General features: G+C 62.0%; 210 protein-coding genes and 2 pseudogenes (1 of these 212 running past the window's edge). 102 read left to right on the top strand and 110 right to left on the bottom strand.

Translation table 11 applies throughout. The annotated features are described in order from the left end of the window. The 10 genes from PQR54_RS30955 to PQR54_RS30910 form a co-directional block, all read left to right on the top strand. Positions 1 to 1,044, top strand: the 3' portion of a protein-coding gene (locus PQR54_RS30955; protein ID WP_408252431.1) for an MFS transporter. The gene continues 315 nt to the left of window position 1, outside the view; the window shows 1,044 of its 1,359 coding nt (coding positions 316-1,359); its start codon lies beyond the left edge, outside the window; its stop codon occupies positions 1,042 to 1,044. A gap of 45 nt (positions 1,045 to 1,089) precedes the next feature. Further along, the gene (locus PQR54_RS30950; RefSeq protein ID WP_408252430.1) at positions 1,090 to 2,307 is read left to right on the top strand and encodes an acyl-CoA dehydrogenase family protein; all 1,218 of its coding nucleotides are present in this window, start codon (positions 1,090 to 1,092) and stop codon (positions 2,305 to 2,307) included. A gap of 23 nt (positions 2,308 to 2,330) precedes the next feature. Continuing rightward, positions 2,331 to 2,885 (top strand): 4-hydroxyphenylacetate 3-monooxygenase, reductase component, encoded by a 555-nt coding sequence (gene hpaC, locus PQR54_RS30945; protein ID WP_408252429.1) that lies wholly within the window; start codon positions 2,331 to 2,333, stop codon positions 2,883 to 2,885. Positions 2,886 to 2,887: 2 nt separating this feature from the next. Continuing rightward, positions 2,888 to 3,577 carry an EthD family reductase gene (locus PQR54_RS30940; protein WP_408252427.1) on the top strand — a complete coding sequence of 230 codons (690 nt, stop codon included), beginning with the start codon at positions 2,888 to 2,890 and terminating at the stop codon, positions 3,575 to 3,577. A gap of 29 nt (positions 3,578 to 3,606) precedes the next feature. Further along, positions 3,607 to 4,557 (top strand): LysR family transcriptional regulator, encoded by a 951-nt coding sequence (locus PQR54_RS30935; RefSeq protein ID WP_408252425.1) that lies wholly within the window; start codon positions 3,607 to 3,609, stop codon positions 4,555 to 4,557. Continuing rightward, positions 4,554 to 5,453 (top strand): LysR family transcriptional regulator, encoded by a 900-nt coding sequence (locus tag PQR54_RS30930; RefSeq protein ID WP_408252423.1) that lies wholly within the window; start codon positions 4,554 to 4,556, stop codon positions 5,451 to 5,453. The genes PQR54_RS30935 and PQR54_RS30930 overlap by 4 nt, the downstream gene beginning before the upstream one ends. Before the next feature lie 125 nt (positions 5,454 to 5,578). Continuing rightward, positions 5,579 to 6,901, top strand: coding sequence for an MFS transporter (locus PQR54_RS30925; RefSeq protein ID WP_408252421.1), 1,323 nt, complete (start codon positions 5,579 to 5,581; stop codon positions 6,899 to 6,901). A 99-nt stretch (positions 6,902 to 7,000) separates the two neighbouring features. Beyond that, complete coding sequence (locus PQR54_RS30920) at positions 7,001 to 8,047, top strand: amidohydrolase family protein (protein ID WP_408252419.1); 1,047 nt, start codon at positions 7,001 to 7,003, stop codon at positions 8,045 to 8,047. Beyond that, positions 8,044 to 8,712: an RraA family protein gene (locus tag PQR54_RS30915; protein WP_408252417.1), complete on the top strand. Its 669-nt coding sequence runs from the start codon at positions 8,044 to 8,046 to the stop codon at positions 8,710 to 8,712. Before PQR54_RS30920 ends, PQR54_RS30915 begins: the two co-directional genes overlap by 4 nt. 11 nt (positions 8,713 to 8,723) lie before the next feature. Then, entirely contained in the window at positions 8,724 to 9,122 is a 399-nt protein-coding gene (locus PQR54_RS30910) for a hypothetical protein (protein ID WP_408252415.1), read from the top strand. Between the two features lie 25 nt (positions 9,123 to 9,147). On the opposite strand, the gene PQR54_RS30905 is transcribed toward PQR54_RS30910, so the two are convergent. Together PQR54_RS30905 and PQR54_RS30900 are read right to left on the bottom strand one after the other, a co-directional pair. Then, positions 9,148 to 10,002 (bottom strand): AraC family transcriptional regulator, encoded by an 855-nt coding sequence (locus PQR54_RS30905; RefSeq protein ID WP_408252413.1) that lies wholly within the window; start codon positions 10,000 to 10,002, stop codon positions 9,148 to 9,150. An 18-nt stretch (positions 10,003 to 10,020) separates the two neighbouring features. After that, complete coding sequence (locus PQR54_RS30900; protein WP_408252411.1) at positions 10,021 to 10,734, bottom strand: alanyl-tRNA editing protein; 714 nt, start codon at positions 10,732 to 10,734, stop codon at positions 10,021 to 10,023. Positions 10,735 to 10,954: 220 nt separating this feature from the next. Here PQR54_RS30900 and PQR54_RS30895 point away from each other — a divergent pair, with 220 nt between their 5' ends. Next, entirely contained in the window at positions 10,955 to 11,875 is a 921-nt protein-coding gene (locus PQR54_RS30895; protein WP_408252409.1) for a LysR family transcriptional regulator, read from the top strand. 10 nt (positions 11,876 to 11,885) lie between these two features. On the opposite strand, the gene PQR54_RS30890 is transcribed toward PQR54_RS30895, so the two are convergent. The 11 genes from PQR54_RS30890 to PQR54_RS30840 all read right to left on the bottom strand — a co-directional run bounded on the left by PQR54_RS30890 (position 11,886) and on the right by PQR54_RS30840 (position 26,379). Beyond that, on the bottom strand, positions 11,886 to 14,918 hold the full coding sequence (locus PQR54_RS30890; protein WP_408252407.1) for an ATP-binding protein: 3,033 nt from the start codon (positions 14,916 to 14,918) through the stop codon (positions 11,886 to 11,888). Between the two features lie 181 nt (positions 14,919 to 15,099). Next, the gene (locus PQR54_RS30885; RefSeq protein WP_408252405.1) at positions 15,100 to 15,615 is read right to left on the bottom strand and encodes a DUF3331 domain-containing protein; all 516 of its coding nucleotides are present in this window, start codon (positions 15,613 to 15,615) and stop codon (positions 15,100 to 15,102) included. Positions 15,616 to 15,663: 48 nt separating this feature from the next. Next, the gene (locus PQR54_RS30880; RefSeq protein ID WP_408252404.1) at positions 15,664 to 16,653 is read right to left on the bottom strand and encodes an MBL fold metallo-hydrolase; all 990 of its coding nucleotides are present in this window, start codon (positions 16,651 to 16,653) and stop codon (positions 15,664 to 15,666) included. A 77-nt stretch (positions 16,654 to 16,730) separates the two neighbouring features. Continuing rightward, positions 16,731 to 18,461, bottom strand: a complete 1,731-nt coding sequence (locus PQR54_RS30875) for an FAD-dependent oxidoreductase (RefSeq protein ID WP_408252402.1) — start codon at positions 18,459 to 18,461, stop codon at positions 16,731 to 16,733. A gap of 53 nt (positions 18,462 to 18,514) precedes the next feature. Then, entirely contained in the window at positions 18,515 to 20,047 is a 1,533-nt protein-coding gene (locus PQR54_RS30870) for an alginate export family protein (RefSeq protein ID WP_408252400.1), read from the bottom strand. Further along, positions 20,037 to 20,987, bottom strand: coding sequence for a VOC family protein (locus tag PQR54_RS30865; protein WP_408252398.1), 951 nt, complete (start codon positions 20,985 to 20,987; stop codon positions 20,037 to 20,039). Before PQR54_RS30865 ends, PQR54_RS30870 begins: the two co-directional genes overlap by 11 nt. Before the next feature lie 48 nt (positions 20,988 to 21,035). Continuing rightward, positions 21,036 to 21,287: a DUF1427 family protein gene (locus PQR54_RS30860; protein WP_408252396.1), complete on the bottom strand. Its 252-nt coding sequence runs from the start codon at positions 21,285 to 21,287 to the stop codon at positions 21,036 to 21,038. 41 nt (positions 21,288 to 21,328) lie between these two features. Then, complete coding sequence (locus PQR54_RS30855; protein WP_408252394.1) at positions 21,329 to 21,970, bottom strand: HD domain-containing protein; 642 nt, start codon at positions 21,968 to 21,970, stop codon at positions 21,329 to 21,331. Between the two features lie 141 nt (positions 21,971 to 22,111). Further along, complete coding sequence (locus PQR54_RS30850) at positions 22,112 to 23,581, bottom strand: mechanosensitive ion channel domain-containing protein (RefSeq protein ID WP_408252392.1); 1,470 nt, start codon at positions 23,579 to 23,581, stop codon at positions 22,112 to 22,114. Positions 23,582 to 23,620: 39 nt separating this feature from the next. Then, the gene (locus PQR54_RS30845) at positions 23,621 to 25,489 is read right to left on the bottom strand and encodes an amidohydrolase (RefSeq protein WP_408252390.1); all 1,869 of its coding nucleotides are present in this window, start codon (positions 25,487 to 25,489) and stop codon (positions 23,621 to 23,623) included. A gap of 254 nt (positions 25,490 to 25,743) precedes the next feature. Next, positions 25,744 to 26,379, bottom strand: a complete 636-nt coding sequence (locus PQR54_RS30840; RefSeq protein ID WP_106286221.1) for a hydrolase — start codon at positions 26,377 to 26,379, stop codon at positions 25,744 to 25,746. 553 nt (positions 26,380 to 26,932) lie between these two features. Between PQR54_RS30840 and PQR54_RS30835 the strand changes: the two genes are divergently transcribed. The 3 genes from PQR54_RS30835 (at position 26,933) to PQR54_RS30825 (ending at position 32,372) form a co-directional block, all read left to right on the top strand. Then, the gene (locus PQR54_RS30835; protein WP_408252500.1) at positions 26,933 to 27,754 is read left to right on the top strand and encodes an alpha/beta fold hydrolase; all 822 of its coding nucleotides are present in this window, start codon (positions 26,933 to 26,935) and stop codon (positions 27,752 to 27,754) included. Between the two features lie 483 nt (positions 27,755 to 28,237). Next, positions 28,238 to 29,155: a helix-turn-helix transcriptional regulator gene (locus PQR54_RS30830; protein WP_408252388.1), complete on the top strand. Its 918-nt coding sequence runs from the start codon at positions 28,238 to 28,240 to the stop codon at positions 29,153 to 29,155. A gap of 280 nt (positions 29,156 to 29,435) precedes the next feature. Continuing rightward, positions 29,436 to 32,372 carry an ATP-binding protein gene (locus tag PQR54_RS30825; RefSeq protein ID WP_408252386.1) on the top strand — a complete coding sequence of 979 codons (2,937 nt, stop codon included), beginning with the start codon at positions 29,436 to 29,438 and terminating at the stop codon, positions 32,370 to 32,372. A gap of 98 nt (positions 32,373 to 32,470) precedes the next feature. Here PQR54_RS30825 and gcvA read toward each other — a convergent pair whose 3' ends face one another. Further along, complete coding sequence (gene gcvA / locus PQR54_RS30820) at positions 32,471 to 33,361, bottom strand: transcriptional regulator GcvA (protein ID WP_408252384.1); 891 nt, start codon at positions 33,359 to 33,361, stop codon at positions 32,471 to 32,473. 131 nt (positions 33,362 to 33,492) lie between these two features. Here gcvA and PQR54_RS30815 point away from each other — a divergent pair, with 131 nt between their 5' ends. The 7 genes from PQR54_RS30815 (at position 33,493) to PQR54_RS30785 (ending at position 42,449) form a co-directional block, all read left to right on the top strand. Further along, positions 33,493 to 34,338: a transketolase gene (locus tag PQR54_RS30815; protein ID WP_408252382.1), complete on the top strand. Its 846-nt coding sequence runs from the start codon at positions 33,493 to 33,495 to the stop codon at positions 34,336 to 34,338. Further along, positions 34,335 to 35,333, top strand: coding sequence for a transketolase family protein (locus tag PQR54_RS30810; RefSeq protein WP_408252380.1), 999 nt, complete (start codon positions 34,335 to 34,337; stop codon positions 35,331 to 35,333). The genes PQR54_RS30815 and PQR54_RS30810 overlap by 4 nt, the downstream gene beginning before the upstream one ends. Positions 35,334 to 35,421: 88 nt before the next feature. Next, positions 35,422 to 36,186, top strand: coding sequence for an SDR family NAD(P)-dependent oxidoreductase (locus PQR54_RS30805; protein WP_408252378.1), 765 nt, complete (start codon positions 35,422 to 35,424; stop codon positions 36,184 to 36,186). A gap of 172 nt (positions 36,187 to 36,358) precedes the next feature. Beyond that, a complete protein-coding gene (locus PQR54_RS30800; RefSeq protein ID WP_408252377.1) occupies positions 36,359 to 37,402 on the top strand; it encodes a TRAP transporter substrate-binding protein in 1,044 nt (347 codons plus the stop codon). A 4-nt stretch (positions 37,403 to 37,406) separates the two neighbouring features. Further along, positions 37,407 to 39,266 carry a TRAP transporter large permease gene (locus PQR54_RS30795; protein WP_408252375.1) on the top strand — a complete coding sequence of 620 codons (1,860 nt, stop codon included), beginning with the start codon at positions 37,407 to 37,409 and terminating at the stop codon, positions 39,264 to 39,266. Positions 39,267 to 39,416: 150 nt separating this feature from the next. Next, positions 39,417 to 41,465 carry a transketolase gene (gene tkt, locus PQR54_RS30790; protein ID WP_408252373.1) on the top strand — a complete coding sequence of 683 codons (2,049 nt, stop codon included), beginning with the start codon at positions 39,417 to 39,419 and terminating at the stop codon, positions 41,463 to 41,465. An 18-nt stretch (positions 41,466 to 41,483) separates the two neighbouring features. Then, positions 41,484 to 42,449 (top strand): D-2-hydroxyacid dehydrogenase, encoded by a 966-nt coding sequence (locus PQR54_RS30785; protein WP_408252371.1) that lies wholly within the window; start codon positions 41,484 to 41,486, stop codon positions 42,447 to 42,449. A gap of 58 nt (positions 42,450 to 42,507) precedes the next feature. On the opposite strand, the gene PQR54_RS30780 is transcribed toward PQR54_RS30785, so the two are convergent. Then, complete coding sequence (locus tag PQR54_RS30780; protein WP_408252498.1) at positions 42,508 to 43,284, bottom strand: SDR family NAD(P)-dependent oxidoreductase; 777 nt, start codon at positions 43,282 to 43,284, stop codon at positions 42,508 to 42,510. A 197-nt stretch (positions 43,285 to 43,481) separates the two neighbouring features. Between PQR54_RS30780 and PQR54_RS30775 the strand changes: the two genes are divergently transcribed. Further along, positions 43,482 to 44,069 carry a TetR/AcrR family transcriptional regulator gene (locus tag PQR54_RS30775; RefSeq protein WP_408252369.1) on the top strand — a complete coding sequence of 196 codons (588 nt, stop codon included), beginning with the start codon at positions 43,482 to 43,484 and terminating at the stop codon, positions 44,067 to 44,069. Positions 44,070 to 44,154: 85 nt separating this feature from the next. Here PQR54_RS30775 and PQR54_RS30770 read toward each other — a convergent pair whose 3' ends face one another. Then, positions 44,155 to 45,639: an esterase-like activity of phytase family protein gene (locus tag PQR54_RS30770; protein WP_408252367.1), complete on the bottom strand. Its 1,485-nt coding sequence runs from the start codon at positions 45,637 to 45,639 to the stop codon at positions 44,155 to 44,157. 244 nt (positions 45,640 to 45,883) lie between these two features. Continuing rightward, positions 45,884 to 46,855 carry a LysR substrate-binding domain-containing protein gene (locus tag PQR54_RS30765; RefSeq protein ID WP_408252365.1) on the bottom strand — a complete coding sequence of 324 codons (972 nt, stop codon included), beginning with the start codon at positions 46,853 to 46,855 and terminating at the stop codon, positions 45,884 to 45,886. 101 nt (positions 46,856 to 46,956) lie between these two features. Here PQR54_RS30765 and PQR54_RS30760 point away from each other — a divergent pair, with 101 nt between their 5' ends. From PQR54_RS30760 to PQR54_RS30735, 6 genes are all read left to right on the top strand, one after another. Continuing rightward, positions 46,957 to 48,036: an ABC transporter ATP-binding protein gene (locus PQR54_RS30760; protein WP_408252363.1), complete on the top strand. Its 1,080-nt coding sequence runs from the start codon at positions 46,957 to 46,959 to the stop codon at positions 48,034 to 48,036. Positions 48,037 to 48,101: 65 nt separating this feature from the next. Then, positions 48,102 to 48,815: an HAD-IA family hydrolase gene (locus PQR54_RS30755; protein ID WP_121309928.1), complete on the top strand. Its 714-nt coding sequence runs from the start codon at positions 48,102 to 48,104 to the stop codon at positions 48,813 to 48,815. 8 nt (positions 48,816 to 48,823) lie between these two features. Then, a complete protein-coding gene (locus tag PQR54_RS30750; RefSeq protein WP_408252361.1) occupies positions 48,824 to 50,161 on the top strand; it encodes an NAD(P)/FAD-dependent oxidoreductase in 1,338 nt (445 codons plus the stop codon). Then, on the top strand, positions 50,158 to 51,066 hold the full coding sequence (locus PQR54_RS30745) for an ABC transporter permease (RefSeq protein WP_408252359.1): 909 nt from the start codon (positions 50,158 to 50,160) through the stop codon (positions 51,064 to 51,066). The genes PQR54_RS30750 and PQR54_RS30745 overlap by 4 nt, the downstream gene beginning before the upstream one ends. After that, positions 51,063 to 51,857 (top strand): ABC transporter permease, encoded by a 795-nt coding sequence (locus tag PQR54_RS30740; protein WP_408252357.1) that lies wholly within the window; start codon positions 51,063 to 51,065, stop codon positions 51,855 to 51,857. Before PQR54_RS30745 ends, PQR54_RS30740 begins: the two co-directional genes overlap by 4 nt. A gap of 25 nt (positions 51,858 to 51,882) precedes the next feature. Beyond that, a complete protein-coding gene (locus PQR54_RS30735) occupies positions 51,883 to 53,310 on the top strand; it encodes an aldehyde dehydrogenase family protein (RefSeq protein WP_408252355.1) in 1,428 nt (475 codons plus the stop codon). 100 nt (positions 53,311 to 53,410) lie between these two features. Here PQR54_RS30735 and PQR54_RS30730 read toward each other — a convergent pair whose 3' ends face one another. The 3 genes from PQR54_RS30730 to PQR54_RS30720 all read right to left on the bottom strand — a co-directional run bounded on the left by PQR54_RS30730 (position 53,411) and on the right by PQR54_RS30720 (position 57,487). Beyond that, entirely contained in the window at positions 53,411 to 55,090 is a 1,680-nt protein-coding gene (locus PQR54_RS30730; protein WP_408252353.1) for a GMC family oxidoreductase, read from the bottom strand. Between the two features lie 120 nt (positions 55,091 to 55,210). After that, positions 55,211 to 56,257 (bottom strand): ABC transporter substrate-binding protein, encoded by a 1,047-nt coding sequence (locus PQR54_RS30725; protein ID WP_408252496.1) that lies wholly within the window; start codon positions 56,255 to 56,257, stop codon positions 55,211 to 55,213. 234 nt (positions 56,258 to 56,491) lie between these two features. After that, entirely contained in the window at positions 56,492 to 57,487 is a 996-nt protein-coding gene (locus PQR54_RS30720; RefSeq protein WP_408252351.1) for an ABC transporter substrate-binding protein, read from the bottom strand. A 279-nt stretch (positions 57,488 to 57,766) separates the two neighbouring features. Here PQR54_RS30720 and PQR54_RS30715 point away from each other — a divergent pair, with 279 nt between their 5' ends. The 6 genes from PQR54_RS30715 to PQR54_RS30690 all read left to right on the top strand — a co-directional run bounded on the left by PQR54_RS30715 (position 57,767) and on the right by PQR54_RS30690 (position 61,962). Continuing rightward, positions 57,767 to 58,771: an aliphatic sulfonate ABC transporter substrate-binding protein gene (locus tag PQR54_RS30715; protein WP_408252349.1), complete on the top strand. Its 1,005-nt coding sequence runs from the start codon at positions 57,767 to 57,769 to the stop codon at positions 58,769 to 58,771. A 152-nt stretch (positions 58,772 to 58,923) separates the two neighbouring features. After that, entirely contained in the window at positions 58,924 to 59,547 is a 624-nt protein-coding gene (locus PQR54_RS30710; protein ID WP_408252347.1) for a hypothetical protein, read from the top strand. Between the two features lie 245 nt (positions 59,548 to 59,792). Then, a complete protein-coding gene (locus tag PQR54_RS30705; protein WP_408252345.1) occupies positions 59,793 to 60,161 on the top strand; it encodes an NHL repeat-containing protein in 369 nt (122 codons plus the stop codon). A gap of 423 nt (positions 60,162 to 60,584) precedes the next feature. Continuing rightward, positions 60,585 to 60,875: a hypothetical protein gene (locus PQR54_RS30700; protein ID WP_408252343.1), complete on the top strand. Its 291-nt coding sequence runs from the start codon at positions 60,585 to 60,587 to the stop codon at positions 60,873 to 60,875. Between the two features lie 53 nt (positions 60,876 to 60,928). Continuing rightward, on the top strand, positions 60,929 to 61,072 hold the full coding sequence (locus PQR54_RS30695; RefSeq protein WP_408252341.1) for a hypothetical protein: 144 nt from the start codon (positions 60,929 to 60,931) through the stop codon (positions 61,070 to 61,072). Positions 61,073 to 61,278: 206 nt separating this feature from the next. After that, a complete protein-coding gene (locus PQR54_RS30690) occupies positions 61,279 to 61,962 on the top strand; it encodes a glutathione S-transferase family protein (protein ID WP_408252340.1) in 684 nt (227 codons plus the stop codon). 86 nt (positions 61,963 to 62,048) lie between these two features. Here the strand turns inward: PQR54_RS30690 and norR are convergent, their stop codons facing one another. Then, positions 62,049 to 63,644, bottom strand: coding sequence for a nitric oxide reductase transcriptional regulator NorR (gene norR, locus PQR54_RS30685; RefSeq protein WP_408252338.1), 1,596 nt, complete (start codon positions 63,642 to 63,644; stop codon positions 62,049 to 62,051). A gap of 112 nt (positions 63,645 to 63,756) precedes the next feature. Between norR and hmpA the strand changes: the two genes are divergently transcribed. Then, positions 63,757 to 64,938 carry an NO-inducible flavohemoprotein gene (gene hmpA, locus PQR54_RS30680; protein ID WP_408252336.1) on the top strand — a complete coding sequence of 394 codons (1,182 nt, stop codon included), beginning with the start codon at positions 63,757 to 63,759 and terminating at the stop codon, positions 64,936 to 64,938. A 79-nt stretch (positions 64,939 to 65,017) separates the two neighbouring features. On the opposite strand, the gene PQR54_RS30675 is transcribed toward hmpA, so the two are convergent. The 4 genes from PQR54_RS30675 to PQR54_RS30660 form a co-directional block, all read right to left on the bottom strand. Continuing rightward, complete coding sequence (locus PQR54_RS30675) at positions 65,018 to 65,305, bottom strand: hypothetical protein (protein WP_408252334.1); 288 nt, start codon at positions 65,303 to 65,305, stop codon at positions 65,018 to 65,020. A gap of 487 nt (positions 65,306 to 65,792) precedes the next feature. Then, positions 65,793 to 66,413: a phasin family protein gene (locus PQR54_RS30670; RefSeq protein WP_408252332.1), complete on the bottom strand. Its 621-nt coding sequence runs from the start codon at positions 66,411 to 66,413 to the stop codon at positions 65,793 to 65,795. A 359-nt stretch (positions 66,414 to 66,772) separates the two neighbouring features. Further along, entirely contained in the window at positions 66,773 to 67,297 is a 525-nt protein-coding gene (locus PQR54_RS30665; RefSeq protein WP_408252330.1) for a cupin domain-containing protein, read from the bottom strand. Next, a complete protein-coding gene (locus PQR54_RS30660; protein ID WP_408252328.1) occupies positions 67,294 to 68,031 on the bottom strand; it encodes an NAD-dependent epimerase/dehydratase family protein in 738 nt (245 codons plus the stop codon). The genes PQR54_RS30665 and PQR54_RS30660 overlap by 4 nt, the downstream gene beginning before the upstream one ends. Before the next feature lie 113 nt (positions 68,032 to 68,144). Here PQR54_RS30660 and pdxR point away from each other — a divergent pair, with 113 nt between their 5' ends. Further along, positions 68,145 to 69,680: a MocR-like pyridoxine biosynthesis transcription factor PdxR gene (gene pdxR, locus PQR54_RS30655; RefSeq protein ID WP_408252326.1), complete on the top strand. Its 1,536-nt coding sequence runs from the start codon at positions 68,145 to 68,147 to the stop codon at positions 69,678 to 69,680. Positions 69,681 to 69,748: 68 nt separating this feature from the next. Further along, the gene (locus PQR54_RS30650) at positions 69,749 to 70,219 is read left to right on the top strand and encodes a low affinity iron permease family protein (RefSeq protein WP_408252324.1); all 471 of its coding nucleotides are present in this window, start codon (positions 69,749 to 69,751) and stop codon (positions 70,217 to 70,219) included. Between the two features lie 213 nt (positions 70,220 to 70,432). On the opposite strand, the gene PQR54_RS30645 is transcribed toward PQR54_RS30650, so the two are convergent. Next, positions 70,433 to 71,950, bottom strand: coding sequence for a M81 family metallopeptidase (locus tag PQR54_RS30645; RefSeq protein ID WP_408252322.1), 1,518 nt, complete (start codon positions 71,948 to 71,950; stop codon positions 70,433 to 70,435). 105 nt (positions 71,951 to 72,055) lie between these two features. Next, positions 72,056 to 73,345 (bottom strand): MFS transporter, encoded by a 1,290-nt coding sequence (locus PQR54_RS30640; protein WP_408252320.1) that lies wholly within the window; start codon positions 73,343 to 73,345, stop codon positions 72,056 to 72,058. A 141-nt stretch (positions 73,346 to 73,486) separates the two neighbouring features. On the opposite strand from PQR54_RS30640, the gene PQR54_RS30635 reads away from it, so the two are divergent. Then, a complete protein-coding gene (locus tag PQR54_RS30635) occupies positions 73,487 to 74,449 on the top strand; it encodes a LysR family transcriptional regulator (RefSeq protein ID WP_408252318.1) in 963 nt (320 codons plus the stop codon). Between the two features lie 164 nt (positions 74,450 to 74,613). Here PQR54_RS30635 and PQR54_RS30630 read toward each other — a convergent pair whose 3' ends face one another. From PQR54_RS30630 to PQR54_RS30620, 3 genes are all read right to left on the bottom strand, one after another. Then, positions 74,614 to 75,645: an alpha/beta hydrolase gene (locus tag PQR54_RS30630; protein ID WP_408252316.1), complete on the bottom strand. Its 1,032-nt coding sequence runs from the start codon at positions 75,643 to 75,645 to the stop codon at positions 74,614 to 74,616. Between the two features lie 126 nt (positions 75,646 to 75,771). Further along, positions 75,772 to 76,086, bottom strand: a complete 315-nt coding sequence (locus tag PQR54_RS30625) for a DUF4148 domain-containing protein (RefSeq protein ID WP_408252314.1) — start codon at positions 76,084 to 76,086, stop codon at positions 75,772 to 75,774. Between the two features lie 199 nt (positions 76,087 to 76,285). Further along, positions 76,286 to 77,089: a helix-turn-helix transcriptional regulator gene (locus PQR54_RS30620; RefSeq protein WP_408252312.1), complete on the bottom strand. Its 804-nt coding sequence runs from the start codon at positions 77,087 to 77,089 to the stop codon at positions 76,286 to 76,288. 155 nt (positions 77,090 to 77,244) lie between these two features. Between PQR54_RS30620 and PQR54_RS30615 the strand changes: the two genes are divergently transcribed. Genes PQR54_RS30615 through PQR54_RS30605 form a run of 3 tightly spaced genes read left to right on the top strand, consistent with a single transcriptional unit; the run spans position 77,245 to position 80,280 of the window. Further along, the gene (locus PQR54_RS30615) at positions 77,245 to 78,372 is read left to right on the top strand and encodes a DmpA family aminopeptidase (RefSeq protein ID WP_408252310.1); all 1,128 of its coding nucleotides are present in this window, start codon (positions 77,245 to 77,247) and stop codon (positions 78,370 to 78,372) included. Positions 78,373 to 78,417: 45 nt separating this feature from the next. After that, a complete protein-coding gene (locus PQR54_RS30610) occupies positions 78,418 to 79,527 on the top strand; it encodes a polyamine ABC transporter substrate-binding protein (protein ID WP_408252308.1) in 1,110 nt (369 codons plus the stop codon). A 6-nt stretch (positions 79,528 to 79,533) separates the two neighbouring features. After that, entirely contained in the window at positions 79,534 to 80,280 is a 747-nt protein-coding gene (locus tag PQR54_RS30605; RefSeq protein ID WP_408252306.1) for a hypothetical protein, read from the top strand. A gap of 65 nt (positions 80,281 to 80,345) precedes the next feature. Here the strand turns inward: PQR54_RS30605 and PQR54_RS30600 are convergent, their stop codons facing one another. The 3 genes from PQR54_RS30600 to PQR54_RS30590 all read right to left on the bottom strand — a co-directional run bounded on the left by PQR54_RS30600 (position 80,346) and on the right by PQR54_RS30590 (position 83,746). Next, a complete protein-coding gene (locus PQR54_RS30600; protein WP_408252304.1) occupies positions 80,346 to 81,815 on the bottom strand; it encodes an MEDS domain-containing protein in 1,470 nt (489 codons plus the stop codon). Positions 81,816 to 82,127: 312 nt separating this feature from the next. Then, a complete protein-coding gene (locus PQR54_RS30595; RefSeq protein ID WP_408252302.1) occupies positions 82,128 to 82,988 on the bottom strand; it encodes a class I SAM-dependent methyltransferase in 861 nt (286 codons plus the stop codon). 293 nt (positions 82,989 to 83,281) lie between these two features. Continuing rightward, positions 83,282 to 83,746 carry an ester cyclase gene (locus PQR54_RS30590; RefSeq protein WP_408252300.1) on the bottom strand — a complete coding sequence of 155 codons (465 nt, stop codon included), beginning with the start codon at positions 83,744 to 83,746 and terminating at the stop codon, positions 83,282 to 83,284. A 383-nt stretch (positions 83,747 to 84,129) separates the two neighbouring features. Between PQR54_RS30590 and PQR54_RS30585 the strand changes: the two genes are divergently transcribed. Both PQR54_RS30585 and PQR54_RS30580 read left to right on the top strand, forming a co-directional pair. Then, positions 84,130 to 85,185 (top strand): Dyp-type peroxidase, encoded by a 1,056-nt coding sequence (locus tag PQR54_RS30585; RefSeq protein ID WP_408252494.1) that lies wholly within the window; start codon positions 84,130 to 84,132, stop codon positions 85,183 to 85,185. Beyond that, positions 85,178 to 85,981: a family 1 encapsulin nanocompartment shell protein gene (locus tag PQR54_RS30580; RefSeq protein ID WP_408252298.1), complete on the top strand. Its 804-nt coding sequence runs from the start codon at positions 85,178 to 85,180 to the stop codon at positions 85,979 to 85,981. Before PQR54_RS30585 ends, PQR54_RS30580 begins: the two co-directional genes overlap by 8 nt. 62 nt (positions 85,982 to 86,043) lie before the next feature. On the opposite strand, the gene cydB is transcribed toward PQR54_RS30580, so the two are convergent. The 6 genes from cydB to PQR54_RS30550 form a co-directional block, all read right to left on the bottom strand. Continuing rightward, complete coding sequence (cydB, locus tag PQR54_RS30575) at positions 86,044 to 87,051, bottom strand: cytochrome d ubiquinol oxidase subunit II (RefSeq protein ID WP_408252296.1); 1,008 nt, start codon at positions 87,049 to 87,051, stop codon at positions 86,044 to 86,046. A gap of 4 nt (positions 87,052 to 87,055) precedes the next feature. Continuing rightward, positions 87,056 to 88,444 (bottom strand): cytochrome ubiquinol oxidase subunit I, encoded by a 1,389-nt coding sequence (locus PQR54_RS30570; protein ID WP_408252294.1) that lies wholly within the window; start codon positions 88,442 to 88,444, stop codon positions 87,056 to 87,058. Positions 88,445 to 88,657: 213 nt separating this feature from the next. Then, a complete protein-coding gene (locus PQR54_RS30565; protein ID WP_408252292.1) occupies positions 88,658 to 91,438 on the bottom strand; it encodes an ATP-dependent Clp protease ATP-binding subunit in 2,781 nt (926 codons plus the stop codon). Positions 91,439 to 91,829: 391 nt separating this feature from the next. Further along, positions 91,830 to 92,210, bottom strand: a complete 381-nt coding sequence (locus tag PQR54_RS30560; RefSeq protein ID WP_408252290.1) for a TraR/DksA family transcriptional regulator — start codon at positions 92,208 to 92,210, stop codon at positions 91,830 to 91,832. Positions 92,211 to 92,258: 48 nt separating this feature from the next. Beyond that, positions 92,259 to 92,456, bottom strand: coding sequence for a hypothetical protein (locus PQR54_RS30555; protein WP_408208681.1), 198 nt, complete (start codon positions 92,454 to 92,456; stop codon positions 92,259 to 92,261). A 91-nt stretch (positions 92,457 to 92,547) separates the two neighbouring features. Then, a complete protein-coding gene (locus PQR54_RS30550) occupies positions 92,548 to 92,796 on the bottom strand; it encodes a hypothetical protein (protein ID WP_408252288.1) in 249 nt (82 codons plus the stop codon). Between the two features lie 248 nt (positions 92,797 to 93,044). On the opposite strand from PQR54_RS30550, the gene PQR54_RS30545 reads away from it, so the two are divergent. Beyond that, on the top strand, positions 93,045 to 93,362 hold the full coding sequence (locus tag PQR54_RS30545; protein WP_408252286.1) for a DUF6566 family protein: 318 nt from the start codon (positions 93,045 to 93,047) through the stop codon (positions 93,360 to 93,362). 82 nt (positions 93,363 to 93,444) lie between these two features. Here PQR54_RS30545 and PQR54_RS30540 read toward each other — a convergent pair whose 3' ends face one another. Further along, entirely contained in the window at positions 93,445 to 93,741 is a 297-nt protein-coding gene (locus PQR54_RS30540; RefSeq protein WP_408252284.1) for a host attachment protein, read from the bottom strand. 421 nt (positions 93,742 to 94,162) lie between these two features. On the opposite strand from PQR54_RS30540, the gene PQR54_RS30535 reads away from it, so the two are divergent. Further along, positions 94,163 to 95,389 (top strand): MFS transporter, encoded by a 1,227-nt coding sequence (locus PQR54_RS30535; protein ID WP_408252282.1) that lies wholly within the window; start codon positions 94,163 to 94,165, stop codon positions 95,387 to 95,389. A 34-nt stretch (positions 95,390 to 95,423) separates the two neighbouring features. On the opposite strand, the gene PQR54_RS30530 is transcribed toward PQR54_RS30535, so the two are convergent. Continuing rightward, positions 95,424 to 95,783 carry a cupin domain-containing protein gene (locus PQR54_RS30530; RefSeq protein WP_408252280.1) on the bottom strand — a complete coding sequence of 120 codons (360 nt, stop codon included), beginning with the start codon at positions 95,781 to 95,783 and terminating at the stop codon, positions 95,424 to 95,426. A 293-nt stretch (positions 95,784 to 96,076) separates the two neighbouring features. Here PQR54_RS30530 and PQR54_RS30525 point away from each other — a divergent pair, with 293 nt between their 5' ends. Beyond that, complete coding sequence (locus PQR54_RS30525) at positions 96,077 to 96,949, top strand: LysR family transcriptional regulator (RefSeq protein ID WP_408252278.1); 873 nt, start codon at positions 96,077 to 96,079, stop codon at positions 96,947 to 96,949. A 52-nt stretch (positions 96,950 to 97,001) separates the two neighbouring features. On the opposite strand, the gene PQR54_RS30520 is transcribed toward PQR54_RS30525, so the two are convergent. Then, positions 97,002 to 97,988 carry a zinc-dependent alcohol dehydrogenase family protein gene (locus PQR54_RS30520; RefSeq protein WP_408252276.1) on the bottom strand — a complete coding sequence of 329 codons (987 nt, stop codon included), beginning with the start codon at positions 97,986 to 97,988 and terminating at the stop codon, positions 97,002 to 97,004. Between the two features lie 290 nt (positions 97,989 to 98,278). On the opposite strand from PQR54_RS30520, the gene PQR54_RS30515 reads away from it, so the two are divergent. Both PQR54_RS30515 and PQR54_RS30510 read left to right on the top strand, forming a co-directional pair. Continuing rightward, positions 98,279 to 99,829 (top strand): acetolactate synthase large subunit, encoded by a 1,551-nt coding sequence (locus PQR54_RS30515; RefSeq protein ID WP_408252274.1) that lies wholly within the window; start codon positions 98,279 to 98,281, stop codon positions 99,827 to 99,829. A 204-nt stretch (positions 99,830 to 100,033) separates the two neighbouring features. Continuing rightward, entirely contained in the window at positions 100,034 to 100,381 is a 348-nt protein-coding gene (locus PQR54_RS30510; RefSeq protein WP_408252272.1) for a DUF4148 domain-containing protein, read from the top strand. 149 nt (positions 100,382 to 100,530) lie between these two features. On the opposite strand, the gene PQR54_RS30505 is transcribed toward PQR54_RS30510, so the two are convergent. Further along, a complete protein-coding gene (locus tag PQR54_RS30505) occupies positions 100,531 to 101,223 on the bottom strand; it encodes a GntR family transcriptional regulator (RefSeq protein ID WP_012428039.1) in 693 nt (230 codons plus the stop codon). 273 nt (positions 101,224 to 101,496) lie between these two features. Between PQR54_RS30505 and PQR54_RS30500 the strand changes: the two genes are divergently transcribed. The 7 genes from PQR54_RS30500 to PQR54_RS30470 all read left to right on the top strand — a co-directional run bounded on the left by PQR54_RS30500 (position 101,497) and on the right by PQR54_RS30470 (position 109,643). Continuing rightward, entirely contained in the window at positions 101,497 to 102,912 is a 1,416-nt protein-coding gene (locus tag PQR54_RS30500) for an MFS transporter (RefSeq protein ID WP_408252270.1), read from the top strand. Beyond that, the gene (locus tag PQR54_RS30495; RefSeq protein ID WP_408252268.1) at positions 102,909 to 104,264 is read left to right on the top strand and encodes an MmgE/PrpD family protein; all 1,356 of its coding nucleotides are present in this window, start codon (positions 102,909 to 102,911) and stop codon (positions 104,262 to 104,264) included. The genes PQR54_RS30500 and PQR54_RS30495 overlap by 4 nt, the downstream gene beginning before the upstream one ends. Continuing rightward, positions 104,257 to 104,994, top strand: a complete 738-nt coding sequence (locus tag PQR54_RS30490) for an MmgE/PrpD family protein (protein WP_408252266.1) — start codon at positions 104,257 to 104,259, stop codon at positions 104,992 to 104,994. Before PQR54_RS30495 ends, PQR54_RS30490 begins: the two co-directional genes overlap by 8 nt. Before the next feature lie 100 nt (positions 104,995 to 105,094). Beyond that, entirely contained in the window at positions 105,095 to 105,640 is a 546-nt protein-coding gene (locus PQR54_RS30485) for a GlcG/HbpS family heme-binding protein (RefSeq protein WP_408252264.1), read from the top strand. A gap of 46 nt (positions 105,641 to 105,686) precedes the next feature. Continuing rightward, positions 105,687 to 106,442 carry a gluconate 2-dehydrogenase subunit 3 family protein gene (locus PQR54_RS30480; RefSeq protein WP_408252262.1) on the top strand — a complete coding sequence of 252 codons (756 nt, stop codon included), beginning with the start codon at positions 105,687 to 105,689 and terminating at the stop codon, positions 106,440 to 106,442. Positions 106,443 to 106,502: 60 nt separating this feature from the next. Beyond that, positions 106,503 to 108,287 carry a GMC family oxidoreductase gene (locus PQR54_RS30475; RefSeq protein WP_408252260.1) on the top strand — a complete coding sequence of 595 codons (1,785 nt, stop codon included), beginning with the start codon at positions 106,503 to 106,505 and terminating at the stop codon, positions 108,285 to 108,287. Between the two features lie 9 nt (positions 108,288 to 108,296). Continuing rightward, the gene (locus tag PQR54_RS30470; protein ID WP_408252258.1) at positions 108,297 to 109,643 is read left to right on the top strand and encodes a c-type cytochrome; all 1,347 of its coding nucleotides are present in this window, start codon (positions 108,297 to 108,299) and stop codon (positions 109,641 to 109,643) included. Between the two features lie 112 nt (positions 109,644 to 109,755). Here the strand turns inward: PQR54_RS30470 and PQR54_RS30465 are convergent, their stop codons facing one another. The 5 genes from PQR54_RS30465 to PQR54_RS30445 all read right to left on the bottom strand — a co-directional run bounded on the left by PQR54_RS30465 (position 109,756) and on the right by PQR54_RS30445 (position 116,075). Continuing rightward, complete coding sequence (locus PQR54_RS30465; protein ID WP_408252256.1) at positions 109,756 to 110,925, bottom strand: porin; 1,170 nt, start codon at positions 110,923 to 110,925, stop codon at positions 109,756 to 109,758. A 180-nt stretch (positions 110,926 to 111,105) separates the two neighbouring features. Beyond that, the gene (locus PQR54_RS30460; protein WP_408252254.1) at positions 111,106 to 111,858 is read right to left on the bottom strand and encodes an SDR family NAD(P)-dependent oxidoreductase; all 753 of its coding nucleotides are present in this window, start codon (positions 111,856 to 111,858) and stop codon (positions 111,106 to 111,108) included. Further along, complete coding sequence (locus tag PQR54_RS30455) at positions 111,855 to 113,156, bottom strand: MFS transporter (RefSeq protein ID WP_408252252.1); 1,302 nt, start codon at positions 113,154 to 113,156, stop codon at positions 111,855 to 111,857. The genes PQR54_RS30460 and PQR54_RS30455 overlap by 4 nt, the downstream gene beginning before the upstream one ends. A 130-nt stretch (positions 113,157 to 113,286) precedes the next feature. Continuing rightward, positions 113,287 to 114,570, bottom strand: a complete 1,284-nt coding sequence (locus tag PQR54_RS30450) for an MFS transporter (RefSeq protein ID WP_408252250.1) — start codon at positions 114,568 to 114,570, stop codon at positions 113,287 to 113,289. Between the two features lie 137 nt (positions 114,571 to 114,707). Further along, positions 114,708 to 116,075, bottom strand: a complete 1,368-nt coding sequence (locus PQR54_RS30445) for an MmgE/PrpD family protein (RefSeq protein ID WP_408252248.1) — start codon at positions 116,073 to 116,075, stop codon at positions 114,708 to 114,710. Positions 116,076 to 116,268: 193 nt separating this feature from the next. Here PQR54_RS30445 and PQR54_RS30440 point away from each other — a divergent pair, with 193 nt between their 5' ends. Next, entirely contained in the window at positions 116,269 to 117,015 is a 747-nt protein-coding gene (locus PQR54_RS30440) for an FCD domain-containing protein (RefSeq protein ID WP_408252246.1), read from the top strand. An 82-nt stretch (positions 117,016 to 117,097) separates the two neighbouring features. Next, positions 117,098 to 118,483 (top strand): MmgE/PrpD family protein, encoded by a 1,386-nt coding sequence (locus PQR54_RS30435; protein ID WP_408252244.1) that lies wholly within the window; start codon positions 117,098 to 117,100, stop codon positions 118,481 to 118,483. Between the two features lie 137 nt (positions 118,484 to 118,620). Here PQR54_RS30435 and PQR54_RS30430 read toward each other — a convergent pair whose 3' ends face one another. Beyond that, complete coding sequence (locus PQR54_RS30430) at positions 118,621 to 119,361, bottom strand: GntR family transcriptional regulator (protein WP_408252242.1); 741 nt, start codon at positions 119,359 to 119,361, stop codon at positions 118,621 to 118,623. 336 nt (positions 119,362 to 119,697) lie between these two features. On the opposite strand from PQR54_RS30430, the gene PQR54_RS30425 reads away from it, so the two are divergent. After that, a complete protein-coding gene (locus PQR54_RS30425; protein ID WP_134463011.1) occupies positions 119,698 to 120,129 on the top strand; it encodes a VOC family protein in 432 nt (143 codons plus the stop codon). Positions 120,130 to 120,274: 145 nt separating this feature from the next. Continuing rightward, complete coding sequence (locus PQR54_RS30420; RefSeq protein WP_408252240.1) at positions 120,275 to 121,588, top strand: MFS transporter; 1,314 nt, start codon at positions 120,275 to 120,277, stop codon at positions 121,586 to 121,588. 82 nt (positions 121,589 to 121,670) lie between these two features. On the opposite strand, the gene PQR54_RS30415 is transcribed toward PQR54_RS30420, so the two are convergent. The 4 genes from PQR54_RS30415 to PQR54_RS30400 all read right to left on the bottom strand — a co-directional run bounded on the left by PQR54_RS30415 (position 121,671) and on the right by PQR54_RS30400 (position 124,489). Further along, positions 121,671 to 122,015: a DUF190 domain-containing protein gene (locus tag PQR54_RS30415; RefSeq protein WP_408252238.1), complete on the bottom strand. Its 345-nt coding sequence runs from the start codon at positions 122,013 to 122,015 to the stop codon at positions 121,671 to 121,673. A 155-nt stretch (positions 122,016 to 122,170) separates the two neighbouring features. Beyond that, a complete protein-coding gene (locus PQR54_RS30410; protein WP_408252237.1) occupies positions 122,171 to 123,385 on the bottom strand; it encodes a mechanosensitive ion channel family protein in 1,215 nt (404 codons plus the stop codon). A gap of 65 nt (positions 123,386 to 123,450) precedes the next feature. After that, the gene (locus PQR54_RS30405; RefSeq protein ID WP_408252235.1) at positions 123,451 to 123,939 is read right to left on the bottom strand and encodes an SRPBCC family protein; all 489 of its coding nucleotides are present in this window, start codon (positions 123,937 to 123,939) and stop codon (positions 123,451 to 123,453) included. A 76-nt stretch (positions 123,940 to 124,015) separates the two neighbouring features. Beyond that, on the bottom strand, positions 124,016 to 124,489 hold the full coding sequence (locus PQR54_RS30400; protein ID WP_408252233.1) for a VOC family protein: 474 nt from the start codon (positions 124,487 to 124,489) through the stop codon (positions 124,016 to 124,018). Positions 124,490 to 124,773: 284 nt separating this feature from the next. Between PQR54_RS30400 and PQR54_RS30395 the strand changes: the two genes are divergently transcribed. Further along, complete coding sequence (locus PQR54_RS30395; RefSeq protein WP_408252231.1) at positions 124,774 to 125,205, top strand: MarR family winged helix-turn-helix transcriptional regulator; 432 nt, start codon at positions 124,774 to 124,776, stop codon at positions 125,203 to 125,205. A gap of 65 nt (positions 125,206 to 125,270) precedes the next feature. On the opposite strand, the gene PQR54_RS30390 is transcribed toward PQR54_RS30395, so the two are convergent. Beyond that, positions 125,271 to 126,044 (bottom strand): enoyl-CoA hydratase, encoded by a 774-nt coding sequence (locus PQR54_RS30390; protein WP_408252229.1) that lies wholly within the window; start codon positions 126,042 to 126,044, stop codon positions 125,271 to 125,273. Positions 126,045 to 126,502: 458 nt separating this feature from the next. On the opposite strand from PQR54_RS30390, the gene PQR54_RS30385 reads away from it, so the two are divergent. From PQR54_RS30385 to PQR54_RS30375, 3 genes are read left to right on the top strand one after another with little or no spacing between them, the layout of a single operon-like run. Then, positions 126,503 to 127,591, top strand: coding sequence for a sugar ABC transporter substrate-binding protein (locus PQR54_RS30385; RefSeq protein WP_408252227.1), 1,089 nt, complete (start codon positions 126,503 to 126,505; stop codon positions 127,589 to 127,591). Then, positions 127,588 to 128,589 carry an ABC transporter permease gene (locus tag PQR54_RS30380; RefSeq protein ID WP_408252225.1) on the top strand — a complete coding sequence of 334 codons (1,002 nt, stop codon included), beginning with the start codon at positions 127,588 to 127,590 and terminating at the stop codon, positions 128,587 to 128,589. The genes PQR54_RS30385 and PQR54_RS30380 overlap by 4 nt, the downstream gene beginning before the upstream one ends. After that, entirely contained in the window at positions 128,589 to 129,359 is a 771-nt protein-coding gene (locus PQR54_RS30375) for an ATP-binding cassette domain-containing protein (protein WP_408252223.1), read from the top strand. The genes PQR54_RS30380 and PQR54_RS30375 overlap by 1 nt, the downstream gene beginning before the upstream one ends. Positions 129,360 to 129,399: 40 nt before the next feature. Here PQR54_RS30375 and PQR54_RS30370 read toward each other — a convergent pair whose 3' ends face one another. Genes PQR54_RS30370 through PQR54_RS30355 form a run of 4 tightly spaced genes read right to left on the bottom strand, consistent with a single transcriptional unit; the run spans position 129,400 to position 133,190 of the window. Continuing rightward, positions 129,400 to 130,254, bottom strand: a complete 855-nt coding sequence (locus PQR54_RS30370) for an amidohydrolase family protein (RefSeq protein WP_408252221.1) — start codon at positions 130,252 to 130,254, stop codon at positions 129,400 to 129,402. Then, positions 130,251 to 131,102: a sugar phosphate isomerase/epimerase family protein gene (locus PQR54_RS30365; protein WP_408252220.1), complete on the bottom strand. Its 852-nt coding sequence runs from the start codon at positions 131,100 to 131,102 to the stop codon at positions 130,251 to 130,253. Before PQR54_RS30365 ends, PQR54_RS30370 begins: the two co-directional genes overlap by 4 nt. Continuing rightward, positions 131,099 to 131,839: an SDR family NAD(P)-dependent oxidoreductase gene (locus tag PQR54_RS30360; RefSeq protein ID WP_408252218.1), complete on the bottom strand. Its 741-nt coding sequence runs from the start codon at positions 131,837 to 131,839 to the stop codon at positions 131,099 to 131,101. The genes PQR54_RS30365 and PQR54_RS30360 overlap by 4 nt, the downstream gene beginning before the upstream one ends. A gap of 7 nt (positions 131,840 to 131,846) precedes the next feature. Continuing rightward, positions 131,847 to 133,190 (bottom strand): MFS transporter, encoded by a 1,344-nt coding sequence (locus tag PQR54_RS30355; RefSeq protein WP_408252216.1) that lies wholly within the window; start codon positions 133,188 to 133,190, stop codon positions 131,847 to 131,849. A gap of 232 nt (positions 133,191 to 133,422) precedes the next feature. Between PQR54_RS30355 and PQR54_RS30350 the strand changes: the two genes are divergently transcribed. Beyond that, a complete protein-coding gene (locus tag PQR54_RS30350; RefSeq protein WP_408252214.1) occupies positions 133,423 to 134,337 on the top strand; it encodes a LysR family transcriptional regulator in 915 nt (304 codons plus the stop codon). On the opposite strand, the gene PQR54_RS30345 is transcribed toward PQR54_RS30350, so the two are convergent. Both PQR54_RS30345 and PQR54_RS30340 read right to left on the bottom strand, forming a co-directional pair. After that, on the bottom strand, positions 134,334 to 134,870 hold the full coding sequence (locus PQR54_RS30345) for a chromate transporter (protein ID WP_408252212.1): 537 nt from the start codon (positions 134,868 to 134,870) through the stop codon (positions 134,334 to 134,336). The genes PQR54_RS30350 and PQR54_RS30345 overlap by 4 nt on opposite strands. Before the next feature lie 34 nt (positions 134,871 to 134,904). Further along, positions 134,905 to 135,474 (bottom strand): chromate transporter, encoded by a 570-nt coding sequence (locus PQR54_RS30340; protein ID WP_408252210.1) that lies wholly within the window; start codon positions 135,472 to 135,474, stop codon positions 134,905 to 134,907. Positions 135,475 to 135,836: 362 nt separating this feature from the next. Between PQR54_RS30340 and PQR54_RS30335 the strand changes: the two genes are divergently transcribed. The 4 genes and pseudogenes from PQR54_RS30335 to PQR54_RS30320 all read left to right on the top strand — a co-directional run bounded on the left by PQR54_RS30335 (position 135,837) and on the right by PQR54_RS30320 (position 138,837). Further along, a complete protein-coding gene (locus PQR54_RS30335; protein WP_408252208.1) occupies positions 135,837 to 137,471 on the top strand; it encodes a D-alanyl-D-alanine carboxypeptidase/D-alanyl-D-alanine-endopeptidase in 1,635 nt (544 codons plus the stop codon). A gap of 156 nt (positions 137,472 to 137,627) precedes the next feature. Next, the gene (locus PQR54_RS30330; protein ID WP_408252206.1) at positions 137,628 to 137,936 is read left to right on the top strand and encodes a hypothetical protein; all 309 of its coding nucleotides are present in this window, start codon (positions 137,628 to 137,630) and stop codon (positions 137,934 to 137,936) included. A gap of 28 nt (positions 137,937 to 137,964) precedes the next feature. Beyond that, a pseudogene (locus PQR54_RS38950) lies at positions 137,965 to 138,231 on the top strand (transposase); the annotation flags it as partial. 423 nt (positions 138,232 to 138,654) lie between these two features. Beyond that, the gene (locus PQR54_RS30320; protein ID WP_408252202.1) at positions 138,655 to 138,837 is read left to right on the top strand and encodes a DUF6566 family protein; all 183 of its coding nucleotides are present in this window, start codon (positions 138,655 to 138,657) and stop codon (positions 138,835 to 138,837) included. Positions 138,838 to 138,871: 34 nt separating this feature from the next. On the opposite strand, the gene PQR54_RS30315 is transcribed toward PQR54_RS30320, so the two are convergent. From PQR54_RS30315 to PQR54_RS30295, 5 genes are all read right to left on the bottom strand, one after another. Continuing rightward, positions 138,872 to 139,081, bottom strand: coding sequence for a hypothetical protein (locus PQR54_RS30315; RefSeq protein ID WP_012428068.1), 210 nt, complete (start codon positions 139,079 to 139,081; stop codon positions 138,872 to 138,874). Positions 139,082 to 139,489: 408 nt separating this feature from the next. After that, the gene (locus PQR54_RS30310) at positions 139,490 to 140,122 is read right to left on the bottom strand and encodes a response regulator (RefSeq protein ID WP_408252200.1); all 633 of its coding nucleotides are present in this window, start codon (positions 140,120 to 140,122) and stop codon (positions 139,490 to 139,492) included. Beyond that, entirely contained in the window at positions 140,100 to 141,749 is a 1,650-nt protein-coding gene (locus tag PQR54_RS30305) for a response regulator (RefSeq protein WP_408252198.1), read from the bottom strand. The genes PQR54_RS30310 and PQR54_RS30305 overlap by 23 nt, the downstream gene beginning before the upstream one ends. Beyond that, a complete protein-coding gene (locus PQR54_RS30300; RefSeq protein ID WP_408252196.1) occupies positions 141,746 to 143,911 on the bottom strand; it encodes an ATP-binding protein in 2,166 nt (721 codons plus the stop codon). The genes PQR54_RS30305 and PQR54_RS30300 overlap by 4 nt, the downstream gene beginning before the upstream one ends. A gap of 114 nt (positions 143,912 to 144,025) precedes the next feature. Then, the gene (locus tag PQR54_RS30295; RefSeq protein WP_408252194.1) at positions 144,026 to 144,367 is read right to left on the bottom strand and encodes a hypothetical protein; all 342 of its coding nucleotides are present in this window, start codon (positions 144,365 to 144,367) and stop codon (positions 144,026 to 144,028) included. Positions 144,368 to 144,727: 360 nt separating this feature from the next. Between PQR54_RS30295 and PQR54_RS30290 the strand changes: the two genes are divergently transcribed. Then, positions 144,728 to 145,609: a transporter substrate-binding domain-containing protein gene (locus tag PQR54_RS30290; RefSeq protein ID WP_408252193.1), complete on the top strand. Its 882-nt coding sequence runs from the start codon at positions 144,728 to 144,730 to the stop codon at positions 145,607 to 145,609. A 197-nt stretch (positions 145,610 to 145,806) separates the two neighbouring features. Further along, positions 145,807 to 146,304, top strand: a complete 498-nt coding sequence (locus PQR54_RS30285) for a hypothetical protein (RefSeq protein ID WP_408252191.1) — start codon at positions 145,807 to 145,809, stop codon at positions 146,302 to 146,304. A 23-nt stretch (positions 146,305 to 146,327) separates the two neighbouring features. On the opposite strand, the gene PQR54_RS30280 is transcribed toward PQR54_RS30285, so the two are convergent. Next, on the bottom strand, positions 146,328 to 148,496 hold the full coding sequence (locus tag PQR54_RS30280; protein WP_408252189.1) for a sensor histidine kinase: 2,169 nt from the start codon (positions 148,494 to 148,496) through the stop codon (positions 146,328 to 146,330). A 608-nt stretch (positions 148,497 to 149,104) separates the two neighbouring features. Here PQR54_RS30280 and PQR54_RS30275 point away from each other — a divergent pair. From PQR54_RS30275 to PQR54_RS30265, 3 genes are all read left to right on the top strand, one after another. Beyond that, the gene (locus PQR54_RS30275; RefSeq protein ID WP_408252187.1) at positions 149,105 to 150,424 is read left to right on the top strand and encodes an MFS transporter; all 1,320 of its coding nucleotides are present in this window, start codon (positions 149,105 to 149,107) and stop codon (positions 150,422 to 150,424) included. Positions 150,425 to 150,471: 47 nt separating this feature from the next. Next, positions 150,472 to 151,440, top strand: coding sequence for a dihydrodipicolinate synthase family protein (locus PQR54_RS30270; RefSeq protein WP_408252185.1), 969 nt, complete (start codon positions 150,472 to 150,474; stop codon positions 151,438 to 151,440). Positions 151,441 to 151,573: 133 nt separating this feature from the next. Further along, a complete protein-coding gene (locus PQR54_RS30265; RefSeq protein WP_408252183.1) occupies positions 151,574 to 152,650 on the top strand; it encodes a LacI family DNA-binding transcriptional regulator in 1,077 nt (358 codons plus the stop codon). A gap of 28 nt (positions 152,651 to 152,678) precedes the next feature. Here the strand turns inward: PQR54_RS30265 and PQR54_RS30260 are convergent, their stop codons facing one another. From PQR54_RS30260 to nac, 15 genes are all read right to left on the bottom strand, one after another. Further along, complete coding sequence (locus PQR54_RS30260) at positions 152,679 to 153,434, bottom strand: glucose 1-dehydrogenase (protein WP_408252492.1); 756 nt, start codon at positions 153,432 to 153,434, stop codon at positions 152,679 to 152,681. Positions 153,435 to 153,453: 19 nt separating this feature from the next. After that, complete coding sequence (locus PQR54_RS30255) at positions 153,454 to 153,993, bottom strand: gluconokinase (RefSeq protein WP_408252181.1); 540 nt, start codon at positions 153,991 to 153,993, stop codon at positions 153,454 to 153,456. A gap of 112 nt (positions 153,994 to 154,105) precedes the next feature. Then, on the bottom strand, positions 154,106 to 154,954 hold the full coding sequence (locus tag PQR54_RS30250) for a transporter substrate-binding domain-containing protein (RefSeq protein WP_408252179.1): 849 nt from the start codon (positions 154,952 to 154,954) through the stop codon (positions 154,106 to 154,108). An 85-nt stretch (positions 154,955 to 155,039) separates the two neighbouring features. Further along, on the bottom strand, positions 155,040 to 155,768 hold the full coding sequence (locus PQR54_RS30245) for an amino acid ABC transporter ATP-binding protein (RefSeq protein WP_408252177.1): 729 nt from the start codon (positions 155,766 to 155,768) through the stop codon (positions 155,040 to 155,042). Between the two features lie 27 nt (positions 155,769 to 155,795). Further along, complete coding sequence (locus PQR54_RS30240; RefSeq protein WP_085230658.1) at positions 155,796 to 156,545, bottom strand: amino acid ABC transporter permease; 750 nt, start codon at positions 156,543 to 156,545, stop codon at positions 155,796 to 155,798. Position 156,546: 1 nt separating this feature from the next. Then, positions 156,547 to 157,248 (bottom strand): amino acid ABC transporter permease, encoded by a 702-nt coding sequence (locus PQR54_RS30235; protein WP_408252174.1) that lies wholly within the window; start codon positions 157,246 to 157,248, stop codon positions 156,547 to 156,549. A gap of 341 nt (positions 157,249 to 157,589) precedes the next feature. Next, positions 157,590 to 158,600, bottom strand: coding sequence for a 2-hydroxyacid dehydrogenase (locus PQR54_RS30230; protein WP_408252172.1), 1,011 nt, complete (start codon positions 158,598 to 158,600; stop codon positions 157,590 to 157,592). 243 nt (positions 158,601 to 158,843) lie between these two features. Next, complete coding sequence (locus PQR54_RS30225; RefSeq protein WP_085230656.1) at positions 158,844 to 159,602, bottom strand: SDR family oxidoreductase; 759 nt, start codon at positions 159,600 to 159,602, stop codon at positions 158,844 to 158,846. A gap of 171 nt (positions 159,603 to 159,773) precedes the next feature. After that, positions 159,774 to 160,541, bottom strand: coding sequence for a LamB/YcsF family protein (locus PQR54_RS30220; protein WP_408252170.1), 768 nt, complete (start codon positions 160,539 to 160,541; stop codon positions 159,774 to 159,776). Positions 160,542 to 160,567: 26 nt separating this feature from the next. Then, complete coding sequence (locus PQR54_RS30215) at positions 160,568 to 161,038, bottom strand: acetyl-CoA carboxylase biotin carboxyl carrier protein (protein WP_408252168.1); 471 nt, start codon at positions 161,036 to 161,038, stop codon at positions 160,568 to 160,570. Positions 161,039 to 161,041: 3 nt separating this feature from the next. Further along, complete coding sequence (locus PQR54_RS30210; protein ID WP_408252166.1) at positions 161,042 to 162,049, bottom strand: 5-oxoprolinase subunit C family protein; 1,008 nt, start codon at positions 162,047 to 162,049, stop codon at positions 161,042 to 161,044. Further along, entirely contained in the window at positions 162,046 to 162,717 is a 672-nt protein-coding gene (gene pxpB / locus PQR54_RS30205; protein ID WP_392395741.1) for a 5-oxoprolinase subunit PxpB, read from the bottom strand. The genes PQR54_RS30210 and pxpB overlap by 4 nt, the downstream gene beginning before the upstream one ends. An 83-nt stretch (positions 162,718 to 162,800) precedes the next feature. Continuing rightward, positions 162,801 to 164,153, bottom strand: coding sequence for an acetyl-CoA carboxylase biotin carboxylase subunit (accC, locus tag PQR54_RS30200; protein WP_408252164.1), 1,353 nt, complete (start codon positions 164,151 to 164,153; stop codon positions 162,801 to 162,803). 6 nt (positions 164,154 to 164,159) lie between these two features. Beyond that, a complete protein-coding gene (gene accB, locus PQR54_RS30195; protein WP_408252163.1) occupies positions 164,160 to 164,678 on the bottom strand; it encodes an acetyl-CoA carboxylase biotin carboxyl carrier protein in 519 nt (172 codons plus the stop codon). 127 nt (positions 164,679 to 164,805) lie between these two features. Then, positions 164,806 to 165,750: a nitrogen assimilation transcriptional regulator NAC gene (nac, locus tag PQR54_RS30190; RefSeq protein ID WP_408252161.1), complete on the bottom strand. Its 945-nt coding sequence runs from the start codon at positions 165,748 to 165,750 to the stop codon at positions 164,806 to 164,808. A gap of 274 nt (positions 165,751 to 166,024) precedes the next feature. Here nac and PQR54_RS30185 point away from each other — a divergent pair, with 274 nt between their 5' ends. The 6 genes from PQR54_RS30185 (at position 166,025) to PQR54_RS30160 (ending at position 172,705) form a co-directional block, all read left to right on the top strand. Continuing rightward, positions 166,025 to 167,233 carry an aspartate transaminase gene (locus PQR54_RS30185; RefSeq protein ID WP_408252159.1) on the top strand — a complete coding sequence of 403 codons (1,209 nt, stop codon included), beginning with the start codon at positions 166,025 to 166,027 and terminating at the stop codon, positions 167,231 to 167,233. A 121-nt stretch (positions 167,234 to 167,354) separates the two neighbouring features. Beyond that, entirely contained in the window at positions 167,355 to 168,464 is a 1,110-nt protein-coding gene (locus PQR54_RS30180; protein ID WP_408347095.1) for a porin, read from the top strand. A 172-nt stretch (positions 168,465 to 168,636) separates the two neighbouring features. Continuing rightward, positions 168,637 to 169,779: a Re/Si-specific NAD(P)(+) transhydrogenase subunit alpha gene (locus tag PQR54_RS30175; protein WP_408252157.1), complete on the top strand. Its 1,143-nt coding sequence runs from the start codon at positions 168,637 to 168,639 to the stop codon at positions 169,777 to 169,779. Between the two features lie 10 nt (positions 169,780 to 169,789). After that, complete coding sequence (locus PQR54_RS30170) at positions 169,790 to 170,122, top strand: NAD(P) transhydrogenase subunit alpha part 2 (RefSeq protein WP_085230646.1); 333 nt, start codon at positions 169,790 to 169,792, stop codon at positions 170,120 to 170,122. Then, positions 170,119 to 171,558, top strand: a complete 1,440-nt coding sequence (locus tag PQR54_RS30165) for an NAD(P)(+) transhydrogenase (Re/Si-specific) subunit beta (RefSeq protein WP_408252154.1) — start codon at positions 170,119 to 170,121, stop codon at positions 171,556 to 171,558. Before PQR54_RS30170 ends, PQR54_RS30165 begins: the two co-directional genes overlap by 4 nt. Before the next feature lie 112 nt (positions 171,559 to 171,670). Next, positions 171,671 to 172,705, top strand: coding sequence for an L-idonate 5-dehydrogenase (locus tag PQR54_RS30160; RefSeq protein WP_408252153.1), 1,035 nt, complete (start codon positions 171,671 to 171,673; stop codon positions 172,703 to 172,705). A 116-nt stretch (positions 172,706 to 172,821) separates the two neighbouring features. Here the strand turns inward: PQR54_RS30160 and PQR54_RS30155 are convergent, their stop codons facing one another. From PQR54_RS30155 to PQR54_RS30145, 3 genes are all read right to left on the bottom strand, one after another. Then, positions 172,822 to 173,490, bottom strand: a complete 669-nt coding sequence (locus PQR54_RS30155) for an RraA family protein (protein ID WP_408252151.1) — start codon at positions 173,488 to 173,490, stop codon at positions 172,822 to 172,824. A 158-nt stretch (positions 173,491 to 173,648) separates the two neighbouring features. Beyond that, positions 173,649 to 176,225 (bottom strand): ATP-binding response regulator, encoded by a 2,577-nt coding sequence (locus tag PQR54_RS30150; RefSeq protein WP_408252149.1) that lies wholly within the window; start codon positions 176,223 to 176,225, stop codon positions 173,649 to 173,651. A gap of 28 nt (positions 176,226 to 176,253) precedes the next feature. Further along, entirely contained in the window at positions 176,254 to 177,291 is a 1,038-nt protein-coding gene (locus PQR54_RS30145; RefSeq protein ID WP_408252147.1) for a 3-oxoacyl-[acyl-carrier-protein] synthase III C-terminal domain-containing protein, read from the bottom strand. A gap of 593 nt (positions 177,292 to 177,884) precedes the next feature. Between PQR54_RS30145 and PQR54_RS30140 the strand changes: the two genes are divergently transcribed. After that, entirely contained in the window at positions 177,885 to 178,082 is a 198-nt protein-coding gene (locus PQR54_RS30140; protein ID WP_408252145.1) for a hypothetical protein, read from the top strand. A gap of 104 nt (positions 178,083 to 178,186) precedes the next feature. Here PQR54_RS30140 and PQR54_RS30135 read toward each other — a convergent pair whose 3' ends face one another. Continuing rightward, entirely contained in the window at positions 178,187 to 178,372 is a 186-nt protein-coding gene (locus tag PQR54_RS30135; RefSeq protein WP_012428083.1) for a hypothetical protein, read from the bottom strand. A 708-nt stretch (positions 178,373 to 179,080) separates the two neighbouring features. Between PQR54_RS30135 and PQR54_RS30130 the strand changes: the two genes are divergently transcribed. Then, positions 179,081 to 180,151: a GlxA family transcriptional regulator gene (locus PQR54_RS30130; protein ID WP_408252142.1), complete on the top strand. Its 1,071-nt coding sequence runs from the start codon at positions 179,081 to 179,083 to the stop codon at positions 180,149 to 180,151. Between the two features lie 975 nt (positions 180,152 to 181,126). After that, complete coding sequence (locus PQR54_RS30125) at positions 181,127 to 182,122, top strand: GlxA family transcriptional regulator (protein ID WP_408252140.1); 996 nt, start codon at positions 181,127 to 181,129, stop codon at positions 182,120 to 182,122. 57 nt (positions 182,123 to 182,179) lie between these two features. Here the strand turns inward: PQR54_RS30125 and rfbD are convergent, their stop codons facing one another. The 13 genes from rfbD to PQR54_RS30060 all read right to left on the bottom strand — a co-directional run bounded on the left by rfbD (position 182,180) and on the right by PQR54_RS30060 (position 194,451). Next, positions 182,180 to 183,082, bottom strand: a complete 903-nt coding sequence (gene rfbD / locus PQR54_RS30120; protein WP_408252139.1) for a dTDP-4-dehydrorhamnose reductase — start codon at positions 183,080 to 183,082, stop codon at positions 182,180 to 182,182. After that, positions 183,082 to 183,630, bottom strand: a complete 549-nt coding sequence (gene rfbC, locus PQR54_RS30115) for a dTDP-4-dehydrorhamnose 3,5-epimerase (RefSeq protein WP_408252137.1) — start codon at positions 183,628 to 183,630, stop codon at positions 183,082 to 183,084. Before rfbC ends, rfbD begins: the two co-directional genes overlap by 1 nt. Continuing rightward, positions 183,627 to 184,514, bottom strand: coding sequence for a glucose-1-phosphate thymidylyltransferase RfbA (gene rfbA / locus PQR54_RS30110; RefSeq protein WP_408252135.1), 888 nt, complete (start codon positions 184,512 to 184,514; stop codon positions 183,627 to 183,629). The genes rfbC and rfbA overlap by 4 nt, the downstream gene beginning before the upstream one ends. Positions 184,515 to 184,517: 3 nt before the next feature. Next, entirely contained in the window at positions 184,518 to 185,579 is a 1,062-nt protein-coding gene (gene rfbB / locus PQR54_RS30105) for a dTDP-glucose 4,6-dehydratase (protein WP_408252134.1), read from the bottom strand. Between the two features lie 120 nt (positions 185,580 to 185,699). Further along, positions 185,700 to 186,701, bottom strand: coding sequence for a helix-turn-helix domain-containing protein (locus PQR54_RS30100; RefSeq protein WP_408252132.1), 1,002 nt, complete (start codon positions 186,699 to 186,701; stop codon positions 185,700 to 185,702). A gap of 220 nt (positions 186,702 to 186,921) precedes the next feature. Further along, positions 186,922 to 187,857 (bottom strand): KpsF/GutQ family sugar-phosphate isomerase, encoded by a 936-nt coding sequence (locus tag PQR54_RS30095; RefSeq protein WP_408252130.1) that lies wholly within the window; start codon positions 187,855 to 187,857, stop codon positions 186,922 to 186,924. Next, positions 187,854 to 188,645 carry a 3-deoxy-manno-octulosonate cytidylyltransferase gene (kdsB, locus tag PQR54_RS30090; protein ID WP_408252128.1) on the bottom strand — a complete coding sequence of 264 codons (792 nt, stop codon included), beginning with the start codon at positions 188,643 to 188,645 and terminating at the stop codon, positions 187,854 to 187,856. Before kdsB ends, PQR54_RS30095 begins: the two co-directional genes overlap by 4 nt. Further along, complete coding sequence (locus PQR54_RS30085) at positions 188,629 to 189,183, bottom strand: KdsC family phosphatase (RefSeq protein ID WP_408252126.1); 555 nt, start codon at positions 189,181 to 189,183, stop codon at positions 188,629 to 188,631. Before PQR54_RS30085 ends, kdsB begins: the two co-directional genes overlap by 17 nt. Beyond that, a complete protein-coding gene (gene kdsA, locus PQR54_RS30080) occupies positions 189,180 to 190,040 on the bottom strand; it encodes a 3-deoxy-8-phosphooctulonate synthase (protein ID WP_408252124.1) in 861 nt (286 codons plus the stop codon). The genes PQR54_RS30085 and kdsA overlap by 4 nt, the downstream gene beginning before the upstream one ends. Positions 190,041 to 190,154: 114 nt before the next feature. After that, complete coding sequence (locus PQR54_RS30075; RefSeq protein WP_408252122.1) at positions 190,155 to 192,395, bottom strand: polysaccharide biosynthesis tyrosine autokinase; 2,241 nt, start codon at positions 192,393 to 192,395, stop codon at positions 190,155 to 190,157. Positions 192,396 to 192,438: 43 nt separating this feature from the next. Next, positions 192,439 to 192,876: a low molecular weight protein-tyrosine-phosphatase gene (locus PQR54_RS30070; protein ID WP_408252120.1), complete on the bottom strand. Its 438-nt coding sequence runs from the start codon at positions 192,874 to 192,876 to the stop codon at positions 192,439 to 192,441. A gap of 2 nt (positions 192,877 to 192,878) precedes the next feature. Continuing rightward, positions 192,879 to 194,036, bottom strand: a complete 1,158-nt coding sequence (locus tag PQR54_RS30065; protein ID WP_408252118.1) for a polysaccharide biosynthesis/export family protein — start codon at positions 194,034 to 194,036, stop codon at positions 192,879 to 192,881. Between the two features lie 103 nt (positions 194,037 to 194,139). After that, the gene (locus PQR54_RS30060) at positions 194,140 to 194,451 is read right to left on the bottom strand and encodes a hypothetical protein (RefSeq protein ID WP_408252116.1); all 312 of its coding nucleotides are present in this window, start codon (positions 194,449 to 194,451) and stop codon (positions 194,140 to 194,142) included. A gap of 134 nt (positions 194,452 to 194,585) precedes the next feature. On the opposite strand from PQR54_RS30060, the gene PQR54_RS30055 reads away from it, so the two are divergent. The 10 genes from PQR54_RS30055 (at position 194,586) to PQR54_RS30010 (ending at position 206,715) form a co-directional block, all read left to right on the top strand. Continuing rightward, on the top strand, positions 194,586 to 195,938 hold the full coding sequence (locus PQR54_RS30055) for an undecaprenyl-phosphate glucose phosphotransferase (protein ID WP_408252488.1): 1,353 nt from the start codon (positions 194,586 to 194,588) through the stop codon (positions 195,936 to 195,938). Positions 195,939 to 196,074: 136 nt separating this feature from the next. Continuing rightward, positions 196,075 to 197,214: an NAD-dependent epimerase/dehydratase family protein gene (locus PQR54_RS30050; protein ID WP_408252114.1), complete on the top strand. Its 1,140-nt coding sequence runs from the start codon at positions 196,075 to 196,077 to the stop codon at positions 197,212 to 197,214. Positions 197,215 to 197,244: 30 nt separating this feature from the next. Beyond that, positions 197,245 to 198,111 (top strand): glycosyltransferase family 2 protein, encoded by an 867-nt coding sequence (locus PQR54_RS30045; protein WP_408252112.1) that lies wholly within the window; start codon positions 197,245 to 197,247, stop codon positions 198,109 to 198,111. Between the two features lie 47 nt (positions 198,112 to 198,158). After that, positions 198,159 to 199,439, top strand: a complete 1,281-nt coding sequence (locus PQR54_RS30040) for a capsular polysaccharide export protein, LipB/KpsS family (RefSeq protein ID WP_408252110.1) — start codon at positions 198,159 to 198,161, stop codon at positions 199,437 to 199,439. After that, positions 199,426 to 200,811, top strand: coding sequence for a lipopolysaccharide biosynthesis protein (locus PQR54_RS30035; protein ID WP_408252108.1), 1,386 nt, complete (start codon positions 199,426 to 199,428; stop codon positions 200,809 to 200,811). Before PQR54_RS30040 ends, PQR54_RS30035 begins: the two co-directional genes overlap by 14 nt. A 4-nt stretch (positions 200,812 to 200,815) precedes the next feature. Next, positions 200,816 to 201,457 carry an acyltransferase gene (locus tag PQR54_RS30030; protein ID WP_408252106.1) on the top strand — a complete coding sequence of 214 codons (642 nt, stop codon included), beginning with the start codon at positions 200,816 to 200,818 and terminating at the stop codon, positions 201,455 to 201,457. Next, positions 201,450 to 202,631, top strand: coding sequence for a hypothetical protein (locus PQR54_RS30025; protein ID WP_408252104.1), 1,182 nt, complete (start codon positions 201,450 to 201,452; stop codon positions 202,629 to 202,631). Before PQR54_RS30030 ends, PQR54_RS30025 begins: the two co-directional genes overlap by 8 nt. A 149-nt stretch (positions 202,632 to 202,780) precedes the next feature. Next, a complete protein-coding gene (locus tag PQR54_RS30020; RefSeq protein ID WP_408252102.1) occupies positions 202,781 to 204,214 on the top strand; it encodes a mannose-1-phosphate guanylyltransferase/mannose-6-phosphate isomerase in 1,434 nt (477 codons plus the stop codon). 188 nt (positions 204,215 to 204,402) lie between these two features. Continuing rightward, on the top strand, positions 204,403 to 205,182 hold the full coding sequence (locus PQR54_RS30015; RefSeq protein WP_408252100.1) for a WecB/TagA/CpsF family glycosyltransferase: 780 nt from the start codon (positions 204,403 to 204,405) through the stop codon (positions 205,180 to 205,182). Between the two features lie 21 nt (positions 205,183 to 205,203). Continuing rightward, positions 205,204 to 206,715 (top strand): glycosyl hydrolase family 28-related protein, encoded by a 1,512-nt coding sequence (locus PQR54_RS30010; protein WP_408252098.1) that lies wholly within the window; start codon positions 205,204 to 205,206, stop codon positions 206,713 to 206,715. A 100-nt stretch (positions 206,716 to 206,815) separates the two neighbouring features. On the opposite strand, the gene PQR54_RS30005 is transcribed toward PQR54_RS30010, so the two are convergent. Then, on the bottom strand, positions 206,816 to 207,001 hold the full coding sequence (locus PQR54_RS30005; protein ID WP_408252096.1) for a hypothetical protein: 186 nt from the start codon (positions 206,999 to 207,001) through the stop codon (positions 206,816 to 206,818). A gap of 89 nt (positions 207,002 to 207,090) precedes the next feature. Next, positions 207,091 to 207,435: a hypothetical protein gene (locus PQR54_RS30000; RefSeq protein WP_408252094.1), complete on the bottom strand. Its 345-nt coding sequence runs from the start codon at positions 207,433 to 207,435 to the stop codon at positions 207,091 to 207,093. 102 nt (positions 207,436 to 207,537) lie between these two features. Between PQR54_RS30000 and PQR54_RS29995 the strand changes: the two genes are divergently transcribed. The 3 genes from PQR54_RS29995 to PQR54_RS29985 all read left to right on the top strand — a co-directional run bounded on the left by PQR54_RS29995 (position 207,538) and on the right by PQR54_RS29985 (position 210,438). Then, positions 207,538 to 208,533, top strand: coding sequence for a helix-turn-helix domain-containing protein (locus PQR54_RS29995; RefSeq protein WP_408252092.1), 996 nt, complete (start codon positions 207,538 to 207,540; stop codon positions 208,531 to 208,533). A 431-nt stretch (positions 208,534 to 208,964) separates the two neighbouring features. Then, complete coding sequence (galU, locus tag PQR54_RS29990; protein ID WP_408252090.1) at positions 208,965 to 209,846, top strand: UTP--glucose-1-phosphate uridylyltransferase GalU; 882 nt, start codon at positions 208,965 to 208,967, stop codon at positions 209,844 to 209,846. 283 nt (positions 209,847 to 210,129) lie between these two features. Beyond that, positions 210,130 to 210,438, top strand: a complete 309-nt coding sequence (locus tag PQR54_RS29985) for a hypothetical protein (protein ID WP_408252088.1) — start codon at positions 210,130 to 210,132, stop codon at positions 210,436 to 210,438. Positions 210,439 to 210,579: 141 nt separating this feature from the next. Here the strand turns inward: PQR54_RS29985 and PQR54_RS29980 are convergent, their stop codons facing one another. After that, positions 210,580 to 213,324 (bottom strand): MGH1-like glycoside hydrolase domain-containing protein, encoded by a 2,745-nt coding sequence (locus PQR54_RS29980; protein WP_408252086.1) that lies wholly within the window; start codon positions 213,322 to 213,324, stop codon positions 210,580 to 210,582. Between the two features lie 229 nt (positions 213,325 to 213,553). Here PQR54_RS29980 and PQR54_RS29975 point away from each other — a divergent pair, with 229 nt between their 5' ends. Both PQR54_RS29975 and PQR54_RS29970 read left to right on the top strand, forming a co-directional pair. Further along, positions 213,554 to 214,501, top strand: coding sequence for a pseudouridine-5'-phosphate glycosidase (locus PQR54_RS29975; protein WP_408252084.1), 948 nt, complete (start codon positions 213,554 to 213,556; stop codon positions 214,499 to 214,501). A gap of 177 nt (positions 214,502 to 214,678) precedes the next feature. Continuing rightward, complete coding sequence (locus PQR54_RS29970) at positions 214,679 to 215,128, top strand: YjjA family protein (RefSeq protein WP_408252082.1); 450 nt, start codon at positions 214,679 to 214,681, stop codon at positions 215,126 to 215,128. A 102-nt stretch (positions 215,129 to 215,230) separates the two neighbouring features. Here PQR54_RS29970 and PQR54_RS29965 read toward each other — a convergent pair whose 3' ends face one another. Then, positions 215,231 to 215,434, bottom strand: a complete 204-nt coding sequence (locus PQR54_RS29965; RefSeq protein WP_012428116.1) for a hypothetical protein — start codon at positions 215,432 to 215,434, stop codon at positions 215,231 to 215,233. A gap of 337 nt (positions 215,435 to 215,771) precedes the next feature. Then, a complete protein-coding gene (locus PQR54_RS29960) occupies positions 215,772 to 216,356 on the bottom strand; it encodes a DUF308 domain-containing protein (protein WP_408252080.1) in 585 nt (194 codons plus the stop codon). Between the two features lie 307 nt (positions 216,357 to 216,663). Here PQR54_RS29960 and PQR54_RS29955 point away from each other — a divergent pair, with 307 nt between their 5' ends. Beyond that, positions 216,664 to 217,305 (top strand): glutathione S-transferase family protein, encoded by a 642-nt coding sequence (locus PQR54_RS29955; RefSeq protein WP_408252078.1) that lies wholly within the window; start codon positions 216,664 to 216,666, stop codon positions 217,303 to 217,305. A 104-nt stretch (positions 217,306 to 217,409) separates the two neighbouring features. Here PQR54_RS29955 and PQR54_RS29950 read toward each other — a convergent pair whose 3' ends face one another. The 4 genes from PQR54_RS29950 to yghU all read right to left on the bottom strand — a co-directional run bounded on the left by PQR54_RS29950 (position 217,410) and on the right by yghU (position 224,735). Then, complete coding sequence (locus PQR54_RS29950; RefSeq protein WP_408252077.1) at positions 217,410 to 218,882, bottom strand: efflux transporter outer membrane subunit; 1,473 nt, start codon at positions 218,880 to 218,882, stop codon at positions 217,410 to 217,412. After that, entirely contained in the window at positions 218,875 to 220,077 is a 1,203-nt protein-coding gene (locus PQR54_RS29945) for an efflux RND transporter periplasmic adaptor subunit (RefSeq protein WP_408252076.1), read from the bottom strand. Before PQR54_RS29945 ends, PQR54_RS29950 begins: the two co-directional genes overlap by 8 nt. After that, positions 220,067 to 223,258 carry an efflux RND transporter permease subunit gene (locus PQR54_RS29940; protein WP_408252075.1) on the bottom strand — a complete coding sequence of 1,064 codons (3,192 nt, stop codon included), beginning with the start codon at positions 223,256 to 223,258 and terminating at the stop codon, positions 220,067 to 220,069. Before PQR54_RS29940 ends, PQR54_RS29945 begins: the two co-directional genes overlap by 11 nt. 601 nt (positions 223,259 to 223,859) lie before the next feature. After that, positions 223,860 to 224,735, bottom strand: coding sequence for a glutathione-dependent disulfide-bond oxidoreductase (gene yghU / locus PQR54_RS29935; RefSeq protein ID WP_408252073.1), 876 nt, complete (start codon positions 224,733 to 224,735; stop codon positions 223,860 to 223,862). A 119-nt stretch (positions 224,736 to 224,854) separates the two neighbouring features. On the opposite strand from yghU, the pseudogene PQR54_RS29930 reads away from it, so the two are divergent. Next, positions 224,855 to 225,040 (top strand): annotated as a pseudogene (locus PQR54_RS29930) (LysR family transcriptional regulator); the annotation flags it as partial. Positions 225,041 to 225,116: 76 nt separating this feature from the next. On the opposite strand, the gene PQR54_RS29925 reads toward PQR54_RS29930, so the two are convergent. Further along, positions 225,117 to 225,254, bottom strand: a complete 138-nt coding sequence (locus PQR54_RS29925) for a hypothetical protein (protein ID WP_408252071.1) — start codon at positions 225,252 to 225,254, stop codon at positions 225,117 to 225,119. A gap of 80 nt (positions 225,255 to 225,334) precedes the next feature. Further along, a complete protein-coding gene (locus PQR54_RS29920) occupies positions 225,335 to 225,751 on the bottom strand; it encodes a MarR family winged helix-turn-helix transcriptional regulator (protein WP_408252069.1) in 417 nt (138 codons plus the stop codon). A 160-nt stretch (positions 225,752 to 225,911) separates the two neighbouring features. Between PQR54_RS29920 and PQR54_RS29915 the strand changes: the two genes are divergently transcribed. Together PQR54_RS29915 and PQR54_RS29910 are read left to right on the top strand one after the other, a co-directional pair. Beyond that, complete coding sequence (locus PQR54_RS29915) at positions 225,912 to 226,826, top strand: LysR substrate-binding domain-containing protein (RefSeq protein ID WP_408252067.1); 915 nt, start codon at positions 225,912 to 225,914, stop codon at positions 226,824 to 226,826. Then, the gene (locus PQR54_RS29910; RefSeq protein WP_408252065.1) at positions 226,823 to 228,358 is read left to right on the top strand and encodes an FAD-dependent monooxygenase; all 1,536 of its coding nucleotides are present in this window, start codon (positions 226,823 to 226,825) and stop codon (positions 228,356 to 228,358) included. The genes PQR54_RS29915 and PQR54_RS29910 overlap by 4 nt, the downstream gene beginning before the upstream one ends. Here PQR54_RS29910 and PQR54_RS29905 read toward each other — a convergent pair. Beyond that, positions 228,355 to 229,317, bottom strand: coding sequence for a GlxA family transcriptional regulator (locus PQR54_RS29905; RefSeq protein WP_408252063.1), 963 nt, complete (start codon positions 229,315 to 229,317; stop codon positions 228,355 to 228,357). The two genes, PQR54_RS29910 and PQR54_RS29905, sit on opposite strands and share 4 nt — an antisense overlap. A gap of 148 nt (positions 229,318 to 229,465) precedes the next feature. Between PQR54_RS29905 and PQR54_RS29900 the strand changes: the two genes are divergently transcribed. Continuing rightward, on the top strand, positions 229,466 to 230,093 hold a 628-nt coding region (locus PQR54_RS29900; RefSeq protein ID WP_408252061.1), incomplete at its 3' end, for a GNAT family N-acetyltransferase.

Here is a 230,093-nt window from a genome sequence, read left to right as displayed (position 1 = left end):
ATGGGTACGGCGACTGTCTGCATGGGTCTGCTGCCGACCTATCAGCAAGTCGGCCTCGCGGCGCCCGTCATGCTCGTGCTATTGCGCATTCTGCAGGGCCTCGCCGCCGGCGGCGAATGGAGCGGCAGCATCCTGCTGATTCACGAAAGCGCGCCCGCCTCCCGGCGCGGTGGGCTCGCGGCCTGGAGTCCGTGCGGCGCGGCGTTCGGCTTCGTGCTGTCCACCGCCGCGTTTCTGCTCGTGCAAACGCTCACGCCCGCCGACTTCCACAGCTGGGGCTGGCGCGTGCCGTTTCTCTGCAGCGCCGTACTGGTCGCGCTCGGTCTGTGGATGCGCCGCTCCGTCGACGAAAGCGCGGAGTTCGCCGCCGTCAAGGCGACTCACCGCGACGCCCGCATGCCGGTCATCGAAGTGCTGCGCCAATGTCCGCGTCAAGTGCTGACCGTGTTCGGCCTGCGTTTCGGTGAAGGCGCGGCGTCATACATCTTCTTCGCGTTCTCGATTGCGTACGGCCAGTTCATCGGCCTCAAATCAAGCTGGGTGCTCGGCGGCCTGACCGTGTCGATGCTGCTGATGATTCCCGTGTCCCTATTGATGGGCCGCCTCACGGATCGTGTCGGCCGCAAGCCGGTTTATCTCGCCGGCGCCGTGGCGATGGTGTTGGTCGCTTACCCGTATTTCACGTTGCTCGGCTCCGGCGTGCTGTGGAAAGTGATCACGGCGCTCGTACTCGCCAACAGCATCACGCTCGGCATTCTGGAAGGCGCGCAGCCCGCTTTCATCAGCGAACTGCTGCCCGTTCATCTGCGCTTCTCGGGGCTCGGCATTGGCCGCGAGATTTCGTCGGTACTCGGCGGCGGACTCTCGCCGATGGTGGCGACCGCGCTGCTCGCGCATTACCGCAGCGCCGCGCCGGTAGCGATTTATCTCGTCGTGCTCGGCTTGATCACGGTGCTCGCCACCTGCCTCGCACCGGAGACCTTTCCGAAGGCGCTACGGCTTCAGGCGAAAGCCAAAGAGCACGCCGAGCACGAAAGCGTCTAAGCCCGCTTCTTGCGCACCCATTCACATTCTTTCGAAGCCGTCATCATGCAAAGCCTTCAGATGAGCACTCTTTCGACTTACGCCTACGAACCGCGCGCGATCAATCACGCGGATCCGTATCCCGACTACGGCGGCCCGCTCACACTCGACGCGCTGATCGGCGAGATCGAGCGCCGCCGCGACGAGTTCGATCAACTCTCGCATGTGCCGCGCGACATGGTCGCGAAGATGAAGCGCGCCGGCATTTTTCGGGCGAGTACACCGCAGCGCTTTGGCGGCGACGCGCTGCCGCCGGCGCAATTCCTGCGGATGCTCGAACGCATCGCGATCGCCGACGGCTCCGCCGCGTGGGTCGCCGCGTTCGGCTCGGCGAATACCTACCTCGCCGCTTTGCCGATTGAAACGCAGCAGCAGATTTATGCCACCGGCCCGGACCAGGTTTTCTCCGGCGGCCTCTATCCGCTGCAACCCGCGACGAAGGCGCCGGGCGGCTTCGTGGTCAGCGGGCAGTGGCGCTTTGCGAGCGGCTGCAAGGGCGCGGACTGGATCGGCGTCGGCATCGGCGGCACGCCCGCCAATTCCGGCGACGCCAGCGCGGGCAAGCCGTTCACCGCCGTGTTTCCCGCGCATGAAGTCGAGATCGTCGAGAACTGGAACGTGGTCGGCATGCAGGGAACGGGCAGCCACGATTTGCGGCTGCACGAGAAATTCGTCGATGCGCAATGGACCTTCGTGCGCGGCGGAGCGGCGCTGATCGACGAGCCGCTCTACCGCTACCCGGCCGTCGCCTATCAGGCGCAGGTGCACGCCGCCGTCAACATCGGCCTCGCGCGCGCGGCGCTCGATCTATTGACGGATATGTCCGGCTCGACCAAAACCACCACCGGCGCGCCGCGCCTCGCCGATCGCGGTTATTACCGTTCGGGCCTTGCAAAGGCGGAAGCCAACTGGCGCAGCGCACGCGCGTTCTTCTACGAATCCGCCGAGGCCGCGTGGCAAACGCTTATCGGCGGCGATCCCGTCTCGCAGGAACAGGCCAATCTGCTGCGCCTCAGCGCGACGCACGCCGCGCAGATCGGCGCGGAAGTGGTGATGCAGGCTTATCAGATGGCGGGCATCGCCGCGATCTATCGCGAGAACCGCTTGCAGCGTCTCGTGCGCGATTCGATCGTGGTGACACAGCATGCGTTTCTCGGCGAAGGCACGTATGACGCGTCCGGCGCGCTATTCGCCGGCGTGCCGCCGGTCACGCCTTTTCCGTAACGCGGCGCGCCCTGCCTCATGCCATGCAAAAGGAAAAGATCGTGACGATCGAAGACACCAGAAAGCGTTTCCGCGATGCGATGGCGTGCCTGCCGGCCGCTGTCAACATCATCACCACGGATGGACCCGGCGGCCGCTGCGGCATCACCGCGAGCGCGGTGTGCTCGGTGACGGACGCACCGCCGACCATGCTCGTCTGTATCAATCAGGCCAGCTACGTGCATGACGTTCTGCATCGCAACCGCAGCGTGTGCATCAACGTGCTTGCCGCCGAGTGCCAGGAAGTGGCGCGTGACTTCGCCGGCATGACAGCGTGCCCGATGGACGAACGCTTCGCACGCCACGCGTGGACTGGCGGCGCGTTGTCCGCGCCGGTGCTCACGGATGCGATTGCCAGTCTCGAAGGCGAGATCGTCGACATCAAGACGGTCGGCTCTCACTCGGTCATGTTCGCGCAGATTCGCCACATCGCGTTGCGCTCGGATGGCGACGGGCTCATCTATTTCGGCCGCCAGTTTCATCGGCTGACACGGCCGCAAGCGGCGCCGCCGTTGGTCGCCGCGCAGGGCGCGAGGTGAGCGTGGAAGTCTGCTTCTTTCTCGTTGGCCACGGTACGCCTGCACGCGAACCGCTGTTCCAACCAACACCGCGAGACGTAGAGGGATTACGCCGTTTAGTAATCCACGTGCCGGCGGATTCGAACGACTGCGATCCTCTATCGAAGACCGACAATTCCGCGCGACCGCGCTGCGTGCTCCAATGGTATTTCGACGACCTCGAACTACTTGAACAGGCGCTGCAACCGAAGGGCGCGATACACGACGTCGCAAATGAATCTTCGAGCATGGGTCTCTCTTTCACGCAGCAAGCCATGGCGGTCAGACGATTCGCCACTCCGAATCCAGGCGACCTCGGCACTCACACCGAACGCTGCACCTACCTCGTCAGCTACGAAGGCGAAGCGCAGGACCTCAACGCGTGGCTCTCGCATTACCTTGCGCATCATCCACCGCTGATGACGCAATTGCCCGGCATTCGCGAGCTCGAAATCTACACGCGGCTCGATTACCGCTCGGGTCTCGACATCGGGCGCGCCACGGCCATGCAACGCAACAAAGTGGTCTTCGACGATTCCGCTTCGCTAGCGGCCGCACTGGCGTCGCCGATACGCGCGAGCATGAAGCAGGACTTCAACACCTTTCCACCCTACAGCGGCGCGACGCTGCATTTCCCTATGCGTAGCATTTACGGTAATCTGAAACCCAAATAAATGTCCGCCCTCGCCGCGATCCGAACGTCATGACCAAGTCGCACCCCGGCATTACGGATTTGAACCTGCTGCGCGTGTTCCTGACCATCTCCGATCTGCGCAGCCTGACCGCCGCGGGGGAGCGCCTCGGACTCACGCAACCGGCGGTCAGCCACGCCTTGCGCCGGCTGCGCGTCCTGTTCGACGACCCGCTGTTCGTTCGCACGCCCACCGGCATGGTGCCGACGGACGCCGCATTGCGCCTGCACGCGCCGCTGACTCAAGCGTTCGGCATCATCAACGACGCGGTCCAGCAAATCGCCAAGTTCGATCCCGCCACGGCGCAGCGCGTGTTTCGCGTGTCCATGTCGGATATGTCGGAGTTCTATTTCCTGCCGCCGCTTCTTTCGATGCTCGACCGCAACGCGCGCGGCATTCGCCTGGAGATCGCGAATGTCTCTGTCGATTCGGTGAGTTCGGCTATGCGCAGCGGCAAGATCGATCTGGCGCTCGGCTATGTGCCCGGTCTCGATCCGGGGTGTGTGAGCAGAACGCTGTTCGTCGACGAACATGTTTGCGTGGTGCGGGCCGGTCACCCGCTGCGCAAACAGAAACCGACCAAGGAGGATCTCGCGAGCCTGCGCTACGTGTATGCCAGCACCAACGCGACCGGCCACCGGATGGTCGAACAGTGGCTCGAAGAGTTGAATCTGCGCCGGGATATCGTGCTGCGCCTGCCGCATTTCGTGGTGGCGCCGGAGATCGTTCAGCATACCGACCTCGCCGTGATTTTTCCGCGGAGTATCGCGCAGCGCTTCAATCGCAACAAAGCCTTTCGTATTCTGCCCTTGCCATTCGCGTTGCCGCCCATCGAGATCCAGGTCCACTCGCATTCGCAATTTTCGGCGGATCCGGGCATCGCGTGGTTGCTCGATGAGATTTACGGCATGTTCCATCAACCGCCGGATAGCGGTAAGACGCGAGCGGGAAAACCGCTATGAACATCAGAGCCCTGCAATGCTTCGTGATTCTCGCGGAGGAACTCAATTTCAGCCGCGCCGCCGAGCGCCTGCATATCGCGCAGCCCGCGCTGAGCCAGCAGATCCGCTCACTCGAAGAACGGCTCGGCACGCAACTGGTCGATCGCGCACGACGTCCGTTGAGTCTCACCGAAGCGGGTCATTATCTGTGCAACGAGGCGCGTCAGATACTCGGCTCGCTGGAACAGGTGACGCTCGTCGCGCAGGAAATCGGCGTGGGCCGGCGCGGCTGGCTGAGTGTGGGCTTCACCCGTTCGTCGATGTACAGCGTCTTGCCGCCCGCGCTCAAGGCGTTTCACCAGGCGTATCCGCAAGTCGAACTCAAACTCTTCGAGATGCTCACCGAAGAACAGACCGATGCGCTGCGCGACATGCGCATTCACATCGGCATCGGCCGGCAGCCGCTGACGGTTGAGGGCTGCACCTCGTATACGCTGCTGCGCGAGCGCGTCGTGGCGGCGCTCGAGCCCAGCCATCCGCTTGCCGCGCAAAAGAAGGTGAGCATCGCCGATCTCGCCGACACGCCGTTGATTCTGTACCCCAAGCATCAGAATGCGCAGTTCAAGCGCTCGGTGCAATCGCTCTATCGCGACGCGGGCATCACTCCGCTCGTCGCGCACGAGGCTTATGAAATCCAGACCGCGATTGCCCTGGTTGCGGCTGGTCTCGGCGTGACGTTCATTGGCGAATCGGTGGCGCGGCACGCACGCACCGATGTGGTTTACCGTCACCTTACGGGACCGGGTTCGTCATACCGCTCCACGCTTGCCGCCACCTTCCGCACCGACGACGCTTCGCCTCACCTGCGGGCGTTTCTGGCTTGCCTTCCCGCGCCGCTGAAGGACAGTGCACTATAAGAAAAAAGTTATAGAAGAATAAGCAAGCGGTCTTGGACTCCCTGTCCGCACGTTCTTATCATTGACCTCACACATGATTAGAACGCAGCGTTGGCTAAGGCCATCGCCGCAAGGTAGGAGACAGGATGACCGCGATCAACGAAGCCGTAACCATGCGAAAAGTCTACGGGCGCCTCATGCCCCTGCTCTTCGCGATGATGTTCTTCAACTATCTCGACCGGATCAATATCGGTTTCGCCGCGCTGGACATGAACAAGCAGCTCGGTTTCAGCCCGGCCGTGTTCGGCTTCGCGGGCAGCATCTTCTTCGTCGGCTACATGCTGCTGGAAGTACCGAGCAATCTATTGCTGCATCGCGTCGGCGCACGCCGCTGGATTGCCCGCATTCTTCTGACGTGGGGCGCGGTCGCGGCGGCCACGGCTTTCGTGTTCAACGATTCGAGCTTCTACGTGCTGCGCTTTCTGCTCGGCGTGATGGAAGCGGGCTTTCTGCCGGGCGTCGCGGTCTATCTGACGAAATGGTTTCCGGTGCGTTACCGTGCGCGGGCGGTTGGCGGCTATATCATTGCCGGTTCGTTTTCGGCGGTGCTGGGCGGCCCGATCTCGACCGCGTTGATGACCTACGCCAACGGCATTCTCGGTCTGCAGGGCTGGCAGTGGATGTTCATCCTCGAAGGCGTGCCGGCCATGCTGCTCGGCCTGTTGACGCTGCGCATCATGACCGAACGCCCCGCCGACGCCGACTGGCTGTCCGACGACGAAAAGCGCTGGCTCGAGTCGACGCTCTCCGCCGAGCGTGAGGCCGTAGGCGGCAACGCGCATTTTCCTTTGCTGCGTGTAGCGGGCGACATCCGCGTGTGGAGCCTCGCGTGTCTCTTCGGTTGCGCGCTGGTCGGTATTTATGGCCTCTTCCTCTGGCTGCCGCAGATCGTCAAGAGTCTTGGTCATCTGAGCAATCTGGAGGTCGGCTTTCTGTCGGCCGCGCCGCCCTTGCTCGGCGTGCTGGGCACTTTCCTGATCAGCCGCAGTTCCGACCGCACCGGCGACCGCAAGAAGCACCTCGCCTTCGTGTACGGCATGAGCGCGTTGGCCATTGCCGGCAGCGCGTACGCGCCGAACCCCGTGATCGCTTATGTGCTGCTGTGCGTGACCGGCTTGTTCATCTATGCGGGCAATCCGCTGTTCTGGAGCCTCGCGTCGTCGTTCAGAACCGGCGCGGCGGGCGCGGCGACGATCGCGCTGATCAACACCATCGCGCAGTTCGGCGGGCTGGTCGGCCCGTGGAGCATCGGCCTCGTGCGCAGTGCGACCGGCAATTTCAAGCTGGCCTTGCTGACGATCGCCGCCTTTCTGATTGTCGCGACGATCATCGCGCTGGTCATGCGGGTCACGCCGGCCGAAGACGAAGCGAATTCGCTCGCCACCGGCGACGCCGCGCCGCGCGCCTGAAAGGCCGAGCGGCAACACATCAAGCCTGAAAAAACAGCGGACTGAATCTGCGCGCGCACCCCATGCATGCGCAAGGACAACTCACAGGATTTGCACACCATGATCATCGATTGTCACGGTCACTACACGACCTCGCCGCGCCAGCATGAAGCCTGGCGCACGCAGCAGATCGCCGCGCTGAAGGACGGCGGCACGCCGCCGCGGCCCGTCATTACCGACGACGAGATTCGCGAGAGCATCGAAGGTGGCCAGTTGCGGATTCAGCGCGAACGCGGGACCGACCTCACGATTTTCTCGCCGCGCGCGGCCGGCATGGGCCATCATCTCGCCACTGCCGAAGCCAACGCGCTCTGGTCGAGCGAATGCAACGACCTCGTGCATCGCGTGTGCGAGCTGTTTCCGCGCAATTTCATCGGCGTATGCCAGTTGCCGCAAGCGCCTGGCGTCGCGCCCGCGAACTGCATCGGCGAATTGCGGCGCTGTGTCGAAGAGCTCGGCTTTATCGGCTGCAATCTGAACCCGGATCCTTCCGGCGGTCACTGGTCCGGCTTGCCGCTCACGGACCGCTCCTGGTATCCGCTCTATGAAGCGATGGCGGAGCTCGACGTACCGGCGATGATCCACGTGTCGTCGTCGTGCAATCCGAATTTCCATGCGACGGGCGCGCATTACATCAACGGCGATACGTCGGCGTTCATGCAGTTGCTGCAGGGCGATCTGTTCGCCGACTTTCCCACGCTGCGCTTCATCATCCCTCATGGCGGCGGCGCGGTGCCCTATCACTGGGGACGCTATCGCGGGCTCGCGCAGGACATGAAGCGTCCGCTGCTCAGCGAATACCTGCTGAAGAACGTGTTCTTCGATACCTGCGTCTATCACCAGCCCGGCGCCGAACTGCTCGCCAAGGTGATTCCGGTCGACAACATCCTGTTCGCGTCGGAGACCATCGGCGCGGTGCAGGGTATCGATCCGGAGACCGGCCACTATTACGACGACACGCGCCGCTATATCGACGCCATCGAATGGCTCAGCGACGCGGACCGTCAATGTATTTACGAAGACAACGCGCGCCGCGTCTATCCGCGGCTCTCGCGTCAACTCGATCGACAACTCGCTGCGCAAGGAACTCAAGGGGCAACAGTATGAATCCAATCGGATGGCGCGAATATGAATCTGCGCCACAGGCCGACGCGGCCACACTCGAAGCACTACGTGAACTGGCCGTCTCGCTGCTGAGCGACAACATGGCGCGCGCGAGTGGCATGGTGGGCTTGCGGCCTTATCATCAGCCGCGCCCGATGGCCGGCACCGCCGTCACGGTCCACACACGGCCGGGCGACAACCTCGCGATTCATCGCGCGTTCGACTTTTGCCGGCCCGGCGACGTGCTGGTGATCGACGGCGCGGGCGACCTCACACAGGCGCTGATGGGCGAGATCATGGCGAGCTTCGCGGAGAGTCTGGGCGTGCAAGGCCTCGTGATCGACGGCGCGATCCGCGACGTCGGTGCGTTGCGACAGCGCGAGTTTCCCGTCTATGCGCGCGGCGTGACGCATCGCGGGCCGTACAAGAACGGACCGGGCGAAATCAACGTGCCGGTCACGGTCGGCGGCACGGTGGTGCATCCTGGAGATATCATTGTCGGCGACGAAGACGGCCTGCTCGCGATCGCACCCGCCGACGCGGCAGCGGTGATCGAAGGCGCGCGCCGCCAGCACGCGAAGGAAGCGGCGGCGCTGAAGTCGATTGCCGAAGGCAAGTTCGACCGCTCGTGGGTCGTTCCGCACCGGGAACGGATGATGAACAACTGACTGTGAGCCTCATGGCGCAATATCTGAACGCTGCAACACTCCTCGAACTCGCGCGCGCCGCGCAGACGCGCGCTGTCGCGCCCTGCACGTGCACGAAAACGCCGCTCGACGGCTGGCAATCGCAGCCTTTATCGCTCGATGAAACGCAGTTCGAGGAAATCGGCACGCTAATGCCGGAGGACGATCCGGAGCCGACGTTCAGCGAGTATCTGCCGGGCAAGACGACATACTGGGCGGCGGATGCGCCTATTGCGCCGCGCTACTTTCCGTACAACCGCTGCGCCGTGTGGCAATGCTCGCAGTGCGGGCGGCTTTATCTGCGTTACGTGGAAGGCGGCGGGTATTTCGTGGACCGCAGGATTCGTGCGGTGAAGGCAGAGTTGATCGAAGATGTGCCTTTGCCGGTGTGATAGCGGCAGCGCGAACGCACGCCGCCTAATGCCCCGGCTTCAACGCCGCATACGCCCCGGGCGTGATCCCATACGCCCGCTTGAACAACCGGTTGAGATGGCTTTGATCATAAAAGCCCACAGCCGCCGCAGCCGTCGCCGCGCTCTGGCCTGAGGCAAGCATCCGCTTCGCCGCCAGCAGCCTCACCTGCGTCGCGTACGCGTGCGGCGGCAACCCGAATTCCTTGCAGAAAGCGCGCGTGAGATAGTAGCGGCTCAGTCCTACCAGTTGCGCCAGTTCATCGACCGAGATATCGCGCTCGTAATTGGCGGCGACGTACTCGCGCACCTGCTCCATCTTGCGCGCCTCGCGCCGGGGCTCTCCCGCCTCCTCACCCGAGCGCCCATAGCGCCCGACCAGCATCCCCATCGCAGCCCACCAGTTCGCCTGACGCTCCATCAGCGACACGGCCCGCTGTTCGTCCAGACTCGCATGCGCCTTGACCAGCAGGCCCGCGAGGTGCGGATCCTGATACAGCCCCGGCGGAATCAGCAGCGGTTTGTCGGCGCGTGCATCGGGAGAGAAGACGGCGCTGAGCGCGCCGAGTCCTTCCATGTCCAGGTAGATCGCGCGATAAATCCATTCGCGGCCTTCCCACACCTCGCCGCTATGGTATTCGCCCGGCCCGAAGACCAGCACGCTGCCGGGGCCGGCGACCTCGCTGCCCGCGCGCGTATGACATTGGCCCGCGCCGGTTTCGGTCATGACGATGACGAGTTCATCGTGCAGATGCCGGTCGAATTTGTGATTGCCGTAACGGGCGCTCGCGAGACATGCGCCATCGAGCGCACCGTCGCGCCAGCAGACCACTTCCGGCTCGCTTTTACCCGATGTTTCCACGGCTCGCGCCTCCCTGTTTCAAACCAGTTCGATTCTGACCCGGCGATTGCGACGGCCCTTGTTCTCTATCTTCGCGATGCGAATGGGCCGCGACTGCGCGGTATTGGTCAGGTGAGTGCCGCCGCACGCCTGCCGGTCCAGATCGCCGATCTCGACGATGCGCACCGTGCCGTCCGGCGTGGGCGGCGGCGCCACCGAGAGGCTGCGGATCAGACCTTGGGTCGCTTTCGCTTCATCTGCGCCGACATAATAGGTGCGCACCTGCATCGCGCTGCGGATCACCTCGTTGACGGGTTCTTCCAGCAGACGCAGCGCGTCGTTATCCGCTTCGGGCAGATCGAAGTCCATGCGCGCGGTGCCGTCGGCGTTGATCTGCGCGCCGGTCACGAGCGCGCCGGCAAAGCGCTGATACACCAGCGCGTTGAGAATATGCGTGACGGTATGGAGTTGGGCGACCGTGGCGCGGCGCGCCGCGTCGATGGCCACGTGCACGTTGCCGTCCAGTTCGAGCGGTTCGTCGAGCAGATGCCAGAGCACGTTGCCTTCCGCCGCGACGCCGGTAATGCGCACTACGCCGTGCGCGTGCGTCAGCGTGGCGGCGTCCGACACCTGGCCGCCGCCCCCCGGATGCAAGGTGGAACGACCCAGCACGACCGCGCCGGGCCGCGCGGCGGTTACAGCCGTTTCAAAGTCCAGCAGATCCGGCTGCTCGTGGCAAAGATAATGCGGCACCGTGATGTCCTCGCAGGAATTGACTGAATACGCCTAGGATACCCAGTCGCGTGGGAGGCCGTCTTGGTTAAAAATGCTCTGGGGAGCGAAGCACGGGCGAACTCATGTTGCCGAATACGGCAAAGCCTACGTCCGGAGTGGTCCGGGCAAGGCCTATTTCACGCGAAATCCAGTATCCTGAACATCTCGCTGAACGCACCCGAAGCCCCGGCTCTTCTCCATGAATCTATCTTTTGAAGTCCTGCAGGTACTCGATGCAATCGATCGAACCGGCACGTTTGCGAGCGCCGCGGAAACGCTTCACAAGGTGCCGTCCTCGCTGAGCTATCTGGTTCAGAAACTCGAACTCGATCTCGGCGTCAAGCTGTTCGACCGCACCGGCCGGCGCGCCACGCTGACGCACGCGGGGCGTGTGGTCGTCGAGGAAGGCCGCCGTCTGCTGGAAGCGGCCGAAGCACTCGAATTCAAGGCGAAGCGAATCGAGCACGGCTGGGAGTCCGAACTGCACATCGCCGTCGACGAGATCATTCCGTTCGACCTGCTCTGGCCTCACGTCAGCGAGTTCTACAAGCTGAAGCTGGACACGAAACTGCATCTGTCGAAAGAAGTGCTGGGCGGCTCGTGGGACGCGCTGCTCACGCGTCGCGCCGACCTGATCGTCGGCGCGGCCGGCGATCCGCCGCCCATTCCCAATCTGATGGCGAGACCGATCGGCTCGCTGAAGCATGTGTTCGTGGTGGCGCCGGATCATCCGCTGGCGTCGATACCCGGACCGCTCACTATGGACATCGTCGCGCGCCATCGCGCGGTTGCCATCGGCGATACGTCACGCAAACTCGCGCCGCGCACGATCGCGCTCGCCATCAATCAGGAAGTGCTCACGGTGCCCACGCTCGAAGCCAAGCTCGCCGCGCAGATCAGGGGCCTCGCAGCGGGCACGATTCCGGAATGCCTCGCCGTCGACGCGCTGAGCCAGGGCGAACTGGTGCAAAAAGAAGTGGTCGGCATGCGCGACGTCACGCATTTCTATCTGGCGTGGCGCGACGACGAAAGCGGCAAGGCGCTGCAATGGTGGGTCGATCAGTTGAACCGGCCGGATCTGATCGACGAAGTGGTGCAACAGCGCATGCTGCACGGTTGAGGTTCGATGGCTAGCAGGCTTCGCTGATCTCGTCCGGAGGGCGGTCTTCGAACGACGCAGCACTGGTATCCGCATGCGTCTCCATCCGCAGATCGATATCAGCGGAAATACCGGGCGGCGCACATGCTTCGTTCGCGACACGCAGTAGTGCTTGAGCCGCCTTGAAGTCGTCCCAATCGCGGCCTTCCGTGAGTCTCGCGCAGGCGGACTTCAGCTGTTGCACCGCCTCGGCGTTCCGGCCTTGCGCATGCCAAAGCCGCCCAAGGCTGGTCGCGGCTCGCAGTTGCAACGTGCAGCAACCCTGTGCCGACGACTCTTCCACTGCCGCGATCAGTCTCGCCTGCGCATGCGTCGCCGCATCGCCGAACGGTGATTGGCCAGAGCCGTACTCCATCAGCAGCAATTCGGCGTGCACGCGTCTGAGTTCGGCGGCATGCCACTTGTCACCGGTTTCGTCGCCCCGCGCGAGCGCATCGACCACGACGGCGATGCCCTCCTCGCGCTGTCCGGCACGGCCGAGCGCAAGGGCGTATTGCGCGGCGAACATGGCGCGTGGCGCGGCGTAATCGAGCGCGTCGAGATCGTCCAGCGCGGCGCGAAAACTATGCACACGCTCGGCGCTGCTGTCGTCCAGCGAATGCAGGTATTCGTCGAAACAGCGGCAGCACGCATGCGCCACGCGCAGCCCGCCACGCGCCGACACGTCGCGCAATAGCGCGATGGCCTGGGCCGCCCGCTTACGCTGGCCCGCCAGCAGCGCCAGCGGAATTTCCGCCTCGATCAGCACGTAGCACGTGACGATCGCCTGGTCCTGCCGGCACGCCTCGGCAACGCATGCCTCGGCGATCCTCAACGCCTGATCGCGCGCGCCCTGCAAGCCGAGCACGCGAGCGAACGTTGCGCGGCCGACCACGCCCTGATCGATGGATTGCCCGAGCGGCAACCGATGTTGCAGACGACCCGTCTGCTGCAAAAGCTGATCCAGCGAGGCGCGCGCCCGGTGCTGATCGCCCGCGTAATGCGAGGCAATGCCGAGCAGGCGATGAGCGAGAATGCCGTTGGCGGTATCGCCCGTCTCCGCGGCGAGCAACGCGAAGCGCTGCGCGAACGCCAGCGCGTTGCGCGCCTCGCCGGCCGACTGGCTCGCGTTCCACATACCCCACAACGCGCGCGCTTCGAACGTCTGATCACCGAGCGCGATCGCGATCGCCAGCACCTCCGCCCACTTGCCGAGCGCTTCCCGGTTCGGTCCGTTGACGTACACAAGCGCCGCACCGAGCGCGGCCAGCAACTGCATACGCACGCCCAGATGGCGCGGCGAGCGCGAGCCCTGATACATCGCGCCCACGGCGTCGAGCGCGCGCCGTGCCCAGACGCAGCATTCGTCGACCAGCGAAAGCTCATACAGCAGCGACACGAACTTCACCGCCAGCGTTTCGCCCAGCGCGGCGTCGCCTTTGGGCGATAGCGCCCAACTCAGCGCGGCTCGCAAATCGTCGAGTTGCTCGCGCATGCGGTAGTGCCAGCCGTGCCGATCGGCGCCCGCGGCGTCTCCTTCATGTGCCGCATAGGAGGCGTCGCTCGACGGATCGCGTTCGAGCAGGTTGGCAAAATAGCGCGCGTGAGTGAGCGTGACGAGGCGCCGCTCGCCGTTGTCGTCGAGCTTTTGCATCGCGTAGGCACGCGTGGTTTCCAGCAGGCGATAACTCGCCTTGCCGCGCTCCGCCTGCATCACCACGAGCGACTTTTCGACGAGCCCGGACAGCGCTGCGATCACGTCCGACTCGCGCAAGCCTTCGTCGCTCACCAGAGCGATCGCCGAGTCGATCGTGAAACTGTTGACGAAAACGCCGAGCCGGCGCAACGTCGTGCGCTCCGCGTCGTCGAGCAACGCGTGGCTCCAGTCGAGCGTCGCCTTCAAGGTCTGGTGGCGCGGCAATGCCGTGCGATTGCCGCCGGTCAGCATGTCGAAGCGGTCGTCGAGATGATCGGCGAGCGTCTCGATGCCGAGTATCGCGGCACGCGCCGCCGCCAGTTCGATAGCCAACGGAATGCCGTCGAGGCGGCGGCATACGGTGCCGGTCAGATGGATGCTTCTGTCGTCGGACGAAAAACGCGCGTCGATTGCGCGGGCGCGTGACAGGAACAACTGGACGGCACTGCGTTGCAGGACATGCTGGCTCTCATCGTCGCGAGCGGGCACATCGAGTGGCGCCACCCAGTACAGGTGTTCGTCCACGACACGCAGAGGCTCGCGGCTGGTCGCCAGAATCCGCATGGCAGGACTCGCGTTCAGAAGCGCTTCGGCCAGTTCGGCGGCGGGACCGAGCACGTGCTCGCAGTTGTCCAGCACGATCAGCACGCGCCTTTCGCCGAGTGCCTTGCTGATGTGCGCCAGCGTAAGCGGGCCGCTCGCGGCGCTCACGCCGACGCTATTGGCGAACATGGCGAGCACGCTGTTAGCGTCCACGGTGCACGCAAGCGGCACGAGATAGACACCTTCCGGGAAGTGCGCCAGCAAGCTGCGTGCGATCTCGATGGCCAGACGGGTCTTGCCGATGCCGCCCGAACCGACGAGCGTCACATGACGCGTCGAAGCGAGCGCTTGCGCAATGTCGCTGATTGCCTGGTCGCGCCCGACCAGCGACGAGCTACTAGCGGGCAGATTGTTGGGGATGCTGTGAAGGGATGCGATGTGGTCGGCGGCGTAGGGCGCGTTATCGCGAGCGGGCTTGCCGGTGTGTTCCGCGGGTGCGTCTCGCGACACCAGCCGGTAGCCTCTTCCCGACACGGTCTGTATCAGGTTGCGGCTTTCGCCCAGCACCTTGCGCAAGGCGGACATATGGACCTGAAGATTGTTCTCTTCAACGAGGGTGTCCGGCCAGACCTGTTCGAGCATCGTGCTCTTCGACACCAGCGCGCCATTCGCGCCGATCAGCACGGCCAGGATGTCGAATGCACGGCTGCCGATGCGCACAGGCTGTCCGTCGAGAAACAGTTCCCGGCTGGCGAGGTCCACCTGAAGCGGGCCAATGCGGATCATTGCCTGATTATCCAAGACGCTGCGGGATGAGGAACGCTGGGCATCGACTGCCCAGCGTTGGGTCCCCGCAGTCTAGATCAATCGCGAATACGCATGCGCGGAAAAAACTGAACCTATCGATCAAATTTTTTGTACTGAGCAAGCGGCTGCCGCTTACGGACAGCGTGCCCGCAGTGGCACGCTAACGCGCGTCGCCCGCCACGACCGCGGACCCCATGCACGCGATGACGGAAGCCAGAATCATGGCGTCCGCATTGGCCGGAATCGCGGCGCGTATTCTCGGCTTGTAGATTGCATCGTCACGGCGAATCGTCGCGCCGCTCAATGCACAGCGTCCCTTGATGCGGGCGCGGCAGCAGATCCACACCTGATCGACGTACTGGCAACGGGTCGCGTCCTGCCAGAGCACGGCAATCGACGTGTCCGACAGACGCTCCAGCACTTCGATCTGGACATGACGCGACAGCATGTCAGCAGCGGCAACACGTTTCACCCGTGGCTTCAGATAGGCTGCCCCTTCATGCTCGTTGCCATAGTCCGCCAATAGCCTGCTGATCACGTGACTCCACACCGGCGCGCGGCCGTCGTCCGATGGCGCCGATGGGGTGTCGCTAACCTCGCAATACGCTTCGCGACGACCGCGCCCCCCATGCTGAGCCGTCTGCGTGCATTGCTTCAAGGGGGTTTCGATCTGCATGATGCTGCTCCCGAAATGTTTGCGGGTAGTCTTCAACGAGCACGAATGTCATCTGCCGGGTGCGGCCTCGTAATTGACCGGCACCCAGTCATACGTGCGACCGTTTTTTCTGATGTGCCCCAAGCCCGGAAAGGCAACGTGCGCCGCGCCGATCAGATAACGTTCGTTGGCTGCGAGTTCGAGTGACGAGCGGCGCGAGCGCTGCGCATCCGCCGCGCTGGTGTCGTATTCGACCGAAGCCGCGGGATTCTGCAACTGGATCGACGCGACGTGGATAATGTCGCCCCACACCAGCAGATCCTGCGATTCGCTCTCCACCAGATAGCCGGTATGGCCCGGCGTATGGCCGGGCAATGCGACCGCGCGAATGCCCGGGTCGAGTTCGGCGTCGCCGCTGAACGGCTTGAAGCGTCCGGCCGCGACATAAGGCGCGACAGAGGCGCTTGCCGCATCGAAGAAGGTGCTGAGAAAAGCCGGGGCTTTCGACTTGTTGGCCGGGTTCAGCCAGTAGTCGGCTTCAACCTGGCTCACTCGCACAACCGCGTTCGGAAACGCCATCTGACCGTTCGACACGATGCCGCCGACATGGTCCTTATGCAGATGCGTCAGCAGCACTTCGTCGATCTGCCCGGGCTGATAGCCGGCCGCGCGCAAGTTGTCGGGCAGCTTGCCGCAGCAGTCGCCGTACAGCACGCCCGCGCCGGAATCGATCAGGATCAGCTTCGAACCGGTGTTGATCAGAAACGCGTTGATGGACCCCTGCACCGGCGCCCGCAGAAAATCGCGCTGGAGATCGCGCGCGATTTCGGCTTTCGGCACGTCCTTCACGACCGTGTCGATTGGAAACGGATGCGTGCCGTCGAGCAACGCGGTCACCTCAAAGCCGCCGAGCATGATCCGGTAAAAACCCGGACCCTGCGTTTTCACCTGAGGCGCGGCGGCGAACGCGGAAGCGCTCGCCATGCTCGCCACTACGCTCAATGCGAATACGCACCACATGCCTGCAAGCTGCGCCCATTTGCGCGGTATCGCCTTCATGATCGGATCTATGGTTCCCTTCGTGAACATGCTGAAAAGCGTAGCGGCAACCTGCCGATCACACTCGCTAATTTTTATTAATCCTCCTGAGCAGCCACCGTCGTGAGCTGGCTCAGATACGCATGAATCTGCGCGACGACCGCCGCGCCGTCGCCCACCGCGGCGGCCACGCGTTTCGCGGATTCCGAGCGCACGTCCCCCACCGCGAACATGCCCGGCACGCTGGTTTCCAGCGGATATCGCGCACTGGCTTGCGAGAACCCATGCTCGCTGCGCGCAAAACCGGTAACGACGAAACCGCGGTTATCCAATTCCACGCCGCTCATGTCGAGCCAATCCGTCTTCGGGTCCGCGCCGATAAAGAGAAACAGATGGCGCGACGCCACCACTTCGTCCTCGCCATCGTCTTCGTGCCGCACATGCAGATGCGTGAGTCCGGCTTCGTCGCCTTCCAGCGCGCGCAGTGTGCAACCGGTGCAAAGCGTGACGTTGGGCAAGGATCCGATCCGGTCGATCAGATACTTCGACATGCTCGCGTTGAGGTCCTTGCCGCGAATCAGCACGCGAATGCTGCGCGCAAAGTTGGCGAGGAACACGACCGCCTGACCGGCGGAATTGCCGCCGCCCATCAGCACGATGTCCTGGCCTTTCACCAGCTTCGCTTCGATCGTCGACGCCCAGTAGTACGTGCCGCGTCCTTCGAAGCGCTCGAAGCCCGTCACCGCCGGCTTGCGGTACGCGGCGCCGCTCGCCACCACGACCGTGCGCGCGTTGATGCGCTGGCCGTCGAGCAGCGTGAGCAGGAACATGCCTTCGTTGCGGCATACCTCGACGACCTTGCCGGGGATCGCCAGATGCGCGCCGAATTTCAGCGCCTGCTGGAACGCGCGCGCGGCGAGCGCCTGCCCCGAAATGCCGGTGGGAAAGCCGAGATAGTTTTCGATGCGCGAACTCGCGCCGGCCTGGCCGCCCGGCGCCCTCTGATCGAACACCGCAACCGAGAGTCCTTCCGTCGCGGCATACACGGACGCCGCGAGTCCCGCCGGTCCCGCGCCGACGATCGCGACGTCGTACACATGCGATTGCTCGAAGGTCGGCACGAGACCGAGGCACGACGCGAGTTGCACTTCGTCCGGCGCGCGCAGCACGTTTCCGTTCGGGCAGAACACCAGCGGAAAATCGCCGGGACCGGTGGTCATGCCGCCCAGCAGCGTGATGGCTTCGGGATCGCTGCGCGCGTCGATCACCATCGCGGGATAGGCGTTGCGGCGCAGAAAGCCTTGCAGCCTGATGAGCCGCCCGTCGTCGCCATTGCCGACGATGATCGGCCCCAGCCCCTGCTCGATGAGCCCGAGCCGCCGCAAAATCAGCGCACGCATGATGTGTTCGCCGAGTTGCGCATCGGCGACGATCAGCGCCCGCAACCGCTCCGGCTCGATCACGAGCGTCTCGGCGTCGGTCAACGCCACGCCGTCGATCAAAGCGGGCTTGCCGGAGAGTTGCGCCATCTCCGCCATGAAGTGGCCGTCTTCATGTTCCGTGACGAGCGTCGAGCGCCCGAAGCTGTCGCGCGAATAAATGCGCACGCGCCCGCGCAACAGCACGAACAGACCGAGCGCAACCTTGCCGGTTTCGAAGATCAGTTCGCCGGCCTTGAACGACATCGGCGAGGCAAAGCGCCGGAGGCTTTGAATTTCCGCGGGCGAAAGCCGCGGGAACATCTGATGCTGCCGGTATTCCAGCGACGAATACGGAAACTCGAGTTCGGACGGCGTCGCCGCTTCGATCTGTAGATCAGGCGTGCTCATAAAAAATAACCTCTTCTGACACGCCTCGCTGATGACGTGGTGCCGATACGGCGTTACCAGCCGAACTTGAGTTCGGCGCCTACATAGTCGGAGTTGCGCGCACCCAGGTCGCGCAGCGACGGTCCGACCTGAAAATGCACGGCTTCGAGCGCGGCGGCGAGATTCGCGGTGACCGCATAGTCGGCGCGCAGCTGCGTGTAGAAACCGGTCCAGCGGCTGCCGTGTCCTGCGGTCCCCGGCACGACTGCCGAGCCCTGTTGATACACCGCGTCGGCGGTGGTCTCGCGCCATTGCAGCCCCACGCCCGCGAGCAGCGACAGCTTGCTGTTCGGTTTGACGATCAGCGACGGCTTCACGTGAATCACATTCGAGTAGCCGGTATAACCGGCGAGCGCGAAGTAGTAGCCGTTCGGAAAGAGCGGATTGAAGGTGCCGATGCGGCCATCTCCCGGATGCGTGTCGCCCGAGGCCGCATCCACTTGCAGGCCAAGACGCGGCGTCCACGGCAGCGAAGCCAGCGTATAGCCGGCGAGCGTGCCCACCGCCCAGGCACCGATCGTCTTGTCGCCGACATGGCCCGACTGATACATCGCCTCCGCGTCCCAATCGATGTGATTGACCGAGCCCGCATAACGCGCGTCGAACACGTCGCGATGCTCGTTGCCGGTGGCGTCGAGAAAGCGCGCGTTGCTGCGGTTGTAGCGCGAGTAATAGGCGGACAGATCGCCCGGACCGACTGCCTTGCGTTCGACCCGTACGCCGCTGAACGTCAGGTCGCGATTGGACACGTCGTCGAAGTCCGAGTTGTCGCGGTACTGCACCGGTTGCGTCGCATAAGCGATCCAGCGCCACGGGCCGGTTTCATAGTCGGCCCAGATTGCGTCGAAGGCCTGGCGCACGTTCGGGCCGTCGCGCACGGAAATGAACCGCTGCAAGTCGAACGCCATCTCCTGCCGGCCGACACGAAACTTGAAGGTGCCCGGCCCGAGCGGTTCGGTGATGGCGACGAACGCCTGCCGCAAGTCGAGCGGATTTTTGTCGACCGGCGAGACGCTGTCCTTACCGAACGGCCGCGCGTCCTCGAACTGCGTGAAGATCTGCACGTGCGGGCCGAGGCGCACATCCGCGTGAACTTCGAGCCGTTGCAGCACGTACGTGTCGTCCCGGCCCGAACCGAGGCCGAAGAGCGGCGCGTCGTTCATCTCGAGCCGCTCGCGCAGCACCATGCCGAGCGAGATATACGCGTCGGGATTGCCGAACAGCGGAATGTATTTCAGCGAGTCGAAGGGCTTCTTCGGCACGCACGGATTGGCGAGCGCCGACCAGTTTTCCTGCCAGCGGTTGAACATGACGGCAGGTCGCGCGCATGAAGTGCTTGCCGCCGTTGCCGCCGTGCTGGGCGTACTGGTCGTGCTGGTATCGTCAGCACCGCCGAGCGCGGTATCCGCCGCCGACGCCGGCAGCGCGGCCGCCAGCCCCGTGCTGATCAACAGCGCGCGGGCCGCGCGCAGCGCCGAGCGCCGCCGCGAACGCTCGCGCGGCCGCGGCGCCTGCAACGTCGGCATGAGGCCTGCTTTACTGGCCATCGTGCACTTCGGCGATATACCCGCCCGGGAATTCGAGCACCGCGCTCTTGCCCGCTTCGCTGCTGTACGGCTGCGACAGCACCTTCGCGCCGGCCGCTTGTGCGCGCTCGAGCGTCTGCGCCAGATCCTCGACGGCATAGCCGGTCGTTTCACGTCCGAACGGGAACGGCAGCTTGCCGTCCGTGACGAACACCACCATGCGGCCGAAGCCCGAATTGATGCGGATCACGCGAATCGTCTCGCCCGGACGGCCGATCACGCCGGCATCGGCGCGCGGGTTATCCGACACCACCTTGCCGTGCGAAAAGTGCACCCAGCGGCGCACGAAGTTGTTGGCCTCATAACGCGACACATACACGCGGTTATCCGGCACGCTGTGCAACGGCGCGTAGTTCGGCGCCTTGGTGTGCCAATAGAGCTGCATCGTCAGGCCGCCCGGCCATTGGATGATCGCGTCCTTGCCGATCGGATCGTCGAAGCTGTCGACCAGCACGTCGGCACCCGCCGCGCGCGCCGCCTTCACCGCCTGGTCGATGTTGGTGACCAGATAGCCGGTGCGCTCATTGCCGAACGGATAGGGAATCGGCGTTTCGAAGCCGAACACCGACAGCATGCCGACCGGCGTCTGCACGTATTGCGACGCGGTCTTGCTCGGCGTCGGCGTCACGGTGAACACCGCGCGCGGCGACGCCTTGCCGCCGAACGTGGCGAGAAAGCTGGTGACGAACGCGTCGAGATCCGCCGACGCGACATACACGTGGGTCGTGTCGTATTGCGCGCCGACCGAGACGTCGGGCATGCGCGCCGCGAGCGCGGTCTTGCCATTCTGGACTTCCGGCGGGCCGTTATCGGCGAACGCGGACGAAACCGGCGCGAGGCCGATCAGCAAGGCTGCGCCGAAAGCCGCAAGGGGACGAAAGCGTTGAAGCGATGTGAACATGTGATTACCCGATGGTGTTAGCAATATCTGAATGGACGGCCTGCAGGATCAGCCGCCGTCTTTTGTCGCGCCGGGCGCGGCCGGCTTTTGCGCCGAACTGCCCTGCCGCGGGTCGGCGACCTGAACCGTGGCCGTCTGCGCGAAAAACTGCGCCTTGACGACCGGTATCGCGTGCTCGCCCAGCACCATCCCGAGCAGGCCGGCAAGCGCGATCAGCGGCGGCGCCGGCGACTGCACCTTGAGCAGCCAGTAGAGAAGTCCAATGCCGAAGCCGACTCCCAATGAAATGATGTAGCCCATGCCAATTTCCTTTCCATGCACACTCGCGGCGAACCGCGTTGTCAATTCGCCCACTCCGAACCCAGCACCAGCCCGCAGAAATTCAGCCGGCGATAGTTCGGATCCCACCGGTCCAGCACGTCGGCATTCACGGTGCCGAACGTCGTCTCGGGACGATGCTCCATGCCGCGCGCGTAGGCTTCGATAATCTTCTTCTTGAAGCCGGCTTCGCGCGGCCAGGCCTGCACGATTTCGTCGCGCTGCTGCGCTGTGAATTCGTCATAACGCGCGCCGCGAATATCCATCTGCACGCCCGCGCTCACCAGCGCGACGAGCGGCGACAAATGTTCCGGAATGCCCGGCGTGGTGTGCAGCGCGACCGCCGTCCAGACCTCGTCGATCGCGCCGGCGGCGGCGCCGTACTGCAGCATGAAGTCGCGCGCCTCGTTCGCGCTGTCCACCTCGTAGCGATACGGGGACCGCTGGTGTTGCACATTCAAGCCGACGTTGTGGAACAAGGCGCTCACGTACAGCAACTCCGCGTCGAACCTCAGCTTGTCGCGCAAACCGGTCAGCGCGCCGAACAGATACGCCCTGAGCGCGTGATGAAACATCAGGCTCGACTCCGTGGCCCGGATCTGATCGGTTGCCGCCCGCGCCAACGGACTGTCGGGAATGTCGACTCCCGCAATCGTTTTCTTCATGTCCTCTCCTCCCTCTCCGACATCCGCTTGCGGGCGCGCATCGCCGACCGACTGATCAGTGCAGCGTAGCCAATTAACCTCATAAAGACTTTGGCGAATCCTTAAAAAGACTTAATCGATGCGGCACGGCTCGCACTCGACTCACAACGTGAGTTCATGGATGCGCCGGACGCCGTCGCGAATCCACTGCAGCAAACCGCCTGAATTCGAGTCGGCGTCGTCCGGCGACGCCAGCAGTTGCTTCTCCGTTTCATGGTGTTCGGACAGCAGCCGGCACATTTCGCGTCCCACCTCGGGACGCCGCGCGAGAATCGGCGTCAACGCAGCCTTGTCGAGCTGGAATACGGTGACGTGCGTCATTGCATGAACGATCACGCCGGTTCTTATGCCGGCCAGGATGCCCGACTGGCCGATAGAGTCGCCGGGCGCGAGCCGGCGCAGTTCGACCTCGCCGCTATCTTTCGGCAGGGTGACTTTCGCCACGCCGCTCGCCAGAATGTGCAACGCGTGGCCGCTTTCGTCGGCGGCGCTGTAAATGGTTTCGCCGATGTCGAACTCATGGCGCGTCAGTTGCGCGGACAACTCCGCGATGCCGCCGCCGTCGAGCGTCTGGAAGATGAGCACGCTGCGCAGCAGGCGTTGCTTTTCATCCATGGCCTCGTTCACGGGTTCGGACACGGACAACGGATGCAGCACCACACCACGCGATAACAGATGCCGGTGCGCGAGATCGAATAGTTCGCTGCGCACTTCGATCTTCTTGCTCAACGCATCGACATAGCAGACGATCTCGTACTCGATCGCATCATTGGTCGCCCGCCGCACGCTGACCACCGGCTTTGGCTCGGCAAGGACGTTCTCCGAACTGGCCGCCGCATTGGCGAGCGCCTGCAGCACCGTGGCGGGCCGCACCGACGGCTTGACCGGCAGCAGCACGCTGATGCCGTGCGTATGCGAAGGCTGGTTGGCGTTGACGATATTGGTGCGCGCCGCCACGCTGTTGGGAATCACCACGATGTTGCCCTGCGCGTTGAGCAGGCTGGTCGCGCGCCAGTTGGTTTCCACCACCTTGCCTTCGACCTCGCCGATCGTCACCCAGTCGCCAATCGAAAACGGCTCCGTCGCGTTGAGCACCACGCCCGAAAACACGTCGTTGAGCGTGCTTTGAATCGCGAGACCGAGCACGATCGCGAGCGCTCCCGAAGTCGCGAGCAAGCCGCGCACCGGCAGTTCCAGCACGAAGGCAATCGCGCCGACCGCGGCCGCCAGAAACACCAGCGCACCGAACACGTCCTGAAACAGGCGCTCTTTGTGCCACGTCTCCGGCAGCACGGTGCGATCCAGCACGATCGTCACGAGCCGCGCGCCTTGCAGCCACCACACCACCTCCAGCAATTGCGCGAGCAGATGGCGCACCGGTTCGTCCGGCCAGGGCGCCGCGCGCAGCGGATTCATGCCGTAACTGAACAGCACGTAGGTCGACAAGCCGAACATCAGCGCGCGCAGCGCGAGACGCCCCTTGTCCGTCTTGCGGGTCATGAAGCGCCAGGCGAGGAAATCGAGAACCAGAATGCCCAGCCCGTACAGCACACCATCGTTCAGGGTCGGCATAAAGGTTCTCGCTGGCCTTGTGACATGGAACGGTGCAGGTCAGAACGCGAAACAGCTACAACCCAGCGCGCCCCAGAAGCCGTTCGAATCGCTGACCGGCACGTTCTTGCGCCACGCCCAGCCGTGTGCGTGGGCATGCACGCCGCACAGATTGACGCAACCGTCCACGCAGGCCACGGCGGTCGGCTTGTAGCGGCTGTAGCCGCCGAACTCCGCGACCGGCGACCACGACGGGCTGACCGGCAGATCGGGTGGCGCGAGCGGCGCGAACTCGTCGTCCGCATAGACGACCTTGCCGCCCACCACTGTCAGGTTCGACGTGAGGAACTTGATGCGGCTCTCGTCGATAGTGAAGAAGTCTTCGCTGAGCACGGCGAAGTCCGCGAACTGGCCGGGCACCAGCGCGCCCTTGCGCTCTTCCTCGTTCGAGAACCACGCGCTGCCCACCGTATAACGGCGCAACGCCTCCATCCGGTCGAGCCTGTTCTCGTTCCCATACATCGACGTCCCGCCCACCGTCTTGCCCGACACCATCCAGTACAGCGAGACGAACGGGTTGAAGCTCGCGACGCGCGTCGCGTCCGTGCCTGCGCCGACCGGCAGGCCAGCGTCGAGCATGTGACGGATCGGCGGCGTGCGCTTGACCGCCTCTTCGCCATATTGATGGATGAAGTACTCGCCCTGATACGCCATGCGATGCTGGATCGCAATGCCGCCGCCGAGCGCGCGCACGCGTTCGATGTTTTTCTGCGTGATGGTCTCGCAGTGGTCGAAGAACCAGCGCAGTCCGTCGAACGGAATTTCCGCGTTGACGCGTTCGAACACGTTCAGGAAGCGTTCAATCGATTCGTTATACGTCGCGTGCAGACGGAACGGCCAGCGGTTCGCCACCAGCAGTTTGACGACGGCTTCGAGTTCGGCTTCGAGCGAGTCGGGCAGATCCGGACGCGGTTCGAGAAAGTCTTCGAAGTCCGCAGCGGAAAACACCAGCATTTCGCCCGCGCCGTTCACGCGCAGGAAGTCGTCGCCCTCGCCGGGCTTGGTCATCTTCACCCACTTGGCGAAGTCTTCGATTTCTTTTTTGGCGTTCTGCGTGAACAGGTTGTAGGCGATCCGCACGGTCAGTTCGCTGTGCTTGGCCATGTCCATGATGACGGCGTAGTCGTCGGGATAAGCCTGATAACCGCCGCCCGCGTCGATCGCGCTCGTCACGCCGAGGCGGTTCAGTTCGCGCATGAAATGGCGCGTGGAATTGCGTTGATCCTCAAGCGCGAGCTTCGGGCCTTTCGCGAGCGTCGCGTATAGAAGTCCGGCGTTCGGCCGCGCGATCAGCATGCCCGTCGGGTTGCCGCGCTTGTCGCGCTGGATCTCGCCGCCGGGAGGATTGGGCGTGTCCTTCGTATAGCCGACCGCGCGCAAGGCCGCTGCATTCAGCAACGCGCTGTCGTACAGATGCAGGATGAACACCGGCGTATCCGGCGCAATCGCATTGATTTCTTCGAGCGTCGGCCCACGACGCTCGGCAAACTGGAATTCGTTCCAGCCGCCCACCACGCGCACCCACTGCGGCGCAGGCGTGCGGGCCACCTGCTTGCGCAACATGTCGAGCGCGTCCGCGAGCGACGGCACGCCGTCCCAGCGCAACTCCATATTGAAGTTCAGGCCGCCGCGAATGATGTGCAGGTGCGAATCGTTCAGACCCGGAATGACCGTGCGGCCTTTCAGATCGACGCGACGCGTGGCGTCGTTGGCGTGCCGCATCACGGCATCGCGGGACCCCGCGGCGACGATACGGCCGTTCGTCACGGCGAGCGCATCGGCGAAGGAGCGCTTGTCGTCCTGCGTGGCGATCTTGCCGTTGAAGAAGACGACCTCGGCCGGCGTCGGCGCGGAAGGTGTGGAAGTCATGGCGATCCTCATGGGAGAGCGCTCCGGTTTGCACGCACGGAGCTATTTCCGGGCAAGCCCGGAAATCGGGAAACAGGGAAGCCTGGAGGCGCGCGGTCGGCGCGCGCCGTCTATCGAGCGTTCGAACGGGTGCCGCGGCCAGCGTGAGCCTGGCGGATATGCCGGCCCACGGTCGCCGAGCGGCGCGGCATCCATCCATACGGGTTGGCCGGCGTCATGCCATGCCGGTTGCGCTGAGTCAGCCGATTAGCCCATCAGCCCGCTTCGCTCGCGTGCTCGCCGAGAATCGACTTGGCGTAACGCACGCCGATGCCGTATGCGCTGTGCGCCTTCAGGATGTCCATGCAGCCTTCGTACGTTTCGCTGCGTCCCCAGTCGCGTTGCAGTTCGAACATGTACTGGAACGAGGTCATCGGCACCGCGCCGGCCTGGATGATGCGTTGCACCGCGCGTTCGTGCGCTTCCGTGGTGATGTCGCCGCACGCATCGGTCGGCACGTAGATTTCGTAGCCTTCATTGATCATCTGGATGGTCGGGAACGACACACACACTTCCGTCCACAGACCGGCGAGCACGATTTTCTTGCGGCCGGTCGCTTCGATGGCCTTGCGGAAATTCACGTCTTCCCACGAGTTCATCGACGTGCGGTCGATCGGCGTGTACTCCGGAAACACCGATTGCACTTCCGGCACCATGTCGCCGCTGAACGACTTGGCGGCCACCGTGGTCAGGATCGTCGGCACCTTGAAGAGCTTCGAGGCCTTCGCGATCGCCTGGACGTTGTGCAGGATGGTGGTCCGCTCATGCGAGGTCGTTCCGAAGAACATCTGCGGCTGGTAGTCGATCAGGGCAACCGCACATGAATCGGGGGTCAAGAGTTCTTTAGGCATTACGGGCTCCGTATTGAATGGACAAAGCAGTCTGAGAGACGTGCCGTGCTCGCTCGAACAGCGAGGAAAACTGGAACCGAGTCTATCGACGGAGCTTTGCAGAGTCCTTGTGGAAGCCCTTAATCGTTCTTAAAAATGATGACGGCGCGGAGTGGCTTGCACTCCGGCAAACGTGAGTGCGATGTGTCGCCAGATGGTGACGGCCCGCCCCGGTGGATCGGCGCACGCAAGCAGTCGCATTCAGAAGAATTAAGCAATCTGAAGTTCTCTACAGTGGCTCGCACCGTACGATTGAAATCTGCGATGTCACGTCATGCATCGTCGGGACGGGACGTCCTTCAACATCACAAGACTGGAGAGAAAAAACTTGGCTAGCCCATCTGGAATTGCGTCGGCGAATCGCCGCCAGCTACTCGTCGCGGGCGCCGGTGCAGCCGGCGCGGCAGTCGCCGCGATGGCCGCGCCGGGCGTCGCGATGGCCGCTGCGGCGGCCGGCAGCGGCAGCGCACACGCAGGCAATGCATCCCACTCACAGCATGGAGAGCGTCACACAATGAATACGGTAACCACGAAAGACGGCACGCGAATCTTCTTCAAGGACTGGGGCACCGGCAAGCCCGTCGTCTTCTCGCACGGCTGGCCGCTCGACGCCGACGCGTGGGACGCGCAAATGCTGTTTCTGGTGCAGAAGGGCTACCGCGTCATCGCCCACGACCGCCGCGGCCACGGCCGCTCGGATCAGCCGTCGCACGGCAACGACATGGACACCTATGCCGACGACCTGGCCGCGGTCATCAACGCGCTCGACCTGAAGGGCGCGACGCTCGTCGGCCATTCGACGGGCGGCGGCGAGGTGGCTCATTACATCGGCCGCCACGGCACCGCGCGGGTGGCGAAGGCCGTGTTGATCGGCGCCGTGCCGCCGCTCATGCTCAAGACCGAGGCCAATCCGAACGGCCTGCCGATGTCGGTGTTCGACGGCATTCGCGCGAGCGTGGCGTCGAACCGTTCGCAGTTCTACAAGGACCTTGCCGTGCCGTTCTACGGCTTCAACCGGCCCAATGCAAAAGTCTCGCAAGGCACCATCGACGAGTTCTGGCGCGAAGGCATGCTCGGTTCGATCCAGGGCCAATATGAATGCGTCAAGCAGTTCTCCGAAGTGGACTACACCGAGGATCTGAAGAAGATCGACGTGCCCACGCTGATCCTGCACGGCGACGACGACCAGATCGTGCCGATCGACGACTCGGCCCGCCTGTCGGCGAAACTGGTGAAGAACGCTACGCTGAAGGTTTATCCGGGTGCGCCGCACGGCATGTGCACGACGGAAGCGGACAAGGTCAACGCCGATCTGCTCGCGTTCCTGCAAAGCTGATGACGCCAGGGCGCTACGTGTGGATGTAACCACGCGGCGCCCGGTGGATACGTTGTAGACGCGCGGCGCGGCCGCCAGGCGGATCCGGTTCGCCGGGCGCCGCGCCGTGTTGCCTTTGCCGGCTCGAATCGGCCCATCCAATATGGGCGTCAGCGTGTTAGCTCTGCGCCGCCACTGCGCCGAATGCCGGCTTCAGAATTGCCACGCCGCATCGATATGTATTACGCCAATATGTCGGCGCAAAAATAAACCATTTCGACAAGCTCGACAAAAATAAAATCGCCTCTCGCCAATCGCGGGCAAGCGGCCCACCGACCATTTCAAATATTTCCCTCTGCCTATTATTAAAGCAGCCGCCATTTAACTCAGTACTTTCAAATTCCGGGGCGATTAAGCCATAATGACGCTTGCTTACATTTTTTAATTTTCAGGTAAATTGCTGAAAGCAGTGCGACCGCTGCGCGACGATCGAGGTGATCCATTATGTTGAACGCCACACTGACCGCCACCACCGCCCCGGCCGCACGATCCAAAGACTCGCTGGGATGCCTGTCGAACCAGCTCGGCCGGGATCTCGAACTCGACACCGGCGAGTTCAAGTTTTATCGCAAGTCCACCGTCGACGACAACACCAGCGCGGTCGCCATGCACGGTTCCGATCGCGGCTTCCTGATCGGCGTGTCGCTCAAGCCAGGCCACCGGCGGCGCATTTACTCGGCGCACCGCTGGACCACCCACGACTTCGGCCAGGATAGCGTCTATATCCGCGACTTCGCGGACGACTACAAAGCCGATCTGCAACGCGGATTCGATTTCGTGCTGATCGAACTGTCGCGCGCTTTCATCGCGAACGCCTGTTATGAGCGCAACGGTTCGAACGTGCCGTGCCTCGCCACACTGGCAGGCCGCAACGATCCAACGCTCGGCCATTTCGCGCAGATCCTCTCGCTCACGCTGGATCGCAAGAGCGACGCAAGCCCGCTCTTTGTCGAGCAGTTAGGTATCGCCATCGGCACACATCTGCTCGATCGCTACGGCGACAAGGCGTGCTCATCCTTCAGCAAGACCCGGCGCCTTTCGAGTTTGCAGGAAGCGCGCGCCAAAGACATGTTGCTCGCCAAGTCGCAAGGCAACGTGTCGATCGAAGAAATCGCCAACGCATGCAACCTCTCGCGCAGCTATTTCATTCGCGCCTTTCGCGAAACCACGCACCGCACGCCGCATCAATGGCTGCTCGAACGGCGCATCGACCGGGCTCGCGATCTCCTGAAAAATTCGGACTATTCCCTTTCCGAAATCGCCATTGCATGCGGCTTCTCCGATCAGAGCCATTTCACGCGGACCTTCTCGCAACTGGTCGGCACGCCGCCCGGCACATGGCGCAGACAGGCGGCCGGCTAGGCGGCCGGGCCGGTGAGCAAACGGCGCTAAATACGCCGCCCGCCTCTTGAACTCATGCCGGTATTGCAACGAACAAGCCGTGTTCGCATGCGCCGTTAGACTTTCCTACAAAGCATCGCACTAACCGACAAGACGCGCGTGATTTGCCAAGGTACTTTCGAGCACATCGACGATGGCCGTTCGAGCCTGCGTCGACGCAGCAAGGACATGCAAGGCGCTCACCAGCAGCCGAGCAGCACATCTCCTTATCACGCTCATTGTCCCGGGACTTGAAAACGACATGATTGAACTAGGCCGCTTTCAAATCGATCTGGAAATGCGCACCGTGCGGCGGGACGGCGAAGCGCTGCATCTCGGCTCACGCGCCTTCGACATTCTCGCCGTCATCGTGTCCGCCGCCGGCCGTCTCGTCACGAAAGATGAATTGATGAATGCGGTCTGGCCGAACACCGTGGTGGAAGAGAACAACATCCAGGTGCATCTCTCGGCATTGCGCAAAATTCTCGGCGCGGACCGGCATCTGATTCTCACCGTGCCTGGCCGCGGCTATCAGCTAGTGCATCGGCAAAAGCCGGCCCCCGTGCGGCCCGCCGGCCGGGTTTGCACCGGGCGTCCTTTGCCCTCGCCGAAAACCCGCCTCGTGGGCCGCGACGCGGCAGTCGAACAGATCCACGCGATGCTGCGGGACGCGCACGTGCTGACGCTGGTGGGCGCAGGCGGCATCGGCAAGACCAGTCTCGCGATCGAAGCGGCGCGTCAAGCCGCGGGGGATTTTGCCGAGCCGGTCTGCTTCATCGAACTGGCCACGCTGAGCACGCATGACGGCGTGCTCGACGCCATCGCGGAAGGTTGCGGATTGCTCACGGAAGGCGCAACGCCCGCCGTCGCGCAGCTCGCCGCGGCGCTCGCGCACAGGCACAGACTGCTGGTGCTCGACAACGCCGAGCATGTGATCGGTTTCGTGGCCGAGATCGTGGAGGCATTGATCGCGGAAAGCGATTCGCTGCGTGTGCTCGTGACGAGCCGTGAGCCGCTGCGCATCATGCCCGAGGCCGTCTTTCGCGTGGATCCGCTCGACGTGCCGCACTTGCATTGCACCGATGCGGAGATCCTGCAGCAGTCGGCCGTGAATCTGTTTCTGCTGCGCGCCAACTCGTTGCAGTACAAAGTGGGGGCCGAGAGCGCCGAATTGCGGCTGGTCGGCGAAATATGCCGCAGGCTGGACGGCATTCCGCTCGCGATCGAACTGGCGGCGGCACGCGTCGCGGCGCTCGGCGTGGAAGGCGTGCATCGGCGGCTGGACGATCGCATGGCGATTCTCGCGGGCGGCTATCGCACCGCGCTGCCGCGCCATCAGACCTTGCGCGCCACCTTCGACTGGAGCTTCGCGCTGCTCGACGAAGGGGCGCAGTCCCTCTTCAGACGCATCGCGGTGTTCGGCGGCGTGTTCACGTTCGAGGCCATGTGCGCGGTCGTCTGCGATTCCACTTTGACGATCGCGAACGCGATCAGCGGGATCAGCGAACTGCTGGCCAAGTCGCTCGCCAATGTCGAGTTCGACGGGCCGGTCGCGAAGTACCGGCTGCCTGAATCGACGCGGGCCTATGCGCTGGAGAAACTGCAGGCCGAGGGCGAGCGCTCGGCGTTCGCTTCGCGCCATGCGCGCTATCTGTCCACCTGCTTCCAGACGCGCACGGCGCCGACCGTGCGCCGCGACGCGGAGTGCGCCACGGTTCTTCACCACACATTCGACGACGCGCGCAGCGCGTTCGACTGGGCCTTCTCCGCCGAAGGCGATGTGCGCCTCGGCGTCGACCTCGCCTCCAACCTGGCCGGTGCACTGCTCGATGGCGGCATGATCGCGGAGGCTTGCGCGCGCGCCGAACTCGCGGTCGGCGTACTCGACCAGCTTCCGGCCGCCACGGTGGACGCCGCCTGCGAAATGCGCGTGCGCGCGGCGTTGGCGACGGCCTTGCCGTCCGTTCGCGGGTGCGTGGCGCGGTCGGCCGAACTGTGGCGCGATGTCTTCGCGCTGGCGATCGCGAGCGGCGACTATGGGTTTCAGGCACGCGCGCTGTGGGGCCTGTGGAACATGATGCTCTCCAGCGGCAACATCCACGAATCGATAAAGTTCGCGCGGCAATTCCAGCGCCTTGCCGAAGACGAAGGCAATGCATGGCAAGCCGTTCTGGGCGACCAGGCAGTGGCGATATCACTGCATTGCCTCGGGCAGCACGCGGAGGCCAAACGGAGATTGCTGGGCGCGCGCGAACGCTTTGCGCAGCTCGAAGGAGAGTCACAGCGGGACAGCAGGTTCGCCGTCGATCCGCTCGTCTATTGCAACGGGACGCTCGCGCGGATCGCCTGGCTTCAGGGCAAGCCCTGCGAGGCCATGACGCTGGTCGATACGCTCGTGAGCCTGGTGCGCCCCGAAACGATGGAGCCGTCGCTCACGCACATGCTCGGCACCGTGGCCGCGCCGCTCGCGCTGTTGTCGGGCGATCTGAGCCGCGCCTCCGCGTATCTGGAGATCATGCGTTCGCAGGCCGCGCTGCATCGCTTCGATGTCTGGGTGGAGTATTGCGGCTGCCTGGGCGCTTACCGCGACATTCTCGATGGACAGGTGGCGCGGGCGCTGCCGAACCTGGCTGCCGCGCTCGATGCGTTGATCGCGCGCGGCTTCCGGCGTCTCGTCACGTTGTTTGTCGTCGTCCATGCAGAGGCGCTCGTGAGCGTGGGACGAACGCGCGAAGCGGCCAGCCGTCTGAACGACGCGCTGGCGTTCTGCCAGCATCACGGTGAGTTGATGTTTGTTCCGGAAATCTGGCGCGTGCTGGGCATCGCCGCGCACGCCGAAGCCGGCGTGCAAGCCGGTGCCGGCGAAGATTTCGGCGGCAAGCTCGCGCACGCGGCCACCTGTTTCGCGACGGCGCTCGAATCGTCCCGCGCGCAGGGCGCGAGAATGTGGGAACTGCGCGCGTCGCTGGCCATGGCGGCGCTGCTGCGCGACGAAGGCCGGAATGACGAAGCGATCGAAGTGCTGGAACAGATCGCACCGTATTTCGACACGTCATCCAGCGCCACCGATGTGCGGTCCCTGTTCGCGACGATCAGGAGGCTGCGCTCACGTCATGGCAAAGCAATGCAACGGGCGGTGTTCGAATTGCCGCCGCGGGAAGCGCATCGGTTTAACGATTCCATCGCACGCGTTGGCTAGGCGCGTTACGTTAAGGCGGAACGCGTCGCGCCTTCACGCCGGCTCTGCTCGAACAGGCGCGGACATGCCTCGCCGCTCGAAGCCCGCCTGCGCGCATTTCACCGCTCCAGTTCAGCAAACAGCCAGTCCTGAAAGCTGCGCAGCTTCGGCAAGTCGGCACGCGACTTCAACAGATTCAGCGTGTAGCCGTGCACGTCGAGGCCGTCCACGCCGAACGGCGCGACGAGCCTTCCGGTTTCCAGTTCGCGTTGCGCGAGCAGCAGGCTCTCCAGACACACGCCCAACCCATCGACCGCGGCGCTCAACGCCATGAACGAGCGGTCGAAGCGCGGCCCGCGTCCAATATCGATCCGCGTCTTGCGATGCAAACGCATCCAGTCCCGCCAGCCGACCAGACAGCCCTCGCTATGAATCAGCGGATGGTGCTGCAAGTCCGCGACGCTGCGCAGCGGATAGCCGCCGCTCATCAGCGCCGGCGCGCACAGCGGCACGATCGTCTCCGGCGGCAACGCCAGCACCAGCGTGCCGGCCGGCTGCAGCTTGCGCGGACCGTAGCGGATGTCGATATCGACCGCTCCTGATATCAAATCCGCCGCCTCCGATGACGCATTCAAACGCACGTCGATATCGGTATGCGCCGCGCTGAAGCGCGCGATACGCGGCATCAGCCATTGCGTCGCGAAACTCGGCGTGCTGTGGATCGTGAGGATGTCGCTCTTCGCCACGCGGCCGATCTCGCGCGTGGCCGCGTCGATGCGCGCGAACGCCGAGCTGATTTCCTCTGCGTATTGCCTTCCCGAGTCCGTCAGCAGCACCGTTCGATGCAGGCGATGGAACAGACGAATGCTCAATTGCTCTTCGAGCAGCTTGATCTGATGGCTGACCGCTGAGGGCGTAACGAACAGTTCTTCTGCTGCGAGCGCGAACGACGAAAGCCGGGCGGCCGCTTCGAAGGCTTGTATCGACTTGAGGGTGACGCGATTGTGCATGGCAGCATCCACGTGAATTCAATTCATCTATCGGCCATGTTAATTCGTTTGAGCGCTGCCTGGCGTGAGATTACGCTTGTCATCACTGGCTGCGGCGTCGATGTGGCCCACGCAAAACAGGAGACGAGACAATGAATCCAGGAGAATCCGCACCGTACGCCCAACTCGCGGAGCACGCTTACCAGATCCGCCGCAACGCGCTGCGCATGGGCGAGGTGCAAGGGCAAGGCTATATCGGCCAGGCGCTCGACATCGCCGACGTGCTGGCGGTCGCCTATTTCCGCGCCATGCGTTATCGCGCCGACGATCCCGACTGGGAAGGCCGTGACCGCTTCCTGCTCTCCAACGGCCATTACGCGATCGCGTTGTACGCGGCGCTGATCGAAGCCCGCATCATCGCCGACGAAGAACTGGAGACCTATGGCAGCGACGACAGCCGCCTGCCGATGTCCGGCATGGCGAGCTACACGCCCGGCATGGAGATGTCCGGCGGCTCGCTCGGCCAGGGGCTGACGATCGCGGTCGGCCGCTGCCTCGGCCTGAAACGCAAGGGTTCGGACGCTACCGTCTACACGCTGTTTTCGGACGGCGAACTCGACGAAGGCGCGGTATGGGAAGGTCTCATGTCCGCCGCGCACTGGAAGCTCGACAACCTGATCGCGATGGTCGACGTCAACAACCAGCAAGCCGACGGGCCGTCCTCGGCGGTCATGGCGTTCGAGCCGCTGGTCGACAAACTGCTGGCGTTCGGCTGGTTCGTGCAGCGCGTGGACGGCAACGATCTCGCGGCGGTGGTCGCCGCGTTCGATGCGGCGCGCGCGCATCCCGAAGCGCAGCCGCGGATCATCGTTTGCGATACGCGCATGGGCTGTGGCGTGCCGTTCCTCGAAGCACGCGAGAAGAACCACTTTATCCGCGTCGATGCAGACGAGTGGCAACTCGCGCTGCAAGCGCTCGAAGCCGGGAGAACCGTATGAGCGCCGCCGCACCGAAACCGCGCCTGAAAACTTCGGCGATGATCGCCTCGATCGCCGGCGAAGGCCAGATCACCCGCTCAGCTCCGTTCGGCCACGCGCTGGTGGAACTGGCGCGCAACCGCCCCGAAGTGGTCGGCATGACCGCCGACCTCGGCAAATACACCGACCTGCATCTGTTCGCGAAGGAATACCCCGAGCGCTTCTATCAGATGGGCATGGCCGAACAACTGTTGATGGGCGCCGCCGCCGGCATGGCGCACGAAGGCGCGCAGCCGTTCGTCACCACCTATGCGGTGTTCGCCGCGCGCCGCGCCTACGACTTCATCCACCAGGCGATCGCCGAGGACAACCTCGACGTCAAGCTGGTCTGCGCGCTGCCCGGCCTCACGACCGGCTACGGTCCGAGCCACCAGGCGGCCGAAGATCTCGCCCTGTTCCGCGCAATGCCGAACCTAACCGTGATCGACCCGTGCGACGCGCTCGAAATCGAACAGATGGTGCCGGCCATCGCCGATCATCGCGGCCCGGTGTATGCGCGGCTCTTGCGCGGCAACGTGCCGGTCGTGCTCGACGAATACGACTATCAGTTCGAACTCGGCAAAGCCAAGCTGCTGCGCGACGGCGCCGAAGTGCTGATCATCTCGTCCGGGATCATGACGATGCGCGCGCTCGAAACAGCCAAGGCGCTCGCCGCCGACCGCATCGACGTGGGCGTGCTGCACGTGCCGACCATCAAGCCGCTCGACGCCGTCACGCTGCTGCGCGAAGCGCGCCGGCCTGGGCGCCTCGTGATCGTCGCGGAGAACCATACGGTGATCGGCGGGCTCGGCGAGGCCGTGGCCACCGTGCTGCTGACCAACGGCGTCACGCCGCCCTTCCGTCAGATCGGCCTGCCCGACGCCTTTCTCGATGCCGGCGCGCTGCCGACGCTGCACGACCGCTACGGCATTTCGACCGAGGCGATGTGCGACACGATCAAAGGCTGGCTGCGCTAAACGTCGATTTCGTTAATACAAGCAAGCGTAGTCACCAATAGCAAAGAAAGTAGCAAACCATAAGCATCACATTCAGGAGATCCGCATCATGTCAGAGTCACGTCTTCTCGACGGCAAGGTCGCCGTCATTTCCGGCGGCGCATCGCCGCGCGGCATCGGTATGGCGACCGCACGCAAATTCGCCGCTCATGGCGCGCGCATCGCCATTTTCGATCTCGACGAAAACGCCGCTGTAGAAGCCGCCGCTTCGATCGGGCCCGAGCATCGCGGCTATGTGTGCAATGTCACCGACCGCGCTGCCTGTCAGGCCGCTGTTGAGCGCACCGTCGCCGATTTCGGTTCGATCGATATCCTGATCAATAACGCCGGCATCACCCAGGCGGCCAAATTCCTCGACATCGATCCGGAAAGCTGGGACCGCATTCTCGACGTCAACCTGCGCGGCGTGCTGTATCTGTCGCAAGCGGTCGTGCCGCAAATGAAGAAGCAGAAGAGCGGGTCGATCGGCTGCATGTCGTCGGTGTCGGCGCAGCGCGGCGGCGGCATTCTCGGCGGCCCGCACTATTCGGCGGCCAAAGCCGGCGTGCTTGGTCTAGCGAAAGCGATGGCGCGCGAACTCGGCAACGACGGCATTCGCGTGAACTGCGTGACGCCCGGCCTGATTCAGACCGACATCAACGCCGGCAAGATCAGCGACGACAAGCGCGTCGAGATTCTTTCGGGCATTCCGCTGAATCGCCTGGGCGTTCCCGACGACGTGGCCGGCGCGTTCCTGTTCCTCGCGTCGGACTTGTCGTCCTATATCACCGGCGCGGTGATCGACGTGAACGGCGGCATGCTGATTCACGGCTGATTCAAAGCCGATTCGTCCAGCGGGACGGGCTGCACGGCGGGAGGCCGGCGGCAGCAGCGGAGACCTTGCAGTACAGATGCAGAAACAAACGGGCGCGACGTGCGACACGTGCAGCCGCCGCGCTCGAGACGTCAGAAAAACATAACGACACGCCATATTGGAGGAAGACACCATGACTACCCGTTCGAACGCCCCGCAGGGCATCAGCCGCCGCACCTTTCTGAAGGCCGGTGCGACCCTGTCCGCAGCCGTGCCGTTATGGAGCGTCTCGCGGCGCGCCATGGCGGCGCCCGAGTTCTCGTACAAGCTCGCCACCGGTCAGGACCCGACGCATCCGGTCAATATCCGCGCGCAGGAGGCGATCAATCACATTCGCGAAGCGACCAACGGCCGCCTCGACATCAAGCTGTTTCCGCAGAATCAGCTGGGCTCCGACACCGACCTGCTCTCGCAGGTGCGCAACGGCGGCGTGGAGTTCTTCAACCAGGCCTCGTCGATTCTCGCGACGCTCACGCCGGCCGCCGGCATCGTCAACACCGGCTTCGCGTTCAAGGACTACGACGCCGTGTGGAAAGCCATGGACGGCGACCTCGGCAATTACATTCGCGGGCAGATCGCCAAATCCGGCATCGTGTCGGTCAGCAAGGTGTGGGACAACGGCTTCCGGCAGATCAGTTCGTCCACGCGCGCGCTGCGTGCGCCGGCCGACCTGAAAGGCTTCAAGATCCGCGTGCCGCAGGCGCCGATGCTGACTTCGCTGTTCAAGGCGCTCGACGCGGGCCCCGCGCCGATCAACTTCAACGAACTGTATTCCGCCTTGCAAACGGGCGTGGTGGAAGGCCAGGAAAATCCGCTGCCGATCATCGCCACCGCCAAGCTGTACGAAGTGCAGAAGTACATCAGCCTCACTTCGCACGTGTGGGACGGCTACTGGATTCTCGGCAACCGCGCCGCGTGGGAGCGACTGCCGGCGGACATGCGCACCATCGTCACGCGCGAATTCGAAAAGGCCGCGATGCTGCAGCGCGCGGACATCGCGAAACTGAGCAGTTCGCTGCGCGACGATCTGAAAACCAAGGGCATCACCTTTATCGACGTAGATCGTGAGTCGTTCCGCGCCGCGCTGGCCAAGACGAGCTTCTACCACGACTGGAAGAGCAAATACGGCGACGAAGCCTGGGGTCTGCTGGAGAAGTCCGTCGGAAAACTGGGGTGATGCGATGATCTCGATCTCTTATTCACACGAGCGGCAGCACCGCTTCGCCTGTGCGCTCGATTCCGCACTCGGGCATCTGGTGGAGATTCCCGCTGCCTTGCTCGTGCTGGCGGAAATCGTCGTGCTGCTGGCCGGCGTGACGAGCCGCTATATCCTGCACGCGCCGCTCGTCTGGTCCGACGAGCTCGCCTCCATGCTGTTCCTCTGGCTCGCCATGCTCGGCGCCGTGATCGCGTTGCGGCGCGGCGAGCATATGCGAATGACGGCGCTGGTCGGCATGGCGCCGCCGGGCGTGCGCGCGTTTCTCGACGTCGTGGCGATCGCCGCGCCGATCGCGTTTCTCGCGATGGTGATCGGGCCGGCCATCAGCTTCGCGCAGGACGAGTCGTTCATCACCACGCCCGCGCTCGAACTGTCGAATTCGTGGCGCGCCGCCGCGTTGCCGATCGGTTCTGCGCTGATGATGCTGGTGGCCGTGGTGCGCCTGGCGCGCATGGGCAACTGGCGTCTCGTGCTGGGCGCGGTCGCGACGGTCGGCGCGCTGGTCGGCATTTTCATCGCACTGGGGCCGCTGTTGCGCGACCTCGGCAATCTGAACCTGCTGATCTTCTTCGTCGGCCTCGTGGCGCTCGGCGTGCTGAGCGGCGTGCCCATCGCGTTCTCGTTCGGCCTCGCCACCTTCGGTTATCTCGCGCTGACCACGAACACGCCGATGCCGGTGGTGGTCGGCCGGATGGACGAAGGCATGTCGCATCTGATCCTGCTGTCCGTGCCGCTCTTCGTGTTCCTCGGCCAGTTGATCGAGATGACCGGCATGGCCGCGGCGATGATCGCGTTTCTCGCGAGCCTGCTCGGTCACGTGCGCGGCGGTCTATCGTACGTGCTGGTCGGCGCGATGTATCTCGTCTCCGGTATCTCGGGATCGAAAGCCGCCGACATGGCCGCGGTCGCGCCGGTGCTGTTTCCGGAGATGAAAGCACGCGGCGCCAAACCCGGCGACCTGGTCGCGTTGCTCGCCGCGACCGGCGCGCAGACCGAGACGATTCCGCCGAGCCTCGTGCTGATCACGCTCGGCTCGGTGACCGGCGTGTCGATCTCCGCGCTCTTCACCGGCGGCATGCTACCGGGCATCGTGCTGGCGATCACGCTGTGCATCGTCGTGCAATGGCGTTATCGGCGCGAAGACATGTCGAGCGTCAAGCGCGCGACGCGCAGCGAGATTCTGCGCAAGCTGGTGATCGCGTTTCCGGCGCTCGCGCTGCCGTTCGTGATTCGCGCAGCGGTGGTCGAAGGCATCGCGACGGCGACCGAAGTCTCGACCATCGGCATCGCCTACGCGGTGCTGGCCGGCTTGCTGATCTATCGCCGCTTCGAGTGGAAACGGCTCAAGCCGATGCTGATCGATACCGCTACGCTGTCCGGCGCGATTCTGCTGATCATCGGCGCGGCCACCGCAATGGCGTGGGCGCTGACGCAATCCGGCTTCTCGGGCCAACTCGCGCAGACCCTGGGCGCTTTGCCGGGCGGCGCGGCGATGTTCATGGCGGCGTCGATCTGTATGTTCGTGATTCTCGGCAGTGTGCTCGAAGGCATTCCGGCCATCGTGCTGTTCGGCCCGCTGATGTTTCCGATTGCGCGGGCCATGCATATCCACGACGTGCATTACGCCATGGTCGTGATCCTCTCGATGGGCGTGGGCCTGTTCGCGCCGCCCTTCGGCGTGGGCTACTACTCCGCTTGCGCGGTAAGCCGCATCCATCCGGACGAAGGCATGAAGCCGATTCTCGGCTACATCGCCGCGCTGATGGCCGGGCTGATCATCGTGGCTGCGGTGCCGTGGATTTCGACGGGCTTCCTGCATTGAGCCTTTGATCCTCTGAAGCGCGAGGCTAACTTCGTCATGCCTCGCGCGATGTTCTTCCGCCCGCTGCTTCGCGCCACGCCATTCGATTGATTCAATTTGTCTGACTGCCGCCGCTGCCCGTGAAGCAGCGGCGTAGAGGAGCCTTTTGCCATGTCCACCACCGAAGCCCCGTCTGCCGCACTGAATGCTTCGCCTGCTTCGATCACGCCGTTGGTCGAGGTTGCGCAAACCGCGCCCTTGCCTTTGGCCGACGCGATCCGCTTCCTTTCCATCGATGCGATTCTGCGCGCCGGCGAAGGCCATCAGGGCGTGCCGCTCGGCATGGCGGAAATCGCGACCGCGCTGTTCACGCGCCACCTGAAATTCAATCCCGCCGATCCGACCTGGCCCGACCGCGATCGCTTCGTGCTGTCCAACGGCCACGGCTCGCTGCTGCTGTATTCGCTGTTGTATCTCACCGGATATGACGCGATCGGGCTGGAACAGATCAAGACCTTTCGCGAACTAGGCTCGCATTGCGCGGGGCATCCCGAGTACGAACCGGCGCACGGTATCGAGGCCACCACCGGCCCGCTCGGCCAGGGCATTGCCAACGCGTTCGGCATGGCGATCGCCGAAGCGTATCTCGCGGCGAAATTCGGCAGCGATCTCATCGACCACTACACGTATGCATTCGTCGGCGATGGCTGTCTGCAGGAGGGCATCGGCCAGGAGATGATTTCGCTGGCCGGCCATCTGCAACTCGGCAAGCTGATTCTCTGCTGGGACGACAACCAGATTACCGACGACGGCAGCACGTCCCTCTCGATCAGCGAGGACGTCTGCGCGCGCTTTCGCGTCGCCGGCTGGCATGTGATCGAAGTCGACGGGCACGATCTCGAAGCGGTATCGGCCGCACTGACGATCGCCCGCACGGACCCGCGGCCTTCGATGATCGCGTGCAAGACCGTGATCGGCCGCGGCATTGCGCGTCTGCAAGGACAGCGCGGCGGCCATAGCGGCAAGCTGTTCCAGACGGACGCCGACGCGGCCCGCGACTCACTCGGCTGGCCGCACGCCCCGTTCGAAATACCCGAGGAGATTCTCGGCGCATGGCGCGCGGCAGGACGGCGCAGCGACCCGCAGTATTACGCGTGGCACGAACGTCTCGCCGCGTTGCCCGCCGCGCAGCGGGACGAGTTCGAACGGGTCCAGTCAGGCCACCTGCCGCATGGCTGGCGCGACGTGCTCGACGACTACCGCAAACGCGCCGTGGAGCGCGACGAGCCGCAGCCCGGCATCACCGTATCGGGCGAGATCAGCGATCTGCTTGCGCCGCTGTTGCCGGAACGCATGGTGGGCTGTGCCGATCTCGAAGCGCCCACCGGCCACAAGCGTCAGTTGCATGCCTTTACTGCCGAGGACCGCAGCGGCGCCTACGTCCACTGCGGCGTGCGCGAGCACGTGATGGGCTCGATAGCCAACGGCATGGCCGCGCATGGCGGCGTGATCGCGACCAGCGTCACCTATCTGGCGTTCTCCGACTATCAGCGTCCGGCCATGCGCATGGCCGCGCTGATGGGCCTGCCGGTGCACTACGTGTTCAGTCACGATTCGATCGGCGTCGGCAAAAATGGGCCGACGCATCAACCCGTCGAAATTCTCGCCTCGCTGCGCGCGATGCCGAACATGCGCGTGCTGCGTCCCGCCGATGCCGTCGAAGCCGCCGAGTGCTGGGCGCTCGCGCTCGAGCATCGGCGCGGGCCGAGCACGCTGGTGTTCGCCCGCCAGGCGCTGCCGTTGGTGCGCTGTGAATATAGCGCCGAGCCATTGTCGCAACGCGGCGCTTACGTACTCGAAGAGGCCGAGGGCGGCGCGCGCGTCGTGACGCTATTGGCAACCGGTTCCGAAGTCGCGTTGGCCGTAGAGGCGCGCCGCCAGTTGCAGGAGGAAGGCATCGCGACGGCCGTGGTGTCCATGCCGTGCTGGGAGATTTTCGACGAACAGGACGACGCCTATCGTGCAGCCGTGCTTGGCACGGGCACCGTGCGAGTCGGCGTGGAAGCGGCGCTACGGTTCGGCTGGGACCGCTATCTCGGCGAGCGAGGCGGCTTTGTCGGCATGACGGGATACGGCGCGTCGGCGTCGGCGGAGACGCTGTACGAGCACTTCGGCATCACCGCGCAGCATATCGTCGCTGAAGCGAAGCGGCATCTGTAAATCATCGGGGACATGACCATGCATAAGATCGTTTTTCTGGACCGCTCGACCCTCGCACCGCAGATCGTGTTGCGTGAACTGCGCTTCGAGCATCAGTTGATCGAGCACGACCGCACTACGCCGGAGCAAGTGATCGAGCGTCTGGCCGGTGCGTCGATTGCGATTACCAACAAGGTGGCGCTGACCGCCGAAGTGCTGGAGCAGTTGCCGCAGCTGAAGCTCGTCGCGGTGGCCGCGACCGGCACGGATTGTGTCGACAAGGCGGCGGCTCAGCGGCTCGGCATTGCAGTGAGCAATATTCGCGGCTACGCGATCAACACCGTGCCCGAGCATACCTTCGCGCTGATCCTCGCGCTGCGGCGCAATCTGGTCGCTTATCGCGACGACGTGCTCGCCGGCGAGTGGCAGAAGTCCGGGCAGTTCTGTTTCTTCACACACGCGATTCACGATCTGGCGGGCGCGCGGCTCGGCATCATCGGCGAAGGGGTGCTGGGGCAGCGCGTGGCGGAACTCGGCAAAGCTTTCGGCATGCAGCCGATGTTCGCCGCGCACAAAGGACGCGAAGGACTCGGCCCGTTATACACGCCGTGGGACGAAGTGCTCGCGACCAGCGACATCATCACCGTGCACAGTCCGCTCACGCCGCAAACGCGCAATATGCTCGCCATGCCCGAGTTTCGCGCGATGAAGCGCCGGCCGTTGATCATCAACACGGCGCGCGGCGGACTCGTGGATGAAGCCGCGCTCGTGCAGGCGCTCGACCAAGGGCTGATCAGCGGCGCGGGTTTCGACGTGACCGCGGGCGAGCCGCCCGCCGACGATAATCCTCTGTTGCGCGCCGCCGGCCGGCCGAATGTGATTCTGACGCCGCATGTGGCGTGGGCGTCGGATGAAGCGCAGCAGAGTCTGGCGAATCAGTTGATGGATAACATCGAGAATTTCGTCAACGATACGCCGATGAATCTGGTGAGCGGAGCGTATTAAGCTTGCCAGCCGCGCCGCTCGGACATCGAGCGACGCGGCTTTTTGCCTTTAACGCCGCTCAAGCTTGACGGAAAATCGGCGCGCCCCACGGTGCCCCGATCGTGCCGCCGTCCACGACGATTTCCGCGCCCGTCATTCCCGACGCGTCGCTGGAAGCCAGGAACAGCACGGCCGCCGCCACTTCTTCCGGCGCGGCGAGGCGTTCCATGGGAATGCGCGGTGCGAATGCCTGTTCGGTTCCGTCGAGCGTCGCGCCCTCGCGCGCGCCACGCGTCCAGATCGGCGTGCGCGTGCCGCCGGGGATCACTGTATTCACGCGAATACCACGCTGCACCAACTCCGACGCGAAGACCTTCGCCATACCCGTGATGCCGGCCTTGGTGGCCGAATACGCCGACGAGCCAGGCGAGCCGAGTTCACGCATCACCGAGCCGTTCAACACGACCGCGCCGCCCGCGCTCATCAGCGGCAAGGCGGCTTGCACCGTCAGAAAGACGGCGGTCAGATTGGTGCGGAGAATGGCCTCGAACGCCGCGGCCGTCGTGCCGCCGAGCGGAGTCGGACCCGAGATGCCGGCATTCGCGAACACGATGTCCAGCGAGCCGAATTTGCTTTTGATCTGTTCGAACAACGCGTCGATGTCCGCTTCGTTGTCCAGATTGGCCCGCACGCCCAGCGCGTTTTCGCCGAGCTCGGACACGGCCTGATCCAGCTTTGCGCTGTCGCGGCCGGTGATCGCCACCTTCGCGCCTTCGGCAATCAGCAGCTTCGCCGTGACGAAACCAATGCCGCTATTCCCACCGGTAATCAACGCTGTTTTTCCTGAGAAACGCATCATCTTTCTCCTTGCTTGCGCCGCGAACGCGCCGGAAGTCACGGCCGTGCGACGCCTGTAACGGTTAAGCGGCCAAAAAACGCCGCCGCATACGGACATCCGCGAAAGATGCCCTCATCCAACATTCTGCATGTTGATCATCATGCACATTTTCAGTATTATGCTCATCATGCAGATTGTCAAGAGGGGTGACGGAAATGGGCTACTCGCAGGCGCAAAAAGCAGAAAGCCGGCAGCGCGTGCTGGAAACAGCGGCGCGGCAGATTCGGGAAGACGGCATCGAGGCGCTCGGCGTGGCGGACTGCATGCGGCGCGCCGGTCTCACGCATGGCGCGTTCTACGGTCACTTCGAGTCGCGCGATGCGTTGATCGTCGAGGCGTTGGAATATGCGGTCGCGCAAAGTGAGAAACGTGTCGCCGCCACCGTTGCGGCGGCGAATGCGAACGGCTCGGCGAAGAAAGAGCCGTTGCGCGCGCTCGCCGAAATGTTTCTCAGCGAGAAACACATCAAGAATCCGGGCAACGGCTGCGCATTGTGCGCGCTTGCCGGCGAAGCGCGGCACGCGGCGCCGGAGGTTCGCGAGAGTCTGACGCGATACGTGCACAAGCTGGCGTCGCAAATCGCGGAGACGTTGGGCGGTGATAGCGAAAGCCTGGCGCTTGGCATTGTCGCGACCATCGTCGGCGCGGTGACGCTGGCGCGTGCCGTCGACAATCCTGACATCGCCAGATCGATTCTGGCGGGCTCGCTGGATCTGATCGTGGCGCAAGGCGGGGACGCCTAGATTGATGGAGCGGCGCCGGCATGAACCTGCGCCGCCCTTCGGTTGCTTCAACGCGCGTGGGGACTACGAGGCGCGCGTCAGTGGTTCAATGATCGTCGTCGCGATCGAAGCCGCACATATGGTCCGACTCGCCGTGGTCGCGGCGGTGATCGCCATGATGATCGTCGTCCACGCCGGGCAGTTTTTGCGCCACGTAACCCGGCAAGTCGCTCGGGTCCCAGGCAAAGGCGAAAAACTGATTCGGGTTCGCGATGCCGGCCGGGTGGTTGGTGTCGGTGATGGTGCCTAAGAAGTCGTTGTCGTTAGCGACGAACAGCGTGTGCTTCTTCGCACCGCCGACCACGACATCGGGACCGAATGCCAGACCTTCCAGCTTCGCCGGAATATCGTTCGCGTTGTAGCCGTGGGCGGTGAGCGCGGCGACCACATCCAGGAACAGCGTCTTCTGCACCGCATACGGCGCGAGGCCGGCCTCACCGCTTGCGCTGCTCACGTCCTGAGCGCCGTTCAGGTCGATATGGAACACCTTCTTGAAGGTCGCCGTCGAGTTATCGCCCAGCCCCTGGCCGTCCCGCTCATCCATTAGCAACTCATGATCGTTGACGGCTACCACGTCGCTAATGGTCGGATATTTGGGCTTCGCTGCCGTGCCGATGTTCGTCAGCGGATACGCGAACTGGGTCGTCCTGCCGGTGCGCACGTCGATCCTGACGATACGCGTGTACGCGCCGCTCGTGCCGCCATCCTGGATCAGCGGGCTTTGCATCGCGCCGAACAGCGTCTTGCCGTCCGGCGAGATCGCGAGGCCTTCCATGCCCTTGTTGGCGACGCGGCCGGAGGTGTTCTGCGCTATTTCGTTGTTGCCGATCGGGCTCAGCGTGGCAACCGCGAACGCGTCCGGCAGTTTGTACGTGTCGATCCGGCGGCCACTGCGGCGATCGAAACGATACACGTAAGGGCCGTACTCGTCCGAGATGAAGACGCTGTCGCCGTCGTTGCTCACGCGCACGCTTTCGGGATCGAAGCGCGCGTCGCGGTCGTCCGTCGACAGGCGGGTCGGATCGAAGTTGTCCGAGCGGCCGGTGAAGTAGCTGGTGTGATTGCGGCGGTTGAGCGCGGGCGCGCCGTTGGGCACGCCCGCGGCAGCGCCTGTGCCGTAGACCAGCCTGTCGTTAGTGTGGAGCAGCGTCGTGGCGAGCAGAGTCGGCGTCATCGTGTATGGCAGCGACGCGCCGGCCGCGCCGGGTTTCAGGCGCAGGCGCAGAGTCTGAAAACGGTTGATATACGAAGCGGTGTCGTCGATCGCCGGGTTGTACGACACGGCATTCGGGCCGCGGTCCGGCACGGCGACGAACGTGTGGCATCCCGCGTAAGCGATGCCTGAACCCAGACCGCCGAGCAGATTGCCCGCCACGCCGTTCTCCAGCGGCGCCGCGGTTTCCTTCGATAAGTCTCCGGTGAGACCGCTCAGTTGACCGACCGCGATGAGATCGATGCCGGCATGCGCGGCCGTTACGAAGAAAAGCGACGAAGCGATCGCCGTCAGAGCAGAGATTCTTGAACGAGACACGGTGTCTCCTTGATTGGAATGCTTGTTTGTCGATGGATCGGGCGCGCGGCGTCGTGCATGGGCGCTTTTGTCCGCGTGGATGTGCGAAAGATTTGAAGGCGGGCCGGCCTGCGGCCCGTCGGCCGATTGAAGGCCGTCGGTAATACTGCGTGAGGTTCGTGACGGAATAATGACGTCGGGACCAGCCTTGATGCCACGGCGGCAGTATTGCACTGCGCCAGAAAGGTCAATGAGTGCTGGCGCCCTACCCGATCGCCAACCCCGCATCCGCCAGCGAACGCTTCAGCCCCAACTTCGGATAGGCCCGATCGACCGCGCGCACGTCCGCGCGCGTTTCCTCGATGATCCAGTCGCGCACGTCGGCCGCGGCCGGCCGCAACGGGCGGCTCTCCGGCCACACCAGACAACAGCGCCGGTTCGTGACGATCAGTTCCTGTTCGGCCGGCTGGAGCGCGCCCTCCAGCAGCCAGTGCGACACCACGTTCAGCCAGCCGAGCGCGACGCCCTGGCCAAGCAACGCGGCCTGCACGACGATCGCGTAGTCGTTGAAGCTCAGCATGCTCGCGGCGTGCCGCCCGTGTGCCGCGAACGCTTCAAAGCGGTCATGCCAGCCGCGTTCGCCGTCGTCCATGACGATCACGGTGTCGCCGTGCGCGCGCCCCGCCTCGGTGGCCGCGATCTCGTCATAGCGCCGGTTGCACACCGGCAGCAGCGTCTCCGGCATGACCAGCACGCTGTTCTCGCCGATCTCGTCCTCGCGCCGAAAGCGCATGCCGAGATCCACATCGACGAGCGGTCCGCCGATGCGCCCCGAGATCAACTGGAACCGCAAGTCGACATTTGGAAACGCCTGATTCAGCCGGTTCATGCGCGGCATCAGCCAGTGCGTGGTGAAGGCCGTGGACACCGACAGCGTGACCGACTCCACACCGGTGGCGCGCGCCTCGATCTCGCGAATCGCGCCTTCGATTCCATTGAAGCCCTCGGAAATCTTCCGATAAAGAATCTTGCCGTTCTCGGTGAGCTCGATACCGCCGCGCACGCGCTCGAACAGCCGCACGCCGAGATGATCTTCCATGCGCGCCAGCATGCGGCTCACCGCGGGCTGGCTCACATATAACTCCTGCGCCGCGCGCGTGAAGTTGCCGCAGCGCGCGGCAGCTTCGAACACGAACAGCGCATTGGCGCTCGGCAGTTTTTTGCGGAGATTGGGCATGACCTGATGTTATGCCTTCTCCAACAATTTGGGAATTGCCGCCAAAAAGGGCGAAGTCTATATTTTCCCTAACGCAGGCCTCTTCAGCGAGACAGAACGCAATGGACGCACGAGCGAAAACAGGTGTTTCGATCCGATCGGCAGCGAAACGTTATGGCCAGGTCGTGGCCCTCGACGACGTTTCACTCGACATCGCCCCCGGCGAATTCGTCTCGCTGCTCGGCCCTTCGGGCTCGGGCAAGACCACCTTGCTCGGCATTCTCGGCGGCTTCGTGCAGCCGAGTTCGGGCGCGGTCTGGGTCGGCGAGCGCGACATTACATTTGCGCCGCCGCACAAACGCGACATCGGCATCGTGTTTCAGAACTACGCGCTGTTTCCGCATATGAGCGTCGGCGAGAACGTCGCGTTTCCGCTGCGCGCGCGCCGTCAGCCGAAAGGCACGTGGGCGAAGAAGGTCGCCGACGCGCTCGCCATGGTCGAACTCTCCGGCTACGAAAGCCGTGGCATCTCCCAGCTTTCCGGCGGCCAGCGGCAGCGCGTGGCGCTCGCCCGCGCGATGGTGTTCGAGCCGCAACTGATCCTGATGGACGAGCCGCTCTCCGCGCTCGACAAGCAACTGCGCGAAACCATGCAGATCGAGCTGCGCCGGCTGCATCGCAAGCTCGGCGCGACGATCGTCTATGTGACGCACGACCAGCGCGAGGCGCTCACCATGAGCGACCGCGTGGCCGTGCTGAAGAACGGCCGGCTGGTGCAGATCGACACACCCGAGCGGCTCTACGACCGGCCGTGCGATGCGTTCGTGGCGAGCTTCATCGGCGAGGCGACGCTGCTCGACGTGACGCGTGCCGGCGACGATGCGGTGCGTCTCGGCGATACCGTGCTGCGCACCGCGCATCCTCTGCCGCATGGCAACAAACTGCTGCTCGCGGTGCAGACCGAAAAACTCGTGATCGACGGCGGCGGCCTGCGGAACGACAACGTGAATCGTCTGTCGTGCCGCGTCACCGAGGTGCTGTATCAGGGCGAAAGTTTGCGCGTGTTCGCAGCGCTCGCCGACGGCACCGCGATTAGCCTCAGACAACCCGGCGGCCACGACGCGCGCCGCCGCATTCCCGAGCCGGGCGCACAGATGAGCGTGACGCTCGACCCGCAGGACACGATCGTCGTGCCCGCCTGATTTTCTCCGCCCACGCGTGGGGCACTCCCTCTCCGTTTCACCGCACACTGCAAAAGGATGATTTCATGAAGCTCACCGATTTCAAGGTCCTGACGTTCGACGTCGTCGGCACACTCATCGACTTCGAGCGCGGCGTGCTCGCCTCAGTGCGGCGCATTGGCGGCCCGAAAGCGAAGGACCTGACCGACGACCAGATCTTCGAACCGTACATGCGCGGCCGCGCCGCCTATCCGGGCCGTTCGAGCCACGAAATGGCGAACGTCTATCTGTCGCTCGCGAAAGAACTCGGTCTGCCCGACGACGCGCAATCGGCCGCCGCCTTCCAGCGCGACGTGCTCGAATGGCCGGCGTTCGCGGATTCGGTCGCGGCGCTCAAGCGTCTGCGCAAACACTTCCGACTGGTCGCGATGACCAACGCGGACCGCGTGGCGCTCTCGGCCTACGCGCACACTCTCGGCGATCCGTTCGACGATACCGTCTGCTGCGATGAAACCGGCGTCGCCAAACCCGACCCGCAATTCTTCGCATACAACCGCGGCCGTCAGGCGGCGTTCGGCTACAAGTTCGGCGAAATCCTGCACACCGCGCAGAGCCAGTATCACGACATCGGCATCGCCACGAAACTCGGCTACGCGACCTGCTGGATCGAACGCCGTCAGAACGTGAAGGGCTTCGGCGCCACGCCCGTGCCGGAAGCCGTGACCACGCCGACCTTCAAGTTCGCGACGCTCGGCGCGCTCGCGGACGCCGTCGAAGCCGAAGCACGCCTCGCCGCCTGAGCCAGTCGATGCTCGCGCCGATGACACCTCATACGCCCGCGCCCGATTCGCTCTGGCGCGCGCTTCTTGCGGCATCGCCAGGCGTCGGTGCGGCGGTCAGCACCGGCGTGCCGCTCACGCGCGATCTCGACGTCGAGGTCGCCGTGATCGGCGCGGGCTACTCGGGTCTCGCCGCCGCGTATGCGCTGCAAAAGCGCGGCGTAAACTGCGTGGTGCTCGATGCGAATCCGGTCGGCTGGGGCGCAAGTGGGCGCAATGGCGGCGTGGTGTCGTCGAAGTTCAGACTGTCGTTTCCCACCATCGACAAGCTGCACGGTCTCGATACCGCGAAACGCATGCATCGACTCGCGCATGAAGGTGTGCGGGTCGTCGAGACGCTGGTCGATGAATTCCAGTTGGCGCGCGCCCGCTTCGAACATACCGGCAGCCTGCGCTGCGCTCATACGGAGGCCGCGTTCGCCGCGATTCGCGCCGAAGCCGATTGGGTTCACACGAATCTCGGCGATACCTCGATGAGCGTGCAATCGCGTGCCGACATCGAGCATGAGACGGGTTCCAAGGGCTTTGTCGGCGGCGTGCTGAGCGCGGACGCCGGCACCATTCTGCCGCTCGAATACGTGCGCGGACTCGCGCGCGGGCTCACGCTGCGTGGTGTGCCGATTTACGAATCGACGCCGGTTCAGCAGATGCAACGCGCGCGCGGTGACACGCGCGTGACGCTACGCACGCCCGGCGGCACGGTGCGCGCGAAGCAGGTGATCGTCGCGACCAATGCGTATTCGGATCTCACGGCGGCCACCTCGGCGTATCAGCGCGAACTCGTGCCGTTTCGCAGCGCGATGATCGCCACCGAGCGCCTGCCCGCAGCGCTCGACGCGCGTCTGATGGTCGAGCGCCGCAGCTACACGGAGACGCGGCGCATGATGAAGTGGTTCCGCAAAGTGGACGACCGCATGCTGTTCGGCGGACGCGACGCGTTCGGCAAGGAAGGCCAGACAACCGGCTTCGACGCGCTGCAGCGTGCCATGGTCGCGCTCTTTCCCGATCTCGCGGACGTGCGCGTGGAATATCGCTGGTCGGGTTATGTCGGCATGACGTTCAATTCGCTGCCGCATGTCGGACGCAGCGACGACGCCACGACATTTTGTCTGGGGTATAACGGGGCGGGCGTCGCGATGGCGAGCCTGCTCGGCCAGCATGCCGCCGCGCTCGCGCTCGGCGAAACGCCCGAGCTTTCGCTGCTCGGCGCGCCCGGCCTGCGGCCCGTGCCCTTTCATTCGCTGCGCGCGCCGGGTGTGAGACTCGTCGCGGCGTGGTATCAGTTTCTCGACGCCGTAGGTGCATGATGACAACCGCCAAACGGATGCTCCAGGGAACCACCTTGATGCAGGCCTCCGAGTCCGATCCCGCCGCGCGTTATCAGCGTCGCGAGGATCGCACGATGCTTCTCCTGATGACACCGGCGCTCCTCGTGATCGTCGTGCTGCTGGTCGTGCCGCTCGCGTGGCTGTCGTGGCAGTCCATCTATCACGACGGCTTCACGCTTGAAAACTATCGGCGCATGTTCACCGGCGCCTACCTCGAAACGTTTCTGCTGACGTTCAAGCTGAGCATCGTCGTGACCGTCATTACGCTGCTGCTCGGCTATCCGGTGGCCTACTTCGCTGCGTCGCTGCCGCCGAAACTGAGCGCGCTCGTGCTCGGCATGGTGATCCTGCCGTTCTGGACCAGCGTACTGGTGCGCACCTACGCGTGGCTCGTGCTGTTGCAGCGCACGGGACTGGTGAACAAGGCGCTGATCGCCTCGGGACTCGTCGACCGGCCGGTGCAACTCGCCTACAACCAGTTCGGCACCGTGATCGCGATGGTGCATATCCTGCTGCCGTTCATGGTGCTGCCGCTCTATTCGGCGATGCAAAAAATCCCGTCGAATCTTTCGCAAGCAGGCGCGAGTCTCGGCGGCTCGCCGCTGCATGTGTTCCTGCGCGTGTTCCTGCCGCTGTCGCTAAGCGGCGTGTTCGCGGGCGTCACGCTCGTGTTCGTGTTGTGCCTCGGCTTCTATATCACGCCTGAACTGATGGGCGGCGGCAAGTCGATCATGGTGTCGATGGTGGTGAGCCGCAACGTCGAGATCTACAACAGTTGGGGCGCGGCGAGTGCAGTGAGCGTCGTGCTGCTGATCTGCGTGTTCGCGATTTTCTATGCCGCGAGCCGCGTGGTGCCACTCGAAAAGACCCTGGGCGCGAAATGAACAAACTCCCGTTCGGACGGATCGTCCTCGGCGCGAGCGTCGTGCTGATTCTGCTGTTCCTGATGGTGCCGGTGCTGATCGTAGTGCCGCTGTCGTTCTCCGACACGCGCTTCATGACCTTCCCGCCGCCCGCCTACTCGCTGCGCTGGTATCACTCGTTCTTCGACAACCCCGCATGGATCGACGCCGCGCGCACCACACTGACCGCTTCGATCTGCGCCGCGCTGATCGCCACGCCGCTCGGCGTGGCCGCCGCCTACGCGATCCAGAACGGCACGCACTGGATCATGCGCTATCTGCGCACGCTGCTGATGCTGCCGTTGATGGTGCCGATCATCATCGTCGCGGTCGGCGTGTTCTTCGTGTACTCTCAGGCGGGCTACGTGAATACGCTCGGCGGCCTGATACTCGCCGACACGATGCTCGGGTTGCCGTATGTGCTGATTTCGGTCGGCGCCGATCTGCGCACCTTCGACCGCACGCAGGAAATGGTCGCGCGCAGTCTCGGCATGAATCGTTTTCGCAGTTTCATGACGGTGACGCTGCCGCAGATCAAGGCGAGCGTGATTTCCGGCGCGGTGTTCGTGTTCATTCAGGCGCTCGACGAAACAGTGGTCGCACTGTTCGTGTCGGGCGGTTCGAACCAGACGCTCACGCGCCGCATGTTCGTGACGCTGCGCGACGAGATCGATCCGACCATCGCCGCGATCAGCACGATGCTGACCGCGCTGACACTGTGCCTCGTGATGATCGTCGTGGTGAGCCGCCGTTCCAACGCGGCGCGCGCCTAACCTCTTTCTGAAAAATAGCCAATACATGGTCAATGCACTGAAATTCTATATCGATGGCGCCTGGGTCGAGCCGTCCACCACCGCCCGCCGTGCCGTGGTCGATCCCTGCACCGAGCAACCCATCGCCGAAGTGGCGATGGGCACGCCCGCCGATGCCGATCGCGCGGTAGCCGCCGCGAAGCGCGCGTTCACATCGTTCTCGCAGACCACGCCGGCCGAGCGCCTAGCATTGATCCGCCGCATTCTCGAAGTGTTTCTCGAACGCCACGACGAAATGGGCGACACGATCTCGCGCGAACTCGGCGCACCGCTCGCGATGGCGCGTGCGTGGCAAGCGGGGATCGGGCGGCGGCATCTCGAAGAACTGATCCGCACGTGCGAAACGTTCACGTGGCAGCGCAGGAAGGGCACGACGCTCGTCAATCACGAACCGGTCGGCGTGGTCGCGCTGATCACGCCGTGGAACTGGCCGATCAATCAGATCGTCTGCAAGGCCGCACCCGCCATTGCGGCCGGTTGCACGATGGTGCTCAAGCCCAGCGAAGTGACGCCCCTCAACGCGTTGCTGTTCGCGGAGATACTCGACGCGGCGGGCGTGCCGCCGGGCGTATTCAATCTCGTCAACGGTGATGGGCCGACTGTCGGCGCGGCGCTCGCGGCGCATCCCGATGTCGATATGGTGTCGTTCACCGGTTCGACCCGCGCGGGCGTCGAGATTGCGAAGCTCGCGGCGCCGACCGTGAAGCGCGTGCATCAGGAACTGGGCGGCAAGTCCGCGAACATTCTGCTGGACGACGTCGATTTCGAAGCGGCTGTCACGGCCGGCGTCAACTCGTGCTTCAACAACAGCGGCCAGTCGTGCAATGCGCCGACCCGCATGCTCGTGCCCGCGGCGCGCCATGACGAAGCCGTGGAGATCGCGCGGCGCGCGGCGCAAGCGCAACGCGTCGGCCCCGCCGATCACGAGCGCACGACCATGGGTCCGGTGGTCAGCAGCGTGCAGTTCGAGCGTGTGGAGCGGCTCATTGCGGCAGGCATCGACGAAGGCGCGCAAGTCGTGGCGGGTGGCCTCGGGCGTCCGCCGGGTCTTGAACGCGGCTATTACGTGCAACCGACGGTCTTCGCGGATGTGCGCCCTTCCATGACGATCGCGCGCGAAGAGATCTTCGGCCCGGTGCTCGCGATCATGCCGTATCGCGATGAGGAAGAAGCGATTGCGATCGCTAACGACAGTCCCTTCGGGCTCGCGGCTTATGTTCAATCCGCCGATCTGGAGCGCGCGCGGCGCGTGGCGTTCAGGCTGCGTGCGGGCAGCGTGTATCTGAACTATCCGTCGTGGGATGCGGGCTCGCCGTTCGGTGGGTACAAGCAGTCGGGCAACGGGCGTGAATACGCTGAGTGGGGGCTTGAGGCGTTTCTTGAGGTGAAGGGTATTGTGGGGTTTGGCGAGTGAGCGTGCTTTGGCGTTTTTGCGCTTAGTCGGACCGTTCACCGCTTGATGCTTAACGCTTGCCGGGCCGCCGCGTTTCAACGCGAGCGGCCCTTCATCTCATTCACGCACGCCCGCGCAACATATCCGCAATCCGCTCCGCGATCATGATGGTCGGCACATTCGTGTTCGCGCACGGTATCGACGGCATCAGCGACGCATCGCACACGTAAAGTCCGCTGACGCCATACACCGCGCCGCGCGCGTCGCAGACGGCGAGCGCGTCGTCTGCTGCGCCCATGCGGCAGGTTCCGGACGGATGCCAGGTGCCGCCGACTGAACGCGTCACGAAGCGCGTCAGCGCATGGTCGTCGGCGAGCAATTCGTTTAGCGTCACGCCTTGCGTGACCACGCTGCGCACCAGCCACGCGCGCAATGGTCCCGCAATGTCCAGCAACGCGCTCAGTATTCCGCGTTGCAACGCGTTCCACGCGCCCGGCACGGCCACGCTCGCGACGCGCGGCGAATAGCTCGAAGGCAGCAGCGTGGCGCGGTGCTTCGCCATCATCGGATCGGCGAGTGTGCGGGCGCCGAAGCACAGCGCGAGTTTCAGCCGCTCGAGATCGCGCGCGTCGGAGAGCATGTTGAAGTCGACGACGGGTTCGTCGCGCGGATCGGCCGACGCGAGACTCACGCGGCCGCGCGAGTATGACTTGTTCACCCAGAAGAAGATCGTGCCGAGCCGGTGGCCGACCGAATGCCAGCCCGAGCGCGACAGGATCGCACCGTGCATGTCGCCGGGCACCGCCCCGCTCACGCCCGACGAGAAGCGCACGATCGCCTGCTCGTGATGCTCGTCCGGATATGACGTGCGGGCAGCGCGCGGCAGAAACGCCGACACGGCAATCGACGGATGCTCCATCAGATTGCCGCCGACACCGCCTCGATCCGCCACCACCTCGATACCGTGCGCGGCGAGCTCGGCCGCCGGGCCGATGCCGCTTCGCATCAGCAGCGCCGGGCTGTGGATCGCGCCCGAGCAGATGATCACCTGTTTGGCGCGTAACGTTTCGCTGGCGCCGTCCTGGCCGACGACCCGCGCGCCAATAGCAAGCTTGCCGTCGAACAACACGCGTTCGACGAGCGTGTGCGTGCGGATCGTGAGATTCGGGCGCGCGCGCACGGTGTCGTCGAGATAGCAGACCGAGGTCGGGATGCGCTCGCCCGCTGCGCTCACCGCGATCGATCCAATGAACGTGCCGTCCTGCCACTCGCCGTTCTGGTCGTCACGCCGCGGATGGCCGCGTGCGTCGAGTGTGGCGAGCACCGCGCGCACGAATGGCGAGATACGCGCCCACGGCGCGCGCTGAATGCGAATCGGCCCGCTCTTGCCATGCAACGCGCCGTCGAAGTCGCAATCGGTTTCGAGCTTGCGGAAATACGGCAGGCAGGCGCTCCAGTTCCAGCCGTGCGCGCCGAGCGCATGCCATTCGTCGTAGTCGGCCGGCGCGCCGCGATTCGCCATCAGCGCATTGATCGCCGAACCGCCGCCGAGCAGGCGCGCCTGTTCATAACGGCGCGTCGCGGCCGAGGCGCTCATGCGTGCCTTCAGTCGTTGCCAGATGTTCGCCGTGTCGAGGTAGGCGCGGCCGGGATAGCGGCTGCGCACTGCCGCGGGCATATCCGTTCGCGAGATATTGCGGCCGGCCTCGACGAGGCAAACGGTCTTGCCGGCGTCTTCCGACAGCCGCGCGGCAAGCACGCAGCCGGCCGAGCCGCCGCCGAGAATCAGATAGTCGATCACGTTCGATGAATGCGCAGACGATGAGCTGGGCGGAAGGCGCGAGAAGCGCTGAGCGTTGCGCGCGGAATTCGACGCGTTGGCGTTCAACGGCCTCGACTCGCGCGCGCAGGATGATGCCGCTTACTGCATGAACTTGAGCCAGCGCGCCTTCGCCTGGACGCCGGCGTCCGACGCCCACCATTCCTCCGACATCAACGCCTGCTTCGACGCATTCTCCGGCGAACTCGGCAGCTCGCTCGCGCGCTTCGCGTCGATCTTGCCGGTCTTGAATGCGGCCGGATTGCCCGGACCGTAGTCGATATAAAGCGGCAAGTTGGCCTGCAATTCCGGCGAGACCGCGGCGTTGACGAACTTGATCGCCTCAGGCAGGTTCGGCGCGTTCTTCAGCACGCAGAGTTGCGTGTTCTGCAGAATACCGTCGTTGAAGGTGAAGTCGACATCGGGGTTGTCCTTGCGCACCGCGCTCGCGCGGCCGTTCCAGATCATCGTCATGTCCACTTCGCCGTCGTGCAGCAATTGCGCCGACTGGCCGCCCGAGGTCCACCATACGGTCACGTCCGGCTTGATCTGCTGCAGCTTCTTGAACGCGCGATCGACGTCGAGCGGATAGAGTTTGTCGCGCGGCACGCCGTCGGCGAGCAGCGCGGCTTCGAGCACGGTCTGCGGATCATTGCGCAATGCGCGCGTGCCGGGGAATGCCTTCACGTTCCAGAAATCGGCCCAGCTCTGCGGCACTTTTTTCAACGACTTCTTGTTGTAGCCGATCACCGTCGAATAGAACTCATACGCGACCGAGTACGGCGTGCGGTACTTCTCCGGCATGGCCGCCGCATTCGGAATCTTCGAGAAGTCGAGCTTTTCCAGCAAGCCTTCCTTGCCGCCGCGCAGGCAGTTGGAGGTCGGCGTGTCGACCACGTCCCAGATCGGCTTGCCGGTCGCGGCCTGCGCTTTGATCTGCGGCCACGCGTCCGGAATGCTGTCCTGGTTCACCGTGATGTTGAGCAGCTTCGCAGCCGGGTCGAGAATCGCCTTGGTCTGCGCTTCCTGGTAGGTCCCGCCTTGCGAGACGAAGGTGATCTTGCCGGCGGCGGCAAACGCGGGCGTCAAACACGCGGGCGCGAGATTCGCGACGCCGAGGATCAGAACTGCGGCAAGCGGGCGCAACATGGGCTTCTTGATCACGACGGGGTCCTCGAGACGGTTGAGCGAACAAATCGTCGATGTCATGCATCGTTGAGCCCAATATAGTGAGTCTATTTATCCGCCACAACGCCGGAATTGTTTGAGTGCCCATGACGCCACGTTATGACCCGGCAAAACCCTGATATGCCGTGAAAACACCGGGTGCGTACGCGCGAGGCGCGCGCCGCCGGCTTATGCCAGGTTATCGGCGCTCACGCGTCATACCTTCGCGATGTGAGTATCGGAAATGGCGCGCACGTCGATGCGGCGCGGCAGAATCGCGTCGCGGCTGGCGCTGTCAGCGACCTTCTGCAGCGCGCTGATATCCGCCTCGTTGACGAAGTGCTGTTTCAGCGACGCGCGTTGCGTAATGCGCTTCGCGGCATCGAGCGGCGAACGCGTCAGCGACGCGTAGATCTGCGCGTAGGCGTCCGGATTCGCGAGTGCCCAATCGCCCGCGCGCTGGAAGCGCAACAGCACGTCGGCAATCGCCGCGCGCTTGCGCGGTTCCGCGAGGGCCGCGCCCGAGGCGGTAATGAAACCGAGTCCGCTATTGATGCCGGTGCCGTCGCGCAGAATGCGCGCGCCGCGTTGCACGGCGATGCCGTAGTAAGGATCGAATGTGGCCCATACGTCGATCGAGCCGGACGCGAACGCGGCAAATGCATCGACGGGCAGGATGAAACGGACGTTGACGTCGTCTTTCGAGAGGCCGGCTTCGGCTAACGCGCCATAGAGCTGGAACTGCGAAATGCTGCCCCGCGCCGACGAAACGAACACCGTGCGCCCTTTCAGGTCCGCAACCGTGCGAATCTTCGAGTCTTGTGCGACGAGAATGCCGAGTTGCTCGCCGGAACCGACGCGCGTCGCCACAATCTTTAGAGTCGGATCGCCGACGGCTGCGGCAAGCACCGGCAAATCGCCGGCAGGTGCGAGATCGACGGCGCCCGCGCGCTGCGCTTCGAAGAGCGGCGCCGCGCCCTGGAAATTGGCCCAGCGAAACGCGTACGGCGCGCCGTCGAGCACCTTGGCCGCTTCGGCCAACGCACGCGTGCCGCCCGCCTGATCGCCGAGCACGAGTGTGACCTGCGCGAGTTCGGCAGCCTGTACGCCGGGCGAATTGAATGCACCCGCTGCGGCACAAGCCGGCACCGCGCTCAGGAGTTTAAGTGCGCGCCGCCGTGCGGAAAACGAAGCAGGAATGGAACCGGCCATATGTCCTATGTCCTCTCTGACGATATGCTCGCCAGCGTAGCGACGAAGACCGCCGCTGGGAATTATTCTCTTTCGATATGTTTATATCGAATCAATATTTATCTTTTGCATTTAATGGCTTCTGCGTTTTGCCTCGTTTTCTTCAGGTTTTCGACGCGCGCATGCGCTTATGCACTGGCGTTCGATGGTTAGCTGAAACCGTCAGTTCGCGCCGCGCAAGCTCGTTGCTAGCATGGTCGATTGGCCTTCCCTTCAGACTCGACTCAAGGACTATGAATCATGGCGCTGCTCAACAGACGGGCGTTTATTCGCGTCGCGCTGGCTTCCTCGCTCACCACGCTCGCGACGCGCGGTTACGCGCAAACATCGGCCGCCAACGGCCAGCCGATCGCGTTGCGGATCGGCTATCAGAAGTCGTCGACGTTGATCACGCTGCTCAAGGCGCGCGGGTCGCTGGACAAGGCCCTGGCGCCATTGGGCGTGCGCGTGTCGTGGAATGAGTTTTCGAGCGGCTTGCCTTTGACCGAAGCGCTCAACGTCGAGGCCGTCGATTTCAGCGCGGACGTCGCGGACACCGTGCCGATCTTCGCGCAAGCCGCGCACGCGCGCTTCGTTTACGTCGCGCAGGAAGCGCCGTCGCCGGGCGCCCAGGCGATCATCGTCAAACAGGATAGCGCGCTCCATACGCTTGCCGATCTCAAGGGCAAGCGCATTGCCGTGACCAAGGCCGCCGGCAGCCACTATCTGCTGCTTGCAGCGCTTATCAAGGCAGGTCTCACGCCGGCTGATGTGCGCATCAGCTACCTCACGCCGGCCGACGGCCGCGCGGCCTTCGAGCGCGACAGCGTCGATGCGTGGATCACGTGGGATCCCTATGTGGCATCCGTCGACCGCGACGCCGACGTGCGCATTCTCGCGGACGGCAAGGGACTCGCGTCATATCAGCGTTATTACCTCGCGTCGAATCGCTTCGCGCAGGCGCACCCCGAAGTCATCCAGATCGTGTTCGATCAGTTGACGCAAGCCGGCGAGTGGCTGCGCGCGCATCCTCAGGACGCGGCCCAAACGCTCGTGCCGATCTGGGGACTCGACGCAGCCACGATCGAGCGTGCGAACGCGCGCCGCAGTTATCTGGTGCGCCCTGTTCTTGCGCAGAATTTCGGCGAACAGCAGAAGATCGCAGATACGTTCTTTCAGGCCGGATTGTTGCCCGCCAAAGTCGAGACCGCGCAGGCGCAGCGCTGGGACTTCGGAACGAAACGCGGCGAGCCGGCGGGTAGCTGATGGCATTGGACCCGCTGATGTGGGGTGTCAAAACGGTGTCAAAACGAGTGGAGAAAACCGCATAAATCGCATTGCAAAACGCCGCGCAAAATGTTTTTTGGCGGTCGATTATCATGATTCGATCACCTCACTCGAACGGCTCGGTGTTGGATATGACGAATACAGGCAAGGCGTTGATAATCGCGCTGGTTCTGGTGGACGTGGGATTCATCGCTTACCAGCTTCTCCCTAAAAGCAACCGCTCCGAGGCGGCGCCGGACGCGGTAACGGCCAATTCCATCACGACGGCGCCGGCCGGTCCGCGCGTCGACGGCACGCATGTGACCGCGGGCAACGTGGTGCCCACTTCGCCGTCCGCGAACAGCCCGGGCGGAACCACGGGCGCACCGCTGGCTTCTCAATCGGGTCCGGTCGCGAACGGCACTCAGCCACAAGCATCGCGACATAAACAGCCCGGCCGCGCGTCTGCATCGGCGCAGGCGCGCGAGTCCGTCGCGGCGAAGGCGAACAGCGCGCAGTCGAGTGAACGCGCGCGAGGCGATTTGACCCAGCATGGTTCGAATGCCGTCGCGGCGGCCATGACGGAACAGCTCGTCAGGGAATCTTCCAAGCCCGATCCTTCGTTGCCGCTCCCACCGTCGACGCAAACCGCGCCGGCTAGCCAGGACCACCGCGGTTCGAACCCCGTCGCCGCCGCGATGACGCAGGAACTGGTGAGGGAATCGATACGGGTCGGTCCGGCTTCGCAGGCACCGGCGCCGAGTGGCGCGCAGTAATGTTGCACTCCGAACTAATTGAATGACGGCTTGCCTACGATCGATAGGCAATCTGCTCAACTACGCAGCGGCATGGCTGTCGCGTGCACCTCAAACACCGCAACTCGCTGCCATCGACCACATTATCGAAAATATGCGCGTGTTGCCGCATACGCTTCTTCGCAGACTCGAAGCTGAAAGCAGCTTGTATTGCAGACGCGCACGACAACGTCTATGTCGCGGACCGCAGCAACCGGCGCATCCAGGTGTTCGACACGGAAGGCACGTTCCTGCGGCAATTCACGATCGACGTGCCGGTGCCGCCGGACGCGCGTCCGGCGATCGGCAACATGCCGGACGAAGCGGCCATCGCGGCCGGCACGTTCACGCCGGGTTCGCCGTGGGCGATCTGCATCTCGCCGGGACCGAACCAGGTGCTTTATAGCGCCGACGCTTTCCCGGGCCGCATCTACAAGATGACACTCGACGGCAAGGTGCTCGGCGTACTCGGCAAGGCCGGCAAGCAACCGAAGCAGTTCGGCTGGATTCATCAGATGGCGTGCCCGTCGGAGAACGTGCTGTTCGTCGCTGAACTGCTGAACTGGCGTGTGCAGAAACTGGTGCTGCACGCTTGACGCACCGCTTTCGTCGCGCGGGTTCGTTCGTTGAAGGACGACTTTTCGGATAGCAAATCGATTTCGTACCGCTGTGATCGGAATCGTCGCGCGTGCCCGGAGTGTTTGGCTGCGGCGATGTTCAGCGGCCCGTGGTCAAACGCGCTGCCTGCGCCGTTGGCGAGCGCAGCACGGCAATCGCGTTCGCCCCCAAATGTTTGCAGCAAAACGCCCGCTGGCGCTGGCTCCCGGCGCGAGGCTCCCGCCCGCTCGCAAAAGTGCGCCGGCCGCTGGACGGAGGCGCCGCGAACGCCTATTCTTCAGCGGAATAGGTCGACTTTCAGATTACCGAAGATTGACTAAAAAACAGGCTTCTATTCGCCCGATTGAAACCTGCCCCGCCAGCGCACACTGAACTTGTGCCAATTGCGCAAGGAGCCCGCGATGTCCACCCGCCAAGATAAAGATAACGAGTTCGAAATCGGCCTGCCGGCCGCTTCAGCCGCCGAATGGACCAGCCCGGTGCCGGGCGCCGACGCCGGAACGATGCGCGGCTTGCACCTCGCGTCGGAGAGCGTGCTGTGCCTCGCGACGCAGACCTACAACGCCGTTGCGCGCGGCGACTCGGCGGGCGCGGAGGCAGCGCGCGCGTCGCTCGAAGAGCAACTGCAACTGGCCACGCGCCTGATCGACGAGCTTCTGTTCGACGGCAGCGGCCCGCATACGACGCATTGACCGGCCCGCCGGCCGAACAGCATCAATCACAGTCTCACCCTCTGAAAATCGACATGAGCGCTCTGACGGTACTTCTTTGCATCTGGGCCATGCTGGCCTTTTGCGCAATCCTCTTCATTCGCGGCGCCACCGCGCGCGTGGAGCGTCCGACCAAGGCACCGCAAAAGCGCCCGGCGCGCTTTTCGATCGCGGAGTAACGGCAAGCAGGCGATCCCGATTCGAGCGTGAGAACACGTGCGAATCCTTCGAACGTTCTCATCGGAATAGTCGTACGGCAAAAGCGGCCCGGCAGCCCATCATCACCACAGGTCGCAACGACCCGGCAGCCACCGCGGCATGAATCCGAGCGGCGCAGCGCCGCCCGGCCGTCATCTGCCCAGCCCTTTATTCCATGGAGATCGTCATGCTGAAGTTTTACTTCCACCCCTCGCCGAACCCGATGAAAGTCGCGTTGATGCTCGAAGAACTGCAGACCCCGTTCGAACTGATCGCGGTCGACACGTTCAAGGGCGAGCAACATCGCCCCGAGCTTCTGCGGATCAACCCGAACGCAAAAGTCCCCGCGATCACCGACGACGGTGTGACCGTGTTCGATTCGCACGCCATCCTGCTGCACCTCGCGGCAAAGCACGAACGGTTCCTGCCGGCCTCGGCTGCCGAACGCGCGCAGGCCTTGTCGTGGCTGATGTTCGTCGCGACCGGGCTGTCGCCGTTCTCCGGCCAGGCGGTGCACTTTCTGCATCACGCGCCGACGCCGCTGCCGTATGCGCGCAACCGCTATCTGAAGGAAGTGGAGCGCCACTATCGCGTGCTAAACGAGCGCCTCGCGACGTCGAAGTATCTGGCGGGCGACACCTACTCGGTCGCGGATATCGCGCTGTGGGGCTGGGCCAGCTTCGCAGGCTACATTCTCGGCGAAGCGGGTCTGAGCGCGTATCCGAACGTGAAGCGCGTGGTGGACGAAATCTCCGCGCGTCCGGCCGCGGCGCGTGCACAAGCCTTGAAAGGCAAGCTGACGCTGAAAGCCGAGTTCGACGAAGAGACCCGTCGCGCGCTATTTCCGCAAAACGAAGGCGTGACCTTTTAAGCGCTTTCCGGTCGGACACGCCGCGTGAACTGCCGCCATCGTGCAGCGGCTCACGCGGTTAAGCGGGTTACAAAGTCACCGGGTCTTCATTTAAGGCCGAGCCGTTTAGCCAGCCGGTTCAGATTCGCGCGGTCAAGCCCAAGCTCGCGTGCGACCGCCGCCCAATTCTGATTGTGGCGCGCCAAAGCGTCGACAACGGTGTTCCGCTCGAACTCGGTGACCGCGCTGCGAAAATCCTTCGATCCGGTCGCAGTTGTTTCAACTTGGGTCTTCTGGGTTGAGTCTTCTTCCGGAGCAGCCGCCAACGCAAAGTCCGCGGCCGTCAACGTCAGGATCCGGCGACGCTCGCGATTCGTGGCCAGCGCCTTGAGCGCGCTCCGGCCGATCAGGTGCTCCAGCTCACGCACGTTCCCCGGCCACGGATAACGCAGCAGCATGGCTTGCGCATCCGCCGAGAGACGCACGCTCAACAGACCGAGCCGCGAGCGATTCTCTTCGAGGAAAAACCCCGCGAGCAGCAACACGTCGCGGCCGCGTTCGCGCAACGGCGGCACGCGCAACGGATAGACGCTGAGCCGATGGTAGAAGTCCGCGCGGAACCGGCCTGCGCGAACCTCCTCAGCCAGATCGCGATTCGTCGCGGCGATCAGCCGCACGTCGACCTTGTGCTCGTGGTCAGAGCCGATGCGCTGCAACTGGCCGTTCTGCAAAACCCGCAACAGCTTGGCCTGCACGAGTAGCGGCAGTTCGCCTACTTCGTCGAGAAAAATCGTGCCGCCGTCGGCCAGTTCGAATTTGCCGCGCCGGTCCGACGACGCGCCGGAGAACGCGCCCCGCACGTGCCCGAACAGTTCGCTCTCGACGAGCGTATCCGGCAGCGCGGCGCAGTTCAGGCTGATCATCGGCTTGTTCGCGCGCGACGAGAGCGCGTGAATCGCGTTGGCCACGAGTTCCTTGCCGACGCCGGTCTCGCCGGTGATCAGCACGGTCAGATCGCTGCCGGCGACCACCTCGATTTCCTTCATCAGATGCGTGTGCGCCTCGCTGCTGCCGACCATCTCGCGCCGGCTCTGGCTGCTCGCCTGCCGGTAGGCTTCGGCGCGCGCCCGCTCTTCCTCGCTGCTGCGCGCGAGCGTGTCGATTCGCTCGACGACGCTCACGGTCGCGGCGGCCAGGCCCAGAAACGCCCGCAGCGACGCCATGTCGATGCTGTCGAAGCGCGCCGGGTCGAGCGCATCGAGCGTGAGCAAGCCCCACGGCCGGCCGCGCACGAACAGCGGACAGCCGAGGCAGTCATGCACTTCGAGATGCCCGGCCACGCCTTGCACGAGGCCGTCGTAGGGATCCGGCAAATCGGAATCGGCGGCGAAGCGGGTCGGCTCCGGCCGTGACAACAACTGCTCGAAGCGCGGGTGGTCGCCGACACGAAAGCGCCGCCCCAGCGTATCGCTGCTCAATCCGTCGATGGCGAGCGGCACCAGCGTGTCGCCCTCCAGACGCAAAAGAGCGGCCGCGTCGCCGGGAAATAGCGCGCGCAGGCTGCTCAGCAGACGCCGGTAGCGTTCGTTCTCGGGCAGATCGTGCGAAAGATCGCGGATCAGCGGCGTCAGGACGTCGAGTAGCGCTTCCGCAGTCAGATTGACTCCGTCTGGAGTCTTTTCGACTAAGGTCGAATTGACCATTATTAAATTCAGATCGTTGATTTATCTACATTTTATACCTGGCACGGAACATGGATAGATAAGCGCATCAGTCGAAGCACGACTGGATATCCACCAACAACCAGGACTTCCTATGCTTTCCTCCGAACACCGCGCCATCGTCAAAGCCACCGTTCCCCTTCTCGAAAGCGGAGGCGAGGCCCTGACCACGCACTTCTACGACATGCTGATCAGCGAACATCCCGAAGTGCGCCCCATGTTCAACCTCGCCAATCAGGCGAGCGGCGCGCAGCAACGCGCGCTCGCCAACGGCGTGCTGATGTACGCACGTCACATCGATCAACTCGAACAACTGGGCGGGCTGGTCTCGCAGATCATCAACAAGCACGTCGCGCTGAATATCCTGCCGGAGCATTATCCGATCGTTGGACAGTGCCTGCTCAGATCCATCCGCGAAGTACTCGGCGCGGAGATCGCCACCGACGCGGTTATCGAAGCGTGGGCCGCCGCCTATCAGCAACTCGCCGATCTGTTGAGCGGCCTCGAAGAGAAAATGTACGCCGAGCGCGAAGCGGCGCCGGGCGGCTGGCGCGGCACGCGGCTCTTTCGCGTCGCCCGCAAGGTGCGGGAAAGCGACGAGATCACGTCGTTCTATCTGCGCCCCGACGACAACGGCGAGTTGCTCGCGTTTCATCCGGGGCAATACATCGGCGTGCGGCTCGTGATCGACGGCGAGGAAGTGCGGCGCAATTATTCGCTCTCGGCCATGTCGAACGGCGAGGAATACCGGATCAGCGTGAAGCGCGAACCGAACGGCAAGGTGTCGAACCATCTGCACGCAAGCGTCAATGAAAACGATACCGTGGAACTGTTCGCGCCGGCCGGAGATTTCAAGCTCGAAGACAGCGACAAGCCGCTGGTGCTGATCAGCGGCGGCGTGGGCATCACACCCACGCTCGCGATGCTGCAAGCCGCGCTGAAGACCGATCGCCCTGTGCACTTCATTCACTCGGCGCGTCACGGCGGCGTGCATGCGTTCCGCGACGCGATCGACCAATTGGCCGCGCGTCATCCGAAGTTGAAGCGTTTCTATTGTTATGAGCAGCGCCGTGCGGAAGACGCCGACGCGCACGGCATCGGCTATCTGGACGAAAAGCATCTGGACGCGTGGCTGCCCAGGACGCGTGACGTCGATGTCTATTTCCTCGGGCCGATCGCGTTCATGAAGGCCATCAAGAAGCACTTGAAGGCGATCGGCGTGCCGGAGTCGCAAAGCCGGTACGAGTTCTTTGGTCCGGCTTCCGCTCTCGAATAAAGCGCGGGTTGCGGTTGACGTGCAAATAGCCGGAGCCGGCTATTTGCATGCAACTGCCGGTCGCGCTGATGTCACGCCTTCAGCAAAGCGTTGCGCTCGTCACCCAGGACATGCCCTTGAAGCGCGCGATCAGGGTGTCCACCAACTCGCGCTGCGCCTGAGCCAGCGCAATCGTGACCTCTTCAAAGCCGCTGCCCGGAAGCGTCGTGACAGCGACTGTCTCGACGTTGCGGGAGAATGGAAATAGCACCTGCCAGATTGCGGCAATGCGCATGCCGTGAAGCGCCGCGCGCACCACGAGTCGATGACGGCCCGAAGTTTGCGACGTCAGTACCTGCAAACCGCTCTCAGAAGATTCACTGGTCATGTCGTATCCTTTTATATTGACTGAGCCGCGTCGCTCGCGGCTTTTCGATGTTTGTCCGATTCTCCCACCTTATTAAGGCATCTTGATGATTCCGCTCAAGCGTCTGAGCAACGCGTCAGCATGCTCGCGGTCGACCTGCGATATCCCGCGCTGATTCAGTATCGCCTCGATCCGTTGACGCCAATAACCCGGCTCATTGATCAGCGACGTGCAAGCCATCGAATCACCTTTTGAAGTAAATCGCTCAAGCGTTGTGACTATCGTTTCAATGTGCGAAAGATCGTTCTTATATGAAGCGTGACTTCCCATTACATTCCCGGCTGACTTTATTAAGCGCCTTCGGATCGCCCTTCGAACGAGTTGGCAAGCAATGCGATACCCATTTCGTTTCCGAATCGGCCGATCCGTCCTGCTTGGAGGAAAGCGAAACAACAGCCCCGGCGCGCTTGCGCCAGGCTGCGTGAGCATTGCTGTTGGCTGATTGGTTTTATTTGGCCCGCGCCGGTGCAGGCACCGTCAGTTGACTGGCCTGCGCCATGGCAATGGCTTGCGCGGTGGCTTTGCGCATCGCGTCGTAGGCAGCGCCCGCACTGGAAACCGCCGACTTGAACGCGGTGACCGCGAGTTCGGAACCCGCGGGCGCATTGCGCGCGAGGTCGTTGAAAACCGTCTGCATTTTCGAATTGGACTGGGCGAAACGGTCTTCGAAAATCTTCAGAAACTCAGCTTGTGCCGCATTCGCGATTTCAAGCAGGTGACTGTTATAAGACAGTACTTTCTCCGCGACGGGCTTCGCGTTGCTGGCCTGATGAACAAACAATTCGACCGGCGTCTTGCCGGACATCGCCGTCTGCCATGCCTGCTCGCTCTCCGCAAGCGTGGCTCTCGCTGCCTGCAGGTTCAACTTGGCCAGTTCTTCAAAATACTGGAATGTTTGCTGCGTCAAAGAAAACGCGACGGCAACGTTGGCACTTTGCATGGAGATGAATTGCTCTGGGGTCGAAAAATACACTCTGGACTCCTTCTCTAAAACGTTCACATTGCTCAGACAAGAGGCATGCGAAACCAGCGGGACGCAAGCAGATTGTTGACCCTCGAATTGCGCCAACCCGCTCGAATCGTTCTGCGATGCAGCATTAGATGAAACATTCTAACTTTGTTAAATCTGCGCTTGGCGCACTCTTTTGTAGGTAATTACCCTTGACCGATGGCGTAGTTTTGGCTGAGGAATAACGCAGCGGCGACGTTTCAAAGATCAGTGGAATAAGCGCCGCTTCGGCGCATGCGCCGAGGTGTGGGAAACAGCGTGGAAAACACTGTCATTAAGCGGCTTGATCGCGCTATGAAAGTGCGTGAGCAGATGTGCAATAGACGGTCAAATGCATGCGAATGCGACCGCCTATCTCATGGGAGAAAAAATAAATGTGATGCGGATTTACAACCATTCACTGGCAGGCGCTGCGGAATTTAATCCGGCGGCAATACCAGTGGACCGCAATTGGTATCAGCAATAAACGTCGCAAGTAATTTGGCCGGGTGCACCGCATCAGGGTTCTCGGCGAACAGATGTAGCGCGCGCGGCGGCTCGAGCCAGGTCTGTCCAGCCGCGTAGTCGACAGGCGGCTCGCCCTGCAGTTGCGAGCGGATCGTCCCTTCCAGCACGACTGCGGTCACTGCACCAGGGTGACGATGCGCGGGCGTAAAGCCTAGCGGCGGAAAGTCGACGATCGCCGTCGTCACCGACTTGCCGGGCGCATTGGGCAGCGCTTCGCACGAGAGCACCTTCACCGTCGACGCCGGCCGGCTCGCTGCACCGGTATGCGTCGACGCGTTGGACATCAACGGATCGCCACCGCAGATGTCGGCGAGCCAGTCGATTGCCGAACGTGGCGCCGACGGACCGAGCGCCAGCATCATCGTCGTGGCCAGTGCGAGCATGGCGGGCTTGCGCGCAAAACGCGGACGCGGCAGGGTCGGCGTTAGCGGATTCATACGCGCGCCGCCGAGCGGCTGTCCGGCGACCAACCCAACTCACGGCGTGCCTTCGCGCTGGTCACTTCGGCGGCGTCTTGCGCGATGTTGTACACACCCGCGCTGTCCCGTTGCAGCGCAAGCAAAGCCGCAAAGGCGGCCGCTTCGACGTGCAGCGGACTCGAACCAGCCGGCGCGTCGGCGCCCGTGCCGGGGCCGTAGATCTGTCCATAGCGAAGCACTGTGCCGTTCAGCGACGCCGCTTCCAGCACGTGCCGCTCGAGCGCGGCGACGCCACGCACGCTCGTGCCGCGCGCGCCCTGCGCATCGATATCGAGCGGGGAGCTTTCGCCGTAAGGCGTCGCTCCTGGCCGGTACGCCCATGCAATGCTTTGCGCGATCATTTTGCTGCTGCCCGCCGCGAGCGCCGCGGCCACCAGGTTGCGCGTACCCTCATCGCGTATCCGCGCGTTCGCCGTCACCGCCTGCGCCATTCGAGCAGGGTCGAGCCCGGGCGGCAAGTCGGTCAATTGATGAATCACGCTGGCCGGCGCGATGCGCACGAGCGCTTGACGCAGCGCGGCCGCATCGAATACATCGACGACGACCGGCACCAAGCCCGCGTCCTCGAGTTCTCTCGCACGGTCCGCGCGCCGCGTGCTGCCGAACACCGTGTAGCCCGCGCGGATCAACTGCGGCGCAAGCGCGCTGCCGATTGCGCCCGTTACTCCGGCGACAAAAACTTTGTGTGCCATTTCCTTTCTCCCATCAGCCGTTCAGTTTCCGATGAGCCCAGCATAAGACTGTGAATGGTCATCAAAAAGGTCCATTATTCGGAAACTGACTGAGCCAATTAGACGGGACCAAAGTGCGGCGAGCCGAACAGATTGAACTTGCGCTAGCGCCCAGGCTGGAAGGCGTACCGCTTCAGCGCTGGCTCTACGACGAGCTGCGCAAGGCGATCCTGACAGGGACGTTGCCGCCGGGCGCGCGCCTGCCATCCACACGCGATCTCGCAGCGCGATCTCGACTGTCGCGCGGAACGGTGCTGGGCGTTTTCGCGCAACTCGAGGCGGAAGGGTATCTGTCGGGCGCGGTGGGACGAGGCAGTTTTGTTGCGGGAGAACTGCCGGATCGGCGCATCGACAGCGGCGAGCGGCCATCGCCCAGAAAGCGCGATGGCCGGCCGTTCGCCCGCGAGCGCAACCGCGACTGCGACAACGGCACGCAACCGCCTGATATCGAGTTGTCGACGCGTGGCCGTTTGCTCGCGCGCAGCGCGTTTCAGCTCAGCGGCCGCACCCATCCGGCGCGCGCGTTTCGCGCCAGCCAGCCCGATCTCGACGCGTTTCCCTTCGAACTGTGGGCGCGGCTGGCGGCAAACCGGGTGCGTCGCGCGCGGCGGGATCTGCTCGGCGACGGCGAGGCGCAAGGATATCGGCCGCTGCGCGAAGTGATCGCCGCTTATGTCGGCCCGTCGCGCGGCATTCGATGCTCGGCGGACAACGTCGTCGTGTTGGGCAGCGTTCAGCAGGCGATCGATCTGAGCGCTCGCTTGCTGCTCGATCCCGGCGACACTGCGTGGATGGAAGATCCCGGTTATCCCGGCGCCCGCTTCGTGCTCGAAGCCGCGGGCGCGCGAGTGATCGGCGTGCCGGTCGACACAGCCGGCGTCGATGTGTCATGGGCCCGTCAGCACGCCGCAACAGCGCGCCTCGCTTATGTCACCGCCGGGCGTCAGGCGCCGCTGGGTCCGCCGCTCGCGCTCGAACGGCGGCTGTCGCTGCTCGAATGGGCGCGCAACCGGGGCGCCATCATCATCGAGGACGACTACGACAGCGAGTACCGCTTCGAGGGCCACCCGCTCGCCGCGCTGAAGAGCCTCGATGATCACGGACACGTGATCTACTGCGGCACTTTCAGCAAACTATTGTTTCCCGCTTTGAGGACCGCATACGCGATCTTGCCCGACCGGTTAATCGAGCCGTTCGTGGCCGCGCTATCGTCGACGGCGCGGCATGTTCCGACTGATCAGCAATCCGTGCTGCACGATTTCATCGCCGACGGCCATTTCGGCCGGCACATACGGCGCATGCGCATGCTCTATGGCGAAAGAGCCGAGGCACTGACGTCGGCGCTCGAGCGGCATCTCTCGGGCTTGCTTGCGCTTGCGCCGATCGTGGCGGGGCTCGACGCGCCCGCCTTTCTGCCGCAAGACGCCGACGACACCGACGTCGCGCGGCGGGCGGCACGCGAAGGTATCGAGACGCGCCCGCTGTCGCTATACGCGATCGACCGTGCCGCGCCGCCGGGGCTCGTGCTCGGTTTTGCTTCGATCGGTGTCGAGGAAATAGAGGCCGGTGTAGTCGCTCTTGCTCGGGCGTTGACGCGCCGTGCGCGGTGAGCCCGCGCGGTACGCCCGGCGCGCCGCCTGTGCGATGATGCCTCACGTCGACCCGACTCCCGGAGATCATGATGAGCGGCAAATGGTTTTCGAAGTTCTCAAGCTTCCTTTCCACGATGACCGGCAGGCCGGTCACCTTTGTTCTGGCCGTCGTCATGGTGATCGTCTGGGCCTTCACCGGCCCGCTCTTTCACTACAGCGATACGTGGCAACTCGTGATCAACACGTCGACCACGATCGTCACGTTTCTGATGGTCTTCCTGATCCAGAACACCCAGAACCGCGACACCGCCGCGATGCAGATCAAGCTCGACGAGTTGATCCGCGCATTGGAAGGGGCTCATAACGCCCTGCTCGATCTCGAAGAGCTCGAGGAAAAAGACTTGACGCGCTTTCGCAAACACTACGAAAGACTGGCTGAAGAAGCGCGCACTGCGCTGCGCGCCGGCGGCAGCGACACCGATTCGCCGTTCGTCAGCAATCGCGATGACGGTGACGGTGACGAAGACCGGCCAGGCGGTAAGGCTCGCGGGGGCTAAACCGACGCGGCGTCGCAACTCGACTAGCCGACGCTTGGTCCGCGATCACGCGTTTGCACGCAATCCGTTTAGAAACGTGCGACGTCGATCACGGCATCGGCGAATGCTTTCGGCGCTTCCCAGTTCCATCAGGCTGAGGCCCGCAACCGTCGTCCCGAGCAAACGACGACGCCGCAAATTGATCTGGTCAGACATGGCGATTCCCCTAAAGGATTAAGCGCTCGCGAGCCGTGCCGGATCGCTCTCACTGAAAGACGGCCCCAGCGGCCGCAAGCGGATGGCCGGATCGAGACGGGTCCACGGCAGATCGACGGGGTCGGCTGCCATCGGCCCCGGCGCTTTCGCCACGAGGATTGCCTCTGCAATAGCCTCGAAATCCGCGCGAAAATGCACCGAACTCTTGTTGACGAGAATCTTCATCTGCTCGGGTTCGATGCCGGCCACGCGGAACAGGTTGCGATCGAACACCTGCATCTTGACCGAGCTCACCGCAATCCTGACGCCTTCGATCCGCAAACAGGCGACCGGCCCCAACTCGCCTTGCATGCCGTTGAGCATCGGGCCGTCGAAACGGAAACGTCCGTCTGACAGGTGCTCCACTTCGAAAACGCCTTCCAGCGGCGCATCGCCCGGCACACCGGAACGTCCGCCCAGCGCGAGTGAAATACGCGCGCCCACACCTGCGCGATGCGCCGCTGCCGCGGCCTCCGCATCCCAGATCACGCCGACTGCCGCGTCGCTGGCGCCATTGCGCAACAGCGCGCGCACCATCCCCATCGTGTTCGAATCGCCGCCGACGCCCGGGTTGTCCTGCGTGTCCGCGATGATGACCGGTTTGCCCGCGGAACTGCTCACGCGGATTGCTTCGAGCGCCGCTTCGTCGGGCGTCAGGAACGGCACATCCCAGCGCGCTTCCTCGCCGGCGATCTTCGCGAACAGTGCGTCCGCTGCGTGTTCTGCCGCCGCTTTGTCGAATGCATAAGCCCAGATCGTCGGGCCGCACTCGGGAAAATCAGCCGCGGGAAAGCCCGGCGCAAACGACACGGTCACCACGGGCCGCTCCTCGAGATCCTCCAGCAACCGGTACATCCCACGTGCGGGCTCGACCAGCGTGCACATGCCATTCACGGGAATCAGGAACGGCACTCGACGCACCGCCCGGTGTAACGAACGCCCTTCATGCATCAGATCTTCGAGAAGCCGCGCGGCGCGCTCGCCGGTCTCGGCCATGTCAACGTGAGGATAGGTTCGATACGCCACGAGCGCACTCGCGTGCTCGAACATGCGAGCGGTCACGTTGGCATGCAGATCTAGCGACACGACCACCGGCACGCGAGCGCCGACAATCCGGCGCACGCGTTCGAGCAGTTCGCCTTCACCGTCGTCGTGTTGCTCGGTCACCATCGCACCGTGCAGGTCGAGATAGATCGCGTCGAAGCCACCTGCCTCGACAGCGGCGAGAATCTCGCCGCCGATCCGCTCGAATGCATCCGTCGTGACGTGTGCCGACGCACTGGCGCCCGCCCAGATCACCGGTTTCAGTTCATGCCCGTTCGCTTCCATGACCTTGATGAAGCCGCCAATCGGAACATTGACGTCGCGCAGTCCGAACACGTCGTCGCCGCGGACCATGGGCGGAAAGCCCTCGCCCTGAACGAAGCTCGAATAAGACGCCTTGGTGGGCGCGAAAGTATTGGTTTCATGCTGGAAACCGGCGATCAGGATTTTCATGTGTTTCACCTTTTCTCAAATAGCCTCGCGACAAATCCATGAGATGATAGGGATGCCTATCTTTTTGATTTCGACAAAGACTTTGGCATGCAGACTCAGCAGCCGTCAGTCCTGCTTGAGCGTCAGCTTGCCGGTCAATATCAGAATGGCGGCCAACGCGGCCGCACCAGCCATGACGAAGAGACCGGCATGCATGCTGCCCGTCGATGCCTTGGCCCAGCCGACCACTGCGGGACCCCAGAAGCCGCCGGACAAGCCCACGGTATTGATGAGCGCGATGCCGCCTGCCGCCGCCGTTCCCTCGACGAGTTGGGACGGAATAGCCCAGAAAACCGTATAGGCCATCCACAGGCAAGCCGTTCCCAGCGTCAACGCCACGAGTGTGAGCATCACGTTCCCGTCGGCGAAGATCGCCGCGATCAGGCAGACCGCCGCGCCGAGCGCCGGAATCGCGCAGTGGTAGCGGCGCTCGCCGACCCGGTCCGAGCTGCGGCCCGCGAGGTACATGCACACGGCGGCCGCGACGTAAGGAATCGCGCTGTACCAGCCGAGGCGAATCGTGTCGCTCACGCCCTGCTCTTTCAGCAGCGTCGGCAACCAGAAGCTGATCGCATAGATGGGAAAGATGATGCTGAAGTAAGCGAACGCGAGCACATAGACTCTCGGGCTCTTCAGCACGGCCTTGAACGAGTCCGCGCGATGTTCGGTCGGCGCGGTTTCGCGCCCCAGCACCAACTTTTCGTCGTCGTTCAGCCAGCGCGCCTGCTCGGGCCGGTCGGACAACACGCGCAGCGTCAGGAGGCCGAGTGCGATGCACGGCAGGCCTTCCACGAGAAACATCCACTGCCAGCCGGCCAGGCCGCCGACGCCGGAAAGACTCGTCATGAGCCATGCGGACACCGGGCCGCCGACAATCCCGCCGAGCGGTCCGGCGACGAACACGAGCGCAATGGCGCGCGCCATCCGCGCCGGTCCATACCAGCACGACAAGTAATAGATCATGCCCGGCGCGAAGCCCGCCTCGAACACGCCGAGCAGAAATCGCATGGCATAAAAGGCCGGCACGCTGCGCACGAACAGCATGCACGCCGACGTGATGCCCCACAGCACGAGAATGCGGCTGAAGGTCCGGCGCGCGCCGACTCTCGGCAACATGAGGTTGCTCGGCAGTTCGAACAGGACGTAGCCGATAAAGAAGATGCCCGCGCCCACGCCGTATGCAGCGTCCGAAAAACCCAGGTCGGTCTGCATCTGCAGCTTGGCGAAGCCGACGTTGACGCGGTCCAGATACGCGAACATGTAGCAGGTCACGAGAAACGGCAGCAGCCGCCAGTTGAGCTTGCTGTAGAGCGCTGAGGCAGGATCGCCGGCGGCCGATGGATGGATTGCTGACATGCGTGTCTCCCGGTTTTGCGTCCGTGGGCCCGTCGTGCGGGTTGAGTTGATGGTGGCAGGGCAAAACCGGACTAGCAAGAGCAACTAAGTTCACATATCGTTGCTCTTTAGACAACGTAGTTGTGGTGACGGAGCGATCGAATGCGAGAAATCAACCAGCAGCGTCTTCGGTATTTCCACGAAGTGCTGACCCACGGCACCATCCGCGGCGCCGCCGACCACATCAATACGTCGCCGTCGGTCATCACGCGGCAAATCAAGCTGCTCGAAGACGAATTGGGCACGGTCCTGTTCGAACGCCAGGCGCGCGGAGTCAGACCGACGGAGGCCGCGGCGCATCTGCTCGAGTTCTGGCAGGGCTACCGGTCGCAGCAGGAAAAGCTCGAGGACCAGTTGCACGCGTTGCGGGGGCTGCAGAAAGGGCGCATCCAGTTGTCCATCAGCGAAGGTTTCGTCGACACGTTCGTCGACGACGTCCTCGCGCCGTTTTGCACGCGCTATCCGCATCTGGACATCAGCATGACGACGCAGGCCGTGGACGCACTGCTGGACGACGTGGCGGAAAGCCGTGCGCATATCGGGCTGGCGTACAATCCGCCGCCCCATCCGCGTATCGAATATCGAGCCAGTTCGCACCAGCCTGTGGTGTTGCTGCTGAGAAAAGACCATCCGCTTGTCAAACGGAGAGGGCCGGCGAATGTCGACGATCTGCGCGCCTACCCGCTCGCGCTGATGCCCTCTACGTTCGGCATCGGTCATGTCGTTTCGATGCTGGAGTTGGCGGAGAACGTGACGATCCGCCCTACGTTGACAACGAACTCGCTGAGCGCGTTGAAGCGTTTCGTGACCGCGGAAAACTTCGTGACGCTCATCGGAGAGTTCGCCGCATATCGTGAGCTCGCCAGCGGCGAGTTGACCACGGTCCCGATTGCGCATCCGTTGTTTGAAGGTGCGCAGGCCAGAGTGCTGGTCAAAACGGGGCGACCGCTTGCAGCAGGGCCGCTCGAACTGCTCAAGTGGATTCAGGAACGCATGCCGATATTCGCTGCGTCCAAAGCGAAGGAAAGCCCACGGCGAAAAGCGAGCGGGCGACGGAGAGGTTGACGGCGCATGGCGTGCGCAAGTGACTGAACAATCGGCCCCGGAATGAACAAACGGGCCGCAGCGATCTTGCATATCGCTGCGGCCCGTCTTTGTGGAGCATGCCTCTTTGCCTTTGTGGCCTAAAGCGGTGGCCGCGTGAGGCGGCTCTGTAGTGCGCGCTTCGCCTAGAAACGTGCGACGTCGATCACGGCATCCGCGAATGCTTTCGGCGCTTCCTGCGGCAGGTTATGTCCGACACCGCCGCCGATGTTCCGGTGCGCGTATTTCCCGGTGAACTTCTTCGCGTACGCCGCCGGGTCCGGATGCGGCGCGCCGTTCGCGTCGCCTTCCATCGTGATGGTCGGCACGGCAATCGTCGGCGCCGTGGCCAGGCGCTTCTCCAGATCGTCGTATTGCGCCTCGCCCTTCACCAGCCCCAGACGCCAGCGATAGTTGTGAATCACCACCGCGACATGGTCCGGGTTGCTGAACGATTGCGCCGAGCGCTCGAAAGTCGCATCGTCGAAATTCCATTTCGGCGATGCCGTGTGCCAGATCAGCTTGTTGAAGTCGTGGCGATTCGCGTCGTAACCCGCCGCGCCGCGCTCGGTCGCGAAGTAGAACTGATACCACCAGGCCAGCTCCGCTTTCGGCGGCAGCGGCGTGCGGTTCGCTTCCTGACTGCCGATCAGATAACCGCTCACCGAGACCATTGCCTTGCATCGCTCAGGCCACAGCGCGGCGATGATATTCACCGTGCGTGCGCCCCAGTCGAAGCCGCCAAAAATCGCCTTGTCGATCTTCAACGCATCCATCAACGCGATGATGTCGACCGCCACGACCGCCTGCTGGCCATTGCGCGGCGTATCCGCGGACAGGAACCGCGTCGTGCCATAACCGCGCAGATACGGCACGATCACGCGATAGCCGGCTGCTGCGAGCAACGGTGTGACTTCGGCGAAAGCATGGATATCGTACGGCCAGCCGTGCAGCAGGATCACGACCGGTCCGTTCTGCGGACCCGCTTCGGCGTAGCCGATGCTGAGCGCGCCCGCGTTGATCTGCTTGACGTTGTCGAACGAAGCGACGCTCGATCCCGCCTTCGTGCTATTGGACTGCGCGTTGGCAAGCCCGCTCAGTCCCAGTTCCATCAGGCTGAGGCCCGCAACCGTCGTCCCGAGCAAACGACGACGCCGCAAATTGATCTGGTCAGACATGGCTAATTCTCCTTATGTGCGACAGCGCTGAATTGAACAGTGCGCCCGCGGGACGCACCGAATGGTTGTAGCAAAACATCGCGAAGCCTGGCCGGTACAAGCAGCCGCCCTCGAAGCCGACTTCAATTACGGCTTGGCGTAAATCGCCCCAAGACCGATTACTTGCGAGTCCGACGCATGCGAGCCCGATGCCGAGTTGCCGTCCGTCACTGGGCCATAAGACGACAACGCCAGGCCGTTCTGCGCACTCACGCGGGCTTCAGCAGCCTGGATATTCCTGGGATACTGCGTTTCATCGCCCGCCGGGTTGTAACCGGCCTTCTCCAACTGCACGAGTTCCGCGCGGACCTGCGCCCGGGTGAGCGGCTGATTCGATTGCGCGAACGACAAAGCCGGGAGAGCAACGGCAGCAGCGACGATAAGCGATTGAATGACTTTCATGACCTTCACCTCGAGAAAATGTCTTCCACGCAAACGCCCGTTTGCGTTCTGGTTAGCAAGGCCAGTTCGGCTGGCTTGGAAGCATTAGACCCCATGGACGTATCTGGCTTATGTCGGCAATGCCCGTTGTTGAAACGTTATGTACCCTGCTACGGTGCAGATACATTGCGATACAAAGAACGGGGGCGACGCCAAGGCTTCAGCTTGCCTCTGAGTCCTCGTCCATGATGAGCAGAAAGAGTGTTGCCTGGGAGGAAATGTTCAGTTTCCTGTAGAGATTGCGCCGGTGAACCTTGGCCGTGGCGGGCGACACACCCAGTTCTCTCGCCATATTCTTGGTCGAGTGACCGGCGAGAATCATCAGCGCAACTTCAATCTCGCGATGGGTCAGCGACGCATTGGATCGCTTGCGCAGTGCCTGTTCGAAGTGAAGGCGACGGTCGCTTCCCGCCGCTGAACTCGCCGGCGGCGGCAGTACGGCGGTCTGCGCCGAGAGCGCATGGCACATCAACGGAAGCAACCATGCGCCGTAAAGACAGAGCGTGCCGACGTCGGCTGAGCTGAAGCGTCGCTCACTGCCCATCGACACCGACAGCGTTCCTCCCGAGGGCAGCGGCGCCAGTAACTGCACCTCGTCTTCGAGCACGTTCACCGAAAAATAGCGGCGAAAGTATTCAGTCTCGCGGAAATGATCGGGCGCGACTTCATCCAGACAATACACGCCTGGGCTGATCGCGCCGAGGCTGAATTGATAGAAAGGGTCCAGCAAATAGACGCTGTTCAGATAGCCCCTGAACAGGTCGTCGTGCGGTGTGCGCGTTTGTGTCTCCGCGATCAACTGAGGTTTTCCGTTGGGCCAAAAGATCATCGCCACCCAGTTGTCGAAGTGGACTACTTTGCGCAACAGATCGATCAGCGCATGCCAGAACTGTTTGTCGTCGAGTTTTTCGACCAGACGTCCGAGCCGCTGATGAAATGCAACGTCCGATACCTCAAGCGGCATGTCAGTGTCCCCTCTACCCCTAAAAGGGTAGGTCGCTCCATCGTTCTAGCCCTTCGGCCTGATTTTCACCCGTGTGCGCCGCCCCTACCATCTCAGTACCCCGGCGCATAGGCAGCGGCAAGGCTTGCCCGCAGCGGGCAACACAGGAGAAACGTATGGGTATCAGAGACATCGGTGTTCGAGTCGGCCACGGGACGCCAGGTCCATTCAATAGCATCACCGACGTGCAAGGCGTCAGAGTCGGTCATCGTACCCTGGTCGAAAACCGGGCAGAAGTCTCGATTCGGACCGGCGTGACGATCATCGAGCCGCGCGCCGGCATTGCGCGGTTCGATCCGTGTTACGCGGGCGTCCATGTGCTCAACGGAAACGGCGATGCCACCGGCCTGGAGTGGATACGCGAATCCGGCTTGCTGACCACCCCCATCGCGTACACCAACACGCACAGCGTCGGCGTGGTTCGCGATGCACTGGTTGCCGCCGAACGCGCGACGCTCGGCGATAGCCAGTACTGGTGCATGCCGGTGGTGCTCGAAACCTTCGACGGGGTGCTGAACGATATCTGGGGGCAGCACGTCACGGCGGCGCATGTTCACGAGGCGCTGGCCGCGGCCCGCGGCGGACCTGTCGAGGAAGGGTCGGTTGGCGGCGGCACCGGCATGATTTGCCACGAGTTCAAAGGCGGCATCGGCACCGCCTCGCGCCAACTCGCGACAAAGGACGGCGGCTGGACCGTCGGCGCGCTGGTCCAGGCCAACTACGGCCGGCGCGATGCGCTGCGCGTGGCCGGCTATCCGGTTGGCGACGTGCTGCGCGATCTGCCCTCGCCATTCGACAAGCGTCAGATGGGCGTCCCCGGAATGGGATCGATCGTGGTGACGCTCGCGACCGACGCGCCGCTTCTTCCACATCAGTGCGAGCAGGTCGCACGACGCGCAAGCATTGGATTGGCGCGCGTGGGCGGCGGCACCGAATATTCCAGTGGCGACATTTTCATCGCGTTCTCAGTCGGCAATCACGGCATACCTCCGGCGGATTACGGCAAAGCGATCGAACCGGTGATCAGCGTGCGCAGTGTCACTCACGATTTTATTTCTCCGCTATTCGTCGCGGCCGCCGATGCCGTCGAAGAAGCCATTCTCAACGCACTTGTCGCTGCTGAAGATACGAACGGACAGCGCGTGCATGTGCCCGCGCTGAGCGCGGCCCGACTGCTGAAAGCACTGGAGCTGGTCGGCTGGCGCCGCCCAGCGGATCGAGCCGAGCGCCCGTTCACAGACTGACTCTTCTCCTCGCATGCGCTTCTTCATTCAAACTGGAAGACCACTATGACATCCCGCCATCTCATCAGCATAGTCACTGGAATCCTCGCAGCATCCGGGATGCTGGCGGCGACCACTCACCCTGTCAAAGCCGAAGAACTGAATGTCTACAACTGGTCGGACAACATCGCTGAGGACACCGTGTCGGGCTTCGAAAAAGAAACCGGCATTCACACGCGATACGACGTGTATGACGGCGACGACACCTTGCAGGCAAAGTTGCTGAGCGGTTCCTCAGGCTATGACGTGGTGGTGCCGTCGTCCGCCTATGCCGGCAAGCAGATCGAAGCGGGCGTCTATCGCAAGCTCGACAAGAGCAAGATTCCAAACCTGGTCAATCTCGATCCCGTACTCATGAAGATGCTGGCATCCGCCGATCCCGGCAATCAGTACACGGTGCCCTGGTCGTGGGGAACGGACGGCATCGGCTACAACATGACGAAGGTCACGCAAATTTTGGGCAAGGACGCACCCTACGATAGCTGGGATCTGCTATTCGATCCGCAATACGTGTCCAAACTGAAAACTTGCGGCGTTTCCGTACTCGACTCTCCGGAAGACGCTTTCTCGGTCGGCTTGATCTACCTGCACAAGGATCCCAATAGCACTAACCCAGCTGACTATCAGGCCGTGTACAAGCTGTTCAAAACGATTCGCCCGTACATCACCCAGTTCAATTCATCCGGCTACATCAACGACCTCGCCAATAACGATGTTTGCCTCGCGCTAGCGTGGTCGGGCGACGTCGGGATTGCAAAGCGGCGTGCAGAGGAGGCACACCGCGCCTATGAGATTCGCTACATCATTCCCAAAGGCGACGGCGTGCTGTGGTTCGATCTGATGGGCGTTCCGAAAGATGCGCCACATCCTGAAGCCGCGATGCAATGGATCAACTACATTCTCCAACCGAAGGTCAGCGCGGCGATCACCAATCAGGTTTACTACCCGAACGCCAATGCCGCCGCGCGTGCTTATGTGAAACCGGCCATCCTCGACAATGAAGCGGTCTATCCTCGCGGCGAGAAGATGAAATCGCTCACGCTGTCATTGCCTTTGCCGGCCGAAATCCTTCGCCTTCAGAACAGGCTGTGGACGCAACTCAAAGCGGGGCGGTAACTTACAATGCCGTGGATGAGCCCCTCATCTACAGCATCGATGCGAGACGTACTGACTTCCTTTTTCTGGAGTGGCGATGCCATTCGCAGTCGGAGTGTGAGTGACATCGTGCTGTCGGGCACGCTCGACGTGCCCGCGCCTCCTGCTCGCGTGCTCGCGGATTGGGACAGGGAGACGTCGTCGCGCATGGTCCTCGAACCCGGTGACGTCGAGGCCATGCCGCTGGCGCGAACGCAGGTACGCTGGCCGGACTACACGCGCTGCGTGCGGGCAATGTCAGAGTGGACGGGCGCGCTTGGACTGCCGGACGTGCTCGCCGACAGCGCCATTGCGCTCATGGCCTGCCGCGGCGCGAGGTATCACCATGACGGCGCGCAATATGGCGGTGCGGCCTTCTGCAATCTGTTCCTCAGCGAAGACAAGGGGCTGGATGTTCATTTCCCCGGCACAGGTCATCGCATTCCTCTGACTCGCGGCACGGCCTTGATATTTGACACCGGTCAGCCTCATGGGGTGATCCGGCGCGGCAGCGGCGGATTCAATGCAGCCGACTTCGCGCCGGATCAGGATTGCACGCAAATATTCCTGACGTGGGAGCTTCCCATCGAAGATGTACATGTGGCGCAGGCGCTTGAGGTTGCCTTCGACATTGCCTCTTCAATCTCTTTGCACGCTGATGAAGAGCAAGTGTGCGTGAATGGCGAACCAGCCACCTTGTGCCCGGAAACTGGGCGTTGGTGTCGGGTTGAATGATCGTTGGGGTATGGCGACGCGCGGATCAACCGGCCATTCTTCCTCCGTCGAGATAGCGTGGCTCGCTATGCGGCAACACCTTGCGTGACGGGTGCGGCGCAAACCGCCTCGCACTCTTGTGCTTCGGGCTCGGTCGTCGTGATTGGCGTGGCCATCTTCGCCAGTGGTAGGCGCACCACGAAATCCGAGCCGCGGCCCAGTCCCCCGGAAAACGCCTCAACGGTGCCACCATGGTTCGCGACGATATCGCGTACCACCGCCAACCCGAGTCCATGCCCCCTGGTGCCCAATGCACGGCCCACAAGCCCGCGCGCGTAGGGCTTGAAGATGGTCGCAAGCTCGCCCGGCGCGATGCCGATCCCTTCGTCGCTCACGCTGATATAGCAGTAACGCCCGGCGCGGGACGCCGTTACCTTGATCGCATCCGCAGCCGCCGAATATTTAAGCGCGTTGACCAGGAGATTGACGAACACCTGGGTCAGCTTGCCGAAGTCGCCTTGCACCGGCAACGGCGCGTCGCTTGCCGTCAGTTGAATCGGCGCATGATCTGGCGCGCCCGCTTCGGCTACCTGAACACAATGCGCGAGCAGATCGCCGATATCGACCGGCGCGGGATTCTCGACCGTTCGCTCGCGCGACGTACATGCCAAAGCGCCCGGCGCCGGTTCAACAGATCCGGCGAACCCGCCATCGTCCGGCGCCATCAATTGCTGGGCCAACTGACCGAGCAGGCTTGCCTGCCGCGAGAGTAGAAGCGCGTACCGCGTCAACTGTTCGTCATGGCCGTACTGCGTATTCAACAAACGCGCGACCAGGCCGAGCGGCGTGATGGCATTGCGGATTTCGTGGCCTACCGTTGCACCGATCGAGGCTTGTTTCGTTTCATCGCTATGCTCGGCGATGGTGACGACGTTCTCCGAACGTTGCACGCTCTGCCCAATAGCGTGCGCGCGCGAATGCCCGGAAGTCTCGACGCGCGGCGCTTCGATCTTCGCATCGTGCAGGCGCTCGATGTCCCGCGCCTGCGCCGTGCGAAGCTTCTGCACGCAGTACGTGCATAAACCGATGATCGGCCGCGCAGCAAGCTTCTCCTTCAGCGAGGCTTCGTAGTCGAGCAGCGCAACCCAGTCGGTGGTTTCGTTGCAGACGGCGTCGCCGGCCACTCGCAATCCTTCGAAGCCTCGCCCCAACGCGTCGTTGATTGCCTTCGACCACAAGCCCACAGTGGCGCCGCCGTTGAAGCCCGTTTTGGGCGAGGCGTAAATCTGCGCACCGTCGAGAATCTGCAATTGGCCTGCATCGATATATTGCGCGAGTGCGGGCGCGGTTCGCGTGAGCATATAACGGGCTTTGTCGGGTCCCAGCAGCGCGGGCGCGACCCACACGGCCGCTTCGCGATTGGCGAGTCCTGCATGCAGGAAGTCCGCGGTGACGCTGAGCAATTCGCTACGCGATTCGTAGAAGTGACACAGATGCGAGCCCCAGGAGAGGCCGCCAAGCGCTGGAAAACCGCTTTTACGAGGTCCGGTGGTCATCGTTTCCCTGAAAGTGCGTGGGTCAAGAACCACAGTCGCGCCTGGGTTTAACGATGTCCCGCGCGCTCGAATATAAATGTCACGGCACCTCCCGCGTCGATTCGCCGATCCTGTTGAAGGACTGGAAGCGGATCCGCCGCGCTGGTGCTCGATATTTGGGATTCAGCAGGATTCAAAAGTACGCGAGGGGCGGTTTTGACAGAATAGATATTTTCCCCAGGCATGTTTCTTGACGCCAATGAGCGCCCGGTCACATGCGCGTCAGTCGCATTTGGTATATGACTTCGGGATGGGTCAATACGCTCACGGCAGTTAGGTGCTCGCTACAAGCAGTTCCTCCGCATTGTTCGGCGGACGCAGACCGTCGGTTCTGCCCGCGAAATAGCGCTGAGTCAGATCGGCCGCCGAGACGTGACGCGCTTCGCCAAAGCCGGCTTCATGGGCCAGCGCCAGCATCTCCGGCGGAGTGAAGAAGCTGATAAAAGGTGTGCCGCTTGCTCGCGCGCCCTTCTCCGCCATCTCGAGCCCCGGACGTACCTCGGGGTCCGCCAGTTGCAGCGGGAGCAGGAAGGTCATGGCGAGCGTCGATCCCGGCGCGAGAGCCGCGACCTCGCGCAGCGTGGCCATGTTCGCGTCGCGAGTGAGGTACATACTGACGCCCGTGGAGACCACGACCGCCGGCTTGCTGTCATCGAAGCCGGCAGTCATCAATTCGTCCCGCCAGTTCCGGCCCGCCTCGAAATCGACCGGCACGAAGCGCAGCCAGTCCGGCACGCCGAAGCCGAGTTCGATCAGGCGTTGGCGCTTCCATGCCTGAGGACCCGGCGGGTCGATCTCGAACACCTTGAGGCGCGACGCGATCTCCGGCCTGCGCTGGGCGAAGCTGTCGAGCCCAGCGCCGAGGATGACGTACTGACTCAGCCCTCGCCCGGCCTGTTCGACGACCAGGTCTTCGATGAAGCGAGCCCGCGCCACGATCGAGGCGCGAAAGGGTCGCGTGAACTGCGGGTCCATATCTCCACGGCCACGCCAGTCGTCGCCAGGAGCCAGCAGCTTGAGGCCGATTGCGTCTTCCAGCACATGCGGCGGCGGGTCGGCCTCGACATGCAGCGCGCGCCACAAGGCGACACGCGCAGCGGTGCTGTCAGGTGCTGCATCTCGCTTCTCGTTCATGACTCTCGATCCCGTTGTTGCTTTCTCGGCCCCGATTCGCGATCGCACAGAAACACCTGTCGCGATCCTGCCGCCCGCAACGGGCTATGATGGACAAGTGAGTAGACGAGCCAATGACGGGGGACCGCGTGTCACAGACAAGCCCTGATCGAAAGACGACGTTCAGCAAACGCCTTTTATGGTTCATTGGCTTATGGCTGCTCGGCGTGGCCGGGGCAGTGCTGCTCGCGCTGCCGTTTCGGCTTCTGATCGCCGCGGCAATGCATTATCAGCATTGATGCGTTCCTTCCGCTTCAAGGCCGATCGAGTATTTTCGGCACCTGTCCAAGCTGTCGAAACAGCGATAGCCAGTCCTCGAGGTGCCAGGTTATCTCGATCAGATTGCCACGCATCTGATGGAAAGAATGAATCGCGAATTTCACGTGCTTCGAACTCGCGTCGATGCCGAGCAGTTTCCCTGTTTGGGTGCCGCTGATCTCCGCGCGAACCCCAATCCGGTCTCCATGCACCAGCAAATCGAGAATTTCGACTTTCATGTCCGGCAGCGCGGTCGCTATGTCATGGAACACCTGAACCATTTGACCGGGCCCGTGCGTGGCCCCGCGAGGCTCCGGAATGTACTGCCAGTCAGGGGTGACAACCTTCGCCAATAACTCGACGCTTTTCTGCTCGAACGCTCGATAGAAGCCTTCAACCGCTTCTCGTGCCACTGCTTCGTCGGTACCTGAGGTCATGATCTGCTGCTCCTGAAGGTGCAAGTCGCCATGTTAGACCGAATCATCCCGGGCGGCCCCGGGCATTCATCGTCAGTCCGCAGTCTATTTGCATTGCGAACGAATGCCGCGGTTCTCTTGCCGATCCGACACGCCAGAACGCGTCCCGGCGCCGGCACCCAGCTCCCATAAATTATCTGCTCGGTATAACATCTGTGGGCGTGATGGACGTCAACCATGTCACGCATGTTGCGCCATTCCGGCGGCAAGGCAAAGCGGTGCGCATGCCCGAGGTGCCCGCAACAGCTAACCCGCTTCAATCATTCAAACGAAACTCGCGCCCGCCTCCCGCATGTGAAACGCGCAGGCGGAACGACATGGGTTCTACTGCTGTCGGAATCCGTAACGGTCTCTCAACACTCAAACCGATGCCCAACGAAACCCCGCAACCGCAAGCAATTTGTAATGACGTCTCCCGCAGCGCGATCTTCATTGTCGCGACCATCGCGAACGACCGCGATCAGGAGGCCAAGGTGCGCGAATGGTGCGGCGACATTGCCGCCCTCGTGCGCGCGGTCGGCAAGCGTGTGCCTGCCGGCAATCTGTCGTGCGTCTGCTCGTTCGGCTCCGATGCGTGGGACAGACTGTTCGGCGCGCCGCGGCCCGCCCTCCTGCATCCGTTCCGGGACATCGGCGAAGGCGAGCGGCGCGCGTTGGGAACGCCGGGCGATTTCCTGCTGCACATCCGCGCCGATCACATGGATCTGTGTTTCGAGCTCGCCACGCAGTTGCTGGGCGCGCTCGGCGACGCGGTCACCGTGGTCGATGAAGTTCACGGGTTTCGCTACTTCGATATGCGCGACATGGTGGGCTTCGTGGACGGCACCGAGAACCCGACCGGCCGCGCCGCCGACGAATACACGCTCATCACCGACGACCCCGGGTTCGAGGGCGGCAGCTACGTCATCGTGCAAAAGTACCTGCACGACATGGACGGTTGGAATGCGCTTTCCGTCGAGACTCAGGAGCGCATTATCGGTCGCAAGAAATTGTCCGACGTCGAACTCGACGCGGCGGTGAAGCCGTCGTCGTCGCACAGCTCGCTGACCACGATCACTGAAAACGGCAAGGAAGTGAAGATCTTGCGCGACAACATGCCATTCGGCCGCCTGGGCGCGGCCGAGTTCGGCACCTACTTTATCGGCTACGCGCGTTCGCCCGCGCCGATCGAGCAGATGCTGGAGAACATGTTCATCGGGCGGCCGCCGGGCAACTACGACCGGCTGCTCGACTATAGCCGCGCCGTCACGGGCGGCCTGTTCTTCGTGCCGTCGGCCGATTTGCTGGAGGAATTGGCGGACCGCGATCCGCCGAGCGTCACGGCCGCCATCGAAACACATCCCGAACCGTCTTCGCCCGCCGAGCCGCGCCACGACGGCTCGCTGAATATTGGCTCTCTCAAGGGAATCGCCCAACATGAATAACCTGCATCGCGAGCTCGCCCCCATTTCCAGTGCCGCCTGGTCGCAGATCGAAAACGAAGTGGCGCGCACCTTCAAACGCAGCGTAGCCGGCCGTCGCGTGGTCGACGTCGAGGGTCCGGGCGGAACAGAGTTGTCCGCCGTCGGCACGGGGCATCAGACCGCGATTACCGCGCCTCAACAAGGCGTCGTGGCCAGGCTCGCGGAGGTCAAGCGCCTGGTCGAGTTCACCGTGCCGTTCGAATTGCAGCGCGAGGCGATCGACAGCGTGCTGCGCGGCGCGAACGACGCCGACTGGCAGCCCGCCAAAGACGCAGCGAAAGAGCTCGCCTATGCCGAAGACCGCGCGATCTTCGACGGATATCAGGCAGCGGGGATCGGCGGGATTCGCGAAGGCTCGTCGAACGCGCCGCTCGCGCTGCCCGCCGACATCGGCGATTATCCGCACGCAATCGGCAACGCGCTGGAAGAGTTACGGCTTGCCGGCGTGGACGGTCCTTATTCCGTGCTGCTCGGCGCCGACGCCTACACGGCGCTCAGCGAGGCACGCGACCAGGGCTATCCGGTGATCGAGCACATCAAGCGGATCGTGAACGGCGACATCATCTGGGCACCCGCGCTGACCGGCGGCAGCGTGCTCTCCACGCGAGGCGGCGACTTCGAGTTGCACCTCGGCGAAGATCTGTCGATCAGCTATCTCAGCCACACCGACTCGGTAGTGCGCCTGTATCTGCGCGAAACGCTGACATTCCTGATGCTGACGAGCGAAGCGTCGGTGTCGTTGACGCTCGCTGAATGAGCGCGGGTCGTTGCGGGCTCAGGCACGCAACGACTGCTTCATCCCGGCCAGCGCCACCGGTGTCAGTGGTAGCCGGCGTCCCCCTCCCGCACCTTGCCGCGGAACACGCGGTACTGCATGGCGTTGTAGACGAGGATGACCGGCAGGACGATCACCGTGCCGACCAGCGTGAAGAGTTGGCTCGAATGACTCGACGAGGCTTCCCAGATCGTCAGCGAAGGCGGCACGATGTTCGGCCAGATGCTGATCAGCAAGCCGCTGTATCCGAGAAAGCACAGCGCAAGCGTGAGCAGGAACGGCATCGCTTCATGCTGCAGGCGAAGCGATCGAAAAATGCCCCACACACAGGCCAGAACGAGAATCGGCACCGGCGCGAACCATCCCAGATAGCCGCTCCCGAACCAGCGATGCTCGACCGCCGGCAATCCGATCACGGTCCACAGACTCACCACGAAGATTATCCCCAGCAGCACGGCCAGCAACGGCCGCATCACCTCGCGCATCTTGCGCTGCAGTTCGCCTTCCGTCTTCAGGATCAGCCAGCCGCAGCCGAGCGTCGCATAGGTGAAGAGCACGCCGATCCCGCAGAACAGGCTGAACGGCGATAGCCAGTCGAACGGGTCGCCGGCAAAACGGTCATCGACGATCTTGATGCCTTGCAGCAGCGATCCCAGCACGATGCCCTGGCAAAGCCCCGCGAGAGCAGAGCCGGCAATGAAGGCGAGATCCCACGCATGCTGGGTCCGCGTGGCCTTCGCGCGCAACTCAAAGGCTGCGCCGCGGAAGATCAGTCCCACGACCATCAGGATCAGCGGCAGATAGTTCGCCGGCAGCAGCGTCGAATAGACGACCGGGAACGCGCCGTACAGGCCCGCGCCGCCGAGCACGAGGAACGTCTCGTTGCCGTCCCAGACCGGCGCGATCGTATTGAGCATGACTTGCCGATCGCCTTTCTCTTCGAAAAACGGAAACAGCAGGCCGATGCCGAGATCGAAGCCGTCCAGCATCACGTAGATGAAAACGCCGAGTCCGATGATCGCAGCCCACACTACCGGAAGATCGATTTGCATGGCGTCACTCCCGTTCCAGTGCGTCCAGCGGACGATTGCGCAACACCGGATGCTTGACGGACTGGCGGGCGTCGACATGCTCCTCCGGTCCGCGCTTCATCATCTTGAGCATGTAGTAGACCCCCATACCGAATACCAGGAAGTACACCAGCACAAAGATCAGCAATGAAACACCCGCTTGCTGGGCGCTGATCGGCGAGAGTGAGTCTTCAGTGCGCAGAACGCCGTAGACCGTCCAGGGCTGGCGGCCGACCTCCGTCGTGACCCACCCGGCCAACAGCGCGACGATTCCCGACGGGCCCATGCACAGCACGAAAGCCTGATACCAGCGCGTCTCGTAGAGACGGCCCCGCACCCTGAGCAGCAGCCCCAGCAACGCGGCCAACAGCATCAACATACCGAGGCCCGCCATGATCCGGAAGGTCCAGAAGATGATTGGCGAATACGGACGGTCTCTGGCGGGAAACGTTTTGAGCCCGCGAATTTCTCCGTCCCAGCTATGGGTCAGAATGAGGCTGCCCAAATGCGGAATTTGCAGCGTGTAGCGCGTCACTTCCGCGTTCATGTCGGGCAGACCGACCAGATTGAGCGCCGTGCCGCCTTTTTCGGTTTCCCACAGGCCTTCTATTGCGGCGATCTTGGCGGGCTGATATTGGCGCGTGTTGAGGCCGTGCGCATCGCCGACAAAAATCTGCACCGGCGTGAGCAAGAGCAGAATCCACAACGCCATCGAAAAACTGCGCTTGATGGGTCCGTCGCGCCGGCCATGCAACAGGTGCCACGCCCCGCACGCGGCGACGATAAAGCCGGCGACGATGAACGCGGCGATCGTCATATGCGCGAGCCGGTACGGGAACGATGGGTTGAAAATCACTTTCAGCCAGTCGACCGGCACGATCCGGCCGTTCTCCATGGCGAATCCTTGCGGCGTCTGCATGAAGCTATTCGACGCGAGAATCCAGAAGGTGGACATCAACGTGCCGAGCGCCACCATCAGCGTGGCGAAGAAGTGCGCGCGCGGACTCACACGCTGCCAGCCGAACAGCATGACGCCGAGAAAGCCGGCTTCGAGAAAGAACGCCGTCAATACTTCATAAGTCAGCAGCGGCCCGGTGATGTTGCCGGCAATGGTGGAAAAGCCACTCCAGTTGGTGCCGAACTCGTAGGCCATCACCACGCCTGAGACCACGCCCATGCCGAAGCCAACCGCGAAGATCTTCGACCAGAACAGAAACATGTCCTTGTAGACCACGTCGCCGGTCAGCAACCAGCGCCCTTCCAGCACGGCGAGGAAGCTGGCCATGCCTATGCTGATGGCGGGAAAAACGATGTGAAATGAAACGGTGAATGCAAACTGCAGCCTGGCGAGGTGGAAGGCATCGAAGATTTCCATGATTGATCGGCGGCTCCAGGTTGTACCGGCACGTGCGCAAAGATGAACGCCTCGCAAAGCTGAGAGACATCACTCAGCCGGCGAACCGTGCGCGTCCCGTCTCTTTCTTTGTAGAAGAGTTCGAGAGGCATCAGCAGGTCCGCTTCCGGATAATACGCGCCACACCGCCGACACGCTCGCTGCGTGTCCTCGCCCGTTGCCCACGGCACGCCGTCAGGATCCGGCGCCCTCCGTGGACTCGGTGCTGCCGACTTCGTCGGACGACTTCTTCTTTGCCCGGCTATTGGCGCGCTTCGCCTTGGGCGGCGGCGCCTCGCCGCGAGTGAACTTCACTTCGTCACTTTCCTTGTCGTAGCTGACCTCGACACTGTCGCCCGATTTCAGCTTGCCGCCGAGAATCTCCTTGGCAAGCCGCGTTTCCAGTTCCTGGCGAATCTGCCGCTTCAGTTCGCGGGCACCGAACTCGGGCCGGTAGCCGGCGTCGGCAAGATGGTCGACAATCGACTCGTCCATCTTGAGCGTGATGTCCTGGGCCGCCGCCGTGCGCGTGACCCGTTCGAGCTGGATCTGCACGATCGCGCGGATGTTCTCGCGAGAGAGCCCGTGGAAGACGATCACCTCGTCGATGCGGTTCAGGAATTCCGGACGGAAGTGGCCCTTGAGCACATCCATCAGTTCTTCGCGAAGCTTCTTCTCCGGCAACTGGTCCGCCTCGGGCTTCTCGAGGTTATCCATGATGATATGTGCGCCGAGATTGCTGGTCGCGATGATGATCGTGTTGCTGAAATCCACGACGCGGCCCTTGCCGTCGGTAAGACGGCCATCGTCGAACACCTGCAGCAGCACGTTGCTCACGTCCGCGTGCGCCTTCTCGATCTCGTCGAGCAGGATCACGCTGTACGGGCGCCGCCGGACGCGCTCGGTCAACTGGCCGCCCTCGTCATAACCGACATAGCCAGGCGGCGCGCCGATCAGGCGGGCCACCGCGTGACGCTCCATATACTCGGACATGTCGATACGGATGACCGCCTGTTCATCGCCGAACACGGTTTCCGCCAGCGCCTTCGCGAGCTCGGTCTTGCCGACGCCGGTCGGTCCGAGGAACAGGAAGGTCGCGATAGGCCGGTTCGTCTGGCCGAGTCCGGCACGCGACAGGCGCACGGCATCGCTCACGGCAAGCACCGCGTCGTCCTGGCCGACCACGCGTTCGCGCAGTTTGTTCTCCATGTCCAACAGCTTCTGACGCTCTTCCTGTGTCAGCTCCGTGACCGGAATGCCGGTCTGGCGCGACACCACTTCGGCGATGGCCGCCACCGTCACTTCCAGCGTTTCAGAACCGGTCTTGCGCTGCCATGCCTCCGTCTGCTCGTCGAGTTTCGTCTGCTTTTCGCCGATCCGTTCCTCGAACTTCTTCGCCTCGTCATAGCGTTTTCGCGAGGACGCATAGTCCTGCTCGCGCTTGAGTTGCGCGATTTCGGCTTCCACTTCCTGCATGTCCGCCGGACGCGAAGTCGCGCCGATGCGCACACGCGCGGCGGCCTGGTCGATCAGGTCGATGGCTTTGTCAGGCAGAAAGCGCGACGTGATGTAACGGTCCGACATTTCAGCGGCGGCGACGAACGCGTCGTCCGCAAAGGTCACCTGATGATGCGCTTCGAGCTTGTCGCGCAGACCGCGCAAGATGACGATGGTCTGCTCGACGGTCGGCTCGGGCACCAGCACCGGCTGAAAGCGCCGCTCGAGCGCGGCGTCTTTCTCAATGTACTTCTGGTATTCGTTGAGCGTCGTCGCGCCGATCAGACTGAGTTCGCCACGAGCCAGCGCCGGCTTGAGCACGTTCGCGATGTCGAGGCCGCCCTCGCCGCCGCCCTGGCCGGCGCCCACGATCATGTGCAATTCGTCGATGAACAGAACCAGTTCGTCTTTTTTCGCCGTCACTTCGTCAATCAGCGTTTTTGCGCGTTCTTCGAACTCGCCGCGATACTTCGCACCCGCCACCATGGAATTGATATTGACCTCGACGAGCCGCTTGCCGCGCAGATTTTCGGGGACGTCGTCGTTGACGATACGCTGCGCCAGGCCTTCGACGATCGCGGTCTTGCCGACCCCGGGCTCGCCGATCAACACCGGATTGTTCTTCCTGCGCCGCGCGAGTACTTCAATCGTGCTTTCGATTTCCTGCGCGCGGCCCAGCACCGGGTCGAGCTTGCCCTGGCGCGCGAGAGCCGTCAGGTCACGGCCGAACTTGTCGAGTGTGGGCGTGCCGGTCGGCGTGTCTACGCGGCCGTCCTCGGCGCCTTTGCCGACCACCTTCACCACTTTCTGCCGCAGCGCTTCCGGTGTTACACCGTACTTCTTCAGCAAGGTGCCCGCGATACTGTCCGGCACCGCCGCAAGCCCGATGAGCAGATGCTCCGGGCCGACATAGGAATGACCCAGGTCGCGCGATGCCTGGAACGCGCTCTGGAACACTTTTTTCATGCGCGGCGAGATGGTCATCTTCTCGATCGGCGCATCGGGATTCGCAGTGCCCTTCTGGGCATGCTGATCGATATAGCCTTTGATGTCCTGCGGCGACAACTTGAGTTCCTTGAGCAGCGCCGCGCACACGTCCGTGTCCGCCAGCACATAAAGCAGGTGCTCGGTGTCGAGTTCGGTGCGTTGAAGCTCGTGGGCTTTTTCCGCCGCACGCTGCAGCAGTTCGAGCGTCTGTTCGCTGAAGGCGTCGGTGGCGTCGACCGATTCGCGCGGCAGCTCGGCGGCGAACTCCTCGTCGTCGTCATCTTCCGCGCCCGCGCCGCCAAGACCGCCGAAGAAGCGGGACAGACCGCCTCCTCCGAGCAGCGAGTCGAACGGGTTCGCCATGCTTTGGTGCCGCATTAATTGCCGGTAGTCGTAGTCGCAGATCGATAAAGTTTTCCGCTCGCCGTTCTGCACAACGGTCACACGGGCGACAGCGGGACGGGCGTTACAGATTTCGCAGAGGGCGGGCATCGTAAATTCACCTTTATCAGTTAAGGCATCCGACGTTGTTAAAGGCTATGGAACGCGTTCACCTGAGAAGCGAATGCTCGAAACCTGTCGCCGGCCTTTCGATATGTGGTGCGCCGGGGACCGATGCTTCGCTGGTCAGCGTTCAAATGCCGGCGTCTCTGCCGAACAGGTTGAGACGCGCGAGCGGCTTCCGGCAACCGGCATGCGCTCGCGTGTTCGCGCTACGCGCCTGGTCGCCACATGATTGGCATAACGAACCTAAAAAACCGCCCTTGAATTCTATGAGTGGATCGTTAGTAAAGGAACATTGGTTTTTCCGATGATAGGGATTGGCAGCCATGCCCAACGCTATCAGCTGCGAGATTGTGCGCTTGAACGCGCGTGAATGCCCCTACTTGCCGGTCTCCCGGCGGCTCTGCTCCGCAACGGTAAGGATAGCCTCGGGCATGACCTCGAGCCGCTCTTTGGGGATCGGCTGGCCGCTTTCGTCGGAGAGACCGTAAGTGCCTTCGTCGATCTTGCGCAGCGCACGCTGGATATCCGCGACGCGCTGGTCGTTCACGTCATGCAGCGACTGGTTGATCTCGTTCTGTGCCATTCCCTGCGCCTCGTCCTCGTACTCCTCGGCCTCGTCGCCATGTTCCTCCTGAGCCGTTCTCCCGTCCGCGACCGTATCTTCCTCGCCGCCCAGCAGTTCCCGGCGCAGCGCCTCGAGACGCTTGCGCTGCTGCGCGATGAACTCGTCACTCAGATCACCCTGTTGCTCCGGCATGGTCCTCTCCCTCAGCTTGATTCGCTCTACTCGCCGTAGAGCCGGGCGTCACCCACCCAGTTCCTGAAATACGTGGCCGTTGGCCTCGAGTCCTTTCAGAAGTTCGGGTGTCAGTTCGCTTTGCCAGACATGCCCCTCGAATTGCCAGTCGCTCTTGTCGGCGAGGTCGGGCAGGCCAGCGCCATTGCGCACGTAGAGTCCGAGTGTCGGCTTCTTCAGGTTAATGTAGAAATCGAATTCCTGCATTTTCACCACCTTATGCAAGTTAAGGCCTCAATGACCGACCGTCTTCACGATGCACCAGGCCCTCATCCGCTAGCGGTATTGCAAAGACGCTTCAACTATCGTCGACGTTGTCCGCGTAATGATCGACAGCAACCTTGCATTCGTCGATCACGACCTGAAGGAAAGCAGGATCGCTTCTTTCCACCCATCTTTCGACGTGAAGGAAACGCTGCGTGCCGAGATCGGCGATGCGCTCAGCGTCCGAGGTCGTGACATCGACCGTGACTAGGCCCCGGCTCCCTTGCAGAGGCGAGATCGTTGCGGAAAACAGGAATCGTCGATACGGGAATTCTTGTGCCATAACGCCTCCTTGCGGAAGACCAGTTGAGCCCACGTTTTCTTCATACGAGTACGCGTCTTTCACGCGCCGCACGCCACGTGGAATTCTATGAACAAGTCTCGACCGGGTGAACGCAGGTTTCTCCAATGCTAACTATCGGCGAAATACGGTCGGCGTGCGCCATCCGCACGCAATTTTCTTTGTATCGGAATGCTGGGATTGCGGCATGATGGCGCTTAGCAGCGACACGCAGGCTAAAGGAGAAAACGATGTCAGCATCCACAGTTTTTTACGGCGAGTTCGAGATGGTCGTGCGCCCTGAGACCAATAAGTTCGGTGCCTGGATCGCGAGCGTGAGCCTGAAAAATAGCGCGGGTAAAGTCGTCGATATTCGCCCGATGACCGTTCAACCCGAATGGCTGACCGAAGAAGAAGCGATCAGAGATGCGGTGGAATGGGGCCGCCGGTTCATCGATCGTGAGTTCGAGACGCCGCAACCGCACTCCTGGGTCAGCGCCCGGTCTCGCGCGGAGGACTGGTTCCGCGATGCGGAAGAAAAATCGCACGGCCCAGACATCAGTTCCTGAACGCTGCGAACCTCGACGCTGAAAAGCCGGCCCTGCAAAAAAAACGCTTGCAGGCTCAGTGAAATTTTTCCGCAGCCGCTCTCTACTTCCGCAGACGCGCCTCGATTTGCTGTGTACTGAGCGACAACAGATCTTCGCTGATCTGCTCGAATATCATTCGATGCGCTTCTTCGCTCAGATTCGAACGCACCATGCCGAGGAATTTCGACTCCATGGCGAGCCGCAGCCGATTGTAGAGTTGATGGAGCCGCCCTTCGTCCAGATAGGTGGCAACCCGCTTTGCAAATTTCTCGCGGTCTTTCTCGGTCAGGGCCGTACCGGTGTATTCGTCGTTGACGAGAACTTCGACTTCCTGCAAGTCGAGCGTAAGCGCAGGCATCCGGAAAACACGCGCGCGACCTCCGTCAGCCACGACAAGCCAGGTAACATCGACCATCACGCACCTCTGAGCAGGAATTTTTAGCGCATACGTGGCGCTCGCTCGCCGACAGTGCCGACTACACTCACTCAAGATAGCAGTTCGGACCCGCTACGCCCAAGGTCAATTCACCGATTAATCGCATCGGCGTGAAGTTCGCCGCTCGCCCGGCTTCGGTACGAGTGCCGAGGAATCGCCGGCATCCGTGAAACTGCGCAACCCCGCAGCACGGCAAAAGCCTTTGAGTGCGTTGAGACTGTCCACGCGCGTCCCCACGATTGCGGACATTGGTGTCCGATATGTCAGGAACTCCAGCTTATTGATGGCCGGGAACACCGCCCCCAGAATCATGCAACGCATCACTTTCGCCTTGAGGCACTGCATGAAATCCGCACACGTTACCTCCGCTCTCCCCGCTCCGATCTACTGGCTGGCGCTCGGCGCTTTCGCGATCGGCACCGAAGGTTTCATGATCTCGCCGCTGTTGCCCGGACTCGCCGCCGACCTCTCGGTGAAGATCGAAAAGGCGGGCCAGCTGGTCACCGTTTTCGCTCTGGCCTATGGCCTCAGTTCGCCGGTGTTGACGGCGCTCAGCGGCAGTCTGAATCGCCGCACCTTGTTGCTCGCGAGCATGATCGCCTTCGCGCTCTCCAATGTGCTTGCCATGGTCGCGCCGAACTTCTGGGCCCTGATGGGCGCGCGCGTGCTGCTGGCGCTGTCCGCGGGTCTGTACGTGCCGGGCGCGAATGCGCTGGCGAGCGTGATCGTGCCGCCCGAACGCCGCGGCCGCGCGATCGCGGTGGTCAATGGCGGCATTACGATCGCCATCGCACTTGGCGTGCCCCTCGGCGCGGTCGTCGGTCATGCACTCGGCTGGCGCATGACGTTTGCCGGCGTCGCCGGGCTGGCGACGCTCGCCGCGGCTGGCCTCGTCATCGGTCTGCCGCGCGACATAGGAGCGGGCATCCCGATCGCAACGCTGCGCGAACGCATCGCAGTGGCGCGCAACCCTATCGTGCTCGCAACGCTACTGACGACCACGCTCTGGGCCACCGGCGCCTACACGGTCTACACGTATCTCTCGCCGTTTCTCGCCAGCGTCACCGGTTTGGCCGGTGCGCAGATCGGCATGGTGATGTTCATGTGGGGGCTCGCCGCCGCAGCCGGCGTCGTGAGCGGCGGCAACGCCAGCGACCGGTTCGGGCCGCTGGCCGTGATCGTGCCGACGATCGCGCTGTCGGGTCTCGCTTTCGCCACGCTGTCGATCAGCGCGCGCCTGCTGTCACCCGCGGCCGCGCTCATACCCGTGCTGGTGGCCATCGCGTTGTGGGGCGTCGCGCACTGGGCGTTCTATCCGGCGCAGCAGGCGCGGCTCATCGACATCGCCGGTCTCAAGGTCGCGTCGATCGTGCTGTCGCTCAATGCGTCGTTCATGTATATCGGCTTCTCGATAGGCGCCGCGCTCGGCGCACTGACCCTGGCACACGGCGGCGTGGGCAGCCTCGGATGGGTCGCGGCGGCCAGCGAGCTGGCCGCCGTGCTGCTAACGCTGGCGATCGTCGGACGGCCGGCCGTGGCGGGCGCGGCTTGCCAGGCGGAGCGTGGATAGGCGCCTGATTGTCGCCTGCTTGCCGCCGGTGCTGTCACTCAGGACGGCCTGTCCAATGCGGCGGCGCATCGCACCGGACAGTCGTCGCATTGGTCTTTTCAACCGTGAGATTGACAGAGCGTGTGCCACCCGGCCGCGTTCTATGCCGCGTACCCGCGGGCACGGTCAGCAATTGGCCGGCTTGCAGGTCGATTGATCCATCTTCGACGTCGATGGTAAGCACGCCTTCGACGACGAAAAATGTCTCGTCCGAATCCGGATGAAAGTGCCAGAAAAAGGACGCGTCCATGACGCTCAAATGGACGTCGTGGTCATTGACGGTGGTCAGTATCTTGTTCGAATAGCCTTGCGGCGTGTCGCCGGCGACCGCGCCAATATCGATCTTCTGGATCATGTCGTCTCCGTTCAACAATTACGGGCAGGATGATTGAGCTATCAGTCTGCAGAGAAACGCAGTGCGCAATAACTCGCTCGGCACGTCCAGCGTAGCCCGCTATCGACTTAATCGTTAAAGCAAAAATTTTCACGCGTATGTGAGCGAGACTCGCGGGTCGCTGCACACTTGTCAATCTTCTTCCCCTTCAAGCAAAGACCATTCCGAAGCTGATGCCGTCAGCGGCATCGCCCTAACGCCAAACCTTGAAGTTCGGTACGATAAGCCCGCCTGTCGCACGAGCGCATCCTGCTATGAACGAAATGACAATGGACTGGGGCGATGTCCGCGTGTTTCTCGCGATTGCCCGTTGCGGCACACTCGGCGCAGCCGCGCGCCAGTTGGGACAGACCCAGCCCACCATGGGCCGCCGGCTGCGCGCGCTCGAAAGCGCGGTCGGCCAGACGCTGTTCCAGCGCACCGCCGAAGGCTTCATCCTGACCGACGAAGGCCATGCGGTATTGAGTTTCGCGGAGCGAATGGAGGAAGAAGCGCTCGCGTTCACACGTTCGCTTGCCGGGACCACGCAGCAGTTGAGCGGGTCGCTGCGCGTGTCGTCGTCCGACTGGTTCGGCATTCATGTGCTGACGCCGGTATTCGCCACGTTTCTCTCGCGGCATCCGCAACTGTCGATCGAGTTGATCACCGACTCGCGACGCTACAGTCTCTCGCGCCGTGAAGCGGATCTCGTGTTTCGCATCACGCCGTTCGACGAACCCGACGTGATCCAGCGAAAGATCATGGATCAGAAGTACGCGCTGTATGGGCACGCCGATCTGGTTGCGCCGCAGGCCGGCGATGGCGCGGGGCAATCGCTCATTACGATGGACAGCGCCTTCGAAGCCTTGCCCGACGTGACGTGGATTCGCCGCATGCTGCCGAATGCGCGGGTCGCGTACGCCAGCAACAATCGCGGCGTCCAGGCGCGCATGTGCGCCGAGGGCGGCGGCTTCGCGGTCCTGCCGTGCGCGCTCGGCGACAACACGCCGGGCCTGCGGCGCATCGACCTTGGCGAAACGCCGCCGGGCCGCGAAGTGTGGCTCGGCTACCATCGCGATCTTCGGCGGCTGGGGCGGTTGCGGGCGCTGATCGACGTTGTCGTCGACAGACTCGCCAACGCCGGATAGGCGTCTGGCCGCCGCTTAACTCACTCGCGGCTGCCTGCCCGCGCAGCAAGCATCACTCGATATCGACGACGATCTTGCCCCGCGCGCTGCGCTCGGTGATTGCGTCGTACGCCTGTTCCGCCGAGCGAAGATCGAAGCGGCGCGGATCGAGACGCGGCGTCAATTGCCCCGCTTCAGCGAGGCGCGTCGCCTCGCGGAGCATCTCGCCGTGATGCGCCCGGTTCTCGCCGCTCAGCAGCGCATGCAGGGTGAACACACCCGAATACGTCGCCTCGCGAAACGACAGCGGCGCGAGTGCATGCGTACCCCAGCCGAGCGCGCTGACGACGTGGCCAAAATGCTTGACCGCCGCGAACGATGCATCGAGCGTCGCGCCGCCCACCGTGTCGGCCACCACCTCGAATCCCACCCCGCCCGTATGCTGCGCGACGTATTGCTCGACGTTCTGCGCGGCGTAATCGATCGGCGTAGCGCCGAGGCGCATGAGTTCGTCGTGGTCGCGCGTGCTCGCCGTCGCGAACACCCGCGCTCCGAGCGCCCGCGCGAGTTGCACCGAGACGTGGCCCACGCCACCCGCGCCGCCTTGCACGAGCACGGTCTGCCCGGCCTGAAGCTTTGCGCGATCCACGATCCCCATGTAGGCGGTGATGAACACGAGCGGCAAAGAGGCGGCTTCGCGCATCGACAGATTGGCGGGCTTCAGTGCGAGCAGATCCGCGTCGATGGCGGCATATTGCGCAAGCGAACCCTGAATGCCGCCTACACCGCCTGTCATGCCGTAGACCTCGTCGCCCGCTTTGAAGCGGGTCACGCCCGCACCCACTGCCTCGACCACGCCGGCCATGTCGATGCCGAGCACCAGCGGCAGCGGATGTTTTGCATGAGCGGCGCCGCCGGCGCGGATTTTCGTGTCGAGCGGGTTGAGACCGGCCGCCGCGATACGCACCAGCACCTGGCCGGGCAACGGTTCGGGGCGAGCCACGGTGGTGAGTTCGAGCGGTCCGTTGTACTGGGAGAGAACGAGGGCTTGCATTGTCATGGTCGACACTCCGTGCAAATACCGGTGAATGGAAAGCGGATGAAGCGAATAGTGGCCCATGCAAACCGGTCTGAAAACTCACAAATATGCACTCCTGTCATGCATTAATGCATGACTCAACCCTTCTCGCCGACAGTTCATCATGCAGATTCTTGCGCATGACGTAACTAATTTTCCAATCCGACTCGATTGTTACTCCCAGCGAGACTGCCGAAAATGGTCATCAAGCCGGCACCGCGTCCGAATCGATCGGACAGCGGCGCCCTTATCGACATCTTTGGAGCAACACCATGAACGGTGCGGAAAGTCTGCTGAAGTCGCTGGTTGCCAGCGACGTGGAAGTCTGTTTTGGAAACCCGGGCACATCGGAAATGCATTTCGTTGCAGCGCTCGACGCGGTGAAAGAAATGCGGCCCGTGCTGGGTCTTCAGGAAAATGTCGTGACGGGCGCCGCCGACGGCTACGCGCGCATGGCCGGCAAGCCCGCCGCCACGCTCCTGCACCTCGGGCCGGGGCTGGCGAACGGTCTGAGCAATCTCCACAACGCGCGCCGGGCCTCCAGTCCGATCGTGAATATCGTCGGTGACCATGCGTCGTCGCACGCACGGTACGACGCGCCGCTCGCCTCGGACATCGCCGGCTTTGCGCGCCCGGTGTCGGACTGGGTTCATTCGTCCACGAGCGCGCGTTCCGTCGGCGCGGATGCGGCACGCGCCGTCCGCGCAGCGCGGGAGGCGCCGGGCAAGATCGCGACGCTGATTCTGCCGGCCGACACCGCCTGGGATCCCGCGGTGGAAGTTGCCGCTCCGCTGCCGCTTCAGCCGCGCACACACGCGGCGAGTTCTACCGTTGGCCGCGTAGCCAGCAAACTGCAGGCAGGTTCAAAGGCGGTCCTTCTTGTCAGAGGCGATGCGCTTCTCGGCGAAGGCCTTGTCGCGGCGGGAAAAATCGCCGCGAAGACCGGCGCGCGGCTGGTGTCCGACACCTTCGCACCGCGCCTGGAACGCGGCGCGGGTCGCGTGCAGGTCGAGCGGCTTCCCTACTTCGGCGAGCACGCCACCGAATTCCTGGCCGGGACAGAGCTGCTGATTCTGGTCGGCGCGCGTCCCCCGGTCAGCTTCTTCGCGTATCCCGACAAACCCAGCTGGCTCACGCCCGACGGTTGCGAGATCGCCGTGCTCAGCCATCCGCATGAAGACGGCGCGGCCGCGCTGGCAGCGCTGATGGACGCCGTGAATGCACACGGCGCGGAGGAACGCGTCGCCGCGCGGCAAGCGATCCCCTTGTCGCTCGACGGCGCACTCGACGCGAAAAGCATCGCGCAGATCGTGGCCATGCACCTGCCCACGAACGCGGTCCTTGCCGACGAGGGCGTCTCGTCGACACTGCCTTACTACGACCTCCTTAACAACACCGCGCCGCACGATTTTCTCAACCTGACCGGCGGTGCGATCGGCAGCATGATGGCCGTGTCGACCGGCGCTGCGATTGCTCGTCCGGACCGCAAGGTCGTGACGCTGGTCGGCGACGGCAGCGCGATGTACACCGTGCAGTCACTCTGGACTCAGGCGCGCGAAGACCTCGACATCGTGACCGTCGTGTTTGCGAATCGCGGTTACAAGGTGCTGAACAACGAACTGGTGCGCGTGGGCGCGTCTTCGAATGGACCGAACTCGGGCGCCATGCTCGATCTGGGCACGCCGGCGTTGGACTGGGTCGCGATCGGACAGGGCCTGGGTGTCGGCGCCGTGCGCGCGAATTCCCGCCGCGCATTCGAGCAGGCGTTCATCTCGGCGATCGCGCAGCGTGGCCCGCGTCTGATTGAAGCAGTGCTCGAGTAAGCGCCCGGACCCTGAAGCGGGGGCGGGCCCAACATGTCAATTTCGTAATGAACCGGTGGGGATCGCGTCAGGTGCGCAAGCGCAATATGGCTTCCAGACGCTCAGAGAAGAAAGACCCGCGCAATACCAGTAGCGTCGAATGAGCTGCTGCTATTCAGCGAATTTCCCTCAATCAACCATCGTATTTATTTCGGAGTCTGAATCATGAAGAAAGCTATTGTTTGCCTCGCCCTCGCTGCCGCCGCCTTGTCCGCTCCGGTTCTCAGCTTCGCGCAATCCAACGGGCCGGTGACACGCGCCGAGGTCCGCAGTGATCTGGTGCAGGTAGAGCGGGCCGGCTATAACCCGGCACGCTCCGACGACGCCAGCTATCCGGCCGACATCCAGGCCGCCGAAGCGAAAGTCGCGGCGCAATCCACGAATCAGCAAGCGACGCAGGGCTACGGCGGTGTGCCGGCGAACAGCACGTCGTCAGGCGGCCCGGCGCATACGGCGATGCAATCGACCTGCGTCGGTCCGGTCAGCTTCTGCGCCCCTTACTTCGGCAAATAAGTGACATGCGGTGCCGGCCCGTGCCTGTCGCCAGACGCACGGGACCGCGTTTCATTCTGAACATCTTTTGACTGCGGCAAAGCCAGGTTTCGCCGTTGATAACAACTGACCGAACCCCAGCTTGCCTCAAAGCGCGCCCATGAAGCGCGTCAACCCTTGACGAATTCCGTCTCCCACGCCTGCTCGATTGCCTGCAACGCAGTCAACACGATCGAGCGGTTCAGCGCCGCCGCGAGCGTGCCGTCGCGTTCGGCATACGCCTCGCACAGCCGTTGGTGATCGGCGCACGAGCGCTGCATGCGTCCGGGCAACGAGGTGCTGAGGTGTCGCAGCCGGTTGGTGCGCATCCGCATCGAATCGAGCACTTCCTTGAAGATGCCGTTACGGCTCACCCTTAGTTCTTCATCGCGAAACGCGACGTTGGCCCAGAAATAGCCGTCGACGTCGGCATGCGCGGCTGCATCGGCGAGACGCTTGTGCGCGCGCCACAGCGATTCGATGTCTTCAGCGGTGGCCTGTTCGACGATCGCCAGCGACACCTGCCCATATAACAGCACGCGCAGTTGATAGATCTCGCGCACTTCCGTGAGCGTCATCGACGACACGCGCGGGCGCCGCCGCGGCGACCAGTCCACCAGCCGTTCGCGGTTCAGCACGAACAGCGCTTCGCGCACCGGCGTGCGGCTGACGTTGAAGCGTTTGGCGAGATCGACCGAATTCAGGTCGTCGCCCGGTTGCAGCCGGCCTTCGATGATGCCGCGCGCCACCCAGTCGACGATCTCTCCGACCGGCGATGCGTCGCCCTGCTCCTCTTCGTCGCGTGTGTCGACAGTTTCGTCCATCCCGTTATTCCTCGATATCCCTTGGCGTGCCGCCCGACTGCGTGGACGGATTCTAGCAAACCGGCGGCTGGCCAGACGGGTGCGGCTGCCTGCTCGATTTCCCTAAGTGTGTACAGTTAGTCGAATATTTCTTGAAATTAACCACCGATTCGCCATACACTTGGCAAAGTGTCGACACTACCAATATAGGACACCAAGTCCAGTCGCAACTAGATGCATGGGGCCGGAGCAGGCGCTGAAGCGCCAACTCCGGCCGACACAGGAGACGAAGGCATGTACATCGAAAAGGAGATCGCCGGCGCAACCGCCGTCGAAGCCAGCGTTTCGGCGCGGCTCGACCGCCTGCCGCCGACGCGTTATTTCAGCGGCCTCGTCGCGCGCATCGCGATAGGCGGCTGGTTCGAGTTTTATGAAATGTTCATGGCGGCCTATATCTCACTGGGACTCATCGGCAGTGGCCTGTACCGCGCCACCACGGCGGGCCTGTTCGACGTCAACGGCTTCGCCAGCTTTCTCGGCTCGTTTTTCGCCGGGATGTTCGTCGGCACCGTGGCGCTCGGCGGCTTCACCGACCGCTTCGGGCGCCGCGCCGTGTTCACCTGCGCGATGCTGATCTATTCGGTCGCGACCTTCGCCGCCGCGTTCCAGCATTCGCCGGAATCCATGGATCTCTGGCGCTTCGTCGCGGGCCTCGGGATCGGCGTGCAGCTCATCACTGTCGACACTTACATCTCCGAGCTGACGCCGCATCACACACGCGGCCGCTACAGCGCGTTCAGCATCCTCGTGATCCTGACGTCCGTGCCGACCGTCGCGGTGCTGTCGTTTCTGCTGGTGCCGCACACCATCCTCGGTCTCGAAGGCTGGCGCTGGGTGATGATCATCGGCTCGGCGGGCGCCGTGCTGATCTGGTTCATGCGGCGCGGCCTGCCGGAGTCGCCGCGCTGGCTCGAAAGCAAGGGCCGTGTCGACGAGGCGCGCGACATAGTCGATGCGATCGAGGCCCGCGTGGTCGCCGAAACCGGCCGCCCGTTGCAGGCGCCCTCGCACCACACGCCGGAACCGCTCGCCGGTGAGCAAAGCGGTTCATGGTCCGAGATGTGGAAGGGGCGGCACTTCAGCCGCACGATCATGCTGTCGTTCTTCAACTTCTTCCAGACCTTCGGGGTGTACGGCTTCGGCGCGTGGGTACCGGTGCTGCTCTACACGAAGGGCATCACGATCACGCATTCGCTGCTCTACACGATGGTGATCGCGTTCGCGACGCCGCTCGGCGCACTCGGCGCGATGGCGTGTGCGGAACGTGTTCAGCGCAAGTGGCAACTGGTCGGCTGCGCGATCGTCGTCGCGGTGGCCGGCGTGCTGTTCGGCATGGTGCGCGAGCCTGTCCTGATCCTGCTGTTCGGCAGCGCCGTGACGATCGCCAACAACTGGCTGATCGGCATCTTTCACACCTATCAGGCCGAGCTGTATCCGACCCGGATTCGCGCCCGCGCCGTCGGTTTCGTTTTTAGCTGGAGCCGTCTGAGTTCGATTTTCGTCGGTTTCTGGGTGGCGGCATTGCTGAAGCATTCCGGCGTGCCAGCCGTGTTCGTGCTGATTTCGTCAGCCATGTTTGTGATCGTCGTGATGGTCGGGCTGCTAGGGCCGAAGACCAACGGCATTCGTCTGGAGGAGTTGTCTCAATGAGTTCCATCGCCGCCGCATTCGCGCACGGCCTTTTTGCACTGGCGCAGCGTCCGCTGCCGGTTCCGGTCGCAGAGGAAGCCAGGCGTTCCTTGATCAATGTGATTGGCACGTCGATCGGCGCATCGCGGCATTCCGGTGTCGATGCGATCCTCGCCGCCGCCGCAGAACTTGGCGTCGCGCCGATCGCGCCGGTGCCGGGCCGCAGCGAAAAAGTCGATCAGCATTTTTCAGCGCTCGCGACCGGCTTTGCCGGCCACCTCGACGATTTCGACGACACCCATCTCGCGACCGTCATTCACCCGGCCGCTTCGGTGCTCGCCGTGCTGACCGCTCTCGCGCCCGACACGCGGCCCACCGGCGCGGCCGCGCTGACCGCCTTCACGCTCGGCTGCGAAGCGCAGTTGCGGGTCGGCGTCTCGATCTCGCCCGAACACTATGACCGCGGCTGGCACATCACCGGCACGTGCGGCGTGATCGGCTGCGCGGTGACGGCCGCGCTGCTGCTCGGTCTCGACGAAGCGGGGTTGGCGCAAGCGGTGTCGATCGCCGCCTCGATGTTCGTCGGCCAGCGCGAAGCATTCGGCACGATGACCAAGCCCTATCACCCCGGCAAGGCAGCCGCTAACGGCATTGCCGCCGCGCGTCTCGCGCAGCAAGGGCAGCGCGCCGCCGACGATATTTTCGAAGCCCCCGGCGGCTACTCGCATTCGCTGTCGACCAAGGTCGATTTCGAACTGATGAACGGCGCGTTCGGCGAGCGTTGGGAATTGCTCTTCAATACGTACAAACCGTATCCGTGCGGCATCGTCGCGCATCCGGCCATCGACGCGGGCCTCGCGCTCGCGCCGCAAATCGACGACGTGCAGTCCATCGAATCGATCACGCTGCGCTGCCATCCGCTCGTGCCTGAACTGATGGGCAATCCGCAGCCGAAGGACGGCTTGCAGGCGCGCTTCAGCGCGATTCACGGCGTGGCCGCCGCGCTGTGCGACGGCCAGGTCGGTCTCGCGCAATACGAAGACGCGCGCGTGGTGCAGGACGACGTCACGGCGGTGCGTGCGCTGACGAAGCTCGCGCCCGACGCCTCGGTCAATCGCGACGAAGTCTTTATCGCGGCAACGCTGAAGGACGGCTCGGTTATCGAACATCACGTCGAACATGCGCGCGGCAGCCTCGCGCGTCCGTTGACCGACGAGGAACTGATGCACAAGGTCCGTCTGCTGGTGGATCCGCTGCTAGGCGACGGCATTGCCGCTCAACTCGCCGCCGCCGTCGTGACACTCGACACGGCCGCCAATCTCGACGCGCTCTTTGCACTGTGCGCACCGTCTGAGGAACTGAATCATGCATAACGCCGCTCAACATTCCGTCGTGTCCGACGCGCTCGTCGGCTTCGCGATCGCCGCGCTGCCCGCTTCGGCCGATGCCGCGCTCGACGCCGCCCGCGACGCGCTCACCCACGCGCGCCTGATCACCGATCCGGCGACGCGCTCCACCGAGCAGATCAGCGCACTGCTGCAATCGCAAGGCAGCGCGACCACCGATTCGCGCACCCGCGCATGGATTCTCGGCGCATCGCTCGCGACGCAGGCCGCCGCGTCGCCGGCCATGCCGGTGCTCGCCGCCGTGATCGCGGCCAGCGACACGCTGGGCTCATCCGAAAGCGATGCGATTGCCGCCGCCGCGATCGGTATCGAAGCCGCCGCGCGCATTCTCAGCGCGGTCGACAGCGTTGAATTCCGCGCGCGCTGGAACGTGGCGTCGTCGGTGGGCGTGCTGGGCGCGGTGCTGGCAGTCTCGCGCCTGCTGCGTCTCGATGAAGTGCATACACGTCATGCGCTCGGCGTCGCCGCAACCCAGGCCGCGGGTCTCGCGCACAACGCGGACCATGCGATGGAAGCGATCGAGATCGGCAAGGCCGCAGCGGACGCGCTCGAAGCCGCGATGATCGCGAAGCACGGCTTTACGAGCGCGGCTGCGTCGATCGACGGACGGCGCGGCTTTGCGGCGCTGATGGCGTATCGCTTCGACGCCGCCGCGATCACGGAAGCGCTGGGTACGCGCTGGACTTCGCTCGACTGAACGTGATGCGCTTTGCCCGATGTGTTCGACGCATCGGGCAAAGCTGTCATCAACCGCTAATGCTCGACGTCTTTTATCGGCCACACCACGGGAATCCAATATGTCCAGCAAGCGCATCATCCAAGCCTCGTTACCCGCGCTGTTCTCGCTGTGCGCGGCATTGAGCGGCACGAACGCCAGCGCGCAAACGCCCGCGTCGCAACCGTCGGCGGGCGGCCTGCCGGCGCACTCGCCATTCGACATTCCATACGGCATGCCGCTCAGCCTGCAAAGCGCCAACCAGGCGCTCGAAGCCGCCGAGGCCGAAGCCGCGCGGCACGGCTGGCCCGAAGCAATCGCCGTCACCGATCCCAGCGGAGAACTCGTCGCGTTCGCGAAGATGGACAATACGCAGAACTCGTCGCCGAAAATTGCGCTGCGCAAAGCCGCGACCGCCGCGCGCTTTCGACGCGATACGCGCACGTTCTATAACGGCTTCGAAACAGGCCACACCTATTCGGCGACGCTCGATCCTTCGGTGGTCGCTTCGCCCGGCGGCTATCCGCTCGTGATCGGCGGCAAGATCGTCGGCGCGATCGGATGCAGCGGCGGCAGCGGTGATCAGGATGCGGATATCTGCAAAGCGGGCGCGGACGCGTTGAAGTAGACGCAAATCGATCAGGATGCCTTTTTAATGCAAGGAGAAGTTCATCATGGACGATAAACCCGCTGCCGCGTCAGCGACGCCGCCAATCGCCTCGTCGCGGCGCCGGTTCCTGATCAAAAGCGTCGCGGTGTTGCCGGTGGCGGGCGGCCTCGCCGCGTGCGACCGAAATAGCAGCGTGACGGCGTCAGCATCCGCGTCGACCACCGACGGTTCAAACGCGGCACCGTACCAGCCGAAATTCTTCAAGCCCGATGAATGGACCGTTCTGCAAGCTGCAATCGACCGCCTGATTCCCGCCGATGCGGAAGGACCGGGCGCGCTCGAACTCGACGTCGCGACATTCATCGACCGGCAGATGGAAGGTGCGTTCGGTCACGCGGCGGCCTGGTACATGCATGGCCCGTTTCATCCGGATGCCACGCCGCTCGCCGGCTATCAAAGCCCCATGTCTCCGCGCGACCTGTACCGCACCGGCATCGCGGCGCTCGACGCCTATTGCAAGGCGCACTTCGGCGGCAAGCCGTTCGTGCAATTGACGACCGCGCAACAGGACACGTTGCTGCACGGCATGGATAGCGGCAAGGTCAAATTCGAGCAAACCTCGGCCGGGCATTTCATCGCGCTGCTGTGGCAGAACACCAAAGAAGGTTACTTCTCCGATCCGATTCACGGCGGCAACAAGCACGCCGCGAGCTGGACCATGATCGGATTTCCCGGCGCACGCGCCGACTATCTCGACTGGGTCGCGCAACCGGGCAAAGTCTATCCGCTCGGACCTGTGACGATTGAAGGCAAGGTCTAGCGTTTTCATCTAACCACGCTTGCAGCAGCACTACATAAAACACACGCCAGGAGGAGACACATGGCGAACATCAAGAAACCCAAAGTGGACGCGGTGGTCGTCGGCATGGGCTGGTCGGGTTCGATCATGGCGATCGAACTGGCGGACGCCGGCCTCACCGTGGTCGGCCTCGAACGCGGCGAAAACCGCGATACGTACCCCGACTTCGCGTATCCGAAGGTCGCCGACGAGCTCACCTACGTGCAGCGCTTCAAGCTGATGCAAAGCCTCGCGCACGAAACCGTCACGATCCGCCGCCAGGCGCAGGAAGTCGCGCTGCCGTTGCGTCAATACGGCGCCTTTCTATTCGGCGATGGCGTCGGCGGATCGGGCGTGCACTGGAATGGCTTTACGTATCGCGCAACTGAAGCCGAGTTGAAACTGCGCAGCCACTACGAACAGCGCTACGGCAAGGGCTTCATTCCCGACGACATGACGATTCAGGACTGGCCCGTCAGCGCCGCCGAACTCGAGCCGTTCTACGACCGCTTCGAATATGTCGCCGGCACGTCGGGCAAGGCGGGCAATCTCAACGGGCAAGCGGTCGGCGGCGGCAATCCATTCGAAGCGCCGCGCTCGCGCGATTACGCATTGCCGCCGTTGCCCACCGCGTATCCGTCGATGCTGTTCGAGCAAGCCGCGCGCGAAGTGGGCTATCACCCGTATCCGACGCCTGCGTCGATCGCATCGAAGGCATACACGAACCCGTATGGCATGCAGCTAGGGCCGTGCAATTTCTGCGGCTACTGCGAATTGTTCGGCTGCTACATGTTTTCGAAAGCGTCGCCGCAGTCTTGCATTCTTCCGGCGCTCGCGAGAAAGCCAAATTTCGAATTGCGCGACCGTTCGGCGGTCGTGAAAGTCAATCTCGACTCGACCGGCAAACGCGCCACCGGCGTCACCTATATCGACGCTCAAGGACACACCGTCGAGCAGCCGGCGGATATCGTCGCGCTGTGCGCATATCAGATGCACAACGTGCGCCTGCTGCTGTTATCGGGTATCGGCAAACCGTACGATCCGGCTACCGGCGAAGGCACTGTCGGCAAGAACTACGCGTATCAGAAGAACAGCAAGATTCAGGTCTTCTTCGACAAGGACGTCGCAATCAATCCGTTCATCGGTTCGGGAGCGGGCGGTGTCGTTTATGACGATTTCAATGCGGACAACTTCGATCATGGTCCACTGAATTTCATCGGCGGCGCGATTACCTTTGCGACGGTGACGGGCGGCCGTCCGATCGCGCAGGCACTCGTGCCGCCCGGCACGCCGAAGTGGGGCTCGGGGTGGAAAAAGGCCGTGAAAGACCACTATCTGCATTCGTTCGCCATCTCCACGCAAGGCTCGGTAATGTCGTACCGCGACAACTATCTCGACCTCGATCCGACTTACAAGGATGCGTACGGCCTGCCGCTCTTGCGCATGACGTTCGACTGGAAGGACAACGAAGGCCGCATGACGCAGTTCGTCAGCCACAAAGCCGCCGATGTTGCGCGCGCGATGAACTTGAAGCCGCAATCGGTTGCGATCAACGCGGGCAAACCGGGCGATCACTTCGACGTCGGTCCATATCAGAGCACGCATACGACCGGTGGCGCGATTGCGGGCGACCGGCCGGACAACAGCGTGGTGAATAAGTATCTTCAGTCATGGGATGTCCCGAATGTGTTCGTGGCCGGCGCCTGTTCGTTTCCGCAAAACCTCGGCATCAATCCGACTGGCACGATCGGCGCCATGACGTACTACGCGGCAAAGGCGATCCGCGAGACGTATCTGAAGAATCCCGGCCCTCTGGTTCAAGCGTGAGCGACCGTCATGACAATCAAATTCGATCGCTTGGGACAGTGTCTGATTCCCGTGTTTGCGCTGATGTGCAGCGGTGCACTGAGCAGCGGTGCAAACGCGCAAACTTTGAATGCCACGCCCACGCCGGTGACGGCCGACGCGCAGCTAGCCAAAGGCGCCTATCTCGCGAAAGTCGGCGATTGCGCGGCCTGTCACACGGCGAACAAGGCGCAACCGTTCGCGGGCGGTCTGCCGCTCGCGACGCCTTTCGGCACGCTGTATTCGACCAACATCACACCGGACGCATCGACTGGCATCGGCGGATACAGCTATGAGGACTTCGCCGCCGCGTTGCGTCGGGGCATTGCCAAAGACGGCCATCGTCTGTATCCGGCAATGCCGTATCCGTCGTATGCAAAGATCGACGACGCCGACATGCATGCGCTTTATCGCTACTTCATGCAAGGCGTCAAAGCCGTCCAGCAGCCGGATCGCGTATCCGCACTGCGGTTTCCCTTCAACATTCGCGCGCTGATGACCGTGTGGGATCGTTTGTATGCGCATGAGCAACTGCCCTATCAAGCCGATCCGCACCAGAGCGTGGAATGGAATCGCGGCGCGTATCTGGTGCAAGGGCTCGCGCATTGCGGCGCATGTCATACGCCGCACGGCATGCTCGGGCAGGAGAGCGTACTCGACGAGAAGGACAACACCGCGTTCCTGTCCGGCAATACGCTGGCGGGGTGGTATGCGCCCAACCTAAGAGGACATAAGGTGCAAACATCCGATAGCGACAAGGTGTGGAGCAAAGCCGATCTTGTTGCCTATCTGCGCAGTGGTCGTATGCACGACGGCGCGGCATTCGGCCCGATGACGGAAGTCATCGACGACAGCACGCAATATCTGCACGACGACGATCTGAACGCGATTGCAACGTATCTGACGTCGCCATCGTTACAAGCGGGCGCGACGCCGCCGGCCACGCAGCAAACCGGCCGCGCGGAACAGACGGCTATTGCGCTGCGAGCGGGTCGCGTCGATTCGACCGGGGCCCATCTCTATCTGGACAATTGCGCGGCCTGTCACCGCACGGATGGCACCGGCGCAATGCCAGCTTTCCCCAGTCTCAGGGGCAACGCATCGGTGCTGAGCGGCGATCCGGCATCGCTGATTCATATCGTGCTGAGCGGCTCCCATATGCCGTCCACTGCGGCCGCGCCGACGCCGCTCGCCATGCCCGACTTCGGCTGGCGTTTGACTGACCAGCAGATCGCAGATCTATTGAGCTTTGTGCGAAGCAATTGGGGAAATCGTGCGGCGGCCGTCACTGCTGGTGAAGTCGCCAAGGTTCGCGATGTAGCGGTCAGCGCGAAATAACCCGGCAGGGTTGCAGCGTGAAGCGTTTGCGTGCAATGTTTGAATCCGCGAATGAAAGAAGCCCAGTGCGTTAATCGCCGCACTGGGCTTCTTTCATGGAAAACGAGCGCGCTTAGAACTTGTGGTGAATTGCAACTCGCGCCACCGCCTGATGGTTGTTCGATGAATCGCCGAGACTCCCGATATCCGCAACCGCCGCAGCGCCGGTAGAGCTCGTGCCGCTCGCGGTCTGGAAGGTGCCGAGCAGATATACATCGGTACGCTTGGACAGCGCGTAGTCGAGCAGCAGCGAGAACTGGTTGTACTTCTGGTCGCCGAGGTCGCCTCTCACCGCATTGCCCTTCGTGTAGTTGTATTCACCCGACACGGAGAACGCCGGCGTGAAACGATACTGCCCGTTCAACTCATAGCTGTTGAACGTCGCGGTCGCCCCACCGAATGCGCCGATATTCATGTACTTGGTGTTCGAATACACCGCGCCGACCTTTGCCGGACCGAAGTCGTACGAGCCGCCCGTCGTGATGATCTGCAGCGAGTTAGCGGGCTTCGTGCCGAGATAGCCCGAGTTCAGCGAATTGAATGTCGTGGCGTTCGCGTTGCTGTTCAGGATCGAGCCCAACGCCGACGGATTCTTGAACAGTTCATACGCGACCGCAATCCCGAGCGGACCGTGCGCGTAGTTTGCACCGAGGCTGTATCCGCTCGACTGCGAAATCTCGCCCGCCACGCCGCCCAGACTCACCGTGCCGCCGAAAGTCAGGCCGTTGAAATTCGGGCTCGCGTATTTGATCGTGCTGTTCGCGCGAAATGTGTGATTGACGTTGTCGAGGTCGCCCGGATGTTCCGTGGTCGATCCGCCATATGCCGCGGCGTAGCCGTAGTTGCCGACGTAGTCGTTGATACTGTCGTACTGACGGCCCAGCGTCACGGAGCCGAACGAACTGCTGGCGAGGCCCACATAGGCTTGCCGGCCGAATGCGGTGCCGCCTTGTCCGAACGCGCCCGTGCTGACGTTGATGCCCGACTCCAGCACGAAGATCGCCTTCAGGCCGCCGCCCAGATCTTCGGCGCCCCGGATGCCCCAGCGGCTGCCCTGCGTGCCCGCGTTGGAATCGACCGAGAATTGCCGGCCGCCCACGTTCTTGCCGTTCACCACGTTCTTCGCGTTGGTGTTGATCATCACGCCTTCATCCACAATGCCGTACAGCGTCACCGAGCTCTGCGCGTGAACGGTCGCAGCAAAGGTACTCAATATCGATAGTGCAAAAAGCGACTTTCTCATTCTGTCATCTCCGCCAAGTCATGATTTATTTGTGCCTTAAACATTTCAATCGGTATACTAACTAATTTGATGTCTCTACCGCATAAGCAATCCTCCTGCGAAACCCGCAATGGCGAGTCCGACTTGACGCTGTTTGAATGCGGCGCGCGGATGAGTTCCGCCGCGCCGCCGGCAGAACGATCAGCCTAGAAAAGCGCCACCGTTCGCATGAATGGCCTGGCCCGTCAGATAACGTGCTGTCGGCCCGCACAGAAACTGCACGAGGCTCGCGACCTCGTCGGGCTGGCCGCGTCGGCCGAGCAAGGTGGTGCGCTCGGCGTGATGCGCGGGTTCCTTGTTGCCTGCCGCGCCGCCACGCACGGTGGCGATCAAACCAGGCACCACGCAATTGACGGTAATGCCGTCAGGGCCGAGATCGTGCGCTAACGCACGCGTCAAGCCGACGAGCCCCGCTTTCGCGGCGATCACGTGCGCGCGCCCCGCCGAACCCGCATGCGCCGACATGCCGCCGATATTGACGATCGCGCCGGCCTTCGATTGCCGCAGATAAGGCAACGCGGCGTGCGCACACAGATACGCGCCGTCGAGAATCACCGACATCACTTCACGCCAGCGCGCGTAGTCCAGTTCCGCGAACGGCACCTCGCGACGCACCGCGGCGTTGTTGACGAGAATGTCGATCTGCCCGAAATGGTGAATCGCCGCTTCCATCAAACTTTGCGCGCCCGCCGGTTCGCTGACGTCGGCCAGATGCGCGGCCGCGCGGCCGCCCGCGGCCTCGATCGCGCGCACGACTTCGGCGGCCTCGTCGGCGGAACTGCGCGCATTGACGAGCACCGCATTGCCCGCTGCCGCGAGTTGCAACGCGATCTCGCGGCCGATATTGCGCGCCGCGCCGGTAACGACCGCGACGCCGCTAACTTCTCTGTTCATGAATGCACTCCCAGTGATTCCGTTGATAGTGTGGGTTTCGCGCTGGCTTGCAGCGGCCGGTCCGGACGAATCCAGAACGACAGTCCAATGCCGACCAGCAACAGCGCGATCGACATCACGAACGGCAGGCGATAGCTGCCCGTCATGTCGGTGATCAGGCCGAACGCGACCGGCGACACGACCGCCGCGAGACCGGCCGCCGTGCTGATGAAGCCGCTCGCGACGCCCGCAAAGGCCGGCGCGATATCCATCGGCACGGCCCAGATCGGGCCTTCGGTCGATTCGAGGCAGAACAATGCGGCGGCCAGACACAGTGCGATCACGGTCCGGTCCCGCACGAATAGCACGCACGAGAGAAACAGCAGCGAGCCCGCGAAACCCATGATGATCACGTTGCGCCGCGCCGTATTCAGATTGCCGGTGCGTTTATAGATCGCGTCGGTCAGCAGGCCGCCCGCCGTATCGCCGACCACGCCGGCGAGAAACACGCCCGACGTAAATAGCGCCGTGCTTTTGAGGTCGATGCCGTACACGCCGACAAAGAAACTCGGCAGCCAGCTCAAATACAGCCACAGCGTCCATGCATGACAGAAGAACACCAGCGTGACCGGCATGATGCGCCGGATCAGCGGCCACCACGGCACCGCCGTACGATGGCGCGGGCCTGCATACGGCGGCAATGCATCGACTTCAGCGGTGGTGATCGACGGATGCGTGCGAGGATCGTCGCGGAAATACAGTGCCCATACGACCACCCAGATCGCGCTGACGCAGCCCAGCGTGATAAACGCGCCTCGCCAGCCGAGCAGCGGAATCATCAGCACGATCAGCGGCGGCGTGACGGTAGCCGCCAGGCGCGCAGCAGAGTGCGTGAAGCCCTGGGCGAAGCCGCGTTTTATCTGCGGAACCCAGTTGGCCATCGCTCGCGTGGCGTTCGGAATCGTGCCGGCCTCGCCGAGTCCGACCAGGGCGCGCGAGAGCACCAGCGTCGCGAGGCCGCCGGTCACGCCGGTCGCCAGCGTGCCGAGCGTCCACAGGATGCCCGAGAATGCCAGCATCCGGCGAGGTCCGATCTTGTCGCCCAGATAGCCGTTGATGATCTGGAAGATCGCGTAGCAGTAGCCGAACGCCGAGAGCGCGATGCCGAGTTGCGTATTCGACAGATGCATCTCCGACTTCAGCAACGGCGCCGCGATGGAAAGATTGACCCGGTCGACGTATTCGATGAAGTACATCGCGCAGATGAGCATGAAAACTCTGCCCGTGGTGCCGCTGAACATGCCTGCTTTCGCTTTCATCTTGAACCGCCCTGCCCGTGACCGCGACTGTAATCGCGACTGTGACTGTGTAGCATGGTTTGCTCCTTCAGTTTCGGATTGCCGCCAGCGCCTCAGGGCACTCGGCGCACATCATTCGTATTACGTACGATCATCTCTGCAATGCCCGGTGCGCGGTTTCCGGCGCCCACTTCACGCAGAAGAGACCGACCAGATAGATCAGCGAGACAGCGGTGATCGCGAGCGGATAAGAACCGAATATCGCCGCGAGCGCGCCGACAATCGACGGTCCCGCCGCGCCGAGCACGCGGCCGAAGCTGAAAGCGAATCCGGAACCGAGCGCGCGCTGCATCGTCGGGAACATTTCGGGCAGCCAGATCGTGAACAACGAGAACACGCCACTCGTGAAAAAGCCGAGCAGCGGCAGCGTGATCAGGAAGAGCGGCAGGCTTTTCAGCAGCACCACAATGCCGAAGTACGACGTGACGTTGCAGATCAGCGCGCCGGAGAAGAACACCGTGGCGACCGATTTGCGGCGCGGAATCCAGCGCACGATCCACGGCATCGCGACGCATCCCGCGAGCGTGCCGACACTCAGGATCAAGCCGCTCAGCGAGCCGAGATACTGCGCATCGGCAACGGACGCGCCGCCCGCGCGCTGCCAGGTGATGACGAGCGTCGGAATCCAGAACGTCGACGACCACAGCCCGAAGATCAGACACGTCATCATTAGCGCCGCCGACCAGGTCGTGCGCGACATGCCAGGCGCGAACAAATCACGCACGCGGGCGCGCGGACCCTGTGCGCGGCGTTGTTCTTGCCAGCGGCGCGACTCCGGCACGCCGAGCCGCAGCCAGATGGTCAGCAACGCGGGCGCGCTGCCGATCAGAAACAGCACGCGCCAACCGCCCAGCGGCAGAATCACCAACGCGGCGGCCGAGGCCAGCAGAAAGCCGATCGGCGTGCCGGTATGCAGCCATCCCGACAGACGCTCGCGCAAATGCTCCGGCACCGACTCCTGCAACAACGGCGCGCCTGCCGCCCACTCGCCGCCTATTCCGAAGCCCGTCAAAAAACGAAAGATCGCGAACGACACGATGCCCGGCGCGAGCCCGCAAGCGCCGGTAAAGATCGAATAGATGAGGATGGTCGCGCACATGGTCGGCACGCGGCCGAAGCGGTCCGCGCACCAGCCCCAGAACATCGAGCAGGCCCAGCCGAGCATGAAGAGGCTGAACATCAAACCGCCGAGGCGCGCGATATGCGCGTGATCGGCCACGAAGCCGCTTTTCGGCAGCAACTCGGTCAACGCCGGCACGATCACATAGATATAAATGGCGTTGTCGAAGCCGTCCAGCATCCAGCCCGCCCAGGTGGCGATAAAGACGCGATACGGACGCGCTGCTGTAACTGCCACACCGACGGAACTCGACATCTCGTCTCCTGACTGAATCCACCGTCCGCCGCGTTCGTGGGTATCGCGGCTTGTGTTATGTCGACAATGTTATCGATGACGCGTCTGGCGTTTCGCGCGACGCACGCGTCATCTTCCGTACTGCACGTGCTCTTCTTTTACGACGTCGTCCCGACACCGACAGGGCGCGCCAGCTCCGCCAGCGTCGCGATGTTGTCCAGCGATTCCATCTGCCATCCCGCTTCGAGCAGCTTCGCGGCGTGCGCGCTGCCCAGAATCGGTTCGACCAGATCGGTGAACTTGGCGGCCAGCTCGGCATTGCTCATCGGCCGATCGATGCTGCCGATCGCATGCTCGACGTGCTTCTCGAGCCGCTCGCCGCTGGTCAGCGTGATCGTGATGTGAACGGCGTCGGCCGGCATCGAAGGATCGATTTCGGCAGTGACCTTGTCGCGCAGCCGCACCGTCGCGGCGTCGTGAACGGCCGCGTCGCTGTACTGATGCTCGCCCGCGCGACCGTCGATGATCGCCACCGCCGCCGAGTGATAGACGCTGAACTTGCCGTCGAGCCCGGTCTGCGGCGTGCGCTTGCCGGTCAGTTCGAGCACCAGCGGATGCACCTTCAGCAGTACCGACGCAATCGCGTCCGCCTTCAACGCATGTTCATTGCGCAACTGGATGCAACCGTCGATTGCCGGATGGATCACGATGCCGCACGCAAACGGCTTATAAGAATTCAGCAGACTTTCATGGCGCTCGCCGAGCCCTTCCGTGATTTCCGCGTAGTCGCGATGCGTGCTGGTCACGTTCGCCCAGCCGCGTTTCGCTTCGATGCCCTGCTGCGAACTCGTGTAGCCGCGCGCGGCCAGCAACGCCGACACGAGACCGTTCTGAGCCGCGCGTCCCGGATGAAAGCTCTTGGTCATCGTGCCGAACATCTCACGCAGGCCGACCGGCTGCGTCGCCGCGAGACCGAGCGCCCAGATCATCTGCTGTTCATCGAGCCCGAGCAGTTTGCCCGCGGCCGCCGCCGCCCCGAACACGCCCGCCGTGCCGGTGATATGCCAGCCGATGTCGTAGTGGTTCGGGTACACCGCATTGCCGATCCGGCATTCGGTTTCGATGCCGAGCGTCAGCGCGAGAATGAACTCCTTGCCGCTGACCGGCCGATACTCGGCCAGCGCAAAAATCGCCGACGCCACCGGCCCCGCCGGATGAATCACGGTCTTCAGGTGCGTATCGTCGAAGTCGAACACATGCGAACTGATGCCGTTGAAAAGCGCGGCGCTCAGCACGTCCACCTTCTCGGCGCGGCCGAGCACGCTCGCCTGCGCCGGGCCGCCGAACGGCGCGAGCGCCGCCATGGCGATCTCGACCGCTTCATGCCGCGACGCGCCGACCGCACAGCCCATCCAGTTGACGAACGTACGCACCGCGTGGTCGCACACGGCTTGCGGCAGGCTGTCGGCACGCGCGTTGACCAGATAGCGCGCGAGAGTTTGGGTGACGCGATCGGCTTGGGTCATTGGATCGTCAAGAAGTAGTGAGGCCGTGAGAAGGGAGCTGCCACGGTACAAGATCGCATTGTACATATTGTCGACAATACGCAAATCATGGCAAATTCTAGTTGCGCGCTTGCGTTGTGGATAGTATGTTGTCGACAATCTTCAAGACGCAATGTGCGTTGTACACTGCGGTTTTCCTCATACAGGTCCGTCTATGTCCCGCCCCACCACTTCGCTCGAGTTGCTTCGCTCCGTCACACTGTCCGGTCTCGTGCAAGAGGAAATTCTCCGCCGCATCAAGACGGGCGAGCTGAAGGCCGGCATGAAACTCAATGAGATGGATCTCGCCGACCACCTGAAGATCAGCCGCAGTCCGGTGCGCGAGGCGTTTCGCGCGCTCGAGGAAGCCGGTCTGGTGTTGCTCGAAAAGAATCGCGGCGTCTACATCCGCGAGATTTCCGACGATGAAGCCGCCGACCTCTATGAAGTGCGCGCCGGGCTCGACGAGATGGCCGGCCGCCGGCTGGCATCGAAGATCACGGACGCGCAGTTGCAGGAACTGCACGCGATGCTCGATCAGCTCGAAGCCAGTTCGATCCACGGCGAGTTGAACAATTACTTCACGCTGAATATTGCCTTTCATGACCGGCTGGTCGAACTGGCGGGCAACCCGACGATGCTCGGTTTCTACCGGCAAGTGGTCAATCGCACCCATCTGTTGCGCCGGCGCGGTTTTTCGATTGCGGGCAGTTCGCAGGCGTCGCACGCCGAGCATCGGATGATTCTCGACGCGCTCGCTACCCGCGATCCCGAAGCCGTCGCGCTGGCAATGCGTCAGCATGTGCAGGCGGGTTTCCAACGCGCGATCGCCGCGCATAGCGCGGAAGACGCCGCGGCTGCGGCTGCGGCCGGCGCCGCCGGTGAACAGGCGCAAGCCTCGCTCGCCGACGGTCCGCGCTAGCCGCGCGACACACCTGCTCGTCAGGCCCGCGCGCGAGACAGCAGCGCACGCATTTCATTACCGACTCGGAGTGGTCACCCGTATGAGCGTTGAAAAATCAGAAGGACATGGGATAGTTGGCGAGAAACTCGGCGCCTGGATTGCGGACGTGCACGCGTCGGCATTGCCTGCCCAGACTGTCGAAATCGCCCGTCTGCTGCTGCTCGATGTGACGGGCTTGTGCATCGCCGGGCGCGACGAACCGTATATCCGCGCGACGCTGCAAGCCACCGACGCCGGCGGCGCCTGCACCGCCCTCGGCCACGCAGGCAGCTTCAGTGCATTCGATGCGGCGCTGATCAACGGCACCGCCGCGCACGGCGAAGATTACGACGATACCTTCGAAGGCGGTCCGGTGCATTCGGGCGCGGTGGTCGTGCCCGCGGTGCTGGCGGCGTGCGAACGCGAAGGCCTCGGTGGCGAAGCGTTGCTGCGCGGCATCGCGGTCGGCACGGAATTGATGTGCCGGCTGAGTCTGGTCGCCCCGCGCGCGATCCATACGGCCGGCTTTCACCCGACCGCCGTGATCGGCGCGCTCGCGGCGGCCGGCGGAGTGGCGAGCGCGTTACGCCTGAATCCGCAGCAGGCCACGTCGGCGCTCGGTATCGCGGGCAGCATGGCGGCGGGGATCATCGAGTATCTGGCCGAAGGCACCTCGACCAAGCGGATGCACGCCGGCTGGGCCGCGCAATCGGGCATTCGCGCGGCGTTGATGGCGCGCGGCGGCTTTGACGGTCCGCGCACCGTGCTCGAAGGCAAGCACGGTTTCTTCAAGGCGTTCGCGCCGTCGCGCGCGCCGGATTTTTCGCCGGTGCTCGATACGCTCGGCAAGTCGTGGATCATGGAGACGATCGCGTTCAAGCCGTATGCGTGCGGCACGATGACCCAGCCGTATATCGATTGCGCGATCGCACTCGCGGAGCGCGGCGTCAAGGCGGAAGAGATTCGCGACATCGTGTGCGAAGTCGGCGAAGGCACGGTGCATCGGTTGTGGGAAGAACTCGCGGTCAAGCACCGGCCGCCGACCGCTTACGCCGCCAAATTCAGCACGCCGTTCTGCATGGCCGTGGGTTTCTTCGATCGCAAGGCGGGTTTCAGCCAGTTCACCGAAGCGCGCATTCACGATCCGGCCGTGCTCGCGCTGGCCGGCAAGATCCGCTACGTGATCGATCCGGACAACGAGTATCCGAGCAATTTTACCGGCCATCTGCGCGCGACGCTCAACGACGGCACCGTTCAGGAAGTGCGTCAGCCGCATATGCGCGGCGGTGCGCGCGAACCGCTGTCGCGCGCCGAACTCGCCACTAAATTCACCGACAACGCGCAGCACGGCGGCTGGAGTGCGGCACTCGCCGACGAGGCGCGCGGATGGTGTGAGACGGTGTTCAGCGACCCGGCGCTCGGCGCGATCGCGCAGTTCCGGCAATAGACTGGTCGATGCGAACGGCGCTCTACGCATGGGCGCCGTTCGTTAATACTGTGGTGTTTTTCAGGCGCGAGGCAGAAGCCGCGACTGCTTTAATGCCGTCGCTCCGGCGCACCACCCTCGCCGCCGCTACATACGACTCAATCCTGCAAGCCGCGCACGTTCCGATAAGAACAGCGGCTCGAATCGACAAAGCGCACGCGAAATTCGACCGGCTGGTCCTTGAACGTGAACGCCGTGCGCTCGATGCGCAACACCGGCGCACCGACTTCGATATTCAGTGCGCGCGCCACTTCTTCGTCGGCGGCCGCGCCGCCCAGATCTTCCACCACGCGCACAACCGAAATCCCGAAGTGCTCCTGGTAAAAGCCATAAATGGAACCGCGCCGCGCCTTGAACATCTCGGCTTCGAGCGTCGGGAACACATCGAGCGGAAACCACAAACGATCGAGCATGACAGGCACGTCGTCATGCAGCCGAAGATTGTCGGCGGTGGCAAGCCGTGCGCCGCGCGCGAGCTTGAGCGTCGCGGCGATTTCCGCGCTCGCGCGCTCCTTGCCGAAACGCAGCAGACGCGCGGTGACTTTCAGTAATTGGCCGTCTGTATCGACGAAGCTGAAGTAGTGGTCGAACGCATGTTCGTCGGCGAACTTCGCGACGATCGTGCCGCGCCCTGCCCGGCGAATCAGCAGACGCTCGGCCACCAGTTCTTCGACCGCGCGGCGGATCGTGCCGATGCCGACGCCGAATACCTCGGCTAATTGCGGCTCTGTCGGGATCTTGTCGCCGGCTGTCCATTCGCCGGTGCGAAGGCGCTCGAGAATACCGGCGCGGACGATTTCATAGAGCGGTTGCTCTCCCGGAGTACGAAGTCCTGGCATTCAGGTCAGTGTCAGAGTGAAGAAAAGGAATCGGAAAAAAGCCGCTCGATCCGCGCTGAGATGACCGCGCGGCGCACATGTTTCATGCGCCGCTTCCGGTCCGATCCGCGGCCCGCATGGCGAATTCCGGAAGGATACAGGATCGACACCTAAATGCATCACAGCAACAGAGCGCCGCGCGGCTAACAACCGCGATGACTGAAGGCAATCGGCATCGACCCGAACCTATCTATTAATTCGAATCATTCGAATGATTCGATTGACGAGGACGAGATGTCGTCTTAGACTGATCTTCATCGCGCAACCACGCGCGCTTAACATCAGAGGAGATGAGCCATGCCGAATTTCATCAAGCACATTGCATTCAAGGTTGAAGATGTCGAAAAGGAACGCGCGTTCTATGAGAACGTGTTCGGCTATAAGCACGTGAATACGGTGCGTCGCAAGGGCAAGAACGGCGACCACATTTCGCATCACCTGACCGACGGTTACATGGACCTGACGTTGATTCACTATGAGCAATCGGATTCCGACGAAGCCGATTTCGCCGGCCCGGCGCCATGCATTCACCACATCGGCATGGAAGTGGAAGACCTCGACGCGTTCATCGCGCAGATCAAGGAAAACGGCGGCGAAATCCTGACGGCGCCGGGTCATCTGCCGGTCAAATTCCGTTCGCCGAACGGCCCGGTTGCGGAAGTCGTGCCCATGGAGCGCTGGGAAAAGAAGACGCTCGCCGCCGGCGTACACGGCGAAGTGCTCGAGTAAGTACACTCAGGTTCGCGTTTCAGCTCGCATTACACCAATTCAATAGCGAGCTATTCGACGTACGGCGACGTGGGGCGATCCCCGCGGCGCCGCGACACCAAACGCAACGGCACGTGCCGTTGCGTAGTCGCAAGGAGGAGACACGATGGAATCGATCCGCCGCCGCAACCGCTTTTCCGCGACGACAGGCGTACTGATTGTCCTGTGCATCATGTCGTTCCTGATGTATGTGGACCGCACCAATATTTCCACTGCGGCTCTCGCGATCCGTCGCGATCTGCATCTGAGCAATTCCCAGCTTGGCATCGTGTTTTCCGCTTTTGCGCTGACCTACGCGCTCGCGATGATTCCAGGTGGCTTTATCGGCGATCGTCTCGGCGCCCGCAAAATGCTCGCTGTATGCGGCGTGCTGTGGGGTCTAGGCACGCTCCTCACCGGCTTCGCCGGCGGACTGGGGACGCTGCTGCTCGCGCGCTTCGTCGTCGGGTTGGGTGAAAGCCCGATCGTGCCGGCGTCGGCCCGCGCATTGACCGCGTGGATGGAACCCGAGCGGCGCGGCTTTTCGCAAGGCATCACGCATGCCTGCGCGCGCCTGGGCAACGCGTCGACGCCGATTCTCGTCGCCGGTTTGATCACCGCGTTTTCGTGGCACATCGCGTTTATCGTGCTCGGTGCGGCGAGTCTCGCGTGGGTCGTGCTATGGGTCTGGTATTACCGCGACAATCCCGCTGATCATCCGGGTATCACGCCTCAGGACATCGCTCGCCTGCCCGCCAAACTCGGCAAGACACGCGTGCCGATGCGCTGGCCGCCGCTCTTGCGGGCGCTTTGGCCGGCTACGGTGGTGAGCTTCTGTCACGGCTGGATTCTGTGGTTCTTTCTCAACTGGATGCCGTCGTTTTTCGCGCAGGCGTATCACCTGAATATCCGGCATTCGGCTATCTTCAGTTCGGGGATTTTCCTAAGCGGGGTAGTCGGCACCACACTCGGCGGCTCGCTCAGCGATCTGATGCTGAAGAAGACCGGCAACATTCGCCGCTCGCGTCAAACGCTGATTACCGTGGGTTTTCTCGCACCGATTGTGTTCTTCGTGCCGATGTTCCTGCACACGTCGTCGACGCTCGCCGCGCTCTCGCTGGCTGCCGCGCTGTTTCTCTCCGAACTGGTCACCGCGCCGCTGTGGGCCGTCGCAATGGATCTCGCGCCCAATCACGCGGCGACCTCGAGCAGCATCATGAACACGGGGCTCGGCATAGCGGCATCGGTGTCGCCGCCGCTGGTCGGCTGGCTGGTCGATACGATGCATTCGTGGCAACCAGTGTTTGCGCTGTCGATGTTCTTTCTCGTGCTCGGGCCGATTGCCGCGCACTGGATTCGCCCCGACCGTCCCTATCTCGGCGAACCCGATGCAAAAGCGAAAGAAGCCGGCGGTTTTGCGGCGCAGATGGATGCTTATTGAACGCGCCGCCTGGTCGACGCATGTTGGTTAGCGACGAGTAAAACGCGTCGAACCTCGCGGAGTGTGCGCACTAAATCGTAGGCTAAGACTTCGCAGCGTTGCCGCTGCCGTTGTTATCCCCGATCACGCCGAACTCGACGGGCGTCTTCACGTAGAACAGATGCACGCCGTCGGCGCGCAGCCGGTCGAATAAGCGGTCGGCTTCGTCGCTCGTCATCGCCATCACGACGGATAAAGGCTGGTCCGCCAACTCGAAAAAGTGCGCAGAGTGAATGCGGTGATGCTGGCCGACTCCTTCGCAGGCCGGTATCACCGTTGCACCGCGCAAACCGAGTTCGCCCGCAAGATGGACGAGCCAGTCGGCCAGCGGCTTGCCGTGATGGCGGCGATCCTGTTGAGTAAAGAAGGTGACCTGATAGCCGTTCATGTCGGTGTCTCCTGTCCGCGCTGGATCGCTGTCGATATCCCTGTCAGTCGAGAGTTGGACGCGGCAACACTAGCGTCGCCGGTTCGGCGCAGTCGTTGGCATCGTCTCAGCCAAGGTATGAAATAAGTGTAGATGCCGGGCAGAACTACCGCCAGCTAAGGCTGCCGGGATGCCAGGTATTCCGGTTGCCAGCAGCGCAGGCCGAACAGCGGCACCAGCCCATAAGCGTGGTCCAGCATATCCGACTGCAGGTTTTCGTACGGCTCCCAGCTGGTTTCGTCGACGTAGAGAAAAATCTCCAGCGCGACGACGGGCTGGCTGGACTGCACCTGGCGAATCACAACAGGCATGTCGTGGCGGATCGCCGGATGAGCGCGAAAATGCGCGCTCAGATAGAGACGGTACAGGCCGAGGTTCGTGCGGCGCTGCGCGCCGTCGGGCGCGAATGCCGCGAGCGGCGGGTCGATATCGCTGTGCAGCCGGGCGAGCAGCGCCTCGTCGGGAAAGCGAACCGTGTCGGCGTCGAAATGAATCGAATGCTTGACGCGCCTGCCGCCCGACTCGGTCATGCCACGCCAGTTCTTCACACCGTTCGTCAGCAAAACGTAGCTCGGCACCATGACGATCGAGTTGTCGAAGTTCTGCACCTTGATCGTGTTCAGCGCAATGTCGATCACCGTGCCGTCGGCGACGAAGCCGGGCACTTCGATCCAGTCGCCCACCCGCAGCATGTCGTAGGCGGCGAGCTGAATACTTGCGACGAAGCCGAGCAGCGTCTCACGGAAAATGATGATGAGCAGCGCGGTCATCGCGCTGAGACCCGTGAGGAAGTAAGCGGGCGAGCGCTCGAGCAACACCGAAATCACGGCGATCAGCGCGATCACATAGAGCACGATGGTGGCGATCTGCAGGAAGCTCTTGATCGGCCGCTCGCTCGCGGATGGGAAGTGGCTGTAGCGCTCGCTGACGCTGTCAAGGAACGCCAGCGCGGCGCGCAACACCGTGTACACCATGTAGCAGGCCGCCAGCACCGACAGCGGATGCCCGAGCGCCGCGATCATCGGGAATGTGATGCCGGAAAGCAGCGGGCCTGCCGCGTAGACGATTGCGGCGGGCACGAGCGGCGCGAGCCGATGAAAGACCTTGTGGCGCTCGGCGGCTCGCAGCCACTTGTGCCGTTCCTGGCGCGCGAGGCGGCTGACGATCAACAGCATGAACGAGCGCGTCACGTAGTAACAGATCGTGCTGGCCAGCAGAATCGCGACCAGCAGCCCCACGACTAGCAGTATCGCGACGAACTCGCTGTCGGTATAGACGTGGAACTGATGCCAGTCTGGTCCGCTTTCGATACGCAGCGCATTGTCGAACATGGTTTCTCCCATTGCCGGCGAACCTGGCGCGGCCGCAGCGATTCACGACGCCCGCTACTTACGTTTTATCCCTGCTCAATGCCAAGCAGCCGCGCGTCCAGCCGCCGCGCCAGCGCCGCGCCGCCTTCGCGCATCACCGCATCGTGATTCCATTGGAAAACCGGTCGCAGCAACGGCGCCCATGCGTTCATCCATGCGCGGTTCGTATGCACGCACCAGTCATAGCGAACCACGGTAAGGTTGCGCCCGTCGGTCGAAAAACTCCACCGTCCGGCGCCTTCGACGTCGCCGCTGGCCTCCCCTTCCAGCGCGATCAAGGGGTCGACGCGCGTCACCCGCATGTCGAACACCAGGCGGTAAGGCAACCAGCCTTTCCATGTATAGCGTTGAACGGCACCCACGCCCTCGTCTGAACCCGCCTCCAGCTGGTCGACGCGCTCGACGTTATGCCACCACTCCGGCCAGCGCGCCGAATCCTGGATTGCCGCCCACACGTCCTGCACTGGCGCATCGAGACGCCAAACGGTGGAAAAACGGTATTCGACCGTGCGCAAGCTGCCTCCATTCTTCGTATTCTTCGAGAGATTCTGGCAGATGCTCGCGGCGCTTGCCATCACGGGCGAAGCAGCGTTAGTTCTTCGTCCCCGAATAGGCGGATTTCAACGTGGCGATGTCGAGCTTCACCATTTTCTGCACGGCGTCCATAACGCGGCCGGCCTTGACTGGATCCGGATCGGCCAACATGTCGAGGATATCGGTTGGGACGATCTGCCACGAGACGCCGAAGCGGTCTTTCAGCCATCCGCACTCCTCGGGCGAACCGCCGCCCTCGAGAAGCGCGTTCCAATAACGGTCGAGTTCCGCCTGATCGCCGCAATTGACCATCAGGGAGATCGAGTGGTTAAACGGATCGAGTGGCCCGGCACTCATCGCGTAGAAGGGCTGCCCAAAGAGAACGAATTCGACAACCTTGGTGGAGCCGGCGCCCGGCACCGCAGTGACCCGAATAACGCGTGAGTCTGGAAAGATACCCGCATAGAACGCAGCGGCTTCTTCAGCTTCCGTGGAATACCAGAGAAACGGCGTGATCTTTTGAATCGTCATGGCAAATCTCCTTTCAGTGGTGGCCGAATGCGAAGACAAACCGCATGCTGCCATTGAAACGACGAAGAAAGACCATTGAAATCGACATGCCAGCACGCAAAAGTTCAGTGTTTTATGAGTGCCGCTGTACGGTATGAGCCCGGTTGACCTGTTGTCCGCGGCCGTACTCACCACACGACCGTCAGCTTTCGTCGCCAGGGTTTATGCTAAGATAAAAGTTCGTACACGAACTAAATCCCAATAAGAGTGCGCTGTCCCCCGGAGCGCAACAGGTGAGGTTAAACATGGATCATCGGCTCGTATATCTGCTCAATGTGGGCCAGAAGCGCCTGCATCGTTGGCAGTCCCGGACAGCCGCGGGCGGAGTCACAGCAGCGCAGGCGGGACTGCTGTTCTTTCTCGGGAAAAACGATGGAGCGCTCACGAGCGAGGCCGCCGCGGCGCTCGATCTCAAGGCGCCGGGAATGAGCGGACTGGTCGACAGAGCTGAGCGGGCCGGTCTCCTGGAACGCCATTCGGACGAATTCGATGGGCGCGCGTCGCGACTTTGGCTAACGGCCGCCGGACGCGCCGCAATCAAGCGATCGAAGTCGGGGCTTGCCGAGGTGAATGCCCGACTGACGGAGGGCTTTACGGAATCCGAGATCGACGTGGTGGCGCGCTGGCTGACGAGTTTGCAGGACAAGTTTCCCGACATCGACGAGGAAGCCGCGTAAAGCGGCACGTGCGCACGGCGGCGGCGCCGCGCCGCCGTTTTGCTCGGCAAGGTACGCCACGCCTATCAGCGCGGAATCTTCGTGAAGTCCGGCCGGCGCTTTTGAGCAAACGCCAGGAATGCTTCCTTCGCCTCCGCGCTGCCCAGCCGCTCCACGAATATGACGCCTTCCCGGTCCATCTGTGCTGTCAGCCGCTCTGCGTCGCGCATGAGGCGTTTTGTTGCTGTCAGTGATCCGTAGGGCCTAGTAGCAATTTTCTCGGCAATCCGCCGTGCTTCCGCGCGCAGTTCCGCAACAGGGACTAACCGATTGGCGATGCCCCAGGCAACCGCGGCATCGGCCGGAACCGGCTCGCCGAGCGCGAACATTTCGAATGCCCTGACATGTCCGATCTGGCGCGGCAGAAGGTAGCTCGAGGCGGCTTCGGGAACCAAGGCCAGATTCACGAAGGGGGTCATCAATTGCGCGTCTTCGGATAACAGCACGTAGTCGCAATGAAGCAGCATCGTGGTGCCGATTCCGACAGCCTTGCCCTGGACAGCAGCGACGACAGGCACACTCGCTTCCGCCAGAACTCGAAGAAAGCGGACTACATGACGCTCCTGTGGACCGTCGCCGGCAGCCTGCGCGGCGAATTCCGCGAGGTCGTTACCGGCTGTGAACGTGTCCCCATCTGCCTGAATCAATAATGCGCGAACGTCATCGTCGACATTGGCCCGCTCGACGGCATCCGCGAGCGCGCTATACATTGCGTTCGTTATGGCGTTCATTTTTCCGGGCCGCGAGATCGTGACGGCCAGCACGCCATTCGCGAGTTCTACATTCACTTCTGGAATCATTGCCTCATCTCCAAAGATTTGCTCAGGCCATCTATGAATATGCATGCCTAGGCAGATTCGCATGCATCAACATATTCGCATGCGAAGTATATAATATTCGCATGCGAAGTAAACTTGACGGCGTCGAGTGGAAGAACCGGCGGTTACAGTGCAGCGTGAGGCCGTGCACCGCATTCCGGAACGCCGGCAAGCTTTCGAAAACGCGCATTGCTTGCCGCAGATCCCAATAATTGGTTTGTCAGCGCCCCGAAACGTTGGGTAAAAAATAGTTAAGGGTATACATCGATTAGTAGCCAAAAGTACGTGATATAGCATTTTCGAGGGGTAGTCATGCGTACGCGCGTGCACGTGGGCATTCCGAAAGGTGCCCGGCTCCGGCGCCTGTCTTGCCGGAGCTTTTCCTGCCTGCGCCGTTACAACCAGTGAAACGTTCTACAACAGAGAGACGGGAGACTGAGATGGCGCAATCGAAGGAAGACAAAGACGAAGTACAGGGCATGCGTCGCGGATTGCTGCAGGGCGCAGGCCTGTCCGCAGCACTGGCGCTGATGGGTGGAATGGGCGGGATGATCTCGTCGGCCCAGGCGGCGGAAGGCGGTTCGTTTCCGGCGCACAAACGATGGAAGATCGTGTTCGTCAACCATGTCACGACCAATCCGTTCTTTGTGCCCACGCAATATGGCATTCAGGACGCGACCGCCTTGCTGGGCATGGACTATCAATGGACCGGCTCGGCCAACGCCGACATCGGCGAAATGGTGAATGCGGTCAACGCGGCGATTGCCGCAAAAGCCGACGCCATCGCAGTACCGATCGTCGATCCCAAGGCATTCGACAAACCCATCCAGGCCGCGCTCGACGCCGGCATTCCCGTGTTCGCCTACAACGCCGACGCACCTTCGGGTTCCACGAATCCGCGCCTTGCGTATATCGGCCAGGATCTTTATCTGTCCGGTTATCAGATGGGCGAGCGGATCGCGAGCCTGATCGATAGCGGCCTCGTCGCGCTCTTTATCGCCACGCCGGGCCAGCTCAACATTCAGCCCCGGCTCGATGGCGCGGTGGCTGCAATCAAGAAATCGGGCAAGAAGATCGACGTGCAGACCATCGCCACGGGCGCGACCGTCAACGAAGAGCTCTCGAAGATCAAATCCTTCTTTCTCGGCCACCAGGATCTCAAAGGCATGTTCGCGGTGGACGCGGGCAGCACCCAGGGCGTCGCCGTGACAATGAAGGAATCCAACCTGCCGTCCAAAGGCGTTCACGGCGGCGGCTTCGACCTGTTGCCGCGCACGGTCGATCTGATCAACGAGGGCTTCCTCGATTTCACGATCGACCAGCAACCGTACGTGCAGGGTTTTTATACCGTGGTCCAGGCCTTCACTTTTCTCGCCTCCGGCGGACTTGTCGGGCCGGCCAACGTCAATACGGGTCTGAAGTTCGTCACCAAGGGTACGGTCGATCCGTACCTGAACACGTCGACGCGATATGAAGGCAAGAGTACGAAAGCCCAGATCGTGCCACGCACGGGTGCGATCAAAGGGTGACGTCTTCCGTGACGGACGCCCAGAAACCCGCCAAGCGTCCGAGGCGCTGGTCAGGCGCGCTCGGGCGTTCCAGCGAGATCCGCATCTTCGCGGTGGCGCTCATCCTCTGCATCTACTTCGAGACGGTCAACCATGACTTTCTGCTGACCGGCGCGAGTCTGCAGAATCTCTCGCAGTTCATCGCGCCAGTGGCGATCATTGCCTTCGGCGAAATCATGCTGATGATCGGCGGGGAGATCGATCTCTCCGCCGGGATGGTTTTTGCGTTCGCGCCTTTCATCATGCATTTCGCCATCGAGGCGGGCTTGCCGCCATGGCTCGGGATGCTCACCGGGCTGGTGGCCGCAGGCATCGTCGGGCTCATCAATGGCGCGGTGACGGTGTACCTGCGCATCCCTTCGTTCGTGACGACGCTCGGCACCTTGTTCTTCGTGAACGGCCTCACGCTGACGATCTCACGAGGCACGCCGGTTTCGCCACCGGAAAATTCAGCGTTTGCGGCATTCATGGGCGAATGGGGCTACAGCGAAATCATCTGGACGCTCGCCATTGCGGCCTTCATGCACGTGCTGCTACGCCACACACGCTGGGGTTTGCATACGATCGCGTCGGGCGCGAATCCGCTAGGCGCGAGCGAGGCGGGAATCCAGGTCAGGCGCCTGAAGCTCGGCAACTTCGTTCTTGCCGCGCTGCTCGCCGGACTGACCGGGATTCTGGAGGGTTTCCGCATCACGTCGATCGATCCGCAAGCAGGCGGCAACCAGATCATGTTTCTTGCCGTCGCCGCTGCCGTGATTGGCGGTACGCCCCTCGCCGGGGGATCGGGCACGATCATAGGCGGGCTGATCGGCGCGGCGGTGCTTGGCATTCTGAACGACGGCTTCACGCTGATCGGCATCAATGCCTTCACCTTCAACATGATTCTCGGCGCGGCGATTCTCGGCGCGATGATCTTCAACATCCACGTGGTTCGTCTCGCACGCAAGGGGGAGCTGTAATGTCCGACGTGCTGGCGGCGCTGCGCGGCGAAGACATAGTCAAACGTTTCGGCGCGGTCACCGCGCTCGACGGCGTTTCGCTGGCGCTGAAACAGGGCGAGATTCTTGGCGTACTCGGTGACAATGGCGCGGGCAAATCGACGCTGATCAAGATTCTGACCGGCTTTCATCAGCAGACGAGCGGCAAGATTTTTGTCGGCGGCGAGGAAACGATGCTGCGCTCGGTCGATCACGCCCGTTCACTCGGCATTGAATGCGTCTATCAGGATCTGGCGCTCGCCAATTCGCTGAGTATTTATCACAACATGTTCCTGAATCGGGAGATCATCCGCCCGGGGCCATTCCGGCTGTTGAACAATCGCGCCATGCGCGAGCGCGCCGCGGAATGTCTTGAAGAAATCGGCGTGCACGTGCCCTCGGTCGATCTGCCGGTCGAGCAGCTTTCGGGCGGGCAGCGGCAGGCTATCGCGGTTGCGCGCGCGGTCAATTCGAATGCGAAGATTCTGCTGCTCGACGAGCCGCTCGCCGCGATGGGCGCCCGCGAGGCGGGACTCATCATCGACCTGATCCTTCGGCTCAAGGCGAAAGGCGGCCTGTCTATCGTCATGATCATGCACAACTACGCGCAGACACTCGACATTGCGGACCGCGTGATGCTCATGCAACGCGGACGTGTGACTTATCAGCGTGAGGCAGCCAGCACGTCAGTGGAGGAGCTGATGGAAATCGTGCGACGCGAATATCGGGCAATGCGGTCGGCGACGCACTGATATCCGCGCCGCCGATCTACCGCCTCCGCTCCTGAAGCTCTCACTCGATGGCCGCGCCGCGCTCGCAAGCGCCGAAGCTGAACAATCTGCGAGGCGTACTCCACAAAACGCGTCGACGTTCGTCCGGATCGGGAATCAGGCGCTGGACCAACGTCAGCAGCGGCGCGTAATCCATTCGCGCGGGCGCGCGCAGGAACGGCCAATCCGAACCCCACACGCAGCGATCCGCGCCGAACGTACGCAGAATCTGCCGCGCGAAAATCTGCGCATCTTCGTACGGATACTCGAGCTGCGAAAATTTCTGCAACCCGGAAATCTTCACGACGGTACGCGCCGTATCGGCAAGACGCATCAGCGCCTGGAAGCCGGGTTGGTTCAAGCCGGCCGCGACATCGGGGCGGCCGCAATGGTCGATCAGCACGCGCGTCGCAGTGCGCCCGAGCAGCGGTTCGAGCGCGACCAACTGATCGCCCGTGACCTGGATCTGCGCGAACATATCGAGGTCGGCCAGCGTGTTGAAGAGCGCATCGGCATCGCTCATCCGTTCGACGCCCTCCATCGCCGGATTGAAGGCAACGCCGACCACGCCCGCGCGTTTCATCTCCAGCAACGCTGCCCGGCTCACGTCGTTGTCCACCACGGCGATGCCTTTGAAACGATCGCCATGACGCGCGATGGCATCGAGCATGCAGCGATTGTCGGTGCGGTAGCCGCTTGTCGGTCCGACCAGCAACGCATGCCGCACGCCGCATGCGTCCATTACGTGAGCAAACTGCGCAGCGGTGCCGATCTCCTGCATCGACGGCCGGTACGCCGTGTCGGCGCGATAAGGAAAGCGTGCGGGGTCGAACACATGGTTGTGGCAGTCGATCTTCTCTTCATCGAAGATATTCATTGATGCGACTCTCCGAGCGATGCGTGACGGCGGCGGCGCGCAACTTCAAGCATAGCGCGCGTGCTTCTGTAGGCAAGTTCGAGCCGGTCCTTCGCGGGCAGCGACGGCAACGGCATTTCCACGCCCAAGGCCGTGCCGGCAGGCAGCGCATCCAGCAAGTCGATGAGCGGCAAGACCCCTTCGCCCGGCGGTAGACGGCCGGCTCGCGCTTCGAGGATTGTCGCGTCGTCGCCGACCGGCGCGTGTCGCGACGCGTCGCAAAGCTGCACGGCACGCACCATCCCCACCGGCAATGCCCGAACGTCGGCCGGGCTGCCGCCCGAGCGCGCGAGATGCAACGCGTCGACGAGAATCGCGAGGTTGGCATGGCCCACTCGTTCGACCATCGAGCGTGCCTGGTTCAGCGTGCCGACTTGGCGCCAGCGCATGAACTCCAGATCGACTCGCAAGCCATATTGCGCGGCCAGTTCGCACAGGGCCGCGAGGTTGGCCGCAAGCCGCGCGGCGTCGGGATCGTCACCCGACACCGTCACGCAACGGGCGCCAAGATGGGCCGCTGCGTCGAACATCGGCGCATAGGACGCGACGTCGATATCGGGCAGCACCGGAATGAACTCGACGTCGTGCACCGCCATGCCCTCGTCGGCAAGCACGCGCCGCAGTGCGCGATGCGCGTCGCTCCCCACGACGGACGGGTACGCGATCGCATCCACGGAGGTCGGGTTCAGCCTGAGCCCCACCGCATCGAATCCCGCGCGCGCCGCCTGCGTCACCCATTCCAGCGGGGCCAGTTCCAACGCGGTGAGATGCGCGACCGCGAGCTTCGGCGCTTCTGTCGGCGCGCTCAATACGTGGCCCTCCCGCCGGTCAGATCGAAAGTGAAGCCGCTCGTAAAGCTGCATTCGGGACTCGCGATCCAGCTGACCATCGCGCCGACTTCTTCGATCTGCAGGAAGCGGCCCATCGGAATCTTGGCCTTGCTCGCCTCGATATGCGCGTCGGACATCTCGCTGAACAGTTCGGTTTCGACCATCGCCGGCGCGACGCAGTTGATGAGCACGTTGTCCTTCGCCAGTTCCTTCGCGGCCGCCTTGGTGAACGCGATAACGCCTGCTTTCGCCGCCGAGTAACCGGAGATGAACTGAACGCCCTCCTTGCCGGCAATCGACGCCACGTTGACGATGCGCCCGCCGCCACGCGCGCGCATATGCGGAATCGCGACGCGGCAGCAGTAAAACACGCTGTTCAGATCCACGGCGATCACACGTTGCCACGCATCCACCGGGTACTCCCAGCACGGCGCGACCGGCCCGTTGATCCCCGCGTTGTTCACCACAATATCCACGTGCCCGAGATGTTCGAGCGTGGCCGCGAAGGCCTGTTCGACCGAGTCGATGGCGGCGACGTCCACCTGCTGAACGTGGTCGGGCGTGAAGCCCAGCCGTTGCGCACCGCAGTCGTTCACGCTCAGATCCCACACTGCCACGCGTGCGCCGTCCGCTTTCAGCTTTTGCGCGATGCCCAGACCGATGCCACGCGCAGCGCCCGTGACGATGGCCACTTTCCCGTCGAGAGAGCGAGTCATATTCGATTTATACCTTTGCTTGAAGAATGCCGTCTTGCAGTTCGATGCGCTTGATATCGCCGACCACAAAGATGTACGAGAGCGCGCCGACCAGCGTGACAGCGGAGATGAAGGCCAACGCGTAGACGAACGAACCCGTCGCGTTGACGATCAGGCCGATCACCAGCGGCGTGACGATTCCCGCTGCGTTGGCGAACAGGTTGAAGATGCCGCCGCTCAGACCGAGCAAACCTTTCGGGGCGATGTCCGAGACGATCATCCACGCAAGCGCCGACATCCCTTGAGCGAAGTAGGCAACGCAAAGAATCGCGATGACGGTTGCGGTCGACTCGACATAGTTCGCCAGAACGATGCTCGACGCGGCAAGCAGGCCCGCGATCACCGGCAGCTTGCGCGACCAGTTCAGAGAGATGCCCCGGCGCAGCATGGCGTCGGAGATCCAGCCTCCCGCGAGTGTGCCCACCGACGCGGCGATAAACGGCAGCACCGCGATCAGTCCAACCTTCAGCCACGGCATATGGCGCTCGGTCACGAGGTAAGTCGGGAACCACGTCAGAAAGAACACATTGGTCGAATTGCAGGCGAACTGGCCGAGACAGATGCCGAGCATGCTGCGCCGCTTGAGCAGCGCGCCGATGTCGGACCAGCGAAAGTGCGTGGCCTGCTGGCTGCCGTCGACTACGCCGCCGCCATCCGCGATGTAATCGAGTTCAGCGCGATTCGCCTGTTTCGACTGATGCGGCTCGTGAAAGCGCATGAGCCAGATGCCGCCGAACACGACCCCGACCGTACCGACGATGCCGAACAACGCGCGCCATCCATAACGTTGTTCCAGCCAGAACAGGAACGGACTCAGGAAAGCCAGGCCGACGTATTCCGCGAACGTATAGATGCCGGTTGCGCGGGCGCGCTCGCTTTGCGGAAACCAGATCGCGACCACCCGGCTGTTGGTCGGGAAACACGGCGCTTCGGCAATGCCGATCAGGAGACGCATGATCAGCAGCGAGACGAAACCCGTTGCAAGCCCCTGCAACCCCGTGAAAAGAGACCACAGCGTGAGCGCGAAGAAGTAGGTCCACCGGGTGCCGACGCGGTCGAGCATCACGCCGCCGGGAATCTGCGAAGCCGTGTACGTCCATGAGAACGCCGAGAAGATCACGCCCATCAGCGCCGGGTTCAAGCCGAGTTCGTGACTCATGCTCGGCGCGGCAATGCCGGCGACGCTGCGATCCAGATAGTTGATCATCGTGCCGACCGCCAGCAGCGCGAGTATGCCGAAGCGGGCGCGGGTCCGCCGCGCGGTCGTGGCAACGTCGATTGCCGCGACTCCAGACTGAGTTGCCTGATTCATCGTGTCTCCATCCTGTCTTCTTGTGGCGCGCTTCGCGAGCCGCCCTGCGCCCTCACCCCGCAGCCTGGCTGGCGAGCATTTCGGGTCATGCGGCTGGTGCGCGTTACGTAATGCGGGAGACGGGCTCCCGTTGAGCAGATACTAGATAGGTGCCGCAAGCTTGTCGTATGCCGAGTTTCAGCTACCCTATAACTTTTGGTTAAGATCTCCTGCTACGCGTTCTGGAGGATGCATGCGGTTCAAGCTCAGGCAGATGGAAGTGTTTCGCGCGGTCATGCTGACCGGCTCGATCAACGCAGCGGCGAAGATGCTCTACGTGTCGCAGCCGGCCGTCAGCAAACTCATCTCCCACACCGAAACCACCTTAGGCTTGCGCCTGTTCGAACGCACGAAAGGCCGGCTGATACCGACAGCGGAAGCGCAGGCGCTATTCAGGGAAGTGGAGCAGGTCTATCAGGCGGCGCTGAGCGTCGACGAATTCGCACGGGCGCTGGCGCTCGGGCCGGCGAGCCTGTTGCGGGTGTCCTGCAGTCCGTCGTTGGCGACGTCGATCGTGGCGCCCGCCATCGTCGAGTTGAAGCGGCAGTTGCCGGCGCTGAGCGTGGACTGGCACACCACCCTGATGGCCGACATGCCGCTCGAAGTGCTGAGCAAAGCCGTCGACGTGGCGGTCACGTCGATGCCGATCGAACACGAACACCTCGACGTGGTGCCGTTCATGCGCGGCAGAATGGTCTGCGTCGTGCCGCCGCTTCATCGTCTGGCCTCCCATGAGCCCATTGCGCTGGCCGAGCTGGTTGGCGAGCCCATGGTTCTCTTCAGGCGCGATATTCCGTTCGGCACGATGATCGCGCGCGCATGCCAGCAAGCGAATGTAGAACTGCAATCCGTGGTGGATGTCACGCGCGCGGACCAGGCGCTGGCGCTGGTGAAGGGCGGCCTCGGGCTCGCTATCGTCGACGAGTTCGCCGCCGAAGGTCAGGGCTTGATCATCCGCCCGCTGATCGAGGAACTCGAACTCGTCTCGACCTTTGTCTATTCGAAGTTTTCGCCGCCCTCCCGCAATACGGCGCTATTGATGCATGCCGTCTACAAGCAGGCGCAACGCATCGACCGGCAGATTTCGGGCGCGTCGCTGCCGGACTAGAGCAAGCCCACGAAGTGCAGCACGACAAACGACCCGGCGCCGCCCGCTATCAACACCAACGCGTTGATTCGAGTCGCCATCACCAGCACCGTCGCGATTGCCGCGGTGAGCCACGCTATCCAGCCGCCATCGAGCTGTTTCATCAACACGTAGACGGCAGCGAGAATCAGACCGGTGGCAACGGGCCGCAGACCCGCCTGCAATGCGTTCAGCCAGCGGGCGCCTTCATGCCTGTTCCACACGTGCACGACACCGCACATCAGGAACGCCGTTGGCCCGAATAAGGCCAGCGTCGCCACGAGCGCGCCGCCAAAGCCGCCGACCTGCCAGCCGATCAACGTGGCCAGCAGCGAGCCGGGACCCGGCGCGAGGCGCGCAATCGCGAAGTCGCTCAGGAACTGGGCGTGCGTCATCCAGTGATGCACGTCGACGACTTGCCGTTGGACCTCGGCGATGATCCCTTGCCCGCCGCCGACCGTCACGATCGAAAGCGGCGCAAAAACCGAAAACAGAGCGATGAGATTTCTGGACACGTGATGTGGCTTGTTGAAAGTTGCCCGATTGTCGTCATTGCTGCCGCGGCGAACGGACGTATTCGTAGCCGACGCTCAGTGCGCCGGCTATCAACACTGTCCACACGAGCGACGCCCTGAATAACGCCACCGCCGCGAAGGTCGCGATCAGCATGAGATACGAAAACAGGCGCCGCGGCAGCCTGCGCGCGGCGGTGATCGCCATCGCCGCGGACAGGCCGATTGCACCCGCCGCCGCACCGGCCAGCGCGATATGCGTGAGCGGAAGATAGGCGATAGCCGAGAAGAACGCGCCGAGCAGCACGATCACGACGGCCGGCGGGAAGATGATTCCGCAAAATCCGGCCAGCGCCCCACGCCAGCCCAGCAAGCGATAACCGATCCAGATAGCCAGGTTCTTGATGTTGACGCCCGGCAGCGCCTGCGACAACGCCAGTCCATTGAGGAACTCGTCTTCGCTCAGCCAGTGCCGGTCGTGCACGAATTCGCGCAGGAACCAGCCGCTCAAGCCGCCGCCAAAACTCGTCAGGCCGATGCGGGAAAAAACAAGAAACAGCCCTAGCGTGGTCACCTTGACCGGCGGCTGTCCGTCGCCTTGCCTCATAGCTTCGCGTCCCGGTGCCGGTTCGAGAGCTTCTTGCCCGTTAGTGCCGTTGACCAATGCCCTCTCCTTACGAACTGTGTGGCAAAACCGTTGAATGCTGACGCTGCGTTGGCATTGTTGGCATTGTTGGCGTTGTTGCGGCCACAACGACGCGATCACCCCGCGCGCCCTGGTGCTAAATAATAGCGGCAATAGGCCGGCCTAAATGCCCATCATAAAACGACGCCAAAGCTTCGCCGCCTGCAGGTAAGTGCGAACGGTCTCTCCTTGACACCCGTTCAGGACGGTATTTAATTTCACTATCTGCCGGGCGGGCCTAAAAGTCAGGTGAAGTCAGGTGCAACCAACGCCGGAGACATGCCATGAGCCCGACAATCGATCGACAGTGGAAATGTTGCGCCGCAATCGCGAGCGCCGTTCTGCTGGTGTCGTGCGGCGATTCGCTCACTTCGAATCCGACGGTTCCCGATTCGATCACGCAGGTGATGCAAAAACCGGTCTACAAGAACGCGACCTGGTCGATGCAGGTAGTCGATCTCGACTCCGGCCACGTAATCTACGACCTGAATTCAAGCGCCCAGATGTTGATCGGCTCGGTGCGCAAGCTCTTTTCAGTCGGCTCCGCGCTGAATCAACTGGGTGCGCAGCATCAGTTCGTCACGCCGGTTTACCGGCAGGGCACGCTCGATGCGGGCGGCACCCTCACCGGCAATCTGATCCTGCTGGCAAGCGGCGATCTGACCATGGGTGGCCGAGCCAACCCGGACGGCACGATCGCCATCACGAACTTCGATCACAACGAGGCCAACTCGCTGGGCAACGCGATACTCGCCGCGCCCGATCCGCTCGCCGGCTTCAATTCCCTCGCGGCGCAGGTGACGGCCGCGGGCATCAAAACGATCAATGGCGATGTCGTGATCGACGATCGCCTTTTCGAACCCTTCGACTTTCGCGGTGAATTCAATGTGCGGCCGATCTTCGTCAACGACGACGTGATCGACGTGAGCCTGAACCAGAGCGCCGAAGGCTCCGTCGTTCCATTCGACTGGCGCCCCAGGACGGCCGCGTTCAGCGTGCAATCCGCGCTCGCGACGGGCAGCGCGGCTTCGCAGCTGGATATCGAACTCGCGCCTGAACTGCCGCCGTGCATCGGCTCGCCGGGTTGTATCGGCAACATAACCGGCAATGTGCCGGCCGGTTTCGTGCCGCCACTGACGAACGCCTACCCGCTGATCCGCACGTTCCGCGTGACCGAGCCTTCCAGTTACGCCCGCACGGTCTTCATCGAAGCGCTGGCGCGCGCGGGTGTCTCGGTTACGGCGGCGCCCGTTGCCGCCAATCCGGTTCAGTTGCTGCCCGCGCAAGGCTCATATTCGAGCGCGATGCAGGTTGCGCAACTCACGTCGCAACCGTATGAGCAATACGTCCGATACGTCATGAAGGTCAGCTATAACATCGGCGCCGATACGAGCCTCATGCTATTCGGTCTCGCACGCGACGGTTCGACGACGCTCACCGGCGCGTTAGCGGCGGAACAGGCCGAGTTGTCGACTACGTTCAAGATCGCGTCGAGCCAGTACCACTTCATCGACGGCAGTGGCGGCGGCGACTCGACTGCGAGCGGCACGGCGGTCATCGCCATGCTCAGAGGCATGAGCACGACGCAGGTCTTTTCGCCCTACTTCAACGCGTTGCCGGTGCTGGGCGTGGACGGATCGCTGGCTACCATCACCGCGTTCGAATCCGATGCGACGCTTGCAGGGGCGAAAGGCCAGGTGCATGCGAAAACCGGCACGTACGTCACGGAGAATCCGAACGCGCCAACGTTACCGTTCTTGAGAGGACAATCCCTCGCCGGTTATATCGATGCAAAAAGCGGCCACCGGATCGCGTTCGTCGTGACGGTGAACAACGTTCCTATTTCAGGCATCAGCGACGTGCTAGCAGTCTTCCAGGACGAAGGCACGATATCGGCGATGCTCTGGAAACTGCAGTAATGCGGGGGCGCCCGCTCTGCGCGTCGGGCCTGCTAAGGATTCCCTGACCCAAAGTTCAGCATCGACCCCACTCATTTTCTTGATCTCCTGACAGCCTCGCGAAAACTGGCCGCATACGATGAACGCACGCCGATCGTCCTTCATCCGAGTGCTGCCATGGTTCCGTATCTATCTGAAAGAGAAAATTCGATCGAGCACGTCAACGCGATGTGCTTACACCTCTTCGACCGGTGGTGCGAAACCAGAAGCGTCGTGCCACTGACGTATCTGCTGAGAGCCTGGCCGATGATGAACGGCGACCCCGAGACCCTCCGGCGTCTCGGAACCGCCTTGCGCGAGCTCAGACGGCAGCATCTGCACGACTCCAACGACGCCGCCTTTCAGGAAGTCTGCGAGCTATCGGATTGTGTCGAGGATCTGCTGATCCTTTCATCCCTGCCAACGTGGCTGACGAGCGGCTGGTAGCGCGAACGGAGACAGCCGGGCGCGCGCAATGCAATGGGTTGGGGAGGACAGCGTGCATTTCAACGAAATCAGTGACGAAGAGTGGCTGCTGCTCGCGCCCGTCCTGGCGGATCCGCCGATTGTTCACCGGCAGCGCGGCCGGCCACGCGCACCGGTTCGCGTAGTGGCGAATGCCGTGCTATGGGTACTCACAACCGGCGACTCCTGGTCCATGTTGCCGAGCCACTACCCGTCGGCGCCGACGTGCCGGCACCGCTTCGAGGCGTGGCGTTCGAGCGGCGCCCTCGCGCAGATGTACCGGATACTTTCGAGCAGCGGCCGCAAGTTTCGGTGCGGTCCGCAACTGACACTGCAACGCCGCGACGCCCTGACGCGCGGCATCGATCGCCAGACTCGGGACGAAGGTTTTCGGCGGGTGTTCTGGAGAGACCAGGCGTCGTGGCAGACACCGCGCGAAACATGGCAGTCGTCTCAAACGGCGGATACGTTCAAGGATATCGCGCGCGAACTCCCGAATCCCGCCAACTCCGCGCATGCCGTACCCGAGCGCGTCGAACCCCGCGCGCCGGTGACAGCCCTCCATTCCATTGATCGCATCGCGTCGCCGTGGATGGGCCTCGCATCGAAAGGCCAAACCGAATCCGACCCGCGCGGCTACGTCATCTACATTGCCGCCGATCGGCTGGCGAACGCCCGCTTTCGCGGATGAGCCGAGATCGTGCGCGATGATCGGCGAGTTGCGCGCTCAGGCCTGATCGGTCCGAGCTTCAAGAACCGCGAGACGGCACAGCAATACGCGCTCGAATGGGCGCGGCGGTGGATCGACGAGGAAAGCGGTGAAGACGGCAACGCCGCTGAACTGGACAGCGGCGTCCGGCAGCAAAAAACGCGCTCGGGGTGAGCGGCGCATCGACGCGGCGGATGCGTGCCCCGCGTCAATGCACCACGCCGAAGATCGCGTTGACGCCCTCCGCGGGCGTCAGGCCCACGTCGAAGTAACCTTCCAGCCTCAAAGCAGTCGCGTCGTCGAGTATGAAAGGCGGCCGGATGAAGCCGGTCGCGAACGCGTGGTCGTACCAATCGCTCAACCATGCGCGTAATTCGGTTTCATGGCCCGACAGCGTCCCCAGGTTGTCTGCGTTCATCGATAATCTCCTTTGTCCGGCCTCGTTCAGGTCAACCAGCGAGCGGCTCGAAGCTCATTCTGCACAGATTCTTTGCCGGCGGAAATACGTGCCACGTCCCGTCGTCGTGCCGGAAGAAGAACAGCAGGATCGGGCCGTCCGGACGCCTGATTTCGACGCATACCCGGCAAGTCCGACCGTCCGGCGAACCATGCAGCGTAAGCACACGGACCGGCAGCGTACCCGCCGTCGCCAATAATTTCTCGCGCAGTCCGCGTAGTGAGCTTTTCGTCGCATCCACATCTGCCCCCGCACTCAGGTTCCCATTTGACAATCGTGGGACAACGGCGAGGATTCTTCAGTCAGCAGCGCCGGATTGTTGATTCGGGAAATGCTGCTTCGAGCCTCAGGATATCCCTAAAGGCTCCGTCACTCCGTCACCAGACCGTGCCTGATCGCATACCGGATCAGCTCGGCGTTGTTGTTGAGACCGAGCTTTTGCATGAGACGCATCTTGTGGGTGCTGATGGTCTTGGCGCTGAGCGAACACGATTCGGCAATCTCGTTGATGCTTTGACCGGCCGCCAGCATCCGTAATACCTGAAATTCACGGTCGGACAGCACCTCATGCGGCGGCGCATCGCCGGAATGCGTTTCGAAGACCATGGCGTCGACCAGTTTCGGGTCGATGAATCGGCCGCCGCCCGCCAGTTTACGGATCGCCGCGAGCAGCACGTCCGGATCGCTGTCTTTCGTCACGTAACCGGTCGCGCCGGCGCGCAGCGCGCGCGACACGACCTGCGCCTCGTTGTGGATACTGAGCACGAGGATCGGCAAGGACGGCTGCTCGGCGCGTACGCGCCGGATCAGATCGACTCCGCTAATGCCGGGCATCGTCATGTCCAGCAGCACGAGATCGAAGCGCCTCGCGCGCAGCCGGTCGAGCACTTCCGAACCTTGCGCGGCTTCGGCGGCGACGACGATATCCGTGGTCGTCGCGATAATCTGTTTCAAGCCGCCACGCACCACGGCGTGGTCGTCAGCAATCAGGACGTCGATCATTTTCTGCCCCGCCTGTAAGCGGAATGTGAATGGAAATGGCGGTACCCATGCTTTGCGCACTGTCGATGGTCATCGCGCCGCCGATCAGACGCGCGCGCTCCTGCATGCCGAGCAGTCCGTAGGAATAACCTGTGCGCGCCATGCCGGGATCGAAACCGCAGCCGTCGTCGCTCACGTGAAGTTCGAGCGCCGCCGCCGTGCTGGTCAGCGTCACGTCGGCCCGCGTTGCATGCGCGTGGCGCCCGACGTTGGTGAGCGATGCCTGCACAATACGAAATACGGCTGTGGCACAAGCCTCCGGCAGCACCGGTTCGCCTCCGTTGATATGCAACTGGCAAGGAATGCCATGGCGTCGCATGAAGTCCTCCACGAGCCACTCCAATGCCGACACGACCCCGAAGTTCAGCGCCACCGGCCGCAGATGATTCGCGACATTGCGGACCATCCAGATCGTCTTTTCCACGAGTTCCCGCATGTCGTCGGCTTTGCGCATCGCGTCCGGATCCTTGCCGAGGCGCATCTTCAGCAGCGACACGTCCATCTTCAATGCGGTCAGCAACTGGCCGAGTTCATCGTGAATCTCCATGGCGATGCGCTTGCGCTCTTCCTCGCGAATCGCCTCCATATACGCTGACAATTCGCGCAACTGATTGCGCGATTCGAACAGCTCCTGCTCGATACGCTTGCGCGACGTAATATCGCTGAGGCCCACGTAGATCGCTGGAGCATCGCCGAAGGTCGCCACGCGCGCGGTCGCCATCGCCCAGAACGGCGAGCCGTCCACGCGCCGCATCTGGACTTCGCTGTTGTTGAAACTGCCCTCCGTGCGCAGATGAGACACGAGCCGGTCACGATCGGCGGGGTCCATATAGAAGTCGACGATATTGGTCAGCGTGCGCATGCCGGTATCGAGACCGAACAGTTCTCGCAGCGGCTCATTCACGTACAGGATGACGCCTTCGGGCATCGACGTGATGCACAGCGGGATCGGGCTGGTTTCGACAATCGTGCGAAAACGCGCTTCGCTCGCCTGTAATTTTGCTTCCGCCCGGCGGCGCTCGTCGATCTGGGCGGACAGCCTCGCGTTCGACTCCGCGAGTTGCCGCGTGCGCTGCTCGACCTGCTGTTCCAGCGCATCGCGCGCGCTCGACAGTTCCGTCTCGGCCTGCTGGCGCACCGCTACCTCTTTCAGAAGCAGGCGGTTCTGCGAGATGAGCTGCCGGTGCATCACGCGCAAGGCGAGATGCGTTTCGATGCGCGCCATCATTTCGTTGACGCGCACCGGCTTGGCCACGTAATCGACGCCGCCGGCCGAGAAACCCTCCACCATGTCTTCCGCGCCCGTCAGCGACGTCATGAAAATCACCGTGATATCGCGCGTGCGCGCGTCCGCCTTGAGTCGCCGGCAGGTCTCGAAGCCGTCGATGCCAGGCATCTTCACGTCGAGCAGGATCAGGTCGGGTTGAGAAAACAGCGCACGTTCGAGCGCTTCTTCGCCGTCGAGCGCAACGAGCACCCGAAAGCCGCGGTCCGTCAGGCTCTCGACGACCACGCCGAAATTCGCCGGCGTGTCGTCCGCAATCAGGATCGTCGGCCGTTCGCCGGCCTCCACGTTGGGCTCGCTCATGGCTTGGGCTCGACATTCAGATGTCGCTCGACCAGATGGAGAATGGCTTTCGACTGGTAGTCGCGAGCGAGCGCGCAGAGCTGCGCGGTGAACGAGCGATAACGTGAATCGCCCGCCGCCACGCTCTCGGCCCAGACGATAATTTCATGCATGTCGCCAAGGCGGGCAAGATGATGCAGTTCTTCCATCTGTTGCCGAGGCACGGCGGCAAGACTGATTTCGGGCGTCGCCGCGCGAGTGGACGGCGATGACGACGCATGGCTCCACTTCAGTCCGAGCAAAGTGGCAATCTGTGCCAGCAGCGCTTCCAGGTCGACCGGTTTGGACAGGAAGGCGTTCACCCCCGCTTCGATGCTCATCGCCCGGTTGACTCCGGATGGGCTGGCGGACATAGCCACGATGGGGACATTGGCGAACTCCTGCGATTGACGCAGGTTCCGTGTCAGGTCGAATCCGTTCATCTCGGGCATCACAATGTCCGTGAGAATCAGCGCCGGCCGTTCGCGCTGTGCCTTTTCCAACGCTTCGCGACCGTTTTCCGCCTCGACGGTATCGAAGCCGAGACGGCCCAGCAGATCCACGACGATCGCACGATTGATCTCGACATCGTCGACGACCAGCACCTTCCTGCGCGGCCCGTCATAGCCCGTCGCCGTGGACGGGAGCGGCGCCGGGTCCGCCGTCTTGCGCAACACAGGCGTCACGCTCGCTGCCGGCAGTTCGAAGCAGAAAGTACTGCCCTGCCCGATCTCGCTCTCCACCTCGATCTCGCCACCCATCGCACGCACGAATTCGCGGCTGATGGCGAGGCCGAGTCCCGCCCCGCCGGCTCGCCGCTCGGCCGCGCCCAGTTGCTCGAACGGTTCGAAGATCGTATGCAACTGATCGTGACCAATGCCGATCCCCGTGTCGCGCACTTCGAAACGAACGCGGTTCGACCCGGATCTCGAGATACGCAGGCTGACGCGACCCGAATCGGTGAACTTCACGGCGTTGGCAAGCAGGTTGAGCATGACCTGCCGCAGGCGCCGCTCATCGGCACGCACGCCGACGGGCGCATCCCCGCTGATGTCGCAAATGAAGTCGAGGCGCTTCTGCTCCGCTTTCACGTCGATGATGTCGCGAATGACATCGACGAACCCCGCCAGCGGCACGTCGCCGATTTCCACACGCAGCTTGCCCGCTTCGATCCTCGCGAAATCGAGCGTGTCTTCGATCAATGTCAGCAGATGTTCGCCACTATGGCGAATGCACGACGCGCGTTCGCGCTGCCGCTCGCTCAATGTGGCATCGCGTTCGAGGATCTGGGCGTAGCCGAGAATGCCGTTCAGCGGCGTGCGCAGCTCATGGCTCATATTCGCCAGGAATTCGCCTTTGGCCCGGTTGGCCGCTTCCGCCAGATTGCGTGCCTCGCGTTCGGCCGCCGTGTCCTGCTCGTCGCGATACGCGCAGTACAGCCGCGCGCCCATCGCATTGAATGCGGCCGCCACGCGATCCAGTTCGTCCGGCTCGCGCCGTTTGCGCCGCTGGAGACTGAACGGCCGGGGCGGTTCACGGAAATCGTAGTTCTCCACCGTGCGCGCGATGGCCGCGACATGCCGCATCACGAGACGGGACAGAATGTAGACGATGAACAGCGAGACGAGAAAGGTATTGGCGGCCTGAGTGACGAGGATCATCACCGCGGTACGCGTCAGGTCATGGTAAAGGTCGAGCAGCGTCGCCTCGACGTAGAGCTTGCCGATCTCGCGCTCCTTGCCCTGCACGCTGTAGAAGAGCGGAAATTCGCGGGCGATGACGGGACCGGCCGAGCGCTGACCTGCGCTCACGTACGCAGATTGCCCCTCTTTGCCCGTCTCGCGAATTTCCACGGCACGAATGTCCGCGAGACGCAGAATGCCGTTTAACTCCAGTTGCAGCTGGGAACCATCCAGGCGCCAGAGCGCTTCCGCGAGACTGTCGCGATCGCTGCGATCGATGTCTGCCAGGCGATTCTCAATCCGCTCCACGCCCCGGTAGTAGTCGCCGTAAAGCTGCAATCCGGTCAACAACACTGTGACGACGCAACTGACCAGCAGCACGGTCACGAGAAGCCGCGATACGAGGCTACTCCTGAAGCTGCCGATCAAACTCCACCATGCGTCGAACAGGTTGTGCTTCATACATCCCCGCGAGTGCTACGGTTCTTGTTTCGTCTATTCTGCACTCGTTGCCGCTGAGCGGCCCAGACGGCGCTCATTCCGGGTGAAACGCGTTCCGATGAATCCGACGTGAATCTACATGACGTACATGGTCGATTCGACAGGCGGAGAATCGTTGATCGCCCGCGGCAAGCAGATTCGCGGATACAGCAGAATCTCATCGATGCATGACGTCAGCTCGCCGAGGATCGGCCGCACGCGGCCACCGAGAGCGTCGGGGTTCGATATTCTCAGTTCGCGCAATCCGTCCGACAGTCGCTTCACGGACGCGTACCCCCAATCCGGCAACGGCCAGCAGTGCAACAGATAGCTGAGCGGTATGACACTTCTGCTTTCACACCAGATGTCGAACAGGCGCTCGCACGCGGTGTTGAGGAATTCAACCGCGACTTCGCGGTTTTCTGAATGACCGTTCATAACGGGTCCGCTGATATAGACGATTTCGATAGTCCATCCTAGGGACGACGAAAGTGTCACACAGTCAGGAAGCCCGGAAAAATGCACTTCCGATCTGCTGAATATGCCGTCAGGAAATCCTGAATGGTTGCGTGTGAGAGTCCAGACGCCGGTCCGATGCCATACGGGGCATCGAAAGCCATGCTTTTGGGGCAGTGCGCCGGCCCCTTCCGGACCACATCGCGCGCTTCCTGACAAAGGGATTACACGGTTTGTCAGCACCGGCAGGACGTGGCACGATGAGATACCGACCAGGCGAGAAGCTGTGCGGACAAGCACCTGTTCAAGCGCGTTAATGCTGTTTCGAGAAACCATCCATCCATGCATCGCAGGCGCTTTGTTCTGGCCGCGCTGAGTGCGGCGGGCATCACGCTTCGGGCGCGTGCCGCACCTTCCGACCCTCCCGTCCACTTCGACATCGTCTATCCCCGCATTCGGCCTGCCCGCGACGTGCAAGTCGCGTTTGCACTCGCCGTGCTCGATCTGGCCATGAAAACGGCCAACGCCTCGTATACGTTGCGATCGGCCGACATCGAAATGGAACGCGGCCGCGCGCTGGCCGAACTGGCCGGCACCAACAATATGATCAATCTGCACTGGACGAGCATGGAGGCGCAAGCCGAGCGCGGCCGGAATGTAGTGCGGATTCCGATACATCGTGGGCTGATTGGCCACCGGGTGTTCGTCATCCGCAAGGATCGGCAAGCCGATTTCGACAAGGTCGAGCGCTTCTCCGATCTCAAGGCCTTCATGTGCGGCCAGGGACTGGGCTGGATCGATACGGAGATCCTGAGAGCCGCCGGCCTGAACGTCCAGACCTCGACCTATGACACGATGTTCGAGATGACCCAAGGCGGCCGCGTCGACTTTTTTCCGCGCGGCCTGGTAGAAGCATTCACTGAACTCGAAGGACGCCGGCACCGGGAGCCGGATCTCGTGGTCGAGAACCGGCTGCTGCTGAAGTATCGATCGGACTTCATTTTCTATGTCGCCGCGGGCCATGAGGCGCTGGCGCAAACCATCGAAGACGGGCTCATCGCCGCCTATCGCAATGGCGCGTACATGAGGCTGTTCAACTCCCATCATTACATTCAGGACGCGCTCGCGCGCGCGAATATCGCGTCCCGGTTGATCTTCACGCTCGACAATCCCTTCCTTTCCGAAGCCGACCGCAAGATTCCAGACGAGTACTGGATGAGCTGACATCGCCGGCGGCGGCTTTCCTCCGTCGGCAAAAAGGGAAATGCCTGGGCCAGAATCAGGAAATCCTGACATCAAGCTGCATCGGGCGTCGCCGTATACATGGAAAGGCGGCGCGAATCTGCTCGACGCGACGTCGTTTCAAATGCGAGCAGGATCATTCATCGCCACTCACGAACCCTACACATGGACATTGACAGGTGAAGCCGCAGACGTTCGTTCTACAGGCGCGGCTTTGCGATCGCGCCACGGCGCTCAAGACGCGCATGGCCCAAGCGCATGACAAAGCGAAGCAACTGGTCGAGCGCGCCGAGGGCTGCCTCGCGGTGCTGGATCACGTGCGGCAGGGCACGTCCGCCGCGGCCGACCTCTCCCTCGCGGACGATGCAGGTCCGCTCATCGCGGCGCTCTATCGCGCGGAAAGCGACTGGCACGATCAGTTGCAGATGTTGAAGGCGTTGCTGACCGAACTCATGCATCAAAGTCAAAGCAACCGCGGCGAGATCGAGTCGCTCGCCGCGCTTGCGTTTCGCTCGCAGACGACTCCTGAAGCAATTGCCGCAGCCGAGCGCGCCGCCGAATTGCATGAGTCCCGCTTTCAGGAAGTCGACGCGCAACTGGAAGTGGCGCGCTCATGGTTCGAACGCTTCGACATGCAGATCAACGCGATTGTCGCCCGCTTGCGGAATTCGTCTTAAAGGTTCAATCGGGTTCCCGGCGGCTATGAAGCGTCGTCGACCGGTATGCGCACGGTGATCGACGTGCCGCTGCCCGGCGCGCTGCGCACCGAAATCTCGCCGCCCAACATCAGTACGCGTTCTCTCATGCCCACCAGCCCGAACGACTTCATACGCGCCGCCATCGAATCGAAGCCGCAGCCGTTGTCGCTTATTTCGAGGACCCAACAGCGTCCGGTCTGTTCGAGCGAAATCGTGACCTGGGTCGCCTCGGCATGACGCGCGACATTCGTTAGCGCCTCCTGCACGATGCGAAACAGTGCGATTGCCCGCGCCTCGTCGAGCACCAGACTATCGTCAGGAATCCGTAGATGGCAGGCCACCCGGCCGTCGCGCGAGAATTCGGCGGCCAGCCACTCCAGCGCTGCGACGATGCCGGCATCGATTGCGGCGGGACGCAGCGATGCAACCACGTTGCGGACCACCTGCATGGTGTCGTCGGCAAGCGCCAGCAGGTCCCGGAAACGTCCGGCCAGCGCCGGATCGTCTTGCGCGAACTCGATTCGCATGGCCGACACACCGAGCCGCAGCGCCGTCAGTTGCTGTCCCAGTTCGTCGTGCATCTCGCGGGCAATGCGCTTGCGCTCTTCCTCACGCGCGGTTTCGCGCAACGACGTCAACTCCTGCAACAGCGTATACGATTCGCGCAAACGGAGTTCGGCTTCCATCCGCTCGGTGATGTCGGTCCAGATCGTCAGCGCACCGCGTATGTCGCCGTTAGCGCCGTGCTCGGGCACAGCGCTAACGTGCCAGCCCACTGGCTTGCCGTTCTTCTCCGACGTGAGATCCACCTTCGCGCCGACGCCGCTTGCCATCACCTGCTCCAGCGTGGCGGTGATCATCCGCAACTCGGGCATCACACTGTCCGACAGCTCGGCAGGCGCTTTATCGATGGCGTCCGCTGCGCGCATCCCGTTGACCTGTTCGAACCTCGGATTGACGTAGCTATAGCGACAGTTGCGGTCGTAGCGAACGATCATCTCCGGCGCGTTTTCGGTCAGCGTACGAAACAGTTGCTCATTGCGCTTGAGTTCGTCGATGTCGCGGCATATGGCAAGCACGGTGGCAACCTGGCCGTCGGCGGCAAACTCCGGCACCATCCGCATGTGCCCCCATCGCACCTCGCCGTTGGCGTTACGGAACCGAACTTCGTCCATGCGCTCCGTGCCGGTCTCGACGACGCGCCGCAGCCGGTCCCGATACCTTGGCACATCGACCACTGGCGACTCGTCCACGCTTCCCGTACCGGTGGCTCCGTCGGCCGTCGGCGGCAAGATCGCGCGCAGTGCCGGATTGGCGTAGATGCGCCGGCATTCGCGGTCAAAGCGCGCAATGTAGTCCGGCGAATGCTCGACCAGCGCGCGGAATGCCTGCCCGCTCGCATGCAAGCGCTCTTCCGCCTTCTTGCGTTCGGTGATGTCACGCCCCAGCGCCAGCACGCTCGTGATCTCGTCGTGCAGCCCGCGCTCCGCGAGAATGCGGACGTGGTGATAGCTCTCGCCATTCGCGCCGTCGCGCAACGTGAGTTCGTGCGTGTGTTCCGCGCCCGTTGCGAGCGTGGCCGCCAGCGCATTCTGGTAGGCGACGAACTGGGGATCGGCGGTGTGCTCGGTCGGCGTCGCACCGAGCATTTCGTGCAGGGGACGGCGCAGTATCGCGGCAAGTCCGGAGTTGGCATAAACCAGCCGACAGTCGAGGTCGTACCGGCAAATGATATCGGGCGTGCTTTCGGCGAGGCGGCGGAATTGCGCCTCGAGTTCCAGTTGCGCGATCAGGAGCTGCTCGGTGCGCTTGCGCTCGGTAATATCGCGCACGAGCGCAAGGTTGTACGGTCGGCCTTCGTACTCGAAATAGCTCGCGCTGATCTCGACCGGCAAGGTCGTGCCGTCCTGGCGGCGCTGGATCGACTCGATCATCATCGAGCCGTTCGCGCGCAGCTCTTTCCAGGCGTCGCGCCACCGTTCGAAGTTCCACTCGGGATCGACATCCATCACGCGCATCCCCAGCAACTGCGCCCGACTGTATCCGAGCGTGCGGCAGGCCTCCTCATTGACGTAGATAAAGCACGCGTTCTCGTCGATCAGATAGGCAGCATCGCTGACCAGGTTGAGCGCGCAACTCTTCAGGTGCATGAGCGCATCTGGCTCGGCCACGGAAAGCTCGAGGCGCCCATTTTCCCGCCGGGTCGCGGCTGCCGGTGCCTCGCGTGGGTCACCGCTAGTCTCTTTCATTGCATTCCGCGCGTATCGGGTCAGAGGTTGCGTGTCGTCGATAACCGGCCGGTCCGCCTGTACCCCAGGCAGGGCAGACAACTTACTCGATAAGCATAGCCCGGAAAGCGCCGGCGAAATATTCGGTCTGTCGCCAGGCGAAGGAGCGATCAACCGCGTTTTCGCTTTCAACAACGGGGCTTTCGTCGGCCAATCGCTGGGGTTTACCCTCCGAGACAGCGCTATCGCTTGCAATCTTTTCGAAGAGAGGTCCAAAATGTAAGCGCTATCATTGAGATCTATGAAGCCACGCTGCGAGCAAAATCTCATGATTCGGCTAAAAACGCCGCTGAATGTAAGCGCTAACATTGGTGATAGAACGAAGCATTCGCCTTCATCCCAGGTTGACGCCACGCTCAGCGCGATGCGCATAAAGCGCGTGGACCTCGATCCGACGCGCGCCGACGTAGACGCGCAAACTCCGCCCGCCTGACATCGCATCAGCGCGGCTTGCTCACACCCACCGAAGACATGAACCGGAGACAACGATCATGAGCGCAACACCGAGCCTCGAGCAGGCGCCACCGAGAATCCGCCGCGCCCAGATCGTGGCGCTCACGCTGCTGATGGTGAGCGGCATCGTCAACTATCTGGACCGCGGCACGCTCGCAGTCGCCAATCCGCTGATCCGTCACGACCTCGGCCTGTCGCTCGGGCAAATGGGGCTGCTGCTCTCCGCGTTCTCGTGGAGCTACGCGCTCTTCCAGTTGCCGGTGGGCGGCCTCGTCGACCGCATCGGGCCGCGCAAGCTGCTCGGCATCGGCCTGATCGTGTGGTCGCTCGCGCAGGCGTCGGGCGGATTCGTCTCCACCTTCGGCTGGTTCATCCTCGCGCGGATCGTGCTGGGCATCGGCGAGGCGCCGCAGTTTCCGTCGGCGGCCCGGGTGGTCAGCAACTGGTTTCCGCTGCGCGCGCGCGGCAAGCCGACCGGCATTTTCAACTCGGCGTCGCCGCTCGGCACGGCGCTCGCGCCGCTGTGCCTGTCGGTTCTCGTGGTGCAGTTTCATTGGCGCTGGGCCTTCATCGTGACCGGCGTAGTCGGTCTCGTCGTGGCGCTCGTGTGGCTCGCGGTGTACCGCGACCCCGTCAAGGCCACCATGACCGAGGCCGAGCGGCACTATCTCGAAGGCGACGAAGCGGACCGCAAGCCGGCACCCACGGTCACCTTCGCTGAATGGCGCTCGCTGTTTTCGCACGGCACCACGTGGGGCATGCTGATCGGCTTCTTCGGCTCGGTGTACCTGAACTGGGTGTACCTCACGTGGCTGCCCGGCTATCTGACGATGGAACGCCACATGAGCCTGATGCACACGGGCGTCGCGGCATCGATACCGTTCTTCTGCGGCTTTCTGGGCTCGCTGACGGCCGGCTGGTTTTCCGACCTCATCACGAGCCGCAGCACGAGCCCGGTCGCGAGCCGCCGCAATGCAGTGGTGATCGCGATGCTCGGCATGGTCGCGTTCACGATTCCGGCGGCGCTCGTCGAGAGCAACACGATCGCGATCGTGTGCATCTCGGTGGTGATCTTTCTGGCGAATGCCGCATCCGCGAGTTCATGGGCGCTCGCCACTGCCGCCGCGCCGCCGAACCGCGTCGGCTCGCTCGGCGCCATCCAGAACTTCGGCGGTTTTCTGGGCGGCGCCCTTGCCCCGATCCTGACGGGCTATATCGCGCAGAGCTGGTCGTTCGTCCCCGCGCTGCTGACGGCCGCGGGCATCGCGTTCATCGGCGCGATGAGCTACCTCCTGCTGGTTCGCAAGCCGATCGAAGACCAGTCCACCCCAACCGAACCCGTGCGAGCGCCTGCATGAAACGCGCGCGCCCCGACCCAACGAACCCTTTCCGGGAGATCACGAGCATGACCACCTCCAAGCAGGCCACTACGTCGATCGAAGGCATCGTCCCCGTGATGCTGACGCCGTTCGACGAGTCCGGCGCCATCGATTACGCCGGACTCGAACGTCTGATCGAGTGGTATATCGCGCATGGATCGGACGCGCTTTTCGCCGTCGCGCAGTCGAGTGAAATGCAGTTCCTGACGCTCGCCGAGCGTGGCGCGCTGGGACGCTTCGTCGTCGACAAGGTGGCGGGCCGCATTCCGGTCGTCGTCTCCGGCCATATCAGCGACGACCCCGACGCGCAGGCCGAGGAGCTCAACGTCGCGGCAAACACGGGCGCACAAGGCATCGTGCTGGTGACGAACCGGCTCGACCCGAAGCAGCAGGGCACCGAGACGTTCGCGGCGAATCTCAGGCAACTGCTCGCGCGCCTGCCGTCCGACATTCCGCTCGGTTTGTACGAATGCCCCGCGCCCTACCGCCGCCTTCTCTCCGACGACGAATTGAAGCTGTGCATCGACACCGGCCGCTTCATCATGCTGAAAGACGTGAGCTGCGATCTCGCCACGGTCAAACGGCGCGTCGCGCTCGCTGAAGGTTCGCCGCTGAAAATCCTGAACGCCAACGCAGCCATCGCCTGGGACGCGATGAAGGCGGGTTCCGCCGGCTTCAACGGCGTGTTCACGAACTTCCATCCGGATCTGTACAACTGGCTGCGCAACGATGCGGCGCAAGACCCGGCTCTGGCAGAAGAACTCGCGACGTTTCTCGTGCTCGCTGCGGTCTCCGAGTCGCTCGGCTATCCGGCGCTCGCGAAGATCTACCATCAACGGATCGGCACGTTCGGTTCGATTCGATGCCGCGTGATCGACTACGACGTGCGCGAACGCTTCTGGGCCCTCGACGCGGTGCTCGACAAGATCGTCGCCGGCACCGAGCATTTTCGTGGCCGTATCGCGGCACTCGGTGCGAACCGCTCGGTTCGCTAGCCGTTGGACCGGATGGAGGATTTCCGGATCACAAGAACGTCCGCTGAAGCCGTCACGCGCGCCCACGCTTCGCGCGCGTCGGCGGCGGTAAGATGGCGGGCGTTCCCCGATTCACTCTGCGCTTTCCAACCTGATGCCCGACTCTCTCGACCCGCCGGCGGCCGCCCGCACCCAGACGAACCGCGCTCGCCGCAGTACGGGCCGCAGCGTGCTTTCCGATGTCGCCAAGCTCGCGGGCGTCTCCACGGCGACCGTATCGCGGGTCTACAACGAGCCGGACAGGGTCTCCGCGAACGTGCGTGAGCGCGTCGAGCATGCCGCGCTCACGCTCAACTGGTTTCCGAATGCGGCGGGCCGCGCCCTCGCCTCCACGCGTAGCCACATTGCCGGCATCATCATTCCGACTTTGGATGATCGCGTGTTTGCTTCACAAGTAAGCGGCATGCAGGCGGCGTTCGCGGCGCGCGGCATCACGTTGGTGCTCGGCTGCTCGAATTACGACCCCGCGCAGGCGCTCACGCAAGTGCGCGCGATGCTGGCGCGCGGCGTGGAAGCGATGGCCGTGGTGGGCGAGGCTCATCCGGCCGAGCTGTTCGATGCGCTGCGGCTCTACCGCGTGCCGTATGCGGTCACGTACGCGTATCGCAAGGACAGCCCGCACACCTGCATCGGCTTCGACAATCACGCGGCCTATGCGGAGATCACCGAGCATCTGATCGGCCTCGGGCACCGCGCGTTTGCGGTCTGCATCCAGCCGACGCGCGACAACGACCGCGTGCAGGCACGCGTCGCGGGCATTCGCGCGACACTCGAACGTCACGGCCTCGCGGTGCGGCCGGAGCATATGTTTGAAGGCGAATCGACGATGGGATTCGGGCGGCGCAGTCTGCGCACGATCTGGCAAGCGTCGGGCGAGCGCCCCACCGCGATCATCTGCGGCAACGACCATATCGCGCTGGGCGTGTTGCGCGAGGCTGAGGAACTAGGTATTGCGATTCCCGGCGAATTGTCCGTCACCGGATTCGACGACCTGGAAATGGCGCAGGAAATTCGCCCCGCGCTGACCACGATGCGCGTCGACACCTACGAGATCGGACGGCTTGCAGCGCAGTATCTGCTCGACACGCTCGACGGCAAGCGTCCGCTGCACGGGCACGAGGTGCATGCGTTGTTTCAGCTCAGGCAATCGACGGGACCGGCCGCGAGATAGTCTCGCGGCGCGATGCCTCATCGGCGGACTACAGCGTGGCGGTCACGCCGCCATCCACGTAAAGAATGTGGCCGTTGACGAAGTTCGAAGCGTTGCTCGCCAGGAAGACCGCGGCGCCGACGAGATCTTCCACATCGCCCCAACGCCGCGACGGCGTACGGCCAATCAGCCACTTGCTGAAGGTCTCGTCCTTGACGAGCGCCTCGGTCAACTCCGTCTTGAAGTAGCCCGGCCCGAGACCATTCACCTGGATGCCGTGCTGGCCCCAGTCGATCGCCATGCCTTTCGTCAGCATCTTCACGGCACCCTTGCTCGCGGTGTAGGCGGCAATGTTGGGACGGCCCAGTTCGCTTTGCACCGAACAGATGTTGATGATCTTGCCGCGTTGCCGCTCGATCATATGGCACGCCACCGCCTGTCCGACCAGGAACACGCTGTCGACGTTGGTCTTCATCAGTTCCTGCCACTGCTCGTGCGAAAACTGTTCGAGCGGCGCGCGACGCTGCATGCCCGCGTTGTTGACGAGAACGTCGATCGCGCCGATTTCACGCTCGATGTTGGCGATTGCCTTTTCCACGTCGTCTGCCGATGTCACGTCGAAACTCGCGGCGTGGACAGTGGCGCCCTCGTCACGCAAACGGCTGACCGCCTCGGCAAGGCGCGCCTCGCTGCGACCGTTCAGAATGATTTCGGCGCCCGCGCCGGCCAATCCTTTTGCGAGCGCGTAACCGATTCCGGTACTCGATCCCGTGACCAGAGCACGACGCCCCGACAGATCGAACATGTTCAGATTACTGTTCAACTCAACCTCTCCTTGATTCTATTTCTTCCGATTCCCGCGGCGCTTCGGCGGGCCTGCTCAACCATTGCATGACCTCTGTCAGGTTGCAAGCGCCGTCTCGCGACGCGAAAAGATGCAGCACACCAGCCTCGCCCACAGGCGGCTCGAGCGTATCGAACTGATCGGCGACCAGCGTCGCGGGAAACTCATGATCGGTGCGTCCCGCCACGCGCGCAATCGCGACCGACAGGGGAATGTCGAGAAATACGAAGCGCAGCCCGGCGACACGCGCGCGCAACCGCTCGCGGTAGCCCCGCTTCAATGCCGAACATGACAGCACGACGGCGCCTTGACTCGCGTCCATCTTCGCGGCGAGACGATCCAGCCATGGCTCGCGATCACTGTCGCACAAGGCGATTCCGCGGCACATCTTGTCGCGGCTTTGCGCCGAATGGTGCTCGTCCCCTTCGATAAAAATGCCTCTCAACGCAAGCGCCAGTTCGCGCGCGAGCGTCGACTTGCCCGAGCCCGACACGCCCATCACCACTATCTTATCTGTCACGTTGCACAATCCAGCCACGTTGTTCCGGCAGACGATCGGCCGGATCGCGCCGGCCATCCGACAGGCACGGTGCGCCGCTCAAAGCGCACCGCTACGTCGCACGCTTTCCGCTTCAGGACACCGGCGTGAACTTGAGCTGGTTGATCGGCGTGACCTTATCTGTGCGAGTCAGACCGTAAGGCGTCTTCGGTCCGAGCCACTTGTTGAAGATCATGCTCATCTCGCCACTCTGTTCCAGCGTAGCGAGCGCCTTGTTGACCGCGCTCAGCATGGCCGGCTCGTTTTGCCGCAGGCCGACCGCGATCGGCTCGATCAACATCGGCTCCGACGCGATCGCCACCGCGCCGTCCGTGCCGTCGACCTGCTTGGCGATCTTCGTGGCGGTCATCTGATTGGTCACGAAGCCCTTCACCTTGTTCTGCTCGAGTGCGAGAAACGCCGAGCTGGTATCGTGGAAAGTGACCGCCTGGCCATCCTTGATCGAAATCGGAATCGACTGCGCGGACGTCGATCCGTCGGCGGCGCTGATCTTTTGCCCCGTGAAATCAGCCAGTTTCTTGCTGGCGTCGGCCTTCTTCACGACCAGAACTTCTTTGGTGGAATAGTACGAATCGCTGAAGGCAATCTGCGTGGCGCGGGTCTTCGTATACGCCAGGTTCGCCACCACGATATCCACGCGCCCCAGCTTCAATTGTGGAATGCGTGCTTCCACCGCCAGCGGCTCCAGCTTCGCCTTCACGCCCAGTTGTTTCGCCACGGCGTTGCAGAGGTCCACGTCCATGCCTTCGAGCTGACGCGTCTGCGCATTTGGATACGAGAACGGCTCCACATTCGAATAGACGCCACAACTCAATTCGCCGTGAGTCTTGATGTCGGCCAATTGATCAGCGTGGGCCGGGGCAATCGACGCAAGCGCGCCGCCGACCACCAACATCCCCGAGAAAATTTTCTTTACCTGCATCGTGATGCTCCTGAAGTGTATGTGTAAAGCAACCCATTGCTGATCGAAGGTGGGCAAACTGAACTACCGTGGCGAACCTCTCGCCTCAATGTGTACGAAGGTCGGACAGGAATCGCTGCGCGCGCTCGTGCTTCGGACGCAAAAAGAACTCTTCCGGTTCGGCCTTTTCGAGAATCTTCCCTGCATCCATGAACCACACGCGATCGGCGACTTCACGCGCAAAGCCCATTTCGTGCGTGACGCACATCATCGTCATGCCTTCCTGCGCGAGACTCTTCATCACGTTCAGCACTTCGCCGACCATTTCAGGGTCGAGCGCGCTGGTTGGTTCGTCGAATAACATGGCGGGCGGATCCATTGCCAACGCTCGCGCAATCGCGACACGTTGTTGCTGGCCACCGGACAACTGCGGCGGGAACGCCTTGGCCTTGTTCGACAGACCCACACGCGACAGCAAATCCGCCGCTTTGCGCTCCGCTTCCGCTCGCTTGAGGCCGTTCACACGCATCGGCGACAGCGTGATGTTGTCCAGCACGGACAGATGCGGAAACAGGTTGAACTGCTGGAACACGAAACCGACGCGGCTACGGTATGCATTCAGTCCCAGCTTCTTGTCATGAATGTCCTGACCATCGAAATAAATCTGGCCGCGGTTGATCTCCTCGAGCCGGTTGACGGTACGAATCAAGGTCGATTTGCCGGAACCCGACGGCCCGCACACCACCACCACCTCGCCTTTGCGAACCTCGGCGTTCACGTCCACGAGAGCGTGATATTCGCCGTACCATTTGTTGACGCTGGAAAACTTGATCATGCGAATTACCTCGAAATGATTGAACGCCTAGTTCTCGGTGGGCAGCGGATCGGCCAGCGCGACAGCGTCGGCCTTGCGGGTCTTCGCCACGACACCGGCACGCTTGCGGGTCACGCGCCGCTCCAGGTACTGCGCTAACTGCGTCAGCGCATAACAGAGGGCGAAGTAGCTCAAGGCGAGAATCAGGTACACCGGAAACGGCTTCGTCAGCAGCCGGTTGTTAATCTGATCCGCCGCGAAGGAGATCTCCTGCACGTTGATGATGTAGCCGAGCGACGTCTCCTTGATGGTCGACACGAACTGCGTGACCATGCTCGGCACCACGTTGTAGAGCGCTTGCGGCAGGATCACCGCGCGCATGGTCTTCATGTAGCTCATGCCGAGCGCACGCGACGCTTCAGCCTGCCCTTTCGGCAAGCCCTCGATGCCCGCACGGATGATCTCGCCGAGATACGCGGAGTCGTAGATCACCAGCGCGCACAGCATCGTGACGAATCCGGTGACCGGATAGCCGGTGAGCACGGGCACGAGAAAGTACACCCAGAAGATCACCATCAGCAACGGAATGCCGCGCACCATGTAGACGAGTCCGGTGGCCGGCGCCCGCAGAAAGCGGAGCGGGCTGATCCGCGCCAGGGCGACCAGAATCCCCAACGGAAAGGCAATCACGAGTGCCGACAGCGACAGCAGTATCGTCAGCACGATGCCGCCTAGCGGCCCATGCGGATACTGCCCGATGAGCAGCAGCGTCCAGTTGTCGCGCAGGATGTCGAACATGTCACTTCACTCCCGGAATGCGGTAGTGCATTGCGATTTTCGCGCCGCCCAGCATGATGACGAGCGACAACCCGAGATACACCACGGTAGCGACGAAATACGATTCGAAGGACAGGAAGGTTTCGTTCTCGATCTGCCGGGTCACATACGTCAACTCCGCGGCGCCGATCGCCATGGCGAGACTCGTGTTCTTGAACAGCAGGACCGCGTGATTGACCATCGGCGGAATCGCGTTGCGCAGCGCTTGCGGCAGAATCACGAAGCGCATGCCGTTCAGGAAGTTCAGACCCAACGCGCGCGAGGCTTCGTACTGACCGTAGGAAATCGCGCGCAGTCCGCTGCGAATGTCTTCGGAGAGATAAGCCGCACTGCACAAACCGATCGCGATCACCGCGAAGATGAACTGACCGTTGTAGTGGTTCAGCACCGTTTGCAGCGAGTCCGGCAAGATGTTCGAAATGCCGAAGTACCAGAACAGGATCTGAACCAGCATCGGCACATTGCGATGGTAGGCGACGAACGTCGCGACGAAGGCCGTGGCGATACGATTGTTGGTCAGGCGGATCAGCGTGAGAAGAATGCCCACCACCAGCGAGAGCGTCCACGCCAACGCGGCCATTGCGAGCGTGAGCTCGATCCCGTGAAGAAACAGCGCGCCGTAGTCGCCTTGCAGCACTGTCGCCAGATCAAAATGAAGTTTCATGTTGCCCATCCCAATGGCTCGGATCGAAGCGATGACGCCGGTCTGAATCGACCTGCGGCGGCATCGTTATTCCTGCGGGAGTCGCCGTCGACTCTCGTGTTGAATTGATACTAGCTCGCAAAAAAAGGGCGTTGCAGAGGCCTTTCTTCTGGTGCAATAAGTTTCGGGAATGATGAAGCGGGAGGGTTTCCGGCAGGGGAGCAGGCGTGCAGTTGCACAGTGTTTGTCTCCTGTATGCAGCGCCTCTTTGGACGCCTCATCAGTGGATGCGCGCCTTTTTTCAGGCGCGCACAAATTCTCGTGAAACGGTGCCCGGCGCGGCCTGCCGCGCCGGTCTTCGCTCAGGCAGCCGCGCTTGGGCGAGCCAGCACTTGCGGATTCACCGGCGTCGGCGGCTTGCCGGCCGAGGCGCCGACACCCAGCGCGGCAAGCAAATTGTCTGCGCAAAGCGAGGCCATCGCGCGCCGCGTGCTGACGGACGCGCTGCCGATGTGCGGCGTCAGCACCACGTTCTTTTGCGCGAGCAGCGCCGGACAGACCACCGGCTCGCCTTCGAATACGTCCAGACCGGCCGCCGCGATGCTGCCTTCGTGAAGCGCCACGGCCAGAGCCGCATCGTCCACTACGCCGCCGCGAGCGATATTGGTCAGCGTGGCTGACGACTTCATCTGCTTGAGTTCCGCCGCGCCGATCGCATGATGCGAGCTGGCCGAATACGGCACCACCACGATCAGATGATCGGACTCGCGCAGCAGCGTCTCCTTGTCGACGTAGCGGGCCTTGCAGTTCGCTTCGACCTCGGGAGTCAGTTGCGAACGGTTGTGATAGATCACGCGCATGTCGAAACCGAATGCGCCGCGTCGTGCGATGGCCTGGCCGATGCGGCCCATGCCGAGAATGCCGAGCGTCGATCCATGCACGTCGCCGCCGACGAACATGTCGTAGCGCCCGGTCTTGGTCCATTCGCCGGCGCGCAGGAAGCGTTCCGACTCGGTGATGCGCCGCGCCGTTGCCATCATCAGCGCGAAGCCGAAGTCGGCGGTGGTGCCGGTGAGCACGTCGGGCGTATTCGTCACCAGCACGCCGCGCGCCGTGCAGGCTTCCACATCGACGTTGTTGTAGCCGACGCCGATATTGCACACCGCCTTGAGTTGCGGGCAGGCGTCGAGCAAGGTGGCGTCGATCCGGTCGCTGCCCGCGGTCATGGCGCCCACTTTCCCCTGCAATCGGGCGATCAGTTCCTGCTGCGTCCAGATCGTATCGTCCGGGTTGTCGGTCACGTCGAAGTTCGCGCGCAGGCGATCGACGATATCCGGAAATGACGCACGGGTAACCAGTACCGATGCACGCATGGAAAACCTCCTTGTTGAACTCGGGTGATGTTTCTTGCGCATGGGCCGCTGGCGGCGCGAGAGCCGTAATGGGTTTCGCCGGGCGCGGCGACCTCGTGGGTCAGCGCGCTCGATATCTCGCGAATGCAATGGAAGCGCCGCGACGTCGGCATGAAGGTTGGGCGTGCTCGCGCGCGTAGGATCCGGCCGCGCGCCGCCGGCAGCGGAGACAGCGGGCCTGCGCGCGCAGAGGCATGCGTGGAGTTAAGCGTCGTTGCCAGCCGGATCGCGTTTGATCGTGGTCAGCCCACCCGGAACCTGCAGCGTGGGCAGGATTTCCATATTGCTGATGTTGACCGCCAACGGCGCGGCGATCGCGAAGGCGATGGCATCGGCGATATCGGAAGGCAGCGGCAGCTCGAAGCCGTCGATAAACTTCTTACGCGCTTCTTCGATATCGCCATGCACGTGGCCGAAGATATCGGTAGCGACACGGCCCGGGCAGATCTCCGTCACACGCACGCGCCTGCCGGTCGCATCGACGCGCAACTGGCGCGACAGCGCGTGAATACCGGCCTTCGTGGCGCTATAAATGGAGTTGCCGTTGAAGGTATAGATGCCCGCAATCGAGCTGATGTTGACGATATGGCCGCGATCCCGCTCGACCATGCCGGGCATGGTAAGGCGCACGAGATGCAGAACCGCTTGCAGATTCACTTCCACCTGCAAGTCGATATCGTCGGCGCCGGCATCCAGAATCGAACCCTTGGTCGATACGCCCGCATTGTTCACGACGATATCGAACGGCACTTCCTGCGTGAGTTTCGTCAGCGCTTCCAGATCGCGCACGTCGATCGCGTGCGCAATGCAACCGGTGCGTTCCGCCAGCTCATTCAGACGATCGGCGTTGCGGGCAAGCGCATGCACTTCGAGTCCTTCACGGCGGAAGCGCTCGACGATCGCAGCACCCATCCCTGTCGAAGCGCCCGTCACCAGCGCGGTCTTATAGTCTGAAAACGGCATGAATGACCTCTATCTGTAGTTCTGAAATGCCGCACCTTCGAGGCGTGCGACAGGCCTGTTACCAATGTATACGCCGTGAAAACGCGGGGCAAAGACGGATTGGCTTTGTCGCGATAAGGCCGGCTTATGGTTGGCCGACGAGCGGGCTCGCACGGGCCGGCAACGCGCCGCCTAGCGCATGAGCTTCGACACCGGCACCACCCGGCCGCCCGCCGATTCGATCACGCCGCGCACCGTGCGCGCGAGGTCGACGGCGCCCGGCGTGTCGCCGTGCAGCAGGATCGATTGGACCGGCATCTTGAGCTTGTTGCCGGTAATCGTCGTGATACTGCCCTCTTCGAGCAACGCCTTGACACGCGCCAGCACGGCCGCGCGGTCCTTGATGACCGCGCCTTCGAGCTTACGCGACACGAGCGCGCCCTGATCGTCGTAGGCACGGTCGGCGAGAAACGTATTGGCCGTGCGAACGCCGATACGATCGGCGGCTCGCTCGATCTCCGTGTTCGTCGAGACGCTGATGATCACATCGCGGTCGAACTCGGCAACCGCCCGCACCAGCGGCTCGGCCAGTTCATACGACGCCGCGGCCATGTTGCCCAGCGCGCCGTGAAAGCTCATGTGCGTGACGCGATGCCCCGCCGCTTTTGCAATGCCGGCGAGCGCGCCCATCTGATACACCACATAGTTCGCCAGTTCCAGCGGATCGGCCTGAATCTGCCGGCGGCCGAAACCCATGAGATCGGGGAAGCCCACGTGCGCGCCGACGTCGATCTGGCGCGCCAACGCCATCCGCACGGTCTTGTCCATGATCACTGGGTCGCCCGCATGATAGCCGCACGCGACGTTGGCCGACGACACGATATCGAGCATCGCTTCGTCCTCGCCCATGGTGTACGGTCCAAAGCCTTCACCGAGGTCCGCGTTCAGATCGATTTCCACAATTCACACTCCGTTGTTTGATTGCGCTACGCCGCGGGCGAGAGCTTGAGCAGGGGGGTTCCATACCCGACCGTCGTTCCGTGCGCGGCAAGCGTGCGCGTCACCACGCCGTCAATCGGCGCGGTCACCGGAACGCACAACTGCGCAATCTGCAGCAAGCCGACGATGTCGCCCGGTTTCACCTGAGCACCCGCTTCGACCAGGGGCGTCGAGCGCGCCGGATGCATCGTCAGAAAGATGCCGGCGGAACTGGCGCTCACGTTGACGGTTTGCGGCTGCGCGCTGTTCGTCGATACGCTCGCGTTTGCCGCCGCTGAAACCGCGGGGGCGACGTTTTGCTCCGTCGCGCTTGCATCGGCCGCACACTCGGGCTGCTCCAGCGTCAAACGAATCCTCGTCCCGGGTTTGCTGATTTCGATGAACTCGACACCGACCGCTGCCAGCCACGACGTGATCTGCCGAAGCTCGCCGATATCCACTTCGTTATTTTGGGTCATGTTTCAGTGTCGGGAAGGACGAAAGAGCTCAACGAGATTGCGCACCTTGACGAGATAGGCGTTCAGTTCGTCCAGTGCCGCGACGGCTTCCGGATAGGTCGTCTGAACGAAGCGAATCTTCGTACCGATGCGCGCCTGCGCGAGCCGCCACAAATCTGCTTCGATCACCGTGCCGATCTTCGGATAGCCACCCGAGGGCTGTGCATCCCGCAATTGAATGATCGGCTGTCCGCTATGCGGCACCTGGATCACGCCAGGCACAATCCCGTGCGAGCGTTTCTCGATCGCATGCGTCGCGACCAACGACGGACCGGCGAGGCGATACCCGTAGCGATCGCTCTGCGGCGTCACTTTCCAGCCATCGCGCCAGAACGCTTCCAGCGATTGCGGCTCATAGGAATCGTACTCGGCGGCGGGCAGCACGCGGACCGCGGTTTCGCCCGGCTCGGCGGCGGGAACGGACAACGGCGCCGGCAACGAGTACTCGGGCGGCACGGTGCCGAATCCCGCGGCGTGCACTGCCTCTTTCGACACAGCACGCTCGGCCGGGTCCACTGCTTTCAGCACATCGCCTTTCTGCAGTTGACGGCCGTTGTAGCCGCCGAACTGACCGCGCAGCTGCGTGCTGCGCGAGCCGAGCACCACCGGCACATCCACGCCGCCCGCAAGCGAGAGGTAACAACGCGTGCCGCTGGCAGGCACGCCGATAGTCAGCACGTCCCCCTGTTTGGCCTGCACCGTCCACCACGGCAACACCGGCCGCTCGCCCAAACGCGCCGCGCAATCGGCGCCGGTAATCGCGAAGGCAAGGTCTTCGAGGAAGCGGATGCGAAACGGGAACATCGGAATCTCGATGCCGGCCGCGTCGTCCGGATTGCCGAGCAACAGGTTGCCGACCGCGAGCGCGAGCCGGTCCATCGCGCCGGCCGTGCCGACGCCGTAGCGCAGATAACCTTCGCGCCCCTGGTCCTGCACGGTCGCGAGCGCTGACGAAGACAGTATCTCGATCATGGAACAATCCTCTCGACGCGAAACCGGATCATGTCGCCGGGTGCGAGCGTCGCGGGATTCTCGCGCGCCGGGTCGAAGAACGACATCGACGTGTGGCCGATGGTGTTCCAGCCGCTCGGTCCCGCGGATGCCGACACACCCGTCTGCACACCGCCGATCGACACCGCGCCGCCGGGCAAGCCAAGCACCGGCACCTTGCGGCGCGGCGTGGCGATACGCGGATCCATGCCGCCGAGATAGCAATAACCTGGATGGCTGCCGAGCGCATAGACGGTATAGAGCGGCGCGCAGTGCAGTTGCACGACTTCATCGACGGATAGCCCTGTGTGATTCACTACGTCCTGCAGATGCGGCCCGAACTCGCCGCCGTACTCCACCGGCAATTCCACGACCCGTCCGTCGATCTGCAACTCGCCGGCCGCGGCCCATGCGTCGCGCAATGCGGCGTCGAGCGAATCCAGGTCCGCCGGCGGCGTGAAAAACGTCAGCATCAGATTGGTCACGCCGGGCACCGCTTCACGTACGCCCGGCCATGTTTCGACCTCGCGCGCGAGCGCCCAGATGCGACGCTGCGCATGCAGATCGAGTGCGCCCGGTGCTTCGAACAGCATCGCGGTGGTGCCCAGCATGCTGATGCGAAGCAGCTGCTCCGATTCGTCCTGTTTCATTGCAAGGGCAGTCCTGTGTGAATCCGGTCGTCGCCGTTCGACGACGTCCGCGTACGCGATCGACGCATGTTCAACGGTCAGCGTCATGTCTGTTTCCTCCTGGCGAGCCAGCGCTCCAGATGATGAATGTCGACCCCGCCTGCGGCGAATCCTTCATCGTCGAGCATGGCCTGATGCAACGGCACATTGGTGCGAATGCCTTCGACGCGCATCTCCGAGAGCGCGAGGCGCATGCGCGCCAGTGCCTCGTCACGGGTTGCGCCGTGCGTGATCACCTTGGCGATCAGCGAGTCGTAATAAGGCGGCACGACAGCGCCGCCGCTCATATGCGAGTCCACCCGTACGCCGTTGCCGCCCGGCACTTCCCACACGGAAATCTTGCCCGGACACGGCACGAAGGTGAATGGGTCTTCGGCATTGATCCGGCATTCCAGTGCGTGCCCTTGCGTGCGAATGTCCGATTGACGAATCGTCAATGCGTGCCCCTGCGCGATGCGAATCTGTTCCCGCACGATGTCGATGCCCGAGGTCATTTCCGTCACGGGATGCTCGACCTGCAAGCGCGTATTCATTTCGATGAAGAAGAACTGATCGTTCTCGAACAAGAATTCGAAGGTGCCGGCGCCGCGGTATTTCGTTTGCCGGCACGCCTCTACGCAACGCTCGCCTACTTGCCGGATCAGTTCCGGATCGATGCCGGGCGCGGGCGCCTCTTCCAATACCTTCTGATGACGCCGTTGCAGCGAACAGTCGCGCGAACCCAGCCACAGCGCATTGCCGTGCGTATCGCACAAGACCTGAATTTCGACGTGGCGCGGATGCTCGAGAAACTTCTCGACGTAGAGTTCGGGCTTGCCGAAGGCGCGGCGCGCTTCTTCACGCGTCACCGAGACCGCTTCGAGCAACTGTTCGGGACCGGGTACGACGCGCATGCCGCGTCCGCCGCCGCCGCCCGCTGCCTTGACGATCACCGGATAGCCGATTTCTTCGGCGACGCGCAGGATCTCGGCGGGGTCGTCGGGCAAGCCGCCGTCCGGGCCGGGGACGCAAGGCACGCCCGCCGCGCGCATGGCGCGCTTGGCCGCGACCTTGTCGCCCATGGTGCGAATCGAAGCGGGTTCAGGGCCGATGAAGGCCATGCCGGCGGCCTCGACCTGCGATGCGAAATCCGCGTTCTCCGACAGGAAACCGTAACCCGGATGAATCGCTTGCGCGCCGCTCACGTGCGCAGCGAACAGGATCGCGGTCCGGTTCAGATAACTTTGCCCCGGCGACGCAGGGCCGATGCACAGCGCCTCGTCGGCGAGACGCACGTAGCGAGCGTCGGCGTCGGCCTCCGAATGCACGGCGACGGTTTGCAGACCCAGTTCGCGGCAGGCGCGCTGGATTCGAAGCGCGATCTCGCCGCGGTTGGCGATCAGTACTTTATTGAACATGATGGGTCAGCCGATCCGGAACAGCGGCTGGCCGGATTCGACCTCGCTGCCCGGCGTCACGAGAATCTCCAGAACAGCGCCGCTGAACTCGGACTCGATCGCGTTGAACATTTTCATCGCTTCGATCGTGCAGAGCACTTGCCCTTCTTCGATCGTGTCGCCGGCATTCACGAAGGGCGCCTCGCCTGGTGCGGGTGTCAGATGCACGACGCCGAACATCGGCGCGCGAACGAGTCGCGGTTCTTTCGCGGTTGCGGAAGCGGCGGACGCTGCGGGGATTTCGCGCGGTACGCCGGTGTCGGCGTCGGTGGATTGAGCGGATGCCGCAGGCGGCGTTTGCGGGCTTTGGGCGCTTTGGGTTACTGCCGTGGCCGCAGCTTGCTCGCCCGCTGGCGCATCGGCCTGCCTGGCGCGCCGTCTGGCCTTCACGAGCTTGACCCTTTCCTCGCCCTCGATGACTTCGAGCTTGGCAAGCGGCGATTCCGCCAGCAGGTCGATAAGCGCCTTAATCTTCTGGAGATCCATCACTGAGTCCGTAGCCGGTTGGATGCGCGCCGGCTCACAGCAAGCCGGGCGATCGACGATGGACCCAATGTATCCGTCACATAAAAATTGCGCCAAGACGGTTTGGCTTTGTAGCGATAAGGCGCGCTTATGTATCGGCGGTAGCGGCGGTAGCGGCGCCGGGCTCGAAGCGCACGTCGAGCGCGAGATCGCCCGCCAGTTCCAGCAGGATGTCCTTGACCGCCGCGGCGGGCTCGGAAAGCGGCAGATGGTCGGACAGACAGACCGAAAGCGGAATCTTGATGACAGGCGAAACGATCCGGCACTGCACGATATCGCCCGCTGCCGCGACCACGCGCGCGGTGGAATCGGGCAGGATGGTCGCGCCGATACCCGCGCTTACCGCCGCCGAGAGCGTCGACGCGGATTCGATTTCGGCCACCACTTTCGGGATCATCTGCACGCGCGCGAAGCCTTCGTCGACATATTTGCGCAGATAGTTGTACGGACGCGGCAGCAGCAAAGGCACGTCGCGCAATTCGGTCACGCCGATCTGCTCCTGCGTGATGCCCATGCTGCGCGGCGCGACAAGGAACAATTCCTCGTTCATCAGAAGCTGGAACGACAGGCCGTGCACGGGCTTGTCGCCATACAGCACGGCCATGTCCATGCGGCCGTTCATGATCAGTTCGCTCAGCGTCGTGCCGAAGTTCTCGTTGATGTACAGCAGGATGTCCGGATGCCGCGCGCGCACGGTGCGCAGCAACGGCAACGACAGCGCCGATGCCCCGGTGCCGGGCGCGAGCCCCACCGAGACCTGGCCCGAGAGCGTCTGGCCCGCGCTTTTTACGTCGGCCTGCGCCTGTTCGTACTGACGCAGGATCAGCTGCGCGTGGCGATACAACGTCGCCCCTGCCTCAGTGGCGGTGACGCCGCGTTTCGTGCGCACCAGCAGTTGCTGCTGGAACTCGTCTTCGAGCGTAATCAGCTGCTGGCTCAGCGCCGGCTGGGCGATATGAAGCACTTCGGCGGCCTGAGTCAGGCTGCCGATATCGACGATCTTCACGAAGTACTTCAAACGCCGCAGGTTCACGGTAGTCGCGTCTCGGATGTTGGGGGATGGCAACAATGATAGGGCAAGCGCAGCGTGCCGCACAGTGCTTAAAAAACTCCGCGCTCGCTTCGGCAGGCCGGAAAAGGCGCTCTGTCAGCGTATTCCCGCATGGACCACGGCTTTCAAAGCCGGACTCGCGCGCGTGTCGCCGTGTCATAAGCGGATGTTATTGCCCCAGCGGAAAGACGTCTTGGCTTGAACTTTTTCTCACGCTTAATGTGAAGGCTCGTTAAATGCTGTTGAGGAGTCAAGTGTGAGTGCATCGCGCATCGCCGCCCGCGTCCAGCGAATCAAACCTTCGCCGAGCAGCGCCGCGGCCGACCGCGCCGCGGAACTGCGGCGGCAGGGCAAGACCATCGTCAACCTCGTGGTCGGCGAACCCGACTTCGACACGCCGACGCACATTCGCCAGGCCGCTTTCGAAGCCATGGAGCGTGGCGAGACACGCTACACGCAAACGGCCGGCACGCCCGCGCTGCGCGCCGCCATCGCCGCGAAGCTGCAACGCGAGAACGGGCTTTCATACGATCCGAAGCACATCATCGTGACGTGCGGCGCCAAGCACGCGATCTTCAACGCGCTCGCCGTGACCGTGGAAGCCGGCGACGAAGTCCTGATTCCCGCGCCGTACTGGGTGTCGTACCCGGACATGGCGCTCGCCTGCGACGGCGTGCCGGTCGTCGTGCCGTGCACCGAGGCCGACAGTTTCAAACTCACGCCGGCCACGCTCGAAGCGGCGATCACGCCGCGCACGCGCTGGCTGATCATCAATTCGCCGACCAACCCCACCGGCGCGACCTACACCGCCGCTGAACTGCGCGCGTTAGCGGACGTGCTGCTGCGTCACCCGAAAGTGCTGGTGATGATGGACGACATCTACGAGCACATCCGCTTCGAAAGCGAGGCGTCGCAGCATCTGCTCTCGATTGGACCGGAGCTCAGTTCGCGCACGCTGGTCGTCAACGGCGTCTCCAAGACTTACGCGATGACCGGCTGGCGCATCGGCTACGCCGCCGGCCCCGCCGATCTGATCGGCGCGATGGACACGCTGCAGTCGCAATCCACCAGCAACGCCAGCTCGATCAGCCAGGCCGCGGCGCTCGCCGCGCTGACCGGCGACCAGAGCTTCGTGCAGCAATCCGTGCGGACCTATCGCGAACGGCGCGACCACGCGCTCGAAGCGCTCAATGCGATTCCCGGCATCAGTTGCAAGACGCCCGGCGGCGCCTTCTATCTGTATGTGAACTGCAGCGGCATGATCGGCCGCACCACGCCCCAGGGCAAGCGCCTAGAAGGCGACGTCGACGTGGTGCTGTATCTGCTGGAGCAAGCGGGCGTCGCACTGGTTGCGGGATCGGCTTATGGCGTCTCTCCTTTCTTCCGGATGTCGATCGCCACGAGCATCGAGATCATCGAAGAAGGCTGCAGGAAGATCGCTGCCGCCGTCGCCGCTTTGAACTGAGAGTACGGCGACGCTGCCATGCACGGCGGCGTCGCTCAGTAAAAAGACATGCCGCGCCGACAGGACGCGGCAGTCGGTTTGGAGCTTTCCATCTTTCGTCAATCTGCAAGGGGATCTATTCGTGAAAAAGCATACTTTAGGCATACTAACTGGATTTGGACTGGCCCTTTCCGGGATCGCGCACGCACAATCGAGCGTGACCCTCTACGGCATCATCGACGAAGCCGTGCGCTACGACACCCACCAGAACAAATCCGGCGGGAAGCTTTTCACGATGGGTAGCGGCGGCGAGATTCAGGGAAGCCGCTGGGGCCTGCAGGGAACCGAAGATCTCGGCGGCGGCATGGCCGCCATTTTCCAGCTCGAGGGCGGCTTTACGCCGAATACCGGCGTGACGCAGCAATCCACGCCGTCGGGCGCGGCGCGCCTGTTCGGCCGTACCGCGATGGTCGGGCTCAGCACGCCCTACGGCACGGTGACGGCGGGCCGCCAATACACCCTCGTGCACGAAATGGGCTGGATGCACGATATCTATGCGTTCGCCAATTACACCGGCACGGTCGGCTTTCAGGGCGCCGGGCTGACCGGCGGCGGACGTCTCGACAATACCGTGCGCTATACCTCGCCGACGCTGGCGGGCTTCACGCTCAAGGGCGCGTACACGTTCGGCCAGACAGCGGGCAGCATCCACCAGAACTCATCGCCGGCCGTGAGCCTTTCCTATGACAACGGTCCGTTGAGCGTCGGCGCGGCTTATCAGATCGTCAACGACATCGGCGGCCTGAATCCTTCGACGACCGCTTACGGCAGCACCTATTTCGGCGTGACGATTCCCGACAGCTCGCAAAAGATCTTCACGGCGGGCGCGACCTATAAATTCGGCCCGGCGAAAGTGTACGCCTCGTATATCTACAGCCACGTCTATCCGGCCGACTATCGCAACGACTCGTTCTCCACGGCGCTTCAGTACACCATCACGCCCGCGCTCGTGCTCGATCTGCCGTTCTATATCGACTTCGTCCACCACGCGGGCCAGAGCGGCACGCGCATCACCGGCGGCCCGACGCTCGACTACCTGCTGAGCAAGCGCACCGACGTCTATGTCGGCGTGGACTACAACCATCTGACGGGCGCATGGACCACCCTCGCCGCCGCGTCCGGCTCGAACCAGCCGTTCTATGGCTTCAACTCGCTGTTCGAAGCCGCGATCGGTTTGCGCCACAAGTTCTAGCATCCGCGGCAACCATCACTTACCGGCGTCCCTCGATGCCGGAAGCACGCATCACATAACCAAACCACATCGGGACGCGTAGTCGTGTCCCGATCGTCGACGCACGTCCCCGCATTGAAAAGGCGGACCTCGATCCGCCCATCCCATCCATTCGCTTCAGGAGGAAACACTCATGAAAATCGGCATCCCTGCCGAAAGCCGAGCCGGCGAAACACGTGTCGCCGGCACGCCGGAAATAGTCAAAAAACTCACCGCGCAGGGGCATACCGTTCTGGTCCAGAGCACGGCAGGTGAAGGCGCGCATTTCCCCGATACGGCCTATGCGCAAGCGGGCGCCACGCTGGTCGAAGCAGCCGAAGCATTCGCGGCCGACCTCGTGCTCAAGGTGCAGGCGCCGACAGAAACCGAGCTTCGGCAGATGAAGCGCGACGCGAGTCTCGTCGGCATGCTCAATCCGTTCGACGCCGATCAGCTCGTGCTATTTCGCGCCGCGGGCGTGACCGCTTTCGCACTCGAATCGATTCCGCGTACGACGCGCGCGCAAAGCATGGACGTGCTGTCGTCGCAAGCCAATATTGCCGGCTATAAGGCCGTGCTGGTGGCGGCCAGTTTGTACCAGCGCTTCGTGCCCATGTTGATGACCGCCGCAGGCACGGTCAAAGCCGCGCGCGTGCTCATCCTCGGCGCGGGCGTCGCGGGTTTGCAGGCGATTGCAACGGCCAGGCGTCTTGGCGCCGTGATCGAGGCATCGGACGTGCGTCCCGCCGTCAAGGAACAGATCGAATCGCTGGGCGCCAAATTTCTCGACGTGCCGTGCGAAACCGATGAAGAGCGCGAGGCCGCTCAAGGCGTGGGCGGCTATGCGCGGCCTATGCCGCCCTCCTGGATTGCACGCCAGGCCGCGTTGGTGCATGAGCGGGCCAAACAGGCCGACGTCATCATCACGACGGCTTTGATCCCTGGCCGCACTGCCCCCACCCTGCTCAACGAGGACACCGTTCGCGCGATGAAACCGGGCTCCGTGATCATCGACCTCGCAGCGGGCAAAGGCGCAAGCGTCGGCGACCGTCGCGGCGGCAACTGTCCGTTGACCGAAGCCGATGCCGTTGTGCTGCGGCACGGCGTGCAGATCGCCGGCTATACGAATCTGCCGGCCATGGTCGCCACCGACGCCTCCGCGCTGTATGCGCGCAACGTGCTCGACTTTCTGAAGCTGATCATCGACACCGAAGGCAAGCTGAAGATCGACACCAGCGACGACATCGTAGCCGCCACCTTGCTGGGTCGCGACGCATCGATGCTGCAAACCGCCTAAGGAGACTGCGATGGAACTCATCACTCACACCACGACCAATCTGATCATCTTCGTGCTGGCGATCTATGTCGGCTACCACGTCGTCTGGAACGTGACGCCCGCGCTGCATACGCCGCTGATGGCCGTCACCAACGCGATCTCCGCGATTGTGATCGTCGGCGCCATGCTTGCCGCGGGATTGACCGTGGGTGGCGCAGGCAAGGCGTTTGGCGCAATCGCCGTCGCGCTGGCGGCGGTCAATGTGTTCGGCGGCTTCCTCGTGACGCGCCGCATGCTCGAAATGTTCCGCAAAAAAGAGGCTAAAAAGCCGGCCGCAAACGTAGTGAATGGAGTCGCGCAATGAGTATGAATGTGGTCACGTTGTTGTATCTCGTCGCCTCCGTCTGCTTCATTCAGGCGCTAAAGGGGCTGTCGAATCCGAAAAGCGCCCGGCTCGGCAACGTCTTCGGCATGGCCGGCATGGCGATCGCCATGCTGACGACGCTCGCGCTGATCGCGAAACAGGCGTCGTCGCTCGGGTCGGATCTGGTACTCGGGCTCGCGGTGCTCGTCGGCGCGCTGATCGTCGGGGGCGCGATCGGCACCGTGGTGGCCGCACGGGTCGAGATGACCAAAATGCCCGAACTGATTGCGGCGATGCACTCGCTGATCGGGGTGGCCGCCGTCTGCATTGCTTATGCAGTGGTGTCCGAGCCGTCCGCTTTCGGATTGGCCGCGGTCGGCGGCGAACTGCCGTACGGCAATCGCGTCGAGTTGTTCATCGGCACCTTTATCGGCGCGATCACGTTCTCGGGGTCGGTGATCGCATTCGGCAAGCTGTCGGGCAAGTACAAGTTCCGGCTGTTTCAGGGCGCGCCGGTCGTGTATCCCGGACAGCACGCGCTCAACCTCGCACTGGCGATCGCCATGGTCGGCTTCGGCGTTGCGTTCTTTCTGACGCAGGCGTGGTTGCCCTTCATGGTCATGACCGCGATTGCGTTCGCGCTCGGCGTGCTGATCATCATCCCGATCGGCGGCGCAGACATGCCGGTGGTCGTCTCGATGCTCAATTCCTATTCCGGCTGGGCGGCCGCGGGCATCGGTTTCTCGCTGAACAATCCGATGCTGATCATTGCCGGCTCGCTGGTCGGCTCGTCCGGTGCGATTCTGTCGTACATCATGTGCCGGGCGATGAACCGCTCGTTCTTCAGCGTGCTGCTCGGCGGCTTCGGTGCGGAAACCGCCGCCGACAGCGGAGCGAAACGCGAGCAACGGCCCGTCAAATCGGGCTCCGCCGACGATGCCGCGTTTCTGCTCGGCAATGCCGAATCGGTCGTGATCGTGCCGGGCTACGGACTTGCCGTCGCCCGCGCGCAGCACGCGTTGAAGGAGTTGACCGACAAGCTCACCGGCAAAGGCATCGACGTGCGCTATGCGATCCATCCGGTGGCGGGCCGCATGCCCGGCCATATGAACGTGCTGCTCGCCGAAGCCGAAGTGCCGTACGACCAGGTATTCGAAATGGAAGACATCAACGCGGAGTTCGGCCAGACCGATGTCGTGCTGGTTCTCGGCGCCAACGACGTGGTCAATCCCGCCGCGAAGACCGACCCGGCGTCGCCGATTGCGGGCATGCCGATTCTGGAGGCGTACAAGGCGCGTACCGTGATCGTCAACAAACGCTCGATGGCCTCCGGCTACGCGGGTCTCGACAATGATCTGTTCTATATGGACAAAACGATGATGGTGTTTTCCGACGCCAAGAAGGTCATCGAGAACATGACCAAGGCGCTCGAATGAGCATCCATAAGCGGCAAGTATCGGCCCAGACGACTTTGGTCTTTGTCGAGCAGACCGTTAGACGCTACCTTATAGCGTGCTGATCCCGCATTTACCGTTATAGGCACTTACCATGCATGCACTCGTCATTCACGCACCGCTCGATCTGCGCATCGAGGAGGTGCCCACGCCCGAACCGGAAGCCAACCAGTTGCTGGTGCGGGTTCGAGCCGGCGGCATCTGCGGCTCCGATCTTCACTACTTCAACCATGGTGGTTTCGGCACGGTCCGCATCAAGGAGCCGATGGTGCTCGGCCACGAAGTGTCCGGCGCTGTCTCGCGCGTAGGACCTGGCGTGACGGATATGCCGGCCGGCACGCGCATCTCCATCAGTCCGAGCCGGCCTTGCGGGTTGTGCCAATACTGCCAGCAAGGGCTGCAAAACCACTGTCTGGATATGCGCTACTACGGCAGCGCGATGCGCACGCCGCACGTGCAGGGCGCGTTCCAGCAGGAAATCGTGATCGACCGTTCGCAGGCCCACGTGGTGGCGGATTCGTTGAGCGATGCCGAAGCCGCCATGGCCGAGCCGCTCTCCGTCGCGCTGCATGCGGTGCGGCGCGCGGGTCCGCTGCTCGGCAAGCGGGTGCTGGTAACAGGTTGCGGGCCGATCGGCGCATTGATCGTGGCCGCCGCGCGTCGAGCCGGCGCCGCGACGATCGTGGTGACTGATGTGAATACCCTGCCGCTCGAAAGCGCGAAGAAGGTCGGCGCGGACCTTGCGATCAACATCGCCGAAACGCCCGACGGGCTGAAGCCGTTTGCCGTCGACAAAGGCACGTTCGACGTTCTGTTCGAGGCGAGCGGCAACGCGGCGGCGTTGCGTGGCGCATTCGACGTGCTCAAGCCGCGCGGCGTGATCGTCCAGGTGGGACTCGGCGGAGATATCGCATTACCCATCAACGTGATCGTCGCGAAGGAATTCGATCTGCGCGGCGCGTTCCGTTTCCACGAAGAGTTCGCTGTGGCTGTCGAATTGCTGAACAAGGGTTTGATCGACGTAAAGCCCCTGATTTCAGGCATTTTCCCGTATCAGGATTCGGTCAAGGCGTTTCAGACCGCCGGAGATCGCTCGAAGTCGATGAAGGTGCTGGTGAGTTTCGATTGAATGGATAGTGTGTGAAGCGGCGATTGCGTAACTGGATTGCCGCATCACGAAGGACCATGAAAAAGCCGACGTCGAAACTCAGACGTCGGCTTTTTTTGCACTACACCACGCGTTGCTCAGTTATTGCAGCGCGCTTCGAGCGCGTCGATGAATGCGCGGTTCCAGCGGCCTTCCTTCATCGCCCGCATGGTTTCGGCCTCCGCTTCCAGAACAGCCAGCGCTTTCTCGATCACATGCGCGGCATCGTCCTGCGGAATGGCCAGCAAACCGTCCTGATCGCCGACGACGATATCGCCAGGATTCACCACCATGCCGCCCACCGACACCGGCACGTTGATCTCACCGGGACCGTCCTTATACGGACCACGATGCGTGACGCCACGTGCGTACACCGGAAAATCCCGCTCGCGGATTTCCGCGACATCGCGAATCGCACCATCCACCACCAGGCCGACAACACCTACGTGAGCGGCGTAGAACGACAAAATTCCGCCGACCACGGCGTTGTTGAGATCGCCGCCCGCGTCCACGACCAGCACGTCGCCAGGACGGCAGAACTCCAGCGCCCGCAAGTAAGTCAGGTTATCGCCGCCGCGCGAGCGTACGGTGACCGCGGTGCCCGCCATGGTCTGCTTGCTTGGCTTCTGATATGGATGCAGTCCCACACTGCCGATGTTGCGATGCATATTGTCGCTGAGCGCGGAGACGGGGATGCCACGCAACGCGGTGAGAATCGTATCGGCAGCTTGAGTCGCCGAAGGGTTTTTCCTGATGGCTTTGTACATGATCGATCTTGGCTTCCAAATGGCTGATATACGGCTATAACGGTATATCGCCCTCGTGAATCACGCCAAGACGGCTTCGTTCTTGCACGATAGCAAACGCTTATGAAGCGCGATTCTCCGCGGTGTTTGCGCTTCGACCGTCAGGATCTTGCGGCCCATCAGTCGCTCACAGAGTCCCCATGATCGCCACGCGCTTTGGCTGAAGCGAAAAAGGTCTGCAACGCGGGGGCCGAATGGTCGCTCAACGAGCAGATTCGCGCCAGCCAGTCGGCTTCCGCGGGCCACTCCCCTTCCACCACGCGCGGATAGATCTGCCGCACGAACTGATGCAGCGCCTTTGCGCCGATATTGCCGCTGATGCCGAGCAGGACGTGCAAGGCGCCATGCGTCGATTCGAGGTCGCGGGCCGCCACGCTGGCGGCGAGTTGCGCCACAGTCGAGCGAATCTGCTCGATGCCGTTGAGGAACGTCTGATCCAGCAAATCGAGCGCCACCAGTTCTTCGAGGTGTTTCTCGTCGAGCAGCGGGCCTTCCTTGATCGGCGCGGGCTTGGCGGCTTCCACAGCGGCGGGTGTCGGTGCCGGTTCCGCTTTGACCGGCGCTTGCGAAGCACGTTGCTGGGCAAACTGTCTTGCAAGAGACGCATAGAGCGCGCCGATCTGCACGGGCTTGATCATGACCTCGTTCATGCCCGCGGCGAGACACGCCTGCACGGCTTTCATATCGGATTGGCCGGTCAATGCAACGACGGGGATCTGGGCATACGCGTCGGCACGCGCGCGGATCGACGCAGTGGTTTCCACGCCACCCATTCCCGGCATGTTCATGTCCATCACGATGGCATCGACGGCGTCGTCCTCCTCCAACCTCGCCAGCACGGCCGGTCCATGCTCGGCCTCGACGACGCGCGCGCCGCATCGCTCCAGATAACCTTTGGCAATCCGCCTGCTGTAGGTGTCGTCGTCCGCCACCAGAATCGTTTTGCCAGCGAACCCGTCGAATGGATGGCTGTGAACGTGCCGATTGCCGCTTTCGAAGAGCGTCTGAAGCGCGGTGATCAATTCCACTGGACTAACGGATTTGCTGATCATGTCGTCCATGCCGGCGCGCCGGGCGAGCACCCGCGTCACATTGCGCGGCTCGGTCGTAAAGGCGGCGATCAGAACGTTCCAGTTCGGGCGTTGATGGTCGGCGCGGATCGTCTCGGCGGTGGTGTAGCCGTCCATGACCGGCATATTGATGTCCATCAGCACGAGGTCGTGCGGCGTTGACTGTTGAAGCACCCTCAATGCCGCCTCGCCGTTTTCCGCCTCGCTCACCTGCGCGCCGACCTTCGACAACGTGCGGCGGCTTCGTGCCCGCTGCGCGGCATCGTCGTCCACGACGAGAACGCGTTTGCCGGCAAAAAACGGCGTGGCGCGCTCGAAAACTTTCTCCTCATGCTCTGCCACCTCGCGGCTGGAGACGACGGGGAATTGCAGCGTGAACTGCGTAAATTTTCCGACCTCCGAGCGGCAGGCAATCGTGCCGCCGAACGCGCGCATTGCGCGCTGGCAATAGGCAAGGCCGAGGCCCGTACCCGCCGAATTGCCCGCGGTACGGAAAGGCTCGAATAGATGCGGCAGGATGTCTGGCGCGATGCCGGGGCCGGTATCATGAACCAGCACCGTCTGGCGGTCGATCGTCAGCGTCAACGTCGCCAAAGGATGCGCGGCAATGTGATGCAGCGCGTTCTTGATCAGATTGAACAGCGTGAACAGATAGACGGTTTCGTCGACCTTGAAGATGAAGTCTTCCAGCACCGCGAGCCGGACTTTGGCGCGCTCCTTCTGATCGCCGAAACCGTATTCGTCCAGCGCTTTACGCGTGGTGGCCGCCGCGCTCAGATAGGTGAAATGATCCGCGCGAATGGGTTTCGCGCTGACTTCATCGAGCGTCATGGCGATGATGCGCAGGCCCCGGTCAATCGACAATTGGCCGTGGGCGAGATGCCGGTAGAGCAACGCTGCCCTGTCATGCGACATGGCCGGCGCCGGGTTGGCGTCCGTCACCGCGGGCAGCGCCTCTTCCATGCGATCCAGCACGTGCCTCAGCTGGCTGAGAGGATTGCGCATTTCATGAGCGATCGAGCCGGCGAGCGCACGAAACGCCACATTTTTTGCCTGCGCGACGATTCCTTTCAGGTTGCTGTAACTGAACGTGAGGCCGGCGAAAATACCGAATGTAAAAACCGGCAGATACGTGTAGAGAAATAACTGCCCGTCCACGTGGAGGGATTGCGGAATGACAACCCTGGCGCATAGAACGGCAAGACCAATACCCAGAATCAGATTGAGTGCTAACGCAACGACCGACGGAAAAATGGCGATCAGGAAGAACACCATGCCCAGCTCGGCCATTGACCAGAGCATCGAATAGTGACCGGCGATCAGGTAGTAAGTGAAAAAGAACGGTAGCGTATAGGCTACCGTTACGAAGTAGTACCACGGCAGGAAGCGCACGACCGAAGCGGGCCAGAAACGGCGCAATAGCAGCAGCGCACAGGCGGCTGTACCGAAAGCGCGCATCAGCAGGCTTTCGTTGGGTTGAGGGTCGATGTATGTCCACCACAGCCAGTACAGCGGATGTCCGATCGTACCGATTACGCCAACAGCCAGCACGCTGTAGTCCGACACCTTGGCCGAGTCATAAACCAGTCGGTTGAGGTAACGGATGCTCCCTGAAATGGCTCTCATGTCGCGCTTTATCTTGACTTATCCAGCCTCAGAATTTGAAGCTGCTGACGTTGAACGACATGCCGGCGCTGCCGACCCAGCACAGCACTCTGTCGCCTCTCTTCAACCGCCCGCCGTCTTTTGCCAGTGAAATGGCGGCCGGAATCGAAGCCGAAACGAGGTTTCCCGTCTCCGGATAGATGTGATACATCTTGTCGTCGATCCCTACCTTGGCGCCGTAACCCTGCCACGCGGCCTTGGAGGATGCGTGGGTGAAGACGATGTCGATGTCTTTCCTGGGAACTGGCAGTTTAGTCAATACCGCGGACAGTTCGTCCGAATTCTTGTGAAGCTCATGGCCGAATGATGTGAAACGCATGTCGCCGTTCTTACCGATCCGTTCGGTCGGGTGGCAATACCCCTCATAGCCCGGAATTGGAATGGTGCACAGGTCCGACACTGCCGGCTTCGCGCGGAACGCAAAGGTGAAGTTATCCGGCTCTTTGGCGACGAGCAAGGTAGCGGTCGCCGCCTCGCCAATCGTGAACGACGGCAACGTATATTCGATTTGAGCCTGGCTCTTCAACGCGAAATTCCCCGGATAGAGTGGACCGCCCGCAAGCATATTGAACTCGGCGTTCACAATCATAGCGTTTCTGTACTGACCCGACTTGAAAAGGCTGTCGATGATCGCCATGGCCCGGGTCCAGCTCATGCAGGCGTCGACCACGTCGAAACACTCGGCGTTCACGAAGCCGAGCGTGCTGGCCATCATGTGGCTGTTGCCGGGCTCGAGAAACCCTCTGCCAATACCGACATAAATGAACAGCTCGATATGTTCCGGCTTCAGATACGTTTCCGATAGCGCCTTGCGAGTCGCCATGGCGACGTGATCGATAGGCGACTCGTGGCTTTCACACCAGCGCCGGTTGACCAGTCCGCTTCTGTCGAGCAAGGTCTTGATGGTGCGCATCCCCCGGTCGATATCGCCCTCGTAATCCTTGGAATGAAAGCGAATCATATCGATCACTTCCTCATTCGTAACGATCCTGGAGGGCAAGCTGACGGCTACGTCTTTAATAAGCATAAAGAATCCATGAATAAATTAACGCGGTGGGTAGAAGTACGTTTTGCGCCATGGCACGCGAGTATCTGGGACTCCAGATACGCGGCCTCGCGGCGCTGGTACATTAACGCGTCCACCGCGATTCATGAAAAAAGTCCCGTCTGGCGTGGTGCCAATGGGAATGCTGGGTGGCGGAGCGAGCCCGGGTGCCGGGGTGGCGTGGGTGCGGATCTGGGCGGTGACGTTCAGCGGCGTGTCCGTCTGCCCGGAATCCGCCCTTTTTCATGTCCTGTTCCGTCAAGAACATGACCTCATCCGCCGCATGCGTCCGCAGCCTCCTTCGAGCGACTAGACTTGGCTTCGGTCTTTCGAGGGGGCGCTTCTCTCAAGCGAACCCCACCCCTCGATCTTTCAGCCTGCCGCTCCCTCGGGCGGCAGGCTCTTTTTTTTGTGGACCGCTTCAAATTCAGGCAATAGTCGCTCGTGACCTAAGAGGACCAGGCCGATGCATGCCGCCCCAGGTTCATCCACGATTGCGATTGCTGTCCTCACCCGTGGGTCGAATACGACCACCAGTTCCAGTGGAAAAACCGCGTGACGCATTCGAGGAAAGCATGCAGCTACCGAACGTAGATAACTTCATCAAAGACTCGCAACACGGCGTCACCTACAACATCTGCGCCTATCGCAAGCTTTCGGTTCAAGAGATGACACGCGCGATGCAAGTCTTTATACAACAACAGGGCGAGCGCCAACCGAAGCAAGGGTCGGTTGTCAAGATTTTTTCCCTGCTCGGGTTTGGGGATCAGTAGCCGTGTTGAAGCCTTGGACGTCCATTGACGGATGCTGGACACGCTCGCCATCGCACGCGTAACAGCATGCCGCGCGGCAAGATCAACAGTGTCGACTAAGCCGTCTAATCCAACACTGACAGCAGATCGGCGAGGTTCGTGTCAGGCAATCGCTTCGCAACCATGTCCCAGAAGATCACGTCGCGCATTGCGCTGGCATCTTCCGCCGTCTTCCATTCGCGCGCACCGACGATGGAATCGGCCGTTTCGCGAGCTGCGGATACGATTGTCTGAATGTCTTGTTTATGCATGAACCCGTTAACGGTCGCATAGCGAGCTTATTTAGGCTCATGCGCAATCGTTTGCTAAAAAATTTTAACCACTGCCCGACGAGGCCGCACAAGGCGGCCGCCCTGCGGCTCAGGTGAACAGCGATGCATGTGAGCACGCATTTGTATTCGCGCATCCTGAGCGTCGGGCGAAATTCTACCTCTTCCGCTGCGCCGCACCGTTTTGCGGCGCTTATCGGAAAACTTAAGTCCGAAAGGAGCACATTGTTGGGCGCGCCTGACGAGCGACCTAAGGCACATGTTTTCCCAGCAACGGCCATGGCGTTTTGCGGCAACACCCCACGCGGTGCCGCACATGCACCACTTTTGATCGACCTGATTGACATGCATTCACCACAAAATATTCACCACTAATGGACCATGCACTGTTATTGAGCACAATTATCCCAGCAACGATATAAATCGATAAATGAATGCACTATGCATGCCGCCCTTGTCTGTTGGATATACGATAATCCTTTCTTAATCTTACGCAATCACGGATCGAATCACGCGCTCAGCAAGGCTGATCGCCATCTCGCCGCTCAACGTCCGCAGCAGCCAATGTGTTGGTTAATTCAGCCATGAAATACTGACAAGAGAATTACACGTATAGCATGCTCTAATAAGAAAAAAGACGGAGTCTTGGGGAGAAGCCTCTGTAGACCACACATTTCCGGGGAAAAATAAATGGATTTGGGACATACTCTGCCGTGCAGTTCGCGGCACAGTGCCATGCCGATGCAAACGAACGCTCTGACTCGCATCGACATCGCGCTGTTCAACGGATTCGCCTTGCCTACGGTCGCTGCACTCATCGAGATTTTCCAGAGGGCTAACTCGCTAGTCGCCGCACGGCGATCGGGCCGCGTGCGTTACGACGTCTCGCTGCTTTCCGCCGCGGGCGGACGCATCGCCAGTTCGTCATCGGTCTTTGTCTGGACCGACGACGTCCAGTCGCATCGAGGCACCAATGAGCCGCACCTGTTATTCATTGCAGGCGGCGCCGGCGTGCAGCAGGCATGCCGCGACGAGCGATTGAGCGAGTGGCTCCGCCGCAGGCATCCGTTCAGCGAGATCGTGCATCCGATCGCAGAAGGCCAACTGCTGCTTCAGGCCGCCGGGCTGCCCAGCCGCTACTGTCCGCTTCTCTATGCAGACAACGAAGCACCCGGCTTGCATCCGGCGCGGTTGACAGAGGCGCCGGGCGCCGTGTCGACCGCGCTGCGTATCGTCGAAGAGGATCTCGGTGCCGATCTTGCACAGCGGGTTGCCGAGTCGATCGCGCCGCAACCCAAGACGCCTTTCAGCTCGTCGATCACGCCTGACGTGGCGCCGCAGATCAGCGAGAAGATCCTCGCGTCGGCACGCTGGCTGGAAGCGAACGTCGACCGGCCCATCTCGATCGACGACGCGGCCCAGGTCGCAGCGATGAGCGAGCGCAACTTCCTGCGCCGCTTCAAGAGCGAGATTGGCATGACGCCCTCCGACTATCTGCTTCGCGCACGCCTGAATATGAGTTGCCGGATGCTGGTCGAATCGCGTCTGCCCGTCGACAAGATCGCGCGCCGCTGCGGCATCGGCAGCGGCGGGCAGCTGTCGAAGCTGTTCAGGAAATATCTGGAGACGACGCCGACGGACTATCGAACGCGCAACCACGTGGCACAGCAGAAGCCCACAGCACAGGTACCGGATCAACGGCGCGAGTTCGATCCAGGCGTTCTGATCGAAGCCGACTACGCAAGTCAAGTCGAAGCGTAAGACAGAATCCGGCGGTACATCGCTACCGCCGGAAGATGAGCACGGCCACCCAAGTCCATGCAGGCCCAGGATACTTGAACCATCGTGCCGCGTTGCGCCCTTCTTATGTCATGTTCAGTCAACAACGTGACGCAATCCGCCTCTCGCGTCTTGAGTCTGCTTCGAACGAATACACTTGGTGTCGGCCTTTCGAGGGGCGCTTTGCTCAGTCAACCCCAACCCCCTCGATTTTCCCGCCTGCCGCTCCTTCGGGCGGCAGGTTCTTTTTTCTCCGCCATATCAGGTCGAGTCGCGTGTCCAACTACGCGCAGGCGTCTCGCGAGGCGCATGCATCCACGTCCTTGATTCATACGAAAACTCCCGAACGGAGCGCACATGGATGAGAAAGTGACTTACGTGTACGAGTACACGGGGGGTTTTGGTACGTACCGTACTACTGGAAAAAGGTTCGCATGTCATCTCCCCCTTGTTGGCGACAATGTAGTCATGAAGGTGGAGGAGCTGGGATTCGACGATGTATTTAAAGTGAAGTCTCGACTCTTCGAATACGACAAGGCGGGATCACTCACTGTTACGCTGACGCTATCTCATACCGTCACATAGGATCACTTTATATCGATGATAAATAGTCTTCTTCGTTAATCGTGTTCCTTATCGGGCCCACAATCGATATGTAAATTCACAATAAATATGAAGGCTTGCCGGTTCTTTGCGCGACACCCCATCTGAGCCAACTCAATAGAGCCGCATTTCACTCCCATTCCAGACTCGCCTGCGCTTTCAGATTAAAGCCACCAATTATCCAACGGGTAATTCACTTGCCCTGGAAAGACATCATGACTTGGCAATTCTGGCCAACACCTTGGCAAATTCGGCCAGTCATTAATGCAGCGCAACAACGTTATGTAGCATTCGATCAAACAATTAAAGCGGCTTAGAGACGGCCGGCAAGTCACTCATTTCCGGGAAAGTACGATGGAGTTTCTTTGCAACGTGAAGCATAAGAATGCACTTCAAGCGCCCGCTTTGCCACAGACCGCCAGCGTCAATCATATCGGTATTGCATTGTTCAATGGATTTGCTCTACCCGATGTGGCTTCCATCATCGAGATATTCCAGTCGGCGAATGCTCTGAGTGACACAGGCGAGCCCCGTCGAACGCGCTATGAGGTCTCGCTGTTGTCGGCATCCGGTGGGCGTATCGCCAGTTCTTCCTCGGTGTTCGTGTGGACCGACAGTGTCGAATCGCGCGGGCACGAGGACAACTTCCGCGCGCTTTTCATTGCAGGCGGCACCGGCGCAACGAACGCGTTCCGTGACGATCGTCTGATCGTGTGGCTTCGGCAGGCGTTTCCGAGAAGCGGCATGGTCCATGCGATCGCCGAGGGACGTCTGATGCTCGAAGCGGCGGGTTTCTCGAACGCCTACGGTGCGCGCATCGACAACGACAGTCACGCACGAAGCGCCTTTCCATCCCGGCCTCTGGTGGACTCGCCCAGCCCGCTGCGAACCGCCTTGCGCATCGTTGGCGACGATCTTGGACCGGAAGTCGCGCAGCAGGTCGCCGATTGGGTTGCGCCTCAAGGCGAAACCCAGTTCAGCACAATCCTGCGTAGCAAAACGGCATCGCATATCAGCGATAAGATCCAGGCGTCCGCGCAATGGCTCGAGGCCAACGGCGCCCGCCCAATCTCGATCGACGACGCCGCACAGATCGCGGCGATGAGCGAACGGAATTTCCTGCGGCGCTTCAAGAGCGAAATGGGTGTGACCCCGTCGGAATATCTGCTCTATGTGCGGCTCGACATGAGCTGCCGCCTTCTGGCCAAAACAAGCCTGCCCGTCGACAAGATCGCGCGTCGCTGCGGCATTGGCAGCGGTGGACGGCTCGCGAAGCTGTTTCGCAAGCACCTGCTCACCACGCCGACAGAGTATCGAATCAGCAAACAAGGTTCGCGCAGAGTATCGTAACGCAGACCGGCGGCAAAGCCGCGGTCTCTTTCCAGAGCCCTGGCAAGTCTGGAATGCTTAAGCGGTACGCTCGAATCGCTCATCCAGCGTCTGAGCAAGCGCGTCCCACCAATGCGGCCGCACAAGTCCGAAGCGCTCATCGAAGCGGTCGTTGTTAAGAGCCGAATTGCGCGGCCGCGCTGCGCGCGTCGGGAACGCCTCGCTCGGTACGGCTTCGATGTGTGTGACGCGTACCCGGCCTGAAGGCGCGAGATTGCGCGCATAGTCGATGATCGCAGAAGCATAGCCGTGCCAACTGGTCACGCCTCGCGATGTCAAATGAAAGAGACCGCTCTCGAAGCGTGCTTCCCGGCGCTCGCGCATCGCTTGCGAAATCGCGTGGGCGGTAACGTTGGCAAGCATTCTTGCCGGAGTCGGTGCACCCACCTGGTCATCGACGATCTTGAGCGCTTCACGTTCGCTGGCGAGCCGAAGCATCGTCAGCATGAAGTTTGCTCCGCGCGTCGCGTAGACCCAGGAGGTGCGGAAGATCAGATGATCGCATTCGGACGCGATGATTGCGAGTTCCCCGTCGCGCTTGGTCGCGCCGTACACATTCAGCGGCGCCGTCTCGCAATCTTCCGAATAAGGCTCCGTCGACTTTCCGTCAAATACGTAGTCAGTCGAGAAATGAACGAACAATGCGCCAGCGCGTTTTGCCGCGCGGGCCATGACGTCGACCGATTCGGTATTGACGAGTCGTGCCGTTACGCAATCGTCTTCCGCTTTATCGACCGCCGTATAGGCTGCGGCGTTGACAACGACGTCCGGGCGGTAAAACCTCATCAACCCGTCAAGCAGCGCCGGCTTGCTGAGATCCGCAACTTCCCGGTCCCAGCGAACTACGTCACCCAGCGGCGCAAGCGAGCGTGCGAGCTCCCAGCCGAGTTGCCCTTGTACACCTGTGACCGCGATTCTCATCAGTAAACCTCGGCCTCGTTGAAGCGGCTACCGGCGGCGTCTTTCGATGAAACGAACGGCACACCATCCAGTTCCCAGTCGACGGCGATGTCCGGATCGTCCCAACGCAACGTACGTTCGTGTTCCGGGTGCCAGAATGCAGTCGCTTTATAAAGGAACTCGGCGACATCCGACAATACGACGAAGCCGTGCGCAAAGCCTGGCGGAATCCATAGCTGCCGCCGGTTCGACGCGGACAGGCGCACGCCGACCCATCGCCCGAACGTGGACGACCAGCGCCGCAGATCGACCGCAACGTCGAACACCTCACCCACTACAACCCGAACCAGCTTGCCTTGTGGATGCTGGATCTGGTAATGCAGGCCTCGCAGAACGCCTTGCGCTGAAATCGAATGATTGTCTTGCACGAACGTATAGCCGCGCGCCACTTTCTCTTCGAACTCGACCTGATTGAACGTCTCGAGGAACGCACCGCGTGAATCTCCGAACACCTGGGGCTCGATGACCTTCACGTCAGGAATCGCGGTATGTCGAACTTGAATGGTCATGTGTGGACGGTAGGAATGAGAGATGACAGATATCGGCCGTAGTCGGTCTTTTGCAAAGGCGCCGCGAGGCGGGCCAGTTGCTCGGCATCGATCCAGCCACGCCGGAATGCGACTTCCTCCGGGCTCGCAACCAGCAAGCCCTGCCTCTGTTGCAGCGTCGCGATAAACGTCGCCGCATTGATCAGCGACTCGTGCGTGCCTGTGTCGAACCAGGCAAAACCTCTACCCAGCGTCTCCAGATGAAGCGTTTCGCGCTCCAGGTAGTGCCGATTCACATCCGTGATTTCCAGCTCACCGCGTGCGGATGGCTCGATGTTCGCGGCAATATCGCAGACGTCGCCGTCATAGAAATAAAGACCTGTCACGGCAAAACTGGAACGCGGCTTCAACGGCTTCTCTTCGATCGACAGTACCTTGCCCCGGCCGTCGATCTCCACCACGCCGTAGCGTTGCGGGTCGTGCACGTGATAGCCGAAGACCGTCGCGCCTTTGGTTCTGGAATGCGCGTTGCCCAGATGCGCACCCAGGTCCGCGCCATAGAAAATGTTGTCGCCCAGAATCAGCGCGGACGGTTTCCCGTCGATAAATTCGCGGCCGAGTATGAACGCCTGAGCGAGCCCGTCCGGCGACGGCTGCACGGCGTAGGTGATCCGCATACCCCACTGGCTGCCGTCGCCGAACATCGCCGCGAAGCGCGGCGTGTCATCCGGCGTCGAGATCAGCAGAACCTCGCGAATGCCCGCCATCATCAGCGTGGACAGCGGATAGTAAATCATCGGCTTGTCGTAGATCGGCAGCATCTGCTTGGAGATGACACGCGTGATCGGGTACAGCCGCGTACCAGACCCGCCGGCGAGAATAATGCCCTTACGGTTCGAGTCCATCGTTCACGCTCTCTTGAGTACGCTTGCGGGGTTCCAGCGCCGGTATGCGCCGGAGCGGATTTCTTCGAGCCACGCGCCGTTTTCAACGTACCACTGCACCGTCATCGACAAGCCGCTCGCAAACGTCTCGCGCGGCACCCAGCCGAGCTCGCGACGCAGCTTCGTTGCATCGATCGCGTAGCGCCGGTCGTGTCCCTTCCGGTCCGGGACGAAAGCGATCTGCTCGCGATAACTGCCGCTCTCGCGCGGCTTTATCGCGTCGAGAAGATCGCAGATGAAATGAACGACTTCGACGTTGGTTTTCTCGTTATCGCCGCCGATGTTATAGGTCTCCCCCGGCACGCCACGGGCGAGCACCGTACGGATCGCATCACAATGGTCGCGTACATACAGCCAGTCGCGCACATTGCGGCCATCGCCGTAAACCGGTAGCGCGTCGCCGCTCAGTGCCCGCTGAATCATCAACGGAATCAGCTTCTCCGGAAACTGGTAAGGCCCGTAGTTGTTCGAACAGTTCGTGGTCAGCGTAGGCAAACCGTAGGTGTGGTGGTACGCGCGGACGATATGATCCGAACTGGCTTTCGATGCCGCATAGGGACTGTTTGGCGCGTACGGCGTCGTCTCCGTAAATGCGGCGTCGTTGGCCGACAGCGAACCGTACACTTCGTCCGTTGACACATGCAGGAAGCGAAACGAATTGCGGTCCGCATCGCTTAGGCGCTCCCAATAGAGCCGCGCGACATCGAGCAGTTCACCGGTACCCGTCACATTTGCATCGATAAACTCACGTGGACGGTCGATCGAACGATCGACGTGACTTTCCGCTGCAAAGTGCACCACGGCACGCGGCCGATATTGTTCAAAGATAGCGTTCATGGCCGCGCGATCGCCGATATCGCGACACACGAACACGTGACGAGGATCGTCGTGCAGCGCTTGCAACGTGCCGTAATTGCCGGCATACGTCAATTTGTCGATATTGAGTATCGGCTCATCGTGGTGGGCAAGCCAGTCGATGACAAAATTTGCGCCGATAAAACCGGCGCCACCCGTTACGAAGATCATTTGAAGTTCTCTTAGATGACGGCTTTTACATTTTGAATCGTAAAGGCGCGACTATTTTTTCATCGGCCATATAGTTGGCGCATTCCGACATTCGCCAGTTTCCTGCTTGAGTCGATTGCACTACTCATTCAAATCGATCCCGTGAACGCCAGGATTCAATCCCTGCCGATTCGCGTCACGAAACTCGCTCGGCGTGAGAGAGAGTCGACGTCTGAATATTTTTGCAAGCCGCTCGCCACTTCCCATTCCGCAACGTCGCGCGATCGTATCGATCGGCAAACTGGTTCGCTGGAGCAGGCTGCACACGACACCCAATCGAATCTCGAGCAAATACTCCGAGGGCGTGATCGACGCCTCCGCCCTGAAGCGACGCAAAAACGTTCGTTCGCTCATATTCGCGACTTCCGCCGCGTGCGCGATCGAGATCGGGTGCATATAGTTCTCTCGCAGCCAATTCGCCGCCGCTCTGACCGGTGCCGTCCATTCCATCGATGACGCGTCGTCCGTTTGCACATCGCGACTGCCATTCGACGTCCGAGGACTCGCGTGCTTTCTCACAGCATTGCGCGAGGATGTGAGATAAAGCAGAATCTGCGATTCAATCTGTTTTCGCGCATGCGCGCCGGTCGCCGCCAACGCCGCGACAAACGACACCCCTGCTTCCGTCATGGACGGCGCCAGTCTCGAACGTGCGCGAGCACTGCCCAATCGTCGCCCGCGCCGCGCTGTACTCGGCGAAGCCATCACGAATCGATACAACGAGCTGTCGCTATCCCACACGACGACATCGGCTCGCGCCACCAAAGTCGACACGGCGCGCAACACATCCGGGTCTTCGGCCGCCCCCACCCTGCACTTCGCACCGACTACGAACACACCGTCGAATTTCTCCGATAAACGAGGTTCGACCGGATCCGTCCAGATCCGGATTGAAAGCGAGTCATCGACATAGCCGCCCCCAATCGACAGTAACGACACCTTGAATATCAGGTCAGGCGGCGGCGACTTCTCCTCCACGATATCGTTGCCGTGAGCGCGGTTAAAGATGTCCGCCAGCGCATCGACTTCCTTGACGGAGAAGCCTGCGAATACGACTATCGCAATCTTCACTTCCGATTCCATGGAAGGCGCCGCGACGTTCTCGGAGAATGCTCCTTTAGCTCTTGTGCGGTTTGTGTACGGGTGCATGTTCCTGTTTCCGCGGCCGGCGCTGGCTTTGTCACTTATCCTGACTGCCGATATTACTCACCGCGTGCAGTCGACAATGATCGCTGGCTACCGGTGCCATGGATTTGTCTGAAATAACGCTAGCCACTGTGCCCAACGCACCGAGCATGCACCTTCACTTCTTGAAAACACCCACAATGTGCTGGTGTTCGAGTACCAGTAACGAAGTAATCCGCCGTTCGTCGAGCAATGCCAACGCGTCCTGTACGCGCGTTGCGGGTGACACCATCGTGGGCTCTCTCGACATGAAGTCTCGCGCGCATTTTTCGAATGCTTGGGGCCCGTGGACCTCGATCAAACGGCGAACGTCACCGTCGGTAATCAGGCCCCAGCCTGTTTCGTCGCGAACAATCGCAATCCCAAGACTGCCGCGCGTCATCTCGCTGACAATCTCCATGACCTTCGCATCGGGCCCGACGAACGGAAGCTTGTCGCGCACCATCTCATCGCCCACTGTGCTCAGCAGTCGTCGACCAAGCGATCCTCCAGGATGAAAACGCGCGAAGCCCTCCGGCTTGAAATCGCGCGCCTCCATTAACGTCACGGCGAGCGCATCGCCCATTGCCAGCGTCGCCGTCGTTGAAGCGGTCGGCGCCAGTTGAAGCGGACATGCCTCTTTCTCGACACCGATATCCAGATGGCAATGCCCCGCGCGGGCCAGCGTCGACTCACGATTACCCGTCATTGCGATCACGAAATTGTGATTGTTTCGCAGAAATGGGAGCAGTTGCACAACCTCGTGGGTCTCGCCCGAATTTGAAATGGCGAGAAATACGTCGTCACTGGTGACCATCCCGAGGTCACCGTGATACGCCTCGCCGGGATGCATGAAAAACGCCGGCGTGCCGGTGCTCGCGAAGGTCGCGGCGATCTTCTTGCCTATGATTCCAGACTTGCCCATGCCGCATACGATCACACGGCCGCGCGTTTCGAGAATACGTGCTATCGCCTCTGCGTAGTCGTCGTCCAGACCCGATGCGAGCGCGGCAATGGCATTGGACTCCAAAGCGAAAACCCGTTTCGCCGACGAGATGTAATCGTGAGCCGTCATGATCTACCCGAAGCGTTCACAAAAAGTATTTCCCTTACTCGCGCCACATCCTCTTTCGTATCGACACCCGGCGGCGGGGGTTCCGGCCATTCGAATACGCGAATAGGCATACCCAGCCAGATCGCACGCATCTGTTCCAGCCTCTCGAGTTCCTCGAGTTCGCATGAAGGTGTCTCTGTCAGCCGGTAAAGCGCCGAGCATCGATAGGCGTAGATACCGACATGACGCAAGTACGCGGACAGCGGCCAATCGTTTTGCGGAAGATCGCGGCAAAACGGAATCGCCGCCCGTGAGAACACGATTGCCTGCCCCTGCGCGCCGACCACGAGTTTGACGACGTTCGGATCAGTCAAATGGGACACTGCCGTTAAAGGCACCGCGACAGTCGCCATGTCGAAAGCCTGCGCGTTCGCGCAGAATTGCACGAACGACGCAAGCAACGGCTGTGGAACGAGCGGTTCGTCGCCTTGCACATTGACGACCAGATCGTCTGGATTCCAGCCCAATTCACGCGCGACTTGCGCGCACCGATCAGTTCCGGACTGATGTTCGGGGTCGGTCATCCGAACGGGAATCCGGTACGCCTCCAGACTTCCGACAATCCGCTCGTCATCTGTAGCCACCACAATGTTCACCGTTTCGGGCAACGCCGCTCGAACAGCTTCATAAACACGCACGATCATCGGCTCGCCCGCCAGATCAATGAGCGGCTTGCCGGGCAAGCGAGTCGACCCAAAGCGAGCCGGTATCACCACGTGAATCGAAGCAAGGTCACTGGACGATCGCACTGCGCACCTCCCCGGTCAAAAACGATCGATACATCTCGTCAAGCGTCATCCCGTCGGCCAGCAACACGCTCTCCGCGACTTCACGGGCGACGCCGTGGCCGCCGCGCGCGCGCGTGACATGATCCGCGTGACGCAATACGAGCACGTGTGCATCGCCGGGGGCGAACGCGCGTCCCGCGCGCAACATCACCGGCAAATCAATCACATCGTCGCCGACGTAGACGATCTGCTCGTCCTGCAACCCTCGCTCCAGCTTGATCGCCTCGTACGCGGACAACTTGTCGCGGCTGCCGGTCACCACCACGTCGAAACCGAGTTCTTTCGCCCGGCGTGTAAGCGGCGCACTCGATCGACCTGACAACACGCCGCTCGCAATCCCGTATTCCCGCAGCAATCCGATCGCCACGCCGTCGCGTACGCTAAAAGACTTGAGGTATTCACCGTCGCCATTGAAATGCAGCGAGCCGTCCGTCAGCACGCCGTCCACATCGAATAGAACGAGGCGGATTTTCCCCCGATACTCTCGTGGCGTGCTCATTGAATATCCAGCGCGGGAAAACTCTTGATCAGATCGTCAAGGTCTTTCATTTGCTGGAGAAACGGCTCGAGCACGGCAAGCGGAAGCGCGCTCGGACCATCACAGCGCGCGTGGTCTGGATCCGGATGTGCTTCCAGAAAGAGACCGCTCAGACCGACCGCTAGACCGGCACGTGCAAGTTCGACGACCTGGCGGCGGCGGCCACCTGAAGCGGCGCCGCCCGGATCGCGGTATTGCAGGCTATGCGTCACGTCAAAAATCGCCGGCGCGCCGTCCGATGCTTCGATCATCTGCCGGAAGCCGAGCATATCGACGACCAGATTGTCGTAGCCGAACGAGCTGCCCCGCTCGCACAGAATGACGTTGTCGTTGCCGACTTCACGGCACTTGCCGACAATGTGAGCGACCTGCGTGGGGCTCATGAATTGCGGCTTCTTGATGTTGATCACACGGCCCGTTTTGGCAATAGCCACCACCAGGTCCGTCTGCCGCGCGAGAAATGCCGGCACCTGGAGCACGTCGACCACCTCCGCGACACGTGCGGCCTGCTCGACCTCGTGTACATCAGTGATGACCGGCACGCCGAACTCGCGTTTGACCGCTTCAAAGATTCTCAGACCTTCATCGATTCCGACCCCGCGGTAAGAATGGATCGACGAACGATTCGCCTTGTCGAACGAAGCCTTGAAGACGAATGGAATGTTCAGCTTCGCCGTCGTCTCGACATAGTGGCGGCAGGCAAACAGTGTCGAGTCGAGGTCTTCGAGAACGTTGATGCCGCCGAACAATACAAACGGCAGACGGTTCGAGACCGTTACCGCGCCTGTGATTTCTACCGCACGATCGTTTATCTTCATCGCTCACGTCCACGCCAGAAAGAGTTAGAACGGTTGACCTCGACCTCCGTACCCGGAGACATCCGAGCACGGCGATCTTCTGTCTTTTTGCCTCATGTACTGCACGCGTTGACGCTAGCTACGCGTCTCCCCACCGTATTCATAGGCTGCATAGCGATATGAGCCATATTTGGAGCCGTAGCCATACCGCGCGTGCGACAGATTCAGTCCGTTAAAGAGTACGCCGTTTGCCTCGACCCCGTTTTGGGCGAGCCGCTTGACCGACTCTGCGATCTCGCCCGCTTTCGTCACCGCCGCCCTCGCGACCAGGAACACGGTGCCGGCATTCGGCGCGAGAATCCCGGCATCGGCGGCGGCAAGTGCAGGCGCCGTGTCAATCAGCACGATGTCGTACATTTTCGACAGGTCCTCGATATAAGACGTCACCCGGTCACCCAACAACAGCTCCGCGGGATTTCGCGGCAGTGTTCCTGTCGAAACAAAGTCCAGTCGCGGGAGCAGATCGCGCCGCACAACCTGCTCGAATGCCGAGAGACCCGACACCAGCTCTGAAAAACCGCCACCGCGTTCAAATCCGAACGACTGATGCAAATGCCCCTTGCGCAAGTCACCGTCGATCAGTAGCACTTTTTTGCCCCCTGCCGCGAGCACAGCCGCAAAATTCACCGACACGAACGACTTACCGACGGCCGGCGCTGACCCTGTCAACAGTACGACGTTGTTTCGCGCATTCACCATCGCAAACTGCAACGCAGTTCTCAGACTACGTAAGCTTTCGATAGCCGGATCGCTGGGCGAATCGGCGGCGAGAACGTGTGTACCCGCTTTCTTTGCACTCGACACCCTGCTCAGCTCCTGTTGACGCTTACTCAACGGGATCGTCGCGTACACATGCAGACCCGTGCGGCGCTCCAGTTCGGTCGGGTCGCTGATGCCGCGGAACAGCATGTTGCGCACAAAGGCAAGCACCGCGCCTGCAAACAAGCCGACGACCAGCGAACCAGCAAGGACGATCAGCTTTTTCGGCTTGACGGGCTTCTCCGGTACCGCTGCCGTGTCGACAAGCCGCACATTTCCCGTCTTGCCCGCCTTGACGAGTTGCAATTGCTGAAAGTTGTTCAGCAACGACGTGTAGAGATCGGTATTGACCTGAACGTCGAGTTGCAACTGGACAATCTGCTGCTGCACGTCGGGTAATTGCTTGATTCTGGAGGACGCCGCGTCGCTGTATTGACGCAACGTTGCAATCTGCGAGTCGATCGTGCGGATCGCCGGATGGTGTCCATTGAATCGCGCCGCCAGCCCTTGGCGTTGCTCCTCGAGTTCAAGTAGCTTGGTTTTTGCATCGACGGACTGCTGCAATACCACCTTCGCTTCCTCAGTCAGGTCCACGCTGCCGAGTTTGTTCCGTGCTGCCGTATACCGTTGCTGTGCCTCGTCGAGGCGTTGCTTGATCACCGGCAATTGCGAGTTCAGAAACTCCAGAGACTGTGCAGCTTCAGCAGACTTTCGTTCGACGTTCTGCCGGATGTACTGGTCGCCCACTGCGTTCAACTCCGCCGCTACGCGCACCGGGTCGGTATCGAGCAGACTCGCAATCAATACACCCGATTGCTTCACCTTCTCTTCAACGTCGAGGTTGGTTTGCAAGTCGGTGATACTCTTCATTCGCGAGTGGCGGCGAAGTACGAACTGCGTATCCGCCCGACCTTTAATGGATTTCACCCAGAGAAGGATCTTTCCGCAACACGACGGTACGGACTCGAGCCGTCCAACCTGACCGACAAACGGTTCAGGGAGATCGTCACCGGTCAACCGGTAGTGCATCGCGTCGATCACCGTCAGGCGGAATTTGTCGTCCTCGAGCGATACCGGTACATCGAACTGCGCCACATCGATATGCTCGTTCCCCCATGCGTAGCCACCCATGCCGAACAGGCCGGGCGTGGAAAGCTCCTGACTACGACGCGCTATCCAGTTCCCGATCAACGGAAAGTAGCGCGGCTGCGCGTCGATAAACAGCTTGAGGTTGTCGACCGCACGCGTAACGACAAGGCGTGACGCCAGAATCTGGCTTTCGGCGGCAGCCGTCGATTTCACGTCGAACAACGACGAAACATCGCCCAGGAGGCCCTTTTCCGCCGAGCTCTCCGGGCTGTCTTCGACCTGTATGAGAAGATCGGCTTCATAGACCGGATTAGTCAGAAACGCGTAGAGCGTGCCGGCCACGACGAAGAAGGCTACGACAATGCCGATCAGCCAACGGCTTTCTATCAGCACGTCGAGAATCGTCACGAAATCCAGCTCTTCTTCGCTATCGGGTGCCCCCGTGGGAGGCAATTTAGTTTGCGTCATCAAATAGGTGCCAAGGTAGCGAGCGGAAAAAACGCCTGCTCGGTTAAGCCACAATTTTGAGTCGCTCGACCCAGTCTTCGATCGCGCGGTCAATCAAGGTGAGGCACGCTTGAAAATCTGAACGCTCGCCTCCGTAAGGGTCGAAAATATCCTGATCAATGAATTCGCCCAGCCGAAATACCTTTCCACGCGTGGTCGGATAACGATCGACCACGCTCTGCTTCTGTTTAGCGTCCATCACGAAGATCACATCGGACTGCGCGCACAGAAGCGCCGATAGCGGGCGGGCGCGGTGATCGTCGATCACGATGTCGCGCTCGCGCATCAACTCACGCGCGATCGCGTCGGCAGGATGGCCGATCAGCGCGCCCAGTCCCGCGGACTCCACCCGGACGTGGCGCAGCCGCGTGCGCAGAAGCCCTACCGCCATCGGACTTCGGCAGATGTTGCCGATACAGACCACGAGAACCGATTGGACCATGTTCAGTTATCCGATGCAGTTCGTTGCAGGTAATACGCACCGGTCGCACTGCCCACCAGAGGCGTCACGACGCGGTACCACCTGATCACGCCTGGCGCGTCTACATACACGACGTCGTCCGGCTTCATTTCGAACCCGGCGGCAAGCACCATTCCGGTCGGCGACTTGCTGTCGAGATGAAATATCTTGGGTAGTCCATCGTCCGATTTCGCGCGCACCACATAGATTTCACCCGCATCGCCGCTCAACTGGCTGACACCACCCGCATCGCCAAGCGCATCGCTCAGCGTCAAATGACCATTCGTCTTGAACACGACAGGCCCCGGCTTCACGACTTCGCCTGACACCACGACCCGATGTTCGATCAAAGGCGGGACCCGGATCGCGTCCTGGTCACGAATCGCAATGTCCTTCGGATTGAGCCCGCGTTTCAGCATTTCGGGAAGGTTGATCCGATGTGTGATGCCGCCGCGAGTCAGTTCGATTCTGCTTAGATCGCCTGTGGCCGCAACGCCGTTTGCCAGATTCAGCATCTCGGCCAGAGTCATCGGGACATCGGTGATCTGCTTGACGCCCGGTTGGCGCACTTCGCCGTCGATATAGGCTTTCTGACTGCGGTATCCGATGACGCGCACCGTTACCTGCGGATCGTTGAGGTTCTGCTTCAGGTGGTCGATCAATTCCTGCTGCAATTGCAGCTCAGTCAGTCCACTGGCCTTGATCTTCTTCACATAGGGAAACTGGACATAGCCGTCCTTGCTGACCACAAAGCCAGGCAGGCTCTGCGCCGCCATGCCGACCGTAGCCGGAGAGGCGCCCGAATCGGTACCGATCGCATAACTCAGGTTAGGCATCACCAGTTCCGGGTGATCCCAAACGATGATCGACAGCACGTCCTGGGCTCCGATCCGATACGGCGCTGGTGGCGCGATCAACGATGCATAGCTGGTGTCGGCCGCTATGGCAGCCTTGCGCGCCGACGATTCCTGCTCGATCAGCTTGAACGTAATCGGAGTGATCACCGGCACTGAAGAAGGATCCTCGGGATCGATCGGCTTATGTGGATCGAAACTCATCCCAGGCGCAAATGCGCAAGCACCGAGCGCAACAACCGAACACAGGGACATGCGTTGAATAAGTGATGCAAAGCGATTTCTCATTGGCAGTGTGCTAAGGCAGTGTGGATCTGCGGACTTCGAAATGACTGGCTGAAAGAGCGACGATCTACGGTCTGTTCGAACGCCCTCGAATGTCAGTCGCGCTTTACGGCTGTGAGACCGCATCGCACAGTCTGCCGTCGCTTTCTTGACGGCTTGTCTTACCGGGATCGGATATTACCGATGCTGCGGCGCGGCGAATCGCGTTGACCGAAAACGGCATGCATTTGGCGAAATACGGAAAGTCCTGGGCGGCGCCCGATGGCTTCGCGGCCAAGCCCTGCGGCTTCTCACCCAATATGGATAAATCGGACATCAAGTCGCTGCGCGGCTTCCGGCCGATACCAAAACGCCATGCTTGCGCGCGTTGAGTCGAATCGGACGATTCATTGCCGTTTTCCGTCATCGGATTTTTCACCGCCAACCTCGTGGTTATGATGCGACGCAAAACCGGTTAGCGCCCGCAAACAAATCGCTAGGGGAATGCAAATGCAATCAGTCAAACCGCTTGGTTTTCATCCCGGCACTCGCGCACCTGCCTTTCTTTTCGTGTTGCTCGATGCGTGTCTCGTATTGGCGGGCGCCGCAATTGCGTATGTATTCCGTTTCGACGATTTCACTGCGTGGAGCGATCCCACGCTGCTTCTCGTTGCCTTCAATACGGCGATGGCCGTTCTGCTATTCCCCACGCTCGGCATCTATCAATCGTGGCGAGGACGGAGTCCGCTGGAGATGGTGACGCTCGTCACGATCGGCTGGGTAGCCGTCTTCGTTCTGGGACTCGTACTGGTCTTTACGACACATCAGGCACACATCCTGTCGCGGCTCTGGTGCGGGACGTGGCTCGTCATGTCGCTTGTGCTCCTCGTCACCGTGCGGCTCGCGCAGTATCAATTGTCCAAACAGCTATGGCGTCGTGGCATCAATGTCCAACCCGTCGCGATTGTCGGTGCAAATCCGCTCAGCCTTACGTTGATCGATCGCTTGCGTAAGAATGCCCAGTCGGGTTTCTCTCCGGAATGTGTATTCGACGAAAATCCGCTTGCCTCCACGTACGCCGGTGGACTTCCGGTGGTCGCTTCTCTCGACGGACTGGCTGATGCGGTGCGTACCCGAGGCATCAAGGAAATCTGGCTCGTTCTGCCGCTGCGGGAAGAAGCACGTGTACACGCCGTATTGAACGCGTTCCGGCATGACTTCGTAAATGTCCGCTTCATTCCGAACGTGCGCGACATTTCTCTCTTCAACCACTCGGTCTCGGAGGTCGTCGGGCTATCCGCAATCAATCTATTGGCATCACCCTCAGCAGATCCACGTTTTGTACCCAAACAGATCTTCGACCGCACATTCGCGGCCCTCGCATTGCTCTGTTTGTTGCCGCTGATGCTTGTCATCGGAATTCTCGTGAAGTTGTCGTCGCCAGGACCGGCTTTCTTCCGCCAATGGCGCAAGGGTGCGAACGGCAATGAATTCCAGATCTACAAGTTCCGCACGATGGTGGTTCATTCGGAAGATGCCGGCCAGTTGACTCAGGCCAAACGCCGCGATCCTCGTGTAACGCCGATAGGTGCGCTGCTCCGCAAGACCAGTCTCGACGAGTTGCCGCAGTTCATCAATGTCCTAAAAGGCGACATGTCCGTGGTCGGTCCGCGCCCGCACGCCTTACAGCACGACGAACTCTACAAAGACCTCGTGCATGGCTACATGTTTCGCTACAGGATCAAACCTGGCATTACGGGCTGGGCGCAAATCAATGGCTATCGCGGCGAAACCGACAAGATCGAGAAGATGCAAGGACGAATCGCGTTTGATCTCTATTACATCGAGAACTGGACCTTCGGTCTCGATCTCAAGATCGTTCTAAAAACGTTTATCCATGGTTTCGGCGGCGCCCACGCTTATTGAAGATACGCGCTTCTTACGCTCTACATGCATTCGTGTCGGCTGCTCGCCCAAATTCGTCTCTCGCGTCCCAGATCAGCGCTGCGATTCACCGTAATCGCAGCCCCTTTTTGACCTCTACTTCAATCTTCGAGCTCGCATGAATATCCTGATCACCGGCGGTGCCGGCTTTATCGGCAGTGCACTCGCGCGTACCCTTAACCGCCTCGGCGACACTGTTACCGTACTGGACAACCTCTCTCCGCAGATTCACGGGACTAATCCCGATGACTCGCCCTTATTCAAGTCACTGCCTGAATCCGTGCGCTTCATCAAGGGTGATGTACGTCGCCGTGAAGACTGGCTGGCCGCACTGGAAGGTCAGGAAGCCGTCATTCACCTGGCTGCGGAAACGGGTACCGGCCAATCCATGTACCAGATCGACCACTATGTCGAGACCAATGTGCGTGGCACGTCGCTGATGCTCGATTTGCTCGCCGAAGCGCGTGACGCGGGGCATGGCACCGTCCGCCGGGTCGTCGTGGCGTCGTCCCGTTCCATCTACGGCGAAGGCAAATATCGCGGCCACGCGGGCTATGTCTATCCAGGCGCGCGGAAAGCCTCTGACATGCGTCTCGGACTGTACGATTGCCTTTGCGCCGCAACCGGCGAACGCCTCGAACTGGTCCCGACCGACGAAACCTCCAAGACCCACCCAAGCTCTGTTTACGGCATCACGAAGCTGTTCCAGGAGCAACTGGTTCTGACTGTCTGCGAGACGCTCGATATCGGCGCGATCGCACTTCGCTTTCAGAACGTGTATGGACCGGGCCAGTCGCTGCGCAATCCGTACACCGGCATTCTCTCCATCTTTTCCACGCTGCTGCTTCAGGGCAAAGACGTCAACATTTTCGAAGACGGCCTCGAGAGTCGCGACTTCGTCTATATCGACGACATCGTCGAATCCATTGTGCTCGCGCTCGATGCAACGAATAAAGCGGGCGTCGCCTACAACGTCGGATCCGGCAAGGCAACCAGCGTGCTTCAGGTTGCGCAAACGCTGAAGCGCTTCTACGGCGCCACCGGCGCGCTCAACATCACGGGCAATTTCCGTCTCGGCGACATTCGCCATAACTATGCGGATCTGAAAAAGATTCGCAAGGAACTCGATTTCGAGCCGAAGGTGTCGTTTGCAGAAGGTGCGATGCATTTCTGCAAGTGGGTCGAGGAACAAACCATCTCTGATGCAGGCTACGACCAATCGGTCGCCGAGATGCGCAGTCGCGGATTGTTGAACTAAGCGCACCCTCACTCTTCAAGGAAATTCGCGATGAAAATTGGCATTGTGACCGTGCTTTTCAAATCGGATCCTGTGATCGCAGGGTTTATTGCGAGCATGAACGCTCAACGATTCACGGATTTCCATGTCCTCTGTATCGAGAACGACGTCGAAAACCGCGCCTGCGAAGCGGCAATTCGCGCGGATCTGAAGGTCCCGTTCACGTTCATTCGCAACAAATCGAACGTGGGTGTCGCCACGGCGAACAATCAGGGACTGGACTTTTTTCTTCCGGATGAGAGCTTCACGCATGTCCTCTTCCTGAATAACGACATCGAAGTCGATGCCGATTTCCTCCAGCAGCAAGTCGACATTCTGCTTGCCAATCCGCGCGTCGACGCCCTGGCACCGAAAAGTTTCTACTACGACACGCCCGGCAAGCCGTGGTACGCCGGTGGCAAACTGAGCTACCTGAAAGGCGGTTGCCGTCATTTCGGCCATAACAAACCTGATCGACTGACCAAAAATCTGCTGTATCCGGTTGACTACGCGCCAACCTGCTCGCTGATCGTCAAATCGCGGCCGTTGAAGGAGTCGGGAATCCGGATGTGGGAAGAACTCTTCGTCTACTACGACGACACGATCTTCTGCCTCGAATTGAAAAGGGCCGGAATCAAGATGTATTACACACCGACCATTCATCTTCAGCACAAGATCAGCTCTTCGACGGGCGGCAGCCGATCAGATTTCTCACGCTATTACTTGACGCGCAACTGGCTTTACTGCGGACTGAAGACACGTAATCTGGCCGTCGCAGCATCGGCGATCGTGTTAACCGTTTTCCACGCGGTCGCACGTCACAAGATCGAACTTCGTGCAATGCGCGACGCGTTTCTAATGAAACGAACTGTCGCATAACTACGTTCGACATCGTATCCGGCCGGCGGCTGGCTCGCTCACACACTATGAAAACTAAAGTTGTCACGCTGGTTTACTACCATCCCATGGCGCGCTTCTTCTGTGCGATAGAGGATGCATGGAAGCAGCTGGATCCCGACGTCGAATTTCTCCATCTGGCGGTTTTCCCAAGTGCGTGGGCGTACTTCCGGTTGCACGGGCGTGCGACCAGGGCGCTGTCATGGAAGGCATTTCTGACGAGAGCCAGGGATCGCTCGACTGACCCGGACGTGATATCGGCTCTGATTCGCTTCCATTCGTCCGATCCCGGCATGACCGATCCGCAGCGGGACGCCCTTGACCGCCAGGCGCGGGCGATGCTCGAAGTGAGCCGATCGGTGATCGAGCAGTTCGATCCGGACGTAGCCATTCTCAGCGGCGATACACGCTTGCCGGCCGAAGTGTTGATGCGCACACTGGCCGATTCGCGCGCGACGACGTGGTTCTTCGAGCAGGGGCCGTACCGCACCACGCTACTGGATCGCGAGGGCGTCAACGCGAATTGTTCGTTCCGGACGGCTCTTGCCGATCTTCCCGCGACGGGTCCTGAGCTGGTCGTACCTAATCAGCGCCCGAGATGGAACAATCGTCTCTACTCGATCGTCGACAAGTTTATCGTTGCGCAGTCCCGGCTCACCGGGTTGCTGCCGCCCGATCTCCGTCCATATCGGCTGGAGAAGTGCCCGTCTTCGCGTTACAAGGCATTGGTGCGCCAATCGGACGCCGTGTCCGACAGACGAAAGACGCTCCTTCTCGCAATGCAGGTGCCAGAGGACGCGAACAACATCTATCACAATCCACTTCAGCTCAGCGATGCTGGACTGATCGAGTTCGTCATGTCGGGTATCCCACCCGACTGGAAAGTCGTCGTCCGTGAACATCCGCTGTACCGCCGCAAATATAGCGCGGCATTCTATGCGCTGGTGGAGCGCCTGGAGAGAATCGAACTCAGCGGTCGGTCGCTATCCGATGATATTGCCCGGACATGCATAACGGTCACGGTCAACTCGTTGACGGGACTCGATGCCTTCGCGGCCGGCCACAGGGTCATCGTGCTCGGCGAATCGTTCTACGATCATCTCAACGGAATCCTGCCGGCCCGGACGCCAGCCGAACTCGGACATCTGGTCGAACACCCCACCGACAGGTCAAAGCCTGCGCCGAATATGTTACTTGGCTCACTGGTCGACCGGTACTTCTTCCCCGGCCACTTTACTGACGTCGATCTCGGCTATACGCGCGGTATCGCCGCGCGTGTAATGGAGTCGCTCCGCGTTGAGACCCGATAAAACAGATATGACGCCAGCCGGACTTCCGCGGTCGCCGACCATTGTCAGACGTATTGCGTCGAGTTTCGTCTTCAGGCTATCGGGCGCGGTGACGAATTTCTCGTTTGTGATCTTTCTCGGCCGTTACCTCGGCGCGTCGCAGACGGGTCTCTACATGATTGGCTTAGGGTTTCTGTCGGTGCTGTCGACATTCTGCCGTCTCGGCCTCGAACAGATCGTCATTCGCGACGGCGGTCCGATGGTGCGCGATAGTCAGTGGGTACAGCTGCGAAGCCTGTACCGCCAAACCATGCTCCTCGCCGCTATAGCGAGTCTCGCTCTGACGCTTACGGTCATTCTTTTATCGAAACCCTTGGCGGTGTACGTTTTTCACAAGCAGGAACTTGCCTCTGTATTGGTGTGGTTCGCCGTAGCGTTGTTACCTACTTCGATCGCGATGATGCACGTACCGTTTCTGCAGATCATCGGCAAGCCGGAGAGAAGCATTGCCGTTTTCAGTGTCTGGGTACCGCTCCTCTCGTTCCTTTCACTGTTCTGCATGCCGCCGTCGAGCGCGGTAACGGCAGCATATATTTTCGTCGGCGCATCGACCGTCAACCTCACTATTGCGTACATTCCCTTCAGTAGATTCATGCGTAGTGCCAGTGGTCTCACCAGTCCAATCGGCCCCGTATGGAATGTCCGCTTGCTACGACCGGCACTGCCGCTGCTGATCGGCAACACCTGCCAGATGGCGCTGCTCTGGATCGCCGTGTTTGCCGTTGGAATCCACTCTTCTCCTTCTGACGTAGGCGGGTATTCGGTCGCACAACGCGTTGCGCTGACACTATCGGGATTTCTGGTCCCGCCTATCGACGCGCTAGTCGGGCCCAAACTCTCGATGATGCGCGGCACTTCCAGCAAGCACGATATCGAGTGGATCGTTCAACGCGTGTCGGCTGCGTTGCTGATACTCGTATCGGGTCTTTTCGTCGTTTTGGTCATATCGGGTCACCAACTGTTGCGACTGTTCGGCAATGACTTTGGGGCGGGTTACGGCCCACTCCTCTTCTTGAGCGCGGGACAACTCGCCGTGGTCGCAAGCGGTTCGATACGTCCTTTACTGGTCGTTCACGGACTCGAAAGAGTCATCCGTAATGCGATGGTGATCGCGACCCTGGTGTGCATAGCCCTTGCCGCGATTCTCGTGCCGACGTTAGGCGCAACCGGCGCGGCACTCGCTACCGCTCTTGCACTGGCAGGCGAAAAACTCGCGGAGGGACTCGTGGCATGGAAGGTTCTAGGTATCTGCGTCTACCCGTCGCTGTCGTTCTACCGGCGTGAGATCACCACGCTCCTGAAGCACCACGCCAAACGCACACAAACGGAATAGCCACGTGAACATAGGCATCTTCTTCAAGGTCCGGAATCGTCTCAGGACGTCACTTCAGGGCCTCGTGTATCCGTTTTTCTTCGCGCGCTTCGGGGCACGTTCCCGCATTCTCAGGCCAATCCGGATCGACGGATCGGACTGCATCGCGATCGGCGCCGACGTATTCATTAACAATTTCGCGTGGATCGAGACGATTCAAGCGTTCTCCGCGCAACCCAGACTCGATATCCGGGACCGCGTTTACATCGGCAACAGCGCGCATATTATTGTTACCCACTCGATCGAGATCGGATGTGACGTGCTGATCGCCGATCGAGTCTACGTCGCCGACTATATTCACGGATACGAAGACATCCACAAACCCGTCAAGACGCAAGACCTGATTCAGCGCCGCCCGGTCAGCATCGGCGACGGCTCGTGGATCGGCGAGAACGTCGTGATACTCGGAGCGAGAATTGGCCGCCACTGCGTGATCGGCGCTAACGCCGTTGTCACAAGCGACATCCCCGATTTCTGCGTCGCCGTCGGCGCACCCGCCCGCGTGGTTCGACACTGGCATCCGGATCGTAAGCAATGGTTAAAAGGCGCGCCCTCTGCGCGCAACGCCTGTCCCGCCAGTGTCACAAACGAAATCAATCATGCTTAGTTCCCTCTTCCGGCGCGAAATCCGCGCCTCAATACTGCTGACCGCAATTCTGCTTGTTAGCGGCGGTTGGATCGTTGTGGTTCGTGTTGGCAATTCCGCAATGATCGCCGCAATCGTGGTGGTTCTATTTTGCAGCTTCCTGGTATCGGTACGCTTTCCCCGAGCAATCCGCGGTAGCTACGGGATTCTGGTTATCGCGATTTTCGTCGCCAGTTATGCGCAGGACTTTCAGATTGACGACAAAGAACTCTTCGTCATTTTGAAAGCGCTCATTGCGGGCGTCGCGTGCATCTATTTCAAGCGCACACGCCGCGACTTCCGCGAGCTTTTTGTCGACGTGATGTATTACATGGCAATCATCTCGCTAGTGCTTTATCCGCTCGCCTACGTGGCCCCCGGCATCGCACGCCATATCGACGACGAATACAGCACGGTCTTCGGCCTTCTCTATGTCCGCTCGACCGATCTGCAGCGCTTCAACCACTACCGTAATCAGGGCATCTTCTGGGAAGCCGGAGTGTACGGCGTAATGCTGACGATGGCCTTCGCATACAACTGTCTGAAGTACAAGAAGCGACCCAACTGGGTATTTCTTCTGGCGGCTCTCTCGACTCAATCCATGGGAGCCTTATCGGTCTTGATGCCATTCGCCGCTTATTGCTACATGCATCAGCGCCAGCCGCGACTCGCGAATCTCGCGGCGATCATGTTGGGCATTGTTGTGGCACTCGTACTGGCTGCCCCCGGTGCGATCGACGACGCCTTCTCGACCCTGTTCGGTCGCTCGCTGCAAGGCGACTCAAGTATCACCGTGCGAATCAACGACATGACACTCGGGGCGCGCGCCGCAGCTGACAGCTTGCTGCTCGGCCGTCCAAGCGGCGACCTCGACGCCTACAACGCACTTGCACTGGACGAGTATGGGTACATCAAGGAGAACGACGCCGGCATATCGAATTCAATTACCGGCATGATCTACAAATACGGCGTACCCGTCACCGTCATCTATTGCTGGGTTCTCTGGCTCCGCGTGCGTAGAGATTTCGGCGGTATGGCACCACTCGTTTTTGCCGTTTTCGCAGGCTTGCTGATGATCGAACCACTCGGCCTGTCGATCTTCGTCTTCATGCTTCTCGCCTATAGAGACTATCCGTCGGTAGCCGGCCGGCAATAGGTTCGACGTGTCTCACAAGGGCCATTTTCAACGCCTTTGTAATGGGTTACCCGGATCTGCCAAAAGTATGTCGAATTAAGACAGTCGACGCACAACACATAGGTTGCTCAGTAGAGTCACATCGAACGAGGCATACAGGATAGAAGCACATGAGCATTTTTCCAGTTGTTCTATGTGGCGGCAGTGGAACGCGGTTGTGGCCGATGTCTCGTGGCGGTCAACCAAAACAGTTCCTCACGCTCGCGGGCGAGCATTCGCTGTTGCAGACTACGCTGAGACGCGTCAATGCTCTCGACAACACCAAGCCGCCGGTTCTGGTGTCAAATGCCGAATACCGCTTTCAGCTTGTCGATCAACTAAAGGAAATCGCTCTGGGCGTCTCCGCGATCATCCTTGAACCAGTCTCGAGAAACACCGCTGCGGCGATTGCGGCCGCGGCACATTTCGCTATTCAGGATGATCCCAAGGCGCTGTTGCTGGTGCTGCCGTCCGATCACGTCATTCAAAACGCAGACGCGTTTCACAACGCAGTCGAAACCGGCATTGCTCTGGCGCGCGATGGACGGCTCGTCACATTCGGGGTGGTGCCGACTGCGCCGCATACCGGGTTTGGATACATCCGCAAGGGTGAGTTGCTGGCAGACAAGGAGCACGAGGCATACAACGTCAGCGCCTTCGTCGAGAAGCCTGACGCCGCGCTCGCCGCCGAGCTGCTGGCCAGTGGCGATTACTTGTGGAACAGCGGCATTTTCCTGTTCGGCGCAGCCGTCTACCTGGACGAACTGAAACGATACGAGCCAGAGGTCGCCCGTCTCGCGGATCAAGCATACAAAGATGCACGTCCTGATCTGCAATTTCTTAGACTCGGCAAGGATGCATTCACCGAATGCCCGAGCATCTCGGTGGACTACGCGGTTCTCGAGCGTACCGATCGCGCGGCGGTTATCGCTGTTGACGATCTCGGCTGGAGCGATATCGGATCATGGTCCGCACTGCATGAGATTGCGCCGCAAGACGAACAGCGCAATGCGCTTATAGGCGACGTGCTGCAAGATTCCGTGTCGAATTCGTATATCCGCGCTGAACACCGCATGGTCGCGGCCATTGGCGTCAGCGACCTGGTAATCGTCGAAACGGCAGACGCTGTGCTCGTCGCACATCGCGATCTCGCCAAGCACGTAAAGACTATCGTCGACAGTCTCAATGCAACGGGACGGCGCGAGTCCGTTACGCATCGGCGCGTGACGCGCCCGTGGGGTTCGTATGAATCCATCGACCAGGGCGAGCGCTTCCAGGTCAAACGGATAGTTGTCAATCCTGGTGCCCAATTGAGTCTTCAACTGCACCATCACCGCGCCGAGCATTGGATCGTAGTCAAGGGCACGGCGTTAGTTACGAACGGCGACCGCGAGGACTTACTGACGGAAAACCAGTCTACCTATATTCCTGTTGGGGTATCGCACCGACTGTTCAATCCGGGAAAGATCCCACTTGAACTGATCGAAGTCCAATCCGGAGCGTATCTCGGTGAGGACGACATCGTTCGGCTCGAGGACCGTTATGGCAGAACCGGCACTGCATAGCGCTTAAGCGCTGCTCGCGCGCGCCTCTACGGAGGCGGCCCAGCGCATCTCATCCCGGCGATCTTGGGCATATCAGGCCGACGCAAGGCCGATTCAACAAGATTCCCACGTACTTAGTTTTCCAAAGTCTCCGATTGAATTTTCAGTCGGAGCGCTTCGTCACGTCTTATCGACCTGAGGCCTGTTAAATGACCACCAAATGCACGATGTTCGGGATAGAGATAGACGCCATATCAATGGACACGGCTGCAAAGACGTTGGCGCGGTGGCTGGAATCGCCGCGCGCAAGATGCCGTTACGTGGTCACGCCGAATGTGGACCATATCGTCAAACTTCGAAACTCTCTGGCATTTCAGGCCGCGTATGCAGGCGCGTCGATGGTGCTCGCTGACGGTAAGCCGCTGGTACTCGCATCGCGGATGATGGGTCGCGCATTAAAGGAAACCGTCCCCGGCAGCGACCTCGTACCGAGTCTCCTTCATCAGGCGCGGTCCATGAATCAGCCCATGCGCGTGTTTCTGCTCGGCGCCGGTTCCGGCGTTGCGGAGCGCGCCGCGCGGATCATTGCGCAACGCTGGCAGAACGTTCTGGTAGTCGGTACGTACTCTCCTCCCTTCGGATTCGAAACGTTGCCGTCCGAGTGTAATCGCATTCTCGACGAGATCGCCGCGGCCGAACCGGATCTGTTGATCGTTGGACTCGGCGCGCCCAAACAGGAACTATGGGTGCATGAGTACAGGGCTCGCATCAGCGCAAAGGTGGCGATCTGCGCGGGTGCGACGATCGACTTCATTGCAGGCGAGAAAGTACGCGCACCGGTCTGGATGCGCAGGACCGGCCTCGAATGGCTGCACCGGATCGTCACCGAGCCCCGGCGTCTGTTGCGCCGCTACGCACACGACGCTTTGGTATTCCCTACTGTTCTGGTCAGGGAACTGCTCAACAACGCAGTTGCGCGCAATAAATGATCGACCAACGAGAGTCATACTGTGACTAACCGACGACAGGCAATCAAGGGCGCCCTCGCAGGCACGATTCTCAGCGCGGCGGCGGCCGTCAATGGGCAAACGAAACCGGACGCGTCATCTGTAGATACGGGGTTGTCGAAAGACACGCCGTCGGGATCAGGCAACGCTCAATCAATCGCATTCAAGGCGGCGGCGCCGACGAGTATCGTCCGGACAGTAGCCGAAGAGTTGAACGATGCCGATATCAATCCCAAGCGATTTGGTGCAAAGGGTGATGGCCGCACGGACGACAGCGTCGCGATCCAGTCTGCGATCGACCTGCTCGAATCGCGTGGCGGCGGCGTGGTTCGCTTTCCTGCTGGGCGCTATCGCTGCAATGTCATCCTGAAGAACGGCGTGTCGCTGGTATCGAGTAGCACGATGTTCGGTTATCTTCCGGGCCATATTTCCGGCGTAACTTTGGTACAGGCCGACCGTGGCTTCGTAGTCGATACCCCGTCGACGCTCGTGCGCGGAATCGGCATCAGTGGGATCAATTTCGAAGGACGCGGCGCGAATTCTGAGGGTGGCGGGGTACGCTTTCAACTGGTCAAATGGGCCGCTATACGACGTTGCACCGCCAACAATTTCGCCGACCAGGGCTTTCAGCACCTCGCAGGGTTTGGTGTCGTTTTTGAAGATATTCTGACGACAAACGTTTTGCTCAATCGTCAGCGCGACCGGCTTTCCGGATGCATCGAAACGTTCGGCACCGACGATTTCCTCAACCGAATCGAAGCCAACCCTTCTCTGATCGCGGGCCGCGGACTGGTGACGCCGGACCTTCTTCTGTGCGGGATTGTCGTGGGCGGGGCAAATAACTTCCTGTCGAACTGCATTGGCGAAGACGCCGAACGCGGCATCTACATCGCACCGTTGCGAGGATCGCAGCACCGCATTTCGCAGTGCCGGGCCGACTCCAATATCGGCCACGGGTTCTATGTCGATGGCAGCGCCATATGGAGCACGTGCTTCGGCTACAACAATAGTTCCGCCGAGGTCGGCACCTACAGCGGCTTTTACATGTCGTCGAAGTCGCGCTCCAACGTACTGACCTCATGCCGCTCCGAGGGTCGAAAAGAGCGTCTTCAGAAGTATGGTTTCGAGGATTACGTCAGTGAATCCGACCCGGATGCGCGCAATCAATACTTCGCATGCGCCGGAAGCTTCAATCAGGCTGGATTGTTCCTGGTCCAGAACCATGAAGGGTCGAGCGTGTCAGGTGCACCGCTCACCACCAAGCCTCCGGCTGGGACGCGGATCGTCAACGTCACCGGCTCAGGTCTCGTGGTGCTTGATAACTACATCACGCCCACGGAAATCTCGTATTTCTCCGGCGCCGCCGATGGTCAAACGATTCGCGTACTGGGGAATCCAAATGTGACGATCGTTCACGGATCGGGCATCGTGACGCGCTCATCTAAAGACGTTGTTCTGAAAGCGGACACGATCTACGCATTCACCAGATACGTCGACAAGTGGTACATGAATTGAGTGAAAACAATAGAGTCCGCGCAATGCCGGGTAAGCGGATGAATTGAATGAAATTGTGCTTTGCAGGTGGTGTCTCGTCTTGAACCCGCCGCACACGGTGCTATTTCAGAATCGACAGCAGATCGGCGACGCTTATATCGGGCAATTGCTTGGCAAGCATGTCCCAGAAGATCAGATCGTGCATTGCACTCGCATCTTCGGCCGTAGTCCACTCACGCGCGCCGACTATGGAATCGGCCGTCTCGGAAGCGGCGTTAATGATTGTCTGAATTTCTTCTATACGCATGTATGCGTTATCGGCTACGTTCAGGACTTATTTAGCCCTGCGCGCTGAGAATATGGCAAACCGCCGAAAAAATTCTGCGTGGTTCCGGTTCAGGCGGGCGAACTGGCAGTGGCAGCTCCATGATAGCGGGGGTTTCTACCGGAAATTACCCAGGAAAGCCCTACCTTGAGAAAGATCGAATCGAGTGACATCTCGTAGGGTTGAGCGGACCAATGAGCGGCGTTTTTCTGATTCTTTTCATAACACGCTCTCGCATAAACCATTTCCATGAAGACGCTATCCGCTCCGTCTCTTTTCTCGTGGCATTTTGTCGCAAGAAGCATAAATCCGCTCAATTCAGATTTCGGATACATTCGACGGCGGATTTTCTCCGTTAAAACGGAAATTTTTTCGGCCAGGTCGTGAACGGCCAATGTGTTGGCTAAATCAGACATGTAATAATTACGCTAGAATTGTTGTATAGCATGCAAAGATAAGAAAAAAGCTGAGAGTCTAGGGAAGGGCTTTGAAGGCCAAAACATTCCGGGGAAAAGCAAATGGAGCTGGTACATACTCTGCCGCGCTGCTCGCGGCAAAGTGCCGTGAGAACTCAGACGCGTGAGATGACTCGCGTTGACATAGCGTTGTTCAACGGGTTTGCGCTGCCAAAAGTCGCAGCAATTATCGAGATCTTCCAGAAAGCGAACGCATTCGGCGTATCACAGCAATTGCATCGCCAGCGTTACGACGTTTCACTGCTGTCGGCTGCAGGTGGCCGTATCGCAAGCTCGTCTTCGGTATTCGTCTGGACTGAGAGCGTCGACTCGCATCAGGTTACGAATGACAGACATCTGCTGTTTATCGCAGGCGGCGCGGGCGTACCCCATGCCTGCCGCGATGAACGCCTTAGCAATTGGCTGCGCCGCAGACATCCATTCAGCGAGATCGTTCATCCGATCGCCGAGGGCAGGCTGCTACTGGAAGCAGCAAAGCTTCCCAGCCGCTACTGTCCCCTCTTGTATGGCAACAATGAAACGAGCGATTACTATCAAACACGAGCGTTGAGCGAAGCTCCGACCGGGGTTGCCACAGCACTGCGTATCGTCGAAGAGGATATGGGATTGGAAGTGGCGCGTCATGTCGCTGAATCGGTTGCGCCTCAGCAGGATATACCTTGGGACACGTCCATTTCCCGCAGCGGAGCGCCCAAAGTCAGTGAAAAGATTATGGCGTCGGCGCGCTGGTTGGAGGCAAACGTCGACCGGCCTGTTTCTATCGACGCGGCCGCGAAGGTGGCCGCGATGAGCGAGCGCAACTTCCTGCGCCGCTTCAAGGGCGAGATCGGGATGACACCCTCCGACTATCTGCTTCGCGCTCGTCTTAACATGAGTTGCCGGATGCTCGTCGAGTCGCGCTTGCCTGTCGATAAGATTGCACGGCGTTGCGGCATTGGCAGTGGCGGTCAGTTGGCCAAGTTGTTCAGGAAGTATCTTGCGACGACACCCACCGATTACCGCATGGGCAGGGAGACGGCTCCGGCGGAGCAATCCTGATCGAGCGTCTCGGCTAAGCCGCTCCGATAAGAACGCCGCAATTCCGTTTGCCGCCCGTTCTTCCCGAACCTTCCGCGAAAAGATTATTTTTGACGGATTTCGCCAATGATATCCGTACGTAGCATCGTCACACGCTGATTGGGTCGCAACAGAGCCTTTCCGCTGTCATCGATGCTGGCGACGCGCGCGCCTGCGCCCCCGCGCCGCGGCGCTGCCGCGAGGCCTGCATGTATTCGCTTTAGCCAATAGTGGTGCCTCTTCCGCCATCTCGCATCAATAGCCGGTTTTCGCCCCTATGGTTGCGATCGACCACCCTGAATCGATCGACCAGGCAATATGCAAACACTGTCTGGTCAGCTTCGCTTTGGGTCCGTCTCTTTAGAAAGCAGGCTACTCTCTAACGTCTGTATCGCGAACACCCCGGACAACTCATGCTCAAAGTTACCAAGGCCATATTTCCGGTGGCGGGTCTCGGCACCCGGTTCCTTCCCGCCACGAAGGCGAGCCCAAAAGAGATGCTGCCGATTGTCGACAAGCCGCTGATCCAGTACGCGGTCGAAGAGGCAATGGCAGCCGGCATCACCGAAATGATCTTTGTGACAGGCCGTAGCAAGCGCGCAATCGAGGACCACTTCGATAAGTCATACGAGGTCGAGGCCGAACTCGAGGCACGCGGCAAGGACAAGCTGCTGGAGCTCGTGCGCAGCATCAAGCCGAGCCATGTGGACTGTTTCTACGTGCGTCAGCCGGAAGCGCTGGGCTTGGGCCATGCGGTGATGTGCGCCGAAAAGCTGGTGGGCGACAACCCGTTCGCCGTCATTCTCGCGGACGACTTGCTGTACGGCACGCCGCCCGTCATGACGCAGATGATCGAGGTGTTCGACCACTATCACAGCTCGGTGATCGGCGTCGAAGAGATTCCCGCTCAGGAGACCAGGTCGTACGGAATTGTCGACGGTAAGAACTGGGAAGAGTCGATCGTCAAGATGTCGGGCATTGTCGAGAAGCCGGAGCCGAGCGTGGCGCCGTCGAATCTCGGCGTGGTGGGCCGCTATGTGCTCAAGCCGCGCATCTTCGAACATCTGCGTGCGTTGAAGCCGGGCGCAGGCGGCGAATTGCAGTTGACGGACGCGATTCAGTCGCTGCTCGCCGACGAACAGGTGCTGGCGTACAAGTATCACGGCACGCGTTTCGACTGCGGCAGCAAGCTGGGTTATCTGAAGGCGACCGTCGAGTTTGCGCTACGTCACCCGGAAGTGGCCGCCGATTTTGAAGAGTACCTGCTTGCGCGCTCGCCAATGCCCGCGTGTTGACAGACCGACCTGTCGCGGATACGGCCAACACGAGCGCAAGTTTTGCGACAAAACGAATGGGCATTGCCGACGGCCGGTGAATCTTGACGATATCGGCCAAGACTATGGTTCATTCAGCCGCGCCTTCGTGCCGCCAGCGTGGCGTCGGTAATATCAAAACCTGTCGGCTCGTCCCTCGACGTCGAAGAACGATTGCCCCAAGGCAGTCGACCATTCGACCGCAAAGTTCGAACGGACGATTTTCAATCTAAGGCGGTTTAACGTAGCGGGTGCACAGGAAGTCATGGGCGAGTTTATTCCAGAGTATCTGGTTCGCGAACAGGCAGCCGTGGGCGCGCTCGTATTGTTCGCCATTCTGCGCATTGTTTCCGCTGCTGTCGCCGCCGAGAAGGGCTGGCGCATATCCGTCGTGCAATCTTATTGCATTGCGATTGCAGTACTTTACTGCCTACCCCAGTTATTTGATCTGTTCGTGCATTCGTATGGAATGCGGGCCGCGGCTGCGGCCGCGGAACTCGAAGGTAAGGCGGCGGGCTCGGCTATTGCACTCTTTTTCGTGCCCATTGTGAGTCACAAGCTCGGCTACGAATAGTCACCCCTCACGTTTCAAGCCCTCGTGGGTTTTAGATGAGTCGCGATCAATCTGATTGTCGATCCCGACCGTGCATTCTTCGCCGTGCGCTCTGAAATAGAAGCCGATGAACGCGATCAGACTTCGGCCTTTCCGAACCGGCTACGTCGCCGCAGTCATGCCTGATATTTTCACGCCCACTGCCTCATCAGCCGACGCAACATCGGCCGCAACATGCGACAGCTTCATCATGCGCGGCTGAAGCAGCAGCGCGACGAGCCCGCTCCAGCCGGTCTGGTGCGAAGCGCCGACGCCGCGTCCGTTGTCACCGTGAAAGTACTCGTGAAACAGGATGAGATCCTGCGAACGCGGGTCGGCTTGCAGCATCGGATAAGCCGCCATCACGGGCCGCACTCCTTGTGCATTCTTGAGAAAGAGTGTGGTGACCCGCCGCGCAAGGTCGTCGGCAATCTCGCTCAGCGAAAAACTGTTTCCCGACCCGGTCGGATAGTCGACGCGAAACTCCTCGCCGTAGTAGCGATGGAACTCATACAGCGATTCGATCAGCAGGTAGTTGACGGGTATCCAGACCGGCCCGCGCCAGTTCGAATTGCCGCCGAAAACACGCGAGTCCGATTCGGCCGGCTGGTATTGAATGCAGACTTTCACGCCGTCATGGTCGAAGACATAAGGTGTATCGCGATGCACGAGCGACAGCGCCCGCACGCCATGCTCGGAGAGAAACTCGTTTTCATCGAGCGCGCGGCGCAGCAGCGTTTTCATCCGGTGTCCGCGCAACAGCGACAGCAGCGTGGTATTGCCCTTGCCCGGCTCGGTCCAGCGCGACACCAGCTTGGCCAGATTCGGCCGATGATCGAGAAACCAGGCCAGCCGTTCGCGCAATCCCGGCAGATGGCCATACACGCGATCTTCGAGCACGTGAACGGCGAACAGCGGAATCAGCCCGACGATCGAACGAATGCGCATCGGCACACGGGCACCGTTCGGAAGGTGGAGTACGTCGTAGAAGAATTCGTCTTGTCCGTCCCATAACCCCGTTTTGCACCCTTCGCTGCAACTGACCGCTTCCGCGATATACAGAAAGTGCTCGAAGAACTTCACTGCAATTTCAACATACGCGCTGTTCGTCATTGCCAGTTCGAGGCCGATCTGCATCAGGTCGAGCGCGTACGAGGCCATCCATGCCGTGCCATCGGCCTGATCGATGCGGCCTCCGGTGGGCAGCGGTGAAGACCGGTCGAAGATGCCCACGTTGTCGAGCCCAAGAAAGCCGCCCTGAAAGATGTTGCGATCGTCGGCGTCCTTGCGGTTGACCCACCACGAGAAATTGAGCAGGAGCTTGTGAAACATGACTTCAAGAAACTCGTGATCGCCAACGCCCGTCACCTCGCGGTCGAGTTCATACACACGCCATGTAGCCCACGCATGAACCGGCGGATTGGCATCGCCGAACGCCCACTCGTAGGCGGGCAATTGCCCGTTCGGATGCATATAGCGTTCCTTCACGAGCAGCAGCAATTGCTTCTTCGCAAAGTCGGGATCGATCATGGCGAACGCGACCGCATGAAATGCAAGATCCCACGACGCGTACCACGGGTACTCCCACTTATCCGGCATCGACACGATGTCGCCATTGCACATGTGCCGCCAGTCCGCGTTGCGGCCATTCCTGCGAGCTCTCGGTGGCGTCGGTTGGCCGGGGTCGCCGTCGTGCCAGCGCGTCACGTCGAACTGGTAGTACTGCTTCGACCACAGCATGCCGGCGAGCGCCTGACGCTGCACGAGCCGCGCATCGGCGTCGTCAATGTCGTGCTGAAGCGCCGCGTAGAATTCGTCGGCTTCCGCTTGCCGGCGCGTGAAGAGCGCTTGCATGTCGAGAGGCGCGGCATCCGCAGCCGCTTCGGGACGCCAGCGCAGATACAGCACCGAGCGCTCATGAGGCGCGAACAGCATGCTCACATGCGCGGCGGCACGCGTGCCCTTGTCGCGCCGGATGGCCTCTTCGTCGCCGTCAACGAGGTAGTCATTGAAGCCGTCCTTGAACGGCCCGGCTCCATCGACGCCGAAAATACGGCGCACATTCGTTTCGTTTTCGCAGAAGAGCCACTCGATCGGCTGTTGCGCCGACGCCGTGACGATCATCGTGGCGTGCGCGGGATGGCGCGCGATGACGCGCGCGCCATCCTCTGTATTCGACTCCAGCGTAAGCGACGGCTTACCGGGCTTGCCCGACCAGGCCCATCTGTTGCGCGCCCAGAATTGCGGCAACAGATGAAGCGTCGCGCGCTGATCCGCGCGGTTTTCGACGGTCACCCGCATCACGATATCGTCGGGCGTGTGCTTCGCGTACTCGACGCAAACGTCGAAGTAGCGGTTATCGTCGAACACGCCCGTATCGAGGATTTCATATTCGGGCTGTTCCGCGCCGCGCCGCAGATTTTCGTCGATGAGGTCCTGGTACGGGTACGCGTCGTGAGGATACTTGTACAGCATCTTCATGTACGAATGCGTCGGCGTGCCGTCAAGATAGAAGTAAAGCTCCTTCACGTCCTCGCCGTGATTGCCTTGCTCGTTCGCCAAACCGAAGAGCCGTTCCTTGATGATCGGATCGTGCCCGTTCCAGAGCGCAAGCGATACGCACCAGTCGAGCGGGTCGTTGCCGAATCCGGCAATGCCGTCCTCGCCCCAGCGGTACATGCGGCTGCGCGCATGATCGTGCGGAAAGTAGTCCCATGCGGTGCCGTATTCGCTGTAGTCTTCGCGAACAGTGCCCCATTGCCGCTCGCTCAGATAAGGCCCCCAGCGGCGCCAGCGGTCTAGCTCAGGACCATGGAGCCGGGCACCTTCCGTCGACTGAAGCAGATTGATTGCGCGTAGCGGTGTCATGGAACCTCCCGACCCGACATTGACCATCCAACACGTTCAGTAGATTAACCGTCTGTCCTTTTTTATCAGGAGTACCGTGTGCACGGCACGCAACCCTGCTTTAACAACGCTCCCAGTAAAGGCGGCCAGACGCTTCTCTAATGATAAGCGCCATCGCACCGCAACGAGTGAACCCTTGAGCCGCCTCCTGTTGCATACTTGAACGAAATATACCGCCGGGAACATCGTGATGATTACGGATCTTGCTCACTCATGGCTGAGTTTCAGCGCACCCGTGGCCGCTGCGCAAGCCGCCGGCCGCCCGCTCGTGGCGCTGGAGTCGACCATCATCGCTCACGGCATGCCCTATCCGGAGAACGTTCGCACTGCGCGCGAAGTGGAGGCCGTGATCCGCGGCCTGGGCGCCGAGCCCGCGACTATCGCATTGATCGACGGGCGAATCCGCATCGGCCTTTCGAACGACGAACTGGAACTGCTCGGGCGCTCGGACCAGGTCCACAAGGTCAGCCGCCGCGACCTGCCAGCCGTGCTGGCCGGCGGCGGGCTCGGCGCCACGACAGTGGCCGGCACGATGATATGCGCAGCCCTGGCCGGCATCGAGGTCTTCGTGACCGGAGGTATTGGCGGCGTGCACCGGGGTGCGCCGGAAACCTTCGACATTTCGGCCGACCTGCAGGAACTGGCGAAGACTTCCGTGGCGGTGGTCTGTGCGGGTGCGAAGTCCATTCTGGACATCGGACTCACGCTGGAATACCTGGAAACGCACGGCGTGCCGGTGCTCAGTTGCGAGCAGGACAATTTCGCCGCGTTTTACACGCGCGACAGCGGTTTTCGCGCGGACTTCAGGCTGGACGATGCGGCGCAGCAGGCACGCTTCATCCGGACCAAGTGGGACTTGGGTCTCGTGGGCGGGGTGGTATTGAGCACGCCGGTGCCGGAAGCGGCAGCGATGAAGTCCGAGGAGATCGACGCGCTGACCCAGCAGGCGCTCGCCGAGGCCACGGTGAAAGGTATCACCGGTAAGGCCGTGACGCCCTTCCTGCTGGCTCGCATCAAGGCATTGACGAGTGGACGCAGCCTGGCGACGAACATTGCGCTCATCAAACACAATGCCGAGGTCGGGGCGAGATTGGCGCTGGCGTTGGCGCATGCAGGGCGCGGGGCCGGCGCCGCGTAGCCGCGTGGACGTCGGCTTCTCTGCGCCGATAGGAGCCTGTGTTCTCACCGCGCGAAGGCCTTCACCCGTGATAGCGGGCACGGCCACCTGTTCACATTGTCGATGACCTCGTCCTTTGTTTAAGTCCGTAAGGCACTATAGTGAAGACTTCCTTCACTCCGCGGCAAGAGGCCTTCCATGATCGCATGCAACCGTCGCACCTGGGCCAACGGGCTCCTGGTCGCTGCATTGCTCTATTTACCAACCGCCCACGCGCAACTCGGCAACCTTCTCAATCAGAATGGAAACGGCGCGGCCGCTGGTGGATTCGGCAGCCTGGGCGGTTTAGGCAGTGGGTTGTCGTTGCAATCGCTAACGTCCGGCAGCACGGGCAACGTCGCGGGCGTGCTTGAATTTTGTATCAAGAACAACTATCTCGGCGGCGGCGCGTCGTCGGTCAAAGATGGGCTCATGAGCAAACTGCCGGGCGGTTCATCGTCGAGCGACAGCGGATACACCGACGGCGCCAAAGGCATCCTGAACAGCGGCGACGGTAAGCAGGTGGACCTGAGTGGCGGCGGTCTGAAGGAGCAGATCACGAAACAGGTCTGCGACAAGATTCTGGCCCAAGGGAAATCTTTGCTTTGAGCAAGTGATGGCGCACGCCACCTGAAGAAGGTGGCGACCGACTCGGTTCGCGTAGCAAGCGGCAAACGACAACGAGTTCGCGTGTGACACCGCGCTCGAACTTCAGGCTGGCAGCTTACCTTTCCTGCGTAACACGCCGACTACCTCCTCGATACTCGCGTTCTTCAGCAGGCGGCCGCCGGCCGCCGTCCGTTCGGCGTTGATGGCATCGATGCTTCGCTGCATCGCGGAAGCCTTGGCCGTGATATAGACGGCCATGCCATAACCGAAGCGCTCAATCAGATCGTTACGCAGAAAGGTTTTCATAGTTCAGGGCAACAGCGAAACCAGCAGTTTATACGCAATTGAGAATCATTCGCAATTATACAGAAACAGAATCGATCGACGAAGCTAGCGTGACGCCAGCTCGTTCCATGAGTTCGGGACTTGAATTGCCGGTCAAAGTGTCAACGGTGTCGCACCACATGACGCAGTTGCGACTCGCCGGCGTGGTGTCGACGCGCCTGGGCGGCACGGCGCGGCCGAGCCCCGGCTGCGCGAGGCCGATCTCGAGCAGCGGTTTCCTGGTTTGCTCGACGCGATACTGAACGCGGCACCCGGTGCGGGACTGCCGGCCGATCGCGGGCGAACAGGCTCTAGCGATTTAATGCGTCGATGCAAACTTGCGCCGCAGTTGGCCGGCCGATAGCCACAACGCGGAGACAAGAAAATAGATCGCGCCGACACCTGCGTAGCCGGCCACTTTAACAATCGCCGGAGGCACTGATGCATGGACCTGCGCGATAAAAAACGCGCCCGCCAGCGCCGATTGGCCGCCGCTCAAAATCATTGCCCATTGCGCACCGAAGCGCTTCCAGCGGCGGACGGCGGTGCCGAGCTGAAGCAATCCGGAGAGAACGGCCCAGACTCCGAATACATCGAGGACCAGGCTTGGGTTGACGCTCAAAACCACGATCACCGCAATCGCTATCGCCGCGCTAGCGAAGACATTGAATGCCTGAGTAAGGTTTTCGCGCATCCCGCCGCTACGCGACATGTCGACGTAATTGGCCAGCGCATCCCATACGGGATAGACGATGAGCAGTGCTGCTCCGATCGCCGTGACATGCTGCCCGATGGCGAACGCGAGCGCGACCCACACGACAGAAAATGTGGCACGGATAAAATAATAGTGTTTGAGCCACCGCTCACCCTGAAGGCGGGTGACATCCGAAAGATGATCAGCCATTGGAACTCCTTCAAAACAAGAATCCTGTGTTGATAGAGATCATGGCATTCGGCCTGTCTTTAAGGCATCGGTCAAACGACCGATAGGCGCGCGGCGACCTCGACGTGCTCCATCGGCTCCGAATCGTCGCAAGGCTCGGCGACCGTGTTCCCCAGCGGGATTTCATCCGGATGCTTCGGTCATTCCTATTTGTCTGCAACGCCCCAGCGCAGGGATGGAAAACGCGCTCGATTCGAGGTCGGGCAAATATATACTCGGTAAACTGTCGCCAAGGATCACTTGCCGCCCTTCTCACAAGGAAAGCTTCATGCTGAAAATCCATCACCTCGGTCACTCACAATCGGAACGGATCGTTTGGCTTTGTGAAGAACTCGAGATTCCCTATGAACTCGAAAAATACACGCGCGATCCGGTCACACAGTTGTCGCCGCCGGAGCTCAAGGCGCTGCATCCACTCGGCGCGGCACCGCTTATCGAGGACAACGGAATCTTGCTTGCCGAGTCGGCAGCGATTGTCGAATTCATCCTTGCTCGATATGGTCACGGGCGTCTGCAGCATGGGCCCGAGCATCCCGATTTCGCTTCCTATCTCTACTGGTTTCATTTCGCCAATGGCAATCTTCAGCCGGTAATGGGCCGATCGATGTTCATTGGGCGCTGCGGCCTGGCACCGGACCATCCGATTCTAACGTCAGTGCAGGGACGCCTCGACAAGGTGCTCGCTCTGATCGAAGCGCGGCTTGCACAGAATGACTATCTCGCTGGAAACGCGTTCACCGCGGCAGACATCATGAGCGTCTTTTCGCTGACTACGATGCGCCTGTTTCATCCCGTCGATCTCAAGCCTTATCCGAACATACTGGCGTATCTTCAGCGGATCGGCGGACGGGCCGGGTATCAGCGGGCGATGGCTAAAGGCGATCCCGACCTGACGCCGATGCTGACATGACTTCGCGGCCGCGGCCGCCGCCGTCGCCGCTACAGTGCCGCAACAACGCTAAACCAGACGTGCATTTGTGGCGGACTCGCACCGCGCACCGCACCGGGCGAACATCACCCTTTGACACCGCTGACAGCGACTAGCGCGGGCGCCTGCGCGGCGCTAGCGAGTTCTTCGCTCGACCAGCCGCCGCCAAGCGCCTTGACGAGTTGCACATTCGCGCTCAGTAACCGCGTCTGAATATCGAGGACGCCGCGCTGCGCATCGAGCGCTGCGGTCTGAGCCTGGACTACCTCGAGATAGCCAACCGCTCCCTGGCGATATCGGTTCAGCGCCAGATCGACCGAGTTTTGCGCTGAATCGACGGCGTCACGCTGCTGTTCGAGCGCGGTGCTGAGATCCTGCAGCAGCGAAAGATTGTCCTCGATCTGCTGGAACGCCGACAACACGACGCCACGATAGCGCGCGCCTGCTTCATCGGTTGCCGCCTTCGCGGAATCGAGTTGCGCACGGCGCAGGCCGCCGTCAAAGACGTATTGAACCAGTTGCGGACCGATCGCCCAGAAAATGTTCGGCGCGCTGACCAGCCCGGCATACACCGAACTCTGGACGCCGCCTTGCAAGCTCAGCGTGATCGACGGGAAATAGGCCGCGCGCGCCACGCCGATTTTCGCGTTCGCTTCGGCCACGCGACGCTCCGCCGCGGCGATGTCGGGACGCCGTTGCAACAGCGTGGACGGCAAATCGACGGGAATAACCGGCAACGCAATCGGCGCGGTTTTCTGCGGCAGGCTGAATTCTGATGCGGACGCGCCGGTCAATTCGGCGATCGCATGCTCGATCAACGCGCGCTGCGCGAGGTTCTGCGATAACTGCGATTTCGCCGAAGACAACTGCGTCTTCGCGCGCGATACATCGAGACCCGACACGATCCCGCCGCCATGCAGCGTCTGCGTCAGTTCGAGCGCGCGCGCGTAGGCCGCGACGGTGTCGGTCAATAGCTGGGTCTGCTGATCGAGCCCGCGCAGACGCATGAAACTATCGGCGAGTTGAACCTGCAGGCTGAGTTGCACGGAGGCCAGGTCGGCCTGGGTGGCCTGCGCTTCGTCCTTACCGGCCACCACGGAATCGCGTACCCGTCCCCACAGATCGAGGTCGTAATCGATCTCGCCGCTGAGCGTGGCCGAGTTGTAATCGTCAGGACCACCAGCGCGCAACGGCCGCGTATCCGACTGACGGTCGCGCTGCGGGACCGCGCTTGCAGTGACTTTCGGGTACAGGCCGGCCGACACCTGGTCGACGAAAGCCTTGGCCTGCCGGTAATGCGCGTAGGCCGCTGCGAGATCCGTGTTGTTCGCAAGCAGCCGCTGTTCGAGGTCGTCGAGTTGCGGGTCGTTATAAATCTTCCACCAGCCGGTGCGGCTCAGTTGATCCGCAGGCTGCGCGCTCACCCACGGTCCGAGCGTGCGGTATTGCGCCGCGACCGGCGTCGGCGGCACGTGGTAGTCCGGCGCAAGCGAGCACGCCGCGAGCGCGCCAACGCCGGCAAGAAGCATCGGAATCCTGAGCACCGCCAGCTTAGCCATTGGCGCCCCCCTTGCTGGCGGCGCCGGGGCTTTGAGCCGCTGTGGCGACCTGCACGCGATCACCTTCGGCGAGACCGTCGGGTGGCGTATCGATCACGCGGTCCGTTGCGGCGAGTCCCGAGCCGATCTCGACCGAGTCGCCGAAATCGCGGTTGATCGTCACCGTCTTGAACGCGACCAGGCCATTCGCGCCGAGCGTCGCGACCCGCAAGCCGTGAGCGTCGAAGACGAGCGCGCTGGCCGGAACCCGCACGGCATTCTGCTGAACGGGCAGTTTGAATTGCAGACTCGCAAAGCCGCCTGGCAGCAGCTTGCCATCCGCGTTATCGACCAATAGCTGCACCAGCGTCGTTCCCGACGCCACGTTGACCGAATCCGCCGCGGCGACCACACGGGCGGTGAAATGCTGCCCCCGATATTCCGGCACGGTCAATGTCGCGGTCGTGCCGCTGCGCACATCCGGTGCGTAAGCCTGCGGCACTTGCACGTACACGCGAAGACGCTTCACATCGGAGACCACGAAGAGTTCCTGACCGACGCCTCCGCTGCCCGCATTGATGAGCGCGCCCACGTCGGTGTCGCGGGCAGTCACGACGCCATCGAAGGGCGCGACGATGCGCTCGAAACCCTTGGTGGCGACGAGCCGGTCGACGTTGGCCTGCGCGGCCGCCACGGCCGCTTTCTTGGCGGTGTAGTCGCCCGTACGTTCGTCGACTTCCTGCTGCGCGACCGAGTCGGTGCCGAGCAATGCCTGCCAGCGCTTCGCGGTGGTTCCCGCCAGCGCCGCATTGGCCTGCGCGCTCGCGAGGTCCGCACGAGCCTGCAGCAACTGCTGATCGAGTTCGGGCGACTCGATCACCGCGAGCAATTGCCCGGCCTTCACCGGTGTGCCGATCTCCGCACTCCACGACTTCAGGTAGCCGCTCACGCGCGCGAAAATCGGCGCGCGTGAATACGCTTCGAGGTGCGAAGGCAGATCGAGCGTCGGTCCGTTCGCGGCGCTCACAGGATGAATCACGTTGACCGTCGGGACCGTTTGCGCGCTGGTCCACGACTTCAGGTTGCGGGCATCGACGACGCGCAATGTCACGCCGGCGGCGACCACAATGACTGCGATGACGATGCCGGTCACGCCGATGGCGACGAGCCGGCGCCGCGGCGCCGGCGGGTTGACGACAACAGGTTCAGACGACATGAGCGGGACCTCCCGTAGCGGGTGTCGGGGCAATGGCGCGGCCAGGGCGCGAGTGGATGATGCAGAAAATCACCGGGACCAGAAGCAGCGACGCGGTGGTGGCAAAAATCAGGCCGCCGATCACGGCGCGGCCAAGCGGTGCGTTCTGTTCGCCGCCCTCGCCCAGCGCGAGCGCCATCGGCGCCATGCCGATGATCATCGACAGAGCGGTCATCAGCACTGGACGGAAACGGGTAAAGCCGGCTTCGAGCGCGGCCTTCATCGGATCGCCGTGCTCGGCGAGCCGCTCGCGGCAGAAACTGACCACCAGAATGGAATTGGCGGTCGCCACGCCCATGCACATGATCGCCCCGGTCAATGCAGGAACCGAGAGCGTGGTATGCGTGGCGAACAGCATCCAGACGATGCCGGCAAGCGCCGCGGGCAACGCCATCACGATCACGAACGGATCGGCCCAGGACTGGAAGTTGACGACCACGACCAGATAGATCAGCACGACCGCGCCGAGCAGGCCGAACAGCATACCGGCGAACGCGCTGTTCATGGTCTGGACCTGACCGAGCAACGCAACCGTGGAGCCTTTCGGCAGCGTGCCCGCGTTGTTCTGCACCACGCGTTGAATGTCGGCCGCAACCGCGCCGAGGTCGCGGTCCTGAGTGGTCGCGAAAATCTCGACCATTGGCTGGATGTTGTACTGACTGACGACCGCGTTCGTGTTGCTGCGCTCGACAGTCGCAAGGCCGCCGAGGATCTGCCCGCTGTTCTGCAAACTGGACGTGATAGGCAGGTTCTGCAGCGATGCGAGTGAATCGAGACTGTATTGCGGCGTCTGCATCACGATCGGATACGACACGCCATTCGCGTTGTTCAGCCAGAACGTCGGCGCGACCTGGCTCGAACCGGCGAGGTTCACCACCAGACTGTTCGTCACGTCTCGCTCGTTGATGCCGAGCAATTGCGCGCGGGTTCGATCCACGTCGACGTTGAAGGTCGGCGAATTCTGCGCCTGCTGGATGCGCGCGTCGACCACGCCTGGGATCTGGCGTATCTCGCGCAACAGGCGGTTCGCGTACACGAAGTTGCCGGGCAGATTGTTGCCGCGCACCTGCAGGTCGACGGGCGCGGGCGAGCCGAAGTTCAGGATCTGGCTGATGATGTCCGCAGGCGGAAACGAAAAGGTGATGCCGGGGAAGAGCCGCGGCAGCTTCTCGCGCATTTGCCGCACGTAGTCCGCGGTGGGGTGGTGATCTTCGTTCAGCGCGATCTGGATGTCGCCATCCTGCGAGCCGATGGTGCCCGTGTTGTTGTACGCGAGATTGATACCGCTGACGGGCAAGCCGATGTTGTCCACCATCGTGCCGAGTTCGTCGGGCGGGATGATCTGACGGATCGAATTTTCCACGTCGGAGAAAATCTGCGCGGTTTTCTCGACGCGCACGCCCACCGGTGCGCGAACGTGAAGCAGAATCTGACCCGCGTCCACCGAAGGAAAGAAGTTGCGCCCGAGCAAAGGCACCAGCGCGAACGACACCAACACGAAAGCAAGGAAACAGATCACGAAAGGCGCGCGATGATTCAGCGCCACTTCGAGAATGCCGTGATAGCCGGCGCGGACTTTTTCGAAGCGCCGCTCGAAGCCCTGCTGGAAGCGTCCGAGTGGTCCGGGGCGTTTCTTTTCATGCTCTGCCTCGTCCAGATTGTGAGGATGCAGCAGGTACTTGGCCATCGTCGGCACGAGCGTGCGGGACAGGATGAACGACGAGATCATCGCGAAGATCACGGCCTCGGCCATCGGCACGAACAGAAAACGCGCCACGCCTTCGAGGAAAAACATCGGCACGAACACGATACAGATACACAGCAGCGCGACGAACGCCGGCGTGACGATCTGCGCGCCGCCGTCGAGAATGGCTTCTTCGACCTGTTTGCCCTGCTCCAGATGCCAGTTGATGTTCTCGATCGTGACGGTCGCATCGTCGACGAGAATCCCCACCGCGAGCGCGAGACCGCCGAGCGTCATGATGTTGAGCGTCTCGCCGAGCGCCGACAACGCCGCGATCGATCCGAGAATGGCGAGCGGAATCGAGGTTGCGATGATGACTGTCGAGCGCCAGCTGCCGAGGAACAGCAGGATCATCAGGCTCGTCAGCGCGGCCGCGATCACGCCTTCGCGCGCCACGCCGCTGATCGCCGCGCGCACGAACAGCGACTGATCGCCGATCGGCGCGATCTGCAGCGCGTCGGGCAACGACGGTTTCGCGTCGATGACGTGCTGCTTGATGCCCGAGATAATGCCGAGCGTCGACACCGAACCGTTCTTCAGCACCGACATCAGCACCGAACGTTTGCCGTCCACATGCACGATATTCGTTTGCGGCGGACTGCCGTCGCGCACATTGGCGACGTCGTGGATGTACACGGTAGTGCCGTTGACCGCCTTGATCGGCAGATCGCCAAGCGCTTTGAGCGCGGACGGTGCGTTGTTCAGTTGCAGCGTGTATTCGTGATCGCCGATCTTCTCCGTGCCGATCGGCGTGAGCAGATTCTGACTGGCGAGCGCGTTCGCGACGTCCTGCGCCGACAGCCCGCGCGCCTGCATCGCGGCCGGATTGACGTCGATCTGCACCTGACGCGATTTGCCGCCGAACGGATAGGGAATCGATGCACCCGCTACGGTAACGAGCGCCGGACGCAACTGGTTCAACCCGAGGTCGCCGAGGTTCTGCTCGGACAGTCCTTTACCCGATAACGCGAGCTGGATGATCGGCACCGTCGACGCGTTGTAGTTCAGGATCAGCGGCGGCGTGGTGCCTGGCGGTAATTGGCGCAATTGCGTCTGCGCCACCGCCGTAACCTGCGCGTTCGCGTTGCTGATGTTCACGCCCGGCTGAAAGAAGATCTTGATGATCCCAAAACCGTTCACCGACTCAGCCTCGATGTGCTGAATGTCGTTAACGGTAGTGGTCAGCGAGCGCTCGAATGGCGACGTGATGCGTCCCACCATCTGGTCAGGCGGCAGACCGGTGTATTGCCAGACCACGCTGATCACGGGGATGCGAATGTCGGGAAAAATGTCGGTCGGCGTTTTGAGCGCGGATAGCGGTCCAATGATCAGGATAAGGATCGCGAGGACGACGAACGTGTAGGGCCGCCGAAGGGCAATACGTACTAGCGCAAGCATGGGAACTCCACGACTTGGAGTTGAGCTGATAGGTTGCCTGCGTCGCCGGCTACGTGTTGCTGAATGACACGCCACATGATCTTTGTTCCAAAGACTGCTGCAATGAAAGCGCAATTCACCTGCAAGCGAGCCGCGCTACGCGGCGGCTTCACATATGACGAAATCACGATCAGAAGATTTTCGCCGGTCGGCGCAAATTCCAGATTGCTTACGTCGGTGCCAGACAGGCGCAATGAAATCCGATACCGCTTCGGACTCAACGACAACCGCACGCCTGGCAAAGCGGGAATGTACACAACCGGAAATAAACTTGCAGCGCCCCGCGCGGCTTCGTTTGTCTGCCGATGCTCTCGCTAGCGCGATCCGGCTGGGTCCGCAAACCAGCCGGACGCGCTTCTACTCGCATCTGGCGTTGTTCTTCGATTAACTACCGTCACCGATGCGCGTCCGAACCCCCCGTAACAAGCTTGCCGGATCGAATCTTTTTTTAATTACCATAATTTACGTTCCCGCCGCAGACAACCTATTACTGGCGTTTTGCGCAATGGACAAAGCCGATTACCTTCAATGGCAGTAAGTCCGCGCGCATTTCGGGCGAACGTTACTTCTGCTCAGCAAGCTTGTCTTGTGTATTGAAATCGAAATCGCTCGCGGCGTGCCGCTCATGGAGTTGATCCGCAAGCTCGCCAAAGAGCCGGTTGACCTTGCGGCCTCGTTGTACGGCGGGGCGCTCGCCAATCGAATTCGCCCAGCGCTGGACGTGTTTATAGTCTTGCACCGACAGGAATTCGCCGGCCTCGTAGAGCCGGCCTTCCACAAGGCCGCCGTACCAGGGCCAGATAGCCATATCGGCGATGGTGTATTCGCTGCCTGCGACGTACTGGTTGGCGGCGAGTTGCTTGTCGAGTACGTCGAGCTGACGTTTCACTTCCATGGCGAAGCGGTCGATCGCGTATTGGATTTTGGTCGGCGCATACGCGTAGAAATGGCCGAAGCCTCCACCCAGGTAAGGCGCGCTTCCCATTTGCCAGAACAGCCACGACAGGCACTCGGCGCGAGCGTCGGTCGCGGCAGGTAGAAACGCTCCGAATTTCTCCGCGAGATAAAGAAGAATCGCGCCGGACTCGAACACTCTGATTGGCTTCGTGCCGCTGCGATCCACTAGCGCGGGAATCTTCGAGTTCGGGTTCGCCGCTACGAAGCCACTGCCGAACTGTTCGCCATCGCCGATCCTGACCGGCCAGGCATCGTACTCCGCACCACCGTGACCGAGAGCGAGCAGCTCTTCGAGCATAACGGTGACCTTCACGCCATTGGGCGTGGCAAGCGAATACAGCTGCAGCGGATGAATGCCGATCGGCAGATCCTTGTCGTGCGTAGACCCCGCAATCGGGCGATTGATGTTGGCGAATCGGCCGCCATTATCTTTGTTCCAGGTCCAGACTTTCGGCGGTGTGTAATCGGCTGAATCACTCATGCTGCAAACTCCTTGCGTCCGTATATGACGGGATTAGGTTTTTGCAGCGAGATTAACAAATTGCGGCAAAGTCCGCTGGCAAGCAAACCTCGGCGAACAGGGCGATTGAAAGCACCAATCAGAGCAAGCAGCTCAAACCGACCGCGGCTGGCAACGAGGTCTATGCGCTCGCCCGCACCGTACTGCGCGCGGTGGACGATCTGTTGTCGGTGGCGTCGCCTGAAAGCGAGCCTGCCGGCGCGCTGAGAATCGGCATGCCGCCGTTTCTTGCCGACGTCGCGCTGGAAACCGTCGATCTGTTGCGCCGCTCACTCACCGAGGTGCTGGCCGAAAGCGGCATGGCGATGTATGGAGGGACTGCCGCAATCTGACCACGGCAGCTCAGTCCGGACGCATCAAATCAAACGCGCCCAGCACCAATACGCCACTCAATGCGATCAGCGCGACCGAGTGTTGCCCCAGATAAAGAATCGCGGCGGCGAGCCAGCTTGCGAGGGAAAAAACAGCAATGCGTTTCATGGAGAGAGATCCTCAATGGCGTAAAAACGCACGAAAACAAACACTCGATTAATTAGCTATGCAACTATTAGCACAAAAAATCATTCGAGTGCCGAACGAACGCGCCGGATTTTCGACACGGCATCTTTGAATTCCGTATGGCCCAACAGCGTTTTCAATTTTGCCGTGACCTTGCCGCTCGCATCATTTAATTCGCGCTTGATCTCGACCGCCTTGCTGGTTGGGAAGATGGCGATCTCCCGGCCGTCGCCTCCAGCGCGACTGCGTACAACGTAGTCTTTGGCTTCGAGAAAGTCCAGCGCACGCGTTGCGGTGGGCCGCGCGATGGACAAATGATCGGCCAGCTCGCGCTGCAACAGCCCTGGACTGTCGATGATCGCCCTCAGCATGAAAGCTTGAGATGGCGAGAGATCGAACGGCTCAAAGGCTTCCGCCCACTCGCGCTCGAGCCGACGCGCAAGTGCTGACGTATTGAAGTAGAGGCATTGATCGAACATGGGAGATAGCTTAGACCAGAGTAGTTAGCTATGCAACCTGTTTTGGTGCTGTTTCGCTCTTTCGCCAGCGCGCGCGAACTCGGGGCGAAAATGACGACTGAAAATGGCCTCGACAAAACCATCAAGCTGATCGAGGCCGAAGTGACAACGCGAAACTAGCGTGTGCTTTACTCACGCGATCCTTGGAAGCAAGAGCTTTACCGCGGCCGCGGCCGAGCTGTCAGTGACCATCACGGCGGTGAGCCATCAGATTCGACAACTCGAGGCACGCATCGGCCACAAACTCTTTGAAAGAACGGGCCGTGCGGTCACGCTCACGCCAGTGGGCAAGACGATCTACCCGCTCGTAAGAGACGACTTCGACCAGATCGCTGAGGCGTTCGAGGCCGTCAGCGGTCACGTCGACGAAGACTCGATCCAGATCTCGGCTACCCGTGCATTTGCACAGCGCTGGCTGATGCCGAGGCTGTCGCGGTTCAATGCGATCCACCCGGACATCACGGTGCATAATCACGGCTCGGAGAAAACCGTCGATCTGGGCGCCGAAGATATCGATCTCGTTATCCGGTATGGTCTCGTCGAAACAGATCAACGGGATTCGGTGATTCTGGAGGACCGCTATATCGCGGTTGCCGAGCGCGGTATTTGTCCTGAAGATCGCGTCCCAACGATCGAAGACTTCCGTCAACGCCCATTGCTCGCCTACAACTGGGCAAACCCCGCACTCAATGCGCCGGACTGGTCCGCGTGGCTCGCGCTTGTGGAACACGATCAAACGGTCGACTTCCGCATTTCCTGGTACAGCGAGGAAATGCTCGCGCTCTACGCCGCGGAGTGTGGCCTCGGGCCGTTGATGTGCAGCAACGTGCTGATAGACGAAGAACTTCGCACTGGGCGCCTGCGGCGGATCGAGGGCCCTTGTCTGCCGGGATTCTTGTATCGTCTCGTGGAGATGTCCTCGCCACGCCGTAAAAAAAGTCTCGGCCTCTTCACGAAGTGGCTGCGTGAAGAGGCCCAGTCGTTTCGCGACAAGTCCGCGGTGACGGGCAAGGCGCCTAAAGGAATTTCACTTTGATTCATGACGTCGTGATTGCCGGCGGTGGACCCGTCGGCCTATTTCTCGCCTGTGAGCTGCGCCTCGCAGAGCTCTCGGTGTTAGTGCTGGAGCAATCGGAAGATCCGGGCTCTCCATTCAAGCGGCTTCCGTTTGGATTGCGCGGCCTGTCGGCGCCCACTATCGAAGCCTTCTACCGTCGCGGTTTGCTGGACGAGATCGCAGCGCCGCCACGCGCGAAAGATGACTCGGGTAGCGGCGCGTCGAATGTCCCACATTGGATGCAGCAGTCACGCCGCCCGGGCGGCCATTTTGCCGGCATCCAGTTCTATCTCGACAACGTCGACACCTCGAAGTGGCAGTATCGCCTTCCCACTCCGGCGGCCACCAGCATGGCCGTCGAGATGGAGCACCTCGAATCCGTATTGGCCGCTCGCGCCATCGCGTTGGGAGTCGAGATAAGACGGGGCGTCGGCGTCGAAGGCTTCGACCAGTCGGAAGAAGACGTGACCGTTCGCGCCGGTAGCGAAACGTTTCGCGGACGATGGCTCGTCGGTTGTGACGGCGGGCGCAGCACAGTGCGCAAGGCCGGCGGCTTTGAGTTCGTCGGCACCGATCCCGAGTTCACCGGCTATTCCGTTCAAGTCGACATGGCCGATCCGGATAAGCTCGACCCGGGGCGCCACTACACGCCGACGGGCATGTACACCTATCAGAAGCCCGGCACCATCGCGATGGTCGATTTCGACGCAGGCGCTTTCCATCGAACCCAACCGATCACGCTCGATCATGTGCAGTCGGTGTTGCGCCATATCTCCAACACCGATGTCACCGTGACGGCCCTCCGGCTTGCCACCACCTGGACCGATCGCGCCTATCATGCAACAGCCTACCGCAAAGGGCGGGTGCTGCTCGCGGGCGATGCCGCGCACATTCATTCGCCTTTAGGCGGCCAAGGCCTCAACCTGGGTCTGGGCGACGCGATGAATCTGGCATGGAAGCTTGCTGCAACTACCCGCGGCGACGCGCCGATCGGTCTGCTCGACAGCTATGCGAGCGAACGGCATCCGGTCGGAGCGCAGGTCCTCGACTGGTCGCGCGCCCAGGTCGCGCTCATGCGGCCGAGCCGAAGTTCGCGCGCGCTCGAAGCCATCATCCGCGATCTCATCGACACGCGCGACGGCGCTACCTACTTCGCCGAGCGCGTCTGGGGCACGGCTCTGCGCTACGATTTCGGCAGCAACCACCCGCTGGTGGGCCGCAGCGCTCCCGATTTCGAACTGATCGACGGGACCAAACTCGGCGAGCTTCTCACGAAGGGAAAAGGCTTATTTCTTGACTTTGACGCTCGTGCATCGTTTCGAGCACTGGCGAGTCGCTGGAGTGGTCAGATCACGTATGTCGGCAGTGACGTCAAGGATCGGCTCGGCTTGAGCGCGGTGCTGGTGCGCCCTGATGGTTTCGTCGCCTGGGCCGGCGAGGCTTCTCCTGATCATGAGGAGGCTGCTCACGCCGCGTCGCGATGGTTCGGCGAACCGTCGCCGGAACGCTAGCGCATTTCGGCGCGAAGTTCCCGCACCCCGCGGCCGAGCCTCCGGCGCAGCAAAGTCCGCAAGGTCGCCGAGTCGGCGTAGCCAACCTCGCTCGCAATTCTCTCGAGGTCGTAGCCAATCGAGACGAGGTTCTGCGCGCGTTCGATTCGCAAGTCCTGGAAGAAGGCCAGCGGCGACTTACCGAGCACGGCCTCGGTACGGCGCTGCAAAGTGCGCGGTCCGACTGACAACGCAGCAGCCGCCGCCTGAAGCGAAAACCCCGACGAAAGATTGTCGCGAGCCCATCGCTCGAATCGCGCGACCAGCGGATCGGCGTGAGCGAGGTGATCGGGAATGATGTATTCGGACTGGGACGAACGCTTGTCGATGAGCATGAAGCGGGCAACCAGCGTCGCAAGTTCGGGGCTTGCCTGACGCAGCAACCAGAGCGCGAGGTCGAGATGGCCCATCGCGGAGCCCGCCGTCACCACGCGTTGCGAGGCGACGACCATGCGTGAATCATCCAGATTGACAGCCGGATAGCGTTGGCGGAAGAACGGTGCGAGCGACCAGGTCGTTGTCGCCTCACGATTATCCAGTAGCCCGGCTTCGGCCAGCAGGAAAGTCCCGATACAGGCAGCCGCGACGCCGACGCCGTCGGCATGCCAGGCACGAAGGTACGCCATCGTCTCGCGTACGTCTGGTCGGGCCAGTGCCTCGATCAGGCGCTCCGGCTGTCTGACATTCAGCGCAGGCACCACCACCCAATCCGGACGGCGAACGGTGCTTGCCGGTTCGACCGCCGTCGACAAGCCATGCGCGGTGCGGATGCGTTCGCGCACACCGACGACCCTGACATCGAAAGGAGCCGTGGCGAGGCCTTGGGCCACGGCCAGTTCGTTGGCCGTCGCAAAGGTATCCAACAGAACCGTGAGCCCCGTGTCGAACAGGCCGTCCAGCGCGAAGATGACCAGTCTCATGTCGCAAATAACCCCATTAATGTCATTTGCGACTATAGTCTCGCGCCTGTCGGGCGTCTAGACTGCACAGCAATACGGCCAGGTTAAAGCGCTGGCTGACCATTCAATCAAGCCGCTGGCACACAGTCGCGCTTGCAAAGGAGAAAGCATGAGCGGTTCGATAGAAGCTGATCTCGACCGTCCGATCTGGGCGGCCCTCACAACGAAGCAGGCGCACCTCGGATATGGCGACGCGCTTGCCCGTCGATACCACTCCGATGTGGCGCCCTTCGCCGCTCTGGCATTCGAAACGCCCGCGGCATACCAGGCGCTTCTTCAGCTTTTGCTGCCTCACGAGCAGGCCGCCGTCCTGCGCTCCGATGAAACGGTCGGTCCGATAGACGGGCTTCAGATCACGCACGCGGGCGTGATCCATCAAATGATCGCCCGGCACGGCAAAGCAGAGAGCGCGGACGACCGCGACGCAATCCGGCTGGGGGACGCCGACGCGAAAGACATGCTCGACCTCGCCCAGAAGACCAAGCCTGGGCCTTTCGGCAAGCGAACGGGGGAAATGGGCAACTACATTGGAATTCGCGAACAGGGGCGTCTTATCGCGATGGCGGGCGAACGGATGCGCGTCGACGGATACGTTGAGATCAGCGCCGTTTGCGTAGATGAAGACTATCGGGGACGTGGCCTTGCCGGCCGGCTCATCAAAGTCTTGCGAAGAGAAATTGAGCAACGGGGAGACACGCCGTTTCTCCACGTGTTCAGCAACAACACCTCCGCAATTG

The organism is Paraburkholderia phytofirmans (assembly GCF_046028095.1).
Lineage (GTDB): Bacteria > Pseudomonadota > Gammaproteobacteria > Burkholderiales > Burkholderiaceae > Paraburkholderia > Paraburkholderia phytofirmans_A.
This window is presented reverse-complemented; position numbering and strand designations above follow the sequence as displayed.

Excerpts from the sequence above, each read along its gene's own strand:
- PQR54_RS29960 (WP_408252080.1), bottom strand. The coding sequence starts at position 216,356 with ATGGCTGATCATCTTTCGGATGTCACCCGCCTTCAGGGTGAGCGGTGG.
- PQR54_RS30475 (WP_408252260.1), top strand. The coding sequence starts at position 106,503 with ATGGCGAACATCAAGAAACCCAAAGTGGACGCGGTGGTCGTCGGCATG.
- PQR54_RS30755 (WP_121309928.1), top strand. The coding sequence starts at position 48,102 with ATGAAGCTCACCGATTTCAAGGTCCTGACGTTCGACGTCGTCGGCACA.
- PQR54_RS30480 (WP_408252262.1), top strand. The coding sequence starts at position 105,687 with ATGGACGATAAACCCGCTGCCGCGTCAGCGACGCCGCCAATCGCCTCG.
- PQR54_RS30015 (WP_408252100.1), top strand. The coding sequence starts at position 204,403 with ATGACCACCAAATGCACGATGTTCGGGATAGAGATAGACGCCATATCA.
- PQR54_RS30555 (WP_408208681.1), bottom strand. The coding sequence starts at position 92,456 with ATGCAGGAATTCGATTTCTACATTAACCTGAAGAAGCCGACACTCGGA.
- PQR54_RS30920 (WP_408252419.1), top strand. The coding sequence starts at position 7,001 with ATGATCATCGATTGTCACGGTCACTACACGACCTCGCCGCGCCAGCAT.
- PQR54_RS30860 (WP_408252396.1), bottom strand. The coding sequence starts at position 21,287 with ATGGGCTACATCATTTCATTGGGAGTCGGCTTCGGCATTGGACTTCTC.
- PQR54_RS30910 (WP_408252415.1), top strand. The coding sequence starts at position 8,724 with ATGGCGCAATATCTGAACGCTGCAACACTCCTCGAACTCGCGCGCGCC.
- PQR54_RS30650 (WP_408252324.1), top strand. The coding sequence starts at position 69,749 with ATGATGAGCGGCAAATGGTTTTCGAAGTTCTCAAGCTTCCTTTCCACG.
- PQR54_RS30330 (WP_408252206.1), top strand. The coding sequence starts at position 137,628 with ATGGTTCCGTATCTATCTGAAAGAGAAAATTCGATCGAGCACGTCAAC.
- PQR54_RS30505 (WP_012428039.1), bottom strand. The coding sequence starts at position 101,223 with ATGGACGAAACTGTCGACACACGCGACGAAGAGGAGCAGGGCGACGCA.
- PQR54_RS30845 (WP_408252390.1), bottom strand. The coding sequence starts at position 25,489 with ATGACTTCCACACCTTCCGCGCCGACGCCGGCCGAGGTCGTCTTCTTC.
- PQR54_RS30645 (WP_408252322.1), bottom strand. The coding sequence starts at position 71,950 with ATGAAAATCCTGATCGCCGGTTTCCAGCATGAAACCAATACTTTCGCG.
- PQR54_RS30305 (WP_408252198.1), bottom strand. The coding sequence starts at position 141,749 with ATGAGCGAGCCCAACGTGGAGGCCGGCGAACGGCCGACGATCCTGATT.
- hpaC (WP_408252429.1), top strand. The coding sequence starts at position 2,331 with ATGCAAAAGGAAAAGATCGTGACGATCGAAGACACCAGAAAGCGTTTC.
- PQR54_RS30290 (WP_408252193.1), top strand. The coding sequence starts at position 144,728 with ATGCATCGCAGGCGCTTTGTTCTGGCCGCGCTGAGTGCGGCGGGCATC.
- PQR54_RS30570 (WP_408252294.1), bottom strand. The coding sequence starts at position 88,444 with ATGGAAATCTTCGATGCCTTCCACCTCGCCAGGCTGCAGTTTGCATTC.
- cydB (WP_408252296.1), bottom strand. The coding sequence starts at position 87,051 with ATGCAAATCGATCTTCCGGTAGTGTGGGCTGCGATCATCGGACTCGGC.
- PQR54_RS30840 (WP_106286221.1), bottom strand. The coding sequence starts at position 26,379 with ATGCCTAAAGAACTCTTGACCCCCGATTCATGTGCGGTTGCCCTGATC.
- PQR54_RS30600 (WP_408252304.1), bottom strand. The coding sequence starts at position 81,815 with ATGACCACCGGACCTCGTAAAAGCGGTTTTCCAGCGCTTGGCGGCCTC.
- PQR54_RS30410 (WP_408252237.1), bottom strand. The coding sequence starts at position 123,385 with ATGTTCGACAATGCGCTGCGTATCGAAAGCGGACCAGACTGGCATCAG.
- rfbB (WP_408252134.1), bottom strand. The coding sequence starts at position 185,579 with ATGATCTTCGTAACGGGTGGCGCCGGTTTTATCGGCGCAAATTTTGTC.
- PQR54_RS30690 (WP_408252340.1), top strand. The coding sequence starts at position 61,279 with ATGCTGAAGTTTTACTTCCACCCCTCGCCGAACCCGATGAAAGTCGCG.
- rfbA (WP_408252135.1), bottom strand. The coding sequence starts at position 184,514 with ATGGACTCGAACCGTAAGGGCATTATTCTCGCCGGCGGGTCTGGTACG.
- PQR54_RS30490 (WP_408252266.1), top strand. The coding sequence starts at position 104,257 with ATGCATAACGCCGCTCAACATTCCGTCGTGTCCGACGCGCTCGTCGGC.
- PQR54_RS30395 (WP_408252231.1), top strand. The coding sequence starts at position 124,774 with ATGGATCATCGGCTCGTATATCTGCTCAATGTGGGCCAGAAGCGCCTG.
- PQR54_RS30605 (WP_408252306.1), top strand. The coding sequence starts at position 79,534 with ATGCCGTGGATGAGCCCCTCATCTACAGCATCGATGCGAGACGTACTG.
- PQR54_RS30780 (WP_408252498.1), bottom strand. The coding sequence starts at position 43,284 with ATGCGTTTCTCAGGAAAAACAGCGTTGATTACCGGTGGGAATAGCGGC.
- PQR54_RS30150 (WP_408252149.1), bottom strand. The coding sequence starts at position 176,225 with ATGAGAGCCATTTCAGGGAGCATCCGTTACCTCAACCGACTGGTTTAT.
- PQR54_RS30415 (WP_408252238.1), bottom strand. The coding sequence starts at position 122,015 with ATGAACGGCTATCAGGTCACCTTCTTTACTCAACAGGATCGCCGCCAT.
- PQR54_RS30350 (WP_408252214.1), top strand. The coding sequence starts at position 133,423 with ATGCGGTTCAAGCTCAGGCAGATGGAAGTGTTTCGCGCGGTCATGCTG.
- PQR54_RS30665 (WP_408252330.1), bottom strand. The coding sequence starts at position 67,297 with ATGAATCCGCTAACGCCGACCCTGCCGCGTCCGCGTTTTGCGCGCAAG.
- PQR54_RS30375 (WP_408252223.1), top strand. The coding sequence starts at position 128,589 with ATGTCCGACGTGCTGGCGGCGCTGCGCGGCGAAGACATAGTCAAACGT.
- PQR54_RS30855 (WP_408252394.1), bottom strand. The coding sequence starts at position 21,970 with ATGAAGAAAACGATTGCGGGAGTCGACATTCCCGACAGTCCGTTGGCG.
- PQR54_RS30230 (WP_408252172.1), bottom strand. The coding sequence starts at position 158,600 with ATGCGTGCATCGGTACTGGTTACCCGTGCGTCATTTCCGGATATCGTC.
- PQR54_RS30815 (WP_408252382.1), top strand. The coding sequence starts at position 33,493 with ATGAATCCAGGAGAATCCGCACCGTACGCCCAACTCGCGGAGCACGCT.
- PQR54_RS30885 (WP_408252405.1), bottom strand. The coding sequence starts at position 15,615 with ATGCAGATCGAAACCCCCTTGAAGCAATGCACGCAGACGGCTCAGCAT.
- PQR54_RS30175 (WP_408252157.1), top strand. The coding sequence starts at position 168,637 with ATGAAAATCGGCATCCCTGCCGAAAGCCGAGCCGGCGAAACACGTGTC.
- PQR54_RS30270 (WP_408252185.1), top strand. The coding sequence starts at position 150,472 with ATGACCACCTCCAAGCAGGCCACTACGTCGATCGAAGGCATCGTCCCC.
- yghU (WP_408252073.1), bottom strand. The coding sequence starts at position 224,735 with ATGAGTGATTCAGCCGATTACACACCGCCGAAAGTCTGGACCTGGAAC.
- PQR54_RS30930 (WP_408252423.1), top strand. The coding sequence starts at position 4,554 with ATGAACATCAGAGCCCTGCAATGCTTCGTGATTCTCGCGGAGGAACTC.
- PQR54_RS30525 (WP_408252278.1), top strand. The coding sequence starts at position 96,077 with ATGAACGAAATGACAATGGACTGGGGCGATGTCCGCGTGTTTCTCGCG.
- PQR54_RS30540 (WP_408252284.1), bottom strand. The coding sequence starts at position 93,741 with ATGCCTGCGCTTACGCTCGACTTGCAGGAAGTCGAAGTTCTCGTCAAC.
- PQR54_RS30725 (WP_408252496.1), bottom strand. The coding sequence starts at position 56,257 with ATGTTGCGCCCGCTTGCCGCAGTTCTGATCCTCGGCGTCGCGAATCTC.
- PQR54_RS30485 (WP_408252264.1), top strand. The coding sequence starts at position 105,095 with ATGTCCAGCAAGCGCATCATCCAAGCCTCGTTACCCGCGCTGTTCTCG.
- PQR54_RS30935 (WP_408252425.1), top strand. The coding sequence starts at position 3,607 with ATGACCAAGTCGCACCCCGGCATTACGGATTTGAACCTGCTGCGCGTG.
- PQR54_RS30925 (WP_408252421.1), top strand. The coding sequence starts at position 5,579 with ATGACCGCGATCAACGAAGCCGTAACCATGCGAAAAGTCTACGGGCGC.
- PQR54_RS30510 (WP_408252272.1), top strand. The coding sequence starts at position 100,034 with ATGAAGAAAGCTATTGTTTGCCTCGCCCTCGCTGCCGCCGCCTTGTCC.
- PQR54_RS30430 (WP_408252242.1), bottom strand. The coding sequence starts at position 119,361 with ATGCCAGGACTTCGTACTCCGGGAGAGCAACCGCTCTATGAAATCGTC.
- PQR54_RS30800 (WP_408252377.1), top strand. The coding sequence starts at position 36,359 with ATGACTACCCGTTCGAACGCCCCGCAGGGCATCAGCCGCCGCACCTTT.
- PQR54_RS29975 (WP_408252084.1), top strand. The coding sequence starts at position 213,554 with ATGATTACGGATCTTGCTCACTCATGGCTGAGTTTCAGCGCACCCGTG.
- PQR54_RS30215 (WP_408252168.1), bottom strand. The coding sequence starts at position 161,038 with ATGACCCAAAATAACGAAGTGGATATCGGCGAGCTTCGGCAGATCACG.
- PQR54_RS30125 (WP_408252140.1), top strand. The coding sequence starts at position 181,127 with ATGGAGTTTCTTTGCAACGTGAAGCATAAGAATGCACTTCAAGCGCCC.
- kdsA (WP_408252124.1), bottom strand. The coding sequence starts at position 190,040 with ATGAAGATAAACGATCGTGCGGTAGAAATCACAGGCGCGGTAACGGTC.
- PQR54_RS29980 (WP_408252086.1), bottom strand. The coding sequence starts at position 213,324 with ATGACACCGCTACGCGCAATCAATCTGCTTCAGTCGACGGAAGGTGCC.
- PQR54_RS30020 (WP_408252102.1), top strand. The coding sequence starts at position 202,781 with ATGAGCATTTTTCCAGTTGTTCTATGTGGCGGCAGTGGAACGCGGTTG.
- PQR54_RS30895 (WP_408252409.1), top strand. The coding sequence starts at position 10,955 with ATGAATCTATCTTTTGAAGTCCTGCAGGTACTCGATGCAATCGATCGA.
- PQR54_RS30145 (WP_408252147.1), bottom strand. The coding sequence starts at position 177,291 with ATGCTTATTAAAGACGTAGCCGTCAGCTTGCCCTCCAGGATCGTTACG.
- PQR54_RS30675 (WP_408252334.1), bottom strand. The coding sequence starts at position 65,305 with ATGACCAGTGAATCTTCTGAGAGCGGTTTGCAGGTACTGACGTCGCAA.
- PQR54_RS30355 (WP_408252216.1), bottom strand. The coding sequence starts at position 133,190 with ATGAATCAGGCAACTCAGTCTGGAGTCGCGGCAATCGACGTTGCCACG.
- PQR54_RS30445 (WP_408252248.1), bottom strand. The coding sequence starts at position 116,075 with ATGACCCAAGCCGATCGCGTCACCCAAACTCTCGCGCGCTATCTGGTC.
- PQR54_RS30715 (WP_408252349.1), top strand. The coding sequence starts at position 57,767 with ATGGCGCTGCTCAACAGACGGGCGTTTATTCGCGTCGCGCTGGCTTCC.
- PQR54_RS30360 (WP_408252218.1), bottom strand. The coding sequence starts at position 131,839 with ATGACTCGCTCTCTCGACGGGAAAGTGGCCATCGTCACGGGCGCTGCG.
- PQR54_RS30835 (WP_408252500.1), top strand. The coding sequence starts at position 26,933 with ATGAATACGGTAACCACGAAAGACGGCACGCGAATCTTCTTCAAGGAC.
- PQR54_RS30295 (WP_408252194.1), bottom strand. The coding sequence starts at position 144,367 with ATGAACGGTCATTCAGAAAACCGCGAAGTCGCGGTTGAATTCCTCAAC.
- PQR54_RS30130 (WP_408252142.1), top strand. The coding sequence starts at position 179,081 with ATGGATTTGGGACATACTCTGCCGTGCAGTTCGCGGCACAGTGCCATG.
- PQR54_RS30875 (WP_408252402.1), bottom strand. The coding sequence starts at position 18,461 with ATGAGCACGCCTGATCTACAGATCGAAGCGGCGACGCCGTCCGAACTC.
- PQR54_RS30610 (WP_408252308.1), top strand. The coding sequence starts at position 78,418 with ATGACATCCCGCCATCTCATCAGCATAGTCACTGGAATCCTCGCAGCA.
- PQR54_RS30095 (WP_408252130.1), bottom strand. The coding sequence starts at position 187,857 with ATGACGGCTCACGATTACATCTCGTCGGCGAAACGGGTTTTCGCTTTG.
- PQR54_RS30225 (WP_085230656.1), bottom strand. The coding sequence starts at position 159,602 with ATGCCGTTTTCAGACTATAAGACCGCGCTGGTGACGGGCGCTTCGACA.
- PQR54_RS30615 (WP_408252310.1), top strand. The coding sequence starts at position 77,245 with ATGGGTATCAGAGACATCGGTGTTCGAGTCGGCCACGGGACGCCAGGT.
- PQR54_RS30140 (WP_408252145.1), top strand. The coding sequence starts at position 177,885 with ATGCAGCTACCGAACGTAGATAACTTCATCAAAGACTCGCAACACGGC.
- PQR54_RS30155 (WP_408252151.1), bottom strand. The coding sequence starts at position 173,490 with ATGTACAAAGCCATCAGGAAAAACCCTTCGGCGACTCAAGCTGCCGAT.
- PQR54_RS29925 (WP_408252071.1), bottom strand. The coding sequence starts at position 225,254 with ATGAAACGCATTGCTGTTTTTTCCCTCGCAAGCTGGCTCGCCGCCGCG.
- PQR54_RS30625 (WP_408252314.1), bottom strand. The coding sequence starts at position 76,086 with ATGAAAGTCATTCAATCGCTTATCGTCGCTGCTGCCGTTGCTCTCCCG.
- PQR54_RS30260 (WP_408252492.1), bottom strand. The coding sequence starts at position 153,434 with ATGTTCGATCTGTCGGGGCGTCGTGCTCTGGTCACGGGATCGAGTACC.
- PQR54_RS30640 (WP_408252320.1), bottom strand. The coding sequence starts at position 73,345 with ATGTCAGCAATCCATCCATCGGCCGCCGGCGATCCTGCCTCAGCGCTC.
- PQR54_RS30870 (WP_408252400.1), bottom strand. The coding sequence starts at position 20,047 with ATGGCCAGTAAAGCAGGCCTCATGCCGACGTTGCAGGCGCCGCGGCCG.
- PQR54_RS30775 (WP_408252369.1), top strand. The coding sequence starts at position 43,482 with ATGGGCTACTCGCAGGCGCAAAAAGCAGAAAGCCGGCAGCGCGTGCTG.
- PQR54_RS30300 (WP_408252196.1), bottom strand. The coding sequence starts at position 143,911 with ATGAAGCACAACCTGTTCGACGCATGGTGGAGTTTGATCGGCAGCTTC.
- PQR54_RS30785 (WP_408252371.1), top strand. The coding sequence starts at position 41,484 with ATGCATAAGATCGTTTTTCTGGACCGCTCGACCCTCGCACCGCAGATC.
- PQR54_RS30040 (WP_408252110.1), top strand. The coding sequence starts at position 198,159 with ATGAAAACTAAAGTTGTCACGCTGGTTTACTACCATCCCATGGCGCGC.
- PQR54_RS30275 (WP_408252187.1), top strand. The coding sequence starts at position 149,105 with ATGAGCGCAACACCGAGCCTCGAGCAGGCGCCACCGAGAATCCGCCGC.
- PQR54_RS30470 (WP_408252258.1), top strand. The coding sequence starts at position 108,297 with ATGACAATCAAATTCGATCGCTTGGGACAGTGTCTGATTCCCGTGTTT.
- PQR54_RS30585 (WP_408252494.1), top strand. The coding sequence starts at position 84,130 with ATGCCCAACGAAACCCCGCAACCGCAAGCAATTTGTAATGACGTCTCC.
- PQR54_RS29985 (WP_408252088.1), top strand. The coding sequence starts at position 210,130 with ATGGGCGAGTTTATTCCAGAGTATCTGGTTCGCGAACAGGCAGCCGTG.
- PQR54_RS30100 (WP_408252132.1), bottom strand. The coding sequence starts at position 186,701 with ATGGAATCGGAAGTGAAGATTGCGATAGTCGTATTCGCAGGCTTCTCC.
- PQR54_RS30745 (WP_408252359.1), top strand. The coding sequence starts at position 50,158 with ATGATGACAACCGCCAAACGGATGCTCCAGGGAACCACCTTGATGCAG.
- PQR54_RS29920 (WP_408252069.1), bottom strand. The coding sequence starts at position 225,751 with ATGTTCGATCAATGCCTCTACTTCAATACGTCAGCACTTGCGCGTCGG.
- PQR54_RS30500 (WP_408252270.1), top strand. The coding sequence starts at position 101,497 with ATGTACATCGAAAAGGAGATCGCCGGCGCAACCGCCGTCGAAGCCAGC.
- accC (WP_408252164.1), bottom strand. The coding sequence starts at position 164,153 with ATGTTCAATAAAGTACTGATCGCCAACCGCGGCGAGATCGCGCTTCGA.
- tkt (WP_408252373.1), top strand. The coding sequence starts at position 39,417 with ATGTCCACCACCGAAGCCCCGTCTGCCGCACTGAATGCTTCGCCTGCT.
- PQR54_RS30740 (WP_408252357.1), top strand. The coding sequence starts at position 51,063 with ATGAACAAACTCCCGTTCGGACGGATCGTCCTCGGCGCGAGCGTCGTG.
- PQR54_RS30805 (WP_408252378.1), top strand. The coding sequence starts at position 35,422 with ATGTCAGAGTCACGTCTTCTCGACGGCAAGGTCGCCGTCATTTCCGGC.
- PQR54_RS29995 (WP_408252092.1), top strand. The coding sequence starts at position 207,538 with ATGGAGCTGGTACATACTCTGCCGCGCTGCTCGCGGCAAAGTGCCGTG.
- PQR54_RS30425 (WP_134463011.1), top strand. The coding sequence starts at position 119,698 with ATGCCGAATTTCATCAAGCACATTGCATTCAAGGTTGAAGATGTCGAA.
- PQR54_RS30810 (WP_408252380.1), top strand. The coding sequence starts at position 34,335 with ATGAGCGCCGCCGCACCGAAACCGCGCCTGAAAACTTCGGCGATGATC.
- hmpA (WP_408252336.1), top strand. The coding sequence starts at position 63,757 with ATGCTTTCCTCCGAACACCGCGCCATCGTCAAAGCCACCGTTCCCCTT.
- PQR54_RS30825 (WP_408252386.1), top strand. The coding sequence starts at position 29,436 with ATGATTGAACTAGGCCGCTTTCAAATCGATCTGGAAATGCGCACCGTG.
- PQR54_RS30700 (WP_408252343.1), top strand. The coding sequence starts at position 60,585 with ATGTCCACCCGCCAAGATAAAGATAACGAGTTCGAAATCGGCCTGCCG.
- PQR54_RS30460 (WP_408252254.1), bottom strand. The coding sequence starts at position 111,858 with ATGAACAGAGAAGTTAGCGGCGTCGCGGTCGTTACCGGCGCGGCGCGC.
- PQR54_RS30720 (WP_408252351.1), bottom strand. The coding sequence starts at position 57,487 with ATGGCCGGTTCCATTCCTGCTTCGTTTTCCGCACGGCGGCGCGCACTT.
- PQR54_RS30420 (WP_408252240.1), top strand. The coding sequence starts at position 120,275 with ATGGAATCGATCCGCCGCCGCAACCGCTTTTCCGCGACGACAGGCGTA.
- PQR54_RS29955 (WP_408252078.1), top strand. The coding sequence starts at position 216,664 with ATGCTGAAAATCCATCACCTCGGTCACTCACAATCGGAACGGATCGTT.
- rfbC (WP_408252137.1), bottom strand. The coding sequence starts at position 183,630 with ATGACCATTCAAGTTCGACATACCGCGATTCCTGACGTGAAGGTCATC.
- PQR54_RS30695 (WP_408252341.1), top strand. The coding sequence starts at position 60,929 with ATGAGCGCTCTGACGGTACTTCTTTGCATCTGGGCCATGCTGGCCTTT.
- PQR54_RS30385 (WP_408252227.1), top strand. The coding sequence starts at position 126,503 with ATGGCGCAATCGAAGGAAGACAAAGACGAAGTACAGGGCATGCGTCGC.
- PQR54_RS30075 (WP_408252122.1), bottom strand. The coding sequence starts at position 192,395 with ATGACGCAAACTAAATTGCCTCCCACGGGGGCACCCGATAGCGAAGAA.
- galU (WP_408252090.1), top strand. The coding sequence starts at position 208,965 with ATGCTCAAAGTTACCAAGGCCATATTTCCGGTGGCGGGTCTCGGCACC.
- PQR54_RS30535 (WP_408252282.1), top strand. The coding sequence starts at position 94,163 with ATGAAATCCGCACACGTTACCTCCGCTCTCCCCGCTCCGATCTACTGG.
- PQR54_RS30390 (WP_408252229.1), bottom strand. The coding sequence starts at position 126,044 with ATGATTCCAGAAGTGAATGTAGAACTCGCGAATGGCGTGCTGGCCGTC.
- PQR54_RS30250 (WP_408252179.1), bottom strand. The coding sequence starts at position 154,954 with ATGCAGGTAAAGAAAATTTTCTCGGGGATGTTGGTGGTCGGCGGCGCG.
- pxpB (WP_392395741.1), bottom strand. The coding sequence starts at position 162,717 with ATGAAACAGGACGAATCGGAGCAGCTGCTTCGCATCAGCATGCTGGGC.
- PQR54_RS30465 (WP_408252256.1), bottom strand. The coding sequence starts at position 110,925 with ATGAGAAAGTCGCTTTTTGCACTATCGATATTGAGTACCTTTGCTGCG.
- PQR54_RS30450 (WP_408252250.1), bottom strand. The coding sequence starts at position 114,570 with ATGTCGAGTTCCGTCGGTGTGGCAGTTACAGCAGCGCGTCCGTATCGC.
- PQR54_RS30545 (WP_408252286.1), top strand. The coding sequence starts at position 93,045 with ATGTCAGCATCCACAGTTTTTTACGGCGAGTTCGAGATGGTCGTGCGC.
- PQR54_RS30515 (WP_408252274.1), top strand. The coding sequence starts at position 98,279 with ATGAACGGTGCGGAAAGTCTGCTGAAGTCGCTGGTTGCCAGCGACGTG.
- PQR54_RS30550 (WP_408252288.1), bottom strand. The coding sequence starts at position 92,796 with ATGGCACAAGAATTCCCGTATCGACGATTCCTGTTTTCCGCAACGATC.
- PQR54_RS30520 (WP_408252276.1), bottom strand. The coding sequence starts at position 97,988 with ATGACAATGCAAGCCCTCGTTCTCTCCCAGTACAACGGACCGCTCGAA.
- PQR54_RS30070 (WP_408252120.1), bottom strand. The coding sequence starts at position 192,876 with ATGGTCCAATCGGTTCTCGTGGTCTGTATCGGCAACATCTGCCGAAGT.
- PQR54_RS30830 (WP_408252388.1), top strand. The coding sequence starts at position 28,238 with ATGTTGAACGCCACACTGACCGCCACCACCGCCCCGGCCGCACGATCC.
- PQR54_RS30565 (WP_408252292.1), bottom strand. The coding sequence starts at position 91,438 with ATGCCCGCCCTCTGCGAAATCTGTAACGCCCGTCCCGCTGTCGCCCGT.
- PQR54_RS30495 (WP_408252268.1), top strand. The coding sequence starts at position 102,909 with ATGAGTTCCATCGCCGCCGCATTCGCGCACGGCCTTTTTGCACTGGCG.
- PQR54_RS29970 (WP_408252082.1), top strand. The coding sequence starts at position 214,679 with ATGATCGCATGCAACCGTCGCACCTGGGCCAACGGGCTCCTGGTCGCT.
- PQR54_RS29945 (WP_408252076.1), bottom strand. The coding sequence starts at position 220,077 with ATGTCGTCTGAACCTGTTGTCGTCAACCCGCCGGCGCCGCGGCGCCGG.
- PQR54_RS30050 (WP_408252114.1), top strand. The coding sequence starts at position 196,075 with ATGAATATCCTGATCACCGGCGGTGCCGGCTTTATCGGCAGTGCACTC.
- PQR54_RS30370 (WP_408252221.1), bottom strand. The coding sequence starts at position 130,254 with ATGAATATCTTCGATGAAGAGAAGATCGACTGCCACAACCATGTGTTC.
- PQR54_RS30045 (WP_408252112.1), top strand. The coding sequence starts at position 197,245 with ATGAAAATTGGCATTGTGACCGTGCTTTTCAAATCGGATCCTGTGATC.
- PQR54_RS30160 (WP_408252153.1), top strand. The coding sequence starts at position 171,671 with ATGCATGCACTCGTCATTCACGCACCGCTCGATCTGCGCATCGAGGAG.
- PQR54_RS30245 (WP_408252177.1), bottom strand. The coding sequence starts at position 155,768 with ATGATCAAGTTTTCCAGCGTCAACAAATGGTACGGCGAATATCACGCT.
- PQR54_RS30530 (WP_408252280.1), bottom strand. The coding sequence starts at position 95,783 with ATGATCCAGAAGATCGATATTGGCGCGGTCGCCGGCGACACGCCGCAA.
- rfbD (WP_408252139.1), bottom strand. The coding sequence starts at position 183,082 with ATGAGAATCGCGGTCACAGGTGTACAAGGGCAACTCGGCTGGGAGCTC.
- PQR54_RS30660 (WP_408252328.1), bottom strand. The coding sequence starts at position 68,031 with ATGGCACACAAAGTTTTTGTCGCCGGAGTAACGGGCGCAATCGGCAGC.
- PQR54_RS30865 (WP_408252398.1), bottom strand. The coding sequence starts at position 20,987 with ATGTTCACATCGCTTCAACGCTTTCGTCCCCTTGCGGCTTTCGGCGCA.
- PQR54_RS30890 (WP_408252407.1), bottom strand. The coding sequence starts at position 14,918 with ATGATCCGCATTGGCCCGCTTCAGGTGGACCTCGCCAGCCGGGAACTG.
- PQR54_RS30000 (WP_408252094.1), bottom strand. The coding sequence starts at position 207,435 with ATGTCTGATTTAGCCAACACATTGGCCGTTCACGACCTGGCCGAAAAA.
- PQR54_RS30760 (WP_408252363.1), top strand. The coding sequence starts at position 46,957 with ATGGACGCACGAGCGAAAACAGGTGTTTCGATCCGATCGGCAGCGAAA.
- gcvA (WP_408252384.1), bottom strand. The coding sequence starts at position 33,361 with ATGCACAATCGCGTCACCCTCAAGTCGATACAAGCCTTCGAAGCGGCC.
- PQR54_RS30850 (WP_408252392.1), bottom strand. The coding sequence starts at position 23,581 with ATGCCGACCCTGAACGATGGTGTGCTGTACGGGCTGGGCATTCTGGTT.
- PQR54_RS30595 (WP_408252302.1), bottom strand. The coding sequence starts at position 82,988 with ATGAACGAGAAGCGAGATGCAGCACCTGACAGCACCGCTGCGCGTGTC.
- PQR54_RS29940 (WP_408252075.1), bottom strand. The coding sequence starts at position 223,258 with ATGCTTGCGCTAGTACGTATTGCCCTTCGGCGGCCCTACACGTTCGTC.
- PQR54_RS30880 (WP_408252404.1), bottom strand. The coding sequence starts at position 16,653 with ATGAAGGCGATACCGCGCAAATGGGCGCAGCTTGCAGGCATGTGGTGC.
- PQR54_RS30765 (WP_408252365.1), bottom strand. The coding sequence starts at position 46,855 with ATGCCCAATCTCCGCAAAAAACTGCCGAGCGCCAATGCGCTGTTCGTG.
- PQR54_RS30435 (WP_408252244.1), top strand. The coding sequence starts at position 117,098 with ATGAGCGTTGAAAAATCAGAAGGACATGGGATAGTTGGCGAGAAACTC.
- accB (WP_408252163.1), bottom strand. The coding sequence starts at position 164,678 with ATGGATCTCCAGAAGATTAAGGCGCTTATCGACCTGCTGGCGGAATCG.
- PQR54_RS30135 (WP_012428083.1), bottom strand. The coding sequence starts at position 178,372 with ATGCATAAACAAGACATTCAGACAATCGTATCCGCAGCTCGCGAAACG.
- PQR54_RS30440 (WP_408252246.1), top strand. The coding sequence starts at position 116,269 with ATGTCCCGCCCCACCACTTCGCTCGAGTTGCTTCGCTCCGTCACACTG.
- PQR54_RS30210 (WP_408252166.1), bottom strand. The coding sequence starts at position 162,049 with ATGATCGAGATACTGTCTTCGTCAGCGCTCGCGACCGTGCAGGACCAG.
- PQR54_RS30635 (WP_408252318.1), top strand. The coding sequence starts at position 73,487 with ATGCGAGAAATCAACCAGCAGCGTCTTCGGTATTTCCACGAAGTGCTG.
- PQR54_RS30620 (WP_408252312.1), bottom strand. The coding sequence starts at position 77,089 with ATGCCGCTTGAGGTATCGGACGTTGCATTTCATCAGCGGCTCGGACGT.
- PQR54_RS30455 (WP_408252252.1), bottom strand. The coding sequence starts at position 113,156 with ATGAAAGCGAAAGCAGGCATGTTCAGCGGCACCACGGGCAGAGTTTTC.
- PQR54_RS30735 (WP_408252355.1), top strand. The coding sequence starts at position 51,883 with ATGGTCAATGCACTGAAATTCTATATCGATGGCGCCTGGGTCGAGCCG.
- PQR54_RS30025 (WP_408252104.1), top strand. The coding sequence starts at position 201,450 with ATGCTTAGTTCCCTCTTCCGGCGCGAAATCCGCGCCTCAATACTGCTG.
- PQR54_RS30315 (WP_012428068.1), bottom strand. The coding sequence starts at position 139,081 with ATGAACGCAGACAACCTGGGGACGCTGTCGGGCCATGAAACCGAATTA.
- PQR54_RS30795 (WP_408252375.1), top strand. The coding sequence starts at position 37,407 with ATGATCTCGATCTCTTATTCACACGAGCGGCAGCACCGCTTCGCCTGT.
- PQR54_RS30580 (WP_408252298.1), top strand. The coding sequence starts at position 85,178 with ATGAATAACCTGCATCGCGAGCTCGCCCCCATTTCCAGTGCCGCCTGG.
- PQR54_RS30005 (WP_408252096.1), bottom strand. The coding sequence starts at position 207,001 with ATGCGTATAGAAGAAATTCAGACAATCATTAACGCCGCTTCCGAGACG.
- PQR54_RS30235 (WP_408252174.1), bottom strand. The coding sequence starts at position 157,248 with ATGAAACTTCATTTTGATCTGGCGACAGTGCTGCAAGGCGACTACGGC.
- PQR54_RS29965 (WP_012428116.1), bottom strand. The coding sequence starts at position 215,434 with ATGAAAACCTTTCTGCGTAACGATCTGATTGAGCGCTTCGGTTATGGC.
- PQR54_RS30170 (WP_085230646.1), top strand. The coding sequence starts at position 169,790 with ATGGAACTCATCACTCACACCACGACCAATCTGATCATCTTCGTGCTG.
- PQR54_RS30710 (WP_408252347.1), top strand. The coding sequence starts at position 58,924 with ATGACGAATACAGGCAAGGCGTTGATAATCGCGCTGGTTCTGGTGGAC.
- PQR54_RS30950 (WP_408252430.1), top strand. The coding sequence starts at position 1,090 with ATGCAAAGCCTTCAGATGAGCACTCTTTCGACTTACGCCTACGAACCG.
- PQR54_RS29950 (WP_408252077.1), bottom strand. The coding sequence starts at position 218,882 with ATGGCTAAGCTGGCGGTGCTCAGGATTCCGATGCTTCTTGCCGGCGTT.
- PQR54_RS30340 (WP_408252210.1), bottom strand. The coding sequence starts at position 135,474 with ATGAGGCAAGGCGACGGACAGCCGCCGGTCAAGGTGACCACGCTAGGG.
- norR (WP_408252338.1), bottom strand. The coding sequence starts at position 63,644 with ATGGTCAATTCGACCTTAGTCGAAAAGACTCCAGACGGAGTCAATCTG.
- PQR54_RS30310 (WP_408252200.1), bottom strand. The coding sequence starts at position 140,122 with ATGATCGACGTCCTGATTGCTGACGACCACGCCGTGGTGCGTGGCGGC.
- PQR54_RS29905 (WP_408252063.1), bottom strand. The coding sequence starts at position 229,317 with ATGAGACTGGTCATCTTCGCGCTGGACGGCCTGTTCGACACGGGGCTC.
- PQR54_RS30165 (WP_408252154.1), top strand. The coding sequence starts at position 170,119 with ATGAGTATGAATGTGGTCACGTTGTTGTATCTCGTCGCCTCCGTCTGC.
- PQR54_RS30560 (WP_408252290.1), bottom strand. The coding sequence starts at position 92,210 with ATGCCGGAGCAACAGGGTGATCTGAGTGACGAGTTCATCGCGCAGCAG.
- PQR54_RS30750 (WP_408252361.1), top strand. The coding sequence starts at position 48,824 with ATGCTCGCGCCGATGACACCTCATACGCCCGCGCCCGATTCGCTCTGG.
- PQR54_RS30085 (WP_408252126.1), bottom strand. The coding sequence starts at position 189,183 with ATGAGCACGCCACGAGAGTATCGGGGGAAAATCCGCCTCGTTCTATTC.
- PQR54_RS30265 (WP_408252183.1), top strand. The coding sequence starts at position 151,574 with ATGCCCGACTCTCTCGACCCGCCGGCGGCCGCCCGCACCCAGACGAAC.
- PQR54_RS30335 (WP_408252208.1), top strand. The coding sequence starts at position 135,837 with ATGAGCCCGACAATCGATCGACAGTGGAAATGTTGCGCCGCAATCGCG.
- PQR54_RS30065 (WP_408252118.1), bottom strand. The coding sequence starts at position 194,036 with ATGAGAAATCGCTTTGCATCACTTATTCAACGCATGTCCCTGTGTTCG.
- PQR54_RS30400 (WP_408252233.1), bottom strand. The coding sequence starts at position 124,489 with ATGACGATTCAAAAGATCACGCCGTTTCTCTGGTATTCCACGGAAGCT.
- PQR54_RS30915 (WP_408252417.1), top strand. The coding sequence starts at position 8,044 with ATGAATCCAATCGGATGGCGCGAATATGAATCTGCGCCACAGGCCGAC.
- PQR54_RS30630 (WP_408252316.1), bottom strand. The coding sequence starts at position 75,645 with ATGTCTGACCAGATCAATTTGCGGCGTCGTCGTTTGCTCGGGACGACG.
- PQR54_RS30240 (WP_085230658.1), bottom strand. The coding sequence starts at position 156,545 with ATGTTCGACATCCTGCGCGACAACTGGACGCTGCTGCTCATCGGGCAG.